This window comes from Rhodococcus pseudokoreensis (genome assembly GCF_017068395.1).
GTDB lineage: Bacteria > Actinomycetota > Actinomycetes > Mycobacteriales > Mycobacteriaceae > Rhodococcus_F > Rhodococcus_F pseudokoreensis.
This window is the reverse complement of record NZ_CP070619.1, coordinates 6,594,078-6,817,990: the sequence shown is the minus strand read 5'-3', so window position 1 is coordinate 6,817,990 and position 223,913 is coordinate 6,594,078. Positions and strand designations below refer to the sequence as shown.

Genomic DNA, 223,913 nt, shown 5'->3' with positions numbered 1-223,913 from the left:
GATGCGCCAGATGTCGCGGGGCTGCCGATGCATGATGATCGTCGATCCGGGGTTGCTCGGCGGGTCGAACCACACCATCCGCTCGGCGGGCAGCGCCGATTCCCAATGGATGTCGGCGATGACGTAGCTGCCCTCATAGCTGTTTCCCTGCAAGCGGATTCCCGCCAATTCCCGCATCCGGCTGCGACCGCCGTCGGCGGCGACGACCCACCGTGCGCGGAGCCGGCGGACACCGAACGCGGTGTCGACGTCGAGGGTCACGTCCTCGTCCGACCGCAGGACCCCGGCGACGCTCGACGACCAGTGGAACGTGATCAGCGGGTGCGCGAGCAGGGTGTCGGTCATGATCTGCTCGATCTCGGACTGCGACACGTTGACCATGGGTCCGCGGACGTCGTGCTCGCCGTGCGCCATCTCGAAGTGCAGCACCTCTTCGTCGCGGTAGAAGCTGCGGCCACCCACCCAGGGGAGCACGATCTTCTCGAGTGCCGGCCCGAACCCGAGCCGGGCCGCCACCTCGAGGCTGTGCCGGGAGATACAGATGGCGCGGCTGCCGAACGACACCTGGTCGGCGGCCTCGAGCACGGTGACGGGGATGCCGCGCTGCGCGAGGCCGAGCGCCACGCCCATGCCGACCGGGCCTGCGCCCACGACGACGACGGGCAGGGCTTCGTCGGTTGCGGTGGTCGACGCGAAGTCCGTCGCCGCGTATTTCCGGGGCTGGAAGTAGGTGGACATGTCAGGCGACCTCCGCGTTTCGTGCGATCTTGTTCGTTTCGGGCAGCAGCAGGATCGAGCCCAGGCTGACGACGGCGATCACCACGAAGTACGCGCTGATCGCGACGGAGGTCCCGAAGGCCCCGAACAGCCACGTCGCCAGGAACGGCGCGAGCCCGCCGCCGAGGATGGCGCCGATCTGGTAGCCGAGCGACGCGCCGCTGTAGCGGATGTGGGCGGGGAAGAGTTCGGCGAACAGTGCCGACTGCGGCCCGGCGGTGGTGCCGAGCACGGCGGCCATCACGATCATCGCGAGCAGCATGACCGGGATCGACGCGGTGTCGATCAGCGGGAAGAACACCGCCGCGACGATCACCAGTGCGACCGAACTCCACGTGTACACCCGGCGCCTGCCGAGCACGTCGGACTTCCAGGCCGACACCGCCATGCCCGCCATCCAGACCGGGCACGCGACGATCAGCAGGGTGAGCATCGTGGCGCGGCTGTAGCCGAGTTCCTCGGTGCCATACGTCAGGACGTACACCATGAACACGTAGGCGATGCCGTTGGTCGCGACGAACGTGCCCGCCGCGAGCAGGACCGTCCGCCAGTTCTTGGTCAGCACCTCGACGATCGGCATCTTCACGATCGTGTCGCTCTCCTTGGCTTCCGCGAAGGCCGGAGACTCGAAGACGCCGAGGCGGATCCACATCGCGACGCCGACGAGCACGGCGCTCATCAGGAACGGCACCCGCCAGCCCCAGGTCTGGAACGCGTCGTCGGACAACAATTGGGTGACGGCGAGGAACACGACGTTCGCCATGATCACTCCGGCCGGGACACCCATCTGCGGCGCCGCGCCGTACAGGCCGCGCTTGCCCTCGGGGGCGTGCTCGGTGGCCATGAGCACCGCGCCGCCCCATTCGCCGCCGACACCGATTCCCTGCACGAACCGCAACGCGACCAGCAGGATGGGTGCGGCCACCCCGATGGCCTCGAAGTTCGGGAGCAGTCCGATGCCGACGGTCGCGGCGCCCATCATCGTCAACGACAGCACCAGCATCGACTTGCGCCCGATGCGGTCACCGAAGTGACCCATGACGACGCCGCCGATGGGGCGGGCGACGAAGCCGACCGCGAAGGTGGCGAAGGCGGCCAGGGTTCCGGCGAACGTGGACGCACCCGGGAAGAACTGCGGTCCGATCACGAGGGCCGCGGCGGTGCCGTAGATGAAGAAGTCGTACCACTCGATCGCGGTACCGACGAAGCTCGACAGGACTGCCCTGCGCGCTTCCTTGTGAGACACCGTCGGTGTCGCCTCGGTGATTGCCGTCATCGTCTGCCTTCCCGGTTCTGCTGCGCATACTCATCGCGCTACCGGAATGACAATGACCCCACTCACATACGTCTGAAAAGCGGGACTATCCCCGCATGAATTGCGGAAGTTCCGTGGAAGGCGCGTCTTCGCAGTTCAGGCCGTGACGAATCGGATGAAGGCGCGCGCGACCCGGCTCAGGGTCGCGTCCCGATGCCACGCCACGACCACGGCCACCGACGCCGGTTTCGGTTCGGCGATCGGTTTCACGACGACGGGCAGGCCCTCGTACGTGACGTCCACCCGCGGCCGTTGCAGCAGCAGCGTCCACCCGAGACCGCGCCCGACGAAGGCCCGCGCCGTCTCGAAGTTCGCGGTCCGGTACGCCACCCGGGGCGCGAAACCGGCCTCCCGGCAGACGTCCATCGCGTGATTGGTGCTCGGTGGCGCGTCGAGGAGCACCATCGGGTGCTCCGCCAGATCCGCGAGGCGCACCGGCCCGTCGATTCCGGCGAGCGGGTGTTCCGCCCCGAGCACCACCATCGGCTCGCGGGTCATCAGCGGCACGGTCTGCCAGTCCGCGGGCAGGTCGAGGTCGTAGACGATGGCGACGTCCAGTTCGCCGCCCTCGAGCTGGGTGCGCAGCCGGTTCTGTGTGTCTTCCCGGAACTCCACGGACGCCCGCGGGTATTCGGTGGTGAACGCGTAGAGCATCGACGGCAGGATCGTCGGGCCGAGCGCCGGGTAGCAGCCGACGGCGATCGGCCCGGTGACGGCACCGCCCTCTCCGCACGCGTCGGCCTGCAACTCCCCCGCCTGCTGCAACAGCGCCCGCGCCCGCGTCAGCACCGCCTCCCCCGTCGGGGTCAGCTGCACACCGCGGGCCCGCCTGCGCACACACAGTTGCGCCTTCAGTGCCTTCTCCAGGTCCGTCACCGCCGCGGACAGCGCCGACTGCGACAGGTGCATCCGCTCGGCCGCACCGCTGATCGTCCCGGTCTCCGCCACCGCCACGAACGCCGCCAGCTGGCGCATCGTGTACGCGGGGACGTTCTCGGAGCGGGGCATGGAAGAACGGTAGCGCGAACCTCGATCGCGAACTCAGTGTCCGGTGACCGCCGGGACCTGCGCGAGAACGTCCCGGGTGGCGGCGACGAGCCGCGCGAGCCACGCGTCCGTGCCGACGGCCCGCCGCAGCGGCTCGTTGGGCAGTTCGATGCTCACCGGCAGGCCCGCGGGCAGCGTCGACCAGATGTCGGCGAGCGGGATGCCGCCCGCTCCCGGGACGAGCCGCTCTTCGCGCGCCTGCCGGATCAGTTCGGCGTCGTCCGTGGGCGCCGGCACCGAGCCGTCACACATCTGGGCGTAGTGCAGCCAGTCCCGCGGGATCGCCGCGAGGTCGGCCGCAGTAGTGCTCGACCGTCCGACGTGCAGGGCGTCCACCAGCACGCTGCGCGCGGGCCCGTCGGCCTGCGACACGATCTCGACCGCGGCGGTCGCGTCGGGGACCGCCGTCCACGGCATGAACTCGAGGCTCGCGACGATGTCGTAGTTCGCGCACAGTGCCGCGAGCCGGGCGTACGAGTCGGTGAGCCGGGCGCGGTCGCGGTCGTCGCCGCCGACGAGCACGGCCCTGGCGCCCAGCCGTGCGCCCGCCTCCAGGAGCGGGATGTAGTCCTTCTCGTCGAAATCGGCTCCCAGCCGGATGATTTCGAGGTCGAACACCTCGATCGGCGAATCCTCGAGACGGCGCACGAGCGCGTCGAGGGCGGCCGGGTCCTCGTGCAGCGGGTAGGCCGTGGTGCCGGGTGCGGCGGGCAGCAACCGGATGCCGATGGTGTCGAAGCCGTGTTTCTCGGCGAGGTCGACCTGCTCGAGTGGCGCAGTGTCGAGCACCGTGAGCGCGGCAAGGCCGAGTGGGGCGGTCATCGCAGGTCTCCTGTCGTCGAGGCGAGGCGGCGACCGGTGAGGTAGCCGAACGTCATGGCCGGGCCGAGGTTGATGCCGCCGGACGGGTAGTGACCGCCCATGACGCTGGACTGGTCGACGCCGACGGCGAACAGTCCGCGGATCGGCCGGTCGGCGTCGTTCAGCACCCGGGACGTCGAGTCGGTGACCAGGCCCGCGAACGTGCCGAAGCTGCCGGGGACCACCTTGACCGCGTAGAACGGGCCCTCCTCGAGCGGCGCGAGCGCCGGATTGGGCCAGGGATTGTCGGCGTCTCCGGACGTGACGGTGAACGGTGTGGTGCCCCGACCGAAGTCGGGGTCGACGCCGTCGCGGGCGCCCTCGTTGAACGCCGCGACCGTCTTCTCCAGGCCGTCCGGGTCGACACCGATCTTCTCGGCGAGTTCGCGCACCGTGCGGCCGCGGGTGAGGTAGCCCGACTTCAGGTACGGCCACGTGGGGATCGGCAGCGGCTTGGCCATGCCCAGCGGGAAGTACCGGAGGTACCGCTGGTCGGCGATCAGCCAGGAGCACACCTCCTCGCCGTCGGGCACCTGCTCGACCATGGCGAGCGTGTAGTCGTGGTAGCCGAGACCCTCGTTGACGAAGCGGTGTCCGTCCGCGAGAACGCCGATGGCGCCGGGCTTTCCGCGGTCGAGGATGTGCGGGAACACGCCCTCCTTGCCGTTGCGGTACCGGATGATCGACACCGGGCAGTACGCGACCGGCGAGGCGACCGAGCGATCGAGTCGACCGCCGACCGACTCGCCGAGCGTGATGCCGTCGCCGGTGGTCGTGGGCGGGGTCAGCGTCCAGTGCTCGCGCCCGGTGGGGGTCCGCGGGAACAGTTCGCGACGCCGGTCGAGGTCCTGGGAGAAGCCGCCGGTCGCGAGGACGACACCGCGTCGTGCATGCACGGTGTACGCGCCGTCCGGGCCCGCCAGCCGGACCCCGGTGACGCTGCCCGCGGAGTCGACGGTCAGCGCGGTGGCCGTCGTGTTCACGCGGATCTCGACGCCGGCGTCGAGCGCCGACCGCAGCAGCCTGCCCACGAGCGCGGTGCCGTTGACGAGTTGCTGTCCGCGACGTTTGGTGGCGAGGTCGAACAGGTGCGTGGACACCCGGCGGGCGCAGTGCGCGAACGCTTTCGCCGACCGCGTCGAGTGCAGGAACGCCTGCAGGTCCGGGCCTGCCATGATGCCCATGCCGAGGAACGACGTCTCGTAGAGTTGCCGCCGGAGCAGGGCCGCGACGTCGGGTCCGAGTTTCCGCAGGCTCACCGGCTTCGGTCCGACCGAGCGGTGTCCCGTTCCGGCACCGGGTGTGTCGCCGTGGATGTCGGCGATCTTCGCGCCCGGAACGAACTGCAGCGCCGTCTTCTTCTCGAAGAACTCGACCATCTCGGGTGCGCCGTCGAGCAGGGCGTCGACCTTGGCGGCGTCGAAGTTCTCGCCGAGCCGGTGCTGAAGATACGTGCGCGGCGCCGAGCGGTCCTCGGTCACACCGTCCGCGTGCGCGAACAGATTCCGCGGTGTCCACATCCACCCACCCGACCATGCCGTGGCGCCGCCACACGTGTCCGCCTTCTCGACGACGAGGACGGACGCTCCCCCGTCGGCGGCGGCGACGGCGGCGGACAGGCCGCCGGCGCCGGAGCCGATGACGACGACGTCGTATACCGGGGTGGCAGGGTCGGGGGTCATGCGTTCTCCTTGGGGGTGACGGGGGCCGGGGCGGGGGTGAGGTCGACGACCCGGCCGGTGCGGGACGACTCGTAGACGGCGGCGACGATCGCGAGCGAGGCGCGGGCTTCGCGTCCGGTGACGGCAGGCGCCCGGCCGGTGAGGACGGCGTCCGCGAAGTCCTGCACCTGGAGGGTGTGGAAGTCGGCGAGTCCGGCGTTGACTTCGGTGACGTCGAGGTTGGCGCGGACGTCGGAGGTGAAGGGCGCCCGGAACTCGGTGTCGCCCGGGACGGTCCAGATCTCGTTGACACCCTCCCGCCCTTCCGGGAACTCGAGGACGCTCGCGATCGCACCGGTCTGCCCGATCACGGTGACCCGGTTGCCGAGGTTGTGGTTGGCGCCGGTGGTCGCGGTGACGGTGGCGGTGCCGCCCGACGCGAACGACACGACCGCCGACGCGCTGTCCTCGGTCTCGATGTGTTCGCCGTGCGTGTGGGTGCGGATGAATCCGCTCACCTGAACGGCCTCGCCCATGAACCACTGCAGCATGTCGACCTGGTGCACGGCCTGCGTCATGAGGACACCGCCGCCATCGGTGTCCCACCGTCCGCGCCACGCGTCGGCGGAGTAGTAGGACGACGGGCGGTGCAGAATCACCGACGCCTCCCCGAGCACCGGAACGCCGATCCGGCCGTCGTCGATCGCATCCCGGATGCGGCGGGCGGCGGGCCAGAAGCGGCGCTGGAACAGCACCCCGAACGTGATGCCCGCGCGGTCCGCGGCCTCGATCATCCGGTCGGCGGCGGCGACGTCCACGGCGATCGGCTTCTCGCACAGCACGTGGATGCCTGCCTGCGCGGCCGCGACGACGACCTCTTCGTGGACGGGATGCGGGGTGCACACGGTGCAGGCGTCGAGTCCGAGGTCAAGCAGTTCCGCGACCGACCCGACGGCCCTCGTGATGCCGTGCGCCGCGGCGAATGTCCGGGCCCGCTCCAGGTCGGGGTCGCAGCACCCGACGACCTCGACGCCGGGCACCCGCTGCAACGCCCGGGCGTGGTTGCCGGCGATCTTGCCGCAGCCGACGATGCCGATTCGTAGTGCCATCAGAAGTGCTCCTCGGTTTCGACGTCCCGGGCCGCGGACTCGCCGCGGTCGAGACGGTTCAGGGCGTCGACGTCGCCGGCGGTGAGCCGGACGTCGAGGGCGGCCAGGTTCTCGGCCTGACGGGCGGCATCGGCCGACCGGACGACCGGGACGACACCCTGCGCGCGATGCCAGGCCAGGACCACCTGCGCGGGCGAGTGGCCGAGGCGGTCGGCGATCGCGGTGACCACGGGTGCGCCGAGCACGTCGCCGCGGCCGAGCGGGCTCCACGACTGCGTGGACACCCCGAATTCGTCGTTCGCGCGGCGGACGGGCAGCCGGGCGAGCGACGGATCCATCTGAATCTGGTTGACGGCCGGAGCCTCTCCGGTCTCGGCGACGACGCGGCGCAGATGCGTGCCCAGGAAATTGGAGACGCCCACGTGCCGCACCAGCCCGGCGTCCCGGCAGCTGAGCATCGCCTCGAACGCCGCGACGTATTTGTCGTGGCGTGGCAGCGGCCAGTGGATGAGGAACAGGTCGAGCCGATCGAGCCCGAGGCTCTTCAGGCTGCGTTCGACGGCGCCGCGGATGTCGCCCGACACGTGATCGCTCCCCCGCAGTTTGGTGGTGACGAACAGTTCGTCGCGGGGCAGACCGCACTCTGCGAGGGCGGCACCGACGGCGTCCTCGTTCCCGTAGATGGTGGCCGTGTCGATCAGCCGGTAGCCGGCCTCGATGCCGGACAGCACGGCCCGGGTGGCGTCCGGGCCGGTCAGCGGCCAGGTCCCGAGGCCGAGGGGCGGGATCGTCATCATGCGCTGACCTCCTCGCGGGCAACGGCGGCCGCGGTGATCTTCGCGGCAACGGCGGCCGCGGTGATCTTGGCGGCGACATCGGCCGCGGTCACCAGCGCGGCGTGGATGGACCCGCCGTCGCCGCTCGCGTCACCGACCGGGTGGACGCCGAGTCGCGGTGCCAGCCCCCTCAGCGCGGCGAGCAGGTCGGCGCGGGGCTCGACGCCGTGCGAGATCAGCAGTTCGCCGGGAGCGTCGACCACCCGCTCCTCGCCGCCGGTCGAGATCACCACCCGGTCTTCCTCGATCCGCGTGACGATCGACGACAGATGGGTGGTGAGGTTCTCGCTCGCCGCGAGCCGCGGCAGCAGCACGATCTTTCCGCGCCGGCCGACGTCGTGGGCGATCGTCGCCTGCGGGCCGATCATGACGACCGCCGTACCCCGCTGGAGCAGGTCGTCGGCAACCGCGGCCGCTTCCCGGTCGGCGCCGAAGATCGTGATCGTCTCGGGTGCGGGGTCGCCGGATTCCAGGAACTCCCGGACGTCGCGAACCCGCCGGGTGTCGGCCCCGGGGAGATCGACCGCGGGTCCGCGGCCGCCGGTCGCGAGCACGATGGCGTCGAAGTCCAGGCCGGCCAGTGCGGCGGGGTCGACCCTAGTGCCGGGGTGGCAGGTGACGTCGAGGTCGGCGAGTTCGGCGAGGTACCAGTCGACGATCCTCGAATACTCGGGGTACTCGTGGAGCCGGGACGCCAGCGCGAAGTCCCCACCGAGGCCGTCGCGTTCGTCGTAGAGGTCCACCCGGTGCCCGGCGACGGCGAGGTCGCGGGCGGCCGCCATGCCGGACGGTCCGGCCCCGATCACCGCTACGCGCACAGGCACGTCCGCCGGTGTCGACGGCTGCTCGAGTTCGCGGCCCACCCACGGGTTGACCGAGCACGGGACGGGTCCGGCGGCGAGGCTGTCGATGCAGTAGTTGCAGGCGATGCACGGCCGGTACCGGCCGCCGTCCAGCGCGCGGTTCGGGAAGTCCGGGTCGGCGTGCAGGGTGCGGGCCATGCTGACGAAGTCGGCCTGCCCGGATTCGATGACCTGCGCCGCGATCTCGGGTGAGCTGATCCGGCCCGCGACGCCGACCGGGATGTCGAAGTCCCGGGTGTACTGCCGGGAGTAGGGGGCGAGGAGACCGCGCGGCCACTCACCGGGCTGGATGATCCACTGTCCCGATTCGTAGTTGCCCGCGGAGACGTCGAGGAAGTCGAGGCGGTCGGTGTCGATCGCGTCGATGCGGGCGCGTGTCGCCTCCGCGTCGAGTCCGTCGTCGATCGCCTCGAACGCCGAGAACCGCAGTCCGAGAGCGATACCCGGGGCCATGGTGCGGACGGCGTCGATGACGCGGTTGACGAACAGCGTCGGGTCGGCCCATTCGTCGTCGCGGTGGTTGTATGCCGGCGAGAGGAATTGGTGGATGAGGTAGCCGTGCCCGCCGTGCAACGAGATCACGTCGACTCCGGCTTGCTGACAGCGCGCGGCGGCCTCGCCGAAGCATTCTACGATGTGCTCGATGTCGTCGCCGTCGAGTTGCTCGGGCATGTCACCGCCGACCACCGCGCACGGGATCGGCGACGGTGCGACGGGGACGAATCCGCTGACGGCGCCCTGCGCGGTGCGGCCGCCGTGGTTGAGTTCCACGCCCACCAGCGCGCCCTGCGCGTGGATCGCGTCGGCCAGCTTCGCGATGCCCGGGATGCGTTCGTCGACGTCGACACCCATCTGCCGGATGCGGCCCTTGCCGTCGGCCCGCACGTAGCTGGCCTCTGTGAACACGAGCGCCGCGCCGCCCGCCGCGCGGCGTTCGAGGTACGCGATGTACTCGTCGGTCATCGTGCCGTCGACCTCGCAGTAGTTGCGTTCCATCGGCGCCGACACGAAGCGGTTGCGCAGTCGCACGTTGCCCAGGTCGAGGGGCGCGGCGAACGGGTGCGCGGTCATCGGGACTCCTCCAGGACGGTCGGGGCGCCCTGCTCGGCGAGCAGGTCGCCGAGGTGGCGCCGCATGCGGTCGGGGTCGGGGGTGACACCGGTGAGGAGGGCGAACGTGTCGGCCGCCTGCGCGACGAGCATCTGACCGCCGTCGAGGACTGCGCAGCCGAGAGCGGTTGCCGCCACGACGAGTTCGGTGCGCAGCGGGCGGTAGACGATGTCGGCGACCCACAGCCCGGGGTGGAGCGCGCCGGTGTCGAACGGCGTTCCCGGATATCCGACCATGCCGATCGGGGACGCGTTGACGACGCCGTCGCAGTGCGCCAGGTTCGCTTCGATCGCGTCGAGTCCGATTGCCGTGACCTGAGTCCGTGGGAAGGCGGCTTCGAGGCGTGCGCAGACGTCCGCGGCACGGGACGGGTCGAGGTCGGCGATCCGCAGGTCCCGCACCCCGGCCGCGGCGAGCGCGTAGGCGACGGCCGAACCGGCACCGCCGGCGCCGGCGAGAACGACGCGTCCGAGCGCGGCGTCGGGCAGTCCGCGGCGCAGCGCGGCGAGAAAGCCGCTGTGGTCGGTGTTGTGCCCGATCAGCCGGCCGTCACGGACGACGACGGTGTTGACGGCACCGAGAAGACGTGCGTTGCCGGACAATTCATCGAGGGATTCAGCGACCGCCTGCTTGCACGGGTGGGTGATGTTGAACCCGGTGCAGCCTGCCGCGACGGCACGCCGCAGCGCGTCACCGGACCTGTCGACGGGGATGCCCTCCGCGGCGACGTCGATCAGGTCGTAGCGGTAGTCGGTGAGGCCGAGGGCAGCGGCCTCGTGTTCGTGCAGCGCCGGTGACAGGGACGTGGCGATCCCTGCCCCGACGAGGCGGATCCGGTGCCGGGTGGATTCGGGGTTCATGAAGATCTCCTGCAGAGGTGTCGGTCAGGCGTCGTTGCGGACGAGCGCCTGCTCCCGCGTGCCGGCCGTCGTCGCGGCGGATTCGCCCAACTGCTCGGTGGGGGTGCGATAGGTCTCGGGACCGGTGAGCGCGGCGGCCGAGGACAGCAGGGCGAAGCCCAGGCACATCCAGGCGACCGGGGTCCAGTTCGCGGTGTCACCCGCCGACAGCCACTGCGCGATGGCCGGGGTGAAACCGGCGACGAGCAGTCCCAGCATGAGGCTCACGGCCATTCCGGTGTACCGGACCTTGGCGGGGAACTGCTCGGGGAAGTACGCGGGGTACACGCCGTTGGGCATCGCGTAGAACAGGCCGATCAGGACGATCCCGGCCGCGAACACCATGGGCGCACTGCCGGTTCCGATGGCGTGGAAGAACACGAACACCATGCCTGCGGCACCGACGGCGCCCGTCACGAACACCGGCTTGCGGCCGATCCGGTCGGCGAGGATGCCGAACAGCGGCTGGGTGAGCACCGCAACGAAATTGGCGGTGGCGATGGCCCACAGCATGGTGGAGCGTTCGAGCCCGGCGACCTGCACGGCGTACGCCAGCGCGAAAACGTTGACGATCGTGTTGATCATCGCGAACGTCGCGCTGAGGCTGATGCGGATCACGGTGCGCCAGTGCGAGCGGAACATCTCGACGACGGGGATGCCCGCCGTGTCGTCGTGTTCCTTCAACTCCTCGAAGACTTCCGGCTCGTCGAGCTTGCGGCGCAGCCAGACCGCGACACCCGTCACGAAGATGCTGAGCAGGAACGGCACCCGCCAGCCCCACGAGTAGAGCGCGTCGTCGGGCAGGGCGGCCACGGGGATGAACACCAGACTCGAGATGACGATGCCGAACATGATGCCGCTCATGGTGAACGACGTGAAGAACGCGCGGCGATCGTCCGGTGCGTGTTCGAGGGTCAACGCGGAGGATCCCGGCGATTCGCCGCCGGCGGACAGGCCCTGCAGCAACCGCAGGAGCACCAGGATGATGGGCGCGGCCATCCCGATCTGCTCGTACGTGGGAAGGCAGCCGACGACGACCGTCGCGATGCCCATGAGGAGCAGGCAGGCCAGCAGGGAATTCTTGCGGCCGTATCGATCGCCGAGGTGCCCCCACACCACCGCGCCGAGCGGACGCGCGATGTACGCGACGCCGAGCGTGCCGATCGACAGCAGCGTCGCCGTCGCCCCTCCGCCCGGGAAGAAGATCTTCGGGAAGACGAGCGCCGCCGCGGACCCGTAGATGAAGAAGTCGTAGTACTCGAGCGTGCTGCCGAGGAAACCCGAGACGGCGGCCCGGCGGGCGTTCTCGTTCGGTTGTGCCCCGGTGTCGCGCGTAGACGTGCTTGCCATGGTGTTCCTTTCGTCCCAGGATCCGGTGTCGCCGCGAGGCGTTCTTCGGAGGTGACTCACCTCACACGAAGTTCCGGACCGTGACGAGCGTGTCATGGCGGACTATGCGCAGTCCAGCGCAAAAAAAGTCTTAGATATAGATCGAAAATGTCCTAATCGGGAGTCGGGAGGATCTCCTCCGACACCGCGAGCGCCACCCGCAGCGCATCGGACACGCGGCGGGGCGACCAGGCGAGGCCGTGGTTCATGTAGATGGGCTCGCCGGTGAGGGGAACGAACACCGTCCCCGGAGGCGTGATCGCGGCGATGCCCGAGGTCATGAGCGCCACGCCGACACCCGTCGCCACCAGCATCAGGATCATGTACGGGTCGGTGATCTCCTGGACGACACGGGGACGGAACCCCGCATCGACGCAGGCCCGCATCGCCACCTCCTGCAACGCCGAACCGGCCGACAGCGGCGTCGTCACGAACCCGTCGTCGGCGAGGTCGCGCAGGTCGATCTGCGGTTCCGACGCGAGCGGGTGATCCGCGGGCAGCACGGCGCCGAACGGCTCCCGGCGGATCAGCCGCGTCGACACCGAGGCCGTCTCGACCGGAAGCCCGACGAACGCGAGATCGAGTGCGCCACTGTCCAGTTGGGTGATGGCGTCGCGGGTCATGATCCGCCCGACGAGAGTGAGTTCGATGTCGGGATAGCGCTGCCGGAGCGCGCGAGTGAGCGGCGGCAGCGACAGGTGGTTGAGCACGCCCGTGAAGCCGATCTTGATGCGGCCGTACACACCCCCGGCCGACGCGCGGGTGGCCTGCCGCGCAATGTCGACGCTCTCGAGAATGCGATACGCGTGCGGCAGGAACGTGTGGCCCGCCGACGTGAGCGCGACGCTGCGGGTGCTCCGCTCGAACAGCGGCACGCCGATGTCCTTCTCGAGTTTGCGCACCGTCTGGCTCAGCGGCGACTGCGCCATCTGGAGACGCGCGGCGGCCCTGCCGAAATGCAGTTCTTCGGCGACGGCGACGAACGCTTGCAGCCAGCGGATCTCCATCGGATTCCCTTCGGCGAGTTTGACGAGTGTGGCTCAGCCCATATATTCCAATTCGTACACAGTGCGAAATAGATCATTTCGATTTCGCACATAGAACAAGACTAATGCGCACACAGTCGCGAGGAGAAACCACCATGGTCACGTATCCCGAGGGCGCGACCGCGCTCGTCACCGGCGGCGCGAGCGGAATCGGTGCGGCGTGCGCGAAACGCCTCGCCGATGCCGACGCTGTCGAGAACCTCGCCGCCCGCCTCGGCCGCGTCGACATCCTCGTCAACAGCGCCGGTGTCGTGGGACCGTCCGCGCCGCTGGTGGACGTCGAACTCGAGGACTGGCGCCGCACGTTCCGCATCAACGTCGAGGGGACGTTCCTCGTGTGCCGCGCCTTCGTGCCCGCCATGACCAATGCCGGCTGGGGACGGGTCGTGAACTTGGCGAGCATCGCGGCCAAGGATGGTAATCCCGGGCAGAGCGCCTACTCGGCGTCCAAGGCGGCCGTGATCGCGTTGACGAAATCGCTCGGCAAGGAGGTCGCGACGACCGGCGTCCTCGCCAATGTGGTCGCCCCGGCGGCGGTGGAGAGCCCGATGAATGCCGGCACCGACCCGGCGATCCTCGCGCGCTCGCAGAGCCTCACCCCGATGGCCCGGATGGGACGGCCCGAGGAGATCGCCGAACTGGTCGCGTGGCTGTCGTCCGAGGCGCTCAGTTTCTCGACCGGCGCCGTCTACGACGCCAGCGGTGGCCGGGCGTCGTATTAGCCCGGCGCTCGCTCACAGCCAGCGCGGAGGCTCGGGGGTCTCACCGCCTGCGGCGAGTCCGACGGCGCCGCGGCCGGCGGCCCACCGCACCACCGCGGGCAGGGGTCCGGACACCTTCTCGGCGGGGGCCGAATCCGGTTGCACCGCAATGGGCTCGCAGCCGTCGACGGTGATCACCAGTCCGCCGCCGAGGTCCTTGCGCTGCCACATGCCGGTGATGTCGGTGAGCAGCGAACCCAGCACCACGGCCGGGAAGTCGCCGAACCGGCCCCCGTTCCCCAGGTCCACAGCATGGATCCACACCTCCCGGGTCCGCATCCACGCCGTCTCCGACACCGGCACCAGACGACCCTGCGCCGTGCGCACCTGCGCCTCCCACGCCGCGTCCGGCAGGTTCCGCCACTTCTCGTCGAGGCGGGCGACGGTGTGGTCGAACAGGTTCCGCAGCGCCGCCGCCGACAGGGTGGCCCCCTCGTCGATCTCCCGGCCCCGCTGCTCCGGCGACTCGTACATCGGGGTCTCCACCCCGGTCGCCGCCCAGTCCAGCAACCGGCACAGCGCCGCCGCGTTGTACCCGACGTGCGCGAGCAGATGCCGCCGCGACCACCCCGCCAACAGGGTGTCGCCATTCATGTCGTCGTCGGTCAACTCCGCCAGGCGCTGCGCGAAATACGCCGTGCCGCGGCGGGCGATCAGCAACCGCTCGTTCAGGTCGAGATCGTGGAAACTCACGGCCACTACTTGACGATCGTCGTGTTACGCACCGAACCGAGGCCGTCGATGGTGACCTCGACGGTCTGCCCGTCCTGGATGTAGAGACCGGGCTTGCGGGCGTGCCCGACACCGCCCGGGGTGCCGGTGATGACCACGTCACCGGGCTGCAGCGTCACGATGTGCGAGATGTACTCCACCAGCTTCGCCGGGGTGAACACCAGATCGTCGGTGGTGGTGGTCTGCACGACCTGCCCGTCGAGCGTGGTGACGAGGGCGCCGCCGAACGTGTAGGAGTCGGTGGTCGTCAGGAACGGCCCGAAGCCGCTGGTCTTCTCGAACGTCTTGCCCTGATCCCACTGCAGCGTGCGGTACTGGTAGTCGCGCATCGTGTAGTCGTTCATCACGGAGTACCCGGCGATGTAGGACTCCGCCTCGGCCTCCGGGACCTGATACGCCTGTTTGCCGACGACGAACGCCAACTCCCCCTCCCAGTCCAGCTGGGCGGCGGCGTAGGCGGGAACGATCACGTCGTCGTACGGTCCGGTCAGTGCCTCCCGGAACTTCGCGAACAGCGTCGGGAACTCGGGCAGGTCCCGGCCCATCTCCTTGATGTGGTTGGCGTAGTTCAACCCGACGCAGATGATCTTCCCCGGGTTCGGGACCACCGGCGCATAATCCGCGCCGTCGAGATTCACGGTGTCACCGGACGCGTTCTCCGCGATCGACTTCCAGTCCGGGTCGGCGAGCAGCGCCGACAGGTCGCGGTAGCCGTCGATGACGGTGGCGGTGGTGTCGGAATCGACACGGACGGCGACGGTACCGCCGGCGCGGCGCAGGGTGGCAAGCTTCATGAGATTTCAGGCTCCTTCGGAAATGTATGTGCGGTGAAAATGCAGGCGCTCGACGATCGGGGCGTCGGAGAACGCGAACAGGTCGAACTCGGTGTCGGCCTCGATCGACCACTCCGTCCAGGACGGGACCACGATCATGTCGCCCTTGCCGACGGTGCGGGTCTGACCGCCGAGGACGAACCGGCCCGAACCCTCGAACACCTGATAGACGGTCGAGCCGACATCCCGGCGCGGGCGGGTGTGGGCGCCGGCCCGCAGCCGGTGGAACTCGGCGCGGATCGTGGGCATCACGTCCCCACCGGTGGTCGGGTTGGTGTAGCGGACCGCGGCATGACCGGGTTCGGTGGTCGCCGCGTACCCCTCGTCCTCGAGCGCCAACTGCTCGCGCAGCGCCGCGTCGGTGTGCTCCCACCGGTACGCCGCGATCGGCGAGGACGTCTTCGCGTCCAAACCCACCAGCGGCCGCAGCCCCGGATGCGCCCACAACCGCTCCGACCGGGACACATCCGGCGTGGAATCGTCGGTGACGTTCTCCGACCCGAACTCGAAGAACCCGGTGTCGGTGTAGTGCACGAACGGAATGTCGAGGCCGTCGATCCACGCCATCGGCTGATCGGTCTCGTTGTGGTGGCCGTGGAAATGCCAGCCCGGGGTCAGCAGGAAATCGCCGCGACGCATCGCGACCGGATCGCCGTTGACGACCGTCCACACCCCCTCGCCCTCGACGACGAACCGGAACGCGTTCTGCGCGTGCCGGTGCTCCGGCGCCACCTCCTTCGGACCCAGATACTGGATCGCCGCCCACAGCGTCGGCGTCACATACGGCACACCCCCCAGGCCCGGGTTCGCCAGCGCGATCGCCCGCCGCTCCCCGCCGCGACCGACCGGGACCAGGTCCCCGGCCCGCTGCGCCAGCGGGTACAGCGTCGACCACTTCCACACGAACGGCACCGCTCGCGACGTCGGCGTCATCGGCATCAGATCGCCGAGCTGAGTCCACAACGGATTCAGGTGCTCGGCCTCGAAATCGGTGTACAGCCGCTTCAGCGCGGGGTCGTCGACGTGCGGTTCGGTGGCGGTCATGGCATCGACGCTAGGAGTTCAGGCCGCCCCGTCGATACAGAATTCTTGTGTGCAGAATTCGTGATCAGGGTTCGAGGTCCGCGATGTCCACCTCGAGTTCGCGGATCGCGTTCTTGATCTGCGACACCAGCGGTCCCTGCGAGTGCTGACGGAAGCGGGTGATCGGCACGGCCACGGTCAGCGCTCCGACGGCGGTCCGGGCCCGGTTCCGGATGGCGACGCCGAACGCTGCGACGCCCTCCTCGGTCTGCTGCACGTTGACGGCGAATCCCACGGCGCGGGCGGCGGACAGGTCCCGGTAGAACTGCTCGAACTCGTCGGCGGGCAGACGGCGGTCGCCCCACTCGCGGTCGTCGTCGGCAAGATCGTCCGGCCGCAGGTACAGCTGCGCGAGGGTGTCCCTCGGGAGTTCCGCCAGCAGAATTCGCCCTCCTGCAGTCAATTCCGCGTCGAGGACCTGCCCCTGACGGTCGCCGACCCGTAGGATTCCCGCCGACTCGGCGGACGACAGGAAGCGAGCCTGGGTGCCGACGCGGATCACGAGGTTGACGGTCTCGCCGCACAGGATCGCGAGCGCCTCCATGTGGGGCCGGCAGAGGTCGTTGAACTCGCGGGTCCACCCCCGCTGCGCCGGGCCGGCCCCCATCGCCGCACCGGGGTGGTACCGGCGTTTCTCGTCCTGAACGGCGAACCCCCGGTACACCAGCATCGCCATCAGCCGGTGCGCGGTCGACTGCGCGATGCCGAGCTCCTCGGCGGCGTCCTTGATCCGCAGCGCTCCGACGTCGCGCAGCATCTGCAGCAGGCGCAGCGCGTTGTCTACGGACTCCAGCATGTACGCCGGCTTCTCGATGGTCTTTTTCTTCTGCACAGCAGAACTTTATTGCACGGCTGCTGTGCGCCGCATCACCCTCGATACATGCCCCTCACCGCCACCTCCGCGGCACCACCGGCGAACCGCGCCGGGTTGGATCGCAACGCCACGATCGCCGTCGTCGTCTGCTGGCTCTTCGTGGTCTTCGACGGCTACGACCTCATCGTCTACGGCAACGTCATCCCGAGCCTGCAGAAGGAATGGGGCATCAGCGCCGCGACCGCCGGCACTCTCGGCAGTCTCGCGTTTCTGGGGATGATGATCGGCGCCGTGCTCGCGGGCCGCCTCTCCGACGTCGTGGGACGCAAGCGGGCGGTGATCGGATGCGCGATCGTCCTGTCCGTGTTCACCGCGCTGTGCGCCCTGGCGACCGGACCCGTCATGTTCGGCGCATTGCGCCTGATCGCGGGGCTCGGCCTGGGCGGTCTCGTCCCGACGTCCAATGCACTTGCCGCCGAACTGGTCCCCGCGAAGTGGCGCGCCGCGGTCGCCACGATGATGATGTCCGGTGTTCCCATCGGTGGTTCGATCGCGGCGCTGCTCGGCATTCCCGTCATCCCGAACTGGGGTTGGCAGCCGATGTTCGTGTTCGCGCTCGTCCCGCTGATCCTGCTGGTGCCGATCGCGTGGCGGACGCTGCCCGACCACACCGTCGCGGCAATGCGGGTGCGCGCGGAGTCCGGTTTCAGCGCGCTGCTCGGTGTCCGGTTCCGTTCCGTCAGCATCATGTTCGCGCTCGCCACGATGGTCACCCTGCTCGCGTGGTACGGCCTCGGCACGTGGCTGCCCAAACTCATGCAGGGTGCAGGGACCGATCTCGGCAGCGCGCTCACGTTCGCCCTCGCGCTCAACCTCGGCGCCGTCGCGGGATCGTTCGTCACCGCCTGGGGCGGCGTCCGGTTCGGCACGATCCCCACCAGCATCGTCGCCGCGCTCCTCGCGGGTCTCGCGCTGCTGTCGTTGCTGACGAGCCCACCGGTGGCGCTGATCTACGTCATCTTCGTGCTTGCCGGCGTCGGCACACACGGAACGCAGTGCCTCATCATCGCCGCGGTGGCGTCCTACTACCCCGACCATCTGCGGGGCACGGCCCTCGGCTGGGCGCTCGGTGTCGGCCGGGTGGGCGCCGTTGCCGCACCGCAGATCGGTGGCTGGCTGCTGGCCGCCGGGCTCGGCGCCGACTCCAACTTCATCCTCTTCGGTGTCAGTGCCCTCGTCGCCGCCCTGCTGCTCACCGTGATCTGGCGCCGCTTCCCCACGTGAGTGCCGCCGTGTGCCCCGGCACGCTTTGCCACTCACCTGCCCCGAACGATCGAAACGAAGGAACTGTCATGTCGAACCTGCAGGACGCACGCATCATCATCGCCGGAGGCGGGATCGGCGGCGCGGCCAACGCCCTCGCCCTCGCCAGGAAGGGCGCGAACGTCACGCTGTTCGAACGGGCCACCGAATTCGGTGAGGTCGGCGCCGGACTGCAGGTCGGACCGCACGGCGCCCGCATCCTCGACTCCTGGGGTGTGCTCGACGACGTTCTCGCCAAGGGCTGCCTGCCCAAGAACATCGTGTTCCGCGACGCCGTGACCGCCGAGGTGCTCACCAAGATCGACCTCGGTGCCGAGTTCCGGGCCCGTTACGGCGGACCGTACTTCGTGACCCACCGCAGCGACCTGCACGCGGCGCTCGTCGACGCCGCACGGGCCGCGGGCGCCGAACTGCACACGGGCATCACCGTCACCGACGTCGTCACCGACGGCGACCGGGTGCACGTGAGCACCGACGACGGCCGCACCCACGAGGCCGACATCGCCCTCGGCATGGACGGCCTCAAATCCCGGCTGCGGGCCAAGATCTCGGACGACGAGCCGGTGTCGTCCGGCTACGCCGCCTACCGCGGCACCACGCCGTACGACGAGGTCGACCTCGACGAGGACATCGAGGACGTGGTCGGGTACATCGGACCGGGATGCCACTTCATCCAGTACCCGTTGCGCGGCGGGCAGATGCTCAACCAGGTCGCGGTGTTCGAATCGCCCGGCTACAAGAACGGGGTCGAGAACTGGGGTGGCCCCGAGGAACTCGAGCAGGCCTACGCGCACTGCCACGAGAACGTCCGCCGCGGCATCGACTACCTGTGGAAGGACCGCTGGTGGCCGATGTACGACCGCGAACCCATCGAGAACTGGGTGGACGGGCGGATGATCCTGCTCGGCGACGCCGCGCACCCCCCGCTGCAGTACCTGGCGTCGGGAGCGGTGATGGCGATCGAGGACGCGAAGTGCCTGGCCGACTATGCCGCCGAGGACTTCTCCGCCGGTGGCGGCAACGCCGCGTGGCCGCAGATCCTGAAGGAAGTCAACACCGAACGCGCACCGCGCTGCAATCGCATCCTCACCACCGGACGTATGTGGGGCGAGTTGTGGCACCTCGACGGCACCGCCCGCATCGCACGCAACGAACTGTTCCGCACCCGCGACACGTCGAGCTACAAGTACACCGACTGGCTGTGGGGTTACTCGTCCGATCGCGCGTCATAACCGCCTCCCCGGCGGGAAGGTTCGGCAGACTGGGCGAGTGACCCTCAACCTGGTGCGAACCCGTGTGTGGCGTGGCGGCGAGTGCGTGGGCAAGGATTTTCCGCTCGCCGACGTGTCCGAGAAGGTGCGGGACGAGAACGCGCTCGTGTGGGTCGACCTGTGCGATCCCGACCACGAGTGCCTGACCGAGTTGGCGAACGAATTGTCGCTCGATCCGAACGCCATCGAGGATGCCGTCGCCCGCGGTGAGCGACCGAAGGCGACGCGTTACGCGGGCCACGCGTTCGTGACCGCGTACGCCACCTGGTTCGACGCCGAGGATGCCGTCACGCTCGGCGTCCTCGACTCGCGGCTTCGGCTCAGCCGGGTGTCGGCGTTCGTGCTGTCGAACGGGATCATCACGGTGCGGCGGGACGACCGGTTCGACATGTCGCAGGTGGTGGAGCGGTGGGAGGAAGACCCCGCGCTGCTCACCCCGGGTTCGGGCGCGCTCGCACTCCTGCACGGCCTGCTCGACGCCATCGTGGACGGCCAGTTCGAGACGATCGAGACCATCGACGACGCGATCGAGGCGCTCGAGGAGGGACTGTTCGACGAGTCCGCGCGGACCAAGGAGATTCAGCAGCGCACGTACCGGTTGCGGAAGGAACTGGTGCAACTGCGTCGCGTCGTGCTGCCGATGCGGGAGGTCGTGGGAGCCGTCATCCGCGGGCGCGCCGAATCCGAGCGCGATCGGTCGCCGGTTCTCGACAGCTTGTACACCGACCTCTACGACCACGTGACGCGCGCCGCCGAGTGGACGGAGTCGTTGCGCGACATGGTGGTGACCGTGTTCGAGACGAATCTGTCGCTGCAGGACGCCCGGCTCAACACCGTGATGAAGAAGCTCACCGGGTGGGCGGCCATCATCGCGGTCCCCACCGCGGTGACGGGGTGGTTCGGTCAGAACGTCCTGTTCCCCGGGGTCGGGCAGGTGTCGGGGACGATCGTCAGCACCGTCGTGATCGTGACGTCCGCGAGCCTGCTCTACGTCCTGTTCCGCCGGCGCGACTGGCTCTGACGGATCTAGAGTTCACTCGGCTGCGACACGGCCAGCAGCACCCGGAGGTTGTCGGTGACCACACTGGCCGAGATGGTGGGATCGATGGCGCGCTGAATGCCCAGTCCGACACCGAGACTGAGGATACTGCTGGCCGCGTCCTGCACGGGGACGGGCAGGGCGACCCCCAGTGAGTCGGTGAACGACTTCAGCAGCGTCACCGTGATTTCCCGCGCGGTACCGAGGGTGGCGGTGAGGGCGTCGCGCAGTTCGGGATCGTGACGGGACAGCACGATGAGCTCGAATTCGAGCATGGTCCAGCCGACGTCGCCGAGTGTCTTCTCCGCCCAGGCCTGGAACGCGTCGAGTCGCTCCTCCATCGTCTCGCCGCCGCCGAGTGCCGCCGCGATCTCCTGCCCCTTGGTGGCGTGGATGAGCCCGAGCACCTCGAGGCACAGTTCCTTCTTGTTCTTGAAGTTGGAGTACACCGCACCCTTGGAGTAGCCGGCCTCGTCGGCGACTTTCTCGAGTGAGGTGGCCGCGTACCCGTCGGCGAGGAAGAGGTCGCGCGCGGTCGCGACGAGATGCGCCCGCGTCCGCGCCTGACTCTCCGACCTGGTCAATCGCGCCATGCTCACCCTTTCTCCGAAGCCCCTGCGAGAATATTCTACTTTTCATATACCGCCGGTATCTGGTTTCTGATAGCTTGCTAGGTATGACTTCGAGTGACACACAACTCAGCCGCGGGCTGGTGATCGGTTGCGGCGGCACGCTCGGCGCAGCCTGGACGGTGGCGGCCCTGGTCGCCGTGAGCGACGCCCTGGGATGGGACCCGCGCGACGCCGACGTGCTCGTGGGCACGTCCGCAGGCGCCGAACTCGTCACCATGCTGGGCGGCGGGGCCGGCGTCGACGAATTGCTCGCGATGCAACTCGGTGGGGCCACCCATCCCGCGCTCGACGGACATCTCGCCGCCGCACCGGGACGATTCCCGCCGCTCCCCGGATTGGGCCTCGGTTCGCCCGGACTGCTGCGCCGCGGGCTTCCGCCCGTCACCGCCGCCAGCGGACTGCTGCCCCGCGGCCGCGGTGACGCGGCCTGGCTCGACCGGCTGGCGCAGCGGTTCACGTGCGAGTCCGGCTGGGTTCGCCACCCGGCGACGTGGCTGGTGAGCATGGACTACGACACGGGTGCACGTGTCGCACTCGGCTCACCCGGCGCACCGGCCGCGACCCTGTCCGAAGCGCTGCGGGCGTCGTGGGCGATTCCCGGCTGGTATCCCCCGGTCCCCATCGGCGGCCGCCGGTTCGTCGACGGCGGGGCGGCGTCCACGGCATCCGCCGACCTCGTGCTGCCCCTCGAACTCGACGAGGTGATCGTGCTGGCGCCGATGGCGTCGACCGGCCGCATCGCCGGCCGCGGGGCCGCGCGTGTCGAACGCCGGATGCTGCGGAACTGGATGAGCGCGGGCCTGGACGCCGAAGTCGCGAGGCTGGAGACGGCCGGAACGCGGGTGATCCGGCTGGACGCGACCGCCGAGGACCTCGCCGTCATGGGCCCGAACTTCATGGACGGCCGGCGCCGGCTCGCCACCCTCGAACATTCCCTCGTCACCACCCGAGCACAGCTCGCGAACGGAGTCCGCGCATGAACCACTACGACATCCTCATCGTCGGTGCCGGGATCTCCGGCATCGGGGCCGCGATCCGCCTGAAGCAGAGCGGGATCGACAACTTCGCCGTACTGGAGAAGGGGGACGCGCTGGGCGGGACGTGGCGCGACAACACCTACCCGGGCTGCGCGTGCGACGTCCCGTCGGCCCTGTATTCCTATTCGTTCGCACCGAACCGGGAGTGGTCGCGGTTGTTCGCCGGGCAGGAGGAGATCCGCCGGTACATCGAGCGCACCGCCACCGAACACGGTGTGCCCGCCCACGTGAAGTTCGGAACCGAGATGCAGCGCGCCCAGTGGAGCGAGCAGACGCGGCACTGGACGGTGGACACGTCCGCGGGCACGTTCACCGCGAACGCCGTCATCGCCGCCGCGGGGCCGTGGAACGAACCGCTCGTTCCCGCGATCCCCGGTCTCGACACGTTCACCGGCGAGGTCTTCCATTCCTCCCGCTGGAACCACGACCACGACCTCACCGGCAAACGCGTGGCTGTCGTCGGAACCGGTGCGTCCGCAGTGCAATTCGTCCCGGCCATCCAGCCGAAGGTCGCGGAACTCCATCTGTATCAGCGCACCGCGCAATGGGTGCTGCCGAAACCCGACCACACGCTACCCGGTGTCGAGCGTACGGTCCTGCGCCGCGTACCGGGCGCGATCCGCGCGTTGCGACGCCTCGAGTACGCGATCATGGAATCTCTCGGGCTCGGCTTCCGGCACCCGTGGATCCTGCGGATCGTCCAGCAGGTCGGCAAGGCGCAACTGCGTGCCCAGGTGCGGGATCCGAAGCTGCGCAAGGCGTTGACGCCCGACTACACGCTCGGCTGCAAGCGGCTGCTGCTGTCCAACACGTACTACCCCGCGCTCACCCGTCCCAACGTCGAGGTGCACGCCAACGCCGTGCAGTCGGTGCGCGGAAACGTCGTCGTCGGCAGCGACGGCGCCGAACGGGAAGTGGACGCGATCATCTTCGGCACCGGCTTCCACATCCTCGACATGCCGATCGGGTCCAAGGTGTTCGACGGCGAGGGCCGCAGCCTCGACGACCACTGGAAGGGCAGCCCGCAGGCGTACCTCGGCACGACCGTCGCGGGCTTCCCCAACGCGTTCGTCCTCCTCGGACCGGCCCTGGGCACCGGCCACACGTCGGCGTTCATGATCCTCGAGGCACAACTCGAATACCTGATCCAGGCGGTCACCCAGGCCCGAAGCAACGGGTGGACCAGGATGGAACCGCGCCGGGACGTGCAGGACGCGTTCAACGCCCAGGTCCAGGAAGCCCTGGCCACCACCGTCTACAACGCCGGTGGCTGCCAGAGTTACTTCCTCGACGTCAACGGCCGCAACAGCTTCAACTGGCCGTGGTCGACCGACCGCATGCGGCAGCGACTCGGCCGGTTCGACGAGGCGGCGTACGACGTGTCGCGTGAGCCTGCGACGGCTACAGCGACTTCGCGATAATTCCCTTCATCACCTCGTTGGCGCCCGCGTAGATCTTCTGCACGCGGGCGTCCTCGTACATCCGGGCGATCAAGTATTCGCGCATGTACCCGTAACCGCCGTGCAACTGCACGCACCGGTCGATCACCGCGCACTGCTGCTCGGTCAGCCAGTACTTGACCATCGCCGCCTCGGACGGGTCGAGTTCACCGCGCAGGTGCGCCTCGATGCAATGGTCCAGGAACACCGCACACGTACGGGCAATCGTCTGACACTCGGCGAGCTCGAACGCCGTGTTCTGGAACTCGAACAGACTGTGCCCGAACGCCTGCCGCGACTTCGTGTACGCCACGGTGTCCTCGACCGCACGGGTCATCGCCCCGGACGCCTGCGCGCCGATGATCAACCGCTCCTGCACCAGTTGCGCCATCATCTGCCCGAAGCCCTGCCCCTCCTCACCGAGCAGATTCGACACCGGCACCCGCACATCGGTGAACGACAACTCCGACGTGTCGGCGCCGTGCTGACCCACCTTGTCCAGGACCCGCCCGACGGCGAACCCGGGACAGTCCCGCAGATCCACGATCACCAGGGACACCCCCTTGGCGCCGGCCTTCGGGTCGGTCTTCACGGCCAGCACGATCACGTCCGCCGACGCACCGTTGGTGATGAACGTCTTCGAGCCGTTGACGACGTACTCGTCGCCGTCCCGGATGGCGGTGGTCTTGATCGCCTTGAGGTCCGACCCGGCGCCGGGCTCGGTCATGCCGATGGCGCCGAGGATCTCCCCGGTCGCCATGCCCGGCAGCCACGCCTGCTTCTGTTCCTCGGTGCCGTACTCGACGAGGTAGTGCGGGACGATGCCGGAGTGCACGGAGATGCCGAGCGCGAGGTCACCGGCGTAACCCTGGGCCTCGAACACGGCGAGGTCATGGGCGAACGTGCCCCCACCACCGCCGTACTCCTCCGGGATCGAGCAGCACAGCAACCCGAGCTTGCCCGCCGCCAGCCACACCTCACGGTCGATGCGGTGCTGGGCGTCCCACTTCTCGTGGTGCGCCACCACCTCGCGTTCGAAGAACCCCGCCGCGAGCTCGGACAGGGCCTTCACCTCGTCGTCGTGCCAGGAGGGTGTGTGCTTCTTCATCGTCCGTCCTGCGCCTAGATGCGCTTGAAGAGGGCAGCGAGGGCCTGGCCGCCGCCGATGCACATGGTGACGATGCCGAGTTCGAGGTCGCGACGCACCATGTCCTTCGCGATGCGCAGGCTCAGGATCGCCCCGGTCGCCCCGACCGGGTGACCCAGCGCGATCGCCCCGCCGTACGGGTTGGTCTTCTCCGGGTTGAGCTTCGCGTCCCGGATCACCGCGACCGCCTGCGACGCGAACGCCTCGTTCAGCTCGATCACGTCGATGTCGCCGGGGGTGGTGCCGGTCTGCTCGAACAGATTCTGCAGCGCCAGCACGGGGGCGTATCCCATCAGCGCGGGATCCATCGCCGCCGTCGCGACCGCCTCCAGGGTCACCAGCCCGGTCAGGCCCTTGTCCTGCGCGGCGGTCTGCGTCGCCAGCACCAGCGCCGCGGCGCCGTCGTTGATCCCGGACGCGTTGCCCGCGGTCACCGAGCCGCCCTCCTCGAACGCCGGCCGCAGCTTGGCGAGGGTCTCGAGGGTGGTGTCGGGCTTGGGGTGCTCGTCGACGTCGACCGTCTTGGGACGCCGGCCGCCGATCTCGACGGGGGTGATCTCCTCGGCGAACGCGGCCTTCGCCGCATCCGAGGCGGCGCGGCGCTGGGATTCGACGGCGAACTCGTCCTGCTGCTGCCTGCTCACGTCGTACTTGCGGGCCACGGCCTCGGCGGTGCGGCCCATGTGCACGCCACCGAACGGGTCGGTCAGGATCGCGACCGTGCCGTCCACCAGCTTGCGGTCACCGAGCTTGTACCCGGAGCGGGCCGAGAAATCGTAGAACGGCATCCGCGACATGCTCTCGTCGCCGCCGGCGAGGGCGAAGTTCACCCCACCCCAGCGCATCTGCTGCGCCGCCGACCACACCGCCTGCAGACCCGACCCGCACAGCCGGTTGACGGTGTACGCCGGGGTCTTCTCGGGAAGTCCCGCGGCCAGGGCGACGCGGCGGGCGTTGTAGGCGTCCGGCCCGACCTGACCGATGCAGCCCATCACCACCTCGTCGATGTCGCCGCCCGGGACCCCGGCACGGTCCAGTGCGGCCTTCGCGGCGGTCGCACCCAGTTCATGGGCGGGCACGTCCTTGAACGCGCCCCCGAAGCTGCCGATCGGGGTCCTCGCGCCGTCGACTACGACGATCGGTTCAGGAGTATTCATGACGTGCCCTTCCGTCTCTCTGCCAGTACGGGGAGATAGTAGGACTTCAAAGTACCTGGCGGTTCACGCAGGGCCTCCGGCACGTCACCGGGTCAGCGTCCGCGAATCAGATCGGCGCACTTCTCGGCCATCGTCATGACCGTGATGTTGGGGTTGACGTACGGCAGTTTCGGCATCGCGGACGCGTCCACCACCCGCAGATTGCGCACCCCCTTCACCCGCAACTCCGGGTCGAGGACAGCCGCCGGATCGGTGGCCGCCCCCATCCGGGCGGTCCCGGCTGGGTGATACACCGTGTTGTGGGTGCGGTGCGCGTAGTCGATCAGTTCGTCGTCGGTCTCCGCCTCCGGCCCGGGAGCCAGTTCCCTCGTGATCCAGCCACGGAGCGGTTCCTGCTCGGCGATGCGGCGCGAAAGCCGGAACCCGGCGAGCATCACGGCCTCGTCGTGACCGTCGGGGTCGGTGAAATACCGGGGGTCCACTCGCGGACGGTCCCGGAAGTCGCGGGAGCGGAGCCGGACCGTTCCGCGGGAGAGTCCCTGCGTGACGTTCGGGGTGAGGCAGAAACCGTTGTCGGTGGTGGGGTATCCCCACCGGAGGGTGTTCATGTCGAACGGGACGCTGCCGTAATGCATCATCAGGTCCGGATGGTTCAGTCCCGTCTCGGTCGTGGCGAACAGGCCGATCTCCCACCACTGCGTCGACTCGGTGACCATCGGCCGGGACGCCTCCCAGAAGACGAGCCCTTCCACGTGGTCGTCGAGGTTCTGCCCGACACCGGGGGCGTCGACCCGGACCTGCACGCCCATCTCACGCAGGTGCACCGTGGGCCCGATACCCGAGAGCATCAGCAGTTTCGGGGTGTCGATGGCACCGGCGGTGACGATCACCTCGCGGCGCGCCGAGACGGTGTCGTATCCGGTGAGGTCTGGACGCTGATAGCGCACGCCGGTCGCCGCCATCTCGTCGTCGATGACGATCTCGGCGACCCAGCAGTCGGTGCGCACGTCGAGGTTGGGCCGGGATCCGAGGATCGGGTGCAGGTAGGCGTGCGACGTCGACATGCGGGTGCCGTCCTCGGACGCGTTGATCTGGAACCACCCCGCCCCGTCGAGGACGCTCGTGCCGCGGTTGAACTGCACGGTGGGCAACCCGACCTTCGCCGCGGCCTCGAGCAGTGCGACGCCGCAGGGGTCGTTCGGGGGGACGTCGCGCAACCGCACCGGACCGCTGCGACCGTGCTGCTCGCCGGGGGCGTCGTTGTTCTCCACCCGCGCGACGAGCGGTAACACGTCGTTCGCACCCCAGCCCGTCGCACCGGCCGCCGCCCAGTCGTCGAGTGTCTCGGCGGGTGGCCAGAACGCGATACACGAGTTGTGGGACGAGCAGCCGCCGAGGACCTTGGCCCGTGCGTGCCGCATGAAGCTGTTGCCCCGCTCCTGCGGCTCGATCGGATAGTCCCAGTCGTATCCGGAGTCCAGCAGATGCATCCACTGCGACAGCTCGAGGACGTTGCGGTCACCGACGTCCGACGGGCCCGCCTCCACGAGGCACACGGTCACCGACGGGTCCTCGCTGAGCCGGGCGGCGAGCACGCATCCGGCGGTTCCTCCGCCGGCGATCACGTAGTCGAACACGGTGTCCGTCATGGCAGTTCACTCTCTGCCTCGTCCTTCGTCGCCGCCGCGTGCGAGGCGAGGCAGCCGATGTGGTTGCGGCCCTTCACCGCGTACCAGAGGAGGCCGAGCCCGAGGATGATGCCGATGTAGACGAACGCGCCCCAGGTGTTGTACCAGGGGGTTCCGTAGACCTCGGGGCGCGGCCATGCGAGATTGAGCGCCATTCCCACGCCCCACAGCACGGCGAAGATGTTCACCGCCAGCCCCCACCGGCCCATGGTGAAGTAGCCGCTCTCGGCGAGTTCCTTCGGCGGCCACTGCCCCTGCAGTCGTTTCTTCAGCAGCGGACCGGTGACCATGAGGTACGCGAGGTAGATCATGATGATCGCGATCGACGTCAGCACCGTGAAGATCTGCGGCTGCCCGATGTTGATGACGAGGATGAACGCCGCGAGCAGACCGATCACGATGGCGGGGACCACCGGTGTCTGATGCTTCGGGTTGACGTGCGCCAGCCGCTCCCCGAAGGGCAGGGCGTTGTCGCGGGCCATCGCGAACGTGAGCCGGATCGCCGCGGCGTGCACGGCGAGCGAACACACCGTCACCGCGATCACGATGCAGACGAGGAAGATCTTGCCGAGCGGTCCCCACATAACCTGCTCGACGATGTACTGCAGGCCGCCCTCGCTGCTGCCGATCAGCGGATCGTCGAGGTCGGGGGCCGCCATGACGGCGAACACCAGGATCGCCCCGCCGATCACGAACGACGCGAGGATCGCCCGCAGGATCGCCTTGGGCGCCGTCCGCCGCGGGTCGACGGTTTCCTCGCCGAGCGAACTCGCGGTATCGAAGCCGTACATCACGTACCCGGACGCGAGGGACGCCACGAGGAAGACGCTCAGATAGCCGCCGGCCTCCCCGGCACCGTACCCGTGGGTGGAGAAGAACACCTCCGGGCCGCGAGTGATGTTGGCGGCGAGGATGATCGCGATGAGGACGGCGGCGATCAATTCGACGAACACGCCGGTGCTGTTGATGAGGGCCATCAGCTTGACGCCGAATGCGTTGACCGCCGTGGTGAACGCGATCATGACGGTGCCGAGAATGACGGCGTTGGTCGCGAAGTCGTACTCACCGCTGCCGTCACCGACGATCTGGAAACCGCTCCACAGCCGCGGCAGGTTGAGTTGCAGCGCGAGCACGACCGCGGAGAGCGTCACGATCGACGCGGTGAGCATCAGCCAGCCCGACGACCAGCCCACGATCCTGCTGCCGAGCAGCTTGGCCCAGTTGTAGACCGAGCCGGCGACGGGATACTTGGCCGCAAGTTCCATGAAGCACAGCGCGACGGCCATCTGCCCGACGAACACCATCGGCCAGGACCACAGATACGCCGGCCCCGCCGTGCCGAACCCGAAATAGAACAACTGGAATGTGCCGGTGAGAATCGAGATGTAGCTGACTCCCGCCGCGAAACTGGCGAACTTGCCCAGACTGCGGTCCAATTCCTGCTTGTACCCCAGTTCGCCGAGTCCACTGTCCCCCGGCTCATCTCCGTCACCCACTGCACCGTGCCGAGTAGCCATGGTTCTCTCGCCTCTCCGTGCGCCGGACTAGCCGTTGTCGAACCACCCCGCCGCCGTGGGCGAGGTGTTGTGCCAGATGTGCTTGGTCTCCTGGTATTCCGCCAGACCGGCGGGGCCGAGTTCGCGCCCGTTCCCCGACATCTTGAAACCGCCCCACTCGGCGGCCGCGGTGTAGTAACCGAAGTCGTTGAGCCACACCGTTCCGTGGCGCAGACCGCGCACCATGCGCTCGCCCCGGGCGCTGTCGGCGGTCCGGACACCGGCGGCGAGGCCGTACTCGGTGTCGTTGCCCAATCGCAGCGCTTCCTCTTCCGTGGTGAAACGCTCGACGGTGAGGATCGGCCCGAACGTCTCCTCCTGCACGAGGCGCATGGTGCGGTCGCAGTGGTCGAAGATGGTGGGCAGGTAGAAACTCCCGTTCGCCAACGCGGGATCCGAGGGCCGGGCTCCCCCGGTCACCAACCGGGCGCCCTCGGAGCGTCCGAGTTCCACGTATTTTTCGACCTTCTCCCGGTGGGCCTCGGATACCAGCGGGCCCGTTCGGCTCGCCGGGTCGAGGCCGTTGCCCATCCGGATCTTCTCCGCTCGGGCGGCGAGCGCGGCGACGAACCGATCGGCGATGGATTCCTCGATGATCAGGCGGGTTCCCGCCGAGCACACCTGACCGGAGTGCAGGAACACTCCCGTGAGCACCTGGTCGACGGAGTCGTCTCCGTCCGCGTCGGCGAAGACGATGTGCGGATTCTTTCCACCGAGTTCCACCGCCACCTTGGTGACGTTCTTCGCCGCGGTCTCGAGGATGACGCGTCCGGTGGCCAGCCCGCCGGTGAAGGAGACGAAGTCGACGTCGGGGGTGCCCGTGAGTGCGGCGCCCAGGACGGCGCCGCTGCCCTGTACGAGGTTCACCACCCCGGCCGGAACCCCGGCTTCGGCGATCAGCGCGGTGAACGCGATGGTGCTGAGCGGAGTCACCTCGCTCGGTTTGAGGACCATCGTGCACCCCGCCGCCAGTGCGGGCGCGACCTTCCACGAGATCTGCAGCAGCGGGTAGTTCCACGGTGCGATGAGCACGCACACACCGATCGGCTCGCGCACCACCCGGCTGATCACGTCGGGACGGCCGACATCCACCAGACGGTCCGCCTCGACCGCGGCGAGTTGCGCGTAGTACCGGAACACCGACACCACGTCGTCGATGTCGATCCTGCTCTCCTCCAGAGTCTTTCCGGTGTCGAGCGTCTCGATGCGCGCCAGCGTCTCCTTGTCGCGTTCGAGCAGATCGGCGATCCGCGCGACCACCGCGGTGCGCTCGGCGACGGGCGTGTGCGGCCAGGTGCCCTCGTCGAACGCCGCACGGGCCGCGGCGACAGCGCGGGCGGCGTCGTCCGGGGAGGCCTCGTCGACGGTGGCTACCACCGACCCGTCGGCCGGATTGATGCAGTCCCGGGTCTCGCCGGAGCTGGAGCGGATCCACCGCCCGTCGACGAACAGGCCCGTGTTCAGAACGTCATCGATCGACTGGTCCCGCATCACTCAACTCCGTGTCTCGCCGGAACGAACGCACCCCCTCCACGGTATGCCGTCGGAGTCGCGGTGGGCGGGGTTAGCGCGACACATGTCCGATTCGCCTGGGAATCGGACCAGGAACGGTGTGTCCGGTAGCCGGACGCGCGTGCGCCTAGCGGCTGCGATAGCGTCGTCAGGCGAACTCTTCGCACATTCCCGGACAGGACACACCTAGAAACGGAGCACCCGTGGTCGCGATCGGCAACTCGGATCTGGACATCTTTCCCCTGGCCCTCGGTGGCAACACCTTCGGCTGGACCAGTGACGAACCGACGTCGTTCGACATCCTCGACGCATTCGCCGCGGGCGGCGGCAACTTCGTCGACACGGCGGACTCGTACTCCGCGTTCGCCGACGGCAACTCCGGCGGCGAGTCCGAGACCGTCCTCGGCAACTGGATGGCGTCCCGCCACAACCGGGACCACATCGTGATCGCCACCAAGGTCAGCCAGCATCCCGAGTTCAAGGGCCTGGCCCCCGCCAACGTCCGGGCAGCGGCGGAGGCGTCCCTGAAGCGGCTGCAGACCGACTACATCGACGTGTACTACGCGCACTTCGACGACGCCGACACTCCCCTCGTGGACACGCTCGGCGCCTTCGACAAGCTGGTCCGCGACGGACTCGTCCGGCACGTCGCCATCTCCAACTACTCGCCCGAGCGCATCCGGGAGTGGCTGTCGCTGTCGGCCGAGCACGGTTTCGCCGCGCCGATCGCGCTGCAGCCGCACTACAACCTGGTGCACCGCCACGACTACGAGCCCGAGGTGGCCGCGCTCGCGACCGAGAACGGCCTGGGCGTCTTCCCGTACTACTCGCTCGCGGCGGGTTTCCTCGCGGGCAAGTACCGCACCCAGGCCGACCTCGAGGGCCGGGCCCGCCAGCGGATGGCGACCCGCTACTTCTCCGAGTCCGGTCTCGCCGTCGTCGACGCCCTGGCCGAGATCGCCGACGCGCACTCCGCGGAGATCTCCACCATCGCCCTCGCGTGGCTCCTGACCCGGCCCGGCATCACCGCGCCGATCGCGAGCGCGAGCCGCCTCGAACAGCTTCCCGCCCTGCTCGACGCCCCGACCGTGACGCTGACCGCGTCCGAGATCAGCCGGCTCACGACCCTCTCGGACGCGATCGGGGCCTGACCTCAGCCGAGCAGCTTGCTCCGCAGCCGGTCGACCGTCGCCGAACTCAGACCCAGCCCGTCGGTGAGGTAACGGTCGACCGTGCCGTACTGCTCGGCGAGCCGGCCGAGCCCTGCCTCGAGGTAGCTACGGTCCACACCCAGCAGCGGCTGGTAGATCTTCGCCACCGCCTCGCCGCGGCCGGCGGCGATCTGGTCGTACGTGACCTTCATCGACGCGGCGGTGTATTCGTTGGTGAGCAGATAGTCGTCGAAGATGGTGTCCTGCGGAACCCCGGCGATGGAGAGCAGCAGCGCGGACGCCCAGCCGGTGCGGTCCTTGCCTGCCGTGCAGTGGAAGACCTGCGGTCCGTCGGTCTCGGCCAATGACGTCAGGAGTTGCGCGAACCCGGCCCGGGTCGCCGCGTCGTCGACGAAGCTGCGGTTCATCTGCTGCATGAACGCGACGGCGTCGGCGGGCGACTTCAACTGCGCGACAGCGGCACCGAGGTCACCCGACAGGATCGGGATGCCCTGATACCGTGGTCCGGCCGGGAGCCGGTCGGGCTTCGCCGCCACCTCTTCGACGGTCCGCACGTCGTACACCGCGGTCAGCCCGAGCCCGGTGAGGACGGCGAGATCCTGGTCGTTCGGAACCAGCGCGTTCGAACGGTAGAACAGCCCCCGCGTGACGTGTCCCCCGCGGGCGGTCGCATACCCCCGTCCCGTTCCTCCGACGTCGCGGAAGTTGTCGACCGACGCCAGTCGCGGCGTCTCGACGACCGGGCCCGCGCTCCCGAAATCGGACGAACCGAAATCCGGGAGGCTGATTCCGGGCAGCGAGAACGGGTCCGCCGAAGCGAGCGCAGGCGCGCCGAGACCCGCGAACAGCACGCTGCCGGTGATCAGCACCGCGGCGGTGGAGGTGACACGTCGAGACATGGAAACCCTTTCGATGGTCAGTCGGGGAGATCCGCTCGTCCGGCATGTCCGGAACGTCAGCGGGTAATCCACATCACAGTGGTCCGGCGTTTCCCGTGGCTACGAGTTGTTCCGATCACCGGGAGAACCCGTTTCCCGCGGGGGCCGCCCACAGCAGACTCGGGCCGTCGGCAGCCGAGGGTGCCGGGCGAACGTGACTTTTCGACGACGAGGATGTGAGCTGAGATGACCGAGACCGCACAGCAACTGGCGGGGAAGGTTGTGATCGTGACCGGGGCGGCGCGGGGGCTGGGCGCTGCCTTCGCGCAGCGCATCGTCGACGAGGGCGGCAGCGTCGTCGTCGGTGACGTTCTCGACGACGACGGCCGCGCGACGGTCGAGCAGCTGGGTGACCGGGCGCGGTATTGCCACCTCGACGTCACCGACCCGCAGCAGTGGCAGGCCGCGGTCGACGTGGCGACGAGCGCCTTCGGACGCGTCGACGGCCTCGTCAACAATGCGGGCATTTCCACCGGCCAGTACATCGAGCACGAACCGCTCGAGCACTTCCGGACGGTCCTCGACATCAACCTGACCGGCGTGTTCAACGGCCTGCAGGCCGTGATCGGGCCGATGCGCGCCGCCGGCGGCGGATCGATCGTCAACATCTCCTCCGCCGCCGGGCTGATGGGACTCGCCCTGACCGCCGGCTACGGCGCGTCCAAGTGGGGCGTGCGCGGGCTCACGAAGATCGCCGCCGTGGAACTGGGCACCGACCGGATCCGCGTCAACTCCGTCCACCCCGGCATGACGTACACCCCGATGACCGCGGGCCTCGGCATCCAGCAGGGCGACGGCAACTACCCGAACACCCCCATGGCGCGGGTCGGGGTGCCCGAGGAGATCGCGGGCGCCGTCGGATTCCTGCTGTCCGACGCGTCCACATACGTCACGGGAGCGGAACTGGCCGTCGACGGCGGCTGGACCGCCGGACCGACCGTGAAATACGTCATGGGCCAATGACATCGAATTCGGAACCACACGAGGAGCACAGACGATGAATCGATTCGACAACCGGCGGATCCTGGTGACCGGCGCTGCGTCGGGTATCGGCCAGGCCACCGCCCTCCGCCTGCTCGATGAAGGCGGCACCGTCGTGGCAGCCGACGTCTCCGAGGACGGCCTCGCGCGGACCACGGAACTCGCCGAAGCGGCAGGCACGGCGGGGCGCCTCAGCGCCGCCGCCATCGACATCGGCGACGAGAAGTCCGTCGTCGACGGCGTGAGCCGCAGCGTCGAGAACCTGGGCGGACTGGACGTACTCGTGAACGCCGCGGGCATCCTCCGCGCCTCGCACACCCACGAGACGCCCTTGGACCTGTGGAATCAGGTGATCGGGATCAACCTCACCGGCACCTTCCTCATGGTTCGCGAATGCCTGCCCGCGCTGCTGCGCAACGAGCGCAGCGTGGTCGTGAACTTCAGTTCCACCTCTGCCGCCTTCGCGCACCCCTACATGGCCGCGTACGCCGCGAGCAAGGGCGGCATCCAGTCGTTCACCCACGCGCTGGCCCTCGAATACGGCAAGCAGGGTCTGCGTGCCGTCGGTGTCGCCCCCGGCAGCATCAAGACCGGAATCACCGACGCCACGTCCGGATACGTTCCGTCCGACGCCGATTGGGGCCTGTTCGCCAAACTGTCACCCATCCTCCCCACCACCCTGGAATCGGGCGGCGCGGCCATGGGCGGACCCGAACAGGTCGCCGGAGTCGTCGCCATGCTCGCCTCCGACGACGGCGCGTTCGTCACCGGAACCGAGATCCGCATCGACGGCGGCACCCACGCCTGAACGGTGAACCCTTGCGCCGGCGACGGCGGCACGTAGGTTGGACGCATGAGTCTCACCACTCCTGCCGCCGATCGCACCGCGCTCGTCACCGGAGCGTCGTCCGGGATCGGCACGGCCCTCAGCCGTGAACTCAGCCGCCGCGGTCACCAGGTGGTGCTCGTCGCCCGCCGGGCCGAGAAGTTGGAGGAACTGGCCACCGAACTGCGGGCCGCGGGCGGGCGGGCGCACGTGCTGGGCGCCGACCTGTCCGACCGCTCGGCCCGGGCGACCCTGCTCGACCGGGTCGGCGAACTCGGACTGACCCTGGACATCCTCGTGAACAACGCCGGCCTGTCCACGCTCGGCCCGGTGGCCTCGTCCGATCCGGACGCCGAGATGAACATGATCGAGGTCGACGTGACGGCCGTCGCCGACCTGTGCAGCCGCGCCCTGCCGGGCATGGTGCAGCGGCGTCGAGGTGCGATCCTCAACGTCGCGTCCACCGGGGCGTTCCAACCGCTGCCCGGACAGGCGGGGTACGGCGCCTGCAAGGCATTCGTCCTCTCCTACACCGAAAGCCTGACCGGCGAACTGAAAGGCACCGGGGTCACCGCGACCGCACTCTGCCCCGGACCCGTGGACACCGGATTCGGCGAGACGGCCGGTTTCGCGAAGGAGGACGCGGAGGCCGCGCTCCCCAGCTTCATGTGGGAGAGTCCCGAATCCGTGGCCAAGACCGGGATCGACGGCCTCGACAAGGGACAGATGGTCGCCATCCCCGGTTTCGCGAACCGGGCGGCGTCCGTCTTCGCGCGCCTCGCGCCGAACAGGTTCCTCGTTCCCGTCCTCGCCAGCCGTCACCCCGGTTTGCGGACGTAGGCGCCGCCCGCCGGTTTCCGCCGATACCCACCGAGCCCAGTCCGCTCGCGCCGTTCGACAACCAGAACTTCCTCACCCCGACCGATCTCGACTACTGGAATCCGTTCGTCAGCGCGAACCGCCTCACGTCGCCGTTCGGGACCGCCAACCGCATCGTCTGCACCGGATTCCACGGGGTGCTGCTCGATTGCTGGCAGGCCGACCAGAACGGGCAACCCCACAAGCTCGTGAAACTGTCCCTGGACTTCCCCGGGTCGCTCGGCGCTTCGCTCCCCGGCGGAGGCCCTGGACACTTCGTCTACCCGGGCTTCGTTCCGGGCAGCTGAGACCGATTACAACGGGTCGCCCTCGACCCGTCCGGCCGGAAGTGTCCGGCCACAGATCGTGAGTGCGAGATCCTCGCCCGCTCCGCACAATTCGGCGCCCGAACCGTATGACCAGCCGAGGTCCGTGGCCCGCAGCCGGCGACCCTCGATGTTTACACCGAAATTCGAGTGCCCACCGCCGGCCGTGAGGTCGTTGAGGACGATGCGGATCGTCTCCTCGGGTACGCGGCGCGGTACCCCCAACGGCACCGTGACGTCGAGGCCGTGGATCACCACGTGGTTGAGCGCGCCGTGATAACCGCCGCCCGGCGGAGTCCACCCGCGCATGGTGTCCGAGCGCAGGTCGGCAACGAGATCCGACGTTGCCAATTCGCCATCACTACGGGCGATCTCGTTGGACAGCCGGGTGAAATCGAACTCGCACTCGCGCAGACGCGTCATGAACCGCTCCTCGGAATAGCGCGCCGCCATCGTGACATGTGCGACCACCTCACGAATCCGCCAGCCCTCACACAGCGAAGGCGTGTCCCATTCCTCATCCGAGATCCCGTCGAGGAGATCGGCCAGGTCCGAGAACTCGTTCGCAACCGCACGCTGCAGGACGGCATCATCGGTCATCGCAGTCAGCTCCCATCAGATGTGTTCTCCACGATCACCGTAGACCGAAACCGCCGAGTATTGCGCCAGTCGAACATGATTGGTAGAGTCGAACATACATTCGAATGACCTTGGGGGAGGTTGGTCATGGGGGAAGTAGAAGTCGTGGCACCGGACCTGGACGAGCTGCGGGCGTTCACGACCCGGTTGCGGTGTGTCGAGGCGTGCGGTGATGCCGGGTTGGGGATCGAGTGGATCGACGCGGTGGAGTCGTTGAAGTCGGTGGGGTGTGCGGTGCAGGCGGTGGTGACCGACGATGTCGCCACCTGTATGCGGGAGGACCGCAAGGCCCGTCGGTTGCCGCGGGTGGAGTGGGACCGCGGCATCGCCTCGCAGATCGCGTTGGCGCGCAGGGAGTCCCCGAATCGTGGTGGCCGGCATCTGGGGTTCGCGCAGGCGGTGGTGCACGAGATGCCGCACACGTTGGCGTTGTTGCGGTCGGGCCGGTTGAACGAATGGCGCGCCACCCTGTTGGTGCGGGAGACGGCGTGCCTGTCGGCGGCGGATCGGAAGATCGTCGACCACCGGTTGTGTTCGGACCCGGACGTTCTCGACGGTGTCGGTGACCGCGGCCTGGTGGCGAAGGCGAAGGCTCTCGCGGTGGAACTCGACGCCGCCGCGGTGGTGGCCCGGTACCGCAAGGCGGTGTCCGAGCGGCGGGTGACCACCCGTCCGGCACCGGATTCGATGGCGTATCTGAGTGTGCTGATGCCGATGGAACAGGCGGTGTGCCTGCAGGCGACGTTGGGTCGTGATGCGGACAGTCTCATCGCGACCGGGGACAGCGGCGGCCGCACCCGCAACCAGCTGATGGCGGACTTGTTGTTCGACCGCGGCACCGGGGCCTCGGTCACCGATGGGGTGCCGGTGGCGGTGAATCTGGTGATCTCCGACGAGGCCCTGTTGGCGGGCGAGAACGAGGCGGCGGATGTGGCGGGGTTCGGTCCGGTGCCGGCCGGGATCGCCCGGCAACTGGTCGCGAATGCCCTCGATGGTGATACCGCGGTGACCTTACGAAACGTCTACTCGTGTCCGTTGTCGGGTGCGTTGACGGCGATGGAATCGCAGTCCCGGACGTTCCCGAAAAGTTTGCGGAAGTTGATCGACCTGCGGGACCGCACGTGCCGCACACCGTGGTGTGATGCGCCGATCCGCCATCACGACCACATCCTCTCCCGCCGCAACAAGGGTGCCACCACCGCCCAGAACGGGGCCGGTTTGTGCGCGGCGTGCAATTACGCGAAGGAAGGCGACGGCTGGACCGCCCGCCCCGTCAGGCGGCACGGCCGCACCCATCTCTTCGACCTCGGCACCCCAACGGGACATCACTACCGATCCGCGGCGCCGCGCCTGCCGTCCGCGGCACGACGGTCGGAAATCGAGGCCATCCTCATCGCGCACCTCCGAGCGTCATGAGGAGGTGGGGATGACCCGTTCGGTCGCCGGGGTGATCCGCAGCAGGACCCGCGGTTTCCGCCGACGCGCGAGGACTCGTTCGATGAACATCACGATCCGGTATTCCAGGCCGTACTCGTCTCGGATCGTGTCGGCCATCCTTCGACTGGCGGACTCGTCGGTGACGATCTCGGCCACGGCGGCAACCGGGTCGACCCTCGCGTCCACCTTGCCCCGCCGAGAACACGGGCGAAGTTCGACGCTCTCGTTGTTGCGTAGCCGCTTCACCTTTCCGCTTTCCTCCGGAGTGGTGACGATGAGAGCGTCGCCGTCGCGCGCAATCCAGACCGGCGTCGAGACGGGTTCCCCGGACCTGCGGAAAGTGGTCAGGGAGACGAATGGTTCGTCCCCCAGCCTCGCGAATTCGGTCATGCCCGTCCCCCGGACCAGGAAGTGAGTTCGGCGATGTCTCCGTGCAGGGCCGACTGGTACGTGAGCATCAACTCCTCCACGCCGCCGAACTGGTCGCCGACGTTGTGCGTGTTCTCCGCCGACAGTTCGCGGTCGCCGGAGCGTGCGATGAGTTCGTCGATGCGGCTGTCGAGGCTCATCGCCCGGTTGACCGCCAGCACGGACCGCAGTTGCACCTCGGCCCGGGACAGCAGGTCCCCGATGCGGGCGAGTGCGGCGACGCGGTCGACCAGTTGATCCCACACCGGTTTCAGCGCGTTCTGCCGGGCCTCGATCTGCCTACGGGCGCTGTCGGAATGTGTGGCGCGCAGCGCTTCGTCGAGTTCGATTCGGATTCCGCGCAGTGCGACGGTGTCGACGGCGATCTGCGTCAATTCTTCGGCGAGGTCGAGTTGGTAACGCTGGATTGCGAAATGTTCCGAGTGCCACACCTCGGAACCGTCGATCCTGTCGAAGAGCATCCCCGCCAGGTAGAGGAGGGTGTCGTACGAGTCGGCGAATCTGTCGTTGTCGAGATCGGCGCCCTTGCCGATGGCGTCGGCGACGCGTTTTCCGACCGCGGCCATCGGGGTGTTCCCTGCCGCCTGGCCGATGCGTTCCGCTGCGGTGCCGCGGGCATAGTTGCCTGCACGTTCGAGAACGGTGCCCGCAGTCGGCGCCGGTGTGCGCTGCAGCGCCCGGAACAGCGCCTCACGTTGTTCGAGATCCAGGTGGACGCCCTCGCGCCGATCCCGGCGCATGGCCCGGACACCGTTGCCGTAGTGCGCAGGCGACATCACGACCGCGGACCGATACGACTGCAGTTTGCGGCCGAGCTCGGTGGCACGGTACTTGAACAGCAGTTGTGCCGGACCGGGACGCAGGCTGCCGGTGCGCCGGGCGACCTGGTGGTACTCGTCCGTGAGCAGACGCAGCGCTCCGAAGCCCCCGATCGACGGAATGGTGCGGCCCGCGCGACGCCGGTTGGTGAGCACCTGCCGGGTAGGCGGATCGAGATGCCCGGCGGCGATCAGGACGGCAGCGGCGTCCGACAGCGGGGCATGGGTGCCCGCGATCGCAGACCGTTCACACCAGTCGCGGACCTGGAAGGAGATGCGGGCACGACGCTCCTCGTACTGGGCGCTTTCCGACATCGGACCTCCTGGCAGTTCGCTGACCACCCACTGTCCCAGAATTTCGCCCGACGCGCCGCGACCGCTCGGGACGGGTGCGGTTCTAGGCTCTCCCCATGACTGACACGGTGCGTGCGGTACTTCTGTTCGCGGCGGCGGCAGTGGTTGTGGTGGCCGGTTGCGCCCGCTCCGTCGACGGCTCCCCCGAGACCGGCGCCGTCGCGGGGCCGGCGACCACCTCCGCGACCACACCCGCTGTGACAACCGCGCCGAAGACCACCACCACCAGCGCACCCCCGTCCACGACAACAACAACCACGACCAGCACCCCTCCCCCGGCCGACCCGCAGGCGTTCGCCGGCACCGCGGCGGGGAGTTACTACTTCACCACGCCGAGCACCAAGTTCCACTGTGCAATCCTGACCGGCGGCGACCTCCCGACCGCCGGCTGCCACGGCCCGATGCCGGCGTCGGCGCCGAAGGTCCCGGGCGCCGGTGCGTCCGGGACCCCGGTCACGCCCAACGCGATCGAGGTCACCGGCGGCCGCCCCGGCCAGTTCGCCAGTGCCGGCGACCCTCGGTTCTATCCCCTCGACGGATCTGCCGCTCCCGCGCTGTCGTATGGAAGGGTGTTGCAGGTGAACGACCTGACGTGCGTCGTCGACGAGGCCGCCGGGGTGTCGTGCCGCAGCGAGGCGGGTCACGGATTCACGCTCTCGGACAGCGCGTTCCGGGTGTGGTGAGCCGGCTCAGCCCAGTTCGTCCGAGCGCCGTTCCATCAGTGTGCGCAGCAGCGTGTTCTCCTTTTCGGTGAAGCCGATCGACTCGATCTCCCCGATGCCACGCCCGATGCCCTTGCGGACGCCGTCGAGCATTCTGCTGACCGCTCGTTCGGGAACACCGAGCCGGCCCCCGCATTCGACGAAGTGCCTGCGGTCGAGTTTGTTCGCTTTGCCGTAGAAGTCGAGGGCCATCGGGTCGCGCCACCCGAGGTACGGCTGGGTGCAGAGCAGGTCGTAGGCGGGTGTGACGCTCCACAAACCCGATTCGGCGAGTTGCACCGAGAAGTTCTTGCCGTGCAGGTCGCCGTTGCCGATCGCGTACGAGTAGGCCACCAGCCGAAGCAGTTCCAGGGTGGCGACGCGCGCCGATCCGCCGCCGCGCTCGCACACCCCAGCGAGTGCGGTGATCACGTTCTCTGTCTTCAGCCGGTACTTGGCCGCGGGGAACATCCCCATCACCTGGCACGCATCCTCCTGGGGTGTGCGGACGACACGGCCGGACGCATCGACTCGACGGTCGAAGCGCGCGACGAGCAGGCCGGCGTTCCCCTTTCCGTCGTGCACCAGTTGGTGGTCGGCTACGGGCAACCCGCACTGCGCGGCGAGTCCCATGAAGAAGTGCTCGTTCTCGACCAACTGCGGGTATCCCTGCGGTGGCGAGAGTTTGAGAATGGCGGGGCCCTTCTCCGTCGCGATCGGTGTCGAGTACATCTGGGCCGACACCTTCGCCTGAACCCCGGGCAGCGACGTGGGGTCCAGCTTCACGGCCTCGTGCCCCGACATGTGCTCGAACAGCGCCCGCAGGTCCTGGCGCTCGATCGCGTCGGGGTCGAACACGGGCGCGGTCTCGGGCGGCGGCACCCCTGCGGGCAGGACGCGCACGTCGCCGATCGTGTCGGCTCCGACCGCCATCAGGATCGTGAGGTGATCGTCCTCGGACGTCTTGGTGGCCGCGACCGCGCCCCGCAGCCGGATCCCCTCGGGGAGGAGACCCGCGAAGAACGGCGGGACGCTGCCTCCGCTGGCACGCACGTCGGTCGACGAAGTGGGGATCGTCCACGCGACCTGCGGGGCGCCGGGGTCCTGCAGGTACGCGGGGTCGTAGCGGAAGACGACGTCCCCGCCCTCCCGCACGAGACTGCCTGCGAGGCGGTCACCCTTGTAGACGTCGGCCCGGTCGACGCCGCTGAGGTTCTCGACCATCAGGCCTCCACCTCGACTCCCGAACGGGTGAGCAGCGCCAGACGGCATCCCATGGCGTCCGCGACGGCGTCGACGAGATCCAGTTGGACGGTGCCCCGGCCCGATTCGATCGACTGCACACTCGACCTCGACACTCCGGCCAGGTCGGCGAGCTCCGCCTGAGTCAGCCCGAGTTGGTGTCGCCGTGCCACGAATCCGTCGGAGATCCCGCCGGTGTCGGTTCGCTCGCGGCGACGTGGGGTAGCCATGGCAGCCTCCTGGATCAAATCAAAGCTTGTCGACGGATGCTTAACGCCAGTGTGCGCCGATTCTCCGCCGAAGTCCATGCCTATGACTGCGAACGCAGGCTTAAACCATGAAGTTGGTGAAAACGAGGGAGCATTCCTCCTTACGCCTGCGATCGCAAGCACAGGCATGGTCACAGCACCCACCACCTACCCTGGTTACATGCGCATAGGAGCACACGTCCGCCAGGACGAAGATCCGATCGGATACGGCGAACGGCTCGGCGCCGACGTCATTCAGATGTTCCTCACGGACCCGCAGAAATGGGAGAAGCCCCCGGCACATCCGCGGACCGACGAGATCCGCGACAGTCCCATCGACGTCGTCGTGCACTCGTCGTACGTGATCAACGTGGCCAGCCTCAACAACCGGCTCCGGATGCCGTCCCGCAACGCCGTCGCGCAGCAGGCCCAGGCCGCCGCCGACATCGGCGCGTTCGGGCTGGTGGTCCACGGCGGGCACGTCCGCGACGGCGAGGACGTGAACGCGGGGATCATCAACTGGCGCAAACTGTTCGAACGCCAGGCCGACAAGGGCGGATTCCCCGTCCCCATCCTCATCGAGAACACGGCCGGCGGCGACTTCGCGATGGCGCGGCACTTCGATGCCATCGACCGGCTGTGGCAGGAGGTCGGCGATTTCGGCGCCGGCTTCTGCCTCGACACCTGTCACGCCTGGGCGGGCGGCGAGGATCTGGTGGGGGTCGTCGAACGCATCAAGGCCATCACGGGACGAATCGACCTGGTGCACCTCAACAACTCCCGCGACGAGTTCGACTCGGCCCGCGACCGGCACGCCAACCTCGCCGACGGAACCATCGACCCCGAACTGCTCGCCGAGGTCGTGCGGACCGCCGGCGCACCCGTCGTCCTCGAGACGCCGGAGGAGGGGCTGGCCGACGACCTCGCGTACCTGCGGGAGACCGTCGGTTAGTCGCCCAGCCGGCCGGTCAGCCTGCGGTACCGCTCCTCGCTGACCGGATTCAGGCCCTCCACGGTGACGTCGGTGCCGCGGCTCGCGTACTTCGTCGTGATGCCGTCGAGAGCGGCCACGGTGGAGGCGTCCCAGATGGTGGCGCCCGACAGATCGATGACCACGCGGCCGGGGTCGTCCGCGTAGTCGAACGAGAACACGAGGTCGTTGGACGAGGCGAAGAAGAGCTGACCGCTCACCCGGTACGTCTTCACGTCGCCGTCGAGTTCGCCGCGCACGTCCACCATGTGGGCCACCCGGCGCGCGAACAGCACCATCGCGACGAGCACACCGACACCCACACCGATCGCGAGATTGTCCGTGGCCAGGGTGCCCGCGACGGTGCTGAGCATCACCAGAGTCTCGCTCAGCGGCATCCGCCGGAGCGTGCGGACGCTGTGCCAGTCGAAGGTCGTGGCGGCCACCAGCACCATCACGGCGACGAGCGCCGCCATCGGAATGGTTCCCACCACGTCGCCGAGACCGACCACGAGAATCAGCAGAAACGCACCCGACAGGAACGTCGACAACCGCGTTCGCGCCCTGCCGGTCTTGACGTTGATGATGGTCTGCCCGATCAGGGCGCACCCGCCCATGCCGCCGAAGAGCCCGGTCACGATGTTCGCGACGTCCTGCCCCCACGACTCACGCGTCTTGTCCGAATGCGTGTCGGTGACCGAGTCCACGAGTTTGGCGCTCATCAACGATTCGAGGAGCCCGACGACGGCCATCGCCAGCGCGAACGGCGCGATGATGCGCAGGGTGTCGACCGTGAGCGGTACGTCGGGCAGCCCGATGAGAGTCGGCAGGCCGTCGGGCAGTTCGCCCTGATCCCCGACGGTGGGCACGGCGACACCGGCGAGGACGGTGAACGCGGTGAGCCCGACGATCACGAGCAGCGGCGCGGGCACCGCCGTGGTCAGCCGGGGAATCCACACGAGCAGCACGAGACCGGCGGCGAGGAGCGCGTACACCGCCCACGGCACGTTCGTCAGATACGGGAACTGGTGCACGAAGATGAGGATTCCCAGTGCGTTGCAGAAGCCGACCATCACACTGCGCGGCAGGAACCGCATGAGCCGCGCCACCCCGAGGACGGCGAGGACGATCTGCATCGCACCGCCGAGGAACACCGCCGCAATGAGGTACTGCAACCCGTGCGACGCCATGAGCGGGGCCAGCACCAGCGACACCGAACCGGTGGCCGCGGAGATCATCGCCGGACGGCCGCCGGTGAACGCGATGGTCATCGCCATGATCGCGGCGGTGAACAAGCCCACCCGCGGATCGACACCCACGATGATGGAGAACGACAACGCCTCCGGGATGAGGGCCATCGCCACGACGAGCGCGGACAACGACTCGATACGAAACACTGTCGGATGCAGCCACACCGGCCGTCGGAGAGCGAGAGAGGACACGGCGGGACAATCCTTCTTCCTGATGGGGACCCGAAGATCCTATCCGGGTGGCGTTCGACCAGTACGGTTAGCTGATCCGCCGACAGAGGAGGAACACCGTGCGACGCACACTTCCGGCCGCCCTGATCGCCGTCCTGACCGCACTGTCGCTGGCCGGGTGCGGAAGCTCCGATTCGGGTCCGGTGATCGACCAGGTACGCGAATCGGGCGTCCTGAAAGTCGGCACCGAGGGCACGTACACACCGTTCAGCTACCAGGGTCCCGACGGTCAGCTCACCGGGTACGACGTCGACGTCATCCGCGCGGTCGGCGACAAACTCGGCGTGTCCGTCGAGTTCACCCAGACCCCGTGGGACTCCATCTTCGCCGGGCTCGAGGCGAAACGCTACGACCTCGTCGCCAACCAGGTGACCGTCAACGACGAGCGCACCCAGAAGTACGACCTGTCGACGCCGTACACCTACTCCGAGGGTGTGATCGTCACCCGCGCCGACGACAACGCGATCACCTCGCTCGCCGACCTGAACGGCAAGACGACGGCGCAGTCCGCGACGAGCAACTGGGCGCAGGTGGCCAGGGACGCGGGCGCGAACGTCGAATCCGTCGAAGGCTTCGTCCAGGCCATCACGCTGCTCAAGGACGGCCGGGTCGACGCCACCGTCAACGACAATCTGGCCGTCGCCGAATACCAGAAGCAGACCGGCGACACCGGGGTGAAGGTGGCCGCCGAGACCGGCGACACGAGTGAGCAGGCATTCGCGGCCCGCAAGGACAGCGGCCTGATACCCGACATCGACAAGGCCCTGGACGAACTGCGCGCCGACGGAACGCTTGCACAGATCTCGCAGAAGTACTTCGGCACCGACGTGTCGGCACCGACCAACTGAGAGCCTGCCCGTGGACGACGCAACGGTCCAGCTGATCCTGGACAACCTGTGGCCGATGCTGAAGGCCACGATCACCATGACGATTCCGCTGACCATCATCAGCTTCACCATCGGTCTGGTGATCGCGTTGCTGGTGGCGCTCGCCCGGATCTCGTCGATCAGACCGCTGTCGATGCTGGCCCGCTTCTACGTCTCCATCATCCGCGGCACCCCACTGCTGGTGCAGTTGTTCATCGTGTTCTACGCGCTGCCGCAGTTCGGCGTGACGCTCGAACCGTTCCCGGCGGCGGTGATCGCGTTCAGCCTCAACGTCGGCGGCTACGCGGCCGAGGTGATCCGGGCTGCGATCCTGTCGATCCCCAAGGGCCAGTGGGAAGCCGCGCAGACCATCGGCATGGGCTACACCACCACCCTGCAGCGGATCGTGCTGCCGCAGGCCACCCGGGTGGCAGTCCCGCCGCTGTCCAACACGCTGATCTCACTCGTGAAGGACACGTCGCTGGCGTCGACGATCCTGGTGACCGAACTGCTCCGTGTCGCCCAGCTCGCGGCCGCACCGACGTTCGACTTCTTCGCCCTCTACGGCATCGCCGCGCTGTACTACTGGGTGATCTGCATCTTCCTGTCGGCCGTCCAGGTCCGGCTCGAAGCCCGACTCGACAGGTATGTGGCCCGATGACCGACACCCCTCCCCTCCTTCAGGTATCCGGCGTCGAGAAGTCGTTCGGCGACCATCACGTTCTGCGCGACATCAGCTTCGACGTCGGGGCGGGCACGGTGACCGTCATCATCGGACCGTCGGGCTCCGGCAAGACGACGGTGTTGCGCACCCTCAACGCCCTGGATATGGCGGACCGCGGGGTGATCTCGATCGGGGACGAGTCGGTGGATTTCGGCGCCGAGGTGGGCCGGTCGGCGCTGGCCAGGTTCCGCGCGCAGAGCGGGATGGTGTTCCAGGCCCACAACCTGTTTCCGCACAAGACGGCGATCCAGAACGTGACCGAGGGCCCGATCGTGGTGCAGAAACGGCCCAAGGCCGAGGCGCGTGCGGGCGCGATGCGGTTGCTGACGCAGGTCGGTCTGGCGGAGAAGGCGGACCAGTACCCGTACGAGCTGTCGGGCGGTCAGCAGCAGCGGGTCGGTATCGCCCGGGCGCTCGCCCTGAAGCCGAAACTGATGTTGTTCGACGAGCCCACGTCCGCGCTGGACCCCGAACTGGTCGGCGAGGTGTTGCGGGTGATCCGGGATCTCGCGACCGAGGGCTGGACGATGGTGATCGTGACCCACGAGATACGGTTCGCGCAGCAGGTGGCCGACCAGGTGCTGTTCATCGACAACGGTGTCGTGCTCGAACGCGGCACCCCGAAAGACGTACTCGTCAATCCGACCGTGCCGCGGCTACGACAGTTCCTGCACCGGATTCTCGACCCGCTGTGAACCGTCAGCGCAGCGCCTTCTCCATGAGCACGACGCTCGGCCACTCCACGTCGAAGTCCCGGCGACCCACCAGGAAGAATCCCTGCTCCTCGTAGTAGTCGCGGAGCCGGGAGTTGGTTTCGACGCATTCGAGCCGCACGACGGACGCGTCCTCGGAGCGGGCGTGCTCGTCGACCCACCGCAGCAACTGGGCGCCCAGTCCGGCGCTGGCGTGCCTGCGGTCGGTCATGACCCGGGCCACGTATGCGGCCGGGATGTCGTCCTCGAGCCACACGTCCGGATCGGATCGCAGTACCCGGAGCGCCCCCACCACGATCCCCGCGAACAGCGCGACCCGCCATTCCCCGAATTCGATCTGCTCGCGCACGTCGGCGAGCGACACTTCACCCCGGGCGGGCGGATCGATTTCCCTGGCCAGGAGCCAATCCTCAGCGTCCCAGTGCATCTGAACGATGTCTTCAGCCTGCTCGAGTTCTGCCCGCTCCACGGTGACCGCCATGCTCACACAGTAACCATCCCGCTTCGAAAACAAACCACCGCTGCAGCCGTGTCTATCTGCGACGATGTGACTGGAGTTACAGTTACATCCTGGGACAGTTACCTCAGGGCGGTGGTAGCGATGAACCTGTTTCGTGCGGTGGTCCTGATGACACTGTCCACCTGTGCGGCGGCGTATGTGTGCGCCCACCCTCCGCCGGCGGCCGCCCAGCCGCTCGGGCCCGAATCCATTCTCCCGTCCCCCATCCTGGACGACGACTTCTTCGTGTGGCCGCCGAACGTCGCGGAGTTCGCGGCCGGCGAGATCATCCGCTCGCGGGAAGTGACACTCCGGGCGGTGCCGAACCCGCTGGTGCCGCACCGGGCCCACCAGATCATGGTGCGTTCCAACGATTCCAAGGACCGTCCCGTGCCGGTGACCGCGACGGTGCTGGTGCCGACGGCGGAGTGGACCGCGCCGGGTCCGAGACCGGTGGTCGACTACAACATGCCCATCGACTCGCTGGGCGCCCGGTGCACCCCGTCCTACAAGATGGTGCACGACTGGCAGACCCTCGACCTGGACATCCCCCCGGTGCTGTCGCTGTTCCTCGCGAAGAACTACGCGGTTCTCGTGCCCGATCACGAGGGACCGCGGATGGCGTACAGCGCGGGACGGATGGCGGGTCATGCCGTACTCGACAGCATCCGCGGCATGAGGCAGCTTCCCGGTCTCGGGCTCTCGGACAGCCCGGTTCTCGCGACGGGATACAGCGGCGGTGCGATCGCCACCGGCTGGGCGGCGCAACTGCAGCCGACGTACGCACCGGACGTCGAACTCGCCGGCGCCGCCGCGGGCGGGACCCCCGCCGATTTCGGGTTGCTCCGCAGGACGATGAACGGCCAGCTCGGTTCCGGCGTGTATCTGTCCGCCGTCCTCGGGCTCGCCCGCGAATACCCGGAGATGCTGATGCTGGCGAATCCGCTCGGTGTGGCGCTGGCGACGTCGCCGCTGAAGGACCAGTGCATCCTGACTCTCGCGCCGGCCGGGGTCGCCTCGCTGCCCGCCGAACTGTTCGCGGCTGTCCCCGATCCGTTCGGCACTCCCACCGCCCGGACGGTGGTCGCCGAGAACAGGATGGGCGCGCTCACCCCGACCGCGCCGGTGCTGCTGTATCACGGGTCTTCGCGAGTGTTCCTCGGCGACGAGTGGATTCCGGAGGACGGGGTGATCACCCTGCAGCAGGAGTGGTGCCGCGGCGGTGCCGACGTCACCTACGCCCCGCAGTTCGGCGAGCACCTCACCGCCGCCGTGTTCGCGCTGCCCGAGATGGTGCGCTGGATCGACGACCGGCTGTCCGGAGTACCTGCGCCCACGGGGTGCCGCTGACGGCTATCCGTGCCCGTGCGGCAGCAGCAGATCGGCCTGCCCGACCCCGGCGACGCGTGCCTCGTCGAGCCACGTCGCGGTCTGCTCCCTCGCCCGCGTGATCAGTTCGTCGGCGTCACCGAAATCGGCGGGACTCGTGTCCAACGGGCACAGCGGGGGCACCACCCGGATGTCCGCGACGCTCTCGTACCGCTCGATGTCGAGCGCGAGCCGCTGATTGATCGCGAGCGTCACGCCGAGCAAACCCATACCCAGCGCACTTCCGGGAACCTTCGACAGGGTGCAGGCGTAGCCGGTCGGAAGCACCCACACGGTCGTCGCCCCCAATTCGATCGCGTGCGAGATGGGCGTGTTGTTGACGACCCCGCCGTCCATCAGCGCCCGGCCGTCGATCACCACGGGCGGGAGGATGCCGGGCAGCGACGCGCTGGCGGTGACCGCGTCGACGGCAGGCCCCGTCGACAGCCGGACGTCCTTGCCGGTCAGCACGTCGACGGCGATGACGTGCAGCGGGATCGGCGCATCCTCCATCCGTTCGAACCGCAGATGCTGCGCCAGCAACTTCCTGACGGCGCGGTTGGAGACCAGATGGTTGCGGAGACCGACGAACCCGGTGAATCCGGTGAGCAATCCGGCGGGAAACACCGCGCTGCGGGTGAGACCGCGCCACAGGTCGGCCAGTTCGCGCAGGTCCGCGTCGGAGGAACCCCCGGCGAGCCAGGCACCGTTGAGCGCACCGACGGACGTGCCGACGATGAGGTCCGGCCGGATGCCCCTGCCGATCAGGGTCTGCAACATTCCGACCTCGATTGCCCCGAGGCTCGCCCCACCCGACAGAACGAAAGCTGTTGTCATGCCGCCACCGTAGCCGGTCAGCCCCGGCGGTACAGGCCCGCGATGTCGTCCGCGAAGCGCTCGGTCACCACGGGACGCTTGATCTTCAGGGTGGCGGTAAGCTCCCCGTCCGCTTCCGTGAGGTCGCGGTCCAGGACGACGAACCGTTTGATCGACTCCGTGTGCGAGACGGTGGTGTTCGCGTCGTCCACGGCGTCCTGCAGGTCTCCGCGCAGGTCCTCGTCGTCGCGCAGGTCCGCCACCGTGGCATCGGACGACTTGCCGTGCGCGGATTTCCACTTGCGGAATTCCTGCGGATCCACGGTCAGCAGGGCACCGATGAACGGGCGGCCGTCGCCGACCACCACCGCCTGTGAGACGAGGGGGTGTGAGCGCAGCCGGTCTTCGAGCGGACCCGGCGACACGTTCTTGCCGCCGGCGGTGATCAGCAGATCCTTCTTCCGGCCGGTGATGGTGAGATAGCCGCTCTCGTCCAGGTCGCCGAGGTCGCCGGTGCGAAACCAGCCGTCGTCCAGCACTTCCCGGGTGGCGTGTTCGTTGCGCCAGTAGCCGCCGAACACGACGCCGCCGCGCAGTTCGATCTCGCCGTCCTCGGCGATGCGCACACTGTTGCCACCCAGCGGCTGACCGACCGTTCCGATCCGCTGGGCACCGGGAACGTTGACGCAGTGCGCGGCCGTCGATTCGGTGAGTCCGTAGCCCTCGTAGACGGGAACCCCGATGCCGCGGAAGAAATGACCGAGCCTGGGCATGAGCGCCCCGCCACCCGAGATCGCCCACCAGCAGTCGCCGCCCAGGGCGGCACGGAGTTTCGCGTAGACGAGCTTGTCGGCGACCGCGTGCTCGAGCCGGAGTCGCAGCGGCGCACCGCCCGTGTCCTGGGCTTCGCTGTACGCCACCGCCGTGGCCTCGGCGAAGTCGAAGATCCGCTTCTGCAGGCCGCCACCCGACGCCGCCTTGCGGGCCGCGCCGTCCCGCACCTTCTCGAACACGCGGGGAACACCGAGGATGGTGTTGGGCCGGAAACGTTCGAATTCACCGGTGACCGTGCCGAAGTCGGACCAGTGCGCCTGCGTCGCGCCGCCTTCGAACATCGCCAGCGACACGGCCCGCGCCAGCACGTGCGCCAGCGGAAGGAACGTCAGCACCCGGTTGCCCGGCCGGGCGACGTCGCCGATCGGTGCCGCGAGCAGCGACCGCACCTCCGACAGGAAGTTCCGGTGGGTGAGGATGCAGCCCTTCGGACGGCCCGTCGTGCCGGACGTGTACACCAGCGAGGCGAGGTCGTTGGCGGTCAGCGCCACCACCCGCTTGAACACCTCGGAATCGTCGATCGACAACCCGTCCTTGATGAGCGTGCCCACGGCGTCCTCGTCGATGGTGAGGATCCGTTTCAGCGTGTAGGGGATGCCGTCACCCTCGAAACTCGACGCGTGCGCCGGGGTCTCCACGAGCGCGGCCACGGCCCCCGAATCCTCGATGATCCACCGGATCTGGTCGTGGGAAGAGGAGTCGTAGATGGGGACGGACGCCGCGCCCGCCGCCCAGATCGCGTAGTCGAGCAGCGACCATTCGAATCTGGTCGACGACAGCAGTGCCACCCGGTCGCCGGGGCGGACCCCGTTGGCGATCAGACCCTTCGCGACCCCGGTGACGAGTGCGCCGAAGTCCTTGGCCGTCACGTCGACCCACCCGCCGGACTCCGGACGCGTGTACATCACCCGATCCGGGTTGCTCTCGGCGTGCGCGAACACCCGGAGCACGGCGTTCTCGTGGTCCGACACGGTGAACGTCGGGGCGCTGGTGTACTCACGCACGGCTGCCGTCTCCGATGCTGTCGTCGGCGTCGCCGCCCTGGCGGAACTTCCGGAGGTGCCGGGCGAACGCGGCGATCTCGCCGTCCGACCACGAGGCCACCCGGTCGCGGACCTCCTCCACCCGGCGGGCGTCCGCGCCGGCCAGCACCGCGACGCCGACGTCGGTGAGGCTCAACGGGTGACCGCTGCGGAGCGGTCCCGGCTCGGCGTGCACCCAACCCTCGTCGATGCAGCCCCGGAGTTGACGCGACACGGTGGACCGGTGCACGCCGAACGCGTCCGAGATCTGGGTGGCCCGGCAACCCGGATTGCGGGCGACGAAGGAGAGCAGCGAATGTTGAGCGAACGTCGGGGATCCGACGGGAGGGCGGTCACCGGCGACCAGTTGACGGACGAGGCGGACGAGTTCGTCATGGACGGCCACCACGCCCGACGCGGGCGTTTCCTCCGGCTCGACCTCGTTGTGTTGCACACCGCAACTATATCCGACCACCCTGGCGTCGACCACCCGCACCCCCGATTCCCGTTGTCCTTCGCTCGACTCACGTTCTGCCCATACTGCTACCGATGCGCCGGAAATTCATTCGGCCGCAAACGTCACACGGTCACGATTGGAGAACGCTTTTCGCGCACCGCTACCGGCTGGACAACGGGCGGCGCCGGAAAATCCGTTGCGGCCTGCGGCTCGGCCGATGCACTGTGGGCGCATGCTGATCAGACGCGAGAATGCAGGCGACGTCGACGCGGTGGCCGAGGTGCACCGGCAGGCTTTCGACGGTGACGCTCCCGTCGAGGTCGGCCTCGTCACCCTGTTGCGGTCGAGCGACGCGTGGATTCCGCAACTGGCCCTCGTCGCCGAAATCGACGGAGCCGTCGTCGGCCACGTCTGCCTGACCCGCGCGACCGTCGACGCCACGGACGTACTCGCACTCGGCCCGATCGGCGTCCTCCCCGGTCTCCAGCGCGCCGGGGTGGGTTCGGCGCTGATGCACGCCGTGCTCGGCGGGGCCGACGCCAGGGACGAACCGCTCGTCGCACTGCTCGGTCACCTCGACTACTACCCGCGGTTCGGCTTCGTCTCCGGAACATCGGTCGGGATCGAGCCGGACCAGCCGTCGTGGTCGTCCCACTTCCAGGTACGCCGGCTCGCATGCTGGGATCCGTCCATCACCGGCACGTTCCGGTACGCCGCGCCGTTCTACGACCTGTGACGTCGAATCCGCTGGTAGTTTGAGGTGGAACGTGTCACGGGGGTGAGCTGGAACCGAGGTAGGGAAACGATGGAGAACGCGGCCGACGGCGCCAGGGCAGGCGAGCCTGTGGATGCGTCCGTCACGACGACCATCGTCCGCCGGGTCCTCCGCGGCTGCGACGAGGAGTTCGCCGACTGGATCCAGACCGGGCTCGGACTCGCCCGGCTGTTCCCCGGGTTCCTCGGTGGCGGGTGGCTCAAGGAGAGCAGCACCTCCGATGTCTGCGTGATCGTGCTGAAGTTCGAAACCCAAGCCGCACTCGACAACTGGTTGACGTCCTCACTGCGGAACGGGTGGCTCAGGACCGGTGGCAACATCGCGGTCGAGGCGCCGAACGAGCCGGCGTCGAACGTCGAGAGCCTGTTCGAGCGTCCCCGGCTCTGACGAACCGCCGTCAGGCGGACTCGCCCGGGATCGGGGCGCCCGACGGCATCCCCTCCCCCAGATAGGTCTGATAGAACGGCCGCCAGTCCGCGGACGCGTCGCGGCGATGACCGGGAGTGTCCGCCCCGTCGAGGTGCCGGTCGAGGTCGGCGAGACACACACTCCACCCGGCCGCGTTCCTGGCCGCCGTGTTGCGGACCTCCAGCACGTTGACGAGCGTCAGTGCGCACCCTTCCGCGGTCGGCTCGACCTCGAAGTGGATCTCGTCCCCGCCCCAGGTGAACGCGAGGGTGCACGGCGCACCGTAGACGAGGACCGTCCCCGTCTCGGGGTCGCTGTGCGGATCCGGGAAGAAATCGATGTCACCGCCGGCGTAGGTGTCGAGCCGGACCCGAGACGGAAACCAGTGCGCGAGTTCGTCCGGCTCCGACACGGCCTCCCACAGCCTCTGAACGTCGAACGGGTACGTGCACCGGAACCGCACGGCGGGACGACCCTTGAACTCGAAATACCTTCCGTGAATCACCGGCCCACTCCTCGCTGTCGCACCTGACGACAGCTTGACACGGGAGGCCGCCGTCCACACCGAAGTTGGCGGACAATTCCGCGCCCCTCCGCCCTTCCTGTCGGACAACTCCCCTACGGTGACGGAGTGACGTCGCCTTGGTCGGAGGGACAGGTCGCATCGGTGGCCCCCGATGCCGGCTCGCTCGCTGCCGCCGCAAAGCTGTCGGGCGCGTGGTCGCAGACGGGCGGCAACGGCGACGCGCTGTGGGGACTGTGCCAGGGCAGCGGCAAGAGCCCCTACCGATCGGTCGTGGACCTCACCGGTCCGGCGTATCACTGCTCGTGTCCGAGCCGGAAGTTTCCGTGCAAGCACGCGCTCGGCCTGCTGCTGATCTGGTCGCAGGGCAGGGTTCCGGAGCAGTCCGAACCGCCCGAGTTCGCGAACGACTGGCTGAGCCGGCGGGCCGGGCGGGCGACCGCGGTGCGCACGCCGACGGCACCGGTCACCACGGCGTCCGGCGCGAAATCCGCGGAACGCCGGGCCGAGCGGGTGGCGGCGGGCCTCGACGAACTCGACCTGTGGCTCACCGACCAGATCCGGGGCGGCCTCGGCGCGGCCGACATCTCGGCGTCCGCGTTCGACGCCATCGCGGCCCGCATGGTCGACGCGCAAGCGCCCGGGATCGCGTCCACCCTGCGCCGCCTTCCGATCGTCGTGGCCACCCGGGCCGACTGGCCGGACCGGTTGCTCCGCGAATACGCCAGGCTGCACCTTCTCGTCGTCGCCCATCGCCGACTGAGCGAACTGCCGGAACCGTTGCAGGCGTCGGTGCGTTCGCACGTCGGCTACCCGGTGGCCACCGACAGCGTGCGCGGCGAGCCGGGAGTCCGCGACCGGTGGATGGTGCTGGGCATGCAGACCACCGAGGAGAAGCGCCTCTTCACCCGCAAGGTGTGGTTGCTCGGCCGCGACCACGGTCGCCGCGCGATCCTCCTGGACTTCGCGCACGGCTCCGCCCACTTCTCGACGGTGATCCCGCCGCTCGGGTCGCTCGTCGACGCCACCCTCCACTTCTACCCCGGCGCGGCGCCGCTGCGCGCCCAGTTCGGCGACACCCACGAGACGCCCGAACCGTTCACCACGGTCGCACCGAGCGACATGGACACCGCACTGGACGACTTCGCCGCCGCGGTCGGCGCCGACCCGTGGATCCGCTCGTGGCCCGCCCTGCTCACCGGTGTCACCCCGGCATACGACGACGGAAGCTGGTTCGTCGCCGACGGGCAGGGCCGCGCGCTGCCGCTGTCCGGCGAGGATCCGGTCCTGTGGCGACTGCTCGGAATGTCCGGCGGCAGTCCCGTCACCGTGTTCGGGGAGTGGACCAGCGACTCCCTCGTTCCCGTGTCGGTGTTCGATCGCGGCGACGTGTACCCGCTCGTGTCCGGCACGCCGTCGACCGCGGGGAGTCGGCGATGAGCGAACTCCTGTCCGCCGCCCTGCTCGGCACGGCACGTTCCACCCCCTCGTTCGAGGGTCTGGCCACCGGCGAACTGGCGCGGTCGGTCGGCGGCGACCCGGCGGAGACCCTGCTGGGCGCCGCTGCGCTCGAAAACGCGTACCGCGACGGCGGAGTCGCCGCCTCCACCCGCGTGCTGCCCGCGCCCGCCGAGAACGATCCGCGGCTGCAGTTGCCGTCCGCGTCCGCCGCGCACCTGATGCAGTTGCTCGCCGCCAAGTCGTGGACGCTCACCGAGTGGTTCGCGGTGGTCGCCGAGCGGGGATACCGCGCGCCCGATCATCTCGTCGCCGACCTGATGGCGGTGGCACGCACGAACGACACCCACCGCGAGAGCATCCTGCGATTGGCAGGCCCCCGCGGCCAGTGGCTCGCCGCGCAGAACCCGGACTGGTCGATGCTGGTCCGTCGGTCCGATCGCACCGACGTGTGGACGCACGGCGCGCACCAGGAACGACTGCTGTGGCTCACGACGATGCGGGCGGTGAACCCGGCGATCGCGATGGCCGAACTGCGCCGCACCTGGGATTCCGAACGGGGCGAGCACCGGGCGGCGTTCATCGCGGTCCTGGGCACGGGGCTCGGCGACGCCGACTCCGACCTGCTCGAGCACGCACTCGACGACCGGCGGAAAGAGGTGCGTCAGCAGGCGGTCCAGTTGCTGCGCCAGCTGCCGAACTCCGCGTACGCCGAGCGGATGGCCGCCCGCGCCCGTGTGTGGGTGCGGGTGGAGAAGAAGCCGCTGCGCACCCGCCTCGTGGTGAACATGCCCGGTTCCCTGGACGATTCGGCCCGTCGCGACGGAATCGAGGACGTCCACTTCAAGAACAAGGGAATCCGCAGCTGGTGGTTGCGGATGGTGGTCACCGCCGCCCCCCTGTCGGTGTGGGAAGGCATGATCGGCTCGGCCGCCGGCGCGTTGGAGATCCGGATCGAAGACCAGTGGCGGGAGGTGATGATGGAGGCGTGGACCAACGCCACCGTGCTCCAGCGCAATCCGCGCTGGGCGTCCGCCCTGCTGCACCGTGAGGGACGGAAGACCGAACGTCGGGTGGTGCCGATCGTCCCCGCCCGCGAACGCCTCGCCTACATTCTGTCGGGCCACGCCGACAGCTACCTGCTGGGCGTCGACGGCGCCGCACTGTTCGAGGGGCTGCCCCACCCGTGGCCGCTCGACCTCGCCGAGCGGGTGATCACCCGCCTCGAGGACGTGGCCGGGCGGCACGCCGAGACCGGCAAGGACCTCGGGCAGTTCTCCCGGCACAGCCACTACTCGACCCTCCGCAGCGCGGAGACACACTTCCCGTTCACCGCGGCGCCGCTGCTCCGGGCGGCCGCCGAACGCACCCGTGACCCGGGCTGGCAGCAGGCGTTCGCCACTGTCGCCGCCAACATCGACCATCGCAGAACAGTCCTGAAGGAGCTCGAGTGACCGAGATCGCGGCCGTCCCGGCCGACCTGCTACGACCCCACGCCGAGCAGGCCTACGCCGACGAACTCGCCGCCCTCGCCGCGCAGGACACCCGGCCCCGGCCACCGTCGTGGAAGTTGTCGCCGTGGGCGGTCGTGACGTACCTGCTCGGCGGAGAACTCGACGACGGCACCGTCATCACCCCCAAGTACGTCGGTCCCCGGCGGCTGATCGAGGTGGCGGTCGCGACGCTCGCCACCGACCGCGCCCTGCTCCTGCTCGGCGTGCCCGGAACCGCCAAGACGTGGGTGTCCGAACACCTGTCGGCGGCGGTGTCCGGCGAGTCGACCCTGCTCGTCCAGGGAACGTCGGGTACCCCGGAGGAGGCCATCCGGTACGGCTGGAACTACGCGAGGCTCCTCGCCGAGGGTCCGACCGCGGGCGCACTCGTTCCGTCCCCGGTGATGACGGCGATGCAGGGCGGCCGGATCGCGCGGGTCGAGGAACTGACCCGCATTCCCGCCGACGTGCAGGACGCACTCATCACCGTGCTCTCGGAGAAGACGCTGCCGATCCCCGAACTGGGCACCGAGGTGCAGGCCACCCGGGGTTTCAACCTGATCGCCACCGCCAACGACCGCGACCGCGGCGTCAACGACCTGTCGTCCGCGCTGCGCAGGCGTTTCAACACGGTCGTCCTGCCCCTGCCCGCCAGCGAGGAGGACGAGGTCGCCATCGTCGCGCGGCGGGTCGAGCAACTCGGGTCTTCGCTGGAACTGCCGGCGGTCCCGGCGACGGACGACGAGATCCGGCGCGTGGTCACGGTGTTCCGGGAACTGCGGTCCGGCGCCACCGGCGACGGTCGCACCAAGCTGAAATCGCCGTCCGGAACGCTGTCGACGGCGGAGGCGATCTCCGTGGTCACCAACGGACTCGCCCTCGCCGCGCATTTCGGCGACGGGGTGCTCCGACCCTCCGACGTCGCCGCAGGCATCCTCGGATCCGTGCTGAAGGATCCGGTGGCCGACCGGGTGGTGTGGACCGAATACCTCGAGGCCGTGGTCCGCGAACGGGAGGGCTGGGCCGACTTCTACCGGGCGTGCCGCGAGGTCACCGGGTGAGCACCAGGGCGATGAGCCCGCCGGCGGGCGACGTCCGCGTCTTCGGCATCCGCCACCACGGGCCCGGTTCCGCACGATCGGTGCGCCGCGCGCTCGACGAGTTCGTTCCCGACGCCGTCCTGATCGAAGGGCCCGCGGACGCCGATCCGCTGGTCGCGCTGACCGCGTCCGACACCATGGAACCCCCGGTCGCGCTGCTCGCGTATGCCACCGGCGAACCCCGAACGGCCGCGTTCTGGCCGTTCGCGGTGTTCTCCCCGGAGTGGCAGGCGCTGTCGTGGGCGGCGGGACGCGGCGTCGACGTGCGCTTCTGCGACCTTCCGGCCGCCAACACCCTCGCCGCCGACCGGGCCGAGTCCCAATCCGAGGATCCGCTGGCGGCACTGGCCGCGGCGGCCGGCTACGACGACACCGAACGCTGGTGGGACGCCGTCATCGAATCCGGTTCGGGGACCGACTCGTTCGACGCGATCACCGATGCCATGAGCGCGCTGCGCGACACCGTCCAACTCGACGAACCCACCCGCAGGCGCGAGGCGTACATGCGCCAGACCCTGCGGAAGGTGATCAAGGGCGGCGCTCTGCGGATAGCGGTGGTGTGCGGCGCCTGGCACGCCCCGGCACTCGCCGGCCCACTCGGACCGGCCACCGCGGACGCGCGAATCCTCAAGGGAATACCCAAGATCAAGACGTCGCTGACGTGGGTGCCGTGGACGCATTCGCGGCTGTCCACGGCGTCCGGATACGGCGCAGGCATCACCTCACCCGGCTGGTATCACCACCTGTTCACCGCCCCGGACCGCACGATCACCCGGTGGCTCACGAAAGTCGCGCGGGTGCTGCGGGACGAGGACCTTCCGGTGTCGAGTGCGCACGTCATCGAATCCGTCCGTCTTGCAGACACGTTGGCCGCGTTACGTGCGCGGCCGCTGGCCGGTCTCTCCGAGGTCACCGAGGCCACCCGCGCCGTGATGTGCGACGGGGACGACGTCCTGCTCGACCTGATCACGCGTCGCCTCGTCGTCGGCGAGGCGCTCGGCGCCGTCCCGGACGACACCCCGACCGTTCCGCTCGACGCCGACCTGCGCGCCCGGGCGAAGACCCTGCGCCTGAAGCAGCAGGCCACCGAGAAGACCATCGACCTCGACCTCCGCCGGGACAACGACGTCGCGCGGTCCCGGTTGCTGCACCGCCTGCAGATCCTCGGTGTCGACTGGGGCACCCCGGCCGACAGCGACGTCCGCGGCACCGGCACGTTCCGTGAGACGTGGTCGCTCACCTGGCAACCCGAACTGGCGGTGTCGATCATCGAGGCGTCGCTGTGGGGCACCACCGTCGAGGCCGCGGCCACGGCGAAGGTGCGCGAGGAGGCGGCGGGCGGCGACGTCTCCCTCGCCCGGCTCACCGGGCTGCTCGAGCAGGCGCTGCTGTCGGATCTCCGCGACGCCCTGGCCGAACTGTTGCGCGCGCTGGAGACGGCGGCCACGCTCGACCACGACGTCATGCACCTGATGGACGCGCTGCCCGCGCTGACCCGCACCCTGCGGTACGGCGACGTCCGCGGCACCGACGTCTCGTCCCTCACCCGCGTCACCGACAGCCTGCTCGTCCGCATCTGCGCGGGACTGCCGTCGGCGATGTCCGGTCTGGACGACGACAGCGCCCTCGACCTGCGCCGCGCCGTCGACGACGTCCACGCGGCGGTGATGCTGCGCGACGACGACCGCGCGTCGGCGCGATGGCTCGGCACGCTCACCGGCCTCGTCGACCGCAGCGACGTGAACGGCCTCGTGATCGGGCGCATGGTCCGACTGCTCCGCGACGCGGGCACCGTCAGCGAAACCGAGGCCGCCACCCGGCTGTCGCGGGCACTGTCCGTCGGCGCCGAACCGGCCGCCAAGGCAGGGTGGGTCGACGGCTTCCTCGGCGGCGGAGGCCTGCTGCTGGTCCACGACCGGCAGTTGCTGCGACTGCTCGACGGCTGGGTGTCGGGGCTGCGCGAACAGGATTTCGTTGACGCGCTGCCACTGCTGCGGCGCACGTTCGGCAGCTTCGAGACCGGGGAACGCCGGGCAATCGGGCAGTCCGTGGAGGGCGACTCCACGGCCGATGCTCCCGCCGAGGTCGATGCCCGGCGCGGCACCGTCGCGATCCGCACCGTCGCCGACATCCTGGGGGTGACGTCGTGACCGAAGACGCGGATCGGCTACGGCGGTGGCGGCTGCTGCTCGGCAACGCCGCCGAGGAGTCCACCGGCGGACTGGCGTCGAAGACGGACGCGGCCATGGACGGCGCACTGGCCGCGCTGTACGACACCAGCAGCGACGGGTCGAAGAGCCGCCGCCGCACTGCGGGTCTCGGCGGATCGGCACCGAAGGTCGCGCGCTGGCTCGGCGACATCCGCACCTACTTCCCGAGCAGCGTCGTGCAGGTGATGCAGAAGGACGCCATCGACCGGCTCGGCCTCACCCAACTGCTCCTCGAACCCGAACTGCTCGATGCCGTCGAACCCGACGTCCACCTCGTCGGCACCCTGTTGAGCCTGAACCGGGTGATGCCCGAGACCAGCAAGGCCACCGCCCGGATGGTCGTCGAGAAGGTGGTCCGGGAGGTGGAGGACCGGATCGCGCAGAAGACCAGAACCGCCGTCACCGGTGCCCTGAACCGCTCGGCCCGCATCACCAATCCTCGGTACCGCGACATCGACTGGAATCGCACCATCCGCGCCAACCTCGCGCACTACCTGCCCGAGCACAAGACGGTGGTGCCGGAGCGGTTGCTCGGCTACGGCCGCCGATCGCAGGCCGTGCACCGTGACGTCGTCCTCGCCATCGACCAGTCCGGCTCGATGGCGTCGAGCGTTGTGTACGCGTCCGTGTTCGGCGCGGTGCTCGCATCGATGCGCGCGCTGAAGACGTCGCTGGTCGTGTTCGACACGGCGGTCGTCGACCTCACCGACAAGCTGTCCGATCCGGTCGACGTGCTGTTCGGCACGCAACTCGGCGGCGGCACCGACATCAACCGGGCCATCGCGTACAGCCAGTCACTGATCGACAGGCCGGCGGAATCGTTGTTCGTGCTGATCTCGGATCTGTACGAAGGCGGGATCCGCGCGGAGATGCTGCGCCGGATGGCGGCGATGAAGAACGCCGGGGTCCAGGTCGTGGTGCTGTTGGCGCTGTCCGACGACGGCGCGCCGTCGTTCGATCACGACAACGCGGCGGCCCTCGGCGCGCTCGGCATTCCCGCGTTCGCCTGCACGCCGGACAAGTTCCCGGAACTGCTGGCGCTCGCGCTGGAACGCGGCGACATCGCCAGGTGGGCGGACGGTCTCCAGCAGGGGTGACGGCGGGTCAGCCGGCAGCCATCCGGCGCTCGCTGTGCAATTCGGGGTGTGCGTCGGCGCGGATCCTGAGCAGGACCAGGCCGGACACCGACGCGACGATCAACGACGCAACCGTCCACGGGACGTGCAGTTCGGAGATCCCGACTCCCGCACCGACGAGTCCCACGACGAGCAGGCTCCACATGATCGCTTTGACTGGACCGGACCCCATGACAACGCTCCTTCACCGAGATACGTACATCCCCCGTGAGTTCTGATGTGCGCGCAGAACGTTAGCTGCGTCACACGGGGGTCCTCGTGCGACACGTCGAAAACACTCTTTCCGATACCAATCCGAGACCTGCACCCGTGAGTACTTGTTAACCGCGGGCGGTTAACAAGTACTCACGGGTGGGACTAGATGATGCTGACGGTGCCCTGGGTCGTCGCCGCCGCGAGCACCCGCAGGTGGTCGTCGGAGCCGCCGAGGGTGTGTTCGATGGCGGTCAGCCGGCTCACGTAATGGCCGACCGGGTACTCGGCGGTCATGCCGATGCCGCCGTGCATCTGGATCGCTTCCTGCCCGATCGTCCGGGCCGACCGGCCGATCTGCAGCTTGGCGCGGGACGCGACCACCGGGTCGACGGTTCCGTCGGCCAGCGACATCGTCGCGTAGAGACTCGTGCTGCGGGCCAGTTCCAGCAGCACGTACATGTCGGCCGCGCGGTGGGTGAGGGTCTGGAACTTCGCGATCGGGACGCCGAACTGCTTGCGCGTCTTCAGGTACTCGGTCGTCAGCCGCAACGCCTCCTCCATCGCGCCGACGGCCTCCGCGCACAGCGCCGCCTGCGCCCGGATGTGTGCGCCCTCGATCGCCGCAGACGCGTCGCCGCCCTCACCGAGAGGCTCCGCCGGGGTGCCGGACAGTTCCACCTGCGCGGCCCGCAGTCCGTCGTGGGTCGCATAGGGGGTGCGAGTCAGACCGGTGGCGTCGCCGTCGACGAGGAACAGCCCGACCCCGCCGTCCGGGAGTGCCGCGCTGACGACCAGCGTGTTCGCACTGCCGCCGTGGGGAACCGGATTCTTCGTACCCGTCAGCGTCCACGCGTCGCCGTCCTTCGTCGCCGTCGTGGACACCCGCGCCGACGGCCAGCGCACGCCCGGTTCCCGATCGGCGAAAGCCAGCAGGAGGGTGCCCTCGGACACGTCCGGGAGAATCCGGCGACGCTGCTCCGCGCTGCCGGCCGCAGCGATCAGGCCGCCGGGCACGAGCACGGCGTCGAGGACGGGTTCGGGCGCGAGACGACGGCCGATCTCGGTCATCACCGATGCCACCTCGACGGGTCCGGCGCCCATCCCGCCGTCTTCCTCATCGAAGCTCAGACCGAGCAACCCCACCTCGGCGAGTTGCTTCCACACCTGCGGGCTCCACCCCTGCTCGGTGTCGGTGACGGCGTTGCGCTTCTCCGCGTCGTAGCTGCGGCCGAGCAGTTCACGGGTGGTGTCGCGCAGCAGTTTCTGTTCGTCGGTCAGTTCGAAGTCCATGTCACGCCCTCACAATCCGAGGATCGAGGAGGCGATGATGCTGCGCTGCACTTCGCTCGATCCGCTGTAGATGGAAACCTTGCGGTAGTTCAGATAGGTCGGCGCCGTCCGCTGCGCCCAGAGTGGTGAGGAAATGCCGTCACCGGCGGCGAACGGAAGGGAGTCGGGGCCCGCCACGTCGGTCAGCAGTTCGAGCGTCGCCTGCTGCAGTTCGGACCCGCGCAGCTTCAGCAGCGACGACGCCGGGTTCGGCTTGCCGTCGGCCGAACTGGCCACCACTCGCAGCTGGGTGAGCTCCAGCGCGACGATCTCGTTCTCCAGTTCCGCGATGCGGGCGGCGAACAGCGGGTCGTCGAGCAGCGTCCCCTCGCCGACCGAGATCTCCGCGGCACGCTTCTTCGCCTGCGCGAGCCGGACCTTGGAGAATCCCAGGCGGGTGACGCCGGCGCGCTCGTTGCCGAGCAGGAACTTGGCATAGCTCCAGCCCTGGTTCTCCTCACCCACGAGATTCTCGGCGGGCACCCGCACGTCCTCGAAGAAGACCTCGTTGACCTCGTGGCCTCCGTCGATCAATTTGATCGGGCGGACCGTGACGCCGGGTGTCTTCAGGTCGACGAGGATGAACGAGATGCCGGCCTGCTTCTTGGGGGCGTCCGGGTTGGTGCGGGCGAGGACGAAGATCCAGTCGGCGTGCTGCGCGAGAGTGGTCCACGTCTTCTGGCCGTTGATCACGTAGTCGTCGCCGTCGCGGACGGCGCGGGTCTTCAGCGACGCGAGGTCGGAACCGGCCTCGGGTTCGGAAAATCCCTGGCACCACCAGATGTCGAGGTTGGCGGTCGCGGGAAGGAACTTCTCCTTCTGCTCCTGCGAACCGAACGCCGCGATGACGGGCCCGACCATGCTGGTGTTGAACGCGAGCGGTTCGGGCACCGACGCGAGCTGCAACTCGTCGAGCCAGATGTGCTTCTGCACCGGCGTCCAGTCGCGGCCGCCCCACTCGACCGGCCAGTGCGGCGTCGCGAGCCCGTTGGCGTTCAGAATCCGCTGAGACTCGATGAAGCCTTCCTTCCCCACCTCTTCGCCACGCGCGTACCGCTCGCGGATCTCCGCCGGAATCTGCGTGGTGAAGAACGTTCGCATCTCGTCGCGGAACGCCAGCTCCTCGTCGGTCAAAGCCAGATTCATCGGAATTCCTTCGCACTCGAGGTCGGATTCATGTTGTGGTCCCGACGGTACCCCCACCTCCCGCGGGACACCACGACATCCCCAGTTGTAGTCATACTGACCACATCGGTGATACGGTCCCGTAGTCACTACGACTACAAGGAGTTCCCGTGATCGCACTACTCGTCGACTGGCTGAATTCGGCCGCGGTGACGTCGTTCGGGACGACGACGAGCTGGGCCGAAGTGCTCGGTTTCGCGTCGGGCGCGGTGTGCGTCTGGCTCGTCGCCCGGCAGTCCGCGTGGAACTGGCCGATCGGAATCGCGAACAACCTGGTCTGGATCCTGCTGTTCTACGCAGCCGGACTCTTCGCCGACTCGGCCCTCCAACTGGTCTACATCGCGTTCGCCGCGGCCGGGTGGATCCGGTGGATCCGCGGTCGCGCCGGCAACCCGTTGCCCGTCACCGGGACGTCGCGGGAAGAGTGGCGGTGGCTCGCCGGCACCGGCGTCGTCGGCACCGCCGCCCTGACCGTGCTCCTGCACACGGCGACGTCGTCCACGGTCCCGTTCTGGGATGCCGTCACCACGGCCCTCTCGCTGCTGGCCACCTGGGGGCAGGTGAACAAACGCTGGGAATCGTGGCTGCTGTGGATTGCGGCCGATCTCGTCTACGTCCCGCTCTACCTGCACAAGGGCCTGACGCTGACGGCCCTGCTGTACGTCGGTTTCCTCGTGCTCTGCGTCCGCGGTCTCCGCGAGTGGCGCCGGTCTTCGGGACTGCCTGCCCTCGCGACGACCGCGGGCCGGTGACCGAAATGTACGACCACGCACTCGTGATCGGAAAGTTCTATCCCCCGCACGCCGGGCACCACCTGCTGATCCGGGAGGCGGCGAAAGTCGCGGCCCGAGTGACGGTGGTGGTGATGGCGTCCCGGGTCGAGTCGATTCCCCTGGCGGACAGAGTGTCCTGCCTCGCGGAGTCGCATGCGGGCGACCGCACGGTGACCGTGACCGGCATCGCGTGCGACGCCCCGATGGACCTGGCGTCGCGACCGGTGTGGGCCGCGCAGGTGGCGTGCATGCGCGCCGCGGTGCGACAGGTCACCGGCATCGCCGTCGACGTGGTCGTGTCGAGCGAGAAGTACGGCGACGAACTCGCCCGCTGGTTCGGCGCCGTCCACGTCCCCGTCGACCCCGAGCGGGTCCGGTTCCCGATTTCGGGGACCGGCTGTCGAGGCGACCTCGCCGGCAACTGGGAACACCTCGACGCGCCCGCGCAGGCGTTGCTGACCACCCGGATCGTGGTGCTCGGCGCGGAATCCACCGGCACCACCACCGTCAGTCACGCACTGGCGCAGCGCTTCCGCGCCCGCGGCGGGATCTGGCGGCGCACGCACTGGGTTCCCGAATACGGTCGCACGGCAACCGCCGACAAGCTGGCGAGAGCCCGCGCCACCGACCCGTCCGCCGGCGTCGACGACCTCGTCTGGACCGGGCAGGATTTCGCCGACATCGCCCGCATCCAGAACGAGTGGGAAGAAGCGGGTGCGCGGTCGGGGTCACCCCTGACGATCTGCGACACCGACGCAGAAGCGACCACCGTGTGGGAGCGGCGCTACCTCGGCCCCGGCAGCACCCGGGCGCACGACCACCGGCCGGGGCGCCACGCCCTGTACCTCATTACCGACCATGTCGGTGTCCCCTTCGTGCAGGATGGGTTGCGGGACGGAGAGTCGATCCGGGAGGAGATGACAGAGTGGTTCGTCGATGCACTCACCGCCGCCGGGCGGTCGTGGGTGATGCTGACCGGGAACCGAGCAGAGCGCCTCGACCTCGCGTCGCAGGTCACTGAACAGGCACTCGCCCACCGATCGACGTTCGCCGCACCGCTGGGAGGCTGACAGACAGTGTACGACGCAACCGACTATCCACCGTTCGCCGTGACCGTCGATCTCGCGATGTTCACGCTGCGCGGCTCCTCGCTGTCGGTCCTGCTGGTGCGACGGGGCGAGGAGCCGTTCCAGGGGATGTCCGCGCTGCCCGGGGGTTTCGTCCACGCCGACGAATCGGCGGACGTCGCGGCGCGACGCGAATTGGCGGAGGAGACCGGACTCGACAGCTTCCCCGGTCACCTCGAACAGTTGGCGACGTACAGCGAGCCGGGCCGCGACCCGCGCATGCGGGTCGTGTCGGTGGTGTTCGTGGCGTTCGCGCCGAATCTGCCGGAGCCGTCCGCCGGTTCCGACGCCGCCGACGCCTACTGGATGCCGGTCGAGGACGCGTCCCGCGAGCCGCTGGCGTTCGACCACGCGCAGATCCTCGCCGACGCCCTCGAGCGGGTGCGGTCGAAACTCGAATACACCACGTTGTCAACCCATTTCGTGGAGACCCCGTTCTCGATCCGGGACCTCCAGACGGTGTACGAGGCCGTGTGGGACGTGACGTGGGACCGCGCGAACTTCCGCCGCAAGGTCCTGGGGACGCGGGGATTCGTCGAACCCGTCGAGGGCGTGGCCGACGCCGCATCGACGGGCGGCAGGCGCGCCCAGCTGTACCGGCCGGGCAACGCCACCACCCTGCATCCGCCGATCCCCCGCCCGTGAGTACTTGTTAACCGCCGGCGGTTAACAAGTACTCACGGGTGGCGGAGCCGCACAACGAGCAGGAACGCGCCCCCGGCCTCGTCGATCTGTGTTTCGACGTTCAGTTCCGGTGCGAGACGGGACAACCGGTCGAGCAACCACTCCGACGCGTCCTCGGCGTCCGATTTTCCCGGGCACCGCGCCACCGCGACCCGTCCACCCTTGCGGCCGAGTTGTTCGACGACACCGATGATCGGGGCGGGATCGACGACGAACAACCGGTCGGGCCACGGCACCACCGGTTTGACGGCGCCCTTCTTGGTGTTGCACGCGCGGTGCGCGAGACGTTCGACGCCGCCCTTCGCCTTGGCCTTCTTCGCGGTGACGACACTGTCGATGCTGGGGCCGCGCGGGTCGTTGACCGACATGTCGGGATCCACCGGTTCGTCACACAACCAACAGCGCCACGACTCGCGGTCGCCGACCTCTCGAAGAGTGCTCATAGGCGCCAACGCTACCCGTGCGGCTGGACGGGATCGAAGCCGGAGATCAGCCACTCGTCACCGGACTTGGTCAGCTCGACGGTGATGCTCGTCGCCGTCACCGCCGGTTCCGGTTTCGCGGCACTGGTGGTGCTCTGGTTGACGAACAGCAGCACGGTTGCCGTGTCGGCCGCCACCTCGACCGGACCGGACGCGGCCACCGTCGCCTGCGTGGCAACCTGGCTCTCCTTCGCCGCGGGGACGACGACGTCCGTCGTGAACTGGGTGTAATAGTCGAGGAACTCCCCCGTCAGGCGTTCCTTCGCGGCGCCGACATCGTTCTCCACGGTGTCCGGCCCGTACGACAGCAGGGCGATCGCGCCCTGCGAAGCGGTGTCGGTGACGGCGGCGCGGACGGTGTCGTCGACGCGCTGGTCGGGCCGGTACAGCGTGAAGTACAGAACCCCGGCCAGCACGGCCGTGACGACGGTGAGCGCACCGAGGATCAGGAGGAGTCTGCGCGACTTCGGCGATGCGTCGGTACTCACTGCACGAACCCCGCCTTCACGATCTTGTACGTGCCGTCCTCGAGTTGCATCGTGACCCGCATCCTCTGACCGCGGGGCTCCTCGGCGGCCCCACCGGCATTCGACACCTTCTGCGTGACCGCGACGAGCACGTCGGCGGAGTCGCCGTCCTGCCTCTCGATCGCGGCCTGACGCACCTCCCCAACCGATTTGACCTGGGCCTCCTGCATGACCGCGATGAGATCCTTTGATCGGGCTTCGAAGTCGTCGCGGAATTCTCCGGCCGACCCATCGAGCACCATCTGCACGTCTTCGTCGGCCCGCTCGAAGTCCATCGTCGTCAGATTCACGACGCCCTGGCTCGCCGCCTCCAGAACCTCGGACCGCTGCTGCGCCGCCCGCTCCGCCTGCCAGTGCGTGTAGCCGAAATAGCCGCTGACCGCGACGAACGCGAGCGCGAGAACGGACAGCACCGCCACACCCGCGGTGACGGCCGGCGTCCGGGACATGGAGGCAGCGCCGTCGGCAGAAGCAGCGTCCGCGCTGGACGCAGCCTCCTCATTGGGGGCAGCGTCCTGGTCGGGGGCCACTTCCACCATGGGGTTCCTTTCGTCGTGCCGTACCTTCTGTTACCTGGATCACGTCATGGTACCGGGTAGTAATATCAAATATTTTTCGCATCGGTATCCGGACAGATCCGCGGGCGGAAAGGCGCGTGGGAGACCCCGCGTACCGTCGGTGATCATTACTGTTGAAGAGAAGGCAGGCGACTCGAAGGGGATCCACGATGACCAGCGATTCAGGCGCACGCAGCCGCGTGCAGTTCGGTGCCGGGGCGACTCCGGAACTCGTCAGTTCCGAGGGACGGACCATCATCGCGGACGCCGTCGTCGCCAAGATCGCCGGCATCGCCACCCGTGAGATCAACGGCGTCTACGACGTGGGCGGCGGCACCGCGCGCGCCGTCGGCGCCCTCCGGGACCGGATCCCCGGCGCCCGCGTCAACCACGCCCAGGGCGTCGCCGTCGAAGTCGGGGAGAAACAGGCCGCCATCGACATCGGCATCGTCGCCGAATACGGCGTCGCACTGCACGAACTCGCGGTCGGCATCCGGCGCAACGTCATCGCGGCCGTCGAACGCATGACCGGACTCGAAGTGACCGAAGTGAACATCACCGTCTTCGACGTCATGCTGTTCGACGAATCCGAGGCCGCGTCCGAGCTCGACGGCAAACCGAGGGTGCAGTGACCGGACCGCTCCCACCGGACACCCACGCGGAGGACATCTCCGAACGCATCGTCGCCGCCGTCCTCGCGACCCCCGGAGTAGCAGCGATGCACGGCGGCGCGTTCGGCGAAGTCGCGACGTACCTACCCGGACGCCGGGTGACAGGGGTGACCGTGGGCCCCACGTCCTGTGCCGTCCACCTCGCGGCCCGCTACCCCGCCAACGTCGTCGACACCGCCGAAAGAGTGCGGGCCGCAGTGGAATCGCTGGTGGACGTCCCCGTCGACGTGATCATCGAAGATCTCCTGACAGAGACAGGACAAGCTCAATGAACAGCACCATCACAGGCCTGATCGTCGGATTACTCCTCGCCATCGCCGGCATCCTCGGCGGTTTCAGCGGATTCGTCTTCGCCGTCCTGCTCGGCGCGCTGGGCATGGCCGTCGGCGCGCACCGCGACGGGCACCTCGACCTCGGCGCCATCCTCCGAAGCCGCGGCCGTGGCTGAACCGTCCACCGCACCCCCCGCCGGCCCCCGGGACGACGCGGCGCTCGACGACACCGCCCAGCGCGGCGAGTTGGTCATCAAGGAGCGCGCCGTCGTGAAGATCGCCGTCGCCGCAGCGCTTCAGGTGCCCGGCGTCGTCAAGCAGTCCGGCGGACTCTCCCGGCTGACGGGCCGCGAACTCCCCCGCGCCGACGTCTCGACGGGAGCGGACGCCGTCGCGATCAACCTGTACATCGCGGTGCAGTGGCCGTGCCGACTCGATCTCCTCAACCGAAGGCTCCGCGCGCAGGTGCACCGCCAGGTCGCACAGATGACCGGCATGCCGGTCATCGAACTCAACATCGTGGTCGTCGGAACCGAATCCGCGGGGCCCGAGGACAGCGCGGCCGACAGTCTCTACTCCGAACAGGGCGACCCCACCGCGCCGCCCGCCCCGGTGGCACCGATCCGGCCCCGCACACCGCGCGCGACACCCGCCGCCGTGCCCGCCGCGATCATCGTCGCCGTCGGCGCCCTCGGTCTCGCGGTCGTCGCCGCACGTGAACTACTGATCATGCGCGGCACGTTCGCCAACGCGCCGTGGATCCGCAACACCGCGCAATGGCTGGGCCGACTGCACTGGTCCGACTGGATCGTCCCCGTCGCCGCCGGCGCGATCGTGCTGGGAGTCGTGTTCATCATCGCCGCCCTCAAACCGCGGCCGCGCACCCATCTGCCCCTCGCGGTGGGCGACACCCCGATCGTCTGGCTACGCCCCACCGACCTCGCCCGCAATTCCAGCAGTCACGCCAACACCGTCCCCGGGGTGCTGTCGGCGCACACGACAGTCGACCGCAAGCACGTCACCGTCCGCGTGGTGCGCACCGAGTCGACACCCACCGCAGACGTGGCCATCTCCGTCCGCGAGGCCGTGGAACCGACGCTGTCGCTGCTCGGCACATCCCCCGAACTCCGAGTGCAGGTGAAGCCGTGACCCATCGGACCGCCGCCGTCAACCGGCTGATCGTCCTGACCGTCGGGCTTCTGCTCCTCGGATTCGGCGCCTACGCCATCGCCTGGGACCTGCGGGTTCCGATCGTCCGGGAATGGGTGTCGCGGTACGACCGCGCACGCGTCACCGCGCTTCCCGACCAGGACTGGTGGGGCTGGGCCCTCGCCGCGACGGTCGTCGTGGGACTGGTCTTCGGGATCGTGCTCCTCGCCCTCGACCTCACCCGGCGACGCACGTCCGCCGTCGCCGTACCGGACCACGAGTCGGGCACCTACGTCACCGTCGACCTGGGCTCCCTCGCCAATGGGGTCGCCAGCGAACTCGCCGAATACCCCGGTGTCAGGCAGACGCGGGCCCGCGCCGTCGTCGAACGTGGACTCCCCACCCTGTCGATCGTCGTGACCGCCGACCCCACCCTCGACATCCACGACTTCACCCGCAAGTCCGAGGACGTTGCATCGTGGGTCGCGTCGACACTCGGCGGTGAGCAGGTCGCCACCCAGGTGCTGCTCCACCTCGACCGCGCCGACCACCCGGTACACGCCGAAAACTGACACGGGACGTCCCGGTCTCGGTAGGTTCTCCGCCATGGAGTACGTGGTGTTCTACACAACCGATCCGTCCGCCGCCGCCCGGATCCCGGAGGTCTATCCACGGCACCGGGAGTACCTGGACGCGTTCGCCGCGGAGGGCGGGATCCTCGGCATCGGACCGTTCGACGACCCGGCGAGAAACGGGTCGATGGCGGTGTTCACCAGCCGCGACCGGGCGGAGCAGTTCATCGCACGGGACCCGTTCGTCCTCGAAGGGATCGCCCATCCCAGCGACATCCGGGAATGGGACGCGCTGAACTACCGCTGAGGCAACAGCCCCGGAAACGCCGATGGCGCCCACCCCGGAGGGTGAGCGCCATCGGCGTTGGTGTAGCTAGATCACTTGTTGATCTTCGTGACCTTGCCGGCGCCGACCGTACGGCCGCCTTCGCGGATCGCGAAGCGCAGGCCCTCGTCCATGGCGACGGGCTGGATCAGCTTGACGGACATCTCGGTGTTGTCACCGGGCATAACCATCTCGGTGCCCTCGGGCAGCGTCACAACGCCCGTCACGTCCGTGGTACGGAAGTAGAACTGCGGACGGTAGTTGTTGAAGAACGGCGTGTGGCGGCCGCCCTCGTCCTTGGACAGGATGTACGCCTGGCCCTCGAACTCGGTGTGCGGGGTGGTGGTGCCGGGCTTGACGACAACCTGTCCACGCTCGACATCTTCGCGCTTGATACCACGCACGAGCAGACCGACGTTGTCACCGGCCTGGCCCGAGTCGAGGAGCTTGCGGAACATCTCGATACCCGTGACCGTGGTCTTGGTGGAGGTCTCCTTGATGCCGACGATCTCCACCTCCTCGTTCACGTTGATGACGCCACGCTCGATACGACCGGTGACGACGGTGCCACGACCGGTGATCGTGAAGACGTCCTCGACGGGCATGAGGAAGGGCTTCTCGGTCTCGCGAACCGGGTCCGGGATGGACTCGTCGACCGCAGCCATGAGCTCGAGGATGTTCTTGGTCCACTCCGGGTCGCCCTCGAGCGCCTTGAGTGCGGAGACCTTGACAACCGGAGCGTCCTCGTCGAACTCCTGCGCAGCGAGGAGCTCACGGACCTCCATCTCGACGAGCTCGATGATCTCGTCGTCGTCCACCATGTCGGCCTTGTTCAGGGCGACGAGGATGTACGGCACGCCGACCTGGCGGGCGAGCAGCACGTGCTCACGCGTCTGGGGCATCGGGCCGTCGGTGGCCGCGACCACGAGGATGGCGCCGTCCATCTGCGCCGCACCGGTGATCATGTTCTTGATGTAGTCGGCGTGACCGGGAGCATCGACGTGCGCGTAGTGGCGCTTCTCGGTCTGGTACTCAACATGCGAGATGTTGATCGTGATACCGCGAGCCTTCTCCTCAGGAGCCTTGTCGATCTCGTCGAAGGCCGAGGCCTCGTTGAGATCCGGGTACGCGTCATGCAGAACCTTGGTGATGGCCGCGGTCAGCGTGGTCTTGCCGTGGTCGACGTGACCGATGGTGCCGATGTTCACGTGCGGCTTCGTCCGCTCGAACTTCGCCTTCGCCACTGTGTGTCCTCCTGGACTGATTGATGCTTGCGGTATGCAGCAGTGCGGTTGTTATTACTGGGTCGTGCTTCGGCCGGCTGGAACCGAGGTTACTCGCCGGTCGCCTTGGCGATGATTTCCTTCGAGACGTTCGCGGGAACCTCTGCGTAGGAATCGAACACCATGGAGAAGTTCGCCCGGCCCTGGGTCTTCGACCGCAGATCACCGATGTAACCAAACATCTCCGAGAGCGGAACCAGCGCCTTCACGACACGGGCACCACTGCGTTCCTCCATGGCCTGGATCTGGCCACGGCGGGAGTTCAGGTCGCCGATCACGTCACCCATGTACTCCTCGGGTGTGGTGACCTCGACAGCCATGAGCGGCTCGAGAATGACCGGGCCGGCCTTGCGGGCGGCTTCCTTCAGCGCCTGCGAACCGGCGACCTTGAAGGCCATTTCCGACGAGTCGACGTCGTGGTACGCACCGTCGAGCAGCGACAGCTTCAGGTTCACCAGCGGGTAGCCGGCGAGAACGCCGTACTGCATCGCGTCCTGCGCGCCTGCATCCACGGAGGGGATGTACTCGCGAGGGATGCGGCCACCGGAGACCTTGTTCTCGAACTCGTAGGAGGCACCGTCTTCGCCGACGAACGGCTCCAGCGCGATGATCACCTTTGCGAACTGGCCCGATCCACCCGTCTGCTTCTTGTGGGTGTAGTCGTGCTTTTCGACCTTCTTGGTGATGGTCTCGCGGTAGGCGACCTGCGGCTTGCCGACGTTGGCCTCGACCTTGAACTCGCGACGCATACGGTCGACGAGGATGTCGAGGTGGAGCTCGCCCATGCCGCCGATGACGGTCTGGCCGGTCTCTTCGTCGAGTTCGACGGAGAACGTCGGGTCCTCTTCGGCGAGCTTCTGGATCGCGGTGCCCAGCTTCTCCTGGTCGGACTTCGTCTTGGGCTCGATCGAGACCTGGATGACCGGGTCCGGGAAGCTCATGGACTCGAGCACGATCGGGGCGTCCTGTGCACACAGGGTGTCACCGGTCGTGGTGTCCTTCAGGCCGATCATCGCGTAGATGTGGCCGGCCACGGCCTCGTCGACCGGGTTCTCCTTGTTGGCGTGCATCTGGAAGAGCTTTCCGATGCGCTCCTTCTTGCCCTTGGTCGCGTTCATGACCTGGGCGCCCGGATCGATCCGGCCGGAGTACACGCGGACGAACGTCAGCTTGCCGAAGAACGGGTGCGAAGCGATCTTGAAGGCCAGAGCCGAGAACGGCTCTTCCTTGCTCGGCTTACGCGTGAGGATCTCTTCCTCGTTGCCGAGGGCGTGACCCTGGACCTCGCCGATGTCCAGCGGGTTCGGCAGGTAGTCGATGACCGCGTCGAGCATGGGCTGAACACCCTTGTTCTTGAACGCGGAACCACACAGCACCGGGTACAGCTCGGAGTTGACCGTCATCTTGCGGATGGCGCCCTTGATCTCCTCGACGCTGAGTTCCTCGCCGGCGAAGTACTTCTCCATGAGCTTCTCGTCGGACTCGGCAACCGTCTCGAGCAGCTTCTCGCGGTACTCGGCAGCCTTGTCGGCGAGATCGGCCGGGATCTCCTCGATGGTGGGCTCGGCGCCGATGGCGACCGTGCCACGCCAGGTGACAGCCTTCATCTCGACCAGGTCGACGACACCGTCGAAGTCGTCCTCCGCGCCGATCGGCAGCTGCAGGACGAGCGGCTTCGCGCCGAGGCGGTCGATGATGGTCTGGACCGTGAAGTAGAAGTCCGCGCCCATCTTGTCCATCTTGTTGACGAAACAGATGCGCGGAACGTCGTACTTGGCGGCCTGACGCCACACCTGCTCCGACTGGGGCTCGACGCCCTCTTTGCCGTCGAACACTGCGACGGCGCCGTCGAGCACGCGGAGCGAACGCTCCACCTCGACGGTGAAGTCGACGTGGCCCGGCGTGTCGATGATGTTGATCTGGTTGTTGTTCCAGAAGCAGGTCACCGCGGCAGAGGTGATCGTGATGCCGCGTTCCTTCTCCTGTTCCATCCAGTCCGTGGTCGAGGCACCGTCGTGCGTCTCACCGATCTTGTAGTTGACACCGGTGTAGAACAGGATGCGCTCGGTGGTCGTGGTCTTGCCGGCATCGATGTGCGCCATGATGCCGATGTTGCGGACCTTGTTCAGGTCGGTCAGCACTTCCTGTGCCACAGGATTCTTCCCCGCTCGTAGCTCGTGTATCGGGTGACGGCCTCCCCGGTGTTCCACCAGCGGGGCCATTGTCTCGAGTTGTAGATCAGCCGGTCCCCGGTAGGGGCCCGACGTGCGACGACGCCGGAGCAGTCACGGTAGGTGACTGCTCCGACGTGACGTCACCAGCGGTAGTGGGCGAATGCCTTGTTGGCTTCGGCCATCTTGTGAGTGTCCTCGCGACGCTTCACAGCGGCACCCAGGCCGTTGCTGGCATCGAGGAGCTCGTTGGCGAGACGCTCGACCATCGTCTTCTCACGACGCTGCCGGGAGAAGGTCACCAGCCAGCGGAGCGCGAGGGTGGTGGAGCGGCCCGGACGGACCTCGACCGGCACCTGGTAGGTGGCGCCACCGACACGGCGGCTGCGAACCTCGAGGGCGGGCTTGACGTTGTCCAGTGCGCGCTTGAGGGTGACGACCGGGTCGGTGCCGGTCTTCTCACGCGCCTGCTCGAGCGCTTCGTACACGATGCGCTCGGCGGTGGACTTCTTGCCGTCCAGGAGAATCTTGTTGACGAGCTGCGTCACCAGGGGCGAACCGTAGACCGGGTCGTTGATGAGCGGACGCTTCGGAGCGGGGCCCTTACGTGGCATTAGCTCTTCTCCTTCTTGGCGCCGTAGCGGCTGCGGGCCTGCTTGCGGCCCTTGACACCCTGGGTGTCGAGGGAGCCGCGGATGATCTTGTAGCGCACACCGGGGAGGTCCTTCACACGACCACCGCGGACGAGCACCATCGAGTGCTCCTGCAGGTTGTGGCCCTCGCCCGGGATGTAAGCGGTGACCTCGACGGAGCTGGTCAAGCGCACACGCGCGACCTTACGGAGCGCCGAGTTCGGCTTCTTCGGGGTGGTGGTGTACACGCGGGTGCACACGCCACGACGCTGCGGGCTGCCCTTGAGGGCTGCCGTCTTGACCTTCGCGGTCTTGTCGCGGCGGCCCTTGCGGACCAGCTGGTTGATGGTTGGCATTTACCGGCTTTCTTCGTGTTGAACAGACTGCTCTGGACAAGCAACCTTGGCTGTTCTGAAATTAGGGATCTAGCAGTTGGGGCAAGAGAGCTGCTGCCCCTCACCCGCACCTCGAGCTGCACCCGAGGTCGGGTGTGTCGCATACCCCCACACAGGCAGCCGGATGCTCGTTCCATGCAGAAATCTGCACGAACGCGCGCACGGCAATACCTCGCTAGGCACACAGATCGGCCCGGGCATGCCGGACACGACCCACAACGATACCCGGCGGCGCGCCGGAAGGTCAAAGTGGGCGGGCAATGGTAAGGGCTGACCTGCGATGGGCGGTACTACTTGGAGCTGTCGGTACGGACACGGGCACATCAACTACTCAGATTGAGCGTCAGATCCGCAAGCGTCGATGCCGCCTGGCACGGGTCTGCCGCCCCCGTCTGGAACTGTACCCACCAGCCGACGACCCCCGAAGAGGGCGACCCGACCGTCACTCCGCACGCCCCCGGGTCGCCGGGCGGACGCATCACGACGGCCCTGCGCCCCTGGATGGTGGAGGCTTCCACCGTGTAGCCGAGCTTCTCCGCGGTCGACTTCTCCGTGTCGAGGGAGCCCGTCTCGAACCAGTTGAACGTCACCTTCACGGGACCGTTGGCGCCGACGGCGTCCCAGCGGCAGATCGCGCCGAAGAAGCCCCGTTGGATGGCGTCGGCGCCGACGGTCTGCGCGATCTGTTCGTCGGCGACCGCGTTGCACTCCTCGAGCAGGGCCGTGAACTGTTCGGTGTCCCCCGACGAGGAAGCGCCCTCCACCGTCGGTGAGCCCTCGATCGTCGACCCGCACCCCGCGATCAGCCCGACCGCGGTGGCCGCGGTCAGCACCCGCACAGCGCGCCACGTCCGCCCGCCCATCACTCCCCCGCTCACTTGGCCCTCGACACGCTGAGTTCGGCGAGGTCGCGCGCCACCTTGCACGGATCGGCCGCGGGTTGCGCGTCCGCATACATCACCGACCAGTGCACGAAGTCGCCGCCGAACTCCACACCGAGTTCACACAGAATTCCTTCGGACGACGCGATGAAGCCGGGATGCCCCTGGACGTCGATGTCGGTGGCCGGCCTGCCGATCAGCTCCGACCCCGCCCGCTCGCGGCCGATCGGACTGCCGCGGTACCACGAGAACGTGACGCTGGGACCGCCTATTCCCGCGGTTTCCCACTCGCAGCCGACGGAATTACGCGTCACCCCGGTGAAGGGCGGCATCCCGAACGCCTTCGCCACCTCGTCGTCGGTGACCGAGCCGCACTGACCGAAGAACGGGCCCGGATCGGTCACCTGCGGGAGGTTCTGCGCGGCGGGTGCGGTACCGGAATCGTCGCCGTCTCCCCCACAGCCGGCCAGACCGGCCGCGACGGTGATCAGGACGAGCGCTCCCCATTTCCGGCCCATGGTCGGTGACTCTACCGATCCCCGCAATCTTTGCCCGATCAGTCGAGAACGGCCACGTCGAGGCACCTCGGCTCTGCCGATTCACCGCACCGCGGCTCTGCCGATTCACCGCACCGCGGTAGTGCCGCATCCAACTGCGCAGCCCACTGCCGCACGATCTCCGCGCGCCTCTTGGAGTCGTCCGTGAGCACGTCGGCCAGGCCCAGTCCGCGGGCGAGATCGAGGGTGGCCTGGACGAGCCGGTGCGCCACCGGATCGGCGTCGTCGAACCCGAAGTGCTCGACGGCCGTGCGGTGCGCGACCCGCCCGAACCGTTCCTCGAGCGGCACGATCCGGGCTCGCAGTTCGGGGTCGGCGGCGGCCGCCGTCCACACCTGCAGCGCCGCCTTGAACAGGGTGCCGGTGTAGTAGTCGACGAGCCGCGACACCACCGCCTCGGTGCGTCCCTCCCCGGTCGGCAGGTCGGTGGCCTCGCGCCGGGCCTGCTCCATCCGGGCGTCGAACATGACCTCGAGCGCCGCGGTGATGAGGTCTTCGCGGGTGGGGAAATGGTGCTGGGTCGCGCCGCGGGACACGCCTGCGCGCTGGGCGACGAGGCTCACCGTCGTCGCACCCCAGCCCAGTTCGGCGAGGCAGTCGATGGTGACCTCGAGAAGATGCCCGCGGGTGACCCGGCTACGGTCCTGCTTCGGTTCGCGGGTCATGTGTCACTTCCTCTCGTCGCGCTGCGCGCCCGTGCGTGACCGTCGAGTCCTGAGACTCGTCAACCACGCACAGGGCCGGAGGCCCATCTCGGCGGCCGCTTCTGCAGAAACGCCATCATGCCTTCCCGCGCCTCCTCGGATTCGAACAGCCTCGCCGACTGGGCGGTCAGCTCGTCGGTGTAGCGGTCGAAGTCGGCGAGCACACCGCGGGTCGTCAGCGTCTTCGATTCGGCCAGACCCTGCGGCGACGCCTGCCGCAACTGGTCCAGCAATTCCGCGACGGTGTCCGCGGGGTCCTCGGCGGACTCACTGATCAGCCCGATCGCCTCCGCCTCGTGGGCGCCGAACTTCTCGCCCGTGAGCAGGTAGCGGCTCGCGGCGCGCGAATCGATGCGGGGCAGCACGGTCAACGAGATGATCGACGCGGCGAGCCCGAGCCGGACCTCGGTGAGCGCGAACGTGCTGCGCGGCCCGGCGACGGCGAGGTCGCACGCCCCGACCAGCCCCATGCCCCCGGCCCGGACGTGACCGTCGATCCGGGCGATCACCGGTTTCGGCAACTCGACGATGGCGCGCAGCAGTTCGGCCATCTGCCGGGTGCGCGAGCCGACGTCGCCGGACGTCTCGCTCAGATCCGCCCCGGCGCAGAACGTGCCGCCGGTATGGGTGAGGACGACGCCGCGGACGTCGTTGTCCGCGGCGGCGTCCCGCAATCCCTGCAGCAGTTCGTCCACGAGCCTGCCGGAGATCGCGTTCCTGTTGTGGGGCGAATCGAGGGTGAGGGTGGCGAACCCTCGATCCACCTCGTACCGGACGTACCGGTCGGCTTCCACGTCGGTCATGTGCTGTCCGTTCGACATCAGTACGACTTCGGCAACCCCAGCGAGTGCTGGGAGACGAAGTTCAGGATCATTTCCCGGCTCACCGGGGCGACACGGGCGATACGCGCCGCACCGAGCATCGCCGCGAGACCGTATTCCTTGGTCAGGCCGGCGCCGCCGTGCGTCTGGACGGCCTGGTCGAGCGCCTTGATGCTGGCCTCGGCGGCGGCGTACTTGGCCATGTTCGCGGCCTCCGCCGCGCCGAAGTCGTCGCCGCTGTCGTAGAGGACCGCGGCCTTCTGCATCATCAGCTTGGCCAGTTCGAGTTCGATCTTGATCTGCGCCAGCGGATGCGAGATGCCCTGATGCGCGCCGATCGGCTCCTTCCACACCGTGCGCTCCTTCGCGAACCGGACCGCGGCGTCCAGCGCGTAGCGGCCCATGCCGATCGCCATCGACGCGCCGAGGATCCGTTCGGGGTTGAGACCGGCGAACAGCTGCATCAGGGCCGCGTCGGCCTCCCCGACGAGCGCGTCGGCGGGCAGCCTGACGTCGTCGAGGAACAGCATGAACTGGTGGTCGGGCTCGACGATGTCCATCTCCATCGGCGTCTTCACGAAATTCTCGGCGTCGGTGGGGACGATGAACAGCGCGGGCTTCAGCTTGCCGGTCTTCGAGTCCTCGGTGCGCGCGACGATCAGCACGGCGTCCGCCTGGTCGACACCGGAGATGTAAATCTTGTTCCCCGACAGCAGCCAGTCCTCACCGTCTCGCCTCGCGGTGGTCGAGATCTGATGCGAGTTGGACCCCGCGTCGGCCTCCGTGATGCCGAACGCCATGATCTTCGAGCCGTCGGCGAGACCGGGAAGCCATTTCTGCTTCTGGTCCGCCGTGCCGTACTTGCCGATGATCGTGCCGCAGATGGCGGGCGAGACGACAACCAGCAGAAGTCCGGCGCCGTGGGCGGCGAGTTCCTCCTGGACGAGCGCCAGTTCGTAGATGCCCGCGCCGCCGCCCCCGTATTCCTCGGGGAGGTTGACGCCGAGGAAGCCGAGTTTGCCCGCCTCGTTCCACAATTCGGTGAGCGGTTCGCCGCGCCGCGCCCGCGGCAGCACGTAGTCGACGTAGTTGAAGCGCTCCCCGAGCCTCGACACGGAGGCGCGGAGTTCCTTCTGTTCTTCTGTCTCGATGAAGCTCATGATTCTCCCTCTGCCTGCGCTGCTTCGACTACTGCCAGGACCGTTCCCACGTCGACCTGCGTGCCGACGGTCACGGAAAGTTCGGTGAGGACACCGGACGCCGGCACCTTGATCGTGTGTTCCATCTTCATCGCCTCGAGCCACACGATCGGCTGACCGGCGGTCACCGCATCGCCGACCTCGGCACCGACGCGGATCACGGAACCCGGCATCGGCGCGAGCAGCGACCCCTCGGCGACGACGGCACTCGGATCGGTGAATCGCGGTGCGGCGTGCAGGCTCACAGGCCCCAGGGCGGAGTCGACGAAGACGTCGTCCCCGTACCGGGACACCTCGAACGAGCGGCGCAGGCCCGCGACATCCAGTGCGACGTGCCGTGCCGTCGCCGACACCAGCGAGACGTCGCCGAACCCCTCCGCCTTCAGCCCGTACCGGGTGAGCAGGTACCGGATCTCGAGGTCGCCGCCGGTACCGGTGAACGTCTTGCACTGCGGCGCGGACGCCAGGTTCCTCCAGCCGCTGGGGAGCGAGGTGTTCACTGTCGCGACGTCCCTGTTGTGCGCGGCGTCCGCAAGGGCCGCGGCCAGCGCCGACAGTCGCTCGGTGTCCGCCGACGCCAACGGTTGCGCCAGCACGTCCAGCCCGTGGGTGTCGAAGAAGGCGGTGTCGGTGTCGCCGGCGAGGAACGCCGGGTGGCGGAGCACGTTGACGAGGAGGTCGCGGTTGGTGCACAGACCGTGGATCTGCGCGCGGCCCAGCGCCGTCGCCAGCCGGGTCGCTGCCTGCGTGCGGGTGGGCGCGAACGAGATGACCTTCGCCAGCATCGGGTCGTAGTGCACGCCGACGGTGGACCCGTCGACCACCCCGGAATCGAGGCGGATGCCCGGTGCGCGGAGAACGTCGAACTCGACCGTGCTGCCGGGCAGCGCCAGGCGGTGGACCTGTCCGCTCTGCGGCTGCCAGTTCTGCGCGGGATCCTCGGCGTACAGCCGGACCTCGATGGAATGACCGGACACGGCGGGCGAGTCCGCGTCGAGTGCCAGACCCGACGCCACCTGCAGTTGCAGGTCCACGAGGTCGAGGCCGGTGGTGCATTCGGTGACCGGGTGCTCCACCTGCAGTCGGGTGTTCATCTCCAGAAAGAAGAAGTCTCCGCCGTCGGTGTCTGCTCGACCGGTCGCCAGGAACTCGACCGTCCCCGCCCCCTCGTAGTCGATGGCCTGCGCCGCGAGCTGGGCGGCCTCGAACAGCCGCTCCCGCATTCCGGGGACGGCCTCGACCAGCGGCGACGGCGCCTCCTCCACCACCTTCTGGTGCCGGCGCTGGATGGAGCACTCGCGCTCCCCCACCGCCCACACGGTTCCGTGCCGGTCGGCCATCACCTGGACCTCGATGTGCCTGCCCGTTTCGAGGTAGCGCTCGCAGAAGACGGTCGGGTCGCCGAACGCCGATTGCGCTTCGCGCCGCGCGCCCTCCAGCTGTTCCGGAAGGTCCGCGAGTTCACGCACCACGCGCATGCCGCGTCCGCCGCCGCCCGCGGATGCCTTGACGAGCACCGGCAGATCGGCGGCGGTGACGGCGTCCGGGTCGAGTTCGGCGAGCACCGGGACCCCGGCGGCGGCCATCAACTTCTTGGACTCGACCTTGGAGCCCATCATCTCGATGGCCGGCGCGGGCGGTCCGATCCACGTCAGCCCGGCATCGTGGACGGCGCGCGCGAATTCCGCGTTCTCGGATAGGAACCCGTAGCCGGGGTGGATGGCGTCGGCACCGGCGAGGAGCGCGGCCTCGATGACGAGGTCACCGCGCAGGTAGGTGTCGGCGGGACTGTTGCCCGGCAACCGGACCGCGGCGTCGGCCTCGGTGACGTGCGGGCTGAGTGCGTCGGCGTCCGAGAACACGGCGACGGTCCCGATGCCTGCGCGGCGGCAGGTGGCGAAGATGCGGCGGGCGATTTCGCCGCGGTTGGCAACGAGTACGGACTGGATCATGGCAGGGGCGAGCGGAGCGACGGGGTCGGTCATCAGTGCCTCACATCCGGAAGACGCCGAAGTTCTCGGCGCCTTCGATCGGGGCGTTGGCAATGGCCGACAGGCACATTCCCACCACGGTGCGGGTGTCGCGCGGGTCGATGACGCCGTCGTCGTAGAGGCGACCGGACAGGAACATCGGCACCGATTCGGCCTCGATCTGGTTCTCGATCATCGCGCGCATCCCGGCGTCGGCTTCTTCGTCGAACGCCTGCCCCCGCGCCTCGGCGGAGGCCCGGCTGACGATGGAGATGACACCGGCCAACTGCGCGCCGCCCATGACGGCGGACTTGGAGCTGGGCCAGGCGAGCAGGAATCGGGGGTCGAACGCGCGTCCGCACATGCCGTAGTGGCCGGCGCCGTACGACGCGCCGAGCAGGATCGAGATGTGCGGGACGGTGGAGTTGGAGACGGCGTTGATCATCATCGACCCGTGCTTGATCATCCCGCCTTCCTCGTACTCCTTGCCGACCATGTAGCCGGTCGTGTTGTGCAGGAACAGCAGTGGGGTGCTCGAGCGGTTGGCCAGCTGGATGAACTGGGTGGCCTTCTGCGATTCCTCGCTGAACAGCACGCCGCGCGCGTTGGCAAGGATGCCCACCGGATATCCGTGCAGTTCGGCCCAGCCGGTGACGAGGGACGATCCGTACATCGGCTTGAACTCGTCGAAGTCGGAGCCGTCGACGATGCGGGCGATGACCTCGCGGGGGTCGAACGGGATCTTGAGGTCGGCGGGGACGATGCCGAGGAGTTCCTCGGGATCCGCGAGCGGTTCGATGACCTCCGCCCGGGGCGCCGGGCCCTGTTTCTTCCAGTTCAGGCGTTTGACGATACTGCGCCCGATCCGGATGGCGTCCTGCTCGTCGACGGCGAAGTAGTCGGCGAGACCGGACTTGCGGGCGTGCATCTCGGCGCCGCCGAGGGTTTCGTCGTCGGATTCCTCACCGGTGGCCATCTTGACGAGCGGCGGCCCGGCGAGGAACACCTTGGACCGTTCCTTGATCATGACGACGTGGTCGGACATGCCGGGGATGTACGCGCCGCCGGCCGTCGAGTTGCCGAAGACGAGGGCGATGGTCGGGATGCCCGCCGCGGACAGCTGGGTGAGATCGCGGAACATGCGCCCACCGGGAATGAACACTTCCTTCTGCGTGGGAAGGTCGGCGCCGCCGGATTCCACGAGGGAGATGACGGGGAGCCGGTTCTGCCGGGCGATGTCGTTGGCGCGGAATCCCTTCCGCAGCGTCCACGGGTTGCTGGTACCGCCGCGGACCGTCGGGTCGTTGGCGACGATCAGGCATTCGACGCCTTCCACGACCCCGATGCCCACCACGGTGCTGGCGCCGACCGGGAAGTCGCTGCCCCACGCCGCGAGCGGGCACAGTTCGAGGAACGGCGAATCCGGGTCGAGGAGCAGTTCGATCCGCTCCCTGGCGAGGAGTTTGCCGCGCTTCTTGTGCCGCTCGGTGTACTTCTCGCCGCCGCCCGCGAGCGCCTTGGCGTGCTCGGTCTCGATCTCGGCAAGCTTCTCCGTCATGGTCCGGGCCGCCGCCGCATACTCCTCCGAACCGGTGTCCAGAGCGGATTTCAACGTGGTCATGACTGATACCCCAATCGCTTGGCCGCGAGCCCCGTCAGGATCTCGGTGGTGCCGCCGCCGATCCCGAGGATGCGCATGTCGCGGTACTGCCGTTCCACTTCGCTCTCGCGCATGTAGCCGAGTCCGCCGAACAGCTGGACCGCCTGGTTGGCCACCCATTCGCCTGCCTCGACGGCAGTGTTCTTCGCGAAACAGACCTCGGCGATGAAGTCCTCGTTCGACACGAGCGAACGCTCCACCAGTGCCCTCGTGTAGACGCGGGCCACGTCCGTTTTGCGGGCCATCTCGGTGACCGTGTTCTGCACCGACTGCCTGCTGATCAGCGCGCGGCCGAACGTCTCCCGGTCGCGCACCCACGCCAGCGTGAGGTCGAGGCACCGCTGCGCGCTCGCATAGGCCTGCGCGGCGAGGGCGATGCGCTCGGTGAGGAACGCCTGCGCGATCTGCGCGAACCCGCTGTTCTCCTCGCCGACCAGGTTGGCCGCGGGCACCCGTGCGTCGGCGAACGACAGTTCGGCCGTGTCGGACGCGCGCCAGCCCATCTTGTCGAGTTTGCGCGCCACCTCGAATCCGGTTGTGCCCTTCTCGATCACGAGCAGGGAGACCCCGGACGCGCCGGGGCCGCCGGTGCGCACGGCGGTGACGACGAAGTCGGCGCGGACGGCGGACGTGATGAACGTCTTGGACCCGTTGACGACGAAGTGGTCGCCGTCGCGGACCGCGGTGGTCCGCAGGTGCCCGACGTCGGAACCGCCGCCGGGTTCGGTGATGGCGAGCGAGCCGATGAGCTCGCCGCGCAGGGTGGGGCGGACCCACTTCTCGATCTGCTCGGGGTCGCCCGCGGCGGCGAGGTGAGGCAGCGCGATTCCCGACGTGAACAGCGAAGCGAACACGCCGCCCGACGCACCCGCCTGGTGGAATTCCTCGCAGATCAGAACCGCGTCGACGAGGTCGCCGCCCTCGCCGCCGACGGATTCGGGGAAGCCTGCGCCGAGCAGTCCCAGTTCGGCAGCCTCACGGTGGAGCGTGCGGGGCAGTTGGCCGTCGCGCTCCCACTCGTCCAGGTTGGGCAGTATCTGTCGTTCGACGAAGCTGCGCACCGTCTTGCGCAGCTGCTGCCGCTCCGGTGTGTCCCACACGCTCACAACGTTGTCCCTTCGGGGAGGAGTGCTTTCGGTATGTCGAGGTACCGGGATCTGAGCCATTCGCCGAGTCCCTTGGCCTGCGGGTCGAACCGGGCCTGGGACGCGACGCCCTGCCCGAGGATTCCCTCGATCACGAAGTTGACGGCGCGCAGTTGCGGCAGCACGTACCTCGTGACGGTGAGATCGGCGGCCTCCGGGAGCAGGCGCTTCAGTTCGTCGACGGTCAGCGCGTGGACCAGCCATCGCCACTGCTCGTCGGTGCGCACCCACACGCCGACGTTCGCGTTGCCGCCCTTGTCGCCGCTGCGCGCCCCGGCGATGGTGCCGAGCGCGACCCGGACCGTGGGTTCCGCGGCCCGCGGCTCCGGGAGCGCGGGCTCGTCGATGTCCGCGAGTTCCCGGACGTCGGTGGCGGGTTCGATGTCGACGCGGGTGCCGTCCGGCAGCACCGCGACGTGCGGCACCTCCTTGGCGTACACGTAGCCGGGGGTGAACACGCCGTAGGGCTGCCCCTGACCGGGCGGCGCCGTCAGTGTGAATCCGGGGTAGCTCGCGAGCGCCATTTCGACTGCGACCGAGGAGAATCCGCGACCGACCGCGTTGGCGTCGGCGTCCCGGACCACGCAGCGCAGCAGTGCGCTGGCCGCCTCCTCGGTGTCGGCGTCCGGGTGGTCGGTGCGGGCGAGCGACCAGTCGAGCTCGGCGGGCCGGGTGGGCAGCCAGCCTTCGAGTTGCCGCTTCACCAGTGCCGCCTTGGCCTCGATGTCGAGGCCGGTGAGCACGAACACGGCCTCGTTGCGGAAGCCGGCGAGAGTGTTCAGTGACACCTTGAGCTGCGGCGGCGGCGCCTCCCCGGTGACGCCGCTGATCCGGACCCGGTCCGGGCCGTCCTGCGACAATGCTGCGGTGTCGATCCGCGCGGTCACGTCGGGTCCGGCGTACCGGCCACCGGTGATCTCGTACAGCAACTGCGCGGTGACGGTGCCGACGGTGACGGCGCCGCCCGTGCCGGGATGCTTGGTGATGACGGACGATCCGTCCGACTCGATCTCCGCGATCGGGAACCCGGGGCGGTCGAGGTCGTCGATCTCGGTGAAGAACGCGTAGTTGCCGCCCGTCGCCTGGGTGCCACACTCGATGACGTGGCCCGCGACCACGGCGCCGGCGAGCTGATCGAAATCGTCCCGCTGCCAGCCGAAGTGCGCGGCCGCCGGGCCCACTATCACGGACGCGTCGGTGACCCGTCCGGTGACGACCACGTCGGCGCCGGCGTCCAGGCAGCGAACGATGCCCCACGCGCCGAGGTAGGCGTTGGCGGTGAGCGGGCTGCCCAGCCCCAGTTCGGCTGCCCTGCCGATCAGGTCGTCACCTTCGACGTGGGCGATCTTCGCCTGCAGCCCCAGCTTGTCGTTCACCTCCCGCAGCGCGTCCGCGAGCCCGGCCGGGTTGAGTCCGCCCGCGTTGGCGACGATGCGGACACCGCGGTCCAGGGCGAGCCCGAGGCAGTCCTCCGCCTGCCGGAGAAACGTCTTGGCGTAGCCGCGGTTCGGGTCCTTCATGCGATCGCGGCCGAGGATCAGCATGGTCAGTTCGGCGAGGTAGTCGCCGGTCAGGTAGTCGAGTTCGCCGCCCTCGAGCATCTCGCGCATCGCCGACAGGCGGTCGCCGTAGAAACCGGAGCAGTTGCCGATCCGCACGGTCATCGCGTTCCCGCCTCACGGCCGCCGCCGGCCGGGCCCGCGAAGGCCTGCGCGATGTTCAGCCACGCGTCGGCGTCCGCGCCGGTGGCCTCGAGGGCGAGGTCGGCACGGTTCGCGCGCTGGGTGACGAGGAGGCAGAAGTCTTCCGCGGGTCCGGTGACCTTCTGCGCGGCGTCCTCCGGACCCCACGTCCAGACGGACACTCCGTCGGGGGCGGTGAGCTCGACGCGGAATTCCTCGGCCGGCGGGGCGAGTTCGTTGACGGCGTAGGCGAAGTCGCGGGTGCGGACGCCCAGGTGCGCGATGCTCTTCAACCGTTCGGTGGGTTTGCGGGGCACCGCGAGTGCGTCGGCGACGTCCTGGCCGTGCGCCCAGGTTTCCATCAGCCGGGCGGTGGCCATCGATGCCGCCTTCATCGGCGGGCCGTACCAGAGGATCTTCTGCCCGGGCGGCACCGCCAGGAGTGCCTCCGCGAGCCGGGTCCGGGCGGAACGCCACGCGTCGAGGAGTTCCGCGGGCGGGCGCCGGGCGTGTTCGGCCGCGCCGGCGTCGACGAATCCCCCGGGGTTCGCGGCGGCCACCGTCAGTTGTGCGGTGAAGCCGTCGGGGTCGGTGATCGCGAGGAGGGCGGCCTCGTCGGTCCACAGCAGATGCCCGATCTGGTGAGCGATGGTCCAGCCCTCGGCCGGTGTCGGATCGGCCCAGCGGGTGTCGGGGAGGTCGGCGACGAGTGCATCCAGCGAGTCGCTCTCGGCGCACAGATCATCGATGAACCTCTGCAGTTCAGCCATGCGACCAGCATCACACCGACCCGATAAAAAAGCAAGCACGATTGATTGTTATTCGGCTGCGGTCCGCTCGGCGAGCTGACATCCTGGTCACGTGATCCGACAGATGCTCACCCAGGCCGCGCTCAACCCACTCCCCACCCCGCGCACCCTGGCAGCGCGACTGGTCCCGGGAACCGGCCACACCGTCGCCGGAAAGCGGATCCTCGTCACGGGCGGTTCCTCGGGGGTCGGCGAAGCGGCCGCCCGCCGGCTCGCGACGCTCGGCGCGGAGGTCGTCCTCGTCGCCCGCAGCTCCGACGCCCTCGAGTCGGTGCGCGACGACATCCTGCGATCGGGGTGCGATGCCCACGCCGTCCCGTGCGACCTCACGGATCCGGAGTCCGTCGACGCCCTCGTCGCGCGGGTGCTCGGGGAGATCGGACCCGTGGACGTTCTGATCAACAACGCGGGACGGTCGATCCGGCGGACCGTCGAGGACTCGCTGGACCGCTTCCACGACTTCGAACGCACCATGGCCGTCAACTACTTCGGCTCGACGCGGCTGACCCTGAAGTTGCTCCCGTCGATGCTCGAGCGCGGCGAGGGGCACGTCATCAACGTCGCGACGTGGGGTGTGCCGGCCGGGGTCATGCCCAAGTTCTCCGCCTACCACGCGTCCAAGGCGGCCGTCGGCGCGTTCGGCCGGAGCCTCGGCGCCGAACTGCGGGGCCGCGGGATCTCGGTGACCACCCTCGACTTTCCGTTGGTCCGGACGCCGATGATCGCGCCCACCACGGACTACGACGCGATGGCGGCACTGACTCCCGAACAGGCGGCGGAATGGTTCGTCACGGCCGTCCGCACCCGGCCGATCGAATTGCTCCCCACTTACGCAGAACTGTTCCGGCTGCTCGGCACGTTCGCGCCGGCCGCCACCGACGCACTGGTGCGGCGCACCGGCATCTGAGCGCAATGACAGACTGGGACGGTCTCGAATCCGCGCTCACACCCGAGGGAGTCGTCCATGACCGACGCCGTGCTCACCACCCGCGAAGGCGACATCGTCACCTGGACGCTCAACCGCCCGGAGGCCCGCAATCCCATCTCCGAGCCGGACGTGATCGAGGCGCTCGAGAATGCGGTGGCCGACGTCAACAATGATCCCAGCGTGCGCGCCGCGATCGTCACCGGTGCCGGTTCGGCGTTCTCCTCCGGCGGCAACGTCAAGCACATGCGCGACCGCGCGGGAATGTTCGGCGGCTCCCCCGCCGACCTGCGTCAGGGCTACCGGCACGGCATCCAGCGGATCCCGCTCGCCCTCTACCACTGTGAGGTGCCGACCATCGCCGCCGTCAACGGACCCGCGATCGGCGCCGGCTGCGACCTGACGCTGATGTGCGACATGCGGATCGCCTCGACGGCCGCCGTGTTCGCCGAAAGTTTCGTCAAGGTCGGACTGGTTCCCGGCGACGGCGGTGCCTGGTTCCTTCCGCAGGTCGTGGGGATGGCGCGGGCCAGCGAGATGGCGTTCACCGGCGACGCGATCGACGCGGCGAAGGCCCTCGAATGGGGACTGGTCTCGCAGGTCGTCGAACCCGGGGAACTTCTCGACGCGGCCCGGGCGCTCGCCGACCGGGTGGCGGTCAACCCGCCGCAGGTGCTGCGGATGACCAAGAAACTGCTGCGCGAGGGCCGCCACCAGAGCCTCGAAAGCCTCCTCGAACTGTCGGCCGCCATGCAGTCGCTCGCCCACCACACCGCGGACCATCACGAGGCCGTCGGCGCGATGCTCGACCGCCGCACTCCGGACTTCACCGGCCGGTGACCGAGGGCAGCGCACACCCGTGACAGCCGAGCCGCGCAGTCAACTCCTCCCCGTCGTCTCGGTCCTCGGATCGGTGCTGTCCGTCCAATTCGGCGCCGCGTTCGCGAGCACCCTGTTCGACGCGGTGGGCGCAGGCGGCGCCGTGTCCCTGCGCCTCACGATCGCGGCGATCATCCTCGGGGTGATCGTGCGACCGCGGTGGCGACGGTGGACACGCACACAGCGGCAGGGTGTTCTCGCACTCGGACTGGCACTCGCCGTGATGAACTCGGCGTTCTACGAGGCCCTCGCGCGGCTCCCGCTCGGCACCGCGGTCACCATCGAATTCCTGGGTCCGCTCACCCTCGCCGCCGTGCTGTCGCGGCGACTGCAGGACGGCGTGTGGGTGCTCGCGGCGCTGACCGGCGTGGTCCTGCTCGGTCTGCGCGAGAACTCGGGCTCCGAGTCCCTCGACCTCGTGGGGGTGGGGTTCGCACTCGTCGCCGGTACGGCCTGGGCCGGCTACATCGTCGCCGGCTCCCACCTCGCCGCGAGGGTACCCAGCGCGGACGGCCTGGCCGGGGCGAGCATCGTCGCCGCGGCGCTGACGATTCCACTCGGCGCGGTATCGGGCGGCACCGCACTGTTCGACCCCCGGATCCTGGCCGTCGGCGCGGCGGTGGCCCTGCTGTCCTCGGTGATTCCGTACTCGCTCGAACTGCGGGCGCTGCAGGTGATGAGCAAGAAAGTCTTCGCCGTTCTCATCGCGCTGGAACCGGCGGCCGCGACCCTCGCCGGGGTGATCGTGCTCGGGCAGGTCCTCGGACTGCAGTCGCTGGCCGCGATCGCGCTCGTCGTCGCGGCGGGCGTCGGATCCGTGCTGAGCAACCGGTAGCGGCACGGACAACGGGCCCGGCTGGCAGGATCGACCCGTGAGCACCGCGAACCTGACCCGAGCCGAAACCGCCGAACGTTCCCGCGCGATCGAGGTTCTCGGCTATCGAGTGGAACTGGACGTCCTCGGCGCCGTCGATCCGGAGGTCGGGACGTTCGCGACTACGACCACCGTCGAGTTCACCGCGAACACGTCCACGACCTGGCTCGACTTCCTCGGGGCCGGGGTGGAATCGGTGACCGTCAACGGCGCGAGCATGCCCGTCGACTACGACGGCGCCCGCATCGCGTTGACCGGGCTGCGGGAGTCGAACGTCGTGACCGTGGCCGCCCGGGGCGAGTACAGCCGGTCCGGCGAGGGACTGCACCGGTTCCTCGACCCGGCCGACGACCGGACGTACCTCTACACGCAGTACGAACCGGCGGACGCGCGGCGGGTGTTCGCCTGCTTCGAGCAGCCGGACCTGAAGGCGCCGTTCACGTTCGTCGTCACCGCACCGCAGGAGTGGGAGGTGATCTCCAACCAGCAGGTCGCGGAGCGGGGCGACACCGCAGGCGGGCAGGTCGTCACGTTCGAGCCGACCCTGCCGATCTCCACGTACATCACCGCGATCGTGGCCGGGCCGTACCACCGGGTGGACTCGGAGTGGAGCGGCGGCGACCTCACGATCCCGCTGGGCGTCCTCTGCCGGGCGTCGCTCGCGCAGTACCTCGACGCCGACACGATCTTCGAGATCACCCGGCAGGGGCTGGGGTTCTTCGCCGAGGGCTTCGACTACCCGTACCCGTTCGGCAAGTACGACCAGGTGTTCGTCCCCGAGTACAACCTCGGCGCCATGGAGAACCCGGGCTGCGTGACGTTCACCGAGGCGTACGTGTTCCGCGGCGCCGCCACCGAGTCCCAGTACGAGGGTCGCGCGAACACGATCCTGCACGAGATGGCCCACATGTGGTTCGGCGACCTCGTCACGATGGTGTGGTGGGACGACCTGTGGCTCAAGGAATCGTTCGCCGACTACATGGGCGCACTGGCGAACGCGGAGGCCACCCGGTGGACCGACGCGTGGGTGGCCTTCGCCAACCGCCGCAAGGCGTGGGCGTACCTGCAGGACCAGTTGCCGACGACGCATCCGATCGTCGCGGACATCGTGGACCTCGAGGCCGCGAAACTGAACTTCGACGGCATCACGTACGCGAAGGGCGCCAGCGTCCTCAAGCAACTCGTCGCGTACGCCGGGCGGGAGGCGTTCTTCGAAGGGGCGCGCCGCTACTTCCGCGCCCACGCGTTCGGGAACACCACCCTCACGGATCTGCTGACGGAACTGTCGGCCACGTCGGGCCGGGACCTGACGAGCTGGGCGCGCGCCTGGTTGCAAACCACCGGGGTGTCCGCGCTGAGCCTGGAGCGGGACGCCGACGGTCGCGCCGCGATCGTGCAGACCGATCCGCGCCCACACCGGCTCGGCGTGGGCCGCTATGACTTCGACCCGGCCGGCGACCTGGTGTGCGTGCAGCGGATCGAGGTCGACCTCGCGGACGCCCGCACCCCGATCGACGTCGACGAGGCACCGCTGGTGGTGCTCAACGACGCCGACCTGACGTACGCGAAGGTGCGGCTGGACGAACGATCGCTGAGCACCGTCGAGCAGTCCCTCGACCGGGTGCGGGACCCGCTGACCCGCGGCCTGATCTGGTCGTCGCTGTGGAACACGACCCGCGACAGCGAACTCGGCGCACAGCGGTACCTGTCGATGGCCCAGCGGTTCTCCGCGGCGGAGCCTCACCTGACGCTGCTCACGTCCGTGCTGGCCAACGCCCCGTACGCGATCGAGCACTACCTGCCCGAGACCGCGCGCGGCGCCGCGCGCCGCGAGTGGCTCGACCATGCATGGGGTGCGTTGTGGGACGCCCCGCCGGCGTCGGGGAGCCAACTCGCCTGGGCACGCGCGGTGGCGGCCGCCGCCGAGGTGGACGACAGTCGCGCGGACGACATCCGGTCGATGCTCGACACCGACGGGAAGGCGCCGGCCGGGTTGTCGCTCGACCCGGACCTGCGGTGGGCGCTGAGGGGCGCGCTCGCCGCCACCGGGCACGCCGACATGGCGGACCTCGACGGTGAACTGCGCCGCGACGACACCGGTTCCGGCCGCACCGCGTACCTGCGGGCGACGTACTCGCGACCGGACCCGGACGTGAAGGCGAAGGCGTGGGACGCGATCTTCCACGACCGCACCCTGTCCAACGACCACCTCGGCGCGATCATCGCCGGGTTCCGTTCAGGCGCCCGGCACGACCTCGTCGCGGGATACGCCGCCGACTACTTCGCGACGATCCGCTCGGTGTGGGAGACGCGCAGCATCGAGATCGCGCGGCGGATCGTGGTCGGGCTGTTCCCCGCCGACACGAGCCTCGACGCCGCCGACGGATGGCGGGACGCCAACGCCGACGCGCCCGCCGCGCTGAACCGGCTGGTGCTCGAGCAGCGGGATCATCTCGCGCGGGACCTGCGGGCGCAGGCGTTCAACAGCCGGCCGGACGTCACGGGCTGACCGGCCCGGCCCCGACCGCGGTGCGCGCGGTCCAGCGGTCCAGGGCGCCGCGCCACAGTCCCGACCTACTGTCGCCCGCCCACGCGACGTACCCGTCGGGACGGACGAGCAGTGCGAGTCCGTCCGCGGTCCGGGCCACCGCGTGAATGCCGTCGGGAACGGGCGCCCCCGGCTCGGTGACCAGGACGAACCCGCCCGAGCGCAGCACCTCGTACAGTCGGCCGGCGTCGGTGGGCAGGTCTTCGGCGCGCCGGCCCACCAGCGCGCTCTCGCCGGCGTCGTGGCCGTAGCCGATCCCGATGCCCGAGAACATCCGCGCCACCGCGTCGCCGACCGGCGGGAATCCGAGAAACGCTGCCACCGTTCCGTTCCGGAGCTTCCGCAGAATCCACGGCCGCACGGTCATCATGCGCATCGTGGCACCGCTCGACCGCAGCACCATCCGCCCCACCGGGTGCCGTTCGGAGTGGTAGGTGTCGAGCACCGCGTCGTCCGCGCCGCCGAGGACGGCCGCGAGTTTCCAGCCGAGATTCATCGCGTCCTGAATACCGGTGTTCATCCCCTGGCCGCCTGCCGGTGAATGCACGTGGGCGGCGTCGCCTGCGAGGAACACCCGGCCCGTCCGGTACTGCGGGACCTGCCGTTCGTCGCTGTGAAATCGCGACTGCCACCGCACGTCGCCGAGTCCGTAGTCCGTGCCCATCGCGATCCGGATGGTGCTGCGCAGTTCCTCCCGGTCCACGGGGGCGCTGTCGTCCACCTGATGCCCGCGGTTCCAGGCGATCACGCGAAACAGGTTGTCGCCGTACGGCGCGATGAAGGCGAATCCGTCGCGGACGGCGTTGACGGTGACGAGGTTGTCCGGCGGGTCCTCGAGTTCGACGTCGGCGAGCATGATCGACCGCAGCACGGCCTTGCCCGGGAACGGCTGCCCGATCAACGTCCGCACCACGCTGTGCGCGCCGTCCGCACCGACCGCATACGCCGCGTGGAACGTGCCGGCGCGTCCCGAACCGTCGTGGCCGTGAACGCGGACGCCGTCCCCGTCCTGCTCCACCCCGGTGACGGTGAATCCCCGGACGAAGTCGGCGCCGCGCTCCCGGGCGTGCGCCTCGAGGAGGGCGTCGACGTTCTGCTGCGGGGTGACGAGGACGTACGGGAAGCGGGACCGTAGGCGCCCGAGGTTCAGCGCTGCGCCGCGCCACAGTTTCAGGCCCGGCGAGGGGGCGCCGGTGGCCACGAGACGGTCGGCGAGTCCGCGGGCGTCGAGCAGTTCGAGAGTGCGGGCGTGGACGCCGAATGCGCGGCTGAGGGTCGACGGCGCGGCGCGTTTGTCGAGCACCGTCACGGATCGGCCCGCCGTCGCCAACTCGGCCGCGAGCATGCAACCGGTGGGTCCCGCGCCGATCACCACCACGTCGATGTGCTTCATGACGCCCGCCTCCGATCGAGAGATTCCCAGCAAGTCAACAACTGTTGACTTCGACGGTAGACCCATCCCGGCGCCAGGTCAACAGTTGTTGACTACACTTCGGGAATGCCCGAACGCCGCGCCCGCTCCGCCGTCGCCACCCGCGCCGCGATCCTCGACGCGGCCCGCGCCCGGTTCGGCACGAACGGCTACGAACGCACGACGATGCGCGCCGTCGCGTCGGACGTCGGCGTCGACCCCGCACTCGTCGTCCGGTACTTCACCAACAAGGAATCACTGTTCGCCGAGGCCGCCGAATTCGAACTGCACCTCCCCGACCTCCACGACGTTCCCGCACAGGAACTCGCGACCGTCCTCATGCCGCGCTTCTTCGCGGTATGGGAGAACGACGGCGCGTTCCTCCCCCTGCTCCGCGCCGCGGCCAGCAGCCCGCGGGCCGCCGAGGCGATGTTGCAGGTCTTCGCCCGCCAGGTGGCGCCCGCACTCGCAGCGGTCGCGGCCGATCACCCCGACGAGCGCGCGGCCCTCGTCGGGTCGCAGGTCCTCGGACTCGCCTTCTCCCGCTACATACTTCGGGTGCCGCCCCTCGCGGACATGACGCACGAACAGCTGATGCGGTGGGTCGGGCCCGTGCTCGAGTACTACCTCACCACGGAACCGCAGTAGCCGCCCTACCGGTGATGCCTGCCGCCGTTCAGCATCCAGCGGTCGTCGAGTTCACTCGTGCTGCGGCGGTGCCGCCGGATGGTGAACGACGTGATCGGCAACCGCTCGACCACGCTCGCGTCGGCCCGCGGATCGCCCGCGATCCCCTGTTCGAGAACCGAATACGCGGTGTGGTTGACCGAATGCACGGCCAGCCGGAGGGCGTCGAGCGCCGTCGGCCTCGGCCCGAACGCGGCGAGCGTGTGACCGCCGTCCACCGCGGTCTCCACCACCGCGTAGAAATGCCAGTCTGCGCCCGAATCGCCAGTCATGTTGCGCCTCGCTCGATGTGCTTCTGTGAGCTGTGCCATGACCGTATCGCGAGGGTACGACACGTTTTCCGGTGGCGCGCCGGTCAGGCCACCGAGCGGCGGCCGATCCCGAAAAGCTTCTGGGGGGCCTCGATCCCCTCGAGCCGGTGACTGCCCGCCGGTTCGCCCCAGAACTCGTCGCTGTCCAGTTCGTCGTAGAACTCCCCCGTCACGACCACCTCCTGGGACGGCGCGACCGTGACGACGCGACCGGCCATGGCGACCGGCCTGCCGAACCAGTCGCCTGCGCTCGGTACCGCCGTGCCCCAGGCGATCCCGGCCCGCAACTGCGGAAGCCCCTCGGCGCGCGCGGCCTGCACGAGGTCGAGCGCGACGTGCGCCAGCGCGTTGGGATCGGGCGAGACCATCATGACGGCGTCGCCGATCGTCTTCACCAGACGCACCGGCGGCGACACCAGATCGGTGGCCACCCGGTCGAGGCGCTCGGCCACCCTGCCCAGATCGGCGGGCTCCGCCTGCTCCCCGAGCAGCGTGAATCCGACGAGGTCCGCGAAACAGACCCCGACCTCCTGCGCTCCCCGCACCGTTAGGTTCGAGTCGCCCGCGATCCCCACCGCATCGGACCGCAGTTGATGGCGCAGAGCGGTGGCGATGAGATGAGCCAGGATCTGCGCCTCGAAATCCACGATGCGACGCATCTCCACCGCGTACCGCAGGGCCACCTCGGGGTGCTCGCGCGTCGCCTCGAGCCGCTCCTGCAGGAGCGAGTCCGCGGCGCCGGCGACCGTCCAGAGGTTGCGGCCGAGGACCCGGGCGGCCGCGAAGATGGCGCTCTCGTCGAGCCCCAGGTCCCGGTACTGCTCGAGTCCGCGCGCGAGGTCGAGGTCGCCGTCGTCGTAGAACGTGCCGTCCGCCGACGCACCCCGGCCGATGGCCCGGAACCAACGCCGGGCGTCGTCGACGGTCACGCCCACCTTCCGGGCGATGTCGTCGATGCTGTACCGGCCTTTCGGCGACAGCGCGTGGTCGAGCAGCAGGTGTGCGAGGCGATCGCCCCGCGCGGCGCCGCGGAGATCGTCGATCGACGCCCCGTCCTCGATCAGGGTGTTCAGCACCCCCATGCGAGCGGACCGGTCCGGCCCGCTGAGCCCGTCGAGGAGGCCGGCGCGCTCGAACTCGTGGAGTAGCGACGGCGGCGGACCGGGGCGTCGCAGCGGGCGGGTCGGAGGGGACACCAGGCGTCCCGTCCGGGGCGTGATCCGTCGGGACTGTCGCGGAGTGCGCACGTCCTCATCGTCCCAGGAACGGGGTCGCCCTTCGCCGTAATCCTCCGAACTCACTGTCCCCGCGACCCGGACCGAACTATATTCGGTATGTGCCGATTCAAAGTCTGTTGCTGGACGTGGCGGAGGGCCATTTCGCCCGCCGCGGCGTCCTCGGCACCCGGTTGGCGGACATTCGGCAGGAGGCCGGGGTCAGCGTGGGAGCCGTCTACCACCACTTCCCGAACAAGGAAGAGCTGTACCTGCAGGTCTGGTTGCGGGCGCTCGCCGACTACCAGGGCGGATTCCGGGCCGCACTCGCGGAATGCGCCGATGCCCGGTCCGGGGTGGAAGGTGCCGTCGTCCGCCACCTGCACTGGGTGTCCGGCAACCCACAGCGGGCCACCATCCTCGCCGCGCCCCGCCCGCCGGGCCTCGACGAGCGGGCCGACACCACCAATGCGGCGTTCTTCCGCGACGTCACCCACTGGTGGCGGGTCCACGAACACTACGGAACGGTCCGCCGGTTCGACTTCGACGTGCTCTACGCGTTGTGGCTCGGCCCGGCTCAGGAGTACTCACGCCAATGGCTCGCGGGCGCCATGACCACCGATCCCACCGCGGTCGCGCCCGAACTGGCACGCGCCGCGTGGGACTCGCTACGGAACCAGGAGTAGAGGGATGACAGTCGACGTCGCACTCACCGCCGACACCGCACAGGCCGTGCTGGAGGCCCAGCCGTTCAGCGTGCTCGTCGGCGCACGGATGACGCAGTTCGGCGAGGGCGGCACCACCCTCGAGATCCCCGTCCGGGACGAACTGCGGCAACAGAACGGCTTCGTGCACGGCGGTGTTTTGTCGTACGCCGCCGACAATGCCCTGACGTTCGCCGCGGGCACGGTCCTCGGCGCGAACATCATGACCGCGGGCTTCACGATCACCTACCTCCGGCCTGCCCAGGGTGTGCTACTCCGGGCGGACGCCCGGGCCGACGCGTCCACTCGCCGCCAGGCGCTGTGCCGGTGCGACATCTACGCGGTGCAGGAGGACGGCTCGGAGGTACTGTGCGCCGCCGCCCAGGGCACGGCGACGGTCAAGCAGCCGCGGTAGCCGCGGACGCACGGGATGAAACGATGAGACCATGGCTGACACCATCGATCGCGCATCCGTGGACAGGGCGCGTGAGCGTATCACCGGCCTGATCCGCAGGACACCCACATTCCGCACCACCGTGCCCACCGTCCACGGCGCCGTGCCGGTGATCTTCAAACTCGAATTCCTGCAGTACGGCGGCTCGTTCAAGGTGCGGGGCAGTCTCAACGCGCTGCTGCACGCCGAGGAGGACGGACGCCTCGACGACGCAGGCGTCGTCATCGCGTCCGGCGGGAACGCCGCCATCGGAGCGGCCTGGGCGTCGCGGCTCCGGGGTGTGAAGTGCACCGTGGTCGTCCCCGTCACGGCACCCGACGTCAAGATCGACAAGTTGATCGCGCTCGGCGCGGACGTACGCAAGGTCGGCGACCGGTACGCCGAGGCGGCCGAGTACGCGAAGGAACTCGCGGCGTCCGCGAACGCCCTCGCCCTGCACGCCTACGATCTCCCCGACATCGTCGCCGGGGCCGGCACCATCGCACTCGAGATCCAGGACGACGTCGCCGAGCCGCTGTCCTACGTGATCGCCGTCGGCGGCGGCGGACTGCTGTCCGGTGTCATCGCCGGCAGCGGTGACGACGACAGCATCTTCGGCGTGGAGCCGAGCGGAGCGGCGACGCTGCACTCGGCGGTCGCCGCCCGGCAACCCGCGGACATCGACATCGACAGCATCGCCGGCGATTCCCTCGGCGCCACCCGGATCGGGTCCATCGCCTGGGAGACGGTCCGGTCGCGGCCCGTCTCCAGCCTGATCGTCGACGACGACTCCCTGATCGACGCGCGAACGCTGCTGTGGGAGGAGTTCCGGATCGTCGTCGAACACGGCACCGCAGCGGCGCTCGCCGCGATCGTCACCGGACAGCTCCGCCCCACCGGCGACAAGCCGCTCTGTGTGGTGCTGTGCGGCGCCAACACGTCGCTCACCAGTTACTGATCCGGCCGGGGCCCGTCAGCCGCGCGGTTTCAGGCGGCTGTTCGGCAGTTCGGGGGCGGGCAGTGGATCGCCGTCGTAGCCCTCGACCGTGCCGAACCGGGGGTCGGCGGGTGCCGCGCCCCGGAGTTCGGACTGCCACTCGCGGCGGTAGCCGACGATGTCCTCGTGGCTGCGGCCGAGGAAGTTCCACCACATGATCACCTGCTCGCCGAGCGGCTCGCCGCCGAGCACCAGCAGCCGCGCCCGGGTTCCGCCGGTGTTGCGCAGCGCCACCAGCGCCTCGCCGGGCGGCTGATAGCCGAGTTCCGCCCACTTCAGCGTGGTCCCGCGCAGCTGCACCTCGCCCTCGTCCACGAGCACCCCGACCTCGAAGCCGCGCTCGATGTCGAGGGTGACGTCCGCACCGGGCTCCAGCAGGATTTCCGCACCGAGCAGCGGCGTGAACGTCCGCACCGGTGACGTGGAGCCCACCGTGCTTCCGAGGAACACCCGCACGGTTGCCCCGCCCCGGACTACCGGGTCGGGCGCGTACGTCTCGAAGGCCGGCTCCGCGTCCTGCGCCGACGCCGGCAACGCCACCCACAGTTGTGCGCCGTGCAGGATCCGCGTCTGCGGTGTCGAGACCTCGGAGTGCGCAATCCCTCGCCCCGCGGTCATCAGGTTGACCTCACCAGGACGCACCATCGCGTGCGAGCCGATGCTGTCGCGGTGTTCGATCTCGCCGGTGAACAGCCAGCTCACCGTCTGCAGTCCCGTGTGCGGGTGCGGCGGGACGTTCATCCCGCCCGTCGTCGCGACGTCGTCCGGACCGTAGTGGTCGGCGAAGCACCAGGCTCCGATCAGCGAACGGTCGCGCTGCGGGAGGGTGCGCCGGACCGGCATCGCGCGGGGGCCGCCGAGCGGGACCTCGCGCGCGCCGAGCACCTGGATGCCGCCGCCGTCGGGGTGCGATTCGCACCGCTCTTCCACCGTGTTCGTCTCCAGATTGCTCACTGCTCCATAGTGCCTTTCGTCAGTCCTGTGCGCCGCGCAGTTTCGCGCAGAGTTCGGTGAGCGTGTCGAGTTCGTCCTCGGACAGTGCCGGGCCGACGTGCCGCCGGATGCTCGCCGCGTGCCTGCGTCCGACGGACTTCTGCACCCGCGCACCCTCCGCGGTCAGAGCGACGACGGTCCCGCGGCGGTCGCCGGGATCGCCCTCCCTGGTGACGTACCCGGAGCCGGCCAGCCGCTCGACGAGCCTGCTCAGCGACGGCTGGCTGAGCAGGATCTCCCGATTCAGGTCGTGCAGGCGCAGCCGGTGGGCGGGTGCCCGGCCGAGCGTGAACAGCACGTCGTACTCGCGCATGCTCAGCTCGTCCCACACGTCGTCGGCCGCGAGGTTCCGCATCACCGCGACCTGCGCGCGGAACAGCGCCTCCCACGCCCCGGCCGCCCGTTCGGTCCTACTGACGGGCGGCATCGACCGGCTCCCGATCGGACTTCAACGACACGTGCGTCGGCGGGTTGTCCGGCACCCCGGTAGGCCTGCGGGCGGCGAACTCCCTGCGCAGCACGGGCACGACCTCGCCGCCGAGCAGATCCAGCTGCTCGAGCACCGTCTTCAGCGGAAGTCCCGCGTGGTCGACGAGGAACAACTGCCGCTGGTAGTCGCCGAAGAAGTCGGCGAACGTCAGGGTCTTCTCGATCACCTGCTCCGGGGTGCCGACGGTCAACGGGGTCTGGTCGGTGAAGTCCTCGAGGCTCGGCCCGTGGCCGTAGACCGGGGCGTTGTCGAAGTAGGGCCGGAATTCGTCGACGGCGTCCTTGGCGTTGCGGCGCATGAACACCTGCCCGCCCAGCCCGACGATCGCCTGGTCCGCGCGGCCGTGGCCGTAGTGCTCGTACCGCTCACGGTAGAGGTTGATCAGGGCGATGTAGTGCTCCTTGGGCCAGAAGATGTTGTTGGCGAAGAAGCCGTCGCCGTGGAATGCCGCGATCTCGGCGATCTCCGGGCTTCGGATCGACCCGTGCCAGACGAACGGCGGGATGCCGTCGAGCGGGCGCGGTGTGGACGTGAATCCCTGCAGCGGGGTGCGGAACTGGCCCTCCCAGTCCACGACGTCCTCGTCCCACAGCCTGCGGAGCAGCCGGTAGTGCTCGAGCGCCAGCGGGATGCCCTGCCGGATGTCCTGGCCGAACCACGGGTAGACGGGCGCCGTGTTGCCGCGGCCCATCATCAGATCCACCCGGCCGTCCGCGAGGTGCTGCAGCATCGCGTAGTCCTCGGCGATCTTCACCGGGTCGTTGGTGGTGATCAGCGTCGTGGACGTGGACAGGATGATCTTCTCGGTCTGCGCGGCGAGGTAGCCCAGCATGGTGGTGGGTGACGACGGGACGAACGGCGGGTTGTGGTGCTCGCCGGTGGCGAACACGTCGAGCCCGACGTCCTCGGCGTGCTTGGCGATGGTCGTCATCGCCTCGATGCGCTCGTGCTCGGTGGGGGTGCGGCCGGTGGTGGGATCGGCCGTGACGTCGCCGACGGTGAAGATTCCGAACTGCATAGCTGTTCCTCTCGCGTCAGAACTCCATGCATTTGCATGAACCTATTGCAACATTCAACCACTGCGGCCTATTCCGGAAACGGCCGAGGGCGGCAAGCGCAGTGCGCTTGCCGCCCTCGGCGACGTTCGGACCGGACGAATCCGATCAGTGCATCATCACCGTCGGGGCACCCTCGGCCTCGAGGTGCGGGTTGACCGACTTCTTCCGCGGCAGCATGAACGCCGGGATGAGCGTCAACGCGATCAGCACGGTGGCGACCAGGAACGTGTTGCCGAACGCGTCGGCGGCCTGGCTCAGGACCTGGTCCACCATTCCGGGAGGCTCCTGTGCGGCGACCTCGGGCACGTGCTGCATCGCGACCGTCTGGCTGTCGAGACCGCGATCGAGCAACTGGTTGGTGAGGACCACCGACATGACGGCGGTACCGATCGAACCCGCGGTCTGCTGGACGATGTTCATCAGCGTGGAACCGCGCGCGACCTGATCGTTGGACAGCGTGACGATCGCCGCGGTCATCAGCGGCATCATGGTGCAGCCCATGCCCATGCCCATCACGAACAGCGCGCCCATCAGCAGCCAGGTCGGCGAATCCGCCGCCACCTGCGTGAAGACGCCCAGGCCGATGAGGATCAACGGCAGACCCGTGAGCACGATCTTGCCGGGGCCCATCTTGTCGACGAGACGTCCGGCCACCGGCATCGTCAGCATCGCGCCGATACCCTGCGGGGCCATCAGCAGACCCGCGGCGAGCGTGGTGTGCCCGCCGACCTGGATGAAGTAGCTCGGGAACAGCAGACCGGCACCCATGAACGCGACGATGAACAGCGAAGTCGTGATGACCGCGACCGACAACTGCCGGTTCTTGAACAGGTGCAGATCGATCAGCGGGTGGTCCTTGCGCAGCGCGTGGAAGATGAACGCGACGATCAGGACCAAGCCGACCACACCGGGCACGAGCACGCGGGCCGAGGCGACAGTGCCCACCTCGGGGATGGACGACACACCGAACAGGAACAGCGCCAGACCCGGCGAGAGCAGCAGCATGCCGAGGAAGTCGAAGGACTCGGACGGCGAGGCCTGGTCGGACGGCAGGATGATGAACGCGGCGGACAGGGCGATGATGCCGATGGGCACGTTGATCAGGAAGATCCAGTGCCAGCTCGCCGCCTCGATCAGCCAGCCGCCGAGGATCGGGCCACCGATGGGTCCGAGCAGCATGGGGATACCGAGAACCGCCATGACCCGGCCGACGCGGTCGGGGCCTGCCGCCTTCGTCATGATCGTCATGCCGAGCGGCATCAACATGCCGCCGCCGAGCCCCTGCAGGACGCGGAAGCCGATCAGCGACGTGATGTCCCACGCGAAACTACACAACACCGAGCCGAGCACGAACAGCACGAGGGCCGTCATGTAGAGGCGTTTGGTGCCGAAACGGTCGGCGGCCCACCCGGTGACGGGGATGACGGTCGCCAGGGCGAGGGTGTACGCGGTCATCGTCCACGCGACGGTGGCATACGTGGTGTCGAACTCGGTGGCGAACGTCGGCAGCGCGACGCTGACGACGGTCACGTCGAGGATCGACATGATGGCACCGAGCACCACCACGGACGCGATCTTGAGGACCGTGCCGTCGAGCTTGTCGGGCGCCGCGTTCGCGGCGGTCGGCGATGTCATCCGAATATCTCCTGGTTGAGTTCTCGCAGGGACTGCCCCGCGAGGATCGGTTGTAGTGCCTCGATCAGCCGGGTCCGCTCGCTCTCCGGAACCCGCCATGCGAACCGTCGCAACTGATCACGCTTGCAATCGATGTGCTGGTTGGTGACCTTATGTCCAGCCTCCGACAAGGAGACCCGTTTGACCCTCCGGTCACGCTCGTCCTCCCGGCGGACGACCAGACCCAGCTTCACGAGTTGATCGACGTTTCGACCCGCCGCGGCAACCGAGAGCCGCAACCGCTCGGCCACTTCGTTGATCGGAAGTGGCTCACCGTGCTGGCCCAGCGCGAAGAGCATGCGCACCTGCGAAAACGTGAGGTCCAGCTCGATGAGGTTGTCCATCGACTCCGACTCCCCCGCACTCAACAGTTGGGTGAAGAAATCGTTGAGCAGTTCGAAGAGAAGATCAGGAGAATTGTCGGGCACCCTCGAATGCTAGCGCTCATGCAACTATTGCCCAAGAGCAACTAAGGCGCAACCGAATAAATGGTGTCAGGTATCACAATCCCCGGCAGCGCCCACGACCTGCGGGTTCAGTCCTGGACGAGGCCGGCCTCGCGATCGCGCAGCGCATCCGCGGCACCCGGACGGCCTCGTCGAACGCGTCGCCGCCGGCACCCGGCGGCCGGGTTCGAATCCGCTTCCTTCCGGAGCCGACACCACGACACCGGCGATTTCGGCGCCGGGAACGAACGGCGGTTCGGGCCGAATCTCCGTCACCACCACTGCGCGCATGCTCGAAACACTGGACGCGCAGGGGTGGCGGGAGGCGTCAACGAGCGAACAGCCGCTTCCGCCTGCGGGCGACGGTCACCATCTCGACCTTGTCGGTCATCTTCACACGCGGCCGTGCCGATCCCGCCGCGCGTGACGTCTCCGCCTTGTCGATGGCGCGCCACCCGGCGAAGCCGATCTGCTCGGGCTGGCGCCGCTCGACGAGCTTCTTCACGTCCTTGCGGGTGCCGACCGTGCCGAGGAGTTTGCCGGCCTCGAAATCCGCGAGCAGCGCGGACACGGTCTCCTTGGCGCACGCCTTGTTGGTGCCGATGACCCCGCTGGGACCGCGCTTGATCCACCCGGTGACGTAGACCCGGTCGGTGACCCGGCCGTGCTCGTTGGGGATCACGCCGCGCTTGTCGTCGAAGGCGACGCCGCCGACGGGATTGCCGCGGTACCCGATGGAGCGCAGCACGAGCGAGGTGTCCAGCGAGCCCTCGTCGCCGCGGGCCCGGGCGGACAGCGAACCGGATTCGTCGACGACCAGTTCGTTGCGCCCGTAGCGCAGGGCCTCGGCCTTGCCGGTGCCGGTGACCTCGATCGGCGACGTCAGGTAGCGGAACACGATGCGCTTGTGCCCGGGGCGGGGCGCGCGCTGCGCGAACTCCCGCGCCAGCCGGACCTTCATCGCGGTCGCCGGATCGTCGAGCAGCGCCGCGCTGGCCGGGTCGAGCTCCAGGTCGGCGTCGTCGATGACGAGGTCCACGTTCTCGAGGTCGCCGAGCGCCAGGAACTCCGGGTTGCTGTACGCAGCCTGCGCCGGCCCGCGACGGCCGAGGAGCACGACCTCCTCGATGTTGCTGCGCCGCAGCGCGGCGAGGGCGTGATCGGCGATGTCCGTCCGCTCCAGCTCCTCGACGTTCATCGTGAGGATGCGGGCCACGTCGAGCGCGACGTTGCCGTTGCCGACGATCACCGCGCGCTTCGCGGACAGGTCGAACGTGCGCCCCGCGTAGTCCGGGTGGCCGTTGTACCAGGCCACGAACTCCGTGGCGGCGTGCACGCCGGGGAGGTCCTCGCCCGGGATTCCCAGCCGCCGGTCACTCGACGCCCCGACGGCGTAGATGACGGCGTGGTGATTCTCCAGCAGTTCGTCGTGCGTGACGTGCTTGCCGACCTCGACGTTGAGGTGGAACTCGAAGTTCGGCCGGTCGAGACTCCATTCGAACATCCGCGTCACCTCCTTGGTGCCGGGATGGTCGGGCGCGACACCGGCGCGGACGAGTCCCCACGGGGTCGGCAATTTCTCGAACATCGCGACCTCGACGTCCGAACGCTCGAGCAGTTCACCGGCGGCGTAGCAGGCGGCCGGGCCGGCACCGACGACGGCGACACGGAGCGTGCCCAGGTCGCGCCGCGGCGGGGTCGCGGGTGTGAGCGGGATCCACCCGGTCGGCATGGGGTTGGTCGTGTAGTACTCGGCGTTGATGTCCTTGTAGCGGGTGAGTGAGCCGAGAAGCTTGTCTTCGGGGAAGATCGCGTCGACCGGACAGGCATCGACGCAGGCCCCGCAGTCGATGCAGGTTTCCGGGTCGATGTGCAGCATCTCGGTCTGCGCGAATTCCCGCTCCTCCGGCGTCGGATGGATGCAGTTCACGGGACATGCGGAGACGCAGCTCGCGTCGTTGCAGCACGCCTGGGTGATGACATATGCCATTGCGGTTTCCTCACACCTGTCCGAACCATCGAACTCGTTTGTGTTACACGTAGTAACAGTTATATGAACTGTACTGAGAATCGCGTCCGCAAACAAGCGCCGGCGCCGGATGGAAGAATCAGGGCCCCGTCCACGAGCGAAGGAACCGCATCTTGGCACTCGACCGACCCCTCGCCGCTCCGCCCGCACGCGGCCGCTTCTTCGAGACGTCCTGGCCGGTCCGCACCGGCGACATCGACGCCGCCAAACGACTCCGCCTCGACGGCATCGCGCGCTACCTGCAGGACGCCGGTCTGGACAACCTCGACGCCGTCGACGCCGCCGACAGCCACCCCCTGTGGATCGTCCGGCGCACCGTCATCGACGTCCTGCGGCCCGCCGTGTGGCCCGAACGCGTCCACCTCCGACGCTGGTGTTCGGCACTGTCGACCCGCTGGACGAACATGCGCGTGCAGATCCAGGGTGAGGCGGGCGCGCTGATCGAGACCGAGGGGTTCTGGATCCACATCAGCGGCGAAACGGGCATGCCCACCCGCATCGACGACGGGTTCATCGAACGCCTCGGGGAATCCGCGGAGGAACACCGGCTGAAGTGGAAACGGTGGCTCGTCGAGAACGCGCCTGCCGCCGACGACGACGGGATCGAGGACAGCGACTTCGTTCTGCGCCGCACCGACATCGACCCCTTCGACCACGTCAACAACGCCGTCTACTGGCAGGCGGTCGAGGAACTGCTCGCCGACCACGAGCATCCCGGCGGCGGCCGCCTCGTCGACAACCCGCACCGCGCGGTCCTCGAATACCTCGCACCCATCGTGTCGACCGACAAGATCACCCTGCGCAGGCGCCGGGACGACACGTCGCTGACCGTGTGGTTCCTGGTCGACGACGCGCTCCGGGCGGTGGCCCACGTCGGGCCGCTCACCACCTGATCACACCATCTGCTGGGTGCCGATCACCCGCAGCAGGTCGAGCTTGGCGCGCGCATCGGAGCCCGGCTGCGGCATGTACACCAGCAGGTGCTGATAGGCGCCCTGCGTCAGCAGCGTCTCGCACACGAGGTCGATGCGCCCGACCTCGCCGTGGAGCACGGTCTTCGTGTCGGATCGGCGGACGGCCACGTCGTGCCGGTCCCAGAGCGCCGCGAACTCGGTGCTCGTCTCGTACAGCCGGGCGACGAGTTCGGCGACGTCGGCGTCGCCCGCGCGCCGGGCGGCGGTCGCCCGCAGATCCGCGACGTGCTGTCCGGCGAGGCGCTCGTGATCGTCCGCCGGGAACTGGCCGCGCTCGGCGGGGTGCGCGAACCACCGCCACGTGATGTACCGGTCGAGGCCCGCATACCGGGTCGCGTCGCCGAACAGGATCACGTGCATCCGGTTCTGGATCAGCACTTCCCCGAGGTCCGAGATGACGCATCCGGGGGTGTCGTCGAGTTTGTCGAGCAGGTGCAGCAGCCCCGGCCCGACGTGCTTGTTGCCCGCAGCCCGCATCGGCGGCACCTGCCCGGACAGCAGATACAGGTGATCGCGCTGATCGTCGGTGAGCCGCAGAGCCCGCGCCATCGACGCCAGGACCTGCGTCGACGGGTGCGGACCGCGAGCCTGCTCGAGCCGCGTGTAGTAGTCGGTGGACATTCCCGCGAGCAGCGCCACCTCGTCGCGCCGCAGTCCCGGCGTTCGCCGCCGCACCCCCGGCGCCAGGCCGACGTCCGCAGGCACCAGCTGTTCCCGGCGACGGCGGAGGAAGTCGGCCAGCTCGGAGCGGTCCATGACTCAACTGTGCCGGACCGTCCGGGGCGCTGCCAGGGATCGCCGGTCCCCCGATGAACGGTCTCTGGTTGCCAGGCCCGCCGACGGCGACGCTGGTGTCGGTCAGGAACACACGGCGATCATCGGAGCAGAACATGATCAGCACCACCGCACTCGGAACCACCGGTCCGGCCGTCGGCCGGCTCGGCCTCGGCGCCATGGGAATGTCCGGGACGTACGGCAGGTCGGACGACGTGGAGTCCGTCGCCACGATCCACGCGGCCCTCGACGCCGGGATCGACCTCGTCGACACCGGCGACTTCTACGGGTCGGGCCACAACGAGTCCCTGATCGGCAGGGCCCTGCACGGCCGTCGGCGCGAGGACGTGATCCTCAGCGTCAAGTTCGGCGGGCTGCGCGGGCCCGGCGGCACGTGGGCCGGTGTCGACACGCGACCCGAGTCGATCCGGAACTTCCTCGCGTACTCGCTGCAGCGGCTCGGCGTCGACTACATCGACATCTACCGCCCCGCCCGCCTCGACCCCGACGTGCCGATCGAGGACACCGTCGGCACGATCGGCGAACTCGTCGACGCCGGCTACGTGCGCCGCATCGGCCTGTCCGAGGTGGGTCCCGAGACCCTGCGCCGAGCGGCGGCGGTGCACCCGATCACGGACCTGCAGATCGAGTACTCGCTCGTCTCCCGGGGCATCGAGGCCGAGATCCTGCCGCTCTGCCGGGAACTCGGCATCGGCGTCACGGCCTACGGCGTGCTCTCCCGCGGTCTGCTCAGCGATTCGCTGCGCACCGGTCAGGCGCTCGCGGCCGACGACTTCCGGGCACACAGCCCCCGGTTCCAGGGTGAGAACCTCCGGCAGAACCTCACCCTCGTCGACTCGCTCGCCGCCGTCGCCGCACAGCACGGGGTTAGCGCCGCACAGCTGGCGATCGCGTGGGTTCTCGCCCAGGGTGACGACATCGTGCCCGTGATCGGAGCGCGCACCGTCGCCCGACTCGAGGAGACGCTCGGCGCGCTCGACGTCCGTCTCGGCGCCGAAGACCTCGCCGCGATCGCCGCGGCGGTCCCCGACACCGCTGTCGCCGGGGAGCGCTACGCGCCCGCGCAGATGGCCCAGCTCGACAGTGAACGCGCCGGCGTGGGGAGCTAACGTCTAGGCCATGGCCTCGCACCGCCCGTCGCGGACTCGCACGCTGATCCTCATGCGCCACGGTAAGTCGGCGTACCCGGAGGGGGTCGCGGATCACGAGCGGCCACTGGCGCCGCGCGGGCGCACGCAGGCGGGCCTGGCCGGCGAGTGGCTGCGGTCCACGCAGCCGCCGATCGACGCGGTGCTGTGCTCGACGTCGCGGCGGACCCGGGAAACGCTGGAGGCGACCCGGGTCGGTGCTCCCGCCCGGTTCGCCGAGGAACTCTACGGCGCGTACCCGTCGGAGGTGCTGACGGAGATCGTGCGGATCGAGCCGTCGGTGCGCACCCTGCTGGTGGTCGGGCACGCCCCCGGCATGCCGTCCACGGCGCTGGATCTGTCTGGCAACCCCGACACCGGGGACGCCAACCGGATGCGGGAGAAGTTCCCGACGTCGGCGCTCGCCGTCCTCACGGTGCCGTGCGACTGGGACGAACTCACGTCGAGCGCGGCGTCACTCGCCGCGTTCCACGTTCCGCGGTAGCGGCCTCAGAACAGCTTGCGGCCGACGACGGCGACGACACCGAGGATCAGGACCAGCACCAGCGCGGACCAGAATCCGAACAGCCACCAGACCACGCCGAAGACGACCAGTGCCGGCGCGACGGTGATGAGCGCGATCGTCGGGCTTTCCCGCACGACTTCGAGTGCCGACTCGGCCTTGACGCGATCGATCTTCTTCTCGGACATCTCGTCTCCGTTCAGCGAACCACGCATATCGGACAGGTGTGGTCGAGGATAGTCGTCACCGGAGAGTGCCGGTTCGTGCTCGGGGCGACGCTCCTCGGCTAGCTGCCGGGGAACGTCACGACGTCGAGGTACAGCGGCATCTCGTCGGAACGCGATCCGGTCTGCGTCCCCGCCTCGTCGACGACCGGGGCGCCGGCAGTCGCTGCGGCCTCGAGGCTCTCCCCCGTCACCCGACCGTCGAGGTCGAAGTTCTCGAACTCGAACGGAATGCCGTTCGACGCCAGGAAGTCCGGCCCGTCCATCACATGGAAATGCAGGTGCGGCGCGTCGGTGTTTCCGCTGTTGCCGAGTAAACCGATCTGCTCGCCCGCGCGCAGGTTCTGGCCGACGCTGATGTTGTCCACGCTGCCGGGCTGCAGGTGCGCGTAGAACGCGAACCGTCCGTCCCCGATCGCCTGGACGACGTGGTTTCCGCCGTACTGGTCGAGCGGCAGTCCCTGCGGACTGGCCCCCGGAACCTGTTCGGACAGATTGCCGACGACGGCGATGATCTCGCCGTCCGACACGGCGCGGACCGGCGCGCCGTAGTACTCGTAGCTCGACAGCTGCTTTTGGTCGCCGGTGTAGATGCGCCCCTGCTCGTCGAGCTGGACGAAATCGATCGCGAAACGCTCGGCGGACAGCATCCGGCCGTTGATCGGCAGCACGGCGGCGCGGTGGGAGGTGACCGTGCAGCAACCGGTGCCGTCGAGCCAACGCGGACCGTCGAGGGGTGAGCGGATCCGGACGGCCTCGCGGGTGTCGACGTTCGTGTCCGCCACGTTCTCGGCGAGTTGCTTCGGCACGAGCGATGTCGCCTGCGGGAAGTCGACGTTCACGACGTGGTCGAGGCTGCGCGGAACGTCGTCGGGACTGTCGAGGGTCGCGTCGATCCACACCAGCCCCTGCTGTCCCGGGGCGAGGACGTTGCCGGCCTTCGGACCGCCGCCGAGGGCCTGGAACCACGGGGTCAGCGCATCGCCGCTCAGATCCACCAGTGTGCGGCCGTCACCCTTCACCTGCAGCGACGTGATCGTCGCCGGCTGCGATCCGGTGTTCGTCAGTCGCAGTTCGTAGGCCAGGTGCACACGGCCGTCGCTGCCCGTCACCGGGATCGGAGGGGCCACCACGTCCGCGACCACCGGGGTGATCACCGCGGGGGTACTGGACGAGGCCGGCGCCGCAGACGACGTCGCCTCACTCTGCTGGGTGTCCGAGGCCGTGCAGGAGGTCGCGACTCCCACGACGGCGGCGAGTGCGAGCGCGACGGCGAACCTCGACCGGGCCATCATTCGACGCTAGCAACGGCGAACATCCGGCGACAAGGCTCGACACAGGTGGAGGCACCGAAAACAGATGAAGGCCCCACCCCCGAAGAGAGAGGGGTGGGGCCTTCGTCCGTTGGTGAGTGCTCGGCGAGTCCGGAGACTCGTCAATCACTCACAGGCGCGGAGCGCCTACCGGTAATCGTTGCTGAAACCGTAATCGTCCAGCGGCACCGCGGCACCGGTGTTCTGGCCGAAGCCGTCCGGGCTGTAGTACTGGTCGTCGTACGACGGAACCGCGTACGCAGCAGCGCGGGCCTCTTCGGTCGGCTGAACCTGGATGTTGCGGTAACGGTTGATACCGGTACCGGCAGGGATCAGCTTTCCGATGATCACGTTTTCCTTCAGACCGATCAGCTTGTCGCTGCGGCAGTTGATCGCCGCATCGGTCAGCACGCGAGTGGTCTCCTGGAACGACGCCGCGGACAGCCACGAGTCGGTCGCCAGCGATGCCTTGGTGATACCCATCAGCACCGGACGTCCGGCTGCCGGCTCGCGACCCTCGGCGACGACCCGGCGGTTGGCCGCCTCGAAGTCGGCACGCTCGGTCAGCGAACCGGGCAGGAACTCCGTCGCACCCGAGTCGATGATCGTGACGCGACGCAGCATCTGGCGCACGATGACCTCGATGTGCTTGTCGTGGATCGACACACCCTGGCTCCGGTACACCTCCTGGACCTCGTTGACGAGGTGGATCTGCACCTGGCGGGGGCCCATGACACGCAGCACCTCGTGCGGATCGGCAGCACCTTCCATGAGCTGCTGACCGACCTCGACGTGGTCACCGTCGGCCAGAAGGCGTTCGGAGCCGTCGTCGTGCTTGAAGACACGCAGACGCTGACGCTTCGAGAGCTTGTCGTAGACAACCTCTTCGCCACCGTCGTCCGGGACGATGGTGATCTTGTAGAAGCGGTCGCCGTCCTCGAGCTGCACACGGCCGCTGACGTCGGCGATCGGGGCCTTGCCCTTGGGGACGCGGGCCTCGAACAGCTCCTGAACACGCGGCAGACCACCGGTGATGTCGTCTCCGGCGACACCACCCTGGTGGAACGTACGCATGGTCAGCTGGGTACCGGGCTCACCGATGGACTGCGCGGCGACGATACCGACGGCCTCACCGATATCGACGAGCTTGCCGGTGGCCATGGAACGGCCGTAGCAGGTGGCGCAGACGCCGGTGCCGGTGGTGCAGGTGAGCACCGAACGGACCTTGACCTGCGTGATGCCTGCTTCGAGCAGCGCGTCGATGGCCGGGTCGCCCAGGTCGTGTCCACGCTCGACGATGACGTTGCCGTTCTCGTCGACCGCGTCGGCGGCCAGGGTGCGGGCGTACGTGCTCGTCTCCACGTGGGCGTCGCGGATCATCGATCCGTCGGCCTGCTTCTCGGCGATCGTGGTGACGATGCCGCGCTCGGTTCCACAGTCGACCTCGCGGACGATGACGTCCTGCGAGACGTCCACCAGACGACGGGTCAGGTAACCCGAGTCGGCGGTGCGGAGCGCGGTGTCGGCCAGACCCTTACGGGCACCGTGCGTGTTGATGAAGTACTCGAGAACGGTCAGGCCTTCCTTGAAGGAAGACTTGATCGGACGCGGGATGAACTCACCCTTCGGGTTGGTCACCAGACCCTTCATGCCGGCGAGCGAGCGAACCTGAGTCATGTTGCCGGCGGCGCCGGACTTCACGATCATCGGGATCGGGTTGTCGTCGGGGAAGTGGGCCTCCATGGCCTTACCGACCTCGTCGGTGGCCTCGGACCAGATCTTGACCAGGGCGCTGTTGCGCTCGGTCTTGTTCAGAGCACCACGCTGGTACTTCTTCTCGATCTGATCGGCCTGAGCCTCGAAGGACTCCATGATCTGAGCCTTCTCCGGCGGCACGAGGACGTCGGAGATCGAGACCGTGACACCCGAACGCGTGGCCCAGTAGAAGCCTGCGTCCTTCAGCTTGTCGACGGTCTGTGCGACCACGATCATGGGGTAACGCTCGGCGAGATCGTTGATGATCGTCGCCTGACGCTTCTTCGGCATCTGCTCGTTGACGAACGGGTAGTCCGCGGGGAGCAGCTCGTTGAAGAGCACGCGGCCCAGCGTCGTCTCCGCCGTCCAGCCGTCACCGTAGTTCCAGCCCTCCGGGAACAGGTCCGCCTCGATGTCACGGGGCGGGCGCTGCTGCGTGAGCCGCACCTTGATCTTCGCCTGCACGACGAGCGCGCCACGATCGACGGCCATCTGAGCCTCGGCAGGCGAGGAGTACACGCCCTGCTCCGCCTCGTCGTTCGTCGACGCTGCGAGCTCGCCGGTGGCACCCGCGTCCAACCGGGTCAGGTGGTACAGACCGGTGACCATGTCCAGACGGGGCATGGCGAGCGGTCGACCCGACGCGGGCGACAGGATGTTGTTCGACGACAGCATCAGGATGCGTGCTTCGGCCTGCGCCTCCGCGGACAGCGGAAGGTGCACGGCCATCTGGTCACCGTCGAAGTCGGCGTTGAAGGCCTCACACACCAGCGGGTGGAGCTGAATGGCCTTGCCCTCGACCAGCTGCGGCTCGAAGGCCTGGATGCCCAGGCGGTGCAGCGTCGGTGCACGGTTCAGCAGCACGGGGTGCTCGGCGATGACCTCTTCGAGGACGTCCCACACCTGTGCGCGCTGACGTTCCACCATGCGCTTGGCGGACTTGATGTTCTGCGCGTGGTTCAGGTCGACCAGGCGCTTCATCACGAACGGCTTGAACAGCTCGAGAGCCATCAGCTTCGGCAGACCGCACTGGTGCAGCTTGAGCTGCGGTCCGACGACGATGACGGAACGACCCGAGTAGTCGACGCGCTTACCGAGCAGGTTCTGACGGAAACGACCCTGCTTGCCCTTGAGCAGGTCGCTCAGGGACTTCAGCGGGCGGTTACCGGGACCCGTGACGGGACGGCCGCGCCGGCCGTTGTCGAACAGCGCGTCCACGGACTCCTGCAGCATCCGCTTCTCGTTGTTGACGATGATCTCGGGGGCACCGAGGTCGATCAGTCGCTTGAGGCGGTTGTTGCGGTTGATGACGCGGCGGTACAGGTCGTTCAGGTCGGAGGTGGCGAAGCGGCCACCGTCGAGCTGAACCATCGGACGCAGCTCCGGCGGGATCACCGGGACGGCGTTCAGAACCATGCCCATGGGCGAGTTCTGGTTGACCTGGAAGGCGGCGACGACCTTGAGACGCTTCAGCGCGCGGAGCTTCTTCTGCCCCTTGCCGCTGCGGATGGTCTCGCGGAGGTTCTCGGCCTCGGCGTCGATGTCGAAGCTCTCCATGAGCTTCTGGATCGACTCGGCGCCCATCGCGCCCGTGAAGTACTCGCCGTAGCGGTCGACGAGCTCGCGGTACAGCAGTTCGTCGACGATGAGCTGCTTGACGCTGAGCTTGGTGAACGTGGTCCAGATCTCGTCGAGACGATCCAGCTCACGCTGCGCGCGGTCACGGAGCTGACGCATCTCGCGCTCGCCGCCGTCCTTGACCTTGCGGCGGACGTCGGACTTGGCGCCCTCCGCCTCCAGCTCGGCGATGTCGGCTTCGAGCTTCTGAGCGCGGGCCTCGAGGTCGGCGTCGCGCTGATCGGCGACGGTCTTCTTCTCGACCTGCATCTCGGCTTCGAGCGTGGACAGCTCGTTGTGACGCAGTTCCTCGTCGACACCGACGATGACGTACGCGGCGAAGTAGATGATCTTCTCGAGATCCTTCGGCGCCAGGTCGAGCAGGTAGCCGAGACGGCTGGGCACGCCCTTGAAGTACCAGATGTGGGTGACCGGGGCAGCCAGTTCGATGTGGCCCATGCGCTCACGACGAACCTTGGCGCGAGTCACCTCGACGCCGCAGCGTTCACAGATGATGCCCTTGAAGCGGACACGCTTGTACTTGCCGCAGTAGCACTCCCAGTCCCGGGTGGGGCCGAAGATCTTCTCGCAGAAGAGGCCGTCCTTCTCGGGCTTGAGCGTGCGGTAGTTGATGGTCTCCGGCTTCTTGACCTCGCCGTAGGACCAATTGCGGATGTCCTCTGCACTGGCGAGGCCAATGCGGAGTTCATCGAAGAAGTTGACGTCGAGCACGTAACTTCCTTTCCCCAGAGGGATTGTGGATCAACGGTCACCCGCCGATACCTGACTGCCAATTCAAATGTGAACTACGCCCCCGGGTCACGGATTTCCGTGACCCGGGGACCGAAAACTAGTTCGCGAGGTCGTCGACCGTCGCCGCCTCGTTCCGGGACAAGTTGATGCCCAGGTTCGCTGCGGCCCGCTCCAGGTCCTCGTCGTCGCCGTCCGCCATCGCGATGGCCGCGCCGTCCGAGGACAGCACCTCCACGTTGAGGCAGAGCGACTGGAGCTCCTTCAGGAGCACCTTGAACGACTCGGGGATACCCGGCTCAGGGATGTTCTCGCCCTTGACGATGGCCTCGTACACCTTGACTCGACCCACCACGTCGTCCGACTTGATGGTGAGCAGTTCCTGCAGCGTGTATGCCGCGCCGTAGGCCTGCATCGCCCAGCACTCCATCTCACCGAAGCGCTGGCCACCGAACTGGGCCTTACCGCCGAGCGGCTGCTGGGTGATCATCGAGTACGGACCGGTCGAACGAGCGTGGATCTTGTCGTCGACCAGGTGGTGCAGCTTGATGATGTACATGTAGCCGACCGAGACCGGGTACGGGAACGGCTCGCCGGAACGGCCGTCGAACAACGTGGCCTTTCCGTCGGACGCGACCATGACCTCGCCGTCGCGGTTCGGCAGCGTCGAACCGAGGAGACCGGTGAGCTCGTCTTCCTTGGCGCCGTCGAACACGGGGGTGGCGATGTTGGAGTCGGCAGGCGCCGACAGCATCTCCTCCGGCAGCGACTCCGCCCAATCGGGACGGGAGCCGTCGCCGGCGACCTGCACGTTCCAGCCGGTCTTGCCGATCCACCCGAGGTGGGTCTCCAAGATCTGACCGATGTTCATACGACGCGGAACACCGTGGGTGTTCAGGATGATGTCGACCGGGGTGCCGTCGGGCAGGAACGGCATGTCCTCCTGCGGGAGGATCTTGCCGATGACACCCTTGTTGCCGTGGCGGCCGGCGAGCTTGTCGCCGTCCTGGATCTTGCGCTTCTGTGCCACGTACACGCGGACCAGCTCGTTGACACCGGGGGGCAGATCGTCGTCGTCATCACGCGAGAACACGCGGATGCCGATGACCTTGCCGGTCTCACCGTGGGGAACCTTCAGCGACGTGTCGCGAACCTCGCGCGCCTTCTCACCGAAGATGGCGCGCAGCAGGCGCTCCTCGGGGGTCAGCTCGGTCTCGCCCTTCGGCGTGACCTTTCCGACCAGCACGTCGCCGTCACGAACCTCGGCACCGATACGGATGATGCCGCGCTCGTCGAGGTCGGCGAGGACCTCGTCGGAGACGTTCGGGATGTCGCGAGTGATCTCCTCGGCACCGAGCTTGGTGTCGCGGGCATCGATCTCGTGCTCCTCGATGTGGATCGAGGTGAGGACGTCCTCTTCCACGAGGCGCTGCGACAGGATGATCGCGTCCTCGTAGTTGTGGCCTTCCCACGGCATGATCGCGACGAGCAGGTTCTTGCCGAGCGCCATCTCACCGTTCTCGGTGCAGGGGCCGTCGGCGAGGACCTGTCCGGACTCGACACGCTGTCCCTCGTCCACGATCGGACGCTGGTTGGCGCAGGTGCCCTGGTTCGAACGCGCGAACTTGCGCATCCGGTAGGTCTTGCGGCTGCCGTCGTCGGCCATGACCGTGACGTAGTCGGCGGAGACCTCTTCGACGACACCGGTCTTCTCGGTGACGATGACGTCGCCCGCGTCGACGGCGGCACGCAACTCCATGCCGGTACCGACCAGCGGGGCCTCGCTGCGAACGAGCGGCACCGCCTGACGCTGCATGTTCGCGCCCATCAGGGCACGGTTGGCGTCGTCGTGCTCGAGGAACGGGATCATCGCGGTCGCGACGGACACCATCTGCCGCGGCGAGACGTCCATGTAGTCGATCTCGGCGGACGAGACGAACTCGACCTCGCCGCCCTTACGACGGACCAGAATGCGATCGTCGGTGAAGTGACCGTTGGCGTCGACGGCCGAGTTGGCCTGTGCGACGACGTGGCGGTCCTCTTCGTCCGCGGTGAGGTAGTCGACCTGGTCGGTGACCTGGCCACCCTCGACCTTGCGGTACGGCGTCTCGATGAATCCGAACGGGTTGACCCGTGCGTACACCGACAGCGAACCGATCAGACCGATGTTCGGGCCTTCGGGGGTCTCGATCGGGCACATGCGGCCGTAGTGCGACGGGTGAACGTCGCGCACCTCGAGGCCGGCACGCTCACGGGACAGACCACCCGGGCCGAGGGCGGACAGACGACGCTTGTGCGTCAGCCCCGACAGCGGGTTGTTCTGGTCCATGAACTGCGACAGCTGGGACGTTCCGAAGAACTCCTTGATCGCAGCCACGACGGGCCGGATGTTGATCAGCGTCTGCGGCGTGATCGCCTCGACGTCCTGGGTGGTCATGCGCTCACGAACCACGCGCTCCATGCGGGACAGGCCCACGCGGATCTGGTTCTGGATGAGCTCACCGACCGTGCGCAGGCGACGGTTGCCGAAGTGGTCGATGTCGTCGACCTCGACGGGCACCGCGACGCCGCCGGGGGCGGTCATCTCGGTGTCACCGGCGTGCAGGCGCACCAGGTACTCGATGGTGGCGACGATGTCTTCCTCGGTGAGGGTCGACGCGACGATCGGCTGCCCGGTGTTCAGGCCCAGCTTCTTGTTGATCTTGTAGCGGCCCACGCGAGCCAGGTCGTAGCGCTTGTCCTTGAAGAACAGGTTCTCCAGGAGCGTCTGGGCGCTCTCCTTGGTCGGCGGCTCGCCCGGACGCAGCTTGCGGTAGATGTCGAGCAGCGCCTCGTCGGTGCCTGCGGTGTTGTCCTTCTCGAGGGTCGCCATGAGGATCTCCGAGAAGCCGAAGCGCTCGGCGATCTGCTCGGTGGTCCAGCCGAGGGCCTTCAGCAGCACGGTGACGGGCTGGCGGCGCTTGCGGTCGATGCGGACGCCGACCGTGTCGCGCTTGTCCACGTCGAACTCGAGCCATGCACCACGGCCCGGGATGACCTTGACGCTGTGCAGGTCCTTCTCGGTGCCCTTGTCGACGGAGTGGTCGAAGTAGACACCGGGGGAACGCACCAGCTGCGAGACCACGACACGCTCGGTGCCGTTGATGATGAACGTGCCCTTGTCGGTCATCATCGGGAAGTCGCCCATGAAGACCGTCTGGCTCTTGATCTCACCGGTGTTGTTGTTGATGAACTCCGCGGTGACGAACAAAGGCGCCGCGTAGGTCATGTCCTTGTCTTTGCACTCGTCCGTCGAGGCCTTCACCTCGTCGAAGCGCGGGTCCGAGAAGGACAGAGACATCGAGCCCGAGAAATCCTCGATCGGGGAAAGCTCCGCGAGAATGTCCTCGAGACCGCCGGAGATTGCGCTGTCGCCACGAGCGGCGGCGCGTTCGCGCCAGCTCTGCGCACCGATCAACCACTCGAACGAATCGGTTTGTAGATCAAGAAGCCCGGGAACTTCGAGGGGTTCGCGAATCTTTGCGAACGAAACCCTCTTCGGGGCTCCGGGGATTCCGGAAACTGCCTTGGTCTGGCTAGAGACTGCCAAGATGCGTCCTTCCAGCACCTCACGCGGGCCGCTCTTGCTGTTGCGACCGCCGCTGTATCTGCTTCGAATTTCGCTGGTCACAACCCGAACGAAACTCGTCACAGTTGCTGAAGAGTGAATCACTTCGCAGCGGTATGGACGAGAGGTGGACAGGAGGCAGCCAGCGCAACGTCCAAAAGTACACCCAAACTCAGTAGATGTCGAGTCGGGCACCCGAAACAGCACCCAGCCGGGCGCTCGGCCACGCGTCACTGCGCATGTTCACGCATCAGAGTGACGCGTGATCATCGCGGCGTCAAGAGTCTGAGGGCGTGTCGTGTCGTTTCGCGAGGCCCGCGGCCCCTTCCCGGCGCCCCTTCCCAGCTGCGCACGGGCGGTGAACAATATGCCCACGCGATCGCCGTCGATTTCTCGAGGGAAGCAGAGCCGTGACGCGCTGGAGTTCGTTCGTCGTCGCCCGACCGAAGCTGGTTCTCGCCGCCACGGTGCTGCTGGTGCTGCGCGGCGGGGCGTGGGGTTCGGGGGTGTTCGACCGGCTCAGCCTCGGCGGGTACACCGACCCGGGCAGCGAGTCCGCGCGTGTCGAGCGCCTGATCGAGGGGGCGTTCGGCAGGCAGACCCCCGATCTGGCGGTGACCTACCACGCGCGCCCGGGTTCGACGATCGACGCTCTCGGGCCCGAAGTGGCCGCCCACCTCGCGCGCATCGACCCCGGCGTGCTCGCCGTCACTCCCCTGTCGTACTGGTCCGCGCCGCCGCAGGCGAAGGAGTTCCTGCGGTCCACCGACGGCACCGAGGGACTTGTGGTGATGTCGCTGAGCGGCGACGAGAACAGTCGAATCTCCGCGTACCACGACCTCCGGCCGCTGCTCGTCATCGACGGCACGGACGCGGAGTTCAGCGGTTTCAGCGCGGCCGCCAACGCCTTCAACGAGGTGTCCGAGAGCGACCTGCTGCGGGCCGAGGCGGTGTCGTTCCCGATCCTGCTGCTCCTGCTCCTCGTCATCTTCGGCGGCCTCGTCGGCGCGGCCGTACCGCTGTGCGTCGGCGGTCTCGCGATCCTCGGCGCCCTCGGTGCCCTGCGGGTGATCTCGTACTTCACCGAGGTCAGCGCATTCTCGGTGAACATCGCGAGTCTCGTCGGACTGGGCATGTCGATCGACTACGGACTGTTCGTGGTGACCCGGTTCCGTGAGGAGCTGCGGTCCGGCGCCGCCACCGACGACGCCGTCCGCCGGACGCTCGCCACCGCCGGCCGGACCGTGGGGTTCTCCGCGCTCCTCCTGGTGTGCGGTTTCGTGGGCATGCTCGTGTTTCCCCAGGCCATCGTCCGGTCCTTCGCCTACGGCGGGATGGCGGCCATCGCGATCGCAGCGGTGCTGACGCTGTCGGCACTGCCCGCCGCCCTCGCCCTACTCGGGCCGCGCATCAACTCGCTGACCTGGAGACAGGGAGTGGTCGAACGCGGCGAGGACCGGGCGCACCGGTTCTGGGGCGGTGTCGCCGAACGGGTGATGCGGCGGCCCGTCCCGATCGCGACCGGGATCGTCGCGGGACTGCTCGTGCTCGCCGCACCCCTGGCCGGCGCGTCGCTGGGTGATCTCGATCACACGGGGCTGCCGGTGGGGCACCCCCTCCGGGTCGCCGTCGACGATCTCGCCGCCGATTTTCCGCTCGCCAACAACGGGGCGACGCTGGTGCTGCAGGGCAGCGACGGCAAGGCGCCGCCGCCGGCGGCCACGGCAGAGTTCTTCGCCGCGACGGCTGCGGTCGACGGCGTCCAGCGGGTGGTCCCGGTCGGCGCCACCGACACGTTCGTCGCCATCCGGGCGGTCTTCGACGACGCGGACCGGACGGCGGGGGCGATGGCGACGGCCGCCACCCTGCGCAACCTCCCCACCCCGGAAGGTACCGAGAAGATGCTGGGTGGGCTGAACGCCCTGACCGCCGACGGACTGGACGCGATGGGCGCCCGGTTGCCGTGGATGATCGGGATCATGGTGGCCGTCACCTTCGTGCTGATGCTGCTCGCGTTCCGGTCCTTGGTGCTCCCCCTGAAGGCGATCGCCATGGCCACCCTCAGCCTCGCCGCCTCGTTCGGTGTGCTCACGTGGATCTTCGAGGACGGTCACGGCGCGGATTTCCTCGGCGTGACGCCGGGGCCCCTGCCCGCGACGATGGTGGTCCTCATCATCGCGGTGGTGTTCGGACTCTCCACCGACTACGAGATCTTCCTCATGTCCCGGATGGTCGAAGCCCACGACGCGGGCGCGTCGACCGAGGAGGCCGTGCGGATCGGCACGGCGCACACGGGGCGCATCGTGACGGCCGCCGCCGCGCTGCTGATCGTCGTCACCGGAGCGTTCACGCTCTCGGAACTGACGATGATGCGGTTCATCGGTCTCGGCATGATCGTCGCGCTGATCATCGACGCCACCGTCATCCGCATGATGCTGGTGCCCGCACTGGTGAAGTTGATGGGCGAGGCCAACTGGTGGGCGCCAGGATTCCTCGCACGGAAGCCGGCCGGCCCCGGACCGTCGGACAGTTCGAAACCGTCACCACAGCAAGAGATTCCCATTCAAACGTGAAAACGATCCCTTTTCAGGGATCGATTCACTCTGCCGGAGAACTCAATTCAGGCGTGCCGCCGGCCGGCCGCTCGAATCTCGTTCCGCTTCACTATTTTCCGGGAGCCGATCAGCCTTCGCTGTCGGAGATGTCGGACAGCACCCATTTGCCGTCGATCTTCTCCATCTTGATCGACAGCGGCGTGGCGGCACTGCCCTGAGCGACGGCGTCACCCGTGGCGCTGACGTTCATGTGCGCGAGGAGTTCTGCGCGGTCGCCGTCGAGCACCGTGACCCCGATGTCGGTGACGGACGCCTGGGTGGCCGTCTTGGTCTGGATGGCAGCCTGCTTGGTGGTGTCGGCGGTCGAGTCGAACTCTTGCCGCTTGGCGTCATTGAGGTAGCCGCGAGCCTTGTCGAAGTCCTGATCGATCGTCTCGTAGCTGTAGGTGTAGAGCGTCTCGATCGCCTCGGTGCCCGCCTTGGTCACCTCGGCGGTTGCTCCCGCGTCGACCCACGCGGTGTTCGTGATGTCCGCTCCCGGCTTGAATGCCGCGACCACCGCGAACACACCGAGCACCACCGCGACGGCTCCGAGGATCCCGACGAGCTTCCACGTGATGCGACCGGTCCCGCTGCCGGCGGCGGGCGCAGCCTCGGCGGCAGTGGGAGCCGGCTGCTTGCTGATGCGCGGTTGAAGGTTCGGGACCTTCGCCTTCCCCGCCGACGCAGCCTTCGCCGTCGACACGCTCTTGGCCATGGACACCGTCGTGTCCGTGTCGGGCTTGTCCGCGTCGGGCTTGTCCGCTTCGGTGGACACCGCGGCGGCCGCGGTCGCCACCGCGGTCGTCTCAGCCTTCTCGGCCGGTTCCACCCTCTTCGCCAGGTCCGTCTTCTTCACCAGGTCCGGCTTCTTCACCGGTTCCGGCTTGTCGACGGGGGTGTCCGATCGGGGAGGCTTCGGCGTTGCCTGACGGGTCCCCGCCACGCGCGGACGCCTGCCCTTTGCAGCGCTGTCCGGCACGTTGTTTCGGCGCTTGGGGGGCATAGTTCACCACTTTCTCATTGCACGACGAACGGTCGTCGACGTGGACACCGCGGCAGCACTCCGCCGCGGAGCATCAGGACTACTGTCCGCCGTTGTCGCCCTCGGGGGCGGGTGCCTGCTCGGCTGGCGCCTGCTCGGCGGGCGCCGGGGCAGGGGCCGCGCCGTCGGCGGGCACCGGACCACTCTCGAGCGGGATACGACCGCCCACCGGTTCGACCGACGAGGCCTTCCAGACCCCGTCGACGTCCTGGACGTCCATCCGCATCGTCACCTTGGCCTTGTCGAAGCGGTCCGGCCACGTGGTGGTGACGGCCACGACGACCAGCGCCTTCGCGGTGCCGTCGTCCGTGTTCAGTTCCGTGAGGGTGCCCTGGATCAGCTCGGCCTTGCTCGCCGCACCCGATTGACGCATCTGGTCGGTGAACCCGTCCATCGTCGCCTGGAGGTCCTGGTTCATCTTGTCGCCCGTGATCGACGACTTCATGTTCTCGAAGGATCCGTCGAGGTCCGCGGAATCGACCGAGTTGAGGTTGATCGCGGCCTGCTGGGCGCCCGTCAATGCGGAATCGCGTGCATCGGCGATCGGCTTGTCCACGAAGAGCGCTCGCGCCCACCCGAAGCCGAACCATCCGGCTGCGACAACCGCGATCACCACCAGTGCGGTCACCGCAGCAAACGAGGCCTTCAGAGTTCTGTCCTTCCCCGGAGCCGGTTGTCCCGACTCCGGGGGCGTGGTAATTCGCGTCACACCAATACCCTACTGATTGTTTTCTTCAACTCGCCCTCGGCCGGAACCGAATGCTACTTGGGAGTAACCCCGAGGAGCGGCGCGAGCTGCGTTGCGATGGGATTCAAGTTGAGAGTGTCAGGCATGACCTTCGGCTTGAAATCCCACGGCTGGATCGTGTCCGGATCGGCGAACACGATGCGGTCTGCACTTCGCACACCCGTCACGCTTCCCTGGGGAGCGTCGCAGTTGGCCTTCGTGTTGAACGGGAAGTCCTGCTGGGTGTCGTCGAAGTTCGGGTCCTGCCGCTTCATCTCGGCCAGGATCTCCTGCGTCCCTTCGTAACCGAGTGTGCACGACGGCGGATTGTTGGTTTCCAGGACGATGCCCTGATGCACCGTGCCGTCGCCGGGGGCCACGGTCGACGCGGACGCCGCGATGGCGGGCAGGAACATCAGGATCGGCCGCAGCGCGATCGCCTGCGGAGCCAGCTTGTCACCGACCGCGGCGAGATTCGTCAGGTCGGTGGTGAGACTCGGGCCGATCTGGTTCACCAGCTGACCGACCTCGTCGCTCGCCGGAATTCCCTTGTCGATGATCGCCCGGAGATCGGGGTCGCTGGTCCGCAGCTGCGCCGCGACCGCGTCGAGGTCGGAGCTGAACTGGACGATCGCAGACGACTGATCGGACTGCGTCGCAAGCACCGTCTGGCTGTCCCGGACGAGTGCCAGTGTCTGAGGCAGAACGTCGAGTCCGTCCTTCGTCAGCGTCGAGAGCGAATCCGCGAGCGTCTGCAGATCCTCACCCTTGCCGTTGAACGCCGTCCCCAGCTGGGTGACGACGGTGCGCAGCGAATCGACCGGAACAGACCGGACCAGACCGTCGGTGGCCATCAGCACCTGCTCCACCGGAACGGGTGTCGACGTGTCGGCCTCGACGATCACCGAGCCGTTTTCGAGGTACGGTCCCTGGTCGCTGTCGGGCTGAAGGTCCACGTACTGCTCACCGATCGCGGACCGGTTGGCGACGACGGCCTTGGCCGACGCCGGGATGTCCGGCCCGCCCGAGGAGATCTTCAACTGGACGTTGATGCCGTCCGCGGTCAGCGACAGGTCGCCGACGCGGCCGACGGGAACTCCGCGGTACGTGACCTCGGCGTTGGTGAAGATGCCGCCGGAGTCCTTGAACTGCGCGTTCACGTCGAACTCACCGAACCCGAGCAGGTTGTCGAGGCGGACGTACTTGGCGCCGACGTAGACCAGCCCGAGCATCGCCACGATGGCGAACGCGACGAGCTGGATCCTGACCAGTCGTGACCTCACTGTCCACCCCCGATTCCGAACTGCTCCAGCAGTCCCCCGAGCGGGTTCTGCGGCGGCGGCGCCGCCCCGTCCGATGTGCCGTTACCGGCGGGCGCGGCGCCGGGGAGACCCGGAATCCGCAGGCCCGTCGGGGCGGGGACGATCGGCGGAATCGGCAGCAAGGACACCGTCGGCCACCCCGGCTTCGGGCCGTTGCCGTTGTAGTACGGGTTGGACGGGTCGACGATCGGCTTGGGCTCACCGAACTTCGGCGGCACGTACACCGGGTTGCCCTGTCCGACGCCGAGTGCGCTCAGCGCATCGCCGATCTGCAGGTCGACCGAGAGGAACAGGTTGACCGACCCGCCGAGTGCGATCTTCTCGACGCCGTCCGGGAACGGGACGGTCGGGATGAACGCGAGCGAATTGGGCAGGTTGTCGCCCGAATCGGCGAGTGCCTTCAGGGTCGGCCGCAGCGCGAGGAGATCCGCGATCAGGTTGTCCTTCGACCTGTTGATCACGTCGGTGCCGACGGTGCCGAGCCGGTCCAGTTGCGTGAGCATCTGGGTGAGCTGCGGGCGCTGCTCGTTGAGCACTTCCGCCGCGATCGGCAATTCGTCGAGGATCAGCCCGATCTTCTCGTTCTGTTCGTCCACCCGCGTGGTCAGCGCGTCGAGACCGTCCAGTGCGCGGGTGATGTCGTCGCGCTGCTGGTTGAGACCGTCGATGAGCGTGTTCGTCTGCTCCAGAAGACTCCGGACCCGATCCTCACGCCCGTCGAGGGCGGTGGTCAGTTCGTGCACGATCGGCTGCAACTGGCCGACGCCACCGCCGTTCAGCAGCAGCGACAGCGCGCCGAGAACCTGCTCGATCTCGGTGGCGTGACGGGTGCGATCCAGGGGGATCGTGTCGCCGTCCTCGAGCCGCGCGGGATCCTTGTCCTCCGGCGGCTGGGACAGCTGCACGAACTTCTCACCGAGCAGGTTCGTCTGCTCGATGGCGGCGACCGCGTTGGCGGCGAGATCGACGGACGAGTCGAGGACGACCTCCACGTCCGCCGTCCAGCCGTCCGGTGCCACCTTGATCGTTTCGACCCGCCCCACCGGGACGCCGTCGACCTTGACCGCGGATTGCGGGACGAGGTCGAGGACGTCGTCGAACTGGATCGTCAGATGCATGGGGTTGTCACCGACATCGGGACCGCCCGGCAGCGGGACCCCGTAGATTCCCTCCGACGAGCAGGACGTCACTGCGATGGCGACGGCGCACGCACCGGCGCCGAGGATTACCGACCGCTTCATTCGCCCTCACCACCCGTTGCGCTTTCGAATCGCGGCGACACGACACCCGGCACCGTGCCGGGAGTGACCGTCCGCTGAATGTTGTCCGCACTCATGATCCCGAACGGAAGCACGAGCGACGGAGTCTTCGCCGACTGCGTGATCTGCGACGTGATGTTGGTGCAGTTGTCGATCAACGGCTGCATCTGACGTCCGAGTTGCTCGAATCGGGGATCGCCGGGAACCAGCTTGCCGAGGTCGATCAACTTGCAGGCGACTCCGGCCGGATCCTGCAGATCCGTGAATGTCAGGCGCGAGGCCAGATTTCCGGACTCCGCGTCGTAGGAGTTGGCCAGGTTGCTGATAGCCAGCGGCAGCAGCGTCAGCGAGTTGACGAGCGACTCCCGGTTGTCTGCGAGGGTCTGCGTCACCGGAACCAGATCGTCGACGTTCTCGGCGAGGATCTCCCGGTTGTCGGCCACGAACTTCGAGACGTCGCCGAGGGCGATCGCCAGCTGGTTCAGGGCGGCGCCGAGGTTCTCCCGCTCCCCCGCCAGGAATCCGGACAGGTCGGAGAGCTGCGAGTTGAAGTCGCGGACCTGCTGATCGTTGGCCGCGAGCGCACCCACGAAGACCTGGAGGTTCTTGACGGTGTCGAAGAGGTCGCCGCGACTCTCGTTGAGCGTGCGGGCAGCGTCGGACAGCTGGGTGATGCTCTGCCCCAGCGCCTCACCGTTGCCGTCGAGGTTGGCGGCGCCGGTCTCGACGAACTGCGACAGCGCGCCGTCCTTGTTCGCCCCGTTCGGGCCGAGTGCGGTGGAGAGCTCCTCGATGCTCGCGTACAACTGGTCGACCTCCACGGGGGTCGCGGTGCGGTCCCGTGAGATCACCGCGCCGCTCTCCATCTTCTCGCCGCCCGTGAAGGCCGGCGCGAGCTGGATGTAGCGGTCGGACACCACCGACGGCGTGACCTGCGCGGCCTTCGCGTCGGCGGGAATGTCGACGCCGCGATCGACGCGCATGTCGACCTTCACCTGATCGCCCAGCGGCTCCACGCCGTCGACCGATCCGACCTTCACACCGAGGACCCGCACATCCGAGCCTTCGTAGATGCCCACCGATTTGTCGAAGTACGCGGTGATCTTCGTGGTGCCCGCCCGGGTGAACACCCACCACAGGGCGCCGGCGATCACCAGCGCGACGATGACGATTCCCGCGATGAGGGCGACCCCGCCGCGTCCTCCGCGGTCGGCTCCGTTGTCGACGTCTGCCATCAGTTACCCCCCAACGTTCGGACGGGATCGCGCGGACCGGGAATGTCGGGCAGCCCCGGCGGTAGGAGGTTCACCACGACCTGGTCGAACCAGCGACCGTTGCCGACCACGTTCGTGTACAGGCGGACGAACGGCTCGTACAGTTTCATCGCCTTGTCCAGGTTCTCGTTGTTGGCCTTCAGGATCTCGACGACACCGTTGAGCTGTTCGAGCGCGGGACCGATGGCGGCCTCGTTGTCGTGCACGAGCCCGGTCAATTGCTGCGACAGCCGCTGAGTTCCGGTGAGCAGCTGGGAAATCGACTGCTGACGGCTGTTGAGCTCGCCGAGCAGCAGACCGGCGTCGCTGATCAACCGGTTGAATTCGGCGTTGCGGTCGGCGAGGACCTTGGTGGTCTTGCCGGTCGCGTCGAACAGTTTCTGCAGTTCCTGATCGCGGCTGGCGATGGTCTGCGACAGCCTGCTGACACCGTCCAGGGACGCGCGGATCTCCGTGGGTGTCCCCTCGAACGCCTGCGACAGCGTCACCATGCTCTGTGCGAGCTGATCGGAGTCGATGTCACCCACAGTCTGCGCGGCAGCCGAGAACGCCTCGATTACGTCGTACGGAGACGTGGTGCGGTCCAACGGGATCTCGTCGCTCGGGTTCAACGTGTCCGAGCCGCGGGGGTCGAGGGCCAGATACTTCTGGCCCAGGATCGTCTTGATCTGGATGGACGCGGACGTCTCGTTGCCGACCCACGCATCCGACACCTTGAAGGCGACGTCCACGTGGTCGCCGTCGAGTTCGACGGACGTGACCTTGCCGACCTTGACGCCCGCGATCCGCACCTCGTTGGAGGGCTTGAGACCGGCCGCCTCGGTGAACTGCGCGTGATAGGTGGACCCGGCGCCGATGAACGGCAGCGAATCGAGGAAGAAGGCCGACAGGGTGGCCAGCAGCACCACGAGGATGCCGAGGGCGCCGGCCACTGCCGGGCTGCGACGTCTGCTCATCGTGTCTGCAACTCCTGTAAGCCGTCCTGCGTGCACCGTTTCGCCGAGTTCGTATAGATCGGCTGGTTGACGGTGGGCAGGCCCGTGGGCAGGTTCAGTTGGGGCGCGGTACCTGGTCCTGCGACGATGTCGACTCCACAGAGGTAGAACTGGAACCAGGATCCGTAACTGGCTGCCCGGCCCAGCTTCTCGAGCTTCACCGGGAGCGTCTGGAGAACGCTGTTGACCGTGTCGGAGTTACGGTTCAACGTGGTCGCCAGCGTGTTCAGCGACGTGATGGATTCCTGGATGGACGGTCGGGTGGGTTCGAGCAGATCTGCCGTCGCGTCGGTGAGTCCCGCGAGGGACGTCACCGCCGAACCGACGGTTCCCCGCTCGTTCGCCAGGCCCGTGACGAGTTGCTGGGTGTTGACGATCAGCGAATCGAGTTGATCGTCACGCTGATTCACCGTGGCCAGCACGTCGTTGAGGTTGTTGATCACCGCACCGATCACGCGATCCTTGTCGGCGACGGTGTTGGTGAGGCTTGCCGTGTTCTTGACGAGTTCCGTGATGGTTCCCGACTCACCCTGGAACACCTGGATGATCTGGTACGACAGCTTGTTGACGTCTTCGGCGCTGAGGGTCTGGAACAGCGGGCGGAAGCCATCGAACAGGGTGGTGAGGTTGACGGCAGGCTTCGTCCGTTCCATCGGAATGGTGTCGCCGCCGCTCATCTTCATGCCCTGCTGGCCCTCCCCCTGTTCGAGCGCGATGTAGCGCTGCCCCACGAGGTTCCGGAAGCGGATGGTCGCGGTGGTGCTGGCGGGCAGCCAGTCCCGTTCCGCCACGGTGAACTGGACCTCCGCCTCACGGTCGTCGTGGATCGCGATCTTCTCGACCTGCCCCACGCGCACACCGGCGATGCGGACCTCGTCGCCCTCGTTGAGCGAGGTGACGTCCGAGAAGATCGCGTTGAACTTGGTGCCGCCGCCGCCGCCGAGGTTGGCGATGGTGGCGGCCAGCAGACCGGTCGCCAGGATGGTGACCACGGCGAACACGATCAGCTTGACCAATGGTGCGGTCAGGCCCCTCACTTGAAGCTCACCTCAGTCCCCCTCATGGTCGGCGCGCCGACGAGTGTCGTCCAGCTCGGCACGTCCTCCGGTGCCATTCCCCCGGCCTCGCCGTAGACGACGTCCAACGTGTCCTGTTCCATCTTCGAACCCGCGTAGCTTGCGGGCGTGACCTGGGCTCCGTATCCGGGGACCTGGTCGGGGACGCCGGCGGGCGCCGGGAAGAAGTCGATGGTCGACGGTCCGGGATTCCTCGAAGGCACCTGGTAGGCGCCGTCGTTGTAGGACGACCCGCCCGGGTACTGCGGGAACTTCCCACCCGGAGCGGTGACGTTGTCGTAGCAAGCCGGTCCGCGGTTGTCGAGCAGGCGCGGCTCGTCCTGGTTGGGCACGTAGCGACCCTTCGGGTTGACGAACTGCACGCTGGCGCGCACACCCGGGTGCGGATCGTCCGGTGCCAGCAGTTCACGAGCAACGGGAGCCGACTTCGCGAAGCCCGCGAACGTGCACTCGAAGCTCGGTGAGTAGCGGCCGAGAATCTGCAGCGCCTCCCGCGAATCGGCGGCGATACTGACGATCGATTCGGCGTTGGTCTGCAGGAGATCCGCGGTGCTCGACGCGGTTGCGGTCAGCGACACGAGCAGCGTGGAGATCTCATTCTGCTTCTCCACCACGGTGTTTCCGGTGGTCCGCAGGCTGTCGAGGGCGTTGACCAGATCGGGCGCCGCCTCGGAATACGTCTGCGAGAAGTCCGCAAGGCCGCGCAGATCCTCCTGGATGGCGGGAAGTTCGGTGTTCAGCCCGCCGAAGATCTCCTCGAGCCGGTCGAGCGTCAGCCCGAGTTCGGCACCGCGTCCGCTCAGCCCCTGCGACAGCGCGCCGAGCGTGTTCGCCAGGTCCTGCGGCGGAATCGCCTGCAGGAGCGGCAGCAGACCGTCCAGCACCTCGCCGACCTCGACGGCATTGCCGCTCTTGTCCTGACGCAGCGTGTCACCGGCCTGAATCGGCGGAGCCGTGTCGCCCTCCGGAACGATCAGCGACACGTAGCGTTCACCGAACAGCGTCTTGGGCAGCAGACGCGCCGTCGCGTTGGACGGGATCAGCGGTGCCTTGTCCGGCTGGATCGCGAGAGCGAGAGTGACCTCGCCCTCCTGGGGGGTCGCCGAACGCACTTCTCCGACGATGAGACCACGGACCTTCACGTCCGCGTTGGGGGGCAGGGCATTTCCGGCACTGTCGGTGAGGAGGTCGATCTTGACGACCTTGGTGAAGGTCTTGTTGAACATGCCGATGGTGAAGGCCAGGAACAACGCGAGGACGAGGAAGAACACCAGCCCCAGCACCCGTCGTCCCACAACAGATGTCGTGTTGGTCATCCGGCCACCCTCACTGTGGTCGTCGTGCCCCAGATGGCGAGGCTGAGGAAGAAGTCGAGAACGGCGATGGTGACGATCGCGGTGCGGACCGCCCGGCCCACGGCCACACCCACACCGGCGGGACCACCCGACGCGTGATAGCCGTAGTAGCAATGGATCAGGATCAGCACGAACGCGAAAATCAGCACTTTCGCGAACGAGTAGAGCACGTCCTGCGGTGGCAGGAACAGGTTGAAGTAGTGGTCGTACGACCCGGTCGACTGACCGTTGAACACCGTACTGATGATGCGGGAGGCGAGATAGGCCGCGAGCAGACCGACGATGTACAGCGGGATGACGGCGACGAATCCCGCGATCATGCGGGTGGTGACGAGGAACGGCACACTCGGCACCGCCATGACCTCCAGTGCGTCGATCTCCTCCGAGATCCGCATGGCGCCGAGCTGCGCGGTGAAACCACAGCCGACGGTGGCCGAGAGCGCGAGTGCCGCAACGATCGGCGCGATCTCACGGGTGTTGACGTAGGCGGACAGGAAGCCGGTGAGGACCGAGCTGCCCAGCTGTTCGAGCGCGGCGAAACCCTGCAGTCCGACGACGACGCCGGTGAAGCCGGACATCATCGCGATGACGCCGATGGTGCCGCCGATGACGGCGAGCGCGCCGCTGCCGAAGGTGACCTCGGCGAGCAGCCGGAGCACCTCCTTGCGGTAGTGCACGAGAGTGTGGGGTGACCAGGCGATTGCCCTGGCGTAGAACGACATCTGCTCGCCGGCCCGGTCGAGCACGTTGAGCGGCGCACGACCGACCCGGCGTGCTGCCATCAGGGTCCGGTCACCGCGTCCCTTGGCGATTGTCATCGGGTCACGATCCCTTCGCCGGAACGATCTGGAGGTACACCATGGTCAGGATCAGGTTCGCGAAGAACAACAGCAGGAACGTGATCACCACCGACTGGTTCACCGCGTCACCGACGCCCTTGGGTCCGCCCTTCGGATGGAGCCCCTTGTATGCGGCGATGACACCGGCGATGACACCGAAGACGGCCGCCTTGAGCTCGCCGACCCAGATGTCGGGAAGCTGCGCGAAGGCCGAGAACGATGCCAGGTACGCACCGGGATTACCCCCTTGGAGAATGACGTTGAAGAAGTAGCCACCCGCGATGCCGACGACGGACACCAGGCCGTTGAGCAGGATCGCGACGAGCACCATGGCGAGCACCCGGGGCACGACGAGTCGCTGAATCGGGTTGATGCCCAGCACTTCCATGGCGTCGATCTCTTCGCGGATCGTCCGCGCACCGAGATCCGCCGTAACAGCCGAGCCCGCAGCTCCGGCCACCAGTAGTGCCGTCACCAGCGGGGAACCCTGCTGGATGACGGCGAGCACGCTGGCCGCTCCCGTGAACGACTCTGCACCGAGCTGTTTGATGAGCGATCCGGTCTGCAGTGACACCACTGCGCCGAACGGAATCGCGACCATGGCCGTGGGCAGGATCGTGACGCTGGCGATGAACCAGGCCTGTTCGATGAACTCGCGGAATTGGAACGGCCGTTTGAACGTGTTTCGTGCGACGTCGACGAAGAGCTCGACGATGTTTCCGGCCTGCGTCAGCGCACCGTTGACCGGCCGCAAGACCGAGCTGCGGGTAACCCCCATCCGATATGCCTACCCTTGCCCGTGAGTGGTGTTTTCGTATCCTTCGCCCCGGTACGCGGGGATGACCTGTGTGTCTTCCTGGCTGTATGCGTAGTCGTAACCGCCGCCGCCGTTTCCGCCGGAGGTCTCGTCGAGGCTTTCCTGGATCGCGATCTGGGCGTTCTCCGGCAACGTGTGCATGATGTGCCGCACCCGCTCCTGACGACGGGCCACGGCCTGCCGGAACGGCATTCCCGGCGTCGCCTTCATCTGCGGAACGATGCCCTCGACGTCATCGACACCACCGGCATGATGCCCGGCATCGACCATCGCCTGCTCCTGCGCCATCTGCGCCTCGTCCTTCTCCTCCGACATCCCGATCGGACCGATCATCGTGCCGTTCAGGAACTGCTTGACCACCGGCTCCTCACTGGTCAGCAACACCTCCCGCGGACCGAACATCACCAGATGCCGGCGGAACAACATCCCGATATTGTCCGGCACCGTCCGCGCCAGATTGATGTTGTGCGACACGATCAGAATCGTCGCATCGATCTCCGCGTTGATGTCGATCAACGTCTGCGAAATGTAGGTGGTGCGCACCGGATCCAGACCCGAGTCCGGCTCGTCCACGAGAATGATCTGCGGATCCAGCACCAGTGCCCGCGCCAGCCCGGCACGCTTGCGCATACCACCGGAGATCTCGCCGGGCAGCTTGTCCTCGGCCCCGAGCAGGCCGACCAGTTCCATCTTCTCCATCACGATCTTGCGGATCTCGGACTCGGACTTCTTCGTGTGCTCGCGCAACGGGAACGCCACGTTGTCGAACAGGTTCATCGACCCGAACAACGCACCGTCCTGGAACAGCACCCCGAACAACTTCCGGATCTCGTACAACTCCTTCGAGGAGCACTCCAGAATGTTGGTGCCGTCGATCACGATCGACCCCTGCTCCGGGCGGAGCAGACCGATCAGCGACTTCAAGAACACCGACTTACCCGTACCCGACGGCCCGAGCAACGCACTGACCTCACCGGCCGGAAGGGTCAACGTGACGTCCTGCCAGATCCTCTGCGAGCCGAAGGACTTGGTCAGTCCCTCGACGGATACCTCGACTCCCACCATTACCTCCGCGACCGTTCGATGCACTCACCCCGTGTGGGTTGGGTCACTCTATCGCATCGACGTGTTACCTGTGACAAGGGATGCTACTCATGAGTAAGGAAGCATGCCAACTGCGGGTCCCACTATGCAAAACAACGCGTCTGAACTGGGATAACGGTAGCGAAATTTTTGATCGCGCGTCCAGCTTTCGGCCAGGAATCTCGACACTCCGAAGCCCCCTGAGGACGCAAAAAGAGGGCCACTCCCCACGGACGGGGAGTGGCCCTCTTCGTCTGCTCGGTGAGCAGCGCGGGTGAGACCGTCTTACTTGACGGTGATCTTCGCGCCGGCAGCTTCGAGCTTCTCCTTGGCGGCGTCGGCCGCGTCCTTGGCAACCTTCTCCAGGATGGCCTTCGGAGCACCCTCGACGAGGTCCTTGGCTTCCTTCAGGCCGAGGCCGGAAACGACCTCACGGACGACCTTGATGACCTGGATCTTCTTGTCGCCGGCCGACTCGAGGACGACGTCGAACTCGTCCTGCTCTTCAGCAGCCTCGGCTGCAGCCGGTGCTCCGCCTGCAGCGGCAACGGCGACCGGGGCAGCGGCGGTGACCTCGAAGGTCTCCTCGAATGCCTTCACGAACTCCGAGAGCTCGAGGAGGGTGAGCTCCTTGAACTGGTCCAACAACTCTTCGGTGCTGAGCTTCGCCATTGTGGCGGTCCTTCCTGTAAGTCCCATGTCGCTGATCCGCGACCGGGCGGGGTTATAGCAGTGATGCGCGGGTGCGGATCAGCTTTCGGCTGCAGCCTCGGCGGGAGCTTCGGCAGCTCCGCCTTCTGCGGCCTTCTTTTCCTGCAGAGCAGCGGCCAGACGGGCCACCTGCGACGCAGGAGCGTTGAACAGGCCTGCGGCCTTTGCCAAGTTGCCCTTCATCGCGCCGGCAAGCTTGGCCAACAGGATCTCGCGGGACTCGAGGTCCGCGATCTTGTTGACCTCGTCCACGGACAGCGCAGCGCCGTCCATGTAGCCGCCCTTGATGATGAGCGCCTTGTTGTCCTTAGCGAAGTTCTTCAGAGCCTTCGCAGCATCGACGGGCTCGCCCTTGATGAATGCAATGGCGGTCGGACCGACGAAAAGGTCATCAAGGCCCTCGACGCCCGCCTCAGCAGCGGCACGCTTGACCAGGGTGTTCTTGGCGACGGAGTAGGTGGCACCTTCTCCGAGAGCGCGTCGCAGTGTCGTGATGTTGCCCACCGTCAGACCACGGTATTCCGTGATCACAGCAGCGGTCGAACCCTTGAACTGCTCGGTGATCTCCGCAACTGCGGAAACCTTCTCAGGCTTTGCCATACTTCGCCTCCTCTCATGACAGTCGTTATCCCACTTCGGAACCGCTGCGCACCGCCGGGTATCCCGGAGCACACAATCCACGACATGCAAAACGCCCCGGTGCAGGGCACACGGGGCGTGAAAGGAAGCCATTCGGCGAGGGCGCGAGCCCACGACCGATACGCATCCCCCTACCTCGTCCTCCTGCGTGGGCCGCCGGGCATTCCCGGACTTTCAATCACACCCTTGCGGGAGCGATCACCAACGGTCTTGGGTAGAACATGATTTGGGGTGAAGCTCGAATAGTGCATCGAACTCCGCAGGACAGATTACGGCATGGCCTGCTCAACTGCCAAATCGTAGCCCAACCCGCACCGGGGGACATGACCTGCATCACTTCGAGGATGGCGGTGTGGCCCATCCGACCGAAACTGCGCCCAATTACCTGTTACTCGACGTAACATATATGAGCTAGCTTTTTCTCATGACAATCCTCGAAGCCCGGGCCGTCGTGGCCGGGTCCCGGACGCGCCGCTTCCTCGCGCTCGCCGTGATCTGCCTGGCCGAACTGCTGGTGGTGCTCGACAACACCATCGTCAACGTCGCTCTCCCCACGATCGGCGTCGAACTCCGCACCAGCGTCAGCGGCCTGCAATGGGTCGTCGACGCCTACACACTGACGTTCGCCGGCCTGCTCCTGGCGTTCGGCAACCTCGGCGACCGCTACGGGCGTCGACGCGTCATGGTCGTCGGCCTGATCGGCGTCGCCGTCATGTCGATCGCCGGCGCCAACGCCGAGAGTCTGGGCCAGGTCATCGCGGCCCGCGCCGCGATGGGTGTCTTCGCCGCCGCGGTCTTCCCCGCGACCCTCGCCCTCGTCATCAACATCTTCACCGACGTGCGAGAACGAGCGCTGGCCATCGCCGCCTGGACCGCGATGGCCGGCTTCGCGATCGCAATCGGTCCGATGGCCGGGGGGTGGCTGCTCGAGCACTTCAGCTGGCACTCCGTCTTCTGGATCAATGTGCCGATCGCCGTAGTCGCGGCGATTGCAACGCTCGTGCTGGTGCCGGAATCGCGTGCCTCCGTCATCGGGCGCATCGACCTCCTCGGCATCGCCGCCTCGATCACCGGCATCACCCTCCTCGTGTGGGCGATCATCGAAGCCCCGCACAACGGATGGACGTCGACCGTCACCGTCGGCGCCGTCGCACTCTCGATCGCGGTCCTGACCGGATTCGTCTTCTGGGAGTTGCGCACCGACTACCCCATCCTCGACCTACGGCTGTTCCGCAACCGGCGGTTCTCCCTGCCCGCCCTCGCGATCGCCATCGGGTACTTCTCGATGTTCGGCTTCCTGTTCCTCATCACGCAGTACTTCCAGGGTGTCCGCGAGTACACGCCGTTCGAGTTCGGTGTCGCGTCGCTGCCGTTCGCGGTGTCGGTGGCGGTCGGCGCCCCGGTCGCCACACTGCTGGCGCAGCGGGTCGGGACGACCCCGGTGATCGTGTTCGGTCTCCTCCTCACCGGGGTCGGCCTGTATCTCGGTGGTCAGGTCGCCGTCGACAGCAGTTACCTGACGGATGTACTCCCGTCGATGGTGTCGATGGCGCTGGGCCTGGCCATCGTGCAGGGGCCGGCGACCGAGTCGATCATGGCGTCACTCCCCCTCGACGAGGCCGGAGCGGGGTCGGCCGTGAACGACACGACCAGGGAAATCGGCGGAACGCTCGGGGTCGCCGTGCTCGGCTCGATCGTCGCGTCGTATTACGCGACGACGATGAGTCCGCTGCTCGACCGCATTCCGGCGGCATTGATGAACGACGACGAGAAGGGCTTCGCCCGCGCCACGGTCCTGAGTGTGCTCGAGATCCGCAAGCGGGAGATCCCGCCGTTCCTCGAGCAGCAGCGTGAGAACCTCATCCTCACCATGAAGACGACGGTCCTGCAGGGTTCGCACACTGCGTCGCTCGTCGCGGCGGGCGCCGTGGTGGTCTGCGCGCTCGTCGTCGCGATCTTCATGCCCTGGGCGCCGGCCCACACGGATTCCGTGATGCTGGCGTGGCGGAAGAAGACCGAACCGGGCACCGTCGACGAGGACTGAACCCGGAAAAAGCAGTTCGGCCGGTACGGAAGATTTCCGTACCGGCCGAACTGTGTGTAGCGAGACTTACGCGTCGGCTTCCTCGAGAAGGTTGCGGGTGCGGTTCGGGTCCACCGGGATGCCCGGGCCGGTGGTGGTCGAAACGGTGACCTTCTTGACGTAGCGGCCCTTCGCGGAGGACGGCTTCGCACGCAGGATCTCGTCCAGCGCGGCGCCGTAGTTCTCCACCAGCTTGGCGTCGTCGAACGACGCCTTGCCGATCACGAAGTGCAGGTTGGCCTGCTTGTCGACGCGGAAGTTGATCTTTCCGCCCTTGATGTCCGCGACGGCCTTCGTGACGTCAGCCGTCACGGTGCCGGTCTTCGGGTTCGGCATCAGGCCACGCGGTCCGAGGACGCGGGCGATGCGGCCGACCTTGGCCATCTGATCGGGAGTCGCGATGGCGGCGTCGAAATCGAGCCATCCACCCTGGATCCGCTCGATGAGGTCCTCGGCGCCGACGGCGTCGGCTCCAGCTGCCTCGGCCTCGGCGGCCTTCTCTCCGACTGCGAACACGATGACGCGGGCGGTCTTACCGGTGCCGTGCGGCAGGTTGACCGTGCCGCGGACCATCTGGTCCGCCTTGCGGGGGTCGACGCCCAGACGAACTGCAACCTCGACGGTCGCGTCCATCTTGCTCGACGACGTCTCCTTCGCCAGCTTCGCAGCCTGCAGCGGGCTGTACAGCTTGTCGAAGTCGATCTTCTCAGCGGCGGCGAGATACGCCTTGCTGCGCTTTGCCATTTCTTCTGTCCTAACTTCTCACCGCAGTGTGTGTCTCGTCTGCGGTGGTGAATGGTTCAGTAGTGGTCTGGGCCTGGCCGGCCCTCCCACGCTTTCTTCGACGGCGGTGCCGTCAGACGATCACGACGGCGGTGCCGTCAATCGATCTGGCTGACTCAGCCGTCGACCGTGATACCCATCGAGCGTGCGGTGCCGGCGATGATCTTCGCGGCCTGCTCGATGTCGTTCGCGTTGAGGTCTTCCTGCTTGGTCTTCGCGATTTCGCGCACCTGATCCATGGTCACGGAAGCGACCTTGGTCTTGTGCGGCTCGCCGGAGCCCTTCTGCACGCCTGCAGCCTTGAGCAGCAGCTTGGCAGCCGGAGGGGTCTTCAGCTTGAAATCGAAGGTCCGGTCTTCGTAGACCGAGATCTCGACCGGCACCACGTTGCCGCGCTGGGACTCAGTCGCCGCGTTGTAGGCCTTGCAGAACTCCATGATGTTCACGCCGTGCTGACCAAGCGCGGGACCCACGGGCGGTGCAGGGTTAGCCTGACCGGCCTGGATCTGAAGCTTGATGAGCCCTGCGAGCTTCTTCTTCTTGGGGGGCATCTCGATTTCCTAATTCTTGCTGGGTGTGTTTCTTGCTACTGCAGTGCAAGTATGTGGCGCTAGATCTTCGCGACCTGCGTGAAGGACAACTCGACCGGGGTCTCGCGACCGAAGATCGAGACCAGGACCTTGAGCTTCTGCTGTTCGGCGTTGACCTCGCTGATGCTGGCGGGCAGCGTGGCGAACGGGCCGTCCATGACGGTGACCGACTCGCCGACCTCGAAGTCGACCTCGATGAGCGGCTTCGCGAAGCTTTCTCCGCCGGTCTCGCCGGCCGCAACGGTTGCCGCGGCAGCCTGCTTCTTCTGCTCCTGCTGCGGGAGCAGGAACTTGATCACCTCGTTGAGGGTCAGCGGGGACGGACGCGACGTCGCACCGACGAACCCGGTGACGCCGGGCGTGTTGCGCACGGCTCCCCAGGACTCGTCGTTGAGTTCCATGCGGACCAGGATGTAGCCGGGCAGAACCTTGCGGTTGACCTGCTTGCGCTGCCCGTTCTTGATCTCGGTGACCTCTTCGGTGGGAACTTCCACCTGGAAGATGTAGTCGCCGACGTCGAGGTTCTGGACACGGGTCTCGAGGTTGGCCTTGACCTTGTTCTCGTAGCCCGCGTAGGAGTGGATGACGTACCAGTCACCGGGTGCGCGACGCAGAGCGGCCTTGAGTTCCGCAACGGGATCCTCGGGTTCTTCAGCGGCAACAGCCTCTTCGGCGGTCACGGCCTCTTCGTCGTCGACAGCCTCTTCGGCAGCATCAGCCTCTTCGGCAGGCGCCTCGTCCTCGATGATCTCGTCGGCCGGGGCGTCGTCGGCGACGTCGTCACCGAAGATTCCCGCGGCGGTGCCCTCGTCGGCAGCCTCGACATCCACTTCGGCTGCCGCCTCGGCAGAAACACGCTCTTCGGCCAAGGCCTCATTCGTGTCGTTCTCGGGGGTGCTCACTGGGGCACTCGCTTCCTCTCGTCACTCACATACTTCGGATCCACCGGGGCGGATTCCGTCAACTGAACAACCAGGTGACGCCTTTGATGACCGCCAGATCCAACACGCCGATGAACGTCACCATGAAGACCACGAATGCCAGGACGACGCTGGTGTAGGTGATCATCTGCTTGCGATTGGGCCAGATGACCTTGCGCAGCTCGGCGATGACCTCGCGGAAGAACCGGCGCAGGCGCTTGAAGATGTTTTCCTTGCGCGGCCTGTCGGCGCGATCCTTCTTCGCCGGCTTGACCTTGGTGGTCGTGTCCGACTTCGACTGTTCCGGTGCCTTCACGGAACTCGCGGCGACCTCGGTGCCTGCCGGAGAACGACGGCCCTGGCGCTTACCGCTGGGCTTTCCCGAGGGAGTGGCGGAACGCGTGGTGGTGGCGTCGGCCGCGGTGTCGTCGGCACCGTCCGGGCGCGTGGACCCTGAAGTGTCGCCGTCGCGCTTGGCGCGCTCCTCGCTCACGTCGTTCCTCTCAGTCGCTGGCATCCGGGGGCAGGGGCGACAGGACTTGAACCTGCAACCTGCGGTTTTGGAGACCGCTGCTCTGCCAGTTGAGCTACGCCCCTTTGGTCGGGAGACCTGGTCCGAATCTAGCCTCGGACCAATTCTTGACCGACCTCTCTGTGATTACATGACACGCGCGCCACCCTTGCCGGCCGTACAGCACCGTAGGGCAGCGCGCAGCGCTGAGTAATCCCAGAAATCTCAGTGTACTTCAAAGCCCCGGAACAAACCCAATCCACCCGGCTGTCAGGCCAGACGGACCGTTGCGGTGGCGCGACCGAAGATCTTCTTTCCCTCGGAGCGCGCCACGATCGCGACTACTGCTGTCTTGCTTTCCTCGTCGAGCGACTTCACCTTACCGGTGTACTCGACCTGCGCGGCCTCGTCCTCACGGACGTAGACCGAGCTCGTGAAACGAACGTTGTATTCCTTGACCGCACCCGGATCGCCGAGCCACGACGTGACGAAACCGCCGCCGAGACCCATGGTGAGCATTCCGTGCGCGATCACGTTGTCCAGACCGGCGAGCTTGACGACCTCGTCGCTCCAGTGGATCGGGTTCGGATCGCCGGACACGCCCGCGTAGTTGACCAGGTCGCCACGCGTGAGCTTCACGATGCGCTCGGGGAGTTCCTCACCCACCGAGACGTCCTCGAACTTACGAAGCGCCATGCATGATCACGTCCTTGACTGCGTGAGCGATGTTCTCGTCGACCTCGCCACCGGTACGCGCGACGAGCGTGGTCCACGTGGTCTGGACGAGTTCGTCGTACTGATCGGTGACGATGTTCTTGGTGACGATGATGTCGCTGCCACCCATCTGACGGAACGACTCCAGGTAGACGTCGCAGACCAGCCGGTCGCCGACCTTGATCGGCTTGTGGAACTCGAGCCGCTGGTCGGTCTGGAGGATCTGACTCGGGTCGTAGCCGGTGACGATCTCCTTGAAGAGGCGTCCCTGGGCGATGATGCCGACGAGCGAGATGAACGTCAGAGGGGCGAGGAGACCGTCGTAGCCGAGGCCCTTGGCGGCTTCCTCGTCGTGGTGAGCGGGGTGCCAGTCCTGCACGGCACGCGCGTACTCGCGCACCTTCTCGCGTCCGACCTCGTAGAAGTCGTCGACGCGGTAGTGGTGCCCGACCATCGCCAGTGCGTGCGCGGCAGGATCAGCAGGAACAGCCGCGGGCACGTATGCCTCTGTCTCTGTCACAGTGTCAGTCACGCGAAAGAACCTCTTCTACCCTTGACGTCAGCGCGTGAGGGCAGCCTAGAGGACTCCCTTCGCGAACGCAGTCCTTGTCCGGACCGTGTTACTTGGACTCGCGATGCGACTGGTGAGTTCCGCAGTTCGGGCAGAACTTCTTGATCTCCAGGCGATCGGGGTCGTTACGCCGATTCTTCTTGGTGATGTAGTTGCGGTGCTTGCATACCTCGCAGGCCAAAGTGATCTTGGGCCGAACGTCAGTCGAGGAGGCCACGGGATGCCTTCTTTCGGGTGAATCTGATTACGAACAATCAGGGTGGATCATGCATATTGTGTAGCGGTGACCGGACTTGAACCGGCGACGCAACGATTATGAGTCGTTTGCTCTACCAACTGAGCTACACCGCCTCGGTGTCGAGTGTCGCGCACCAGGCGCTCCACTTCAATCCAGCGAGCCCCCTAACGGAATCGAACCGTTGACCTTTTCCTTACCATGGAAACGCTCTGCCGACTGAGCTAAGGGGGCGTGCTTCGCTCGCACATCGCTGCGCGCTGAAGCCTTGACGAGATTACACAGAAGTTCCGACCAGAAACAAATTGGCTGGTCAGCGGCTTTCGTACGCCGCTGCACCCGACACTACGCGTCTCCGGCCCGCTCCGGGCCGGGTCAGCAGGCCAGGCCCGGCCTCTCCCACGAACGACAGAACCCCGGTGAGCTGTCGCTCACCGGGGTTCTGTGTGTGGCAGATGTAGGATTCGAACCTACGTAGGCATAAGCCGACGGATTTACAGTCCGCTCCCATTGGCCGCTCGGGCAATCTGCCGGGGTTGCACGAGGAGCGCGAAATCTGTGGGAAATCGCTCTCCGCTGCGGAAAGAAGAATACAACGAACGGCCCCCCGTTTTGCAAACCGGGTGGATACGGGCGGTTGCGAACCGATAGCGTCGAATCTGCTCGCCGGTATTCGGCGGGCCCCCGGCCGGGTCGCGGCGGGGAGAACCAGACGAAACCGGGAGTGTGAAGTGGCTGATTCGTCCTTCGATGTGGTGAGCAAGGTCGAGCGTCAAGAGGTGGACAACGCCCTGCATCAAGCCGGCAAAGAACTGTCGACCCGGTTCGACTTCCGGAACACGGGAGCATCGATCGAATGGTCCGGCGAGGAAACCATCACCCTGACGGCCGACACGGAGGAGCGACTGCTCGCCGCTCTGGACGTCTTCAAGGAGAAGCTGATCCGTCGTGACATCTCCCTGAAGGCGTTCGACGCGGGCGAGCCGGCGCAGTCCGGAAAGATCTACAAGCTGTCGGGCACCCTCGTCCAGGGCATCACCACGGAGAACGCCAAGAAGATCTCCAAGAAGATCCGCGACGAAGGCCCCAAGGGCGTCAAGGCGCAGATCCAGGGTGAGGAGCTGCGGGTGAGCAGCAAGAAGCGCGACGACCTGCAGGCCGTCATCTCACTGCTGAAGGGTGAGGACTTCGGGATCGCGCTGCAGTTCGTGAACTACCGGTAGGCGCTCCGCGCTCGTGCGTGGTTGACGAGTCCCTGCACTCGTCGACCACGCACGGGCGGCGAAGCCGCCTATCTGCCTGCCATGCGCTCGAGGCGCTCGATCCGCTCGGCCATCGGCGGGTGGGTGGAGAACATCCGGCTCATCTTCTCGCCGGTGCGGAACGGGTTGGCGATCATCAGGTGCGACTGCGCGGCGAGCTGAGGCTCGGGCGGCAACGGCGCGGCCTGAGTGCCACGTTCCAGTTTTCGTAGCGCTGACGCGAGCGCCAGGGGGTCGCCGGTGAGTTCGGCGCCCGACTGGTCGGCCTGGAACTCCCGGGACCGCGACACCGCGAGTTTGACGACGGTGGCGGCGATGGGCCCGAGCAGCGACACCAGGAGCAGCGCGATCGGGTTCGCGCCCTGTCCCCCGCCGCGGCCGCCGAACATGTTGGCGAACATGGCGAAGTTCGCGAGGCCCGACACGACCGCCGCCATCGCGCCTGCGACCGACGAGATCAGGATGTCGCGGTTGTAGACGTGCGACAGTTCGTGCCCGAGCACGGCCCGGAGTTCCCGCTCGTCGAGGATCTGCAGGATGCCGCTGGTGCAGCAGACCGCCGCGTGGCGGGGACTGCGCCCGGTGGCGAACGCGTTGGGCGCGCTGGTGGGGCTGATGTAGAGGCGCGGCATCGGCTGGTGCGCGGTGGTCGCCAGTTCCCGGACGATGCGGTAGATGACCGGCGCCTGGACCTCGGTGATCGGCTGGGCGTGCATGGCCTTGAGCGCCATCTTGTCGCTGTTGAAGTACACGTACGCGTTCATGCCCACCGCGAACACGATGGCCAGCAGCAGAATGGTCGGGTTGCGGAACAGGGCGCCGATGAACACGATCAGCGCCGACATGCCGACCAACAGAACCAGAGTCTTCGCCCCGTTTGCGTAGCGCACGTCACGCCTTCCTTGTCGTTGTCACCCGATCACGATCGCCCGAGTTTCGCGATCTTGATCATTCAACGAAACACGGTGGCGGGACGGTTCCCGTTCGGCGGACGAGATCGGGTGAAGACGAGTCCGGGTACTGACGATACGGCTCAGCCGACGCGCTCGATCGTGTAATCGACGAGCTTCACGAGGGCGTCGTTGGCGGGGCCCTGCGGCAGTTCGGCGAGCTGGGCGCGGGCCTGGACCGCGAACTCCTCGAGCTTCGCCTTGGCTGCGGCCATACCGGGTGAGCGTTCGAGGAGCGCGAGCGCCTCGGCGACGTCGTCGTCGTCGGTGACCGGACCGTCGAGGAGCACGCGCAGGCGGTCGGCCTCGGGACCCTCGTCGCGCAGCGCGTACAGGACGGGCAGCGTGTGCACGCCCTCGCGCAGGTCGGTTCCGGGCGTCTTGCCGGACTGCGCGGAGACCGAGGAGATGTCGATGATGTCGTCGGAGATCTGGAAGGCGGTGCCCACGGCGTCACCGAGCCGTTCGAGCCGCTTCACGTGATCGGCGTCCGCACCGGAGAACGTGCCGCCGAAGCGCCCGCACGCCGCGATCAGCGAACCGGTCTTCTCCCAGACCACCTTGAGGTAGTGCTCGACCGGATCCTGCTCGCCGCGGAGCCCGATCGTCTCGCGCATCTGGCCGGTCACGAGTTCGGCGAACGTCTCGGCGATGATGCGGACCGCCTCGGGGCCGAGCGTCGACACGAGACGCGACGCGTGGGCGAACAGGTAGTCGCCGGCGAGGATGGCGACGCTGTTGCCCCACCGCGAGTTCGCGCTGGGCGCGCCGCGGCGCATCGACGCCTCGTCCATCACATCGTCGTGGTACAGCGTGGCGAGGTGGACCAGCTCGACGACGGTGGCCGCGGTGACCACCGACGGATCGGAGGCCTGGGGTCCGAGCTGGGCGGTGAGCACCGTGAAGAGGGGGCGGAAACGCTTGCCTCCCGCCTTCGCGAGATGCAACGCCGCCTCCGTCAGAAAATCCTCCCCGTCGGAGAGCTCACTGACCAGCAGTTCCTCGACTTGCTTCAGTCCTTCACGGACCGTGGCGGCGAGCTGCGGGTCGCCGAGATCGATCCCGGCGACCGTAGTGCCCACTACAGCGTCGGCAGCGGTGTGTGCTGCGCCCTCGGTGCTCACGTTCTCAGTACCCATTCCTGTCGTCAGTGACGGCGCGGCTCCGCGCCGTCGGTGGCGGCTCGGCTACCACGGTAGTGAACCTAGCGGTTCCGCCGCCCGTCGGCCTCGCCGCGGTCGTGTAGCGAAGCCTGACAGGATGTAGGCGTGGTCGCAGCAGAACAGTCGCCCGCGGGATCCCCGCTTCCCACCGCCACCGACGTCCTCGTCATCGGTGCTGGTCCGGCCGGGTCGTCCGCTGCCGCCTGGGCGGCGCGCGCGGGACGTGACGTGGTCCTCGCCGACGCGGCGGTGTTTCCCCGCGACAAGACGTGTGGCGACGGACTCACCCCCCGAGCCGTCGCCGAACTCGATCATCTCGGCCTCGGCGACTGGGTGCGATCGAAGGGCACCAATCGCGGGCTCAGGCTCAGCGGGTTCGGGCAGGAGCTCGAACTGGAGTGGCCGGGCAGGTCGTTCCCGGCCGTCGGCAGCGCCGTGGCCCGCACGGAGCTGGACGACCGGATCCGCGCGACTGCCGTCGACGCCGGAGCCGCCATGGTGCAGGGCGCCAAGGCGATCGGCGTCGAACGGAGCGGCGACCGGGTGACGGCGGTGACCCTGAAAACGGCCGACGGCACCCACACCGTCTGCTGCCGGACGCTGATCGTCGCCGACGGCGTCCGCTCCACGCTCGGCAAGCAACTCGGTCGCGAATGGCACCGCGACACTGCATACGGTGTGGCCGCCCGCGCCTACATCGCCACCGACCGCAGCGCCGACCCGTGGATCACGTCCCACCTCGAACTGCGGGACGCCGCAGGGACGCTGCAGTCGGGCTACGGCTGGGTGTTCCCCCTCGGCACCGGCGAGGTGAACATCGGCGTCGGCACCCTGGCCACCGCCAAACGTCCGGCCCCCGGCGCGCTGCGCCCCCTCCTGGACCTGTACACGGCGCAGCGCCGCGACGAGTGGAACTGGGACGGGGAACTGCGGGCCGTCGCGTCGGCGTTGCTGCCGATGGGCGGAGCGGTGTCGCACATCGCGGGCCGGAACTGGGCGATCATCGGCGACGCGGCGGCGTGCGTGAACCCGCTGAACGGCGAGGGCATCGACTACGGGCTCGAAGGCGGGCGCCTGGTCGCGGAGATCCTCGACGCCGGCGACCTGACGCAGCTGTGGCCGTCGATTCTGCGGGAGCGGTACGGCCGGGCGTTCTCCGTGGCGCGCCGGCTCGCCGGACTGCTGACCGTGCCCCGGGTGCTGCCCGCGTCCGGCCCGGTGGCGATGCGCTCCCGCGCGCTGATGACCGTCGCGGTGCGTGTCATGGGCAACCTCGTCACCGAGGAGGACAGCGACCTCACCGCCCGCGCGTGGCGGGCGTCCGGCCTGGTGTCGCAGAAGGTCGACTCGCGACCGCTGTTCGGCTGAAAATCAGCGCGTGGCGCGGTGCAGGGCGACCACACCGCCGGTGAGGTTGCGCCACTGCACGTTCCGCCACCCGGCCGCCTCGATACGCAGCGCGAGTTCCTGCTGGGTGGGCCAGGCGCGGATGGACTCGGCGAGGTACACGTAGGCGTCGGGGTTGCTGCTGACGGCGCGCGCGACCCGCGGCAGCGCCTTCATCAGGTACTCCATGTAGACCGTGCGGAACGGCCCGAACACCGGCGTCGAGAACTCGCTCACGACGAGGCGCCCACCGGGCTTGGTGACCCGTGCGATCTCGCGGAGACCGGCGTCGAAGTCGGAGACGTTGCGCAGCCCGAAGGAGATGGTGGCGGCGTCGAACACGGCGTCGGCGTAGGGCAGGTGCATCGCGTCGCCCGCGACCATCGGCACCCGGCGGCCGCTGCCTGCCTGCAGCATCCCCTTGGAGAAATCGGTGGCCACACACCAGGCGCCCGACCGTCCGAGTTCGACGGTCGACACGCCGGTCCCGGCGGCGAGGTCGAGGACCCGCTCCCCCGGCTTCAGGGCGAGAGCCGACCGCGTCGCCTTGCGCCAACTGCGATCCTGACCGAACGACAGGATCGTGTTGGTGAGGTCGTAGCGCTTCGCGACGCCGTCGAACATCGACGCGACCTCGTGCGGATCCTTTTCGAGCGACGCCCGCGAACCGTGTGTAGTTGCCACGCCCGAAACGCTACCAACCGTGCCCGGCGCCGGCGTCGGCACCGGGCACGGTGGCGAGGCGGTCACTTCTTCGAGACGCGGACCAGCTTCTTGTTGACGAACTCGTCCATCCCCCACGGACCGAGTTCACGGCCGACGCCGGAGCGTTTGACGCCGCCGAACGGCAACCCGGGGAGCGTCGTCCCGTGTTCGTTGACGTACGCCATCCCGACGTCGAGTCGGTCGGCCACGTCGCGGGCCCCGTCGAGGTCGGTGCTCCACACCGAGCCGCTGAGACCGTAGGCGGAGGAGTTGGCGAGTTCGACGGCCTCGTCGGCCGTCGCGACCTTGTACACGACGCCGACCGGCCCGAACAGTTCCTCGCTGTACGCGCGCATCTCGGGAGTCACGTCGACGAGCAGCGTCGGTTCGACGTAGGAGCCGGGGCCGTCGATCTTCTTGCCGCCCGCGAGGAGCGTCGCGCCCTTGGCGACGGCGTCCTCGATCTGCTCGATCAGGGAATCCGCGGCGGTCTGCGAGGACAGCGGCCCGAGAACGGTCTTGGCGTCGAGCGGATCGCCCGTCGGTGTGGCCTTGAACGACTCGGCGAGCTTCGCGACGAACTCGTCGTAGTTCGGTTCCGTCACGATGAACCGCTTCGGCGAGTTGCAGGCCTGGCCGGCGTTGGACAGGCGGGCCCGCGTCGCCGTCTTGACGGTGGCGTCCATGTCGTCGGTGTCGAGGACGACGAACACGTCGGAACCGCCGAGTTCGAGGACGACCTTCTTGAGGTTGCGGCCCGCCGTCTCGGCGACGCTGATCCCGGCCCGTTCACTGCCGGTGAGGGAGACGCCCTGGACGCGGGGATCCGCGATCATGTCGGCGATCTGCTCGTTGGTGGCGAACACGTTGACGTACGCGTCCTCCGGGAGGCCGGCCTGCCGGAAGATCTCCTCCATGAGCAGCGACGACTGCGGACAGTTCGGGGCGTGCTTGAGCAGCACGGTGTTGCCCAGCACGAGGTTCGGTGCCGCGAAGCGGGCGACCTGGTAGTACGGGTAGTTCCACGGCATCACGCCGACGAGCGCACCGATCGGCCTGCGGTAGACGACGGATTCGTCGGCGCCGGGCACGTCGAGTCGTTCCGCCTCCAGCAGTGCGGGGCCGTTGTCGGCGTAGTAGCGGTAGATCGCCGAGGACAGCTTGACCTCGCCTTTGGCCTCCCGCACTGGCTTGCCCATCTCGAGGGCGATCATCCGCGCGAGTTCGTCCTCGCGCTCGGCGTAGAGGTCGGCGGTGCGGCCCAGAATCCGGGCTCGTTCCTCGGCGGAGGTCGTCCGCCAGCTCAGGTATCCGCTGTGGGCGCGTGCGAGCGCCGACTCCACTCCTGCATCGTCCAAGGTCTCGAATTCCCGGACGGTTTCACCGGTCGCGGGATTGACAGTCTTGTACTTCGCCATACCCCGGGCAACGACGAGCCGGTCCCTCGAATTCCCCGCCGACGCCGATCCGCCGGTCAGGCGGCCCGGGTTTCGCGAAAGCCCTGACCGCCGGCGACCGCCGCGTAGTGGCCCAGCAACTCGTCGCAGATCGCGGGCCACGTGCGGTGCAGCACCGACTGCCGGGCGGCCTCCCCGAAGCGGGCCCGCATGCGACGGTCCCGCAGCGCGTCGACGGCGCTCGGCAGCAGTTCGCCGAACCGGTCGACCGGGAGCAGGTAGCCGTTGCGGCAGTGCGCGACCAGATCGCGGGGTCCGCCGGCGTCCGGTCCGATCACCGGCACCCCGCTGGACAGCGCCTCCTGCACCGCCTGGCAGAACGTCTCGTGCTCGCCGGGGTGGACGAAGACGTCCAGGCTCGCGTACGCCTCGGCGAGTTCCGCACCGCCGAGTTGGCCGGTGAAGACGGCGTCGGGCATCAACCGCTGCAGGCGGCTCCGTTCGGGACCGTCGCCGACGATCACCAGCCGCACCCGCTGATCGCCCGCCAGCGCGGCGAGCCGCTCGACGTGCTTCTCGGGTGCGAGCCGGCCCACGAAACCGACGACCAGCCGGTCGGAGCCGCCCAGCCAGGAGTCGCGCAGTCCGGTGCTGCGGCGGGACGGCGCGAATCGAGTGGTCTCCACCCCGCGCGCCCAGCGGTGGACCCTCGGAATCCGCTGCTCGGCGAGGGCCTCGACCGCCGACGTGGACGGGGCGAGGGTGCGCGTGCAGCCTCGGTGGATGCGACGCGTCCATGCCCACGCCGCCCGGCTGGTGATGCCGAGACCGTAGCTTTCCGCGAACCCCGCCACGTCCGTCTGGTACACCGCGACCGTCGGGACGTCGAGCCGGTGCGCCGCACCGAGCCCGCCCGCCCCGAGGAGGAACGGCGACGCCAGATGCACGACGTCGGGGTCGAACGCCCGCAGGGCGGCAGTGAGTCCGGGTTGCGGCAGACCCACAGGCAGCGAACTGACCTTCGGAACCATCACCGCGGGCACCCGGTGGACGGGCACACCGTCGTGTTCGGCCGGCGCGGGCGCCTGCGATCCGACCGTGTCCGGGGCGACGACCATCGCCTGGTGTCCGGTGCGCTGCAGATGGTCGAGAACCCGCAGCACCGAGTTGGTCACACCGTTCATGTTGGGAAGAAACGATTCCGCGACGATGGCTACTCTCACGCACTCAGCGTGGCAGTGCTCGTGGTCACAGCAGCGAGAACGACGTGACTGTCGCGCGAAGTTCCGGGAAATTCAGGATGACGCTGCCGGCGCGGATTCCGCCGAGATCTCCCGTCGCCGGAGATACCAGAGCACCGGTCCCGCGATCAGCCACGTCACGACGATCAGCGAACCGGCGGGGATCACGGCCACGCTGGCGTCGCGCCCGGACACCCGCACCAGATCGGGGTCGCTGCGCGCGTACTCGACGTCGATCCGCTGACCCACCGTGAGGTTGGTCGGGTACAGCACACCGAGTTCGGGGTTGTGCGTCACGCCGTCCGGGGTGACGAAGCTGATGGCCGACCGCAGCGACCCGGCCGACAGCACCTCCGCCGTGGCCACGCCGCGGTCGGATTTGATCGTGTGGTCGTTGCGCCAGGCTGCGAGGACGAGGAGGACTGCCAGGATCGAGATGCCGATCGCCGCCACCAGCACCCCTCGCCGGACCCGCCGTGTCACCCGCGCATTCACAGTTGTGCCCGCACCGCGGCGTGCAACTCGCGCAGCCCGGAACGTTCGGTGGTCACCTCGAGCACCCGGATTCCGCGATCGCCGGGCGCGTCGGGCGCGCTCAGCCGCGTCGAGAGTTCACCCAGACCCACCAGGTGATGCTCCACCCGGTAGGCGGCGCAGAGTGCGGCGAGATCCATCCCGTGCGGGGTGCCGAAGACCCGCTCGAACACCCCGGCGTACTGGGGATCGCCCTGTTCGAGCAATTCGAAGATGCCGCCACCGTCGTCGTTGGCGACGACGATCGTCAGGTCCCGGGGCCGCGGTTCGCCCGAGCCGATGAGCAACCCGGACGCGTCGTGCAGGAACGTGAGGTCGCCGAGCAGGGCCACCGTGCGCCCCTCCTCGTAGGCGAGGGCCGCCCCGACGGCCGCGGACACGGTGCCGTCGATGCCGGCGACGCCCCGGTTGGACAGCACCCGGACCTTCGGCGCCGGATAGCTGACGAGCGCGGCGTCCCGGACGGGGTTGGACGCCCCGAGCAGCAACTGGTCGCCGTCGGTCAGGGCGTCCATGACGGCGGCCGCCACGTGGAGGCCCGTCGCCTTCGGGTGTGCGGCGAGTTGCTCGCGCACCGCCTTGTCGGTGTGTTCGGACAGCGTGCGGCACCGGTTGATCCAGGCCCGGTCCGGTTCACCGGTCACCACGGCGCGGGTTCCGGTGGCCAGCACGTTCCCGGACACGTCGGGCCAGCGGGGGCCGGTGGTGAGCGCGTAGACGGCCACCGCCGGATCGGCGAGGACCTTCGACACCGACCGGTGGAGGGTGGGGCGTCCGGTGATGACGGCCTGCCGCGGCTTGAGCTGCGGCAGCGCCATCGGATGCACCGGGATGCCGTGCAGGGGCGCGGTCGGCTCGGCGACCGTCGGAAGTCCGGCGAGTTCCGGTCGCAGCGCCGATCCGTGCCCGGAGATCACGATGGTGTCAGCGGTGATGTCGAGGTCCATCGCCACGTCCAGCGTCGCGTGCTGGGTGGTGGTCCACGCCGCCCCAGCCGGACGTCCCTGCGGGACCGGGCCCTGCGCGTGGACGTCGGGGACGAGCGGTTCCCGGAGCGGGATGTCGAAGTGGACGGGTCCGGCGTTGCCCGACCTGGTGCCGCGCGCGGCGGCGAGGACCCGGCAGACCGCCGAACGCCACTGGCTGTTCTGCGCTGCGTCGTCCTCGGCCAGGCCGAGGCTGATGGTCGCGCGCACCTGGCTGCCGAACAGGCCGAGTTGCTCGATGGTCTGGTTGGCGCCGGTGCCGAGCATCTCGTACGGGCGGTTGGCGCTGAGCACCACCAGCGGCACGCGGGCGTAGTTCGCCTCGAGGACGGCGGGACCGAGATTGGCGACCGCGGTGCCGGACGTCATGACGATCGGGACGGGACGCTTGCCTGCCACGGCCAGGCCGAGTGCGAGGAATCCCGCGGTGCGCTCGTCGATGCGCATGTGCAGCCGCAGTCGGCCCTCGAGGTCGGCGGCCTGCAGGGCGAACGCCAGCGGCGCATTCCGCGAACCCGGGCAGAGCACGACCTCGCGTACTCCCCCGCGGACCAGTTCGTCGACGACCGCGGTGGCTTGAGCAGTGGACGGGTTCACGCCATCAAGAGTGTCAGATCCTCCGGCACCCCCGTCCGGCGACCTGGCCGGGTGAGTTCACGGCCACATCCCGGGCGCTGACACCATGTGGGCATGCGCACTGTCTTCGATCCCGCCGAGCTTCCTCCACGCCGCATCTACCAGGTGCTGACCGCCTCGGTGGTGCCGCGACCGATCGCGTGGGTGTCCACGGTCTCCGCGGACGGGGTGGCCAACCTGGCCCCGTACAGCTTCTTCTCGGTGTCGAGCACGCAGCCGCCGGTGGTGCAGTTCACGTCCGTCACCCGCAAGGACAGCCTCCGGAACATCGAGGCGACGGGTGAGTTCGTGATCAACCTGGCGACGGAGCCCCTGGTGGCGGCCGTCAACGCCAGCTCCGCCACCTACGACAGCGACGTCGACGAGTTCGCCGCGCTGGGCATCGAGACCGAGCCCAGCGAGCGGGTCCGGCCGGTCCGGGTCGCGGGTTCGCCGGTCGCCATCGAATGCACCCTGCACGGGGTGACCCCGGTCGGTGACTCGTTCGTGGTGATGGGCGACGTCGTCACGATCGCGGTGCGTTCCGAGGCGCTCGCCGACGACGGGCTGCCGGACTTCGCCGAACTCGCTCCGCTCAGCCGCCTCGGCCGTAACGAGTGGGGTCTGCCGCCGAAGGTCGTGATGCTGGACCGCCCGCACCGCCCCGAATAACACATCAATTGGTTAGGCTTACCTGATAACCGCACCGCAACCGGGGGAGCTACCACCGACATGGCCCAGCGCAGCAAGTTCGTCAAACCTCAGAGTCGCCGGATCGCGTCCGCACGAGTGGTCGCAGGCAAGCAGATCAGCCCGAACTTCGTCCGCGTCACCATCGCGGGTGAGGAACTCGACTCCGTCAGCCCCATGGGCTTCGACCAGTGGTTCCGGATGTTCATCCCCCAGCAGGGACAGAGCACGCTGCGGCTTCCGACCAGTGCGAGCAACCTCTGGTACGCCCAGTACAAGCTGATGTCCAAGGACACCCGGCCGGTGGTGCGCAACTACACGGTCCGCGAACTCCGCGTCGCAGGGTCGGGAACGTTCGGCGACACCACCGAGATCGACATCGACTTCGCCTCGCACGGCGACCTCGGTCCCGCGTCGGCGTGGGCGAACGCGGCCGCGGCCGGTGACGAGGTGGCGATCCTCGACGAGGGCCTGATCTACAACCCGACTCCGGACGCCGAGTGGCAACTGCTCGTCGGGGACGAGAGCGCGCTTCCCGCGATCGTCGGGATCCTGCGCTCGGCGCCGCAGGACCTGCGGGCCGAGGTGTTCGTCGAGATTCCCGATGCCGAAGACGCTCAGGACGTTTCGGTGGGTGACGGCGTGAACGTGCACTGGCTCGTCCGCGAGAACGCCGGCGCCCGCCCGGGAGTGCTCGCACTGGACACGGTGAAGCAGGCGGACTTGCCCGCCGGGCCCTCCTACACGTTCGTCGCAGGCGAGAGCGAGCTGACGACCGCGCTGCGGCGCCACCTCGTGAACGAGCGCCACATCCCGAAGTCGAACATCTCGTTCACCGGGTACTGGCGCTTCGGTCACGCGGCCAACTGACCACAGGTGAGTGGGAAAGAGTGCCGGGGCACGCTTTGCCACTCACCTGGGTTCTCAGTTGGCGTGCTTCTGGACGAGGGCGCCCAGACGCGGAAGTGCCTCGATCACATTCTTCTTCGCCGACGGGCGCAGCGTCGAGTACACCTTCTTGACAGCGCCGCGGTCGCTGCCCTCGATGCGCTCGTCGGTCACACCGAGCAGCGAGTCCGCGACCTCGTCGCCGCGCGCGACCAGGTACTCGGAGAATCCGGCTTCACCGCTGGCGGTGAACGCCTGCCAGTACGGCTCGAGCTTGGTGACGAACGCCGGCAGCAGACCCTCGATGGCGTCCGGCACGATCGACGGTCCCACCTTCTTGACGGCGCCGTATCCACCCTTGAGTGCCAGTCCCGAGGCCCCCGACTTGTCCGAAACCTCCGCGTCGATGAGAGCCTGGACGTCTGCGACGACCGCAGGAACGCGCGACTCGTCGAGCAGGGTTTCGTTCAGAGCTGCAACCACTTTCAATGCCTCCGTATTGACTGAGCGATCAGGTCCGGCCAGACACTATACGAAAAACCGACCGCCGCGTTGTTCGAGCAGGCCATGGCACCGGCGTGCCCGCTCGATCCACCAGCGCGAACGCTCCTCCGACGCCGCGAGAGCCGTGACACGGTCGGCGTCGGGTGCCACCGCTTCGACGGCGAGTTCGCCGTCGACCGGTTCGCGGGAATCGGCCACGTCCGCCTCGAACAGTCCCCCGGTCCCCAGTCCGCACGCGAACTCCAATTCGGGCAGGGCCGCGGCGGCGGCCACACCGGCAGCGATGCCGACGGCGGTGTCCAGGGCGCTCGACACGACCACCGGCACACCGTGCGAGGACAACTCGTCGGCGAGCGACAGTAGTCGCCGCATCCCGCCGAGCGGGGCGACCTTCACGACGGCCACGTCGGCGCCGCCTGCCCGCACGACCTTCAGCGGATCCTCGGCCCGCCGGATGCTCTCGTCGGCGGCCACCCGCACATCGGGCATGCGCCTGCGGACCTCCACCAGCTCGGGCACACTCGCGCACGGCTGCTCGGCGTATTCGAGCGGACCGTCGGCGGTCAGCGCCCGCAGCGCGGCCTCGGCCTCGTCGACCGACCAGCCGCCGTTGGCGTCGACGCGCACGTTCGGGACGAGCGCGCGGACCGCCCGCACCCGGGCGACGTCGTCGTCGAGCGTCTGACCGCCTTCGGCCACTTTCACTTTCGCGGTCCGTGCGCCGGGGTACCGTGCGAGCACGTCGGGCACCCGGTCGGCGTCGACGGCGGGGACCGTCGCGTTGATCGGCACCCGCGTTCGCACCGCGGGCGGCGGCCCGAGCCAGGCGTCCTCGATCGCCGACTGCAACCAGTGCGCCGCCTCGTCGTCCGCGTACTCGGGGAACGGTGCGAATTCGCCCCATCCCGCGGGACCGCGCAGCAGCAACGCCTCTCGCGTCGTGATGCCGCGGAACCGCACGCGCATGGGCAGACTCACCACGACCGCGTCGGCCAGGACCTCCCCGAGGGAGGGCAGGGACGTCACGGGTCAGGGCTGCCCGGGCAGGAGCACCAGCATGAGCGCCTCGCATTCCGCGAGGAGCGTCTCACCGTGCGTCAGCCGGGCGGTGATGTACGTCTTGCGCCCGTCGACGCGGTCCACCTTGCCTTCGATGGCGAGCGTGGTGTTCAGCGGCGTGATCGCGCGGTAGTCGACGTGCAGGTACGCGGTGCGGCTGATGGGCCGGCCGTACGCGTGGACGATCATGCCCATCAGGTCGTCGAACAGCAGCGGCAGCGTGCCGCCGTGCGCGGCGCCGTTCCCACCGAGGTGGTAGCGGCGGAACATGCCGGTACTCCGCACCCCGTCCGGCCCGAACTTCTCGATGTTCCACGGCGGCAGGAGGAGACTCCCCCGGCCGGGCAATTCGATCGTGCGGCCCGCAGGCGACCGCCCCTCGGGCGCGACGTGCGGCCCGAGCAGTTCGGCCAGCTTCTCCACCTGGTCCGCAGCCGCGGCGAGCACGTCGTCCGGGGCGTCCACGGACACCGCGAGGTCCTGCAACGTGCGCATTCCGTCGACGAACCGCGCCCAGTCCGGGCCGGGCGTCACCGGCTCGTACTTGGGGAACCCGCCGTGGTGCTCGTACTCGTCGTCGCCCTCGTGGTCGAGACGGGTGACATCCGCAGCCTGTTCGCTCATACCTGCACGGTAAACCCGGGCAAACTCCTGCGCGCGCGGACACCCGCCAACGGCACCCGATAACCTCGGAGCCGTGACTTTCAACCCGCAGCACTGGCGCCCGGTTCCCGGTTTCGAGAACCTGACCGACATCACCTATCACCGGCATGTCACCCAGGGAATCGTCCGGGTGGCGTTCGACCGGCCCGAAGTGCGCAACGCCTTCCGCCCGCACACCGTCGACGAGCTGTACCAGGCCCTCGACCACGCCCGGATGACGTCCGACGTGGGCGCCGTACTGCTCACCGGCAACGGACCCAGCCCCAAGGACGAAGGCTGGGCGTTCTGCTCCGGCGGCGACCAGCGCATCCGCGGACGCAGCGGATACCAGTACACCGAGCAGGACGCGACGACCGGCCGCGCCGGTGAAACCGCGGACACCGTCGACAAGGCCCGCGCCGGACGCCTCCACATCCTCGAGGTCCAGCGGCTGATCCGGTTCATGCCGAAGGTCGTCATCTGCCTCGTCAACGGCTGGGCCGCCGGCGGCGGTCACAGCCTGCACGTCGTGTGCGACCTGACGCTCGCCAGCCGCGAACACGCCCGGTTCAAGCAGACCGATGCCGACGTCGGCAGCTTCGACGGTGGATACGGCAGCGCGTACCTCGCCAAGATGGTCGGCCAGAAGTTCGCCCGCGAGATCTTCTTCCTCGGCGAGACGTACACCGCCGAGGAAATGCATCAGATGGGCGCCGTCAACAAGGTCGTCGACCACGCCGAACTCGAGGACGTCGCAATCGACTGGGCCACCAAGATCAACGGCAAGTCCCCGCAGGCGCAGCGCATGCTCAAATACGCGTTCAACCTGCAGGACGACGGCCTCGTCGGTCAGCAACTGTTCGCCGGCGAGGCAACCCGCATGGCGTACATGACCGACGAGGCGGTCGAGGGTCGCGACTCCTTCCTCGAAAAGCGCGAACCCGACTGGAAGCCCTACCCCTGGTACTTCTGAGAGCCCATCTCGCTACGTGTACTCGACCGACATGCGGTCGATCGTGCCGTTGAACGGGAACGGTTTCCTGTCGTAGTAGTCCAGCGACACCGGGGAACCGAGGCAGGTGCCGACGTCGAGGCAGTCGTTGGCTGTGAACAGCAACGGCGCACTCACCGGCACCTGCCCCTCCCCGACGACACTGCCGTCGACGAAGAGCTTCACGTTCAGCGGGCCACCGGGCCGCGCCTCCACGAACTCCGTGACCACCTCCACCTTCCGGGTGCCCGGCGGAAGCGGAACGGTCGAACGAATCTTCGTGCGCATCAGGATGAACAGGTTGTACTCGTAACACAGATGGCCGTCGTCGACGAAGCACGTGAGCCCGCCCGCGTTGCTCCCCAGCGCGTACAGCACCCCGCTCGGATTCTCCGGAGCGGAGAGGTCGAGGGTGACCCGGTTGTTCCTGTTGCCGAGCGCGGGCGCGCAGAACTCGGGCATGCGGACCGTGTCGCCGGAGAATTCCCAGCTCGTGTACGGCGTCGAGATCCGCTGCTCGGGATGTAGCGCGACCACCCACAGCGCGCCACCGATGGGGAGCACGTTGTTCTTCGCCGCCTCGATCACGAACAGTTCCCGCAGTTGCGCCAGCTTCTCCGGATGCTCCCCGGCGAGATCCCGGTTCTGGGTCCAGTCCTCGTCGAGGTTGTAGAGCTCCCACACGTCGTCGTCCGGGCTCCAGTCGCGGATGCCGCCCGGCATACCCACCGCCCACGGTGCGCGCGGCCCGAACGCGGACGCCATCCAGCCGTCGTGGTAGATCGCCCGGCTGCCCATGATCTCGAAGTATTGGGTGAGCTTCCCGCCCGTGGCGTCGCGGTCGACGAGCGTCTGCGCGAAACCGGCGCCGTCGATCGGGTCCTGCGGAACACCGTTCACCGTCCGCGGCGGAGTGATCCCGACGATGTCGAACAGCGTCGGCATCACGTCGTTGCAGTGGAGGAAATGCGTGCGGGGTACCGGGTCCGGTGTCACCTTCGCAGGCCACCGGGCGACCATCGGGTTGCGGGTGCCACCGAGATGGGAGGCCAGCAGCTTCATCCCCTTGTACGGTGCGCTGCCCGCCCACGCCCAGCCCGCGTGATACATGTTGTCGGTCTTCGGCGACCCCAGGACGTCGAGGCCACCGAGTTCCTCGAGCGCCGCGATGTGCTGCGCGGGCGTCGTCGGAATGCCGTTCTGCGCCAACAGTTCGCTGATCGTGCCGTTCTGGCCCTCACCGGACGACCCGTTGTCGCCCCAGATGTACAGGACCAGCGTGTCGTCCCGGTACCCCAGGCGGTCCAGTTCGTCGAACAGCCTGCCCACCTGGACGTCACAGTGCTCGGCGTACCCGGCGGCCACCTCCATCAGCCTGCGCTGGAACGGTTTCTCGTCCTCCGGAATGTCGTCCCACGCCGCCATGGTCGGGTCGCGGTCGGTCAGCTCCGCCTCCGGGGGAATCCAGCCCTTCTCCTTCGCCCGCGTGAAGACCCGCTCCCGGTAGGCGTCCCAGCCGTCGTCGAATTTCCCGGCGTACTTGTCGGCCCACGGCTTCATGATGTGGTGCGGTCCGTGCAGGCAGCCGCTGGCCCAGTACATGAAGAACGGCTTGTCCGCCTCGAACGCCTTGTGCCTGCGCAGCCAGCCGATCGCGTCGTCCGCGAGATCCTCGCTGAGGTGATAGCCCTCCTCCGGCGTCTTCGGGGGCAGCACCACCGTCGTGTTCCGCACCAGGTTCGGTTCGTACTGCGACGCCTCGCCGGCGAGGAAGCCGTAGAAGTACTCGAACCCGAGACCGGTCGGCCAGTTGTCGAACGGACCGGCGGCGGTGGTCTCCTCGGCGGGAGTGTTGTGCCATTTCCCGAATGCGGCGGTGCTGTACCCGTACTGACGCAGCACCTCGGCCCCCGTCGCGCTCGACCGCGGGATGTGACCGGAGTAACCGTCCCAGTCGTTGGCCAGCTCAGCGATCTGCCCGTTCCCGACGCGGTGATGGTTGCGCCCGGTCAGCAGCGACGCACGGGTCGGTGAACACATTGCGGTCGTATGGAATCGGTTGTAGCCGACGCCGTCCTGCAGCATCGCGTCGAGTGTCGGGGTGTTCACCTCACCTCCGAGGCCGCTGGGCAGACCCGGCCCGGCGTCGTCGATGAGGACGATCAGAATGTTCGGGGCGTCGTCGGGAAGCCGCCGCTCCTTCGGACTCGGGCTGTAGACCGACTCCTGCATGGTCCGGCCCGCGATGCTTCCCGACGGCGTCGGCGGGAACGGCAACGACTCACCACCCGGTATCGGCTTCCCTGTCACGCTCGAACTCATGGCCCAATCCCCTCGTCGTCCACAGTTGTCAATCCAGTCCAGCACCGGGAGAACACGCGGGAGTAGACCCTCGGAGGGTGAATTACGCGCCCGGATTCGCCGCCACGGCAGGAGAGGGCGCGCGGCGTGCCCGATTCGGGCACACTGACCCACATGAGCATCGACCGCGAGCTCCCCGCGCCGGAACATCGCCGTCCGCCCGGTGTGAGTGACGACACCGTCGCCGCGCTCGGGAAGTTGTCCGAGGCCCTCGAAACGGTCGAACGGGCCCGCGGCCACCTCTACTCGTTCCATCAACTGATCGGCCACGCCGACCTCCAGCTCGGTGAGGCCGTCGACGCACTGCGCGACGCGGGTCACCCCGACATCGCGGACCGGGTGCAGTCCGAACTCGTCGGCCGCAATGTCGTCGAGGGCCGGTGGACGTTCCAGATCGTCGAGGAGTTCGACGACCAGTACTGGTCGCCGCTGCGCGAGCACGAACGTGGCGCACGTCACGAACTCGCGGACGGACGGCGGCACCTGTTCGAGGCCGAGATGAAGGAAGATCGACGCACACACGGCCGGACGGGACACGAAGCCCGGCCCGGCGAAGGAGGGTGACGGGTGGAAATCCTCAGCAGCAGGACGATTCTGCGGCCGCGCGACTACACGACGACGCTGAGCTTCTACCGCGACATCCTCGGGCTGGCCATCGCCCGCGAATACCCCGGGGGCACCGTGTTCTTCGCCGGTCAGGGCCTCATCGAGGTCGCCGCGCACGGCGGAACGGGCGAGTCGACGTCCTTCGACGGCGCCCTGTGGCTGCAGGTTCGCGACCTCACCGCGGTCCAGACCGAGCTGGTCCTCGCCGGGGTGAAGATCGACCGCGAGGCCCGGCAGGAACCGTGGGGGCTGTACGAGCTGTGGATCGCGGACCCCGACGGCATCCCGATCGTGCTGGTGCAGATCCCGGAGGATCACCCCATCCGCCGCGACTCCCGTCCGAAGGGTGAGAACTGACGGAAGGCCATACGCAGGAGTGATCCTGTACACCTGACGTCAGCTGTACTTTTTCAGTTGAAATCCGCACAATCTGGGTGTGACCGCAGAGCTCGTAGTTCTCCTGGTGGTAGTAGTCACCGCCCTCGCTTTCGATTTCACGAACGGCTTTCACGACACCGGCAATGCAATGGCCACCTCGATCGCGACGGGAGCTCTGCGACCCAAGGTCGCTGTCGCGCTCTCCGCGTCGTTGAATCTCGTCGGCGCGTTCCTGTCCGTGGAGGTTGCGGCGACGGTCGCCAAGGGCGTGGTGAACCTGGGAGAAGTGGACGGCGAGGATCTGCTGCTCATCGTGTTCGCGGGCCTGGTCGGCGGCATCATCTGGAATCTGGCGACGTGGCTGCTCGGCCTGCCGTCCAGCTCTTCGCACGCACTGTTCGGTGGTTTGATCGGTGCGGCCATCGCGTCCATCGGCATGAGCGGCGTCGAATGGGGCGGGGTGCTCAGCAAGGTCGTCGTTCCCGCCGTCCTCGCCCCCGTGGTCGCGGCTCTGGTCGCCACCGCGGGCACCAAGCTGGTCTACCGGATCACCTCGGGCGTGCCGGAGGGCACCAAGGAACACGGGTTCCGGATCGGCCAGATCGGATCCGCTTCCCTGGTGTCGCTGGCCCACGGAACCAACGATGCCCAGAAGACGATGGGCGTGATCTTCCTCGCACTCGTCGCGCACGGATCCCTGTCCGCCGACGACGAAATGCCGTTCTGGGTGAAGCTCAGTTGCGCGATCGCCATCGCCCTCGGCACGTACCTCGGCGGCTGGCGCATCATCCGCACCCTCGGCAAGGGACTCGTGGAGATCTCCGCTCCCCAGGGCATGGCCGCGGAGTCTTCGTCCGCCGCCATCATCCTCACGTCCAGCCACCTCGGACTGCCGCTGTCCACCACCCATGTCGCGACCGGATCCATCCTCGGCACCGGGCTCGGACGCAAGGGCGCCGAGGTCCGCTGGGGCATCGCCGGACGCATGGCCGTCGCGTGGCTGGTCACGCTGCCGTCGGCGGCGATCGTCGGCGCGGTGTGCTGGGTCATCGCCCACCTGATCGGCGGCCTGCCAGGCGTTCTCGTCGTGTTCGCCGCCCTGATCCTGCTCGCCGGATTCATGTACCTGCGCTCCCGCCTGCAACCGGTGACGTCCGGCAACGTGAACGCCGAATGGGAGTCCGGCGATGCCGCCGCTCCCGCCGAACCCACCGACCGTCCCGAACCGGGCGTGGCCGAGACCGCGGACTCCACCGGTCCCGCCGCGAACCGCTGAAGGGGGCTCCCATGACACTGCTGACCACCACCGTTCAGTCGCTCTGGCAAGTCGTCCTCGTCGGTCTGCTGTTCGGCGCCGGCCTGCCCGCGATCTTCGCGCTCGGACTGCGGTCGCTCGGCGGCGCGGACACCGCCGAGGGCACCTCGCAGCCGACCGTCGCAGCCCGGATCGGCGCCTATGCCTGCTTCGCCGTGGTGCTGATCGCGATCATCACTGGGATACTTCTGTTGATGAAGGACTTCCTGGCCGGCAGCTTCGGTATCCACATCTTCTGAGCGGCGACCCCGAGTCCCCGTTCCATCGACGAAAGAGGCCGAACGCGTGCCCAAGAACTCACTAAGCTCCGTGCTCGACTGGCTACGCGCCGGGTACCCCGAGGGAGTCCCGGCGAAGGACCATTTCGCGTTGCTGGCCGTGCTGCGTCGCCGTCTCACCGACGAGGAGATCGAACAGGTCGTCGCGCTGTCGATCGAAACCGCTCACGAGACGCCGCAACGCCACGTCGACTACGACAACATCCGTCGCCTCATCAGCGAGATCACCCACGAGGAACCGTCCGAGGAGGACGTTGCGCGGGTGACGGAGAATCTCGAGGCCGGGGGCTGGCCGGTCGGTACCGATGCCGAGAACGGCGAAGGTTCCGACGACGCGGAAGAAACCCGCGACGCAGGCTAGCCATGAGCCTTCCACCGTTCCTCTCCTCCATCATCGGCTGGCTGCGCGCCGGCTACCCGAACGGCGTACCCGAGCAGGACTACATTCCGTTGTTCGCACTGCTCACCCGCCGCCTGTCGGAAGACGAGGTGGACGCCGTCGCCGACGCCCTCGTCGAGGAGGGCGACCTGCCCATCGAGAAGACCGACATCCAGGTGCTCATCACCAAGGTCACCGACGAGTTGCCACTGGAATCGGACGTCGACCGGGTGCGCAGCAACCTCGCCGCAGGCGGCTGGCCGCTTGCCGGGCCTGCCCAGTGATGCGATGGCCGCTCGCCGGGCCCGCCCAGTGAGCGAATTGCGGGTCCTGCCCGTCCCATCCGGTGCCGCGGTTCTCGGCATCCTGCCGCAACTGTCGGCGGTCCTCGACGGGACCGCGCCGGCCGCGCTCCCCGTGCCCGCCGCGGACGAGCGGGAGACCCGGCGGCTGATGGACGCACTGCGGCCCGGGGACCCGATCGACGACGGTGTCGCACTCGTGGTCGCGACGTCCGGGACGACGGGCGTGCCGAAGGGCGCGATACTCTCCGCGGCCGCCCTCCGCGCGAGCGGTGACGCGACGCATGCGCGACTCGGCGGCCCGGGCGCCTGGCTGCTGACCCTTCCCGCCCACCACATCGCAGGCATGCAGGTGTTGCTACGCAGCGTCCTCGCGGGCTCCGACCCGGTGGTGATCGACGTGTCCGACGGCTTCGACCCCGGCGCGCTGCCCGCCGCAGTCGAGTCGATGTCCGGACCCCGCCGCTACACCTCGCTCGTCCCGACCCAGCTGGTCAAGGCCCTCGACCACCCCGAAGCCGTGGCGTCGCTGGCCGCGCTCGACGCCGTCCTCCTCGGTGGGGCCGCCACCCCCGCCCCGGTCCTGCGGCGCGCCGTCGACGCCGGGATCGCCGTCGTCCGTACGTACGGAATGAGCGAGACGTGCGGCGGATGCGTGTACGACGGGGTGCCCCTCGACGGCGCGCGCGTGCGAATCGACGACGACAGCCGCGTCCTCCTCGGCGGCCCCATGCTGGCGTCCGGGTACCGCGGCCTCCCCGATCATCCGGCGTTCGCCGAACCCGGCTGGTTCCGCACCGACGACGCCGGCACCGTCACCGACGGCGTCCTCGCCATCTCCGGCAGACTCGACGAAGCCATCTCCACCGGCGGACTCACCGTCGTCCCGCAAGTGGTCGAGGCGGCCCTTATCGCCCACCCCGCGGTCCGGGAATGCGCGGTCATCGGCCTCCCCGACGAGCGGCTGGGCCGCCGCGTCGCCGCCGTCGTCGTCGCCGAACCCGGCACCGCACCGACACTCGCCGAACTCCGCACGTTCGTCGAACGCACCCTCGACACCACCGCCGCCCCCCGCGAACTCCACCTCGTCGACGCCCTCCCCCTCCGCGGTCCAGGCAAGGTCGACCGGCGCGCGCTGGAATCGCGGTTCGGCTAGCGGGTCGCGCCCGTTCGCGCGAAGTTGCACACCGATTCGTCCGATCCCCGCGCAATTGCATGTGCTTGCGGCAACTCGGTGGGAAACGACGGCTTACCGACGCCGGGAGCGGGCACACGCGCGCTCGAATCGCGCCTTCACGACGTCGAACCGGCCGAGGTCGGTCCACACCCACCTGATCACCTCGAGACCCGTGTCCCGTATCGCGTCCTCCCGCAGCTTCTCTCTCGCCACGATGTCGCCCGCCTGCCCGGAACCGATTCGGTACTTGCCCATGCCGTCGAACTCGCCGACAACTCCCCAGCGCTCCCAGAAGAAGTCGACGCGGCCGACGAACGCACCGCCGTCGGTACGTACTTCGTGCTGCAGATCGGGCGCGGGGATCCCGCATGCGCGCATCCTGATTCGGCTGAGCGACTCGCCGGGACTCTCGCTGCGGCCGTCGAACAGGGCCACCGCGCGCCGAGCCGCCCCGATGCCTTTCCGCCGGCCGTGACGCTCCAGCACCGCCCGGACGTCGGCGATCGACACGACGCCGCGATGCAGGGCGGAGTCGCCGATCACGACGGCCTCGTCCAGCGATTCCGAACGCGCGACGTCCGCCACAGTCCGGGCGAGCGCCATCACCGCCACGCCGTCGATCTCGGTGACGTCGTCAGGACCGAGCGGGGCGATGTGCATGTGCAGCGTCGCGGTCCGTCGCCCGCCCGACCGTCGCTCCCGGCTCAGATGCACCCGGTCGAGGTTCACCGCGCCGACGTCGAGTCCGTGGAGGACGGCGGCGGACGCGTGGCTGACCACGATCCCACCACCGTGCGCCACCACGGCAGCCGCGACCCGAGCGCGGTGCATCCCGACCGGGTCCAGTGCTGCCGAGTGGTCGCCGTCGAGGTAGGCGCCCGCAGCCACGGCGACCAGTTGTCCCTTCGCCCGCGCGCGGCGCAGTTCCGGGTCGGTCATTCCGTCGGCCAGTGCATGACGGCGAAAGATCAACTCCTGTGCTCTCATATCGAGCATCGTGCCCCTCGCTCGGTGGCGGCCGCGGCCGCCGACCAGGGCAAACAGCAGACCTGTGGATAACCGAAGGGCTGTGGAATTCCACACCCGCACACCGATTCGTCAGATGCCGACGCAATTGCCGCTGATTCCGGCGAATGCGTGTGAATCCGCAGCGTGGGGGTGTTCGTGAGCCCGTGCAAGAGGCGTGCAAGCCCGCTGCAAGTGGGTGGCTGCATCGTCTACCGCATGAACCTCACTGCAACTCCCCCAGCCATCGAGGCCGACGGGCTCGTGAAACTCTTCGGCCGTCAGCGCGCCGTCGACGGCGTGAGCCTGTCCGTGCCGACCGGGTCGGTATACGGAGTGCTCGGCCCGAATGGCGCAGGCAAGACCACCACGGTGCGGATGCTTGCGACGCTGTTGCGCCCGGACGGCGGCGAGGCCCGGATCTTCGGCCACGACGTGGTGCGCGAACCGAATGCGGTGCGCTCACTGGTCGGTGTCACGGGCCAGTACGCGTCGGTCGACGAGGACCTGTCGGCGGTCGAGAATCTGGTGATCTTCGCCCGGTTGCTCGGGCTGAGCCGGGGCGACGCCCGCCGCAAGTGCACGGAACTGCTCGAGGAGTTCGACCTCACCGAGGCGGCGACGAAGCCGCTGAAGAATTTCTCCGGCGGCATGCGACGGCGCCTCGACCTGGCGGCCAGCCTGATCGCCCATCCGCCGCTGTTGTTCCTCGACGAGCCGACGACGGGCCTGGACCCTCGGACGCGTGCCCAGATGTGGGACACCATCCGCCGGCTGGTCGCGGACGGGTCGACGGTGCTGCTCACCACGCAATACCTCGACGAGGCGGACCAGTTGGCGGATCGGATCGCCGTCATCGACCGCGGGAAGGTGATCGCGGACGGCACGGCCGACGAGTTGAAGGCGTCCGTCGGCGTCTCGTCGCTGCAGCTGACCCTCGCCGATCGCGGCCAGATCGACGACGCGCGTTCGGTGATCGCACACACCCTCTGCGTGGAGGTGGCGATCACGCCGGAGATCGGCCGCCTCACCGCACCGATGACCGACCCGTCGCTCACCGTGGAACTCCTGATCCGGTTGCGCGACCACGGGATCGCCGTCGACGAGATCACCGTCCAGAAGCCGAGTCTCGACGAAGTCTTCCTCACCATCACCGGCCACGGCGCAGAAGACACTGCCGCCGACGCCGATACCGAACGGAGCGTCGCATGACCACCACCCTCGAATCCCGCGCACATGCGGGCCCGCAACCGATTCCGGAGGCCCGGAACCGGATCAGCCTCGAGCAGTCCGTCGCCAACACACTCACGATGGCGTACCGGGGACTGCTCAAGATCAAGCACAACCCGGAGCAACTGTTCGACGTCGTCGTCCAGCCGATCATCTTCACGCTGATGTTCACGTACATCTTCGGTGGCGCCATCTCCGGCGACGTGTCGTCGTATCTGCCGATCATCATCCCGGGCATCCTGGTCCAGACGGTGATCACCACGTCGATCGTGACGGGCACCCAGTTGCGGGAAGACATGGACAAGGGCGTCTTCGATCGATTCAAGTCGTTGCCGATCGCCCGCATCGCGCCGCTGTCCGGCGCCCTCCTCGCGGACGTCGTGCGGTACGGCATCGCCACGACCATCACGTTCACCGTCGGTATCGCGATGGGGTACCGGCCGGGCGGCGGAGTCGTCGGGGTGGTGTCGGCCGGTGTGCTCGTCGTCGTCTGTGCCTTCTCGATCAGCTGGATCTTCGCGCTGATGGGCGTCCTGATGAGCAAAGCGTCCTCGGTGCAGGGCATTTCGATGCTGATCCTGTTCCCGTTGACGTTCATGTCCAACGCGTTCGTGCCTGCCGACACGATGCCGGGCTGGATGCAGGCGTTCGTGAACGTCAACCCCGTGTCGCACGTCGTGACCGCGGTGCGTGAACTCGTCAACGACGGCCACTTCGGTGTCCACGTCGTGTGGTCGCTGCTCGGCGCCGCCGTGATCGTCGCGATCATGGCGCCGCTGACGGTCCGGACCTACATGCGTAAGGCCTGACACCACTGGAACGAGCGAGCCGGTGGACGCGGGGTCCACCGGCTCGCTTCGCCTATTTCTCCAGTTCGGGAGCGTCCGCCTGCAACTCCCCCACCTCGGTCTTGAGGATCCGCATCGACCGTCCCAGGCCGCGGGCGGCGTCCGGGAGCTTCTTCGAGCCGAACAGCACCACGAGCACCACCGCGATGATCGCCCAGTGACTCGGGCTCAGCGCCCCCACTACTGCGGCTCCTCACCGTCGGGGTAGACGGCGTCCACCTCGACCTCGACGAGCCATCCCGCGGCGGGCAGGCTCGCGACCTCGAGCGCGAACCGGCTGGGCCGCGAGGAGTTCCGCTCCATCGGAGCGGCCGGTTCCGCCGTGCCGAGCGGGACCAGTTCGGTGTCGCCGGTGTCGAGGTTGGTGTTCGCGAAGAACTGCCGGTAGGCGCGGTTCCAGCCGGCGTAGTCGGCGCGGTCGGTGCCGGGGGCGTTGTCGAGGAACACGCGCATGGTCACGACGTCCTCGAGTGTCAGCCCCTGCGCCTCCAGGTTGTCGCGAATCCGCTTCAGCGCGTTGATGCCCTGCGCCTCGGTGATCGTGACGCCGGCCGGAAGTGCGCCACCGGCGAAGACGTCGGTGTCGATGTACGACTCGGGGGTGCCCTCGGGTGCAGCCTTGTTGGATGCGCCCGGGCCGATCCCACTCGACTTGTAGACGGCGGTGCCGCCGCCGATCGCGACCCCCTGCGCGATCATCGGATTCGCCTCTCCGGCTTCGAGAACGGACTTGGAGACGAACGTGCTGCCGGGCGCTTCCGCCGCCGCCTCGTCGGAGGAGCACGACGTCGCCCCGGCGATCAGAGCGGAAGCGGCGAGCGCAGCGGTCACGGCCTTGGTACGAAAAGACTTCACAGTGCACAACTCCTGGTTCGGGGGAATGGGTCAGGCTTCCTGGGCGACGCGCTCGTGGATGTGGGTGACGACGTCGCGGGCGGACGTCAGCGCGCCGTGCTGCCAGGCGATGGCGTTGGACAGGTGGTCGCCGGCGAAGTAGATCTTGTCGACGGGTTCGAGCAGCTTCTCGTACTCGGGGGTGGCCGCGCCGCCGTGCGAGCCGCCGCTGCCCGCCCAGTTCGCCCACGCGCTCTCGGAGTACTTGGTGCGCCGCCAGCTGCCCGAGAACGACGAGGAGATGTCGCGGGTGTACTTCTCGCCGTGGATCTCCGAGCCCTCCGCGATCGCCTTGGCGAGCCGCTGGCGGTGGGTGAGCGACTCGAACGCCTCCTGCCGCTTGCCGCTGCTGTAGTAGGCGACGACCACGCCCCGGTCGGAGTTGTAGTGGTCGTACGGGAACATGATCTGCGAGATGTCCTTGTCGGTGTTGGACGCGCCGCCGTAGATGCGGTCCTCCGTCTCCCACCACCGGCGCGAGTACTCGATACCGAGCTTCCCGGACGACGACGGCTTGGCCGCCTTCAGCGCGGTGAGCACGTCGGCGGGCAGATTGTTCTGCAGTCGGCCGACGAGGTGCGGCGGGATCGTGCAGATCGCGTAATCGGCGGTGATCGACTTCCGCGCGCCGCCTGTGGTGTAGTCGACGGTGACACCGCCGGACACGTTCTTCATCGACGTCACCTCGGCGCCGAAGACGATGTTGTCGGTGCCGATCCGGTCCTGGAATGCGTAGTAGATCCGGTCCATGCCGCCGACCGGGGTGAACATCATCATCGCCTGGTCGTAGCCGAAGTCGAAGCTGAAGTTGCGGCCGATGCCGCTGCGGATCACTTCCTGCATCGCGAACGGCTTCTTCTCGGTGCCGAAGTTCAGTCCGGCTCCGGGTTCCGAATCGTAACCGCGGCGGGAGGATCCGAGGTAGCGGCCGTCGTCGGACAGGTCGCCGAAGTCGCTGAGGAATTCCGACAGCGCGTCCTTGTCCTCCCGGGACAGCACCTGGTCCAGGGCGCCCTGATCGGTGGCCTTCTTCAGCAGTTCGGACATGTAGCCGAACGTGTCGGCCTTCGCCGCCCGGTAGGTGACGGACTGGCCCGACAGCGACGTGTCGCTCGCGTAGTTCACGAACGTGTTGGCGTTCTGGTTTCCGAAGCCCTGGATCTCGACGCCGAGTTCGCGGCAGTAGTCGAGCGTGATGTGGCTCTGCGGGATCCGGGTGGCGCCGACGTTGTAGAAGTGGCCGTCCGAGAACGTGCACTTCTGCGTCTCGCCGTTCAGGTCGGTCTCCTCGGTGCCGCCCCGGGCGGTCCAGACGCGGCCGCCGGGCCGGGTGCGGGCCTCCAGGACCGTCACCGTGTAGCCGGCCTTCTGCAGTTCGAACGCCGAACACAGTCCGGCGGGGCCGCCGCCGAGCACGACCACGGAGTGGCTGCCTTTCACCTTGCCGATGAGGTCGCCGGCCGCGAGCGGCTGGAACGTGCGGGCGGGCGCGGCGGTCGACGGTGCGAGCCCGAGCGTCGACATCGCGCCGTACGCGAGTCCTGCACCCCCGGTGGCCCCGAGGCCCTTCATGAAAGATCTACGTGTAAATGCCAATTCGCGCTCCCATTCTTGCGCCCGGCGACCCGGGTAGGTTGTCCGGATTCATCCTGGGAGGGGCGCGAGTCGGGAAGTTGTCGGCGGCGAAACAGTCTGAGGCCACCGAGCGGGAACGGCTGCGGTCCGTTCTCACTCCCGGGTCGGCATTCGACCCGAAACCGAAACTTTTCCGCAACACGACGCGGCTAGTTTCACGCGCATGTCAGCACTTTCCGACGCCGTCGCGCGTTCGTTCGCCACCGGCGAGCCCGCACGCGCGGCCCTGTCGCCGTTGCGTGCACTGGGCAGGCGGCAATTGTCGGGCGTCGAGGTTCTCGCCCAGTCGGTGGCGACGACGGCGCCTGCGGTGTCGATAGTCGTGCTGCCCGTCACCATGTTCACCCATAAGATGCTGCTCAGCGGTCTGATCACGATCGTCGTCGCGACGGTGGTGGTGTCCCTGATCGCGGTGTGCGTCTCGCAGTTCACGCGGCGCATGGCGGCCGCGGGGGGCCTCTACAGTTTCGTGTTCCAGGGCCTCGGCACCCGGGCCGCGCTGACGGCGGGCGTGGCGATGCTGACCAAGTACGTGGGCAGCGCGGTGATGACGCTGTACCACGGCGGCCAGGCCGTGATCGCGACGCTCGGTTTCTTCGGGGTGGAGTTGCGCGGGCCCGCCGAACGCCTCCTCGTGTATGCCGGGATCGCGCTCGTGATCCTCGGCTGCCTGGTCCGTGGGGTCCGGTTCGCGGCGCTCGCCATCCTCGCTGTCGAATCGTGCTCGCTGCTGTTCATCGCCGGTCTGATGATCGTGACCGGCGCCGGCGGCCAGCACGCCGCGGTGCCGCCGTCCGATTCCGCGTACGGGCCGCTGCTCATGACGCTGGCCGCGGTGTTCGCGCTGGCCGGATTCGAGAGCGCCACGTTCTTCGGCCCCGAGGCCAAGCGGCCGCTCGCCACCGTCACCCGCACCGTGATGCTCACGCCGATGATCTGCGGCGGCCTGTTCATCTTCTCGGCCTGGGCCGCCTGGTCCGGTCGCACCGACACCCTGGTGAACGCGTACCTCCACGGCACCGCTACCGGGGTCGACCCGGCCGTGGTGATCGCCCTGAACCTCGGGTTGGGCACGTCGTGGCTGGCGTCGGCGATGGCGTCGTCGAATGCCGCTTCGCGCCTGCTGTACTCGATGGGGATCGAAACCGTCGTCCCGCGCCTGTTCGCCCGGGTGCACCGCGGCTACCGCACCCCGTACGCGGCCCTGGCCGTCATCGTGTGCGTCGTGTGCGCGGGTGCCGCGACGTTCGGCATCGTCGGCAAATCGGCCGCGTTCGGTCACGTCCAGTTGATCGCCAGGACGGCGGTGGTCGCGGCGTACGTGCTGGTGGCGGTGGCGTCGGTGCGGTTCCTCAGCCGGATCGGGGAGCACACGCCCCTCGTCCTGGCGGCCGGAGTCGCGGGCAGCGCCGCAGGCGGAATCGTGCTGGCCTACATGCTGTTCGTGAACGTGGCCCACGGTTTCACGATAGTCCCCGCCGTGGTGCTGGCCCTGTTGCTGTCGGGTTCGGCGTGGCAGTTGTATCTGCGGTGGCGCCACCCGGCGAGTCTGCGGTCGGTGGGTGTGTTCGACACCGCGGAGACGGACGACGTGCTGCCGGGGGCCGGGGTGTTCGCGACGGATGCCGCCGGGAACCTCGCGTTGACGGCGGCTGGACGCACTCCCGGGTCCCGGTGATGGGCGCCCGAGCCGGGGAGATCGCGGGCCACGAACCACGCGCCGTGCAGAAAGCGCTCGCCCTGCTCGAGGCGGTCGCGCAACTCGGGTCCGGGGCGACGGCGAGAGACATCGCCGCGCACGCGGGGATCCCCCAGGCCACGGCGTACCGGCTGCTCAATCTCTTGACCGCCGACGGCTATCTGGTGCGGATCGCGGATCTGTCCGGGTTCGCGCTGGGCCGCCGGACCCGGCAGCTGGCGGGGGCCGACGCGGCACCGGACCCGGTCGACCACCACGCCGTCCTCGAGGAACTGCGGGAACAGGTGCGTTTCGGGATCCATCTGGCGTCGTTCGCGGGCAGCCGGGTGCGACTCGTCGACCGCGATCCCGACCACGAACTCAGCGGCGAGAACACGATCGCCGCGCACCTGCACGCGTCCGCCATCGGCAAGGTCCTCCTCGCGTCCCGTCCCGACCTGGTCCCGCCGAGCCTGCGCAGGGTGACGTCGTCGACCATCACCGACTTCGGCGCGCTGCGGACCGAACTCGACGCCGTCCGGCACACCGGTTCGGCCCGCGAGGTCGACGAGGTGCGCGTCGGCCGCAGCGCGGTCGCCGTCCCGGTGCACGACGCGCAGAACGCGGTGACCGGGTGCCTCGCGGCAATCGGGAAGACGGGACGGCTGGCGGTCGACGACCCGGAGCTGACCGACCTTTTACGCTCCTGCGCGGCGCGGGTCGGCGGCCGGGTGCCGGCCTGACGCCAGGTCGCGGCTGACGGCGGCGAGCGCATCCAGAATCTCGGTGTGCACCGCGCGACGTGACCACGTGCTGCACCTCGCCTGCGCCGACGTCCAGCGGTCCGCCTCGACGTTCTCGAGTGCGAACGCGACGTGCCGGTGGTGTTGCAGCGAGACGCTGTCCTGCCGGGCGCGCGCCGGGACGGACAGTGCCAGCAGCGCGAGACCGCGGTCGGCGTCACCGCGCGCGATCTCGAAACATCCGATGCCCGCCGCGACGGCGCCGGTGACCGGCAGATCCGGATATGCGCCCACACCCAGCCGGGAGCGTGCCCACTCCGCGAGCTGCGGAACGGTGTCCACCACCATCTCGGACCGGCCGTGCAGCACGTGGGCGGACACCACCGAGGCCGCCAGCACGAGTCCGTACGGATCGGCGTAGGGCGCGGCCGTGATCCGGGGGTACATCAGGTCCAGCGCCTCCCGGTACCGGGCGAGCCCCCGTTCGACGTCGCCGTCCTCCAGATCGGCTTCCGCGAGACTGCCGATGGCGGCTATCCGCCACTCGTCCTGCTGGTCGTCGGTCCCCGCGCCGGGACCGCGATGCTCGAGCAGCGTCTCGGCCAGCACCTTGCGGCCCGCCTCCACGTCACCGTCCGCGATCAGCGCGGAGGCCTGGAAACCCCACAGCTGATTCGCCTCCTCCTGCGCGCCCAGTTTCCGCAGCTGCTCGACCGCGACCTGATACAGCCCCACCGCGTCCCGGTAGCGTCCGGACTGGCTGTACAGCGAGCCGAGGAACTGTGCCGCCATCGCCGTGCCCCACACGTCACCGATCACGGCGCACAGTTCGGAGACGGCCCGCGCATCGCGCACGGCACCGCGGAAGTCGCCGAGGTTCTCCCGCATGCTGGCTCGCGCCGCCAGCGCCGCCGCATGGGTTTCCCGATCGTGCGAGCGCACCCCTTCCGCGACCGCCCTGGCGTGCCGCCGCCCCGAACCCAGGGACAGGATGACATTCACGGCGAACGCGGAGACCGGCGGCAGATCGGCGCGCTCGCGGAGGAGGTGCCGCAATCGCGTCCGGGTGCGGGCGAGGGTGCGGGCCTGACCGCCGAACACCAGATGCATCGCCGCGAGCAGGAATGTGTACGCCACCAATTCCGAGTCGACGTCGCTCAGATCCGCGTCTTCCGTTGCCGCGAGGATCCGCGGCGTCCAGTTCATCACCTCAGAGTGCGCGCCCCGGATGGCCCACAGGCCACCGAGCACCGGGAACACGATCGCGACGGTTGCGGCGTCGCCGCGCTCCACCGCCCACCGGAGCACGGCGAGGAAGTTGTCGTGGTCGGCGTCGATGTCGTCGGCGAGCGCGACCTGGTCGGCACGGCACCGCACCAGCGCCTCCGACGCGAACGCGTTGACCCACACTCGCTGGCGGGCAAACACTTCCGGCTCCTCGGCGGCCTCGGCGAGTCGCTCCTCGCCGTATTCCCGCACCGTCTCGAGCATGTAGTAGCGCAGCGTGTCCGACGTCTCCGACACGGACAGCAGCGATTGGTTGACGAGGCCCTCGACGGCCTCCACGACATCGTCGACGCCGTCCCATTCCGCGATCGTCCGGGCGGCGTCGAGGGTGAACCCCGCCGGGAACCGGCACAGTCTGCGCAGCGCGATCTGCTGTTGCTCGCCCAGAAGCTGCCAGCTCCAGTCGATGACGGCGTGCAGGGTGCGGTGCCGTTCGGGCGACGTCGGGTCGTGCGAGCGCAGCAGCGCGAACCGGTGCTCGAGCCTGCGGCCGATGTCCTCGACGCTCATGCTGCGTACCCGCGCGGCGGCCAGTTCGATCGCGAGCGGCAGCCCGTCGAGGGTGCGGCAGACACTGCGCACCGTCTCCGGGTCGAGCCGCGCCGTGGGCCGTACGGCGCGGGCCCGGGCCGTGAACAGTTGGACGGCGGGCGCGTCCTCGTCGTCGATCGCCAGCGGCGGCAGCGGGTACACCGCCTCGGACGCGAGCATGAGCGGTGATCGGCTGGTCGTGAGGACGGTCAGCTGATCGCCCGCGGCCACCAGGTCGGCCACGATCTCGGAGCAGGCCCCGACGACGTGCTCGCAGTTGTCGAGAATCAGGAGCATCGGCCCCGCCGACAGCGCTTCCCGGAGCTTTTCCCGTGCGGAGTGGATGCGGCTGAGGGTGAGCCGTCCCGGCGCGATATCGATCTCACTGAGACCGAGGGTGCTGCTGATCGCCGCCACGACGTCCTCACTGCTGCGCAGCGACGCGAGTTCCACCAGGGCCACGGACGTCCGCGCGGCGGCCCGCGCACCCAGTTCGTGCGCGAGCCGGGTCTTACCCGCACCGCCCGGTCCGAGGATGGTCACGACCCGCGAGGACGTGAGCAGTCCCTCGATCTCCACCACGTCGGTGTCACGCCCCAGCAGAGCGTTCGGTGCCGCCCGGAGGCCGATCGCCGTGCGGTCCGGCGCCGCGGGGCGCCGGCCGTCCGACTCGGGTGGGCCGTCGCCGCGCAGGATCTCGGTGTGCAGGGCGACGAGGGCAGGCGACGGGTCTGCCCCCAGCCGATCGACCAGGCGCCTGCGGAAGGTCGCGAACACGTCCAGCGCCTCGTTGTCGCGACCGAGCCCGGCGAGCACGCGCATGAGGTCGGCGTGCGCCCGCTCGTCGAGGGGTTCGGCGGCCACGTGGGCCTGCGCCTGCGGCAGGGCGGTCGCCCAGTCTCCGGCCTCCACGAGCGCCGCCCGGTCCGCGGCCTCGAGCCGGCCCCGGATCACCGCGGCGTCCGCTGCGAGTTCCGTTGCGGCGGCACCTTCGGGGAGGTCCGCGCCCGGGTCGCCCCGCCACAGCGCGAGTGCACCGCGGATCTCGTCCGGCCCGGCGCCGCCGCCGTGACCCCGGCCCTGCAGTCGGCGTGCCACGTCCTCCGCGCGGGTCAGGTCGACGGCGTCCCGGGACACCGCCAGCCGGTATCCGGCCGGGCCGATCTCCAGTGCCCCGTCCGGCAACGCGGCCCGCAGCCGGGAGACCTGTGTGTGCAGCGCGTTCATCGGGGACCGCGGCGGATCGTCGCCCCACACCTCGTCGATGAGGGCCTGCGCGGACCGGCTCCGGCCGGGATCGCGGGCGAGGGCAACGAGCAGGCTGCGCGCGCGGGTGCCGGGCAGCGGTGCGAGCGCACCCGATCGCCACGTCGATACCTCACCCAACAAGGCGACCTGGATCGGTGCGCTCGCCGGTGCCACCGTCTCGTCCACGCTCATCTGCTGGTCCACCGCGTTCGATGGTATTGCACCGAGCGGACGCGAACTTCTCGAAGTTCGGTGTGGGTGCGGGCGCCTTCTCGCTCGATGCAAAGATCGGTGCATGGCAACGGCTGCTCAATGGATCGAAGGCGCTCGTCCGCGCACCCTCCCGAACGCGATCGCCCCGGTGCTCGTGGGCACCGGCGCCGCGGCATCGCTCGGCGGCGCGGTGTGGTGGAAGGCGGTACTGGCACTGGTGGTCTCTCTCGCGTTGATCGTGGGCGTCAATTTCGCCAACGACTACTCGGACGGGATCCGCGGCACCGACGACGAGCGGGTCGGACCGCTGCGACTCGTCGGGTCCAAGCTGGTGAAACCGTCGGCGGTGAAGGCGGCGGCCATCGCCTGCTTCGCGGTCGCCGCAGTGGCCGGCCTGGTCCTCGCCGTCACCACCGCGTGGTGGCTCGTGCTGATCGGCGCCCTGTGCATCGTGGGCGCCTGGTTCTACACGGGCGGCAAGAAGCCGTACGGGTACAGCGGCTTCGGCGAGATCGCCGTGTTCGTGTTCTTCGGCCTCGTCGCCGTCCTCGGCACCCAGTACGTGCAGGCCGAGACGATCGATTGGGCCGGGGTCGTGTCCGCGGTCGCCGTCGGGTCGTTCTCGAGCGCGGTTCTCGTCGCCAACAATCTGCGGGACATCCCCACCGACACCGAATCCGGCAAACGCACGCTCGCCGTCCGGCTCGGCGACTCGCGTACCCGCATCCTGCACCTGGTCACGCTGACGGTCCCGTTCGTCGTGACCCTGGTCCTGGTGCTGCGCACCCCGTGGGCGCTCGTCGGACTGCTCGCGCTGCCCCTCGCCGTCCGGGCGAACGCCCCCGTCCGCTCGGGTGGCCTCGGCCTCGCACTGATTCCCGCGCTGCGGGATTCGGGGCTGGCGATGCTGGTCTGGGGCGCCGCCACCGCCGTGGCCCTTTCGGCTGCCTGAGCCCTCCCGGGTCAGTCGCCGTCCGGCAGCAGGATGCCGAGAACGAAGTTGACGATCGAGATGATCAGGCCGCCCCACACGGCCGTCCAGAAGCCGTCGACGGTCAGGCCGTACTCGGTCTGGGAGCTCAGCCACGCGGTGAGCAACAGCATCAGGGCGTTGATCACCAGGGTGAACAGGCCGAGCGTCAGGATCAGCAGCGGCAGCGACAGCAACTTCACCAGCGGCTTGACGAAGATGTTGACGACCGTGAACACCAGCGCGATGCCGAGCAGCACCACGATGTCCCAGCCGGTTCCGTTGCCCGAACTGGAGATGTCGATACCCGACACCCAGGCTGCCGCCAGCCAGATCGCGAACGCGTTGATGACGAGGCGTACCAAGAAGGTCATGCGTGCATGCTGGCACACCGATCGGACAAACGGGAACCGGGCGACCGGTCAGGCCGCGCGGTCGTCGAGAGCCGCGTGCATGCGCCGGCGGAGTTCGCCGACTCCGACCCGGACCTCGAGGATCTCCTTCGTCGTGCCCTCGGCGACGCGCAGCACCCCGAGGAAGATGTGCTCTGCGCCGATGTGATCGTCCTTGCGCGCCAGCGCCTCCCGCAGCGACAGTTCGATCGCCTTCTTCGCGTCGCGGGTGAACCCGATATGCCCCGACTTCCGGCCGAACCAGCCGCGCTTCTCCGAGGGCTGTTCCGGATCGAGCACGCCCTTGCCGAAGTTCTGCTCGAGACTCTGCCGCACGGCGTCGAGGTCGATCCCGATCGATTCGAGTGCTTCCGCGTCGGCGTCGCTCAGGGCGGTGCCGTGCGACGCGACGGTCGATCGCGCCGCGTCCTCCTCGATGCCGGCGTCGGCGAGGATGCCGTGGACGGGTTCGGTTTTCACGGACAGCAGCGCGAGTACGAGGTGTTCGGGCCCGATCTGCGGTGACTTCACGTCGCGCGCTTCCTGCTGCGCGCCGATCACCACGGCCCGGGCGTCCATCGAGAATCGTTCGAACATGCGCCGTTACCTCCCTCTCCGGTTGTGTTTCTGGTGAACGGCCTGCCTGCTCACCTCGAGGGAGTCGGCGATCGCCTGCCAGGACCAGCCCTGGGCGCGGGCGTTGGCGACCTGGATGGCCTCGAGCCGTTCGAGGAGTCGCCGCAGCGCACGCACGGCCCGCAACCCCTCGGCGGGGTCGGGGCTGCCCGCCGCTGCGGCGAGCGTGGTTGCTTCGGTCATGCATGTCAATTTAGGTTGACACCGACCGGATGTCAACCCTGCTTGACAGATTTGAGGTGGGCCGTCAGTACGCGGCGACCGCCCCGTCGACCGCGATCTGCAGGTCCTTCTGCACGACGTGCGCGATGTCCATCGGTTTCGCCGGGAGGTCGAACACCGGCTCCGACACGAACACGCTCGCCGACTTCACGTTCTCGGGGTCGGGCCCGTGAGCGTCCGGCCCGTAACTGATGCCGATGGACAGCAGCACGGGCGAGACTCCGCGATCCGCCGCACGTTTCGCGATGTGACCGATACCGCTGTTGATGTGCTGCAGCCGGGTCGGGTCGTCCTCGTTGCACGTGCCCTCGGGAAAGATCGCCAGGTTGTCGCCGCGACAGAGCCGTTCGGCGGAGATGTCCATCATGAGCCTGCCCGCGTCGGCGACCGCCCGGAGCCCGTAGTTCTTGCTGCGGAACACCGGGATCCCGCCCATCATGTCGACCTTCTTGTGCAGGTCGGGGTCGACGAACAATTCGTCTTTCGCGAGCACCCGGGTGCGTCCGATCGCGCGGCGCAACGGCGTGTTCCAGGCCGTCGCCGCCAGCGTGTACTGATCGCTGTGGGTCACGTGATTGGCCGCGATGATCAGCACCCTGCCCGACTTCACCAGCCCGGCGAGCTGCGCCTTCGCGTCGTCCGCGTACACGATCCGCGGCCGGTACTTCGCATACAGCGACGCGTACGCCAGCTTGGCGAGCACCCGATTCTGCCGGTGGTCGCGGTAGTACGCGTACACCGCTTCGTAGTTCTCGAGAGTCACCTCGGGCTTGTCCATGCGCGTCCCCACTCCGTCGTCCTGATGCCAGGCTATCAACCTACGGTTGCGTAGCCTACGGAGGAGTAGGTTTTGGGAAAGTGCAGGGAAACTGTGCGAACAGCACGATTTCGGGTACAAAAGACCTGTGATCCGCACGGCCATTTCCACCGACCTTCCCGCTCTGCAAGACATCGAAATCGCGGCGGGTGCGCCGTTTCGTGACATCGGAATGGACGCCGTCGCCGACGATCCTCCGTTCTCACTCGACGAGCTGACCGAATACCTCCAGCTGGAATGCATTTGGGTCGCGGTCGACGCAGACGACGCCCCGGTGGCCTACGCACTCGTCGCCGTCGTCGACGGCGGCGCCCACATCGAGCAGGTGTCGGTCCACCCATCCCACGCCCGTCAGGGCCTCGGCGCGCTGCTGCTCGACGAGATCTCGTCGTGGGCGGCCGTCCGAGGACTGCCCGCCCTCACCCTCACCACGTTCGTCGACGTCCCGTGGAACGCCCCCTATTACGAGCGGCTGGGTTTCCGTCCCCTGCCGGAGACCGACCTCACACCGGGCCTGTCACGCATCCGCGACGACGAGGCCCGGCACGGCCTCGCCGCGTGGCCGCGGGTGACGATGTCCCGCGCAGTGACCGCGGCGGTGCGCACCGCCGCACCCGCGCCTCAGCCGGGCTGACCGGGCCACGCCCCGGTCGCCGCGAACCGGTCGAGCACCGCGGTGGGACCCGAGAGGTCGATTCCCTCCCCGGCCACCCAGTCGTCGTCGAAGTAGGTGTCGGCGTACCGTTCGCCGCCGTCGCACAGGACGGTGACGACACTGCCCGACCGTCCGGCCGCGAGCATCTGCGCGACGACGGTGAACGCACCCCACAGGTTCGTGCCCGTCGACCCGCCGACCCGGCGACCCAGCACCGAACTGGCGTGCCGGGCCGTCGCGATGGACGCAGCGTCGGGCACCCGCATCATGCGGTCGATGACCTGCCCGACGAAGGACGGCTCGACCCGAGGCCGGCCGATGCCCTCGATCCGCGACGGCATTCCCGTCGCGAACTCGCAGGAGTTGTTCTCGTAGCCGCCGAAGAACGCGGAGTTCTCGGGGTCCACGACGAGGAGGCGGGTCGCGTGCCTGCGGTAGCGGATGTACCGGCCCAGCGTCGCACTGGTGCCGCCGGTCCCGGCACTCATGACGAGCCACTCCGGCACCGGGTGCTCTTCCTGAATCATCTGCTGGAAGATCGACTCGGCGATGTTGTTGTTGCCCCGCCAGTCGGTGGCCCGTTCCGCGTGCGTGAACTGGTCCATGAAGTGACCGTTCGTCTCCGCGGCGAGCCGACGGGCCTCGCTGTAGATCTCCGGCGGGTGGTCGATGAAGTGGCAGCGACCGCCCTGCGCCTCGATGAGGGCGATCTTCGCGCCGCTCGTGCTGCGCGGCATGACGGCCACGAAGTCGAGGCCGAGCATCTTCGCGAAGTACGCCTCACTGACGGCCGTCGATCCCGACGACGCCTCGATGACCGTGGTTCCCTCGGTGATCCAGCCGTTGCAGATCGCGTACAGGAACAGCGACCGGGCCAGCCGGTGCTTGAGGCTGCCCGTGATGTGGGTCGACTCGTCCTTCAGATAGAGCTGCACACCCCAGTCGACGGGCAGCGGGTACCGCAGCAGGTGCGTGTCGGCGCTGCGCTGCGCGTCGGCGTCGATGAGGCGGACGGCGTTGTCGACCCAGTCCCGCGGCAAGCTCCTGTCGATGACGACGCAGTCGTCGACCGTCACCGGGACGTGCCCTCACCGCGGAGCCGGGCACGCAGGTCGGCCTGGTCCGCGCGGCGCTGCGCGTCGAACGTGGCGATCCCCTCGTTGACCCTCTTGCGGAGTTTCGCGAACAGAAGGAGCGACAGCGGGAGTGCGATGAGGACCGCGAAGATCGCGGCGACGAGCAGCGGCACGGCGACTCCGACGAGCGAGGCCACCCCGAGGATGATGGCGCCGATGACGACGACCAGCAGCAGCCGGGCGATCGAATAGATCGCGACGTCGCGCGCCAGCTGCCCCTTGGTCACCCGCCCACCCTGCTTCGCTGTCGCGCTCGAATCTGCGGGCTCGACCTGGTCTTCTGGCTTCTCGGATGACTCGCTCACGCCCCCAGGTTACCCATCGCCGAGGGGGCTCCCCACACGTCCGACTTATCCGATTTGTCTATTACCTCCCCTTTACCAACATTAGATCGTTCGAGTACCCGGGGTCCCGGATGTCACGATGACCGAGATCAGTCGCAACAGCGGCCGGCTTCAGCACAGATCAGTCGAAAGCAGTGGAGGATCGTCGATGAGCGCACCCACCTACAACGGACCCGGATTCAGCGGATCCAACGAAGCCCTCATGACCCCGGGCCAGGTGGCTGCCCTGTTCCATGTCGACCCGAAGACCGTGACGCGTTGGGCGCACGCGGGCCGGCTCGGATCGCTGCGCACCCCCGGTGGGCACCGCCGCTTCCGCGAGGCCGAGGTCATGCAGTTGCTCCGCTCCCTGACCACGGAGGCCGGCCGACCCTGACGCTGGAGGCGGGCCGACCCTGAGGTTCCGCTGGTAACACCGCACTGCCCGGGCGCTCTGCGATCGGGTGGGTGCCCTCTGCCGCCGACGCGGCTACGCTCGAGGAGTACCGGCTACCCTCGTGCGGTGTAAGGAGGTGCGCGGTGATCTATCTGTTGGCACTCATCGGGCTCGTGACAGTGGCGGTCCTGATGTGGAAGGCGTTCGGCCCGAACACGCGGCCCGTGCTGAGCACGCGGGTGCAGGGACCGGACGACGATCCGGATTTCCTGTGGAAGGTGGACCGGGAGACGCGTCGGAAGAAGTCCGACGAACCCGATGCCGGTCCGGCGGACCCGGCCGGATGAGCAACAGCCGTGGTGCCGGTCGAGCCGGCACCATCGGTGTCACTGCCTCAGCGACGGTCCTGTAGCGCGAAACTCGACGCCGGGAAGTCGGAGGCCACCGCGGCGGCCAGTTCGAGGAGTGCGTTGCGCGTCTTCGGGCGCAGCCGCTCGAGTTCGATCTCGGCGCCCTCTTCGAGGTGCGGGTCGAACGGAATCAGCCGCACCAGGCGGCATCGCTGCTCGAAATGCTCGACGACCTTCGGCAGATCCACCTTGCCCGACCTCGGGCGCACCGCATTGACGACGGCCACCGACCGGGCCACCAGTTCGCGGTATCCGTGGGCGTCGAGCCAGTCCAGCGTCGCCGAAGCGCTTCGGGCGCCGTCGACGGATCCCGAACTGACCACCACGAGCGCGTCGGCCTCTTCGAGGATGGTCTGCATCGCGGAGTGCATCAGTCCGGTGCCGCAGTCGGTGAGGACGATGCTGTAGAACTTCTCGAGCATCGTGACGGTCCGGGCGTAGTCGTCGGCGCTGAACGCCTCCGAGACGGCCGGGTCGCTGTCGGACGCGAGCACCTCGAGCCGGTGCCTGCTCTGCGACGTGTAACTGCGGACGTCGCTGTATTTTTCGATGCTCTGCTCGTCGCGCAGCAGGTTCCGCACCGTCGCGGGCGTCTCGAGGGGAATCTTCTGACTCAACGTGCCGCGGTCGGGGTTGGCGTCGACGGCGATGACGCGGTCGCCGCGCAGTGACGCGAACGTGGAGCCTAGGGTCGCGGTGGTCGTGGTCTTGCCGACCCCGCCCTTGAGGCTCAGCAGCGCGATCTTGTAGCACCCCTGCAGCGGTTGGTTGACCTGCTTGGTCAGCTCGATCCGGCGCTGTTCCTTCGCGCTGTTCCCGACGTTGACGTAGCGGCCGGACAGTCGGTACAGCGCCTTGCGCCACCCCGTGGTCGGGGCCGGCTTGACCTGCTTGAGGAGTAGCGACGTCGACAGGTCGCGGGCCGAAACCGCGTACTGCTGATCGGCGTTCGTGTTGTTCGGACGATTCGCGGGTTGCTGGGCCGCGAACGCACCCGGCTGAGGTGTCTGCTGAACAGGGGGCTGGGGTGTCTGCCGGACCGGCGGCTGCTGCGGGGGCGTGAACGCCGCCGGCTGGGGTGCCGGAGCCTGCTGTGCGGCGGGCGCCTGTTGTGCGGCCGGTGCCTGCTGAGGGGCGGGGGCCTGCTGAGGGGCGGGGGCCTGGGTCTGTGGCCGCGCGGGTGCGGCGGCGGGGGCCTGCGCGAACGGATTGGGACCCTGCGGCTGCACGTACGGGGCCTGCCGCGCGGCGTTCCAGGCGACGGTCGATCCGGTGTCGTCCGCGGGCGGATTCGATGCAGGCCGTACCGGCTCCCACATGCCGGAGTTGTTTTCGGACATGGCTGAACGTCCCCCTCGTGAAGTCTCCATCGTCCCCACCGGTTCTCACCGGTCGGAGACGTCGCGGCGGAAGGATATCAGTCGGTGGCGACCGTCAGTTCAGGCCCGCGTACGAGTGCAATCCCGACACCACCATGTTGATGATGAACAGGTTGAACAGCATTGCGACGAAACCCGCGACGTTGATCCATGCGGCCTTGGTGTCGCGCCATCCGGACGTCGCGCGGGCGTGGAGGTAGGCGGCGTAGATCACCCAGGCGATGAACGACATCGTCTCCTTGGGATCCCAGCCCCAGAATCGGCCCCAGGCTGCCTCGGCCCAGATGGCGCCGAGGATGACACCGGCGCCGAACAGCGGGAACCCGATGATGGTGGTCTTGTACGCCAGGCGGTCCAGGGTCTGCGCGTCGGGCAACCGCTCCGCGATCCGCGCGAACACGCCCGTCCCCTCCTCGCCGCGCGGGTATCGCATGCGCAGCAGGAACAGCAGGCTCGAGATGCCCGACACGAGGAACACACCGGAACCGACGCTCACGATGGTGACGTGGATGGGCAGCCAGTACGACCGCAGTGCGGGCACGACGGGCGCCGCGTCCGCGTACAGCACTGTGGCGGCGAGGAACATCAGGATCAGGACGGGAACGAGCAGGAACACCCACATCGACCGGTACGCCGGCTTCGACAGCAGCGCGAGACCGACGACGAGCGCCGCCGCGCAGGCCATGGTCACGAACTCGTACATGTTGCCGAGCGGGAACCGCTCCGTCGCGAATCCGCGCAGCACGATCGACGCGAAGATCAGTACCGTGCCGACGACGAGCACGGCGGCGCCCATACCACCGAACCGATCGGACAGCGGCTTCTTCGGCTGCTCGACCACTCGGCCGGGGACGCCGGGCGCTTCGGACGGGCGCGCGCCCGATCCGGCCGACACGAGTTCCCGGTCCTGCACGGCCTGCGCCCGCGTGGACGCGTACTGCACGATGAGCAGCACGAGCGCCAGCACCAGCACGGTGAAGGCTGATCGGAAGGCCCAGTCGCTGTACTGCGCCAGTGTCTCGTTGGTCGTCATCGTTGGCTCTCCTGCGCGTCAGGCTTCGTGTCGTCCGTGAGCAGACGGGTGCAGAGTCGGCCGAACTCGTCGCCCCAGCCGGCCTGATCGGTCCGGGCGAGTCCACCAAGCTCTACTACAGTACGTCGTGGCCCCGGGTCGGCGGCGTCCGCGGGGTAGATCCGGGCCCAGATCCGGCGGCGCTTGACCAGCAGCGAGACGAGCAGTCCCGCCATCATCGTCAGGGCCGACACCAGCACCCACTGCTGTGCCGGGTCGTGCGACACCTGCAGGTTCACGAAGTCCACGGCGCCGTCGAACCGCACCTGGGTGCCGTCGGACAGGGTCGAACTCTCCCCCGGCTTCAGGTTCACCCGGTCCTGCTTCACGAGCCGGCCCTGGTTGATCAGTTCCGTGTTGAGCGAGAACAGCGACTGCGGATTGCCCGTGTCGAGGCCGGTGTCACCCTTGTAGATGTCGATGGCGACGGCCGGGTCGGTCATCGCCGGGTAACTCGACGCCAGCAAGTTGCCGTGGAGCAGCGCGGTCGGGGCGAACAGCCCCTCGATCGCGATCTGGTTCTTCCGGCGCTCGTCGGTGTCGGGGTACATGCCGCCGGGCGGGTCGAACCGCATCGCGCCGCTGCTCAGGAACGTCGTCGCGTCGTCGGGACGCCACTGCAGCGTCTCGGTGCGGGTTTCGCCGTTCGGGAACGTGACGGTGAACGTCGGCGCGTACCCGTGTCCCTGCAGGTAGACGCGGTCACCCTCGACGCGCAGCGGATGGTTGACCTGCAACTGCCCGTCCCGCCAGGTGTTCGTCTCGAGGTCGTCGCCCGCCTGGTAGGCGATGTTGGACGTGAACATCTCGGCCTGACCGCTGTCGAGGTAGTCGGCGGCGAAGTCCTTCACCTTGATGCACAGCGGCGTCATGCCGGTGCCGTCCTGGGTGTTGCCCGCCTTGAACGAGTCGAACACCGCCGGCGACGTGGTGCAGAACCCCGGACCGTTGTTGGCGACGACGATCACGTTGCCCTCGTAGCCGAACAGCTTGCCGACGGCGATCGCGACGAGCAGCGCGACGAGCGACAGGTGGAAGACGAGGTTGCCGAGTTCGCGGAAGTACCCCTTCTCCGCGGAGATGGTGATCTCGCCGTCGTGGGCGGCCCGTTCGCCGCCCGCGCGGGTCTCGACCCGCCACCCCTTCAGGTGGGTGCGGATGCGCGCGGCGAGTTCCTCCGGCGTCTCGTCGACCCGGTCCTCGTGGTGGTGCGGAAGTCGCGCGAGGTTCCGCGGGGCGGGCACCGGGCGGGTGCGCAGCGCCTTGGCGTGGTCGACACAGCGCGGCAGGATGCAGCCGACGAGGGAGATGAAGAGCAGGACGTAGATCGCGGTGAACCAGAAACTGCCGAACACGTCGAACAGTTCGAGCTTGTCCATCCACGGACCGAGGGTCGGCCGGTTCGCGATGTACTCGTCGACCTTCCCGGCGTTGAGGCTGCGCTGCGGCAGCAGCGCGCCCGGGATCGCGGCGAGGGCGAGCAGGAACAGCAGCACCAGCGCCGTGCGCATCGACGTGAGGCCGCGCCAGGTGTTACGGACCACCGCGAACGCGCGGCCCGGCAACGATTGACGGGGCACCGGTGCGGCTTCCGGGGCCTCGGGGGTCTGGATGTCGCTCATATTGGCAAGGTCACTTCCGAGATGAAGGCGTCGCGAACCCAGCCGACGAACTGGTCCCACGCGCCGGTGACGAGGGCGACGCCCACGGCCACCAGCATGATTCCGCCAAAGATTTGAATCGTGCGCGCGTTGCGGCGCAGCCAGCCGACGCCGCGCAGCGCGCGGGACGAGCCGAGCGCCAGGATCACGAACGGCAACCCGAGGCCGAGGCAGTACGCGACGATCAGGGCCACTCCGCGGGCCGCGGTGGCACCGTCGGTGCCTGCGGCGAGGGAGATGACGCCCGCGAGGGTCGGGCCGAGGCACGGGGTCCAGCCCAGCGCGAACACGGCACCGAGCAGAGGCGCCCCGGCCAGGCTGGAGATGCGCCGCGGCTCGAGCCGGGTGTCCCGCTGCAGGGCCGGGATCAGACCGATGAACACCAGGCCCATGGCGATGGTGACCACCCCGCCGACCCGCATCAGGATGTCGCGGTTGATCGCGAGGGCCGAGATGGCGCCGAACACCGACGCGGTGGCCAGCACGAACACCACGGTGAATCCGGCGACGAACAGGGCCGCGGCGCCCGCGACCCGCAACCGTCCGTCCGACACGGTCTTCGTCCGGGTGGCTGCTTCCTCCGCGGTGACGGCCGGGGCGTCCGCACCGACGACACCCGCGAGGTAGGAGAGGTAGCCGGGGACGAGCGGCACGACGCACGGCGACGCGAACGACACCAGGCCGGCGAGGACGCACGCGCCGAGCGCGAGCAGCAGCGGTCCGGTTGCCGCGGTGGACTGGAAGGCGTCGCCGACGCCGCCGGCGAGAAGGGCAGTGCTGGTGTTCACGATTCCTGCGCCACCCGTTCGACCACCGGCTTCAGGTCCTCGGTCAGTAGTTCCTTCAGGAACACCGCGGCCACGCGGTGTTCCCGGTCGAGCACGATCGTGGTGGGGATGACGCTCGTGGGGTAGTTCTGGCCCAGCGCGATCATCGTCCGCATGGCGGGGTCGTAGATCGACGGGTACGACACCTTGTTGTCGATCACGAAGTCCTGCGCCTTGTCCTGCTGGTTGTCCCGCACGTTGATCCCGAGGAACGACACGCCCTGGTCCTTGGTCTCCTCGTACACCTGCTCGAGGTCGTTCGCCTCACCGCGGCACGGCCCGCACCACTGGCCCCACACGTTGAGGACCACCACCTGACCCTCGAAATCGTCGAGCGAGGTGGTCTTGCCCTCGGTCATCAGGTCGGGTCCGGACACCGTGCCGATGGTGCCGCGGTCGGCAGGCGGGTCGTAGAAAATCTCCGTCTGACCGCCCGGCGATACGAAGTCGAACGTGCCGCCCTGGGCCACGGCGTCGTCGCCGGACGCACACGCCGACAGCGACACCGCGGCCGTACAGATCACCGCGAGAAGCCCGGCGAAGCGCCCCCGATTCATGCCCCGGTCACCCTCGGATCCGACGCGCCCGCGGGCTCCGAGTACACGATGTCGATGAGGGTGTCGCCCTCGTAGACGAGCGACGTCAGCGACGCGAGACCGCACTGCCGGTGGCGCGGATCGTGCCACAGCCGCTCCCCCTGCAGGAACCGGCGGAGGGTCCAGACGGGGAGTTGGTGGCTGACGACGACGGCCTCGTGACCGACCGCCGACACGCGGGCGGTGTTGACGGCGGCCAGCATGCGGTGCGCGATCTGCAGGTACGGCTCGCCCCAGGACGGTGTGAACGGGTCGCGCAGTTTCCACCAGTGCCGGGGACGCGACAGCGCGCCGTCGCCGACGGAGACCTTGAGTCCCTCGAATTCGTTGCCGGCCTCGATGAGGTTCTCGTCGGTCGCGATGTCGACGCCGTGCGCGTCGGCGATCGGGGCGGCCGTCTCCTGTGCCCGCTGCAGCGGCGACGACACCACGTGCGTGATGTCGTGCTTGGCCAGCACCGACGCCACCGCGCGGGCCTGCGCCTCACCCGTCACCGACAGCCGGAACCCGGGGAGCCTGCCGTAGAGGATCCCTCGCGGGTTGTGCACCTCGCCGTGCCGGAGCACGTGCACGATGGTGCGGGTCTGTGTGTGGTCGGGATGATCGGCTTCGGTCACGTTGCGGTTCCTCGGGTCGGGGCGGGAGGTCAGGTGGGTGTCGGCGGCGGGGCCGCCGGCCCCCGGAGGGGAAGACTCGTCAGGGCTGGACGGCCGCGGCGGCGGCCTTCGCGGCGTGCGGCAGGGCGTCGGCGATGATCGAGAATGCGGTGTCGTCCATGGCGGCGGAGACGAACCACGCCTCGAACGCGCTCGGCGGCGGGTACACCCCGCGCGAGAGCAGTCCGTGGAAGAAGGCCGGGAAGCGCCAGGTCTGCGCGGCCTTGGCCTCGGCGTAGTTGGTGACCGGGTCTTCGCTGAAGAACACGCTGAGCATGGTGCCCGCGGTCTGCACGCGGTGCGGCACGCTCGCCGCGGTCAGTGCGTCGGACAGGAGCGTCCGGAGGGTGGCGCTGTTGCGCTCGAGGGCGTCGTACACGCCCTGGTCCGCGGCGCGCAGGCTGGCGAGCCCGGCGGCGACGGCGACGGGGTTACCGGACAGGGTTCCTGCCTGATAGACGGGTCCGGCGGGGGCGAGGTGAGCCATGACGTCGGCGCGGCCACCGAACGCCGCGGCGGGCAGACCGCCGCTCATCACCTTGCCGAACGTGTAGAGGTCACCGGCGACGCCGTCGAGTCCGTACCAGCCGGCGGAGCTGACCCGGAATCCGGTCATCACCTCGTCCATGATGAGCAGCGCGCCGTTGTCGCGGGTCAGCGTGCGCAGGCTCTCGTTGAATCCGGGCTGCGGCGCCACCGCGCCCATGTTGCCGGCGGCGGCCTCGGTGATGACGCACGCGATCTGGCCGTCGTTCGCGGCGAACGCCTGAGCGACGGCGTCGAGATCGTTGTAGGGCACGACGATGGTGTCCTCGGCCTGCGCGCCGGTCACGCCGGGCGACGTGGGGAGGCCGAACGTGGCGAGTCCCGAACCGGCGTCGGCCAGCAGTGCGTCGACGTGTCCGTGGTAGCAGCCGGAGAACTTGAGGACCTTGGTCCGGCCGGTGAATCCGCGGGCGAGGCGGACGGCGCTCATGGTGGCTTCGGTGCCGGAGTTGACCAGCCGCACCTTCTCCACCGGCGCGACGCGGCGGACGATCTCCTCGGCCAGTTCGATCTCACCCTCGGTGGGCGCGCCGAACGAGAGGCCGGTGGTGGCCGCCTTCTGCACGGCCTCGACGACGGCGGGGTGCGCGTGCCCGAGGATCATCGGCCCCCAGGAGCAGATGAGGTCCACGTAGTCGTTGCCGTCGACGTCGGTGAGCGTGTAGCCGGACGCTTCCCTGATGAACCGCGGGGTGCCGCCGACCGAGTGGAAGGCCCGCACCGGGGAGTTGACGCCGCCGGGAATGACCAGATCAGCCCTCTCGAAGAGCTGGGCGGAGCGGGAAGCGTGCACGTCGGGGTCACCGGAGGAAACAGTCACGGCCTCCAGTGTCCCAGTTCTGTCGAATTTGCCAACGACAGGGTGTAGTGGGTGGCCAGGATCACTCTGCCACCGCGTGCCGTTCGGAGGTTCACAGATTGCCGCGGGCCGCCTGTTCGCGCTCGATGGATTCGAACAGGGCCCGGAAGTTGCCTGCCCCGAACCCCAGCGATCCGTGCCGTTCGATCACCTCGAAGAACACCGTCGGCCGGTCACCGAGCGGTTTGGTGAAGACCTGCAGGAGGTACCCGTCCTCGTCGCGGTCGACGAGGATTCCGCGTTTCTGCAGTTCCTCCACCGGCACCCGCACCGTGCCGATGCGGGCACGCAGTTGCGGATCCTCGTAATAGGCGTCGGGGGTGGCCAGGAACTCGACGCCCTCCGCGCGCAGCGCGTCGACGGTGGCGAGGATGTCACCGGTCGCAAGGGCCAGATGCTGGCAGCCCGGCTCACCGTAGAACTCGAGATATTCGTCGATCTGCGACTTCTTCTTTCCCACCGCCGGTTCGTTGAGCGGGAACTTCACCCGGTGGTTGCCGTTCGCCACGACCTTCGACATGAGCGCCGAGTACTCGGTGGCGATGTCGTCGCCGACGAATTCGGCCATGTTCGTGAATCCCATGACCCGGTTGTAGAACCGCACCCAGTGATCCATCCGGCCCATCTCGACGTTGCCGACGGCGTGGTCGAGCGCCTGGAACAGGCGTTTCGGCTTCCCCGGCCGCGCCGCGTAACCGCTGGAGCGCGAGACGAATCCGGGTAGGTAGGGGCCGTCGTACCTGCTGCGGTCGACGAGGGTGTGCCGGGTGCTGCCGTAGGTGGCGATCGCCGCGAGCCGCACGGTGCCGTGCCGATCCGTGACGTCGCGCGGCTCCTCCAGGATGGTGGCCCCCTGGGTGCGCGCGTGCGCGATGCAGCGGTCGACGTCGAGCACCTCCATGGCCAGGTCCACCACGCCGTCGCCGTGGGCCCGGTGATGGTCGGCGAGCGGGCTCTTCGGGTCCACGGCGCCGTGCAGCACGAACCGCGCCGTTCCGGATTCGAGGACGAACGACTTGTGCGACCGCTGACCGGTCTCCGGCCCGGCATAGGCGACGAGGGTCATCCCCCAGGTGGAGACGAAGTACTGCATGCTCTGCGTCGCGTTGCCGCACACGAATACGACGGCGTCCATCGCGACCACGGGAAACGGATCCGACGCGTCGTCGTGTTCGACGAGTCCGACCAGCTGCCGGAGCTCGTCGGACTCCAGTTGTGCGGCCACCTCACGGGGCGTCAGGCGAATGTCGGTGGTAGTCATACCCCACTGTGATCCAGCGCACACCGCTGCGCAACAGTGCTTCTTGACGCTGCTCATTCTGTACACAATGCTGGATGAAAATACGGATCGACCCTACATATTGACCAGGGACGCCATGAACATCGATCAACTCGACGCCGCACTGCTGGACCTGCTCCACGCCGAACCGAAGGTCGGGGTGCTCGAGGCCTCGCGACGCCTGGGAGTGGCCCGCGGCACCGTCCAGGCGCGACTCGACCGGCTCGAACGCACCGGCGTGATCACCAGTTCGGCACCGACCCTCGACCCGGAGGCGCTCGGGTTTCCGGTCGTCGCGTTCGCCACCCTCGAGATCGCCCAGGGCAACGGGCACGCCGCGGTCGTCGAGCACCTGAGCGCCATACCCGAAGTGCTCGAGGCGCACACGATCACCGGCGCCGGCGACGTCCTCGTCCGGGTGGTGGCCCGCACCCACGCCGACCTGCAGCGGGTGATCAACTCGATCGTCGACGGGCACAACGTCCTTCGTTCGTCGACGGTCATCGCGACGCAGACCCAGATCGCGCTGCGGCACGACCAGCTCGTCCGCGCAGCGGTCGCTCCGCCGCCTGCCTAGCGGTCCTCGGGACTCAGCTCGTCGAGCAGCGAACTGAGCAGGTGACAGGCGTCGTCGAAACGGTCGTGGCCGACGAGGCTGCCCCAGTGGTGCTCGATCTCGGCGACCCGGACGGCGGCGTCCTGCAGCGCCTGCCGCCCGCGCGCGGTCGGGACGACGAGTTTGGCCCGCCGGTCCCGCGTGTCCGGCACCCGCTCGACGTACCCGAGTTCCGCGAGATCATTGATCAGTTCGGACGTGGCGGACAGACTCAATTCGGCCAGGGCGGCGATTTCGGTCAGCCGCCGCCCGTCCCAGCCGATGTTGCCGAAGATCTGCAGATGCGGTGGCCGGATGTCGCCGTACCCCCGCTCGGCCATGGGCTCGCTCAGCTCCCGGCGGAACTCGTGCAGCAGACGGACGAGCAACTGCCCTACCGCCGGCCGATCGGTCGGCAGACCTCTTGACCGTTCCATGACACAGGAGAATACTACGGTTACCGAAGTTTCGGTTTCCGAAGCAATTCTCGAAGACACTCACCTGGGGCATCCCATGGACACACGAACGATCACCCGCACGATCCCGACGAGCGTCGGGAACCTCGCCGTCCACGTCACCGGCAGCGGACCGCCCACTGTCCTGTGGCACAGCCTGTTCGTCGACTCGACGACGTGGGCTCCCCTGCGCAGCCACCTGGTCGCGCACCGGCAGCTGATCTCGATCGACGGACCCGGCCACGGGGCGAGCACCGCCGTGCAGCGACGGTTCACGGTGGAGGAGTGCGCCGCGGCAGCCGTCGCCGTCCTCGACGTGCTCGACGTCACCGAACCAGTCGACTGGGTGGGCAATGCGTGGGGTGGGCACGTCGGACTCGTCGCGGCCGCCCACAGTCCCGACCGGTGCCGCACCGTCGTCACGATCGGGACGCCGACCCAAGCCCTCACCCGCCGGGAACGCGCCCGGATCGTGCCGATGGTGTGGGCCTACCGCCTCGCCGGGCCGGTTCCACCGCTCACGACCGCGGTGATGAACGTCCTTCTCGGCAAGGAGCTTTCACGGACGCACCCGCAACAGTTCCAAGCCGTCTCCCGGACATTCCGGCAGTCGCCGCGGCGTGGCATGCACGAGGCGATGCAGTCGGTCATGCTGCACCGAGAGGGGCTGGACCCCCTGCTCCCCCGGATCGCGGCACCGACGCTGATGATCGTCCCCCGCGCAGACACGATGATCTCCCTCGAGCAGGCACGGGCCGCCGCGGCGACGATGCCGCACGCCGCGGCCACCACGGTGGACGGCGCCGGCCACGTCACACCGCTGATCGCGGATCCGGGCACGCTCGCCGACGTGATCACCGCGTTCTGGCGTGACCCGGACCGCACCGTGATCACCGCGTCGGCGGATCTGCCGTGACGAGCGGCCGTCCGGTGCCGGACCCCGTCGGTCCGGGGCAGGAGTCGGTGTGGGACTACCCGCGTCCGCCCGCGGTCCGGCGGAGCGACGAGTTGGTGGAGGTGTGGTTCGGCGGCCAACTCGTCGCACGCACCCGCACCTCGTTGCAAGTGCTCGAGACGAGCCACCCGCCGACGTACTACCTGCCGCGGTCGTGCTTCGCCGACGGCGTCCTGCGTCCGGTCGCCGGCAGCACGGTGTGCGAGTGGAAGGGGCGGGCGGATTATTTCGACGTCGTCGCGGGCGAGCACGTCGCCGAGCGTGCGGCGTGGCACTATCCGCGGCCGGTTGCCCGCTACGACCTCCTCCTCGGCCACGTGGCGGTCACGCCGGTTTCGATGGACGGCTGTTTCGTCGACGGCGAGCGGGCGCGACCCCAGACAGGGGGCTTCTACGGCGGCTGGATCACCGATCGGGTGGCCGGCCCGTTCAAGGGCGGACCCGGCAGTCGTTTCTGGTGAACCCTTACCCCCACGGCGGCAGGTCGTCGACGACGAGGGCGACGAACCACGGCAGGGGAATCGACATCCCGATGACCCCCACCGCCAGCCATGGGTTGCCGGTGAGTCCGTAGACCACCGCCGACAGCACGAATGCGAGAAGCCTGCCTGCCGACACGATCACGTACCGGCGCACCCGCAGCCGATGCCGTTCGTCCAGTGACACCGACGCACTGGTGATGCTGATCGGATGGCGGTGAGCACTCACCAGGCAGGAGTACCCGGCACCGGCGAACCGAACCGCACAACCCCTCGCGGGGGCCGTCTAGTGTCGAGTCATGGCCACCACAGCTGACCACCTGAGAAGCACACTCGACGGACGCTGGCGGGAGGTACGCGAGCGCGTCAGGGCGGAATTGTCCGGCACCCCCGACTTCGCCCCGCACTACACCCCCGACCTCGACGAGGCCCGCGCGAAGACGCTGGCACAGTTGCGCCTGCTCGCAAGCAACGGCTACGCGGCCGCCGGATTCGCGAAGGACCACGGCGGCACCGGTGACGCCGGCGCCGCCGTCACGAGCATCGAGATGCTGGCGATGTCCGACCTGTCGCTGATGGTCAAGGCCGGCGTGCAGTGGGGACTGTTCGGCGGCGCGATCGAGAACCTCGGCACGGCGCGTCATCACGAGGCGTACGTGAAGCGTCTCGTCGACCTGGATCTGCTGGGGTGTTTCGCGATGACCGAGACGGGTCACGGCAGCGACGTGCAGGCGCTCGAGACCACCGCCACGTACGACCCCGACACGGCCGAATTCGTCGTCCATTCCCCCACACCGTCCTCCCGCAAGGACTACATCGGCGGCGCGGCACAGCACGCGACGACGGCCGCGGTGTTCGCGCAGTTGATCACGGGCGGCGAGTCCCGGGGCGTGCACTGCTTCGTGGTGCCGATCCGGGACGAGGACGGCAACGACCTCCCCGGCGTCCACACCTCGGACTGCGGATACAAGGGCGGCCTCCCCGGCGTCGACAACGGCCGAATCACGTTCGACCAGGTGCGAATTCCGCGGGAGAACCTGCTCAACAAGTACGCCGACGTCGAGCCGGACGGCACGTACACGTCGCCGATCGACAACGCGAACCGCCGCTTCTTCACGATGGTGGGCACTCTCGTGCGCGGACGCGTCACCGTCGGCGGGTCCGCGGGCGCCGCCGCCCGTGTCGCGCTGGCGATCGCCACGCGATATGCCTTGCAGCGCAGGCAGTTCAACGCACCGCAGGCCGAAGACGAAGTGCTGCTCATGGATTACCTCGTCCATCAGCGCAGGCTGTTCCCCCTGATCGCACGCTCCTACGCACTGCAATTCGCCCAGAACGAGCTCGTCGCGAAGATGCACGAGATCCAGAGCCGGGACGACGCCGACCCTCAGGAACAGCGCGAACTCGAGGGCCGCGCCGCCGGGCTCAAGGTGGCGAACACCTGGCACGCCACCCGCGCGATCCAGGAGGCGCGGGAAGCGTGCGGCGGCGCCGGGTACATGGCCGAGAACCGGCTCACGGCACTGAAGGCGGACACGGACGTGTTCACCACGTTCGAGGGCGACAACCACGTCCTGACCCAGCTGGTGGCCAAGGAACTGCTCACGTCGTACGCGGACGAGGTGCGCGGCATGAGCCCCGTCGAATGGATGCGGTTCGCGGCCACGACGGTCTCCGACGTCGTCAAGAAGCGCACCGCCGCACAGCAGATCATCCAGACGATCCTCGACACCCGTCAGGACAACGAGGAGGACGGCAGCCTCTTCAACCGCGGCACCCAGCTCACGATGTTCGAGGATCGGGAGCAGTACCTGCTCTCGACCGCCGCCCGCCGCCTGCAGGGTGCGCAGAAGCGTGAGGAGAACCCGTTCGACGCCTTCAATTTCGTGCAGGACCATGTGCTGCACGCCGCGCAGGCCCACATCGACCGGGTCGTGCTCGAGGCGTTCGTCGCGGGCATCGACGAGTGCGAGGACGACGAGGCCCGCGACCTGCTGAGCGATGTCTGCGACCTCTACGCGCTGAGCGTGATCGAAGAGGACAAGGCGTGGTTCATGGAACACCGGCAGCTGTCGGTGGAGCGGTCGAAGGCGGTGCAGCGGGGAATCAACGAGCGGTGCCGGTCGTTGCGGCCGCACGCGCAGACGCTGATCGAGGGGCTCGGGGTTCCCGAGGCGCTACTCGGCTCCGCGATGCTCGACGGTCCCGGGACCGACACCGTCCGCAAGACCCAGATCTTCCGGTGACGAGGCCGGCTCGGCGGGTTCGCCCGCCGGGCCGCGCCGCAGCCGGCGCACCGAATCGATCACCAGCAGTCCGGCGACCGCCACCAGCCCCGCGGCGACGGCGATCCACGACCCCGAATACGCGGTGCCCTCGAACGAGGGCGCTCCCGGCGCGACGGGACCGAATTCCGATGTGAACCGGGCGTGGTTCCAGCACCACACTGCGACGGCGAGGGCGGCCACCGCGCCGAACCACTCCGCTGCCGCCGTCACGGTCCGGCGGTTCATTCGGCGGATCCTCCCGCCGACTTCGCGAGCAGCGATTCGAGTTGCGCGCGCAGTGCCACATCGTCCTTCGCCCACGCCTGCACCAGGGCGCCTCCCCGCAGTCGCAGTCCGATGCCCTTCCGGCGCCGCGGAACCGCGGACAGTTCACCGAGACTCCGGGCGGTTTCCCACGGCTGCTGCTCGTACGACTCGGGGTCGGCGGGGGGCATGATCTTCAGAATCTCGGCGATCGGCAGGTCTTCGGTGCCCTGCCGCAACGACGACGTCGTGAGTTCGACGCTCGCATGCCTGCGGGCGGCCACCACCTGCACGTAGACGAACCCGCTGAGCAGCACCGCGAACAGCGACAGCGCGAACCAGTGCACCACAGGGCCGGTCAGGAGTTCGATGATCAAGGCGATCAGGCAGAACACCGGACCGAACGCCACCATCCGCCAGCGGGCGCCCGGCTCAGTGAACAGGACGGCTGGTTCGCTCACACGCTCATCCTGCGACATCGCGGTCCGCGAGGAAAACGTGGGGCTCGTCAGGAGAGGACGCCGGGGATCACGACGAGCAACAGAGTCAGCAGCACGAAGGCCACGATGATCGCGAACATCATTGCTTCTTTGCGAGACCCGTGTGCTCGATCGTCAGCGCGCATGGAGAAAAGTCCTTCGGTCGAAATGAAGTCTGCCGTTCTACCTCTTGTGACGTACTTCACGGTACATCTTTATATTTCACGAGCAAATCGAAGCTACTCGGCGGAGGGGGGCAACCTCAGGAAGTAGCTGTTGGATTCCTTCCGGTGCATCAGCACGACGGCGCCGACGGCCACCACGGCCTGCAGGATCTGCACGCCGCCGAGTGCGAGCGCGGAACCGCTTCCGTCCGATCCGATGCCGAAGAGCACCGGGATCGTCCACACCACCATCATCACGCACGCGATGGTGATCAGCATCCTGGCCCAGTTCCGGCCCTTCCGCATGAAGTGCACGAACAGGAGGAAGAGCCCGGTGAGGATCAGGATGAGGACGACCGTGAACCCGATACCCACGTAGAACAGCTTCTCCACGCTGTCGCGGGTCATGTCGACCTCGCCGGACGTGAAGCTGGGGTTCTTCATCAGTTCGTCGACGAACGTCGACTTCTCCCCCACCACCAGAACCATCGCGCCCAGCGCCTGGATCAGGCCGAGCACGGCCACCGCCCACAGCAACTGGGCCGCGGTGCCCACGTCGACCGGTGCCGGACGTTCGGGCTCCGGCTGCGGCACCGGCGGGGGGTACGGGAAATTGTGCTGCGACGGGCCCTGCTGATGCGGGGCCTGGTGCGGCGGTGTCGGTGGCCACTGCTGGGTCATGGCACCACCGTATCCGCCTGCGCGGCGATCACAACCAGCCCGCCGCTTCGGTCGCCCAGTACGTCAGCACGACGTCGGCGCCCGCGCGACGGATGCTGGTGAGCGATTCGAGGATCGCGGCGTCCCGGTCGATCCAGCCGTTCTGCGCGGCGGCCGTGATCATCGAGTACTCACCCGAGATCTGATACGCCGCAACGGGCACCGGAGAGCGGTCCGCCGTCTCGCGCAGGATGTCCAGGTAGGACATCGCCGGCTTCACCATCACCATGTCGGCACCCTCGTCGATGTCGAGTTCCACTTCACGCAACGATTCGCGACGGTTCGCCGAATCCTGTTGATACGTACGGCGGTCGCCCTGCAACGACGAGCCCACCGCTTCACGGAACGGCCCGTAGAACGCGGAGGCGTACTTCGCCGAGTACGCGAGCTGACCGACGTCGGTGTAGCCCGCGCCGTCGAGCGCCTTCCGGATGGCGCCGACCTGGCCGTCCATCATGCCGCTCGGCCCGAGCAGATGCGCACCGGCCTCGGCCTGCGCGACCGCCATGTCGACGTACCGCTGCAACGTGAGGTCGTTGTCCACCGCACCGTTCGCGTCGAGAACACCGCAGTGGCCGTGGTCGGTGAACTCGTCCAGGCAGGTGTCCGCCATGATCACCGTAGCGTCGCCGACTTCGTCAGCGAGCCAGCGCAATCCGCGGTTCAGGATGCCGTCCGGATCGGACGCGCCCGAACCCTCGGCGTCCTTGTCGTCGGGACGCGGCACCCCGAAGAGCATGAGCCCACCGAGCCCCGCCTCGGCCGCTTCCGTGGCCGCCCGCCGCAGCGAGTCGGGGGTGTGCTGGAACACGCCGGGCATCGACGAGATCTCACGAGGCTCGTCGATCCCGTCCGCGACGAACATCGGCAGCACGAGATGCCGTGGCTCGAGCGAAGTCTCGGCCACGAGCCGGCGCAGCGCCGGCGTCCTGCGGAGCCGTCGCGGCCGGTGGGTCGGGAACAAGGACATGCCCTCCTTCGTCGGGCCCGTGAGTGGTTGAGGAGTGCCTGGACTCCTCAACCACTCACAGGTGCGTAGCGCCTATCGCCGTGCGCGGGACTTCTTGCGCGGCGGGGGCAGTGCACCCTCGGCGCGCAGGCGCGCGGCGTGCTCTGCGAGAGCCTCCACCAGCGGGCCGACCTGAGCGGTCTCCGGCTGCACGTCCACGCGCAGGCCGAACTCGATGGCCGTCTCGGCAGTCTTCGGACCGATGCAGGCAACGAGGGTGCGCGCGTGCGGCTTTCCGGCGATGCCGACGAGGTTGCGGACCGTCGAGGACGAGGTGAAGCAGACGGCGTCGAACCCACCGGTCTTGATCATCTCGCGGGTCTCGGCCGGCGGCGGCGCGGCCCGGACCGTGCGGTACGCGGTGACATCGTCGATTTCCCAGCCGCGTTCGCGCAGGCCCTCGGCGAGGGTCTCGGTGGCGATGTCGGCGCGGGGCAGCAGAACCCGGTTGACCGGGTCGAAAACGTCGTCGTACGGGGCGAATTCGGCCAGCAGGCCCTCGCTCGACTGCTCACCGGACGGCACGAGTTCGGGGTTGATTCCGAACGAGCGCACCTTGGCGGCGGTGGCCTCACCGATGCAGGCGATCTTGACGCCGGAGAATGCGCGGGCGTCGAGCCCGAACTCCTCGAACTTCTCCCACACCGCACGCACCGCGTTGGTGGAGGTGAAGACCACCCACTGGTAGCGGCCGTCGACGAGGCCCTTCACGGACCGTTCCATCTGCGCCGGGCTGCGGGGCGGCTCGACGGCGATGGTGGGCACCTCGATCGGGATGGCGCCGTGGGTGACGAGGCGGTCGCTCATCTCGCCTGCCTGATCCTTGGTGCGCGGCACCAGGACCTTCCAGCCGTACAGCGCGCGCGACTCCCACCAGGACATCTTGTTGCGCTGGGCGACGACCTTGCCGACCGTCACTACCAGCGAACCGACCAGTTCGGAACCGGCCTCGTTCAACGTCGCGAGGGTGGCCTCCACGGTGCGCTGCTGCCGGGTGGTGCCGCGGACGGTGATGGCGGCCGGGGTCTGCGGGGCCAGACCGTGCTCGACGAGCGCGCTCGCCGTCTCGGCGAGGTGACCCGACGTGGCATGCAGGACCAGCGGTCCGGGTGCGGCGGCCAGGGCGGCCCAGTCGACCTCGCCGCGGACGTCGGCCTCGGTGTGTCCCGATCCCAGTGCCATACCGGCGTAGGACGGGACGGCGGACGCGGACGGCAGGCCCGGCAGGACCTCGAACTGCACCTGGGTGCGGGCGACGGCGGTGACCTCGGCGATCACGGAGTCGGTGGTCAGCGGGTCGCCGGACACCAAACGCACGACGTCGTGGCCGTTCCGCGCCTCGTGGACGAGGGTCTTCGCGACCTCCGCCGGCTCACCCAGCGCGGGACGGACCTCGGCGAGCGGCTCACCGGTCTCGGCGTCGACGCCGAGGTCGGTGCCCACGAGGACGGTGACGCCCTTGTCGACGTCGGGGTCGGTGAAGGCGAGGGTGGCTGCGGCAAGGACGTCCCGTGCGTGCACGGTGAGCAGTGCCGGATCGCCCGGTCCGGATCCCACGAACAGGATTCGTCCGGGGGTGTTCTTACGGACTCGGCTCATCGGTAATTCTCCAGTGCGATCATGTGTCGAGATGGGTACAGGAAGCGGATCGGCCGATCAGTCGGCCTTCGCACATCAAACATCGGCATCACCGGCCTCGGTGACATTCATCAGCTCCCGCGCACCGAGCTCGAGAAGCTCCCGCGCGACGGAGCGGCCGAGTTCTTCGGCGTTCTCCGGGGAGCCCACGGCCCCCGTGCGTATGACGTCGGAACCGTCGATGGCCGCGGCGCAGCCCCGGACGGACAATTCGTCGAAGATGCGGCCGTCGTCGTCGAGGGATTCGACGACCTCGGCGATGGCGCCGACAGGCGCGGTGCAGCCGGCCTCGAGTTCCGCGAGCAAGGCGCGTTCCGCCGTGACGGCGGCGCGGCTGTTCGGGTCGTCGAGCTCGGACAGGATCGCGACAAGTGCCGTGTTGACCGACAGGCATTCGACGGCGAGCGCGCCCTGCGCGGGCGCGGGCAGCATCTGGACCGGTTCGAGGGACTCGGTGATCAGGTCCAGTCGGCCGATCCGCGCCAGGCCGGCCCGGGCCAGGACGACGGCGTCGAGTTCGCCGGATTCGACCTTGCCGAGGCGACGCTGCAGGTTGCCGCGCAGCGGCTGGATGTCGAGGCCGAGGCCCAGAGCCCGCAACTGCGACGTGCGCCGGGGTGCGGACGTGCCGACCTTCGAACCGGCGGGCAGCTCACCGAGGACCAGTCCGTCGCGCGCCACGAGTGCGTCGCGGGGATCCTCGCGCGGCGGGATGGCCGCGATCGTGAACCGCTCGTCGCGGGCGGTCGGCAGGTCCTTGTAGGAGTGGACGGCCACGTCGACCCGGCCGTCGGCGAGCGCTTCCCGGAGTTCGGCGGTGAAGACGCCGACACCGATCTTCTCCACCGATTCCATGGACTGGTCGCCCTTGGTCTTGATGATGACGAGTTCGGCGTCGTGCCCGGCCGAGATCAGTGCGTCGCGCACGGTTCCGGCCTGGGTGGTCGCGAGCTCACTGCCACGGGTTCCGATCCGCAGCGTACGGGTGCCGACGGCGCTCATGCCTGCGATTCCTTCCCATGGTTGTCGTCTGTGACGAAGCGGCGCAGGAGCGGGTCCTGGCCTGCGAAGAAGCCGTCCGTGATGTCGATAGCGCTCAGGTCGGCGCCACCGAGTTCGGTGGGCTTCGCGACGGCCTCGACGGATCCGGGGCTGAGTTCGAACAGTTCGCGCAGGGCGGCGGCGTAGGAGTCGCCACCGGGCGCGGAGGCGAGCTGCTTCACCCGGACGGTGGGCGCGTGCAGGAGCTTGTCGACCACTCGCCGGACCGTGCGCGCGACCTCGTCGCGCTCGGGATCGTCGAGTCCGGGCAGACGCGAATCCAGTCGCAGCAGCTCCGCCTCGACCACGTCCGCCGCGCGCTGGCGCAGGGCCGTGACGGTCGGCGTGACCTCCGCCAGCCGCTGGCCCGCGAGGTAGTTGGCGAGTTCGGCGGCGACGATCGTCCGCGCGGCGTCCGCGTCGGATGCGGCCGCGCCCGCGGCGGGATCGCGCTGCAGCGATTCCATGTCGAGGACGGTGACCCCGGGCAGACCCGACACGGCGGGTTCCACGTCGCGGGGCAGTCCGAGGTCGCAGATGACGAGGGGGCGTTCGGAGTCGCGGCCGGGCTGTGCCAGCGCGCGGTGGGTGTCCGCGAGCGTGACGACGGCGCCGACCGCGCCGGTACAGGTCACGAGGACATCTGCCTGGGCCATCGCGTCCGGGAGTTCGGCCAGTTCGAGAGCCTCCGCCGCGACACCGTTGGACCGGGCCGTGTCGGCGAGGTGTTCGGCACGCTCCTTGGTGCGGTTCACGACGACGATGCGGCCGATCCCGGCGCGCGTGAGGTGTGCGACGGACAGGCCGCCCATCGATCCGGCGCCGACCACGACGGCGGTGCGTCCGGTCAGTCCGCCTGCGCCGACGATGCCGGCGGCGCGGTCGAGGGCCACGGACACGACGGACGCGCCCGCGGAGTCGATGCCGGTCTCCGAGTGCACCCGCTTGCCGACGCGCAGCGCCTGCTGCGCGAGTTCGTGCAGCGTGCGGCCCGCGGCCTGCTGGGCGTCGGAAGACGCGTACGCGGTCCGGATCTGCCCCAGGATCTGCTGCTCGCCGATCACCATCGAGTCGAGACCACTGGCCACGGCGAACAGGTGCTCCGCCGCAGCCTCGCTGTACCGGACGTACGCGTGCCGGTGCAGATCGGTCAGATCGAGCCCCGAATGGTCGGCGAGCAGTTCGCCGACCTCGGCGAGCGCACCGTGGAACGCATCGACGACGGCGTAGATCTCCACCCGGTTGCAGGTGGAGACGATCATCGCCTCCGAGATGTGCGACGACGCCAGAAGCTTGTCCGTCAACTTCGGGCGATCGGTGTCGGTGACAGCCACCCGCTCGAGAACCGGCACCGGGGCCGTCCTGTGCGAGACCCCGACAAGCAGAACACTCACGGCGCGATCACTGATCCGTTTCTTGGTGCGGTGGACGGGACAGCCGAATGTCCGATGCGCACGCGCGGAGCGGTGGGTACCGATTCCGTGTTGCGTGCGCTGTTGAACGACAGGACCTGCATTTCGACCGCGAGGTCGACGCGGCGCATCTCGACGTGGTCGGGGACGTCGAGGGAGGTGGGCGAGAAGCTGAGGATGCAGCGCAGTCCGGCGCGCACGAGGCGGTCGGCGACTTCCTGCGCCGCCTCGTCGGGGGTCGAGATGACGCCGATGGTGGCCTCGAGTTCGGCGCAGGCCTGCTCGAGTTCGTCGACGTGCCGCACGGTGAGGTCGCCCACCGGCGCACCGACCCGCGCCGGGTCGCTGTCGAACAGTCCGACCATGGAGAACCCGCGACGACCGAACCCGCCGTAGCCGGCGAGCGCCTGGCCGAGGTTGCCGACGCCGACGAGCACCACCTTGTGTCCGCGGTCCAGGCCGAGCGCCCGCTCGATGCGGGCCCGCAGGCGCGTCACGTCGTAGCCGACGCCGCGCACGCCGTTCGGCCCCAGGAAGGAAAGGTCCTTGCGAAGCTTCGCGGAGCCGACACCGGAGGCGGCGGCGAGTTCCTCGCTCGAGACGATGATCGTGCCGCGTTCGGTCAGCACTCCGAGGACCCGCAGGTACGTCGCGAGGCGCGTCACCGTAGCCTGGGGGATGTCCCGCGATTCGGGGAGCGGGGCCGCGCCGGTGACCGAGGGGGCCGGTGACCCGACCACAGACCGCCCGACCGCCCCCGTGACGCCAGGGGCCACAGACCCATGCGTCTGGTGCGTTTCGGTCACGTCGTTGGCTCCTCGTCCGACCGGCATTCGATGCCGTTCTTCACGATGCTCCGGGGAATTGTTCACACCACGGTAACTGCTTGTGAACCCATGCACAAAGTCGCTGCGACTGCGCGACATGCGGTCCTACCTGCACGGCATCGGAAGATCCCACTTTTAGGGTTCCCTTACTTGCGTAAATCCGAGCGAAGGCGCTCTTCGTCGACCTCCCAGTAACTGTGCTCACGTCCGTCGAGCAACACCACCGGCAATCGGTCGCCGAATTCGGCCCGGATTTCGGGGTCCGTGGCCGCCGCCTCGTCGACGTCTATGCACGTCAGTTCCAGCCCGAACTCCTCGCACAGAACCAGCAACCGCTCGCGGGCCGGCGCGCACGCACCGCACCCCGCCCTCGTGAGAAGCGTCACCTCGTGTCCGCCCGTGCTCATGCCCCGTCACTTCCTTTCGACGCCTCCGGTGGAGTCACTGTGCCGTTTCGGGGTCCGCGGACGCCAATCGGCTCGGAGATGAACGTCACACAGTTCCCCCTGCGGGGCCATCCGTCCGCCCCGTCCCCGATTCGGGGGATAGGCTGCTCCCAGAGGCTTCTGCGATACGGGAGGTGCGAGTGCCTGCGCGATCACTACCGAACGGCTCGGGTTTCGGTTCAGGTCTGGCGGGGATCATCCTCCCGGGCCGGCGCCAGTTCAGGAATCCGCTGGGACCCAGCGAAGCCGAGGTACGTGCCAACGTCGCAGGTGAGGCGAGCGCCGACGCAGCCCTCGCTCTGCACGTCGCGTCCGGCGAGGACACCGAGCTGGTCGAGCACGACGTTCCCCTCGACCTGACGGCTGCCGCGTTCTTCGACGTCGACAACACCATGGTCCAGGGCGCCTCGATCATCCACTTCGCGCGCGGACTCGCCGCCCGGAAGTATCTGAAGACCTCCGACCTCGTCGACTTCGCGTGGAAGCAGGTCAAGTTCCGCATCACCGGCAAGGAGAGCAGCGACGACGTCGCCTCCGGCCGCGAGAAGGCCCTGTCGTTCGTCTCCGGACGGTCGACGGCCGAACTCGCCCGGCTCGGTGAGGAGATCTACGACGAGGTCATCGCCGACAAGATCTGGCCCGGCACCCGGGCGCTGGCACAGATGCACCTCGACGCCGGACAGCAGGTGTGGCTGGTCACCGCGACCCCGGTGGAGCTGGCTCAGGTCATCGCGAAGCGTCTCGGTCTCACCGGCGCCCTCGGCACGGTCGCCGAGAGCGAGGACGGGATGTTCACCGGACGTCTGGTCGGCGACATTCTGCACGGCCTCGGCAAGGCGCACGCCGTGCGCGCCCTGGCGGTCCGCGAGGGCCTCAACCTCAAGCGCTGCACCGCCTACTCGGACAGCCACAACGACGTGCCGATGCTGTCGCTCGTCGGGACCGCGGTCGCGATCAACCCCGACACCGACCTGCGTGAGCTGGCCAAGAACCGGGGCTGGGAGATCCGCGACTTCCGGACCGGACGCAAGGCCGCCAAGATCGGCGTCCCCACCGCGCTGCTCCTCGGCGCGGCAGGCGGCGCACTCGCGGCCATCGTCGCGCGACGCCGCGAACAGGCGGCCTGAGCCGCCCGCCGCGGCTCAGCCCAGGAACACGTTCCGGCGCTTCGCCAGGAGCCGGTACAGCGTCTGCTGGATGGTCTCCCGGACATGGTCGGTGACCTCGAACAGTTCCATCGGGTCGTCGGCCGCCGACGCGTCGTACGTGTCGGTGACGATCGGCTTACCGAACTCGATGTACCACTTCGACGGCAGCGGCACGAGGCCGAGCGGGCCGAAGTGCGGGAAGAGCGGGGTGACCGGGAAGTACGGCATCCCCAGCAGCCGGGCGAGCGTCCCGAGTTCACCGATCTTCGGGTAGATCTCCTCGGACCCCACGATCGAGCACGGAATGATCGGCGCACCGGTCCGCATGGCGGCGGACACGAAGCCACCACGGCCGAACCGCTGCAACTTGTAGCGTTCGCTGAACGGTTTGCCGATGCCCTTGAAACCTTCGGGGAACACGGCCGCGACCTCCCCGTCCTGCAGCAGGCGCACGGCGTCCGGATGGCACGCGAGTGTGTGCCCGGCCTTGCGGGCGACACCACCGACCAGCGGCATCTCGAACGCCATATCGGCGGCCAGCATCCGCAGCGGGCGATGCGCGGGGTGATGGTCGTGAACGGCGACCGAGGTCATCAGGCCGTCGATGGGCAGCACACCGGCATGGTTCGCGACCACCAGCGCACCGCCGGTCGACGGGATGTTCTCGATACCGCTGACCTCGACGCGGAACCACTTGTCGAACAGCGGACGCAGGATGGGCAGCCACACGTTCTCGGCGAAGTGGGGGTCGTAGCCGAAGTCGTCGACGTGATAGTCGCCCGAGAGCCGGCGGCGCAGGAACTCGGCGGTGTTGACGATCTGCTCGGCCAGGGCGTGGCGCACGGCGTCGACGGCCGACGACTCGGTAATCGGCTCCGGTGGGGTGATCACGGCGGGCGGCGGCATCGCGGACGGATGTCTGCTCTCGCTCTGCTCACGCCTCGAACGTCCGATAGCGGTCCCGCGCGCGGCTGTCGCACCGTGCAACGGAATGACCTTCGCCACTTCGTTCACCTCTCCCCTTTCGCCGTGCCGGTAAGAGCGAGTAGTGCGTTCTCTGCTGCGTCGACCCATTCGTTCTTGATGATCGCCTTGACGCCGGCAGCACGAGCGAAGTCGTCGAGTGCCTGCATCGAGGTCCACCGTGGCTCGAAGGATAGTTCGGTTCGCATGCGCGTGGTGTCCAGTCCGCAACCGAAATGAAAGTATTCGAGTTGCTCGGTGGTGTACGACCGCATCACCGGACCCATCAGCGCACGCCCGAGGTTGCGGAACAACGCGAACGGCATCGGGACCTCGATCCGCCCGGCGCGGCGGATGGCCTGCGACATCATGACGACGCCGTCGCCCGCGACGTTGAACGTGCCCGCCGGACCCGACACCGTGGCCCGTTCCAGTGCGGCCAGCGCGTCCTCCTCGTGCAGGACCTGCAGGCGTGCGTCCCGTCCGAGAATGGTCGGCACGACCGGTGAGGTGAGGTACTGCGCGACCGTCGCGTTCAGTCGCGGCCCGACCAGCGGTGCTAGGCGGACGATCGACACGTCGATGTCGGGGCGCCTGCGACCCATTCCGCGCAGATACCCCTCGATCTCGATGCAGTCCCGCGCGTACGCGCCCGCGGGGCGGCGCCGGGCGCTCATCTCCTCGGTGAACTTGGCCGGGTCCTTGGCGCTGCAGCCGTAGACCACGGAGGCCGAACGCAACACGACCTTACGGACGCTCGGGGCCTTCTGGCAGACGGCGAACAACTGCATCGCGCCGATGACGTTCATGTCTTTCATGGCCGCGCGACTACCCGACTTCGGCGGGCGCGCCAACGTCGACGCGTGCACGACGGTGTCGACCTCGGCGTTGCGAATGACCTTGCCGATCAAGGGATTCCGAATGTCGGCGCGCACGAACTCGGCGCGGCCCATGCGGCGCAACATGTCCTTGCTCGGCGACACCGCGTCCACCGCGATCACCCGCTCGATGGCCGGATTCTGAGCGAGCCGGGTGACGAGGTATCCACCCAGAAATCTGCTTGCCCCAGTGACCAGCACGACGCGCGGCACCGCCGTCCGCGTAGTACTGTCTTCGTCACTCACAACCACTAAGGACCCCCGATCACGTAGCGAGTGACGTCAACGATACGTGCAGGAGGGGGATGGCGCTCCGCACAACGACAATTGGTCGGTCGCCCAATACGCGACGGGCCCGCCGTGAAACGAAGGATGCCCGCCACCGGAGGTGACGGGCATCCAGACGCAACTCTTTACTTACCGAGTTTCCTGCGCTGCACTCGGGTGCGGCGAAGCAGCTTACGGTGCTTCTTCTTCGACATGCGCTTGCGTCGCTTCTTGATCACTGAACCCATAGCGGGTGTCCCTCACGTTCTTCTCTAGCGTTCCTGCGCACGCCGATCACGTACGCTCGCGCCACTCTGGCGCCTGGGCCTCGTTTTAACTAGCTCAGCGCCTTACGACACCAGCTGGCTGGTACGACAGTCGCTAATCGTACCGGTGTAGGTCGTCTCCCCGGAAACCGAGGTCGATGACCCTCTTCGTGCCGATCGGTCAACCGGCGTCGAAGTACGAGGTTTCGAGGTAGTCGTGCACTGCTTTCGCATGCACTCTGAACGAACGGCCCACGCGGACGGCGGGCAGTTCGCCGCTGTGCACCAACCGGTACACAGTCATCTTGGACACTCTCATCAGCGTCGCTACCTCGGCGACGGTGAGAAATTGCGTTCCGGCCAGTGCCGGTTGTCCGTCCGGGGCCGAGCCCTTGGACGGCTTTTTTGCAGACGTCATCAACCACTTACCTCCGGCACGTCTCGCGCCGCCGGCTTCCCCTCCGGCGGAACAGACACGCACGTGCTACTTCGAGCTTAGCGGGACGGATGGGGTTACTGCGACGGGTGTGGGCAATCGAATATTCATTCGGTCGTCGTGCCGAGTTCGGCAGAACGAATTTTCGCGGCTTCGAGGGCGTCGAAAAATGCTGTTCGGAGTCCGTTTCCCTCCAGACGGCGGATTGCCGCCGCGGTGGTTCCGCCGGGCGAAGTCACGGCGGCACGAAGTTCGGTCGCGCTCTCCCCCGACCTGTCCAGCATGGCCGCGGAGCCGACCATGGTCTGCACGACCAGCTCGGTCGCGGTCGCCCGGGTCAGTCCGAGCCCCACGCCCGCGTCGATCATCGCCTCGGCGACAAGGAAGAAATAGGCCGGACCGGAGCCGGAGACTGCGGTGACGGCGTCTATCTGCGATTCGGGAACGACGACGACCTTGCCGACCGACGACAGGACGCCGCGGACCAGGTCGAGGTGTTCCTTCTTCACGTGCCTGCCGGGCGCGAGCACGCTGACGCCCTCACCGACCAGCATGGGCGTGTTGGGCATGACCCGGACCACGGGGAACCCGGCGGGCAGTCTCGTCTCGTAGAAGGCGGTGGGGATGCCGGCAGCGAGCGAGACGAGCAACTGCTCGCGCTCGCCGTCGAGTTCGACCTTGGACACCTCGGTGAGCGCGGACTCGACGTCTCCCGGCTTGACGGCCATCACGATGACGTCGGCGCCTTCGGCGGCGTCGGTGGGAGTGGTGACCCGCACCGAGTACGCCGCGGCCAGCTCGTCGGCGCGCGCCGGGTGCTGCTCGGCCACCACCAGATCCTTGACGGCGTGACCTGCCTGCAGAAGCCCCGAGATGAGGGCCTCGCCGATCTTGCCGCCTCCGATTACCGCAATTCTCGTCATGGCGAACAGCCTGCCACGACGCTCTGCGGCGCCCTCCTAGCGGGGGATCATCGCCAGTTGCCGGCTCTGCACGACGATCGCCCCGGTCGAGTCGAGGACGGTGTGGTCCTCCTCGAACCAGGCGCCGCCGAGCACCGTGCTGCTGGCCATCACGCGCAGCCAGCCCGGCGCGGGCTGCCTGCGCAGGTAGGTGGTCAGCTGGACCGTGGGCGCCCAGCCGAACATGCCGCGGTTCATCGTCACGGGGGCGCTGATGTCGCCGGTCATGATCGCGAACAGCGCCGCCGTGTCGGGATCGCTCTCGTCGCCTGCGCGCGGTCGCACCCACATGCGGACCTCGGGTTCGCCCTGGTTGCCGGTCAGGAAGTGCGCCGACGTCCCGTCCACCCGCATGTCGCAGCCCTGGGCCACGTGGACGATCTGCCCCATCGGGTGGTCGGCCGTGAGCACGACGGCGTCGGCGGGCGGTTCCACCGGGAGCTGCGCCAGGGCGTGGTCCCCGCTGTACTGCGGTTCCCCCACGTCGGGGACACCGAGCGTGACCGACGCGTGTACGGCGACGCGGTCGCCCTGCGTCAGCTCCACATCGACGAACGACACCTGCTTGCCCTGCTTGCGCACCGTCGTCGACAGCGTCACCTCACCCGGATCGGGGGCGGACAGGTAGTTGGCCCCGACCGCGAGGGGCTGCACCCGGGACGGCCCGGCGTCGCCGGTCTCGTCGAGCAGTCGCCTGCGGGCGGCAGCGGCGCAGAGCGACATCATCGAGCCGCCGTGCACCTTGGGGCCGATCGTCCAGATCGGGTCGATCGACGCCCGGTACATCCCGTCACCGGCAGCGGTGAGGACGTTGAGATCGTGGAAGGGAGTTGAGCTCACTGCTGGTCCTGTTCTTCGGGGTTCCGGAGACGCTTCTGCGCGACGTCCTGGTGTGCGAGCCGGCGCATCGCGGCGATCACCGGCTCGTAGACGGCCGTGCCGAGCACCGCGTACCGGATCGCGTCCTCGGCCGATGCGGTGGGCATGAGCCCGATGTCGATCTCGGCGATCCCGCGCACGTGGCGCCCGTAGGCGTCGAGTCGCTCCTCGGTCATCGGGATGCCGGCTTCCTCGAGTGCCGCGAGGGCACGTTCGAGCTGACCGACCGCCACGTACCGGGGGTCGTACACCTGCCCGAGCCTGTCGAGGACGGCGCGGGCTCGCGGGAACTCGTCGGCGTCGTCGGCGGGGGTGTCGAGGTAGGGCGGGAGTTGCGCGATGGCCTGGCCGAGCACGTCGAACAGCGAGCCGTCGGGGTGGTCGACGAGGCGGAGTATCTCCCGGATGCGGGGAATCGGCAGTCCGGCTCCGGCCAGCGCCTTGACCAGGCCCAGGCGCTGTACGTGCTCCTCGCCGTACCGGGCCTGGGTGGCGCTCGTCGCCTCGCCGGGCATCAGCAGACCCTCGCGCAGGTAGTACTTCACCGTCGCGAGCGGAACGCCGGTGCGGGCGACCAACTCGGAAACGCGCACGGCCCCTCCTTCGGCGGCTCGACTGGATACTGAAACTATCCAATGTTGCCACCAGCTTACCGGAGGAGAAACCCGGCAGACACCTCAGGTGTCGTCGTGATCGCCACCGGAGTGGCTGCGCGGCGATCCCGACGCGGCGCGGCCCGGTTCGAGGTGTTCACGGGCGAAGGCCAGTGCCTGCGCGAGCATCGACGACCGTTCCCGCTGCGTGCGGGCGTTCTGCGTGTTGATCTCGACCACCGCCTGCCCGTCGAACCCGGTGTCGACGAGGTGCCGGCACAGCTGCGCGCAGGGCTGGGCGCCGTGACCGGGAATGAGGTGCTCGTCCATCGACGCACCCCGGCCGTCGGCGAGGTGGAGATGCGCGAGGCCCTCCCCCATCCGCTCCGCCAGTTTCATCGCATCCATCCCGGCCGTGGCCGTGTGCGACAGGTCGAGCGTGTAGTGGGCGTGCCCCGAATCGGTGGGGTCGTAGGACGGGCTGAACGCCGACAGCGCCGCCCCGGGTCCGCCGCGCCGCCGCAACCTCTGGGCGGATCTCTCCTTGCTGCCGAAGAAGCCGTCCGCCCGCATGGGGAACATGTTCTCGACCGCGACGATCACGTCGCTGCGCTGTTCCAGGTCGGCCACCTGATCGGCGAAGCCGTCGGCGTACCGGCGCTGCCAGCGGAACGGGGGGTGCACCACGACGCTCGTCGCCCCGAGCGATTCTGCGGTGCGGACGGAACGCTCCAGCTTCGCGACCGGGTCGGCGCCCCACACCCGCTGCGAGATGAGCAGGCACGGCGCGTGGATCGCCTGGACCGGGATCGCGTACCTGCGCACCAGCGCGGCCACGGCGGCGGCGTCCTGGCTGACCGATTCGGCCCACACCATCAGTTCGACGCCGTCGTATCCCAGATCGGCCGCGTACCGGAAGGCCGCCTCGGTGTTCTCCGGGTACACCGAGGCCGTCGACAGGCCCACCAGTACCTTCCGCCCAGGCGGTGACCGTCGAACCTGCTCGTGCCCATTGTCCCCGACCATGAGCAACTCAGCCCGACGCAAGCATGAAGGCTAACGGCCCCAGAGTGACGATCATCCCGACGACGACGGCGATCACGAAGCTGGTGATGTCGTCGGTGCGGCGCAGGATGCGGACCATGGCGACCAGGCCCACGATGACGAGCAGCGCCAGAATCAGCGCGACCCACGGGAAGACGTCCCACAGCTTCTCGAAACCCTTGAAGAGCAGGGCCCCGGCGATCACGGCCACGACGCCCTGACCGATGAGAACGACCCACTCGCGGGTGGAGTTCTCGCCGGCCTCGTCCTTGCCTGCCTTCTCCGCTTTCGCGGCCTCGGCCTTCTCTGCCTTCGCCTCCTTGCGGGAACGGCGCGGGGTCTCGGACTTCTGCGTGTCGCCGTCACGCTTCTCGGTGTCCGCCTCGCCGGTGGCGGCCTCGATGAGATCCGTCTGCTCGGCCGCGTTCGCCGCATCCGAGTCCCGGGACTGGCGCATCAGGTCGCCGGCCAGCGTCGATCCGGACAGCAGCGCGGGTTCCGGCTTCGCCTTGGCGGGAGCCTCCGGCTTCGGTGTCTTCACGAACTTCGACGCGCCGTTCGACGCCGCTGCGGCACCCTTCGCCGCGCTTTGCGCCTTCGCGGGGGCTCCGGATTTCGCCGGAGCCTCGGGCTTCGCCGGTGCGTCGGACTTCGCGGCCGGTACGGCCTCGGCCGCTGTGTCGGGCTTGGCCGGGGTTTCGGGCTTGGCCGGGGTTTCGGTCTTCGGCGCCGGTGTCACACGCGGAGCCGCGACGGTCGGCGCCGGCTCCGGCTTCTTCACGGCCGGGGCGGCAACGGTCGGTGCCGGTGCAGAAGCCGCGGCCTCGGGCGCAGGCGGTTCCTTCCGGACTGCGCGGCTGACCCACGTTCCCTGGTGATCGCGCGACGTCCCGCCCGACACCACGGCGCGGCCGCGGCCGGCGGGGCGACTGGCGATGGGCTCGTCGTCGTCCTCGTCGCTGTCGTCGACCGGAGCCTTGAAGGCCGCCGTGCGCTCGTCGGCGCGCGCGGACGGCGTTGCCGGCGCGGGCGTGCGTGACGGCTCGGGCGCGGCGGGTTCCTGCTCCGGTTCGGGTTCGAGTGCCCGCGAATCGGACGGATCCCGGACCACCGGAATTTCACCGGTCAACTCGGCGACGGAGATTCCTCCCGCGACGCCGCGCCGACGCCGCCCGCCGCGGGACTCCACCTGTTGCCCGTTGCGTTTGAGCAGTTCTGACACAGAGATCTGCTGACTGTCCTCGGTCATCGAGCACCCACCATCAATTCACCGCCCATTTCCGTATCGAGCTTGCGGAGGATCAAACCCTCGCGCAGAGCCCAGGGGCAGATTTCGAGTTCCTCCACGCCCAGTGCTCTCATGCTGGCCTCCGCAACGAGTGCTCCAGCCACGATCTGCTGCGACCTGTCGGAGCTCACCCCTTCTAATTCTGCACGGTCCGAGGCCGTCATCCGCGAAATGAAAGCTATGAGTTGCCTGAGACCGCTGGCGGTGAGCGTGCGCTTGACCCGCGGGCCGGCACCGGACGGTGCGGCGCCCGTCAGCCGGGCCAGCGAGCGGAACGTCTTGGACGTGCCGACGGCCCGGTCCCACTGCCCCGCCGCGCGCAGTTCCTTCGACGGGACGGTCAGTTCTGCGTCCAGCCAGTCCCTCAGCACGGCCACGCGGCGCTTGCCCGGCGGGTCCTCCTCGAGCCAGTCCCGAGTGAGCCGTCCCGCGCCGAGTTGCAGCGACAGCGCGACGTCCGGGTCCTCGTCGCCGCCCGTCGTCAGTTCGAGGGATCCGCCGCCGATGTCGAGGTTCAGGATGCGGCCCGCACTCCAGCCGAACCAGCGGCGCACGGCGAGGAACGTCAGCCGCGCCTCGTCGACACCCGACAGGACCTCGAGCGTCACGCCGGTCTCGTCGTGGACGCGCGCCAGCACGTCGTCCGAGTTGTTGGCGTCGCGGACGGCGGACGTCGCGAACGCCATGAGTTCACCGCACCCGGATGTCCTCGCGATGCTGGAGAAGTCTGCCACCGTCGTGACCAGGCGATCTGCACCCTGAGTGGTGATGTCACCCCTGTCGTCGGTGTTCTCCGCCAGCCTCAGAGTCGACTTGGTCGAACTCATCGGTGTGGGGTGGCCGCCCCTGTGGGCGTCCACTACGAGAAGATGGACGGTGTTGCTTCCGACGTCGAGTACCCCTAGTCGCACATTGACACGGTACTGGGTCTACCGTCGGGCTTTGTGACAGCACGTAACGCAGGGCGTTCACACAAGATGACACCCAGCCCCGAAGTACCCCTCGACTTCGCTCGCGAATGGGTCGAATTTCCCGATCCCGACAACGCCGAGCACCTCATCGCCGCGGACATGACGTGGCTGCTATCCCACTGGACCTGCGTGTTCGGCACCCCGGCCTGCCAGGGCATCATCGGCGACCGACCGGACGACGGCTGCTGTTCGCACGGCGCGTTCCTCTCCGACGAGGAGGATCTGGAGAAGCTGAACAAGTCAGTGAAGCTGCTCACACCCGAGGACTGGCAGTTCATGGAGAAGGGGCTCGGCAAGAAGGGATACATCGAGGAGGACGACCTCGAGGACGAGCCCGCGCTGCGCACCCGCCGGTATCAGGGAGCCTGCATCTTCCTGAACCGCCCCGGCTTCGAGGGCGGCGTCGGTTGCGCGCTGCACTCGATGGCACTCAAGCGCGGGATCGAGCCGCTCGAGGTCAAGCCCGACGTGTGCTGGCAGCTCCCGATCCGCCGCACCCAGGAGTGGGTGGAACGTCCGGACGGCGAGCAGATCCTCAAGACCACCATCACCGAGTACGACCGGCGCGGCTGGGGTGAGGGCGGCTCGGACCTGGACTGGTACTGCTCGGGCTCACCCGACGCCCACGTGGGCGCCAAGGCCGTCTGGCAGTCGTACGCGCCGGAGTTGACGGAACTGCTCGGCAAGGCCGCGTACGCGGAATTGGCGAAGCTGTGCAAGCGCAGGGCAGGCCTCGGACTCGTCGCCGTCCACCCCGCCACCGTGGCCGCGCAGAAGAAGGCCGCCGGGTAACGGATCGGACCCACCGGTCGATTTAGCCGTCACGGCCCCATTCCGGGCACAGCCACGACGGGAGAGACCATGTTCGCTCGCATTCTGACCGGTGCCCTGCTGACCGCCGCTGCCACGCTCGCCCTCGCGCCGACGGCGTCCGCCGACCCGACCCCGGACTGGAACACCTTCTACGACAAGACGGCGAACTTCGTCGCACCGTTCGATCCCGGCGCGTTCGGCGACAAGGGCGACCGCGCGCTCGTGCTGAGCCCGTACGGAACCGGCCGGGTCATCGAGTGCAAGGGCGACGGACACTACGTCGCCGTCTACTGCAGGCAGTTCGACGACCAGGGCCGCGAGCACGCGATCACGCAGATCATCTCCGCGCCGTTCCGCGGTGTCTACGTGTACAACCCGTTCTGACCGACGCCCGTCCGACAAAGCCCACGAATTCGTCAGCCGCACCGGCAATTGCCTGTGCGGCTGACGAATTCGTGCGCAACTGTCGCGGATCGGCGTCCGCTCACGCCTCCAGTTTGTAGCCCAGCCCGCGGACTGTGACGAGGTGTTCAGGCTTGGCCGGGTCGGTCTCGATCTTCGAGCGCAGACGCTTGACGTGCACGTCGAGGGTCTTGGTGTCGCCGACGTAGTCCGCTCCCCACACCCGGTCGATCAACTGTCCGCGGGTGAGCACCCGGCCCGAGTTCCGCAGCAGGTACTCGAGGAGGTCGAACTCCTTGAGCGGTAGCGTGACGGCATCGCCGTTCACCTGGACCACGTGCCGTTCGACGTCCATCCGGACCGGTCCGGCCTCGAGGACGGCCGAGTCCTGCGCGACGTCGAGTTCGCTGTCTACGCCTCGGCGCAGCACCGCGCGGATGCGGGCGATCAGTTCCCGCGCGGAGTACGGCTTGGTGACGTAGTCGTCGGCGCCGAGTTCGAGGCCCACCACCTTGTCGATCTCGCTGTCCCGTGCCGTCACCATGATGACGGGGACACCGGATCGGCTGCGAAGTTGCTTGCAGACGTCCGTGCCGCTCATGCCGGGCAGCATGAGGTCGAGGAGGACGATGTCGGCACCGGCCCGGTCGAATTCGGCGAGCGCGGACGGTCCGTCGCCGACGATCGTCGTCTCGAATCCTTCCTTGCGGAGCAGGAAGGCCAATGGGTCGGCCAGTGACTCCTCGTCTTCCACGATCAGCACACTTGTCATCGCTTGGCCTCCATACCGGTTTCTCTCCTCCCGACAGTTCCGCCGTCGGCGTCCCCGCCGTTCGTCTCTACTGTCTCGATGTGTGCAGGAATCTGCAGGGTAAACGTCGAACCTGTTCCGGGCTTGCTCCACAGGTCGATCGATCCGTTGTGGTTGGCGGCCACGTGCTTGACGATCGCGAGGCCGAGTCCCGTTCCGCCGGTCGCCCGGGCCCGTGCCTTGTCGACGCGGAAGAAACGTTCGAAGACGCGTTCCTGGTCGGCCTTGGCGATGCCTTCGCCGCGGTCGGTCACCGAGATCGCCACATTGTCGCCGCGGATGGACCGGCTCACCGAGACCGGCGATCCCTTCGGCGAATAGGCGATGGCGTTCTGCACCAGGTTGGACAGCGCGGTGACGAGCAGCGCGCGGTCGCCGAGCACTTCGTAGCCGCTGTGGTGGTCCGTGGTGACGGCGATGCCTGCGGCTTCCGCGGAGATCTTGCACCGCTGCAGGGCCTCGTCGACCACTTCATCGACGGAAACGGCCTCGAGGTCGGGCAGTTTCTCGGCGCCCTGCAGCCGGGACAGCGCGATCAGTTCGGTGACCATCTTGCCGAGCCGGACGGATTCACCGAGCACGCGTTCGCCGAAGTGCCGGACCGACTCGGGGTCGTCCGCCGATTCGAGGAGCGCCTCCGCCAGCAGTCCCATCGCGCCGACGGGGGTCTTGAGTTCGTGGCTGACGTTGGCGACGAAGTCGCGGCGGGTCGCTTCCATCCGCACCTGCTCGGAGTCGTCGTCGGCGAACAGGACCACGAAGTTGTGGTCTTCCTTGCTGAGCAGGCGTGCGGTGCCGCGCACCGCGATCCGGTCGCGTCCCCGCTGCGGGGTCTTGGTGCTCAGGTCGACCTCGACGGGTTCGCCGGTTTCGAGGACGCGGAGCGCCGCCACCCACGCACGGTCGTCGACGAGCCGGTTCCGCACCAGGCCCAGCTCTTCGGCGCGGGGGTTGAACAGGACGACGTCGTGGAACTGGTCGACCACGGCGATGCCGCTCTCGGATGCCAGCACGATCAGGTCGAGGACCTGCGACATCGTGAGCCCCGACGTCTCTTCCATTCGCTGCGCCTGCCGGGTGGACAGCATGGGGATCAGCACGCCACCGACGAGGTAACCGACGAAGCCGCCCACGATGGCAAGCAAGACGGCTTGAACAACACTCACGCCTGAATCGTACGTTCGCGCGGCGGGCCGGTTACGCAGGGTCCAGGCATTTCCGCGCACGTCACACGCGGGAACCGGAGTCTTCGTCCGCAGTTAACCTGCTGTTGGCCGGACGTCCCGCGAACGGGACGTCCGGCCGGTTGCACGGGTTACTTTCCGCCCTGGTTCGCGACCGCGGCGGCGCCTGCGGCGGCGGCCTCGGGGTCCAGGTAGGTGCCGCCGGGGTTGAGCGGCTTCAGGTTCTCGTCCAGGTCGTAGCGCAGCGGGATGCCCGTGGGGATGTTCAGCCCGGCGATGTCCTCGTCGGAGATTCCGTCGAGGTGCTTGACGAGGGCGCGCAGCGAGTTGCCGTGCGCGGTGATCAGGACGGTCTTGCCGGCCAACAGGTCGGCCGAGATGGTCTCTTCCCAGTACGGGATCAGGCGGACGACGACGTCCTTCAGGCACTCCGTGAGCGGGACCTCGTCGAGGTTCGCGTAGCGGGGATCGGTGTCCTGGCTGTACTCGCTGCCCGGCTCGATCGTGGGCGGCGGGGTGTCGTAGCTGCGGCGCCACAGCATGAACTGCTCGTCGCCGTACTTGTCCTTGACCTGCGCCTTGTTGCGTCCCTGCAGGGCGCCGTAGTGGCGCTCGTTGAGACGCCAGTCGCGGATGACGGGAATCCAGTGCCGGTCTGCCGTGTCGAGTGCGATGTTGGCGGTGCTGATGGCGCGGCGCAGCAGCGACGTGTACAGCACGTCGGGGAGCAGATCGTGCTCGAGCAGCAATTCGCCGGCGCGCTTGCCCTCGGCGATGCCCTTATCGGTCAGGTGGACGTCCACCCAGCCGGTGAACAAGTTGAGCGCATTCCATTCGCTCTCGCCGTGGCGGAGCAGCACAAGGGTTCCGGTACTCATGCCGTTCATCCTGGCATGCCTGCCGGAACCCTCGCGCCGTGAACCCCCGCCGTCAGCTCCGGCGGGCCTCGCCGGCCCGGAGGTCCTTGCGGAGGATTTTGCCTGCGGCGGACTTGGGAACGAGGTCGATGAACTCGACCTTGCGGACCTTCTTGTGCGGGGACACCCGTTCCGCGACGAACGCAATCACCGCGGCCTCGTCCAGCCCTTCGGCGCCGGGCTGGGCGACGACGAACGCCTTCGGCACCTCCTCACCCTCGTCGTCGAGGACACCGATGACGGCGGCGTCGGCGATCTGCGGGTGCGTGAGCAGCAGCGCCTCCAGTTCGGCGGGCGGCACCTGATAGCCCTTGTACTTGATGAGTTCCTTCATCCGATCCACGATCGTGACGACCCCGTCGGCGTCGACGGTCGCGATGTCCCCGGTGTGCAGGAACCCGTCCGCGTCCAGGGTTTCCGCGGTGGCCTGCTCGTTGCCGAGGTATCCGGCCATGATGTTCGGACCCGCACACCACAACTCACCCGGTGCGCTGACCCCCTCGGTGGGGTAGTCGACCTCCTCACCGGTGGCGGGGTCGACGAGTTTGCATTCCATGTTCGCGATGGTCGGGCCAACCGAGTCGAGGGCGATGTCGTCGCGGTCGAACGGGATCGCGTGCGAGACCGGGCTCATCTCCGACATCCCGTAGCCCTGCCGGACCCGGCAGCCGAGCCGGTTCGCGACGGCCTTCCCCAGTTCCTGATCCAGCGGGGCGGCACCGGAGAAGATCGAATGCACACTCGACAGGTCGTAGTCGTCGACCAGCGGGTGCTTGGCCAATGCGACCGCGACCGGCGGGGCGATGAACACGTACGTGCATTTCTGTCCGGAGACGATGCGCAGGAATTCGACGAGGTCGAACTTCGGCATCGTCACCAGCGCGGCCCGGTTGTAGAGGGCGGCGTTGAGCAGCACCGTCATCCCGTAGATGTGGAAGAACGGCAACACGGCGAGGAGTTTGTCGTCGGCGCCGATGCCCATCCGCGGGTTGATCTGACAGACGTTGGCGACCAGGTTGCGGTGGGTGAGCATCACCCCCTTGGGGCGGCCGGTGGTCCCCGACGAATACGGCAGCACCGCGAGGTGGGTGGCCGGGTCGAACGACACCTCCGGGGCCGGGTGGGCCTCGGTGAGCAGATCCCGCAGCGACGGGTGCCCGTCGGCGCCGTCGAGGACGATCACGTTCTCGTCCGGGATCCCGACCGTGGCGGCGGCGGCCCGGGCCTGGGGCAGCAGGGGGGAGACGGTGAACAGGAACTTCGCGTGCGAGTCGGTGAGCTGTTTGGCGATGTCCTCGGCGGTGTAGAGGGCGTTGATCGTGGTGGCGACACCGCCGGCGCGCAGGATGCCGTGGAACACCGCGGCGAACGCGGGCACGTTCGGTGAGTGCAGGGCCACCACCTCACCGACCGCGAGACCGCGGGCCGCCAACACCCCGGCGACCCCGCCGATCTGCGTCACCAGGGTTTGGTAGGTGGTGACCGTACCGGAGGCGCCGTCGATCAGAGCGGGCCGCTCCCGATCCGCCGGGTCGACCTGACCGAACAGGAAATCGTAGACACTGAGGTTCGGGATCTCGACGTCCGGAAACGGGCTCTTGAAGCTCACGTGGGTCACTCCCTCGAAGTGTTGCAGCAGCAGTTGTGATACCAGTCACAGGTTCGCCGCAACTCTACCCGCGCGCAATTCCTTTCCGCGGGAGGTCAACCCACACTCAGGGCTGCGAGTCCTCGATGAGATGTTCGAACGGTTTCAGGTTCGCCAGCGACTCGCCGCGCGAGACACGCCATTCCCACTCCCGCTTGATGGAACCGGCGAATCCGAGTTCGAGAAGGGTGTTGAAGTCGCCGTCGGCCGCCTCGAGCACCTGTCCGAGAATGCGGTCCAGTTCGTCCGCGGTCACCGCATGCTCGGCGATCTGACCGACCAGGTAGATGTCGCCGATCTTGTCGATCGTGTACGCCACCGAATACAGCCGGCGGTTGCGCCGCAGCAGGTACTTGTAGACGCCTTCGAAGTTCTCGTCGGGCTTGCGGCAGACGAACGCCTCGACGCGCAGGCCGTGCTTGCCGACGGTCAGCAGCGTGGTGGTCTTGAGCTTGCGCTCGCCGGGCAACTCGACGACGAAGTGCGTCGAGTCCTTCTTCGTGAAGTCCAACTCCCGGTCGGTCAGGGCGGACTCGATCACGTCGGTCAGGTCGGTCATGCGCGCACTCCCCCGACCCGGCGCAACTTCCACAGTCCGCGTCCGCGACGCGGGGAGAACTCGCTCGGGCCGTGTCCGTAGTTGTAGTTGACGGTCGCCATCCGATAACTCTCGAGGAGTCCGTCGGCGGTGTGTTCCCAGGAGAAATTCTCGGCGTGCCGCGGAGCCTCGGCGGCCAGCGCGGCGAGGCGGGCCGGTTCGGAGACCAGCGACTGCAACGCCGTCGCCCAGTCCTCGGTGCGGTGCCCGTCCACGAGGAGCCCGGTCTCGCCGTTGCGGACCGCCACGCCGAGTCCGCCGACGTTCGCGGCGATCACCGGTGTGCCGCAGGCCTGCGCCTCGATGGCGACCAGACCGAACGATTCCGAATAGCTCGGCACCGCAACGAGATCCGATGCCCGGTACACGTCGGCGAGCCGATCGGGCGCCTGCGGCGGGAGGAACGTGACCCGCGCGGCGATGCCGAGCGAGGACGCGAGTTCGATCAGCGCGTCCGGCCGGGCCAGTCCGGATCCGGACGGACCCCCGACCACGAGCACCCGCAGCGTCGACTCGGGGTCCCGGGCGATCAGTTCGGCGGCGGCGCGGAGCAGGACGTCGGGAGCCTTGAGCGGCTGGATGCGTCCGACGAACGTCACGACGGTCTCGCGGGGGTCGAGTCCCAGCTTCGCGCGGGCGGCGTCCCGGTCGCCCGGGCGGTACCGCGTCAGGTCGGCGCCCGGCGCCACCACGTCGATCCGGTTCGGGTCGGCGCCGTAGTGGCGGACCAGCTGATCGGATTCGTCGGTGGTGTTGGCCACGAGCCGGTCGGATTCGGCCACCACCTGCTGTTCACCGATCTGACGGGCGGCGGGTTCGGGGGTGTCCCCCTCGGCCAGCGACAGATTCTTGACCGCGGCGAGCGTGTGCGCGGTGTGCACGAGCGGCACACCCCACCGGTCGCGGGCGAGCCAGCCGACCTGCCCCGACAGCCAGTAGTGCGAGTGCACCAGGTTGTAGTAGCCCGGTTCGTGGCGGGCCTCCTCGCGGAGCACCCCGGCCACGAACGCGCAGAGTTGCGTCGGCAGATCCTGCTTGTCGAGCCCCTCGAACGGGCCGGCCACGACGTTGCGGACGAGGACGCCCGGCGCTGCTTCCTGGACCGGGGCGTCGGCGGACGACGTGGCCCGGGTGAAGATCTCCACCTCCACGCCACGGCGGGCCATCTGGATGGCGGACTGCAGCACGTAGACGTTCATGCCGCCCGCGTCTCCGGTACCGGGCTGCGCCAGGGGTGAGGTGTGGACCGAGAGGACGGCCACCCTGCGGGGGCGCGAGTTGTGCAAGGGCGTCACCACTCCATAGTGCTCCCCCACCGATCGGCGCCTTTAACCGAGGTTGTCGACGAACGCGCCGACCTCTTTCACGAACCGGCCGGGATCCTCGACGAACGGCCCGTGGTCGCAGCCTTCCCAGAACGACGCCCGCGCCTGCGGGATCAGGTCTGCGGCGTGCCTACCAGCCGAGACGTCGACGACGGAGTCCTCGGTGCCGTGCAGGACGAGCACCGGCACGTCGAGCGACCGGAGCAGGTCGTCGTGGCTCGCGGAGCGGTTGAACAGTGCGGCCCGCACGTGTGGCGGGGTGGCGAGGCTGGCGCCGAACAGCGCCTGCGACTGCGCGCCCTTGCCTTCCGGCGGTCCGGTGAGCGCGTTGCCGAACGCGCCCAGCGCGCGGATCGCCTCGCGCGGTTCCTCGGACATCGCGCCGGGGATCGCGGCGCGCATCGCCGCACCGACCTTGCCGCCGGCCTCCCCGCGGCCGATGCTGGTGATGGCTCCGACGAGGACGACGCCGTCGACGGCGGACGTGCCGTGGGACGCCAGGTAGTCGCAGATCACGAGGCCGCCGTAGGACCAGCCGAGGAGCACCGCACCGGACGTGACGCCTTCGGCCGTGAGCACGGCTTCGACGTCCCCGGCCCAGATCGCGGAGTCGTCGTAGCCTGCGGCCGGCGCACCCGAGTAGCCGTGTCCGCGAAGGTCGACGGCGATGACGCGGTAGCGGGCGGCGAGTTCGTCGAGCACCGTGGGACCCCAGCACTTCGACGACTGCGCCCAGCCGTGCAGGAGAACCAGGGCCCGCGCGTCGGGGTCACCGGTCACCGAGTAGACGAGGGGCGTTCCGTCGACGCCGACTGCTTCACGAATAGCCATGGGGTCACCATAGAGGCCAGCAGTGCGGCGACCGCCGCCACCGCGTACCCGGCGGTGGTGCCGAATTCGTCGATCATCCGGCCTGCGAGCGCCGACCCGACGGCGACGCCGACACCGAGTCCGGTGACGATCCAGGTGATGCCTTCGGTGAGCGCGGCCGCGGGCACGATCTGCTCGACCAGACCGGTGGTGACGATCATGATCGGAGCCACCGTCATCCCCGCCACCGCGTAGGCGACGGCGAGCGCCGGGATGCTCCCCGCCAGCAGCAGCGGCACCATCAGCACCACTACCGCGAGGACCGCGACCATCAGTTGTTTCCGGAGCGACGCCGACACCCTGACCGCGCCGAACACGAGGCCCGCCGCGGCGGACCCGGCCGCGAACAGGGCCAGCACCACCGTGGCGGAGGCGGGCGCGTCGTGGCTCCGGGTGAAGGCGATGGCACCGACGTCGATGACGCCGAATATCGTGCCCATCGACACCATCACCGCCACCAGGATCCACAGCGCGGGCGTCCGGACGACGGACGGGCGGCCGTCGTCCGGCGACGAGTGCACGGGCGGCTCCGTGCCGCGCTGCGCGACGAGCGCGAGGGTGCCGACCACCAGCAGCACGAGTCCCGCGAGTGGTCCCGCCTCGGGGAACACCGTGACGGAGAGCCCGACGGAGACCACCGGTCCGGCGATGAAGCACAGTTCGTCCACCACCGCCTCGAACGCGAACGCCGTCCGCAGCAGTGGCGTCCCGCGGTACAGCTCGGTCCAGCGGGCGCGCACCATCGCACCGATCGTGGGCATGCAGCCGGCCGGGACGGCCCACACGAACAGCACCCAGTCGGGGGTCCCGAACCGGACGCACAGCAGCATCGCGGCGAGGGACGTCGCGCTGATCCCCGACGCGACGGGCAGGACGCGTGACTGCCCGTAGCGGTCGACCGCCCGGGACACGACCGGCGTGATGAACGCGTAGGTCAGTGCGAACACCGCGGCCAGGGCGCCGGCGAGCGCGTAGTCGCCGCGCAGTTCGGACAGCATGGTGACGATGCCGATGCCGACCATGGCGATCGGTACGCGCGCGACGAATCCTGCTGCCGAGAACGCTGCGGAGCCGGGGGCGGCGAAGATCTGACGATAGGTACCGAGCACGCGTCGAGCCTCACAGATCGTGGCCGCGACTTCCAGCACGTGCAAGTATTGCGCTCATGAGTGTCCTGGTGTGTTTCCACGCCCATCCCGACGACGAAGTGTTCACCACCGGCGGCGTGATGCGGCAGGCCGCCGACGCCGGTCACCGCGTCGTCGTGGTGACCGCGACGGACGGGGCGCTCGGCGAGGCGCCCGAGGGGATCCTGATCGACGGCGAGACGCTCGCCGAGCGCCGGCGCCGCGAACTCGAGGAGTCGACGTCGCTGCTCGGCGCCCAGCGTGTGGTGTTGCTGCACTACGCGGATTCCGGGATGGCGGGTACGCCGGAGAACGAGAACCCGGCGGCGTTCTGCAACGTCGACGTCGAGGAGGCAGCCGCCCGGCTGGCCGCGATCCTCGTCGAGGAATCCGCCGACGTAATCACGATCTACGACCCCAACGGGGGTTACGGGCACCCCGATCACGTCCAGGTGCATCACGTGGGTCTCCGCGCCGCCGAACTGGCCGGTGTGCCGCACGTCTACGAGGCGGCCGTCAGCCGCGACCACATCCGGCGACTGATGGCCGCGAATCCGGAATGGTCCGAGAACGCCCAGCCACCGGACCTCGACACGTTCGGTCTGCCGGACTCCGAGATCACCACGGTCGTCGACGTCTCCTCGGCGATGGGCGCCAAACGCGCCGCGATGCACGCGCACGCCACCCAGATCGGGGACTTCGGCCCGTTCCTGCAGATGCCCGAGGAGCAGTTGCAGGCGGCGTTCGGTCAGGAATGGTTCCGCCGTCGCGGGGCGCCTGCGGGGCTCGCGGAGTCCTCGCTTCCGCTCTGACCGGAACTGCCTGCGCGGGTTCGGGTCCGCGCCTAGCATCCACGGGTATGGATCCCGCTGATCTCGTCGCGACCATGCCGTTCGCCGTGCATACCGGGGTTCGCCTCACCAAGGCCGCGCCCGAGGAGGTCGTCGGGCACCTCGAGTGGGACCAGCACCGCACCACGGCGGGAAACAGCATGCACGGCGGGGCGCTGATGACACTCGCCGACAGTGTCGGCGCCGTCTGCGCGTTTCTGAATCTTCCGGCGGGGGCATCCACGTCGACCACGAGTTCGAGCACCGTGTTCACCCGCGGCGTCCGCAAGGGCACCGTCACCGCGACGGCGCGTCCGCTGCACGCCGGGCGCACCACGGTCGCCGTCGTCACCGAACTGCGGGACGACGAGGACCGGCTGGTGGCGCAGGTGACGCAGTCGCAGGCGGTGCTCTACCCCCAGCCGGGAAGCTGAGACCTCGTGTCGAGACTGCTGCGGGCGTACCGGTCCACGGGTGCGGATCTGCCGTTCGGCAACGTCCTCGCCGCGCACGACGTCGCGATGGAGGGCTATTTCTGGCGGTTCACCCAGCCCGCGACAGGACAGGTCGTCATCGCGCTGGCCGGAATCAACAGGGCCGCGGACGGCCACTGGGCGACACTCGGTCTGGCCGGTCACCCCACCCGGTTCCTGCGGACCGCCGCGCATCCAGAGGGCTACGCCAACCCGGCCGGACTCGGCGCGTTCGCCGGCGACGCGTTCCGCGGGTCCGTCGACCGCGTGCGGGTGGATCTCGGACCGGACGCCCGCCTCGACGTCCGGATCCGCGGCCAGGTCCCGTGGCCGCGGCGCAGGCTCGGCGGGTCGAGCGTGTTCCAGACCGTGCCCGCACTGAACCAGTACTGGCATCCGTGGTTGCTCGGCGGACGGGCCGAGGGAACCGCGGTGCTGGGCGGCACCGACATCGACCTCGACGGCGCCCAGGTCTACGCCGAGAAGAACTGGGGCAGGGGCGGATTCCCCGACTCGTGGTGGTGGGGCCAGGCCCAGGGATTCGCCGACCGGCGGGCGTGCGTCGCGTTCGCCGGCGGCGAGATCACCGCGCGCGGGCTGCGCACCGAGGTCACGGCCGTCGTCGTCGCGCTGCCCGACGGCACAGTATTCCGCCTCGGCAACCCGGTCACCTCCCCCGTCCGGGCGCACGTGACGGACGAGCGGTGGTCGCTGCGCGGCCGCGGCCGCACGTGGAGCGTCGAGATCGAGGGCGCCTCCCCGCTGGGCTCGGCCCACGTGCTGCCGGTTCCGCTCCCCGCCGAGCGTCGCAACATTCCCGGCGCCCTCGAGCATCTGGCGGGTTCGATGAGTGTCACGGTCCGCCGCCGTGGCGCGCTCGTCTGGGCGGACGAATCGCCGCTCGCCGCGTTGGAGCACGGCGGGATCGAGCGGGCGCGGGCGGAACTGCGCAAGCGAGGCGCGCCGCCGGACGCGACGTCGGCGCCGCCCCTCAGCTGATCACCTCGAGTTCGGGTGGCTGCAACGCCTCGACGATCTCGTCGGTCTCCGCGTGCAGAACCCCGATTCGTCCGGCCTCCTCCAGGTGACGCGCGTCGACGCCGGAGATCGCATCGGCGGCGACGAGCACCTTGTAGTCCCGTTCGCCGGCATCGACGATCGTGGCGCGCGGACAGTTGGGGTAGTTGCACCCCGCGATCACGACGGTGTCGACCCGCCACCGGCGCAGGTGGTCGTCGAGGCAGGTGCGGTAGAACGCACTCCACCGCGGCTTGAACAGGATGTGCTCGGTGGGCGAGACGGCCTGGAGGTCACCGGCCAGGAGCGATCCGGGGTCGAGGACCGGCACACCCAACTCGGGGGCCACCTGGGATCCGGCGGTGCCCGGCCTGACCAGATCGAGCCCGGCGGCGATCACGCGGCGCCGGCACAGGTCCACGTCGTCGCCCTCGTACAACCGGACGACGTGCACGATCGGGGCCATGGACTCCCGGTAGGCGTCCACGAGACGGGCGATCGCGGGCAGCACCGCCGACGTGCCCGGGATCGGGGCCGTCCCGCCGTTCGCGAAGTCCACCTGCATGTCGACGACGAGCAGCGCGGACCGGCCGAGATCGGGAGCGAGGAACGGATCCGAGTTCTGCCGCCAGTGCGTCACGCAGCAAATCTAACGCTCACGCGGTCCCTGTAGCGGGAATCACAGGGACCGGACCATGGGCATGAAACGCGAGTTTGGGACGATGGAACGGGTGGGGTAGTTCGAGAAGGGTCCCGACCGATGACTGTGAGCGATGAGAACTGGCCGATGATCGGCGCGACAGGGGCGCGCTTCGGATCGGCCGGCCGCCGCCGGAGCGGCAGGAAAGAGCAGTCGCCGACGGCCGAACCGAGCCCGTCGCAGTCGGTCGAGTGGGTGGAGCCCGGGCGCGCCGAGGCCGTTCCCGAGCAGGCAGAGGCCGTGTCCGAACCTACCGGTCGGGCGCCCGAGATTGCAGAGCCTTCAGAGTGGGCGGAACCCGAGGAGACGGTCTCCATCGTCCGGCCGTTCATTCTCACGGGTGGGCGGACGGAGTCCGGGGTCGATCTGCCGTTGGAGGCGGTCATCGTCGCCCGCGCCGACGGGGACGCCGTCGTGGACGCGATGCCGGCGCCGGACGAACCGCGCCGCGTGTTCGCGCTGTGCTCGGAACCGCGGTCGGTGGCCGAGATCGCGTCGCTCGCGTCGATCCCGCTCGGGGTCGCGCGGGTACTCGTCGGCGACCTCGCGGCGGCCGGGGCGGTCACCGTGAACGAGACGGCCGGATCCACCGGCCCGGACCGGAAGCTGATGGAACGCGTCCTCGACGGGCTGCGCAAACTCTGAAAGCGCGGTCGCCGGGCAGATGCACACGAATTCGTCAGCCGCACAGGAAATTGCTTGCGCGGCTGACGAATTGCTGTGAAACTACGGCGACGTCCGGCGCATCGCCCCGACCGGGTCGGAGTAGATGGTGCTCAGCGACACCACCGTCGACGCGTACTCCTGCACCCGGTTGCCGAAACCGGAAATGCGAATGTCCCTGCGCTCCAAAGACGATGCCTGCGCGAAGGCCTCCGCGACGTGCGGGATACCGGCCGGGTACTCGGTGAACGCCTGGCCACCGAGGATCACGCGGTCCGGGTTGAACAGGTCCCGCAGCATCGCGACGGTCTTGCCGAGCACCTGCGCGCGTTCCACCAGAATCTCGTGCGCGGGAGCGGAACCCGAGGACGCCGCCTTGTAGAGCGCACTCATCGTCGGACGCTGATTCGACTCGGGGAGGATGCCGGCGTCGAGCGCGGCGGAGATGACCGCGCGATCGCTGATCGTCGCCTCGAGGCATCCGCGTGAACCGCACGAGCACTGCGCCGACGAGCCGGTCGGCAGGTGCGCGATGGAACCGGGTCCGCTCGACGGCGTGTGGACGCGGCCGTCGATGGTGATCGCGATTCCGGCAGTCTCACGGGCGTAGAAGTAGAGGCCCGTTTCGCCTTGCGCGACACCGTCTTCGCTGTCCGGGCTCAGCAGCAGCTCGGAGGCGGCCATCGCCTCGACGTGCGCCGCGACGGAGACGGGCAACCCGAGTCCGGTCGCGATGATGGCGCCGACCTGAGCGGACTTCCACCCCAGCCGGGGGTGGTCGACGACACCGGTCTGCGCATCGACGCGCCCGCCGAGCGCGACACCCGCCCACAGCGGGCGACGCCGGTGCCAGCGGGACGCGAAAGCCCTTGCGCTGCGGGCGATGCCGGTCAGCGCGTCGGCGGATGCGCCCTGCGGGGTGGGCACCTCGACCACCCCGAGGACCTTCCCGCGGAGGTCGCTGGCGATGATGCTGGTCACGACGGCGCCGATGTGGATACCCACGGTCAGGTACGGCTCGTGGTTGACCTCGAACGGAACACGCGGACGGCCGATCGCGCCGGAGGGCGTGAGATCGCCACGCTCGCGCAGCAACCCGAGGTCGAGGAGTGCCGATA

226 protein-coding genes, 4 tRNA genes and 1 pseudogene (2 of these 231 cut by a window edge) are annotated in these 223,913 nt (G+C 68.4%); 78 read left to right on the top strand and 153 right to left on the bottom strand.

The annotated features are described in order from the left end of the window. The 11 genes from JWS13_RS36350 to JWS13_RS36300 form a co-directional block, all read right to left on the bottom strand. On the bottom strand, positions 1-738 hold the 5' portion of the coding sequence (locus JWS13_RS36350; RefSeq protein ID WP_206010174.1) for an FAD-dependent monooxygenase. It extends 1,209 nt beyond the left edge of the window; only the first 738 of its 1,947 coding nucleotides appear in the window; it begins with the start codon at positions 736-738; its stop codon lies beyond the left edge, outside the window. 1 nt (position 739) lies between these two features. Beyond that, on the bottom strand, positions 740-2,053 hold the full coding sequence (locus tag JWS13_RS36345) for an MFS transporter (RefSeq protein ID WP_206010173.1): 1,314 nt from the start codon (positions 2,051-2,053) through the stop codon (positions 740-742). Between the two features lie 135 nt (positions 2,054-2,188). After that, positions 2,189-3,100: a LysR substrate-binding domain-containing protein gene (locus JWS13_RS36340; protein WP_206010172.1), complete on the bottom strand. Its 912-nt coding sequence runs from the start codon at positions 3,098-3,100 to the stop codon at positions 2,189-2,191. 33 nt (positions 3,101-3,133) lie between these two features. After that, positions 3,134-3,961, bottom strand: a complete 828-nt coding sequence (locus JWS13_RS36335; RefSeq protein ID WP_206010171.1) for a sugar phosphate isomerase/epimerase family protein — start codon at positions 3,959-3,961, stop codon at positions 3,134-3,136. Beyond that, positions 3,958-5,682 (bottom strand): FAD-dependent oxidoreductase, encoded by a 1,725-nt coding sequence (locus JWS13_RS36330; protein WP_206010170.1) that lies wholly within the window; start codon positions 5,680-5,682, stop codon positions 3,958-3,960. Before JWS13_RS36330 ends, JWS13_RS36335 begins: the two co-directional genes overlap by 4 nt. Then, positions 5,679-6,770 carry a Gfo/Idh/MocA family protein gene (locus JWS13_RS36325; RefSeq protein WP_206010169.1) on the bottom strand — a complete coding sequence of 364 codons (1,092 nt, stop codon included), beginning with the start codon at positions 6,768-6,770 and terminating at the stop codon, positions 5,679-5,681. Before JWS13_RS36325 ends, JWS13_RS36330 begins: the two co-directional genes overlap by 4 nt. Further along, the gene (locus tag JWS13_RS36320) at positions 6,770-7,567 is read right to left on the bottom strand and encodes an aldo/keto reductase (RefSeq protein ID WP_206010168.1); all 798 of its coding nucleotides are present in this window, start codon (positions 7,565-7,567) and stop codon (positions 6,770-6,772) included. The genes JWS13_RS36325 and JWS13_RS36320 overlap by 1 nt, the downstream gene beginning before the upstream one ends. Further along, positions 7,564-9,540, bottom strand: a complete 1,977-nt coding sequence (locus JWS13_RS36315) for an oxidoreductase (RefSeq protein ID WP_206010167.1) — start codon at positions 9,538-9,540, stop codon at positions 7,564-7,566. The genes JWS13_RS36320 and JWS13_RS36315 overlap by 4 nt, the downstream gene beginning before the upstream one ends. After that, on the bottom strand, positions 9,537-10,439 hold the full coding sequence (locus JWS13_RS36310; protein ID WP_206010166.1) for a shikimate dehydrogenase: 903 nt from the start codon (positions 10,437-10,439) through the stop codon (positions 9,537-9,539). The genes JWS13_RS36315 and JWS13_RS36310 overlap by 4 nt, the downstream gene beginning before the upstream one ends. 24 nt (positions 10,440-10,463) lie before the next feature. After that, the gene (locus tag JWS13_RS36305; RefSeq protein ID WP_206010165.1) at positions 10,464-11,828 is read right to left on the bottom strand and encodes an MFS transporter; all 1,365 of its coding nucleotides are present in this window, start codon (positions 11,826-11,828) and stop codon (positions 10,464-10,466) included. 152 nt (positions 11,829-11,980) lie between these two features. Next, positions 11,981-12,874: a LysR family transcriptional regulator gene (locus JWS13_RS36300; protein ID WP_206010164.1), complete on the bottom strand. Its 894-nt coding sequence runs from the start codon at positions 12,872-12,874 to the stop codon at positions 11,981-11,983. A 134-nt stretch (positions 12,875-13,008) separates the two neighbouring features. On the opposite strand from JWS13_RS36300, the gene JWS13_RS36295 reads away from it, so the two are divergent. Next, positions 13,009-13,635 (top strand): SDR family NAD(P)-dependent oxidoreductase, encoded by a 627-nt coding sequence (locus JWS13_RS36295; protein ID WP_206010163.1) that lies wholly within the window; start codon positions 13,009-13,011, stop codon positions 13,633-13,635. A gap of 12 nt (positions 13,636-13,647) precedes the next feature. Here JWS13_RS36295 and JWS13_RS36290 read toward each other — a convergent pair whose 3' ends face one another. The 4 genes from JWS13_RS36290 to JWS13_RS36275 all read right to left on the bottom strand — a co-directional run bounded on the left by JWS13_RS36290 (position 13,648) and on the right by JWS13_RS36275 (position 17,154). Continuing rightward, positions 13,648-14,367, bottom strand: a complete 720-nt coding sequence (locus tag JWS13_RS36290; protein WP_206010162.1) for a maleylpyruvate isomerase family mycothiol-dependent enzyme — start codon at positions 14,365-14,367, stop codon at positions 13,648-13,650. Between the two features lie 5 nt (positions 14,368-14,372). Further along, complete coding sequence (locus JWS13_RS36285; RefSeq protein WP_206010161.1) at positions 14,373-15,200, bottom strand: fumarylacetoacetate hydrolase family protein; 828 nt, start codon at positions 15,198-15,200, stop codon at positions 14,373-14,375. A gap of 6 nt (positions 15,201-15,206) precedes the next feature. Next, positions 15,207-16,283 carry a cupin domain-containing protein gene (locus JWS13_RS36280; RefSeq protein WP_206010160.1) on the bottom strand — a complete coding sequence of 359 codons (1,077 nt, stop codon included), beginning with the start codon at positions 16,281-16,283 and terminating at the stop codon, positions 15,207-15,209. Between the two features lie 64 nt (positions 16,284-16,347). Continuing rightward, on the bottom strand, positions 16,348-17,154 hold the full coding sequence (locus JWS13_RS36275) for an IclR family transcriptional regulator (protein WP_206010159.1): 807 nt from the start codon (positions 17,152-17,154) through the stop codon (positions 16,348-16,350). Between the two features lie 48 nt (positions 17,155-17,202). On the opposite strand from JWS13_RS36275, the gene JWS13_RS36270 reads away from it, so the two are divergent. The 3 genes from JWS13_RS36270 (at position 17,203) to JWS13_RS36260 (ending at position 20,751) form a co-directional block, all read left to right on the top strand. Continuing rightward, positions 17,203-18,420: an MFS transporter gene (locus tag JWS13_RS36270; protein WP_206010158.1), complete on the top strand. Its 1,218-nt coding sequence runs from the start codon at positions 17,203-17,205 to the stop codon at positions 18,418-18,420. Between the two features lie 68 nt (positions 18,421-18,488). Next, positions 18,489-19,691 (top strand): FAD-dependent monooxygenase, encoded by a 1,203-nt coding sequence (locus JWS13_RS36265; protein ID WP_206010157.1) that lies wholly within the window; start codon positions 18,489-18,491, stop codon positions 19,689-19,691. 37 nt (positions 19,692-19,728) lie between these two features. After that, the gene (locus tag JWS13_RS36260; RefSeq protein ID WP_206010156.1) at positions 19,729-20,751 is read left to right on the top strand and encodes a magnesium transporter CorA family protein; all 1,023 of its coding nucleotides are present in this window, start codon (positions 19,729-19,731) and stop codon (positions 20,749-20,751) included. A 5-nt stretch (positions 20,752-20,756) separates the two neighbouring features. Here the strand turns inward: JWS13_RS36260 and JWS13_RS36255 are convergent, their stop codons facing one another. Beyond that, the gene (locus tag JWS13_RS36255; RefSeq protein WP_206010155.1) at positions 20,757-21,362 is read right to left on the bottom strand and encodes a TetR/AcrR family transcriptional regulator; all 606 of its coding nucleotides are present in this window, start codon (positions 21,360-21,362) and stop codon (positions 20,757-20,759) included. A gap of 83 nt (positions 21,363-21,445) precedes the next feature. Here JWS13_RS36255 and JWS13_RS36250 point away from each other — a divergent pair, with 83 nt between their 5' ends. Next, positions 21,446-22,381, top strand: coding sequence for a patatin-like phospholipase family protein (locus tag JWS13_RS36250; protein ID WP_206010154.1), 936 nt, complete (start codon positions 21,446-21,448; stop codon positions 22,379-22,381). Beyond that, positions 22,378-23,859 (top strand): flavin-containing monooxygenase, encoded by a 1,482-nt coding sequence (locus JWS13_RS36245; RefSeq protein WP_206010153.1) that lies wholly within the window; start codon positions 22,378-22,380, stop codon positions 23,857-23,859. The genes JWS13_RS36250 and JWS13_RS36245 overlap by 4 nt, the downstream gene beginning before the upstream one ends. Here the strand turns inward: JWS13_RS36245 and JWS13_RS36240 are convergent. The 5 genes from JWS13_RS36240 to JWS13_RS36220 form a co-directional block, all read right to left on the bottom strand. Next, the gene (locus JWS13_RS36240) at positions 23,840-24,985 is read right to left on the bottom strand and encodes an acyl-CoA dehydrogenase family protein (protein ID WP_206010152.1); all 1,146 of its coding nucleotides are present in this window, start codon (positions 24,983-24,985) and stop codon (positions 23,840-23,842) included. The genes JWS13_RS36245 and JWS13_RS36240 overlap by 20 nt on opposite strands. Positions 24,986-24,999: 14 nt before the next feature. Beyond that, on the bottom strand, positions 25,000-26,181 hold the full coding sequence (locus JWS13_RS36235) for a thiolase family protein (protein ID WP_206010151.1): 1,182 nt from the start codon (positions 26,179-26,181) through the stop codon (positions 25,000-25,002). 92 nt (positions 26,182-26,273) lie between these two features. After that, positions 26,274-27,830, bottom strand: coding sequence for a GMC family oxidoreductase (locus tag JWS13_RS36230; RefSeq protein ID WP_206010150.1), 1,557 nt, complete (start codon positions 27,828-27,830; stop codon positions 26,274-26,276). Next, on the bottom strand, positions 27,827-29,386 hold the full coding sequence (locus tag JWS13_RS36225; RefSeq protein ID WP_206010149.1) for an APC family permease: 1,560 nt from the start codon (positions 29,384-29,386) through the stop codon (positions 27,827-27,829). Before JWS13_RS36225 ends, JWS13_RS36230 begins: the two co-directional genes overlap by 4 nt. Positions 29,387-29,413: 27 nt before the next feature. Next, positions 29,414-30,916 (bottom strand): aldehyde dehydrogenase family protein, encoded by a 1,503-nt coding sequence (locus JWS13_RS36220; RefSeq protein ID WP_206010148.1) that lies wholly within the window; start codon positions 30,914-30,916, stop codon positions 29,414-29,416. Between the two features lie 224 nt (positions 30,917-31,140). Between JWS13_RS36220 and JWS13_RS36215 the strand changes: the two genes are divergently transcribed. Further along, a complete protein-coding gene (locus tag JWS13_RS36215; protein WP_206010147.1) occupies positions 31,141-32,088 on the top strand; it encodes an aldo/keto reductase in 948 nt (315 codons plus the stop codon). 2 nt (positions 32,089-32,090) lie between these two features. Here JWS13_RS36215 and JWS13_RS36210 read toward each other — a convergent pair whose 3' ends face one another. Beyond that, positions 32,091-33,008, bottom strand: coding sequence for a tyrosine-protein phosphatase (locus JWS13_RS36210; RefSeq protein WP_206010146.1), 918 nt, complete (start codon positions 33,006-33,008; stop codon positions 32,091-32,093). Between the two features lie 225 nt (positions 33,009-33,233). Here JWS13_RS36210 and JWS13_RS36205 point away from each other — a divergent pair, with 225 nt between their 5' ends. Genes JWS13_RS36205 through JWS13_RS45725 form a run of 4 tightly spaced genes read left to right on the top strand, consistent with a single transcriptional unit; the run spans position 33,234 to position 36,020 of the window. Next, the gene (locus JWS13_RS36205; protein ID WP_206010145.1) at positions 33,234-34,010 is read left to right on the top strand and encodes an SDR family oxidoreductase; all 777 of its coding nucleotides are present in this window, start codon (positions 33,234-33,236) and stop codon (positions 34,008-34,010) included. A gap of 34 nt (positions 34,011-34,044) precedes the next feature. After that, positions 34,045-34,836: an SDR family NAD(P)-dependent oxidoreductase gene (locus JWS13_RS36200; protein ID WP_206010144.1), complete on the top strand. Its 792-nt coding sequence runs from the start codon at positions 34,045-34,047 to the stop codon at positions 34,834-34,836. A gap of 45 nt (positions 34,837-34,881) precedes the next feature. Next, a complete protein-coding gene (locus JWS13_RS36195; protein ID WP_206010143.1) occupies positions 34,882-35,694 on the top strand; it encodes an SDR family NAD(P)-dependent oxidoreductase in 813 nt (270 codons plus the stop codon). A 23-nt stretch (positions 35,695-35,717) separates the two neighbouring features. Continuing rightward, positions 35,718-36,020: a hypothetical protein gene (locus tag JWS13_RS45725; protein ID WP_241032618.1), complete on the top strand. Its 303-nt coding sequence runs from the start codon at positions 35,718-35,720 to the stop codon at positions 36,018-36,020. A 6-nt stretch (positions 36,021-36,026) separates the two neighbouring features. Here the strand turns inward: JWS13_RS45725 and JWS13_RS36190 are convergent, their stop codons facing one another. Continuing rightward, positions 36,027-36,638 carry a maleylpyruvate isomerase family mycothiol-dependent enzyme gene (locus JWS13_RS36190; RefSeq protein WP_206010142.1) on the bottom strand — a complete coding sequence of 204 codons (612 nt, stop codon included), beginning with the start codon at positions 36,636-36,638 and terminating at the stop codon, positions 36,027-36,029. Between the two features lie 126 nt (positions 36,639-36,764). On the opposite strand from JWS13_RS36190, the gene JWS13_RS36185 reads away from it, so the two are divergent. Further along, complete coding sequence (locus JWS13_RS36185; RefSeq protein WP_206010141.1) at positions 36,765-38,093, top strand: HNH endonuclease; 1,329 nt, start codon at positions 36,765-36,767, stop codon at positions 38,091-38,093. Here the strand turns inward: JWS13_RS36185 and JWS13_RS36180 are convergent. Next, complete coding sequence (locus tag JWS13_RS36180) at positions 38,088-38,504, bottom strand: PPOX class F420-dependent oxidoreductase (protein ID WP_206010140.1); 417 nt, start codon at positions 38,502-38,504, stop codon at positions 38,088-38,090. The two genes, JWS13_RS36185 and JWS13_RS36180, sit on opposite strands and share 6 nt — an antisense overlap. Then, complete coding sequence (locus tag JWS13_RS36175; protein ID WP_206010139.1) at positions 38,501-39,676, bottom strand: hypothetical protein; 1,176 nt, start codon at positions 39,674-39,676, stop codon at positions 38,501-38,503. The genes JWS13_RS36180 and JWS13_RS36175 overlap by 4 nt, the downstream gene beginning before the upstream one ends. Before the next feature lie 95 nt (positions 39,677-39,771). On the opposite strand from JWS13_RS36175, the gene JWS13_RS36170 reads away from it, so the two are divergent. Then, entirely contained in the window at positions 39,772-40,398 is a 627-nt protein-coding gene (locus tag JWS13_RS36170) for a hypothetical protein (RefSeq protein ID WP_206010138.1), read from the top strand. Positions 40,399-40,404: 6 nt separating this feature from the next. Here JWS13_RS36170 and JWS13_RS36165 read toward each other — a convergent pair whose 3' ends face one another. Both JWS13_RS36165 and JWS13_RS36160 read right to left on the bottom strand, forming a co-directional pair. After that, positions 40,405-41,640: a type II toxin-antitoxin system HipA family toxin gene (locus tag JWS13_RS36165; RefSeq protein WP_206010137.1), complete on the bottom strand. Its 1,236-nt coding sequence runs from the start codon at positions 41,638-41,640 to the stop codon at positions 40,405-40,407. Next, positions 41,640-41,888 (bottom strand): helix-turn-helix transcriptional regulator, encoded by a 249-nt coding sequence (locus JWS13_RS36160; RefSeq protein ID WP_087557111.1) that lies wholly within the window; start codon positions 41,886-41,888, stop codon positions 41,640-41,642. The genes JWS13_RS36165 and JWS13_RS36160 overlap by 1 nt, the downstream gene beginning before the upstream one ends. A 199-nt stretch (positions 41,889-42,087) precedes the next feature. Here JWS13_RS36160 and JWS13_RS36155 point away from each other — a divergent pair, with 199 nt between their 5' ends. Then, a complete protein-coding gene (locus JWS13_RS36155) occupies positions 42,088-42,858 on the top strand; it encodes a deoxyribonuclease IV (protein WP_206010136.1) in 771 nt (256 codons plus the stop codon). On the opposite strand, the gene JWS13_RS36150 is transcribed toward JWS13_RS36155, so the two are convergent. Then, a complete protein-coding gene (locus JWS13_RS36150) occupies positions 42,855-44,318 on the bottom strand; it encodes a SulP family inorganic anion transporter (RefSeq protein ID WP_206010135.1) in 1,464 nt (487 codons plus the stop codon). The two genes, JWS13_RS36155 and JWS13_RS36150, sit on opposite strands and share 4 nt — an antisense overlap. Before the next feature lie 98 nt (positions 44,319-44,416). Here JWS13_RS36150 and JWS13_RS36145 point away from each other — a divergent pair, with 98 nt between their 5' ends. From JWS13_RS36145 to JWS13_RS36135, 3 genes are read left to right on the top strand one after another with little or no spacing between them, the layout of a single operon-like run. Continuing rightward, on the top strand, positions 44,417-45,205 hold the full coding sequence (locus tag JWS13_RS36145) for an amino acid ABC transporter substrate-binding protein (RefSeq protein WP_206010134.1): 789 nt from the start codon (positions 44,417-44,419) through the stop codon (positions 45,203-45,205). A gap of 10 nt (positions 45,206-45,215) precedes the next feature. Further along, positions 45,216-45,884 carry an amino acid ABC transporter permease gene (locus JWS13_RS36140; protein WP_072940214.1) on the top strand — a complete coding sequence of 223 codons (669 nt, stop codon included), beginning with the start codon at positions 45,216-45,218 and terminating at the stop codon, positions 45,882-45,884. Beyond that, positions 45,881-46,642 carry an amino acid ABC transporter ATP-binding protein gene (locus JWS13_RS36135; protein WP_206010133.1) on the top strand — a complete coding sequence of 254 codons (762 nt, stop codon included), beginning with the start codon at positions 45,881-45,883 and terminating at the stop codon, positions 46,640-46,642. The genes JWS13_RS36140 and JWS13_RS36135 overlap by 4 nt, the downstream gene beginning before the upstream one ends. A 4-nt stretch (positions 46,643-46,646) precedes the next feature. On the opposite strand, the gene JWS13_RS36130 is transcribed toward JWS13_RS36135, so the two are convergent. Further along, positions 46,647-47,141: a GNAT family N-acetyltransferase gene (locus JWS13_RS36130; protein ID WP_206010132.1), complete on the bottom strand. Its 495-nt coding sequence runs from the start codon at positions 47,139-47,141 to the stop codon at positions 46,647-46,649. Between the two features lie 120 nt (positions 47,142-47,261). Here JWS13_RS36130 and JWS13_RS36125 point away from each other — a divergent pair, with 120 nt between their 5' ends. After that, entirely contained in the window at positions 47,262-48,509 is a 1,248-nt protein-coding gene (locus tag JWS13_RS36125) for a lipase family protein (protein ID WP_206010131.1), read from the top strand. 3 nt (positions 48,510-48,512) lie between these two features. Here JWS13_RS36125 and JWS13_RS36120 read toward each other — a convergent pair whose 3' ends face one another. From JWS13_RS36120 to JWS13_RS36110, 3 genes are read right to left on the bottom strand one after another with little or no spacing between them, the layout of a single operon-like run. Further along, entirely contained in the window at positions 48,513-49,364 is an 852-nt protein-coding gene (locus JWS13_RS36120) for a patatin-like phospholipase family protein (protein WP_206010130.1), read from the bottom strand. Positions 49,365-49,381: 17 nt separating this feature from the next. After that, complete coding sequence (locus tag JWS13_RS36115) at positions 49,382-51,181, bottom strand: AMP-dependent synthetase/ligase (protein WP_206010129.1); 1,800 nt, start codon at positions 51,179-51,181, stop codon at positions 49,382-49,384. Then, a complete protein-coding gene (locus JWS13_RS36110; protein ID WP_206010128.1) occupies positions 51,174-51,695 on the bottom strand; it encodes a MarR family winged helix-turn-helix transcriptional regulator in 522 nt (173 codons plus the stop codon). The genes JWS13_RS36115 and JWS13_RS36110 overlap by 8 nt, the downstream gene beginning before the upstream one ends. 193 nt (positions 51,696-51,888) lie before the next feature. Here JWS13_RS36110 and JWS13_RS36105 point away from each other — a divergent pair, with 193 nt between their 5' ends. After that, complete coding sequence (locus JWS13_RS36105; protein WP_206010127.1) at positions 51,889-52,392, top strand: GNAT family N-acetyltransferase; 504 nt, start codon at positions 51,889-51,891, stop codon at positions 52,390-52,392. 69 nt (positions 52,393-52,461) lie between these two features. Further along, entirely contained in the window at positions 52,462-52,818 is a 357-nt protein-coding gene (locus JWS13_RS36100; RefSeq protein WP_072940196.1) for an antibiotic biosynthesis monooxygenase, read from the top strand. 10 nt (positions 52,819-52,828) lie between these two features. Here the strand turns inward: JWS13_RS36100 and JWS13_RS36095 are convergent, their stop codons facing one another. After that, complete coding sequence (locus JWS13_RS36095) at positions 52,829-53,344, bottom strand: SRPBCC family protein (RefSeq protein ID WP_206010126.1); 516 nt, start codon at positions 53,342-53,344, stop codon at positions 52,829-52,831. 126 nt (positions 53,345-53,470) lie between these two features. Here JWS13_RS36095 and JWS13_RS36090 point away from each other — a divergent pair, with 126 nt between their 5' ends. The 5 genes from JWS13_RS36090 to JWS13_RS36070 are packed head-to-tail and all read left to right on the top strand — an operon-like array spanning position 53,471 to position 60,720. Then, entirely contained in the window at positions 53,471-54,802 is a 1,332-nt protein-coding gene (locus JWS13_RS36090; RefSeq protein WP_206010125.1) for an SWIM zinc finger family protein, read from the top strand. Continuing rightward, positions 54,799-56,274 carry a DUF5691 domain-containing protein gene (locus tag JWS13_RS36085; protein ID WP_206010124.1) on the top strand — a complete coding sequence of 492 codons (1,476 nt, stop codon included), beginning with the start codon at positions 54,799-54,801 and terminating at the stop codon, positions 56,272-56,274. The genes JWS13_RS36090 and JWS13_RS36085 overlap by 4 nt, the downstream gene beginning before the upstream one ends. Then, positions 56,271-57,374, top strand: coding sequence for an ATP-binding protein (locus tag JWS13_RS36080; protein ID WP_206010123.1), 1,104 nt, complete (start codon positions 56,271-56,273; stop codon positions 57,372-57,374). The genes JWS13_RS36085 and JWS13_RS36080 overlap by 4 nt, the downstream gene beginning before the upstream one ends. Positions 57,375-57,385: 11 nt before the next feature. Further along, positions 57,386-59,563: a DUF5682 family protein gene (locus JWS13_RS36075; protein WP_206011876.1), complete on the top strand. Its 2,178-nt coding sequence runs from the start codon at positions 57,386-57,388 to the stop codon at positions 59,561-59,563. Continuing rightward, a complete protein-coding gene (locus JWS13_RS36070; protein ID WP_206010122.1) occupies positions 59,560-60,720 on the top strand; it encodes a VWA domain-containing protein in 1,161 nt (386 codons plus the stop codon). The genes JWS13_RS36075 and JWS13_RS36070 overlap by 4 nt, the downstream gene beginning before the upstream one ends. A 7-nt stretch (positions 60,721-60,727) precedes the next feature. Here the strand turns inward: JWS13_RS36070 and JWS13_RS36065 are convergent, their stop codons facing one another. From JWS13_RS36065 to JWS13_RS36055, 3 genes are all read right to left on the bottom strand, one after another. After that, the gene (locus JWS13_RS36065; protein ID WP_012688808.1) at positions 60,728-60,931 is read right to left on the bottom strand and encodes a hypothetical protein; all 204 of its coding nucleotides are present in this window, start codon (positions 60,929-60,931) and stop codon (positions 60,728-60,730) included. 185 nt (positions 60,932-61,116) lie between these two features. Then, positions 61,117-62,244: an acyl-CoA dehydrogenase family protein gene (locus tag JWS13_RS36060; protein ID WP_206010121.1), complete on the bottom strand. Its 1,128-nt coding sequence runs from the start codon at positions 62,242-62,244 to the stop codon at positions 61,117-61,119. 9 nt (positions 62,245-62,253) lie between these two features. After that, positions 62,254-63,429 (bottom strand): acyl-CoA dehydrogenase family protein, encoded by a 1,176-nt coding sequence (locus JWS13_RS36055; RefSeq protein WP_206010120.1) that lies wholly within the window; start codon positions 63,427-63,429, stop codon positions 62,254-62,256. A 149-nt stretch (positions 63,430-63,578) separates the two neighbouring features. On the opposite strand from JWS13_RS36055, the gene pnuC reads away from it, so the two are divergent. Genes pnuC through JWS13_RS36040 form a run of 3 tightly spaced genes read left to right on the top strand, consistent with a single transcriptional unit; the run spans position 63,579 to position 66,013 of the window. Beyond that, complete coding sequence (pnuC, locus tag JWS13_RS36050; RefSeq protein ID WP_206010119.1) at positions 63,579-64,220, top strand: nicotinamide riboside transporter PnuC; 642 nt, start codon at positions 63,579-63,581, stop codon at positions 64,218-64,220. Positions 64,221-64,225: 5 nt separating this feature from the next. Further along, positions 64,226-65,311 carry an AAA family ATPase gene (locus JWS13_RS36045; RefSeq protein ID WP_206011875.1) on the top strand — a complete coding sequence of 362 codons (1,086 nt, stop codon included), beginning with the start codon at positions 64,226-64,228 and terminating at the stop codon, positions 65,309-65,311. A gap of 6 nt (positions 65,312-65,317) precedes the next feature. Then, a complete protein-coding gene (locus JWS13_RS36040) occupies positions 65,318-66,013 on the top strand; it encodes an NUDIX hydrolase (protein ID WP_241032464.1) in 696 nt (231 codons plus the stop codon). Between the two features lie 32 nt (positions 66,014-66,045). Here JWS13_RS36040 and JWS13_RS36035 read toward each other — a convergent pair whose 3' ends face one another. From JWS13_RS36035 to JWS13_RS36025, 3 genes are read right to left on the bottom strand one after another with little or no spacing between them, the layout of a single operon-like run. After that, positions 66,046-66,495, bottom strand: a complete 450-nt coding sequence (locus JWS13_RS36035) for a hypothetical protein (RefSeq protein WP_241032463.1) — start codon at positions 66,493-66,495, stop codon at positions 66,046-66,048. 11 nt (positions 66,496-66,506) lie between these two features. Then, positions 66,507-67,022 (bottom strand): twin-arginine translocation pathway signal, encoded by a 516-nt coding sequence (locus JWS13_RS36030; RefSeq protein WP_206010118.1) that lies wholly within the window; start codon positions 67,020-67,022, stop codon positions 66,507-66,509. After that, positions 67,019-67,600 (bottom strand): hypothetical protein, encoded by a 582-nt coding sequence (locus tag JWS13_RS36025; RefSeq protein ID WP_241032462.1) that lies wholly within the window; start codon positions 67,598-67,600, stop codon positions 67,019-67,021. The genes JWS13_RS36030 and JWS13_RS36025 overlap by 4 nt, the downstream gene beginning before the upstream one ends. A gap of 188 nt (positions 67,601-67,788) precedes the next feature. On the opposite strand from JWS13_RS36025, the gene JWS13_RS36020 reads away from it, so the two are divergent. The 6 genes from JWS13_RS36020 to JWS13_RS35995 are packed head-to-tail and all read left to right on the top strand — an operon-like array spanning position 67,789 to position 70,589. Beyond that, a complete protein-coding gene (locus JWS13_RS36020; protein ID WP_005252221.1) occupies positions 67,789-68,250 on the top strand; it encodes an Asp23/Gls24 family envelope stress response protein in 462 nt (153 codons plus the stop codon). Beyond that, positions 68,247-68,561, top strand: a complete 315-nt coding sequence (locus tag JWS13_RS36015; RefSeq protein WP_124389085.1) for an Asp23/Gls24 family envelope stress response protein — start codon at positions 68,247-68,249, stop codon at positions 68,559-68,561. Before JWS13_RS36020 ends, JWS13_RS36015 begins: the two co-directional genes overlap by 4 nt. Further along, positions 68,558-68,737 carry a hypothetical protein gene (locus tag JWS13_RS36010; RefSeq protein WP_005252219.1) on the top strand — a complete coding sequence of 60 codons (180 nt, stop codon included), beginning with the start codon at positions 68,558-68,560 and terminating at the stop codon, positions 68,735-68,737. Before JWS13_RS36015 ends, JWS13_RS36010 begins: the two co-directional genes overlap by 4 nt. Continuing rightward, the gene (locus tag JWS13_RS36005; RefSeq protein WP_206010117.1) at positions 68,730-69,710 is read left to right on the top strand and encodes a DUF6286 domain-containing Asp23/Gls24 family envelope stress response protein; all 981 of its coding nucleotides are present in this window, start codon (positions 68,730-68,732) and stop codon (positions 69,708-69,710) included. The genes JWS13_RS36010 and JWS13_RS36005 overlap by 8 nt, the downstream gene beginning before the upstream one ends. Then, the gene (locus JWS13_RS36000) at positions 69,707-70,282 is read left to right on the top strand and encodes a hypothetical protein (RefSeq protein ID WP_206010116.1); all 576 of its coding nucleotides are present in this window, start codon (positions 69,707-69,709) and stop codon (positions 70,280-70,282) included. The genes JWS13_RS36005 and JWS13_RS36000 overlap by 4 nt, the downstream gene beginning before the upstream one ends. Before the next feature lie 34 nt (positions 70,283-70,316). Further along, positions 70,317-70,589 carry a YciI family protein gene (locus tag JWS13_RS35995; RefSeq protein WP_206010115.1) on the top strand — a complete coding sequence of 91 codons (273 nt, stop codon included), beginning with the start codon at positions 70,317-70,319 and terminating at the stop codon, positions 70,587-70,589. Positions 70,590-70,660: 71 nt separating this feature from the next. On the opposite strand, the gene tuf is transcribed toward JWS13_RS35995, so the two are convergent. From tuf to JWS13_RS35925, 14 genes are all read right to left on the bottom strand, one after another. Further along, a complete protein-coding gene (gene tuf, locus JWS13_RS35990; protein WP_087557087.1) occupies positions 70,661-71,851 on the bottom strand; it encodes an elongation factor Tu in 1,191 nt (396 codons plus the stop codon). An 89-nt stretch (positions 71,852-71,940) separates the two neighbouring features. Further along, positions 71,941-74,043 carry an elongation factor G gene (fusA, locus tag JWS13_RS35985; RefSeq protein ID WP_087557086.1) on the bottom strand — a complete coding sequence of 701 codons (2,103 nt, stop codon included), beginning with the start codon at positions 74,041-74,043 and terminating at the stop codon, positions 71,941-71,943. 161 nt (positions 74,044-74,204) lie between these two features. Continuing rightward, positions 74,205-74,675: a 30S ribosomal protein S7 gene (rpsG, locus tag JWS13_RS35980; RefSeq protein ID WP_005252199.1), complete on the bottom strand. Its 471-nt coding sequence runs from the start codon at positions 74,673-74,675 to the stop codon at positions 74,205-74,207. After that, complete coding sequence (rpsL, locus tag JWS13_RS35975; protein ID WP_005252198.1) at positions 74,675-75,049, bottom strand: 30S ribosomal protein S12; 375 nt, start codon at positions 75,047-75,049, stop codon at positions 74,675-74,677. The genes rpsG and rpsL overlap by 1 nt, the downstream gene beginning before the upstream one ends. A 362-nt stretch (positions 75,050-75,411) precedes the next feature. Continuing rightward, positions 75,412-75,951, bottom strand: a complete 540-nt coding sequence (locus JWS13_RS35970; protein WP_206011871.1) for a DUF3558 domain-containing protein — start codon at positions 75,949-75,951, stop codon at positions 75,412-75,414. 11 nt (positions 75,952-75,962) lie between these two features. Continuing rightward, on the bottom strand, positions 75,963-76,487 hold the full coding sequence (locus tag JWS13_RS35965) for a DUF3558 domain-containing protein (RefSeq protein WP_087557084.1): 525 nt from the start codon (positions 76,485-76,487) through the stop codon (positions 75,963-75,965). 38 nt (positions 76,488-76,525) lie between these two features. Next, positions 76,526-77,191, bottom strand: coding sequence for a TetR/AcrR family transcriptional regulator (locus tag JWS13_RS35960; RefSeq protein ID WP_206010114.1), 666 nt, complete (start codon positions 77,189-77,191; stop codon positions 76,526-76,528). 59 nt (positions 77,192-77,250) lie between these two features. Continuing rightward, positions 77,251-78,051: an enoyl-CoA hydratase family protein gene (locus tag JWS13_RS35955; protein WP_206010113.1), complete on the bottom strand. Its 801-nt coding sequence runs from the start codon at positions 78,049-78,051 to the stop codon at positions 77,251-77,253. Beyond that, a complete protein-coding gene (locus JWS13_RS35950; protein ID WP_206010112.1) occupies positions 78,051-79,211 on the bottom strand; it encodes an acyl-CoA dehydrogenase family protein in 1,161 nt (386 codons plus the stop codon). The genes JWS13_RS35955 and JWS13_RS35950 overlap by 1 nt, the downstream gene beginning before the upstream one ends. Then, positions 79,208-81,202 carry an acetyl/propionyl/methylcrotonyl-CoA carboxylase subunit alpha gene (locus JWS13_RS35945; protein WP_206011870.1) on the bottom strand — a complete coding sequence of 665 codons (1,995 nt, stop codon included), beginning with the start codon at positions 81,200-81,202 and terminating at the stop codon, positions 79,208-79,210. Before JWS13_RS35945 ends, JWS13_RS35950 begins: the two co-directional genes overlap by 4 nt. Before the next feature lie 40 nt (positions 81,203-81,242). Then, positions 81,243-82,841: an acyl-CoA carboxylase subunit beta gene (locus JWS13_RS35940; RefSeq protein ID WP_206010111.1), complete on the bottom strand. Its 1,599-nt coding sequence runs from the start codon at positions 82,839-82,841 to the stop codon at positions 81,243-81,245. Then, positions 82,838-83,986 carry an acyl-CoA dehydrogenase family protein gene (locus JWS13_RS35935; protein ID WP_206010110.1) on the bottom strand — a complete coding sequence of 383 codons (1,149 nt, stop codon included), beginning with the start codon at positions 83,984-83,986 and terminating at the stop codon, positions 82,838-82,840. Before JWS13_RS35935 ends, JWS13_RS35940 begins: the two co-directional genes overlap by 4 nt. Continuing rightward, entirely contained in the window at positions 83,983-85,689 is a 1,707-nt protein-coding gene (locus JWS13_RS35930) for an acyclic terpene utilization AtuA family protein (RefSeq protein ID WP_206010109.1), read from the bottom strand. Before JWS13_RS35930 ends, JWS13_RS35935 begins: the two co-directional genes overlap by 4 nt. Then, positions 85,686-86,477 (bottom strand): TIGR03084 family metal-binding protein, encoded by a 792-nt coding sequence (locus JWS13_RS35925; RefSeq protein WP_206010108.1) that lies wholly within the window; start codon positions 86,475-86,477, stop codon positions 85,686-85,688. Before JWS13_RS35925 ends, JWS13_RS35930 begins: the two co-directional genes overlap by 4 nt. A 91-nt stretch (positions 86,478-86,568) precedes the next feature. On the opposite strand from JWS13_RS35925, the gene JWS13_RS35920 reads away from it, so the two are divergent. Genes JWS13_RS35920 through pepN form a run of 4 tightly spaced genes read left to right on the top strand, consistent with a single transcriptional unit; the run spans position 86,569 to position 91,703 of the window. Further along, positions 86,569-87,423, top strand: coding sequence for an SDR family oxidoreductase (locus JWS13_RS35920; protein WP_259375281.1), 855 nt, complete (start codon positions 86,569-86,571; stop codon positions 87,421-87,423). Between the two features lie 57 nt (positions 87,424-87,480). After that, positions 87,481-88,281: a crotonase/enoyl-CoA hydratase family protein gene (locus JWS13_RS35915; protein WP_206010107.1), complete on the top strand. Its 801-nt coding sequence runs from the start codon at positions 87,481-87,483 to the stop codon at positions 88,279-88,281. 19 nt (positions 88,282-88,300) lie between these two features. Beyond that, on the top strand, positions 88,301-89,155 hold the full coding sequence (locus tag JWS13_RS35910) for an EamA family transporter (RefSeq protein WP_206010106.1): 855 nt from the start codon (positions 88,301-88,303) through the stop codon (positions 89,153-89,155). 37 nt (positions 89,156-89,192) lie between these two features. Then, the gene (gene pepN / locus JWS13_RS35905) at positions 89,193-91,703 is read left to right on the top strand and encodes an aminopeptidase N (RefSeq protein WP_206010105.1); all 2,511 of its coding nucleotides are present in this window, start codon (positions 89,193-89,195) and stop codon (positions 91,701-91,703) included. Here the strand turns inward: pepN and JWS13_RS35900 are convergent. After that, complete coding sequence (locus tag JWS13_RS35900; RefSeq protein ID WP_206010104.1) at positions 91,693-93,135, bottom strand: FAD-dependent oxidoreductase; 1,443 nt, start codon at positions 93,133-93,135, stop codon at positions 91,693-91,695. The genes pepN and JWS13_RS35900 overlap by 11 nt on opposite strands. 105 nt (positions 93,136-93,240) lie before the next feature. Here JWS13_RS35900 and JWS13_RS35895 point away from each other — a divergent pair, with 105 nt between their 5' ends. Further along, entirely contained in the window at positions 93,241-93,801 is a 561-nt protein-coding gene (locus JWS13_RS35895; protein ID WP_206010103.1) for a TetR/AcrR family transcriptional regulator, read from the top strand. Between the two features lie 5 nt (positions 93,802-93,806). Here JWS13_RS35895 and JWS13_RS35890 read toward each other — a convergent pair whose 3' ends face one another. Both JWS13_RS35890 and JWS13_RS35885 read right to left on the bottom strand, forming a co-directional pair. Next, positions 93,807-94,112: a hypothetical protein gene (locus tag JWS13_RS35890; protein ID WP_206010102.1), complete on the bottom strand. Its 306-nt coding sequence runs from the start codon at positions 94,110-94,112 to the stop codon at positions 93,807-93,809. Positions 94,113-94,195: 83 nt separating this feature from the next. After that, positions 94,196-95,398, bottom strand: coding sequence for an adenylate/guanylate cyclase domain-containing protein (locus JWS13_RS35885; RefSeq protein WP_206010101.1), 1,203 nt, complete (start codon positions 95,396-95,398; stop codon positions 94,196-94,198). Between the two features lie 89 nt (positions 95,399-95,487). Between JWS13_RS35885 and JWS13_RS35880 the strand changes: the two genes are divergently transcribed. From JWS13_RS35880 to JWS13_RS35870, 3 genes are read left to right on the top strand one after another with little or no spacing between them, the layout of a single operon-like run. Then, positions 95,488-96,051, top strand: a complete 564-nt coding sequence (locus JWS13_RS35880; protein WP_087557067.1) for a TetR/AcrR family transcriptional regulator — start codon at positions 95,488-95,490, stop codon at positions 96,049-96,051. Between the two features lie 4 nt (positions 96,052-96,055). Continuing rightward, on the top strand, positions 96,056-96,484 hold the full coding sequence (locus JWS13_RS35875) for a PaaI family thioesterase (RefSeq protein ID WP_072940095.1): 429 nt from the start codon (positions 96,056-96,058) through the stop codon (positions 96,482-96,484). Between the two features lie 31 nt (positions 96,485-96,515). Next, positions 96,516-97,460 carry a serine/threonine dehydratase gene (locus JWS13_RS35870; RefSeq protein ID WP_206010100.1) on the top strand — a complete coding sequence of 315 codons (945 nt, stop codon included), beginning with the start codon at positions 96,516-96,518 and terminating at the stop codon, positions 97,458-97,460. A 15-nt stretch (positions 97,461-97,475) separates the two neighbouring features. On the opposite strand, the gene JWS13_RS35865 is transcribed toward JWS13_RS35870, so the two are convergent. The 7 genes and pseudogenes from JWS13_RS35865 to JWS13_RS35835 form a co-directional block, all read right to left on the bottom strand. Continuing rightward, on the bottom strand, positions 97,476-98,453 hold the full coding sequence (locus tag JWS13_RS35865; RefSeq protein ID WP_206010099.1) for a pirin family protein: 978 nt from the start codon (positions 98,451-98,453) through the stop codon (positions 97,476-97,478). Between the two features lie 19 nt (positions 98,454-98,472). After that, the gene (locus JWS13_RS35860; protein WP_206010098.1) at positions 98,473-98,919 is read right to left on the bottom strand and encodes a MarR family winged helix-turn-helix transcriptional regulator; all 447 of its coding nucleotides are present in this window, start codon (positions 98,917-98,919) and stop codon (positions 98,473-98,475) included. Beyond that, on the bottom strand, positions 98,903-100,000 hold the full coding sequence (locus JWS13_RS35855; RefSeq protein ID WP_206010097.1) for an LLM class flavin-dependent oxidoreductase: 1,098 nt from the start codon (positions 99,998-100,000) through the stop codon (positions 98,903-98,905). Before JWS13_RS35855 ends, JWS13_RS35860 begins: the two co-directional genes overlap by 17 nt. Before the next feature lie 145 nt (positions 100,001-100,145). Then, on the bottom strand, positions 100,146-101,675 hold the full coding sequence (locus tag JWS13_RS35850; protein WP_206010096.1) for a DHA2 family efflux MFS transporter permease subunit: 1,530 nt from the start codon (positions 101,673-101,675) through the stop codon (positions 100,146-100,148). Next, positions 101,672-102,142, bottom strand: coding sequence for a MarR family winged helix-turn-helix transcriptional regulator (locus JWS13_RS35845; protein ID WP_206010095.1), 471 nt, complete (start codon positions 102,140-102,142; stop codon positions 101,672-101,674). Before JWS13_RS35845 ends, JWS13_RS35850 begins: the two co-directional genes overlap by 4 nt. A gap of 66 nt (positions 102,143-102,208) precedes the next feature. Next, positions 102,209-102,430 (bottom strand): annotated as a pseudogene (locus tag JWS13_RS46050) (alcohol dehydrogenase catalytic domain-containing protein); the annotation flags it as partial. Positions 102,431-102,488: 58 nt separating this feature from the next. Continuing rightward, positions 102,489-104,150: an FAD-dependent oxidoreductase gene (locus tag JWS13_RS35835; protein ID WP_206010094.1), complete on the bottom strand. Its 1,662-nt coding sequence runs from the start codon at positions 104,148-104,150 to the stop codon at positions 102,489-102,491. A 152-nt stretch (positions 104,151-104,302) separates the two neighbouring features. Here JWS13_RS35835 and JWS13_RS35830 point away from each other — a divergent pair, with 152 nt between their 5' ends. Then, a complete protein-coding gene (locus tag JWS13_RS35830) occupies positions 104,303-105,082 on the top strand; it encodes an acyl-[acyl-carrier-protein] thioesterase (RefSeq protein WP_206010093.1) in 780 nt (259 codons plus the stop codon). On the opposite strand, the gene JWS13_RS35825 is transcribed toward JWS13_RS35830, so the two are convergent. Then, the gene (locus tag JWS13_RS35825; RefSeq protein ID WP_206010092.1) at positions 105,083-105,919 is read right to left on the bottom strand and encodes a helix-turn-helix transcriptional regulator; all 837 of its coding nucleotides are present in this window, start codon (positions 105,917-105,919) and stop codon (positions 105,083-105,085) included. 134 nt (positions 105,920-106,053) lie between these two features. Between JWS13_RS35825 and JWS13_RS35820 the strand changes: the two genes are divergently transcribed. Further along, entirely contained in the window at positions 106,054-107,067 is a 1,014-nt protein-coding gene (locus tag JWS13_RS35820; RefSeq protein WP_206010091.1) for an aldo/keto reductase, read from the top strand. 10 nt (positions 107,068-107,077) lie between these two features. Continuing rightward, positions 107,078-107,590, top strand: a complete 513-nt coding sequence (locus tag JWS13_RS35815) for a SixA phosphatase family protein (RefSeq protein ID WP_206010090.1) — start codon at positions 107,078-107,080, stop codon at positions 107,588-107,590. A 5-nt stretch (positions 107,591-107,595) separates the two neighbouring features. Here the strand turns inward: JWS13_RS35815 and JWS13_RS35810 are convergent, their stop codons facing one another. The 4 genes from JWS13_RS35810 to rpoB form a co-directional block, all read right to left on the bottom strand. Further along, positions 107,596-107,796, bottom strand: coding sequence for a hypothetical protein (locus JWS13_RS35810; protein WP_043826362.1), 201 nt, complete (start codon positions 107,794-107,796; stop codon positions 107,596-107,598). A gap of 98 nt (positions 107,797-107,894) precedes the next feature. Continuing rightward, positions 107,895-109,127, bottom strand: a complete 1,233-nt coding sequence (locus JWS13_RS35805; RefSeq protein ID WP_206010089.1) for a M23 family metallopeptidase — start codon at positions 109,125-109,127, stop codon at positions 107,895-107,897. 165 nt (positions 109,128-109,292) lie between these two features. After that, entirely contained in the window at positions 109,293-113,249 is a 3,957-nt protein-coding gene (locus JWS13_RS35800; protein ID WP_087557054.1) for a DNA-directed RNA polymerase subunit beta', read from the bottom strand. A gap of 118 nt (positions 113,250-113,367) precedes the next feature. Further along, positions 113,368-116,874 carry a DNA-directed RNA polymerase subunit beta gene (gene rpoB, locus JWS13_RS35795; protein ID WP_087557291.1) on the bottom strand — a complete coding sequence of 1,169 codons (3,507 nt, stop codon included), beginning with the start codon at positions 116,872-116,874 and terminating at the stop codon, positions 113,368-113,370. Between the two features lie 410 nt (positions 116,875-117,284). Between rpoB and JWS13_RS35790 the strand changes: the two genes are divergently transcribed. Then, complete coding sequence (locus tag JWS13_RS35790; RefSeq protein WP_206010088.1) at positions 117,285-119,447, top strand: MMPL family transporter; 2,163 nt, start codon at positions 117,285-117,287, stop codon at positions 119,445-119,447. 109 nt (positions 119,448-119,556) lie between these two features. Here the strand turns inward: JWS13_RS35790 and JWS13_RS35785 are convergent, their stop codons facing one another. The 13 genes from JWS13_RS35785 to rplJ form a co-directional block, all read right to left on the bottom strand. Continuing rightward, positions 119,557-120,474, bottom strand: a complete 918-nt coding sequence (locus JWS13_RS35785; protein ID WP_206010087.1) for a hypothetical protein — start codon at positions 120,472-120,474, stop codon at positions 119,557-119,559. A gap of 79 nt (positions 120,475-120,553) precedes the next feature. Next, positions 120,554-121,141 carry a hypothetical protein gene (locus JWS13_RS35780; protein WP_206011868.1) on the bottom strand — a complete coding sequence of 196 codons (588 nt, stop codon included), beginning with the start codon at positions 121,139-121,141 and terminating at the stop codon, positions 120,554-120,556. Positions 121,142-121,275: 134 nt separating this feature from the next. Continuing rightward, positions 121,276-122,523, bottom strand: a complete 1,248-nt coding sequence (locus tag JWS13_RS35775; RefSeq protein WP_124389053.1) for an MCE family protein — start codon at positions 122,521-122,523, stop codon at positions 121,276-121,278. Beyond that, positions 122,520-123,803 carry an MCE family protein gene (locus JWS13_RS35770; protein WP_206010086.1) on the bottom strand — a complete coding sequence of 428 codons (1,284 nt, stop codon included), beginning with the start codon at positions 123,801-123,803 and terminating at the stop codon, positions 122,520-122,522. The genes JWS13_RS35775 and JWS13_RS35770 overlap by 4 nt, the downstream gene beginning before the upstream one ends. Continuing rightward, positions 123,800-125,056 carry an MCE family protein gene (locus JWS13_RS35765; protein ID WP_206010085.1) on the bottom strand — a complete coding sequence of 419 codons (1,257 nt, stop codon included), beginning with the start codon at positions 125,054-125,056 and terminating at the stop codon, positions 123,800-123,802. Before JWS13_RS35765 ends, JWS13_RS35770 begins: the two co-directional genes overlap by 4 nt. Further along, a complete protein-coding gene (locus JWS13_RS35760) occupies positions 125,056-126,051 on the bottom strand; it encodes an MCE family protein (protein ID WP_124389050.1) in 996 nt (331 codons plus the stop codon). The genes JWS13_RS35765 and JWS13_RS35760 overlap by 1 nt, the downstream gene beginning before the upstream one ends. Continuing rightward, a complete protein-coding gene (locus tag JWS13_RS35755) occupies positions 126,048-127,127 on the bottom strand; it encodes an MCE family protein (protein WP_124389049.1) in 1,080 nt (359 codons plus the stop codon). The genes JWS13_RS35760 and JWS13_RS35755 overlap by 4 nt, the downstream gene beginning before the upstream one ends. Then, entirely contained in the window at positions 127,124-128,482 is a 1,359-nt protein-coding gene (locus JWS13_RS35750) for an MCE family protein (protein WP_124389048.1), read from the bottom strand. Before JWS13_RS35750 ends, JWS13_RS35755 begins: the two co-directional genes overlap by 4 nt. Further along, on the bottom strand, positions 128,479-129,339 hold the full coding sequence (locus JWS13_RS35745) for an MlaE family ABC transporter permease (protein WP_025433123.1): 861 nt from the start codon (positions 129,337-129,339) through the stop codon (positions 128,479-128,481). Before JWS13_RS35745 ends, JWS13_RS35750 begins: the two co-directional genes overlap by 4 nt. Before the next feature lie 4 nt (positions 129,340-129,343). Continuing rightward, positions 129,344-130,138 (bottom strand): MlaE family ABC transporter permease, encoded by a 795-nt coding sequence (locus JWS13_RS35740; protein WP_005252107.1) that lies wholly within the window; start codon positions 130,136-130,138, stop codon positions 129,344-129,346. Positions 130,139-130,147: 9 nt separating this feature from the next. Then, entirely contained in the window at positions 130,148-131,242 is a 1,095-nt protein-coding gene (locus tag JWS13_RS35735; protein ID WP_072940034.1) for an ABC transporter ATP-binding protein, read from the bottom strand. A 303-nt stretch (positions 131,243-131,545) separates the two neighbouring features. After that, entirely contained in the window at positions 131,546-131,932 is a 387-nt protein-coding gene (gene rplL / locus JWS13_RS35730; protein WP_005252104.1) for a 50S ribosomal protein L7/L12, read from the bottom strand. A 78-nt stretch (positions 131,933-132,010) separates the two neighbouring features. Beyond that, positions 132,011-132,571 carry a 50S ribosomal protein L10 gene (gene rplJ, locus JWS13_RS35725; RefSeq protein WP_005252102.1) on the bottom strand — a complete coding sequence of 187 codons (561 nt, stop codon included), beginning with the start codon at positions 132,569-132,571 and terminating at the stop codon, positions 132,011-132,013. Between the two features lie 463 nt (positions 132,572-133,034). Here rplJ and JWS13_RS35720 point away from each other — a divergent pair, with 463 nt between their 5' ends. Further along, positions 133,035-134,654: an MFS transporter gene (locus JWS13_RS35720; protein WP_206010084.1), complete on the top strand. Its 1,620-nt coding sequence runs from the start codon at positions 133,035-133,037 to the stop codon at positions 134,652-134,654. Between the two features lie 66 nt (positions 134,655-134,720). On the opposite strand, the gene rplA is transcribed toward JWS13_RS35720, so the two are convergent. The 11 genes from rplA to JWS13_RS35665 all read right to left on the bottom strand — a co-directional run bounded on the left by rplA (position 134,721) and on the right by JWS13_RS35665 (position 139,549). After that, entirely contained in the window at positions 134,721-135,437 is a 717-nt protein-coding gene (gene rplA, locus JWS13_RS35715) for a 50S ribosomal protein L1 (protein WP_087561603.1), read from the bottom strand. A 155-nt stretch (positions 135,438-135,592) separates the two neighbouring features. Continuing rightward, complete coding sequence (gene rplK, locus JWS13_RS35710) at positions 135,593-136,027, bottom strand: 50S ribosomal protein L11 (RefSeq protein WP_005252095.1); 435 nt, start codon at positions 136,025-136,027, stop codon at positions 135,593-135,595. A 59-nt stretch (positions 136,028-136,086) separates the two neighbouring features. Continuing rightward, positions 136,087-136,968: a transcription termination/antitermination protein NusG gene (gene nusG / locus JWS13_RS35705; protein ID WP_206010083.1), complete on the bottom strand. Its 882-nt coding sequence runs from the start codon at positions 136,966-136,968 to the stop codon at positions 136,087-136,089. A gap of 58 nt (positions 136,969-137,026) precedes the next feature. Further along, positions 137,027-137,479 (bottom strand): preprotein translocase subunit SecE, encoded by a 453-nt coding sequence (gene secE / locus JWS13_RS35700; protein WP_206010082.1) that lies wholly within the window; start codon positions 137,477-137,479, stop codon positions 137,027-137,029. Positions 137,480-137,510: 31 nt separating this feature from the next. Continuing rightward, positions 137,511-137,583: transfer RNA gene (locus JWS13_RS35695), tRNA-Trp, on the bottom strand. A gap of 184 nt (positions 137,584-137,767) precedes the next feature. Beyond that, positions 137,768-138,193 (bottom strand): (3R)-hydroxyacyl-ACP dehydratase subunit HadB, encoded by a 426-nt coding sequence (hadB, locus tag JWS13_RS35690; RefSeq protein ID WP_005252091.1) that lies wholly within the window; start codon positions 138,191-138,193, stop codon positions 137,768-137,770. After that, positions 138,180-138,743 carry a (3R)-hydroxyacyl-ACP dehydratase subunit HadA gene (gene hadA, locus JWS13_RS35685; protein WP_043824409.1) on the bottom strand — a complete coding sequence of 188 codons (564 nt, stop codon included), beginning with the start codon at positions 138,741-138,743 and terminating at the stop codon, positions 138,180-138,182. Before hadA ends, hadB begins: the two co-directional genes overlap by 14 nt. An 88-nt stretch (positions 138,744-138,831) precedes the next feature. Then, complete coding sequence (gene rpmG / locus JWS13_RS35680) at positions 138,832-138,999, bottom strand: 50S ribosomal protein L33 (protein WP_005252089.1); 168 nt, start codon at positions 138,997-138,999, stop codon at positions 138,832-138,834. A 61-nt stretch (positions 139,000-139,060) separates the two neighbouring features. After that, positions 139,061-139,133: transfer RNA gene (locus JWS13_RS35675), tRNA-Met, on the bottom strand. Between the two features lie 45 nt (positions 139,134-139,178). After that, positions 139,179-139,251 (bottom strand) — tRNA-Thr (locus JWS13_RS35670). 215 nt (positions 139,252-139,466) lie between these two features. Further along, a tRNA-Tyr gene (locus JWS13_RS35665) sits at positions 139,467-139,549 on the bottom strand. A gap of 199 nt (positions 139,550-139,748) precedes the next feature. Between JWS13_RS35665 and JWS13_RS35660 the strand changes: the two genes are divergently transcribed. After that, complete coding sequence (locus JWS13_RS35660) at positions 139,749-140,240, top strand: YajQ family cyclic di-GMP-binding protein (protein ID WP_206010081.1); 492 nt, start codon at positions 139,749-139,751, stop codon at positions 140,238-140,240. 68 nt (positions 140,241-140,308) lie between these two features. Here JWS13_RS35660 and htpX read toward each other — a convergent pair whose 3' ends face one another. Both htpX and JWS13_RS35650 read right to left on the bottom strand, forming a co-directional pair. Further along, positions 140,309-141,169, bottom strand: a complete 861-nt coding sequence (htpX, locus tag JWS13_RS35655; protein ID WP_206010080.1) for a zinc metalloprotease HtpX — start codon at positions 141,167-141,169, stop codon at positions 140,309-140,311. Between the two features lie 143 nt (positions 141,170-141,312). Next, complete coding sequence (locus JWS13_RS35650) at positions 141,313-142,368, bottom strand: polyprenyl synthetase family protein (protein WP_225929422.1); 1,056 nt, start codon at positions 142,366-142,368, stop codon at positions 141,313-141,315. A 129-nt stretch (positions 142,369-142,497) separates the two neighbouring features. Between JWS13_RS35650 and JWS13_RS35645 the strand changes: the two genes are divergently transcribed. Beyond that, a complete protein-coding gene (locus JWS13_RS35645; protein ID WP_206010079.1) occupies positions 142,498-143,760 on the top strand; it encodes a geranylgeranyl reductase family protein in 1,263 nt (420 codons plus the stop codon). A 3-nt stretch (positions 143,761-143,763) separates the two neighbouring features. On the opposite strand, the gene JWS13_RS35640 is transcribed toward JWS13_RS35645, so the two are convergent. The 5 genes from JWS13_RS35640 to menD all read right to left on the bottom strand — a co-directional run bounded on the left by JWS13_RS35640 (position 143,764) and on the right by menD (position 149,238). Further along, entirely contained in the window at positions 143,764-144,462 is a 699-nt protein-coding gene (locus JWS13_RS35640; RefSeq protein ID WP_124395075.1) for a demethylmenaquinone methyltransferase, read from the bottom strand. 62 nt (positions 144,463-144,524) lie between these two features. Then, entirely contained in the window at positions 144,525-145,901 is a 1,377-nt protein-coding gene (locus JWS13_RS35635) for an NAD-dependent succinate-semialdehyde dehydrogenase (RefSeq protein WP_206010078.1), read from the bottom strand. Between the two features lie 56 nt (positions 145,902-145,957). Further along, on the bottom strand, positions 145,958-147,103 hold the full coding sequence (locus tag JWS13_RS35630; RefSeq protein ID WP_206010077.1) for a glycosyltransferase family 4 protein: 1,146 nt from the start codon (positions 147,101-147,103) through the stop codon (positions 145,958-145,960). Positions 147,104-147,175: 72 nt separating this feature from the next. Then, positions 147,176-147,616 carry a DUF3592 domain-containing protein gene (locus JWS13_RS35625; RefSeq protein WP_206010076.1) on the bottom strand — a complete coding sequence of 147 codons (441 nt, stop codon included), beginning with the start codon at positions 147,614-147,616 and terminating at the stop codon, positions 147,176-147,178. Continuing rightward, entirely contained in the window at positions 147,613-149,238 is a 1,626-nt protein-coding gene (gene menD / locus JWS13_RS35620; RefSeq protein ID WP_206010075.1) for a 2-succinyl-5-enolpyruvyl-6-hydroxy-3-cyclohexene-1-carboxylic-acid synthase, read from the bottom strand. The genes JWS13_RS35625 and menD overlap by 4 nt, the downstream gene beginning before the upstream one ends. A gap of 93 nt (positions 149,239-149,331) precedes the next feature. Here menD and JWS13_RS35615 point away from each other — a divergent pair, with 93 nt between their 5' ends. Continuing rightward, on the top strand, positions 149,332-149,928 hold the full coding sequence (locus JWS13_RS35615) for a flavin reductase family protein (protein ID WP_206010074.1): 597 nt from the start codon (positions 149,332-149,334) through the stop codon (positions 149,926-149,928). A gap of 60 nt (positions 149,929-149,988) precedes the next feature. Beyond that, the gene (locus JWS13_RS35610) at positions 149,989-150,816 is read left to right on the top strand and encodes a siderophore-interacting protein (RefSeq protein ID WP_206010073.1); all 828 of its coding nucleotides are present in this window, start codon (positions 149,989-149,991) and stop codon (positions 150,814-150,816) included. A gap of 54 nt (positions 150,817-150,870) precedes the next feature. Here JWS13_RS35610 and JWS13_RS35605 read toward each other — a convergent pair whose 3' ends face one another. From JWS13_RS35605 to JWS13_RS35595, 3 genes are read right to left on the bottom strand one after another with little or no spacing between them, the layout of a single operon-like run. Next, entirely contained in the window at positions 150,871-151,317 is a 447-nt protein-coding gene (locus JWS13_RS35605; protein WP_206010072.1) for a DUF6918 family protein, read from the bottom strand. A 45-nt stretch (positions 151,318-151,362) separates the two neighbouring features. Beyond that, entirely contained in the window at positions 151,363-152,364 is a 1,002-nt protein-coding gene (locus JWS13_RS35600; protein WP_206010071.1) for an o-succinylbenzoate synthase, read from the bottom strand. A gap of 3 nt (positions 152,365-152,367) precedes the next feature. Continuing rightward, positions 152,368-153,021, bottom strand: coding sequence for a PaaI family thioesterase (locus JWS13_RS35595; RefSeq protein WP_206010070.1), 654 nt, complete (start codon positions 153,019-153,021; stop codon positions 152,368-152,370). Between the two features lie 73 nt (positions 153,022-153,094). Between JWS13_RS35595 and JWS13_RS35590 the strand changes: the two genes are divergently transcribed. Continuing rightward, positions 153,095-154,012, top strand: a complete 918-nt coding sequence (locus JWS13_RS35590; protein ID WP_087561619.1) for a 1,4-dihydroxy-2-naphthoyl-CoA synthase — start codon at positions 153,095-153,097, stop codon at positions 154,010-154,012. A 12-nt stretch (positions 154,013-154,024) separates the two neighbouring features. Here JWS13_RS35590 and JWS13_RS35585 read toward each other — a convergent pair whose 3' ends face one another. Beyond that, positions 154,025-156,352, bottom strand: coding sequence for an arylsulfatase (locus tag JWS13_RS35585; RefSeq protein WP_206010069.1), 2,328 nt, complete (start codon positions 156,350-156,352; stop codon positions 154,025-154,027). Positions 156,353-156,505: 153 nt separating this feature from the next. Between JWS13_RS35585 and JWS13_RS35580 the strand changes: the two genes are divergently transcribed. From JWS13_RS35580 to menE, 7 genes are all read left to right on the top strand, one after another. Next, positions 156,506-156,955: a hypothetical protein gene (locus tag JWS13_RS35580; RefSeq protein WP_206010068.1), complete on the top strand. Its 450-nt coding sequence runs from the start codon at positions 156,506-156,508 to the stop codon at positions 156,953-156,955. Between the two features lie 3 nt (positions 156,956-156,958). Continuing rightward, entirely contained in the window at positions 156,959-157,354 is a 396-nt protein-coding gene (locus JWS13_RS35575; protein WP_206010067.1) for a VOC family protein, read from the top strand. 79 nt (positions 157,355-157,433) lie between these two features. After that, a complete protein-coding gene (locus JWS13_RS35570) occupies positions 157,434-158,651 on the top strand; it encodes an inorganic phosphate transporter (protein WP_206010066.1) in 1,218 nt (405 codons plus the stop codon). 11 nt (positions 158,652-158,662) lie between these two features. After that, positions 158,663-158,929 carry a hypothetical protein gene (locus JWS13_RS35565; RefSeq protein WP_206010065.1) on the top strand — a complete coding sequence of 89 codons (267 nt, stop codon included), beginning with the start codon at positions 158,663-158,665 and terminating at the stop codon, positions 158,927-158,929. 46 nt (positions 158,930-158,975) lie between these two features. Continuing rightward, positions 158,976-159,329: a DUF3349 domain-containing protein gene (locus JWS13_RS35560; protein ID WP_087561624.1), complete on the top strand. Its 354-nt coding sequence runs from the start codon at positions 158,976-158,978 to the stop codon at positions 159,327-159,329. A gap of 2 nt (positions 159,330-159,331) precedes the next feature. Beyond that, positions 159,332-159,631 (top strand): DUF3349 domain-containing protein, encoded by a 300-nt coding sequence (locus JWS13_RS35555; protein ID WP_005252058.1) that lies wholly within the window; start codon positions 159,332-159,334, stop codon positions 159,629-159,631. A gap of 28 nt (positions 159,632-159,659) precedes the next feature. After that, a complete protein-coding gene (gene menE / locus JWS13_RS35550) occupies positions 159,660-160,805 on the top strand; it encodes an o-succinylbenzoate--CoA ligase (protein ID WP_206011866.1) in 1,146 nt (381 codons plus the stop codon). 93 nt (positions 160,806-160,898) lie between these two features. Here the strand turns inward: menE and JWS13_RS35545 are convergent, their stop codons facing one another. Continuing rightward, the gene (locus tag JWS13_RS35545; protein ID WP_206010064.1) at positions 160,899-161,813 is read right to left on the bottom strand and encodes a hypothetical protein; all 915 of its coding nucleotides are present in this window, start codon (positions 161,811-161,813) and stop codon (positions 160,899-160,901) included. A gap of 237 nt (positions 161,814-162,050) precedes the next feature. Here JWS13_RS35545 and JWS13_RS35540 point away from each other — a divergent pair, with 237 nt between their 5' ends. After that, positions 162,051-163,043 carry an ATP-binding cassette domain-containing protein gene (locus JWS13_RS35540; protein ID WP_206010063.1) on the top strand — a complete coding sequence of 331 codons (993 nt, stop codon included), beginning with the start codon at positions 162,051-162,053 and terminating at the stop codon, positions 163,041-163,043. Next, complete coding sequence (locus JWS13_RS35535) at positions 163,040-163,870, top strand: ABC transporter permease (protein ID WP_206010062.1); 831 nt, start codon at positions 163,040-163,042, stop codon at positions 163,868-163,870. The genes JWS13_RS35540 and JWS13_RS35535 overlap by 4 nt, the downstream gene beginning before the upstream one ends. A gap of 52 nt (positions 163,871-163,922) precedes the next feature. On the opposite strand, the gene tatA is transcribed toward JWS13_RS35535, so the two are convergent. Genes tatA through JWS13_RS35520 form a run of 3 tightly spaced genes read right to left on the bottom strand, consistent with a single transcriptional unit; the run spans position 163,923 to position 166,375 of the window. Beyond that, positions 163,923-164,090: a Sec-independent protein translocase subunit TatA gene (gene tatA / locus JWS13_RS35530; protein ID WP_005252050.1), complete on the bottom strand. Its 168-nt coding sequence runs from the start codon at positions 164,088-164,090 to the stop codon at positions 163,923-163,925. Next, a complete protein-coding gene (locus tag JWS13_RS35525) occupies positions 164,090-164,764 on the bottom strand; it encodes a Rid family hydrolase (protein ID WP_206010061.1) in 675 nt (224 codons plus the stop codon). The genes tatA and JWS13_RS35525 overlap by 1 nt, the downstream gene beginning before the upstream one ends. A gap of 30 nt (positions 164,765-164,794) precedes the next feature. Next, positions 164,795-166,375 (bottom strand): flavin monoamine oxidase family protein, encoded by a 1,581-nt coding sequence (locus JWS13_RS35520; RefSeq protein WP_206010060.1) that lies wholly within the window; start codon positions 166,373-166,375, stop codon positions 164,795-164,797. 226 nt (positions 166,376-166,601) lie between these two features. Between JWS13_RS35520 and JWS13_RS35515 the strand changes: the two genes are divergently transcribed. Together JWS13_RS35515 and JWS13_RS35510 are read left to right on the top strand one after the other, a co-directional pair. Next, a complete protein-coding gene (locus tag JWS13_RS35515) occupies positions 166,602-168,116 on the top strand; it encodes an APC family permease (protein ID WP_206010059.1) in 1,515 nt (504 codons plus the stop codon). Beyond that, positions 168,116-168,859 (top strand): IclR family transcriptional regulator, encoded by a 744-nt coding sequence (locus JWS13_RS35510; protein ID WP_206010058.1) that lies wholly within the window; start codon positions 168,116-168,118, stop codon positions 168,857-168,859. Before JWS13_RS35515 ends, JWS13_RS35510 begins: the two co-directional genes overlap by 1 nt. Here the strand turns inward: JWS13_RS35510 and JWS13_RS35505 are convergent. Continuing rightward, entirely contained in the window at positions 168,815-172,117 is a 3,303-nt protein-coding gene (locus JWS13_RS35505) for an AfsR/SARP family transcriptional regulator (RefSeq protein ID WP_206011865.1), read from the bottom strand. The genes JWS13_RS35510 and JWS13_RS35505 overlap by 45 nt on opposite strands. Before the next feature lie 103 nt (positions 172,118-172,220). On the opposite strand from JWS13_RS35505, the gene JWS13_RS35500 reads away from it, so the two are divergent. Next, positions 172,221-173,090, top strand: a complete 870-nt coding sequence (locus JWS13_RS35500) for a 1,4-dihydroxy-2-naphthoate polyprenyltransferase (RefSeq protein WP_206010057.1) — start codon at positions 172,221-172,223, stop codon at positions 173,088-173,090. A gap of 11 nt (positions 173,091-173,101) precedes the next feature. Here the strand turns inward: JWS13_RS35500 and JWS13_RS35495 are convergent, their stop codons facing one another. The 4 genes from JWS13_RS35495 to JWS13_RS35480 all read right to left on the bottom strand — a co-directional run bounded on the left by JWS13_RS35495 (position 173,102) and on the right by JWS13_RS35480 (position 175,136). Continuing rightward, positions 173,102-173,482 (bottom strand): phage holin family protein, encoded by a 381-nt coding sequence (locus tag JWS13_RS35495; protein WP_072939943.1) that lies wholly within the window; start codon positions 173,480-173,482, stop codon positions 173,102-173,104. Between the two features lie 48 nt (positions 173,483-173,530). After that, positions 173,531-174,097, bottom strand: a complete 567-nt coding sequence (locus JWS13_RS35490; RefSeq protein ID WP_206010053.1) for a Clp protease N-terminal domain-containing protein — start codon at positions 174,095-174,097, stop codon at positions 173,531-173,533. Positions 174,098-174,103: 6 nt separating this feature from the next. After that, a complete protein-coding gene (locus tag JWS13_RS35485; protein ID WP_005258323.1) occupies positions 174,104-174,319 on the bottom strand; it encodes a hypothetical protein in 216 nt (71 codons plus the stop codon). A gap of 64 nt (positions 174,320-174,383) precedes the next feature. Then, positions 174,384-175,136, bottom strand: coding sequence for a lysophospholipid acyltransferase family protein (locus tag JWS13_RS35480; protein ID WP_206010052.1), 753 nt, complete (start codon positions 175,134-175,136; stop codon positions 174,384-174,386). Positions 175,137-175,263: 127 nt separating this feature from the next. On the opposite strand from JWS13_RS35480, the gene JWS13_RS35475 reads away from it, so the two are divergent. Further along, positions 175,264-175,809, top strand: a complete 546-nt coding sequence (locus JWS13_RS35475) for a GNAT family N-acetyltransferase (RefSeq protein WP_206010051.1) — start codon at positions 175,264-175,266, stop codon at positions 175,807-175,809. On the opposite strand, the gene cds1 is transcribed toward JWS13_RS35475, so the two are convergent. Both cds1 and JWS13_RS35465 read right to left on the bottom strand, forming a co-directional pair. Continuing rightward, positions 175,797-176,906 (bottom strand): L-cysteine desulfhydrase Cds1, encoded by a 1,110-nt coding sequence (cds1, locus tag JWS13_RS35470; RefSeq protein ID WP_206010050.1) that lies wholly within the window; start codon positions 176,904-176,906, stop codon positions 175,797-175,799. The two genes, JWS13_RS35475 and cds1, sit on opposite strands and share 13 nt — an antisense overlap. After that, the gene (locus tag JWS13_RS35465; protein WP_206010049.1) at positions 176,903-177,271 is read right to left on the bottom strand and encodes a DUF4229 domain-containing protein; all 369 of its coding nucleotides are present in this window, start codon (positions 177,269-177,271) and stop codon (positions 176,903-176,905) included. The genes cds1 and JWS13_RS35465 overlap by 4 nt, the downstream gene beginning before the upstream one ends. A gap of 187 nt (positions 177,272-177,458) precedes the next feature. Here JWS13_RS35465 and JWS13_RS35460 point away from each other — a divergent pair, with 187 nt between their 5' ends. After that, a complete protein-coding gene (locus JWS13_RS35460) occupies positions 177,459-177,686 on the top strand; it encodes a BldC family transcriptional regulator (RefSeq protein WP_005252019.1) in 228 nt (75 codons plus the stop codon). A 143-nt stretch (positions 177,687-177,829) separates the two neighbouring features. Beyond that, a complete protein-coding gene (locus JWS13_RS35455; RefSeq protein WP_072939927.1) occupies positions 177,830-178,033 on the top strand; it encodes a hypothetical protein in 204 nt (67 codons plus the stop codon). Positions 178,034-178,080: 47 nt separating this feature from the next. Here JWS13_RS35455 and JWS13_RS35450 read toward each other — a convergent pair whose 3' ends face one another. From JWS13_RS35450 to hppD, 8 genes are all read right to left on the bottom strand, one after another. After that, positions 178,081-179,436 (bottom strand): MinD/ParA family ATP-binding protein, encoded by a 1,356-nt coding sequence (locus JWS13_RS35450; protein ID WP_206010048.1) that lies wholly within the window; start codon positions 179,434-179,436, stop codon positions 178,081-178,083. Between the two features lie 94 nt (positions 179,437-179,530). Beyond that, a complete protein-coding gene (gene ccsB / locus JWS13_RS35445; protein ID WP_206010047.1) occupies positions 179,531-180,508 on the bottom strand; it encodes a c-type cytochrome biogenesis protein CcsB in 978 nt (325 codons plus the stop codon). Further along, positions 180,505-182,169: a cytochrome c biogenesis protein ResB gene (gene resB, locus JWS13_RS35440; protein ID WP_124395107.1), complete on the bottom strand. Its 1,665-nt coding sequence runs from the start codon at positions 182,167-182,169 to the stop codon at positions 180,505-180,507. Before resB ends, ccsB begins: the two co-directional genes overlap by 4 nt. Continuing rightward, a complete protein-coding gene (locus JWS13_RS35435) occupies positions 182,166-182,996 on the bottom strand; it encodes a cytochrome c biogenesis CcdA family protein (RefSeq protein WP_087561642.1) in 831 nt (276 codons plus the stop codon). Before JWS13_RS35435 ends, resB begins: the two co-directional genes overlap by 4 nt. Further along, the gene (locus JWS13_RS35430) at positions 182,993-183,592 is read right to left on the bottom strand and encodes a TlpA disulfide reductase family protein (RefSeq protein ID WP_206010046.1); all 600 of its coding nucleotides are present in this window, start codon (positions 183,590-183,592) and stop codon (positions 182,993-182,995) included. Before JWS13_RS35430 ends, JWS13_RS35435 begins: the two co-directional genes overlap by 4 nt. Next, positions 183,589-184,248, bottom strand: a complete 660-nt coding sequence (locus tag JWS13_RS35425; protein ID WP_043826371.1) for a histidine phosphatase family protein — start codon at positions 184,246-184,248, stop codon at positions 183,589-183,591. The genes JWS13_RS35430 and JWS13_RS35425 overlap by 4 nt, the downstream gene beginning before the upstream one ends. A gap of 79 nt (positions 184,249-184,327) precedes the next feature. Continuing rightward, positions 184,328-185,653 carry a glutamate-1-semialdehyde 2,1-aminomutase gene (gene hemL, locus JWS13_RS35420; RefSeq protein WP_206010045.1) on the bottom strand — a complete coding sequence of 442 codons (1,326 nt, stop codon included), beginning with the start codon at positions 185,651-185,653 and terminating at the stop codon, positions 184,328-184,330. 91 nt (positions 185,654-185,744) lie between these two features. Beyond that, on the bottom strand, positions 185,745-186,953 hold the full coding sequence (gene hppD, locus JWS13_RS35415; protein ID WP_206010044.1) for a 4-hydroxyphenylpyruvate dioxygenase: 1,209 nt from the start codon (positions 186,951-186,953) through the stop codon (positions 185,745-185,747). A 115-nt stretch (positions 186,954-187,068) separates the two neighbouring features. Here hppD and JWS13_RS35410 point away from each other — a divergent pair, with 115 nt between their 5' ends. Further along, positions 187,069-187,548, top strand: coding sequence for an Lrp/AsnC family transcriptional regulator (locus JWS13_RS35410; protein ID WP_206010043.1), 480 nt, complete (start codon positions 187,069-187,071; stop codon positions 187,546-187,548). On the opposite strand, the gene JWS13_RS35405 is transcribed toward JWS13_RS35410, so the two are convergent. Then, positions 187,545-188,003: a MarR family winged helix-turn-helix transcriptional regulator gene (locus JWS13_RS35405; protein WP_206010042.1), complete on the bottom strand. Its 459-nt coding sequence runs from the start codon at positions 188,001-188,003 to the stop codon at positions 187,545-187,547. The two genes, JWS13_RS35410 and JWS13_RS35405, sit on opposite strands and share 4 nt — an antisense overlap. Before the next feature lie 76 nt (positions 188,004-188,079). On the opposite strand from JWS13_RS35405, the gene JWS13_RS35400 reads away from it, so the two are divergent. Next, positions 188,080-188,937, top strand: coding sequence for an alpha/beta fold hydrolase (locus tag JWS13_RS35400; protein WP_206010041.1), 858 nt, complete (start codon positions 188,080-188,082; stop codon positions 188,935-188,937). After that, a complete protein-coding gene (locus JWS13_RS35395; protein WP_206010040.1) occupies positions 188,934-189,437 on the top strand; it encodes a DUF427 domain-containing protein in 504 nt (167 codons plus the stop codon). Before JWS13_RS35400 ends, JWS13_RS35395 begins: the two co-directional genes overlap by 4 nt. A gap of 4 nt (positions 189,438-189,441) precedes the next feature. On the opposite strand, the gene JWS13_RS35390 is transcribed toward JWS13_RS35395, so the two are convergent. Beyond that, entirely contained in the window at positions 189,442-189,684 is a 243-nt protein-coding gene (locus JWS13_RS35390) for a DUF3099 domain-containing protein (protein ID WP_241032459.1), read from the bottom strand. A 70-nt stretch (positions 189,685-189,754) separates the two neighbouring features. Here JWS13_RS35390 and JWS13_RS35385 point away from each other — a divergent pair, with 70 nt between their 5' ends. Next, a complete protein-coding gene (locus JWS13_RS35385; protein ID WP_206010039.1) occupies positions 189,755-191,701 on the top strand; it encodes an acyl-CoA dehydrogenase family protein in 1,947 nt (648 codons plus the stop codon). Here the strand turns inward: JWS13_RS35385 and JWS13_RS35380 are convergent. The 9 genes from JWS13_RS35380 to JWS13_RS35340 form a co-directional block, all read right to left on the bottom strand. After that, positions 191,633-191,968, bottom strand: a complete 336-nt coding sequence (locus tag JWS13_RS35380) for a hypothetical protein (RefSeq protein ID WP_206010038.1) — start codon at positions 191,966-191,968, stop codon at positions 191,633-191,635. The two genes, JWS13_RS35385 and JWS13_RS35380, sit on opposite strands and share 69 nt — an antisense overlap. After that, positions 191,965-192,447, bottom strand: a complete 483-nt coding sequence (locus JWS13_RS35375; protein ID WP_124395119.1) for a hypothetical protein — start codon at positions 192,445-192,447, stop codon at positions 191,965-191,967. Before JWS13_RS35375 ends, JWS13_RS35380 begins: the two co-directional genes overlap by 4 nt. A gap of 257 nt (positions 192,448-192,704) precedes the next feature. After that, on the bottom strand, positions 192,705-193,310 hold the full coding sequence (locus JWS13_RS35370; RefSeq protein WP_206010037.1) for a hypothetical protein: 606 nt from the start codon (positions 193,308-193,310) through the stop codon (positions 192,705-192,707). Positions 193,311-193,338: 28 nt separating this feature from the next. After that, the gene (hemB, locus tag JWS13_RS35365; protein ID WP_124395139.1) at positions 193,339-194,313 is read right to left on the bottom strand and encodes a porphobilinogen synthase; all 975 of its coding nucleotides are present in this window, start codon (positions 194,311-194,313) and stop codon (positions 193,339-193,341) included. A 78-nt stretch (positions 194,314-194,391) separates the two neighbouring features. Further along, positions 194,392-195,957: a bifunctional uroporphyrinogen-III C-methyltransferase/uroporphyrinogen-III synthase gene (locus JWS13_RS35360; protein ID WP_005251986.1), complete on the bottom strand. Its 1,566-nt coding sequence runs from the start codon at positions 195,955-195,957 to the stop codon at positions 194,392-194,394. A gap of 75 nt (positions 195,958-196,032) precedes the next feature. Further along, positions 196,033-196,998 carry a hydroxymethylbilane synthase gene (gene hemC, locus JWS13_RS35355; RefSeq protein ID WP_087561655.1) on the bottom strand — a complete coding sequence of 322 codons (966 nt, stop codon included), beginning with the start codon at positions 196,996-196,998 and terminating at the stop codon, positions 196,033-196,035. Beyond that, positions 196,995-198,431 (bottom strand): glutamyl-tRNA reductase, encoded by a 1,437-nt coding sequence (locus JWS13_RS35350; protein ID WP_206010036.1) that lies wholly within the window; start codon positions 198,429-198,431, stop codon positions 196,995-196,997. Before JWS13_RS35350 ends, hemC begins: the two co-directional genes overlap by 4 nt. Further along, a complete protein-coding gene (locus JWS13_RS35345; protein ID WP_206010035.1) occupies positions 198,428-199,282 on the bottom strand; it encodes a redox-sensing transcriptional repressor Rex in 855 nt (284 codons plus the stop codon). Before JWS13_RS35345 ends, JWS13_RS35350 begins: the two co-directional genes overlap by 4 nt. Positions 199,283-199,422: 140 nt before the next feature. Continuing rightward, a complete protein-coding gene (locus tag JWS13_RS35340) occupies positions 199,423-199,683 on the bottom strand; it encodes a glutaredoxin family protein (RefSeq protein ID WP_012688935.1) in 261 nt (86 codons plus the stop codon). A gap of 179 nt (positions 199,684-199,862) precedes the next feature. On the opposite strand from JWS13_RS35340, the gene JWS13_RS35335 reads away from it, so the two are divergent. Further along, complete coding sequence (locus tag JWS13_RS35335) at positions 199,863-200,849, top strand: HAD family hydrolase (RefSeq protein WP_160102014.1); 987 nt, start codon at positions 199,863-199,865, stop codon at positions 200,847-200,849. Positions 200,850-200,864: 15 nt separating this feature from the next. On the opposite strand, the gene JWS13_RS35330 is transcribed toward JWS13_RS35335, so the two are convergent. The 10 genes from JWS13_RS35330 to JWS13_RS35285 all read right to left on the bottom strand — a co-directional run bounded on the left by JWS13_RS35330 (position 200,865) and on the right by JWS13_RS35285 (position 209,357). Beyond that, positions 200,865-201,884, bottom strand: coding sequence for a lysophospholipid acyltransferase family protein (locus tag JWS13_RS35330; protein WP_206010034.1), 1,020 nt, complete (start codon positions 201,882-201,884; stop codon positions 200,865-200,867). After that, a complete protein-coding gene (locus tag JWS13_RS35325) occupies positions 201,881-202,924 on the bottom strand; it encodes an NAD-dependent epimerase/dehydratase family protein (protein WP_124395140.1) in 1,044 nt (347 codons plus the stop codon). Before JWS13_RS35325 ends, JWS13_RS35330 begins: the two co-directional genes overlap by 4 nt. A 200-nt stretch (positions 202,925-203,124) precedes the next feature. Then, a complete protein-coding gene (locus JWS13_RS35320; protein ID WP_003402602.1) occupies positions 203,125-203,226 on the bottom strand; it encodes a 30S ribosomal protein bS22 in 102 nt (33 codons plus the stop codon). Between the two features lie 199 nt (positions 203,227-203,425). After that, entirely contained in the window at positions 203,426-203,662 is a 237-nt protein-coding gene (locus JWS13_RS35315) for a helix-turn-helix domain-containing protein (protein ID WP_005258384.1), read from the bottom strand. A 125-nt stretch (positions 203,663-203,787) separates the two neighbouring features. Then, positions 203,788-204,603: a pyrroline-5-carboxylate reductase gene (gene proC / locus JWS13_RS35310; RefSeq protein WP_206010033.1), complete on the bottom strand. Its 816-nt coding sequence runs from the start codon at positions 204,601-204,603 to the stop codon at positions 203,788-203,790. Positions 204,604-204,639: 36 nt separating this feature from the next. Beyond that, positions 204,640-205,482: a thioesterase family protein gene (locus JWS13_RS35305; protein WP_206010032.1), complete on the bottom strand. Its 843-nt coding sequence runs from the start codon at positions 205,480-205,482 to the stop codon at positions 204,640-204,642. Beyond that, positions 205,479-206,114, bottom strand: coding sequence for a MerR family transcriptional regulator (locus JWS13_RS35300; protein WP_206010031.1), 636 nt, complete (start codon positions 206,112-206,114; stop codon positions 205,479-205,481). Before JWS13_RS35300 ends, JWS13_RS35305 begins: the two co-directional genes overlap by 4 nt. A gap of 84 nt (positions 206,115-206,198) precedes the next feature. Next, positions 206,199-207,140 carry a sugar phosphate isomerase/epimerase family protein gene (locus JWS13_RS35295; protein ID WP_206010030.1) on the bottom strand — a complete coding sequence of 314 codons (942 nt, stop codon included), beginning with the start codon at positions 207,138-207,140 and terminating at the stop codon, positions 206,199-206,201. 7 nt (positions 207,141-207,147) lie between these two features. Continuing rightward, positions 207,148-208,407, bottom strand: coding sequence for a hypothetical protein (locus JWS13_RS35290; protein WP_206010029.1), 1,260 nt, complete (start codon positions 208,405-208,407; stop codon positions 207,148-207,150). Then, positions 208,404-209,357 (bottom strand): Ppx/GppA family phosphatase, encoded by a 954-nt coding sequence (locus tag JWS13_RS35285; RefSeq protein WP_124395131.1) that lies wholly within the window; start codon positions 209,355-209,357, stop codon positions 208,404-208,406. The genes JWS13_RS35290 and JWS13_RS35285 overlap by 4 nt, the downstream gene beginning before the upstream one ends. A gap of 66 nt (positions 209,358-209,423) precedes the next feature. On the opposite strand from JWS13_RS35285, the gene JWS13_RS35280 reads away from it, so the two are divergent. After that, a complete protein-coding gene (locus JWS13_RS35280) occupies positions 209,424-210,209 on the top strand; it encodes a DUF3109 family protein (RefSeq protein ID WP_124395132.1) in 786 nt (261 codons plus the stop codon). A gap of 69 nt (positions 210,210-210,278) precedes the next feature. After that, entirely contained in the window at positions 210,279-210,614 is a 336-nt protein-coding gene (locus JWS13_RS35275) for a hypothetical protein (RefSeq protein WP_087561669.1), read from the top strand. A 100-nt stretch (positions 210,615-210,714) separates the two neighbouring features. On the opposite strand, the gene JWS13_RS35270 is transcribed toward JWS13_RS35275, so the two are convergent. The 8 genes from JWS13_RS35270 to JWS13_RS35235 all read right to left on the bottom strand — a co-directional run bounded on the left by JWS13_RS35270 (position 210,715) and on the right by JWS13_RS35235 (position 219,094). Beyond that, positions 210,715-211,404: a response regulator transcription factor gene (locus JWS13_RS35270; RefSeq protein ID WP_072939844.1), complete on the bottom strand. Its 690-nt coding sequence runs from the start codon at positions 211,402-211,404 to the stop codon at positions 210,715-210,717. Next, positions 211,401-212,609, bottom strand: a complete 1,209-nt coding sequence (locus JWS13_RS35265) for a sensor histidine kinase (protein ID WP_087561671.1) — start codon at positions 212,607-212,609, stop codon at positions 211,401-211,403. The genes JWS13_RS35270 and JWS13_RS35265 overlap by 4 nt, the downstream gene beginning before the upstream one ends. A gap of 149 nt (positions 212,610-212,758) precedes the next feature. Beyond that, positions 212,759-213,514: a phosphoglyceromutase gene (locus JWS13_RS35260; protein WP_206010028.1), complete on the bottom strand. Its 756-nt coding sequence runs from the start codon at positions 213,512-213,514 to the stop codon at positions 212,759-212,761. Positions 213,515-213,557: 43 nt separating this feature from the next. Next, positions 213,558-215,153: an AMP-binding protein gene (locus JWS13_RS35255; protein WP_206010027.1), complete on the bottom strand. Its 1,596-nt coding sequence runs from the start codon at positions 215,151-215,153 to the stop codon at positions 213,558-213,560. A gap of 106 nt (positions 215,154-215,259) precedes the next feature. Next, complete coding sequence (locus JWS13_RS35250) at positions 215,260-215,751, bottom strand: type III secretion system chaperone family protein (RefSeq protein ID WP_206010026.1); 492 nt, start codon at positions 215,749-215,751, stop codon at positions 215,260-215,262. After that, on the bottom strand, positions 215,748-217,106 hold the full coding sequence (gene mshA, locus JWS13_RS35245; protein WP_192582095.1) for a D-inositol-3-phosphate glycosyltransferase: 1,359 nt from the start codon (positions 217,104-217,106) through the stop codon (positions 215,748-215,750). Before mshA ends, JWS13_RS35250 begins: the two co-directional genes overlap by 4 nt. Positions 217,107-217,118: 12 nt before the next feature. After that, complete coding sequence (locus JWS13_RS35240; RefSeq protein WP_206010025.1) at positions 217,119-217,946, bottom strand: alpha/beta fold hydrolase; 828 nt, start codon at positions 217,944-217,946, stop codon at positions 217,119-217,121. Further along, positions 217,892-219,094: an MFS transporter gene (locus JWS13_RS35235; RefSeq protein WP_206010024.1), complete on the bottom strand. Its 1,203-nt coding sequence runs from the start codon at positions 219,092-219,094 to the stop codon at positions 217,892-217,894. The genes JWS13_RS35240 and JWS13_RS35235 overlap by 55 nt, the downstream gene beginning before the upstream one ends. A 56-nt stretch (positions 219,095-219,150) precedes the next feature. Here JWS13_RS35235 and JWS13_RS35230 point away from each other — a divergent pair, with 56 nt between their 5' ends. The 3 genes from JWS13_RS35230 to JWS13_RS35220 are packed head-to-tail and all read left to right on the top strand — an operon-like array spanning position 219,151 to position 221,414. Then, positions 219,151-219,924: a PIG-L family deacetylase gene (locus JWS13_RS35230; RefSeq protein WP_206010023.1), complete on the top strand. Its 774-nt coding sequence runs from the start codon at positions 219,151-219,153 to the stop codon at positions 219,922-219,924. Between the two features lie 47 nt (positions 219,925-219,971). Further along, positions 219,972-220,376 carry a PaaI family thioesterase gene (locus tag JWS13_RS35225; protein WP_206010022.1) on the top strand — a complete coding sequence of 135 codons (405 nt, stop codon included), beginning with the start codon at positions 219,972-219,974 and terminating at the stop codon, positions 220,374-220,376. Between the two features lie 6 nt (positions 220,377-220,382). Further along, complete coding sequence (locus JWS13_RS35220; RefSeq protein ID WP_206010021.1) at positions 220,383-221,414, top strand: tocopherol cyclase family protein; 1,032 nt, start codon at positions 220,383-220,385, stop codon at positions 221,412-221,414. Here JWS13_RS35220 and JWS13_RS35215 read toward each other — a convergent pair. Further along, the gene (locus tag JWS13_RS35215) at positions 221,407-222,072 is read right to left on the bottom strand and encodes a cysteine hydrolase family protein (protein WP_206010020.1); all 666 of its coding nucleotides are present in this window, start codon (positions 222,070-222,072) and stop codon (positions 221,407-221,409) included. The two genes, JWS13_RS35220 and JWS13_RS35215, sit on opposite strands and share 8 nt — an antisense overlap. A gap of 120 nt (positions 222,073-222,192) precedes the next feature. On the opposite strand from JWS13_RS35215, the gene JWS13_RS35210 reads away from it, so the two are divergent. Next, positions 222,193-222,777, top strand: a complete 585-nt coding sequence (locus tag JWS13_RS35210) for a DUF742 domain-containing protein (protein WP_206010019.1) — start codon at positions 222,193-222,195, stop codon at positions 222,775-222,777. A gap of 81 nt (positions 222,778-222,858) precedes the next feature. Here the strand turns inward: JWS13_RS35210 and JWS13_RS35205 are convergent, their stop codons facing one another. Next, a protein-coding gene (locus tag JWS13_RS35205) for an ROK family transcriptional regulator (protein WP_206010018.1) crosses the window boundary here: on the bottom strand, positions 222,859-223,913 show its 3' portion. The gene runs 220 nt beyond the window's last position; 1,055 of the gene's 1,275 nt are visible here — the last part of the coding sequence; its start codon lies beyond the right edge, outside the window; its stop codon occupies positions 222,859-222,861.

What these genes read in the sequence shown, in the direction of transcription:
- JWS13_RS36345 (WP_206010173.1), bottom strand. Translation starts at nt 2,053, where the DNA reads ATGACGGCAATCACCGAGGCGACACCGACGGTGTCTCACAAGGAAGCG.
- JWS13_RS36340 (WP_206010172.1), bottom strand. Translation starts at nt 3,100, where the DNA reads ATGCCCCGCTCCGAGAACGTCCCCGCGTACACGATGCGCCAGCTGGCG.
- JWS13_RS36335 (WP_206010171.1), bottom strand. Translation starts at nt 3,961, where the DNA reads ATGACCGCCCCACTCGGCCTTGCCGCGCTCACGGTGCTCGACACTGCG.
- JWS13_RS36330 (WP_206010170.1), bottom strand. Translation starts at nt 5,682, where the DNA reads ATGACCCCCGACCCTGCCACCCCGGTATACGACGTCGTCGTCATCGGC.
- JWS13_RS36325 (WP_206010169.1), bottom strand. Translation starts at nt 6,770, where the DNA reads ATGGCACTACGAATCGGCATCGTCGGCTGCGGCAAGATCGCCGGCAAC.
- JWS13_RS36320 (WP_206010168.1), bottom strand. Translation starts at nt 7,567, where the DNA reads ATGATGACGATCCCGCCCCTCGGCCTCGGGACCTGGCCGCTGACCGGC.
- JWS13_RS36315 (WP_206010167.1), bottom strand. Translation starts at nt 9,540, where the DNA reads ATGACCGCGCACCCGTTCGCCGCGCCCCTCGACCTGGGCAACGTGCGA.
- JWS13_RS36310 (WP_206010166.1), bottom strand. Translation starts at nt 10,439, where the DNA reads ATGAACCCCGAATCCACCCGGCACCGGATCCGCCTCGTCGGGGCAGGG.
- JWS13_RS36305 (WP_206010165.1), bottom strand. Translation starts at nt 11,828, where the DNA reads ATGGCAAGCACGTCTACGCGCGACACCGGGGCACAACCGAACGAGAAC.
- JWS13_RS36300 (WP_206010164.1), bottom strand. Translation starts at nt 12,874, where the DNA reads ATGGAGATCCGCTGGCTGCAAGCGTTCGTCGCCGTCGCCGAAGAACTG.
- JWS13_RS36295 (WP_206010163.1), top strand. Translation starts at nt 13,009, where the DNA reads ATGGTCACGTATCCCGAGGGCGCGACCGCGCTCGTCACCGGCGGCGCG.
- JWS13_RS36285 (WP_206010161.1), bottom strand. Translation starts at nt 15,200, where the DNA reads ATGAAGCTTGCCACCCTGCGCCGCGCCGGCGGTACCGTCGCCGTCCGT.
- JWS13_RS36280 (WP_206010160.1), bottom strand. Translation starts at nt 16,283, where the DNA reads ATGACCGCCACCGAACCGCACGTCGACGACCCCGCGCTGAAGCGGCTG.
- JWS13_RS36270 (WP_206010158.1), top strand. Translation starts at nt 17,203, where the DNA reads ATGCCCCTCACCGCCACCTCCGCGGCACCACCGGCGAACCGCGCCGGG.
- JWS13_RS36265 (WP_206010157.1), top strand. Translation starts at nt 18,489, where the DNA reads ATGTCGAACCTGCAGGACGCACGCATCATCATCGCCGGAGGCGGGATC.
- JWS13_RS36255 (WP_206010155.1), bottom strand. Translation starts at nt 21,362, where the DNA reads ATGGCGCGATTGACCAGGTCGGAGAGTCAGGCGCGGACGCGGGCGCAT.
- JWS13_RS36250 (WP_206010154.1), top strand. Translation starts at nt 21,446, where the DNA reads ATGACTTCGAGTGACACACAACTCAGCCGCGGGCTGGTGATCGGTTGC.
- JWS13_RS36245 (WP_206010153.1), top strand. Translation starts at nt 22,378, where the DNA reads ATGAACCACTACGACATCCTCATCGTCGGTGCCGGGATCTCCGGCATC.
- JWS13_RS36240 (WP_206010152.1), bottom strand. Translation starts at nt 24,985, where the DNA reads ATGAAGAAGCACACACCCTCCTGGCACGACGACGAGGTGAAGGCCCTG.
- JWS13_RS36235 (WP_206010151.1), bottom strand. Translation starts at nt 26,181, where the DNA reads ATGAATACTCCTGAACCGATCGTCGTAGTCGACGGCGCGAGGACCCCG.
- JWS13_RS36230 (WP_206010150.1), bottom strand. Translation starts at nt 27,830, where the DNA reads ATGACGGACACCGTGTTCGACTACGTGATCGCCGGCGGAGGAACCGCC.
- JWS13_RS36225 (WP_206010149.1), bottom strand. Translation starts at nt 29,386, where the DNA reads ATGGCTACTCGGCACGGTGCAGTGGGTGACGGAGATGAGCCGGGGGAC.
- JWS13_RS36220 (WP_206010148.1), bottom strand. Translation starts at nt 30,916, where the DNA reads ATGCGGGACCAGTCGATCGATGACGTTCTGAACACGGGCCTGTTCGTC.
- JWS13_RS36210 (WP_206010146.1), bottom strand. Translation starts at nt 33,008, where the DNA reads ATGTCTCGACGTGTCACCTCCACCGCCGCGGTGCTGATCACCGGCAGC.
- JWS13_RS36205 (WP_206010145.1), top strand. Translation starts at nt 33,234, where the DNA reads ATGACCGAGACCGCACAGCAACTGGCGGGGAAGGTTGTGATCGTGACC.
- JWS13_RS36200 (WP_206010144.1), top strand. Translation starts at nt 34,045, where the DNA reads ATGAATCGATTCGACAACCGGCGGATCCTGGTGACCGGCGCTGCGTCG.
- JWS13_RS36195 (WP_206010143.1), top strand. Translation starts at nt 34,882, where the DNA reads ATGAGTCTCACCACTCCTGCCGCCGATCGCACCGCGCTCGTCACCGGA.
- JWS13_RS36190 (WP_206010142.1), bottom strand. Translation starts at nt 36,638, where the DNA reads ATGACCGATGATGCCGTCCTGCAGCGTGCGGTTGCGAACGAGTTCTCG.
- JWS13_RS36185 (WP_206010141.1), top strand. Translation starts at nt 36,765, where the DNA reads ATGGGGGAAGTAGAAGTCGTGGCACCGGACCTGGACGAGCTGCGGGCG.
- JWS13_RS36180 (WP_206010140.1), bottom strand. Translation starts at nt 38,504, where the DNA reads ATGACCGAATTCGCGAGGCTGGGGGACGAACCATTCGTCTCCCTGACC.
- JWS13_RS36175 (WP_206010139.1), bottom strand. Translation starts at nt 39,676, where the DNA reads ATGTCGGAAAGCGCCCAGTACGAGGAGCGTCGTGCCCGCATCTCCTTC.
- JWS13_RS36170 (WP_206010138.1), top strand. Translation starts at nt 39,772, where the DNA reads ATGACTGACACGGTGCGTGCGGTACTTCTGTTCGCGGCGGCGGCAGTG.
- JWS13_RS36165 (WP_206010137.1), bottom strand. Translation starts at nt 41,640, where the DNA reads ATGGTCGAGAACCTCAGCGGCGTCGACCGGGCCGACGTCTACAAGGGT.
- JWS13_RS36160 (WP_087557111.1), bottom strand. Translation starts at nt 41,888, where the DNA reads ATGGCTACCCCACGTCGCCGCGAGCGAACCGACACCGGCGGGATCTCC.
- JWS13_RS36155 (WP_206010136.1), top strand. Translation starts at nt 42,088, where the DNA reads ATGCGCATAGGAGCACACGTCCGCCAGGACGAAGATCCGATCGGATAC.
- JWS13_RS36135 (WP_206010133.1), top strand. Translation starts at nt 45,881, where the DNA reads ATGACCGACACCCCTCCCCTCCTTCAGGTATCCGGCGTCGAGAAGTCG.
- JWS13_RS36130 (WP_206010132.1), bottom strand. Translation starts at nt 47,141, where the DNA reads ATGGCGGTCACCGTGGAGCGGGCAGAACTCGAGCAGGCTGAAGACATC.
- JWS13_RS36125 (WP_206010131.1), top strand. Translation starts at nt 47,262, where the DNA reads ATGAACCTGTTTCGTGCGGTGGTCCTGATGACACTGTCCACCTGTGCG.
- JWS13_RS36120 (WP_206010130.1), bottom strand. Translation starts at nt 49,364, where the DNA reads ATGACAACAGCTTTCGTTCTGTCGGGTGGGGCGAGCCTCGGGGCAATC.
- JWS13_RS36105 (WP_206010127.1), top strand. Translation starts at nt 51,889, where the DNA reads ATGCTGATCAGACGCGAGAATGCAGGCGACGTCGACGCGGTGGCCGAG.
- JWS13_RS36100 (WP_072940196.1), top strand. Translation starts at nt 52,462, where the DNA reads ATGGAGAACGCGGCCGACGGCGCCAGGGCAGGCGAGCCTGTGGATGCG.
- JWS13_RS36085 (WP_206010124.1), top strand. Translation starts at nt 54,799, where the DNA reads ATGAGCGAACTCCTGTCCGCCGCCCTGCTCGGCACGGCACGTTCCACC.
- JWS13_RS36075 (WP_206011876.1), top strand. Translation starts at nt 57,386, where the DNA reads ATGAGCCCGCCGGCGGGCGACGTCCGCGTCTTCGGCATCCGCCACCAC.
- JWS13_RS36065 (WP_012688808.1), bottom strand. Translation starts at nt 60,931, where the DNA reads ATGGGGTCCGGTCCAGTCAAAGCGATCATGTGGAGCCTGCTCGTCGTG.
- JWS13_RS36060 (WP_206010121.1), bottom strand. Translation starts at nt 62,244, where the DNA reads ATGGACTTCGAACTGACCGACGAACAGAAACTGCTGCGCGACACCACC.
- JWS13_RS36055 (WP_206010120.1), bottom strand. Translation starts at nt 63,429, where the DNA reads ATGAATCTGGCTTTGACCGACGAGGAGCTGGCGTTCCGCGACGAGATG.
- JWS13_RS36045 (WP_206011875.1), top strand. Translation starts at nt 64,226, where the DNA reads ATGTACGACCACGCACTCGTGATCGGAAAGTTCTATCCCCCGCACGCC.
- JWS13_RS36035 (WP_241032463.1), bottom strand. Translation starts at nt 66,495, where the DNA reads ATGAGCACTCTTCGAGAGGTCGGCGACCGCGAGTCGTGGCGCTGTTGG.
- JWS13_RS36025 (WP_241032462.1), bottom strand. Translation starts at nt 67,600, where the DNA reads ATGGTGGAAGTGGCCCCCGACCAGGACGCTGCCCCCAATGAGGAGGCT.
- JWS13_RS36020 (WP_005252221.1), top strand. Translation starts at nt 67,789, where the DNA reads ATGACCAGCGATTCAGGCGCACGCAGCCGCGTGCAGTTCGGTGCCGGG.
- JWS13_RS36010 (WP_005252219.1), top strand. Translation starts at nt 68,558, where the DNA reads ATGAACAGCACCATCACAGGCCTGATCGTCGGATTACTCCTCGCCATC.
- JWS13_RS35995 (WP_206010115.1), top strand. Translation starts at nt 70,317, where the DNA reads ATGGAGTACGTGGTGTTCTACACAACCGATCCGTCCGCCGCCGCCCGG.
- rpsG (WP_005252199.1), bottom strand. Translation starts at nt 74,675, where the DNA reads ATGCCACGTAAGGGCCCCGCTCCGAAGCGTCCGCTCATCAACGACCCG.
- rpsL (WP_005252198.1), bottom strand. Translation starts at nt 75,049, where the DNA reads ATGCCAACCATCAACCAGCTGGTCCGCAAGGGCCGCCGCGACAAGACC.
- JWS13_RS35970 (WP_206011871.1), bottom strand. Translation starts at nt 75,951, where the DNA reads ATGGGCGGGCGGACGTGGCGCGCTGTGCGGGTGCTGACCGCGGCCACC.
- JWS13_RS35965 (WP_087557084.1), bottom strand. Translation starts at nt 76,487, where the DNA reads ATGGGCCGGAAATGGGGAGCGCTCGTCCTGATCACCGTCGCGGCCGGT.
- JWS13_RS35960 (WP_206010114.1), bottom strand. Translation starts at nt 77,191, where the DNA reads ATGACCCGCGAACCGAAGCAGGACCGTAGCCGGGTCACCCGCGGGCAT.
- JWS13_RS35955 (WP_206010113.1), bottom strand. Translation starts at nt 78,051, where the DNA reads ATGTCGAACGGACAGCACATGACCGACGTGGAAGCCGACCGGTACGTC.
- JWS13_RS35950 (WP_206010112.1), bottom strand. Translation starts at nt 79,211, where the DNA reads ATGAGCTTCATCGAGACAGAAGAACAGAAGGAACTCCGCGCCTCCGTG.
- JWS13_RS35945 (WP_206011870.1), bottom strand. Translation starts at nt 81,202, where the DNA reads ATGATCCAGTCCGTACTCGTTGCCAACCGCGGCGAAATCGCCCGCCGC.
- JWS13_RS35940 (WP_206010111.1), bottom strand. Translation starts at nt 82,841, where the DNA reads ATGACCACGTTGAAATCCGCTCTGGACACCGGTTCGGAGGAGTATGCG.
- JWS13_RS35930 (WP_206010109.1), bottom strand. Translation starts at nt 85,689, where the DNA reads ATGACCGTGCGGATCGGCAACTGCTCCGGTTTCTACGGCGACCGCCTG.
- JWS13_RS35925 (WP_206010108.1), bottom strand. Translation starts at nt 86,477, where the DNA reads ATGGCTGAACTGCAGAGGTTCATCGATGATCTGTGCGCCGAGAGCGAC.
- JWS13_RS35915 (WP_206010107.1), top strand. Translation starts at nt 87,481, where the DNA reads ATGACCGACGCCGTGCTCACCACCCGCGAAGGCGACATCGTCACCTGG.
- JWS13_RS35900 (WP_206010104.1), bottom strand. Translation starts at nt 93,135, where the DNA reads ATGAAGCACATCGACGTGGTGGTGATCGGCGCGGGACCCACCGGTTGC.
- JWS13_RS35895 (WP_206010103.1), top strand. Translation starts at nt 93,241, where the DNA reads ATGCCCGAACGCCGCGCCCGCTCCGCCGTCGCCACCCGCGCCGCGATC.
- JWS13_RS35890 (WP_206010102.1), bottom strand. Translation starts at nt 94,112, where the DNA reads ATGACTGGCGATTCGGGCGCAGACTGGCATTTCTACGCGGTGGTGGAG.
- JWS13_RS35875 (WP_072940095.1), top strand. Translation starts at nt 96,056, where the DNA reads ATGACAGTCGACGTCGCACTCACCGCCGACACCGCACAGGCCGTGCTG.
- JWS13_RS35870 (WP_206010100.1), top strand. Translation starts at nt 96,516, where the DNA reads ATGGCTGACACCATCGATCGCGCATCCGTGGACAGGGCGCGTGAGCGT.
- JWS13_RS35860 (WP_206010098.1), bottom strand. Translation starts at nt 98,919, where the DNA reads ATGCCGCCCGTCAGTAGGACCGAACGGGCGGCCGGGGCGTGGGAGGCG.
- JWS13_RS35855 (WP_206010097.1), bottom strand. Translation starts at nt 100,000, where the DNA reads ATGCAGTTCGGAATCTTCACCGTCGGCGACGTCACGGCCGATCCCACC.
- JWS13_RS35850 (WP_206010096.1), bottom strand. Translation starts at nt 101,675, where the DNA reads ATGACATCGCCGACCGCCGCGAACGCGGCGCCCGACAAGCTCGACGGC.
- JWS13_RS35835 (WP_206010094.1), bottom strand. Translation starts at nt 104,150, where the DNA reads ATGGCATATGTCATCACCCAGGCGTGCTGCAACGACGCGAGCTGCGTC.
- JWS13_RS35825 (WP_206010092.1), bottom strand. Translation starts at nt 105,919, where the DNA reads ATGGACCGCTCCGAGCTGGCCGACTTCCTCCGCCGTCGCCGGGAACAG.
- JWS13_RS35820 (WP_206010091.1), top strand. Translation starts at nt 106,054, where the DNA reads ATGATCAGCACCACCGCACTCGGAACCACCGGTCCGGCCGTCGGCCGG.
- JWS13_RS35815 (WP_206010090.1), top strand. Translation starts at nt 107,078, where the DNA reads ATGGCCTCGCACCGCCCGTCGCGGACTCGCACGCTGATCCTCATGCGC.
- JWS13_RS35810 (WP_043826362.1), bottom strand. Translation starts at nt 107,796, where the DNA reads ATGTCCGAGAAGAAGATCGATCGCGTCAAGGCCGAGTCGGCACTCGAA.
- JWS13_RS35805 (WP_206010089.1), bottom strand. Translation starts at nt 109,127, where the DNA reads ATGATGGCCCGGTCGAGGTTCGCCGTCGCGCTCGCACTCGCCGCCGTC.
- JWS13_RS35785 (WP_206010087.1), bottom strand. Translation starts at nt 120,474, where the DNA reads ATGCCCCCCAAGCGCCGAAACAACGTGCCGGACAGCGCTGCAAAGGGC.
- JWS13_RS35770 (WP_206010086.1), bottom strand. Translation starts at nt 123,803, where the DNA reads ATGAAGCGGTCGGTAATCCTCGGCGCCGGTGCGTGCGCCGTCGCCATC.
- JWS13_RS35765 (WP_206010085.1), bottom strand. Translation starts at nt 125,056, where the DNA reads ATGGCAGACGTCGACAACGGAGCCGACCGCGGAGGACGCGGCGGGGTC.
- JWS13_RS35760 (WP_124389050.1), bottom strand. Translation starts at nt 126,051, where the DNA reads ATGAGCAGACGTCGCAGCCCGGCAGTGGCCGGCGCCCTCGGCATCCTC.
- JWS13_RS35750 (WP_124389048.1), bottom strand. Translation starts at nt 128,482, where the DNA reads ATGACCAACACGACATCTGTTGTGGGACGACGGGTGCTGGGGCTGGTG.
- JWS13_RS35745 (WP_025433123.1), bottom strand. Translation starts at nt 129,339, where the DNA reads ATGACAATCGCCAAGGGACGCGGTGACCGGACCCTGATGGCAGCACGC.
- JWS13_RS35740 (WP_005252107.1), bottom strand. Translation starts at nt 130,138, where the DNA reads ATGGGGGTTACCCGCAGCTCGGTCTTGCGGCCGGTCAACGGTGCGCTG.
- JWS13_RS35735 (WP_072940034.1), bottom strand. Translation starts at nt 131,242, where the DNA reads ATGGTGGGAGTCGAGGTATCCGTCGAGGGACTGACCAAGTCCTTCGGC.
- rplL (WP_005252104.1), bottom strand. Translation starts at nt 131,932, where the DNA reads ATGGCGAAGCTCAGCACCGAAGAGTTGTTGGACCAGTTCAAGGAGCTC.
- rplJ (WP_005252102.1), bottom strand. Translation starts at nt 132,571, where the DNA reads ATGGCAAAGCCTGAGAAGGTTTCCGCAGTTGCGGAGATCACCGAGCAG.
- JWS13_RS35720 (WP_206010084.1), top strand. Translation starts at nt 133,035, where the DNA reads ATGACAATCCTCGAAGCCCGGGCCGTCGTGGCCGGGTCCCGGACGCGC.
- rplA (WP_087561603.1), bottom strand. Translation starts at nt 135,437, where the DNA reads ATGGCAAAGCGCAGCAAGGCGTATCTCGCCGCCGCTGAGAAGATCGAC.
- rplK (WP_005252095.1), bottom strand. Translation starts at nt 136,027, where the DNA reads ATGCCCCCCAAGAAGAAGAAGCTCGCAGGGCTCATCAAGCTTCAGATC.
- hadB (WP_005252091.1), bottom strand. Translation starts at nt 138,193, where the DNA reads ATGGCGCTTCGTAAGTTCGAGGACGTCTCGGTGGGTGAGGAACTCCCC.
- JWS13_RS35650 (WP_225929422.1), bottom strand. Translation starts at nt 142,368, where the DNA reads ATGGGTACTGAGAACGTGAGCACCGAGGGCGCAGCACACACCGCTGCC.
- JWS13_RS35635 (WP_206010078.1), bottom strand. Translation starts at nt 145,901, where the DNA reads ATGGCGAAGTACAAGACTGTCAATCCCGCGACCGGTGAAACCGTCCGG.
- JWS13_RS35615 (WP_206010074.1), top strand. Translation starts at nt 149,332, where the DNA reads ATGCGCACTGTCTTCGATCCCGCCGAGCTTCCTCCACGCCGCATCTAC.
- JWS13_RS35610 (WP_206010073.1), top strand. Translation starts at nt 149,989, where the DNA reads ATGGCCCAGCGCAGCAAGTTCGTCAAACCTCAGAGTCGCCGGATCGCG.
- JWS13_RS35595 (WP_206010070.1), bottom strand. Translation starts at nt 153,021, where the DNA reads ATGAGCGAACAGGCTGCGGATGTCACCCGTCTCGACCACGAGGGCGAC.
- JWS13_RS35585 (WP_206010069.1), bottom strand. Translation starts at nt 156,352, where the DNA reads ATGAGTTCGAGCGTGACAGGGAAGCCGATACCGGGTGGTGAGTCGTTG.
- JWS13_RS35580 (WP_206010068.1), top strand. Translation starts at nt 156,506, where the DNA reads ATGAGCATCGACCGCGAGCTCCCCGCGCCGGAACATCGCCGTCCGCCC.
- JWS13_RS35565 (WP_206010065.1), top strand. Translation starts at nt 158,663, where the DNA reads ATGACACTGCTGACCACCACCGTTCAGTCGCTCTGGCAAGTCGTCCTC.
- JWS13_RS35555 (WP_005252058.1), top strand. Translation starts at nt 159,332, where the DNA reads ATGAGCCTTCCACCGTTCCTCTCCTCCATCATCGGCTGGCTGCGCGCC.
- JWS13_RS35545 (WP_206010064.1), bottom strand. Translation starts at nt 161,813, where the DNA reads ATGAGAGCACAGGAGTTGATCTTTCGCCGTCATGCACTGGCCGACGGA.
- JWS13_RS35540 (WP_206010063.1), top strand. Translation starts at nt 162,051, where the DNA reads ATGAACCTCACTGCAACTCCCCCAGCCATCGAGGCCGACGGGCTCGTG.
- JWS13_RS35535 (WP_206010062.1), top strand. Translation starts at nt 163,040, where the DNA reads ATGACCACCACCCTCGAATCCCGCGCACATGCGGGCCCGCAACCGATT.
- JWS13_RS35520 (WP_206010060.1), bottom strand. Translation starts at nt 166,375, where the DNA reads ATGAAGGGCCTCGGGGCCACCGGGGGTGCAGGACTCGCGTACGGCGCG.
- JWS13_RS35515 (WP_206010059.1), top strand. Translation starts at nt 166,602, where the DNA reads ATGTCAGCACTTTCCGACGCCGTCGCGCGTTCGTTCGCCACCGGCGAG.
- JWS13_RS35510 (WP_206010058.1), top strand. Translation starts at nt 168,116, where the DNA reads ATGGGCGCCCGAGCCGGGGAGATCGCGGGCCACGAACCACGCGCCGTG.
- JWS13_RS35505 (WP_206011865.1), bottom strand. Translation starts at nt 172,117, where the DNA reads ATGAGCGTGGACGAGACGGTGGCACCGGCGAGCGCACCGATCCAGGTC.
- JWS13_RS35500 (WP_206010057.1), top strand. Translation starts at nt 172,221, where the DNA reads ATGGCAACGGCTGCTCAATGGATCGAAGGCGCTCGTCCGCGCACCCTC.
- JWS13_RS35495 (WP_072939943.1), bottom strand. Translation starts at nt 173,482, where the DNA reads ATGACCTTCTTGGTACGCCTCGTCATCAACGCGTTCGCGATCTGGCTG.
- JWS13_RS35490 (WP_206010053.1), bottom strand. Translation starts at nt 174,097, where the DNA reads ATGTTCGAACGATTCTCGATGGACGCCCGGGCCGTGGTGATCGGCGCG.
- JWS13_RS35485 (WP_005258323.1), bottom strand. Translation starts at nt 174,319, where the DNA reads ATGACCGAAGCAACCACGCTCGCCGCAGCGGCGGGCAGCCCCGACCCC.
- JWS13_RS35480 (WP_206010052.1), bottom strand. Translation starts at nt 175,136, where the DNA reads ATGGACAAGCCCGAGGTGACTCTCGAGAACTACGAAGCGGTGTACGCG.
- JWS13_RS35460 (WP_005252019.1), top strand. Translation starts at nt 177,459, where the DNA reads ATGAGCGCACCCACCTACAACGGACCCGGATTCAGCGGATCCAACGAA.
- JWS13_RS35450 (WP_206010048.1), bottom strand. Translation starts at nt 179,436, where the DNA reads ATGTCCGAAAACAACTCCGGCATGTGGGAGCCGGTACGGCCTGCATCG.
- ccsB (WP_206010047.1), bottom strand. Translation starts at nt 180,508, where the DNA reads ATGACGACCAACGAGACACTGGCGCAGTACAGCGACTGGGCCTTCCGA.
- resB (WP_124395107.1), bottom strand. Translation starts at nt 182,169, where the DNA reads ATGAGCGACATCCAGACCCCCGAGGCCCCGGAAGCCGCACCGGTGCCC.
- JWS13_RS35430 (WP_206010046.1), bottom strand. Translation starts at nt 183,592, where the DNA reads ATGAATCGGGGGCGCTTCGCCGGGCTTCTCGCGGTGATCTGTACGGCC.
- hppD (WP_206010044.1), bottom strand. Translation starts at nt 186,953, where the DNA reads ATGACTACCACCGACATTCGCCTGACGCCCCGTGAGGTGGCCGCACAA.
- JWS13_RS35410 (WP_206010043.1), top strand. Translation starts at nt 187,069, where the DNA reads ATGAACATCGATCAACTCGACGCCGCACTGCTGGACCTGCTCCACGCC.
- JWS13_RS35405 (WP_206010042.1), bottom strand. Translation starts at nt 188,003, where the DNA reads ATGGAACGGTCAAGAGGTCTGCCGACCGATCGGCCGGCGGTAGGGCAG.
- JWS13_RS35400 (WP_206010041.1), top strand. Translation starts at nt 188,080, where the DNA reads ATGGACACACGAACGATCACCCGCACGATCCCGACGAGCGTCGGGAAC.
- JWS13_RS35385 (WP_206010039.1), top strand. Translation starts at nt 189,755, where the DNA reads ATGGCCACCACAGCTGACCACCTGAGAAGCACACTCGACGGACGCTGG.
- JWS13_RS35380 (WP_206010038.1), bottom strand. Translation starts at nt 191,968, where the DNA reads ATGAACCGCCGGACCGTGACGGCGGCAGCGGAGTGGTTCGGCGCGGTG.
- JWS13_RS35370 (WP_206010037.1), bottom strand. Translation starts at nt 193,310, where the DNA reads ATGACCCAGCAGTGGCCACCGACACCGCCGCACCAGGCCCCGCATCAG.
- JWS13_RS35360 (WP_005251986.1), bottom strand. Translation starts at nt 195,957, where the DNA reads ATGAGCCGAGTCCGTAAGAACACCCCCGGACGAATCCTGTTCGTGGGA.
- hemC (WP_087561655.1), bottom strand. Translation starts at nt 196,998, where the DNA reads ATGAGCGCCGTCGGCACCCGTACGCTGCGGATCGGAACCCGTGGCAGT.
- JWS13_RS35345 (WP_206010035.1), bottom strand. Translation starts at nt 199,282, where the DNA reads ATGCCGGTCGGACGAGGAGCCAACGACGTGACCGAAACGCACCAGACG.
- JWS13_RS35340 (WP_012688935.1), bottom strand. Translation starts at nt 199,683, where the DNA reads ATGAGCACGGGCGGACACGAGGTGACGCTTCTCACGAGGGCGGGGTGC.
- JWS13_RS35320 (WP_003402602.1), bottom strand. Translation starts at nt 203,226, where the DNA reads ATGGGTTCAGTGATCAAGAAGCGACGCAAGCGCATGTCGAAGAAGAAG.
- JWS13_RS35315 (WP_005258384.1), bottom strand. Translation starts at nt 203,662, where the DNA reads ATGACGTCTGCAAAAAAGCCGTCCAAGGGCTCGGCCCCGGACGGACAA.
- proC (WP_206010033.1), bottom strand. Translation starts at nt 204,603, where the DNA reads ATGACGAGAATTGCGGTAATCGGAGGCGGCAAGATCGGCGAGGCCCTC.
- JWS13_RS35295 (WP_206010030.1), bottom strand. Translation starts at nt 207,140, where the DNA reads ATGGTCGGGGACAATGGGCACGAGCAGGTTCGACGGTCACCGCCTGGG.
- JWS13_RS35290 (WP_206010029.1), bottom strand. Translation starts at nt 208,407, where the DNA reads ATGACCGAGGACAGTCAGCAGATCTCTGTGTCAGAACTGCTCAAACGC.
- JWS13_RS35280 (WP_124395132.1), top strand. Translation starts at nt 209,424, where the DNA reads ATGACACCCAGCCCCGAAGTACCCCTCGACTTCGCTCGCGAATGGGTC.
- JWS13_RS35275 (WP_087561669.1), top strand. Translation starts at nt 210,279, where the DNA reads ATGTTCGCTCGCATTCTGACCGGTGCCCTGCTGACCGCCGCTGCCACG.
- JWS13_RS35270 (WP_072939844.1), bottom strand. Translation starts at nt 211,404, where the DNA reads ATGACAAGTGTGCTGATCGTGGAAGACGAGGAGTCACTGGCCGACCCA.
- JWS13_RS35260 (WP_206010028.1), bottom strand. Translation starts at nt 213,514, where the DNA reads ATGAACGGCATGAGTACCGGAACCCTTGTGCTGCTCCGCCACGGCGAG.
- JWS13_RS35250 (WP_206010026.1), bottom strand. Translation starts at nt 215,751, where the DNA reads ATGACCGACCTGACCGACGTGATCGAGTCCGCCCTGACCGACCGGGAG.
- JWS13_RS35240 (WP_206010025.1), bottom strand. Translation starts at nt 217,946, where the DNA reads ATGGCTATTCGTGAAGCAGTCGGCGTCGACGGAACGCCCCTCGTCTAC.
- JWS13_RS35230 (WP_206010023.1), top strand. Translation starts at nt 219,151, where the DNA reads ATGAGTGTCCTGGTGTGTTTCCACGCCCATCCCGACGACGAAGTGTTC.
- JWS13_RS35225 (WP_206010022.1), top strand. Translation starts at nt 219,972, where the DNA reads ATGGATCCCGCTGATCTCGTCGCGACCATGCCGTTCGCCGTGCATACC.
- JWS13_RS35210 (WP_206010019.1), top strand. Translation starts at nt 222,193, where the DNA reads ATGACTGTGAGCGATGAGAACTGGCCGATGATCGGCGCGACAGGGGCG.